Raw genomic sequence first — 190,158 nt, forward strand, 5'->3', positions numbered from 1 at the left:
TCGCCGCCGAGGGGACCGCGTCCGTGGTCGTCGACTGCGAGTCGGGGCCGGTGCGGCTGGGCCTTGCGGGGCAGTTGGCCGGGGAGCTGGGCGGGACCGCCGTGACGCTCGATGAGCTGCGGGCCGATTCGATCGCCGGGCTCGTGAAGGACGTACAGGGTCAGGGTCAGCAGTCGTACAGCAGGAGGGTCGCGTAATGCCTCAGGGACAGCCGAGCGTCGTACCGGACGACGGGCTCACGACGCGGCAGCGGCGCAACCGGCCGCTCGTCGTCGTCCACACCGGCATCGGCAAGGGCAAGTCGACGGCCGCCTTCGGGCTCGCCCTGCGCGCCTGGAACCAGGGCTGGCCGATCGGGGTGTTCCAGTTCGTCAAGTCGGCGAAGTGGAAGGTCGGCGAGGAGAACGCGCTGCGCGTGCTCGGCGCCTCCGGCGAGGGCGGCACCGTCGACTGGCACAAGATGGGCGAGGGCTGGTCCTGGGTCCAGCGCGACGCGCAGATGGACAACGAGGAGAAGGCGCGCGAGGGCTGGGAGCAGGTCAAGCGGGACCTTGCCGCCGAGACGTATCAGCTTTACGTGCTCGATGAGTTCGCCTATCCGATGCACTGGGGGTGGATCGATACGGACGAGGTCGTGGACGTGCTGCGGAATCGGCCGGGGACCCAGCATGTGGTGATCACGGGGCGCAACGCCCCGGAGAAGTTGGTCGACTTCGCCGACCTGGTGACCGACATGTCCAAGGTCAAGCACCCGATGGACGCCGGCCAGAAGGGCCAGAGGGGCATCGAGTGGTGAGTACGTCGGTGCCCCGGCTCGTCATCGCAGCGCCCTCGTCGGGCAGCGGCAAGACGACCGTGGCCACGGGCCTGATGGCGGCGTTCGCCGGGCGCGGGCTCGCCGTGTCTCCGCACAAGGTCGGGCCCGACTACATCGATCCCGGGTACCACGCGCTCGCCACGGGGCGCCCGGGGCGCAACCTCGACGCGTTCCTGTGCGGGGAGGAGCTCGTCGCTCCGCTCTTCGCGCATGGGGCGCGGGGGTGTGATCTCGCCGTCGTCGAGGGCGTGATGGGGCTTTTCGACGGGGCGTCGGGGTACGGGGAACTGGCCTCGACCGCGCAGGTCGCGAAGCTGCTGCGGGCGCCGGTGGTGCTCGTCGTCGACGCGTCGTCGCAGGCACGGTCCGTCGCCGCCCTTGTGCATGGGTTCGCTTCGTTCGATCCCGAGGTGCGGGTTGCCGGGGTGATCCTCAACCAGGTGGGGTCCGAGCGGCATGAGGCGATCTTGCGCGAGGCGCTGGACGAGGCCGGGGTGCCGGTGTTCGGGGCGTTGCGGCGGGGGGCCGACGTCGTTACTCCCTCTCGGCATCTGGGGCTTGTGCCGGTCGCTGAGCGGGGGGCGGAGGCGGTTTCGGCTGTTGACGCTATGGGGGAGCTTGTTCGGGGTGGGTGTGATCTGGATGCGCTGTACGCCCTGGCGCGGAGCGCTCCGTCGTTGGCGGGTGCGGGTTGGGATGCGGCTGAGGTTTTGGGGGGTTCTTTCCCCGAGCCCGCCCCTTCCCGGAACCGGGGCTCTGCCCCGGACCCCGGTCCTCAATCGCCGGACGGGCTGAAATGGCCGGACACGCTGGAATGGCCGGACGCGCTGAATGGGCAAGCTCGCCCCGTCGTCGCCATCGCCGGTGGGCCCGCCTTCACGTTCTCCTATGCCGAGCACAGCGAGCTGCTCTCCGCCGCCGGCGCCGACGTCGTCACGTTTGATCCCCTTCACGACGAGCAACTGCCTGACGGGACAAGCGCGTTGGTCATCGGTGGTGGCTTCCCCGAGGTGTACGCCTCCGAGTTGTCCGCCAATGAGCCCCTGCGCAAGGCCGTCAAGGAGCTTGCGCTGGCCGGCGCTCCCGTCGTCGCCGAGTGTGCCGGGCTGCTCTATCTCGCGCGTTCGCTCGACGGGCGGCCCATGTGCGGGGTTCTGGACGCCGACGCCCGGATGTCGGAGCGGCTGACGCTCGGATACCGGGAGGCCGTCGCCGTGTCCGACAACGTGCTGGCCGCGAACGGGACGCGCGTACGCGGTCACGAGTTCCATCGCACGGTCCTCGAACCCGGGGCCGGGGCCGCGCCCGCGTGGGGCGTCACGCGTCCCGGGCGGCGCGTCGAAGGGTTTGTGCAGGGCGGGGTGCATGCCTCGTATCTGCATGTGCACTGGGCCGCCGTGCCCTCAGCGGCGCGGCGCATCGTCGCGCACGCATCCGAAGTCGCGCAGGCAACCGAAGGAGTCACCCCGTCATGACCAGCACCACGTACCGGCTGACCGGCGTCGGCGTGGGTCCCGGTGACCCCGAGCTCGTGACCGTGAAGGGCGTGAACGCGCTGCGCGAGGCCGCCGTCGTCGTCGTACCCGTCATGGACACCGGTGAGCAGGGCCGCGCCGAGGCGACCGTGCTGCACTACGTGCCCGCCGGCAACGTCGTACGCGTCGTCTTCGCGCTCAACGAGCGGACCGACCGGGCCCGGCGCGAGGCCGCCTGGGACGCGGCCGGGGAGCGGGTCGCCGCGCTGCTGCGGGAGCACGGGTCCGTCGCGTTCGCGACGATCGGCGACCCGAACGTGTACTCCACGTTCACGTACCTCGCGCAGACCGTCGAGGAGCTCGTCCCGGGGACGGACGTCCGGACCGTGCCCGGTATCACCGCCATGCAGGACCTCGCCGCCCGGTCCGGCGCCGTGCTCACCGAGGGGACCGAGCCGCTGACGCTCGTGCCCGTGACGGCCGGTTCCGCCGTGCTCAAGGAAGCTCTTGCCGGGCCCGGCACCGTCGTGGCGTACAAGTTCGGGCGGCTCGCGGGCGAGGTCGCGGCGGCGCTGCGGGAGACCGGGCGGACCGCCGACGCCGTGTGGGGGTCCGCGCTCGGGCTGCCCGAGGAGTCCATCCGGCCCGCCGCGGAACTCGGCGCCGACGCCGCGCTGCCGTACCTGTCGACGCTGATCGCGCCCGCGCGGCGCGACGGGGGACGGGGCGGGAAACTGTGACCCGCCGGGGGGCCGGCCGGGCGCTACTCCCCCGCCGCGCCGACCACCAGCCACATGACGGCGGCGCCGGCGATCGTGCACAGGAGCGTGGAGCGCGCCGGGTGGTGGTGGCCGGCCTCCGGCAGGATCTCCGCCGCCGCGATGTACAGCAGGACGCCGCCGAAGAACCCGAGATAGCAGGCCAGCGCTTGCGCCGGAAGGGTGAAGAGCAGCGTCGACGCGGCGCCCACCACGGGGGCGAGCGCGTCCGCGCCGACCATGGCGAGGGCCTTGCGGCGGGCGTTCCCGTAGGCGCGCGTGATCGTGTACGTGTTGAAGCCGTCCGCGAAGTCGTGCGTGATCACGGCGAGGGCGACGGTGAAGCCCATCGTGCTGCTCACCTGGAACGAGGCGCCGATCGCGACGCCGTCGGCGAGGCTGTGCCCGACCATCGCACCGGCCGCGCCGAGGCCGACCTCGGGGACCTGTTCCTCGCCCTCCTGCGCCCCGTGGGCGGCCTTGCGCATCGCGAGCAGCCGCTCGACGACATGCGCGACGAGGAAGCCCGCGACGAACAGGAGCAGCGCGGCGGGTACTCCGTAGATCTCGTTCCCGGCGCCGTGCAGGGCTTCCGGCAGCAGGTCGAAGCCGACGACGCCGAGCATGAGGCCGCCGGCGAATCCGAGCACCAAGTGGCGCCGGTCGGTGACGTGGTGGGCGGTCCAGCCGCCGACGAGTGTCATCACGAACGAGCCGAGGGCGACGAGGACTGCCATGGTCCTTTGCTAGCCGATCGGTACGGCCCGCGCACGCCCGGCGGCGGCTGAGCCGCCCGCCGCGACCCGTCCGATACCGCTCCTCCCGTACCTCTGTACGACCGAACCACGTACGACCGACCGCGTACGACCGAACCGCCCACGACCGAACCGTTCCTTGAGAGGACCCCAGTCATGCCCGAAGCAACCACCGGCGCAACCACCGGCAAGGTGACCTTCGTCGGTGCCGGGCCCGGCGCCGCCGATCTGCTGACGTTCCGCGCCGCGCGCGCCATCGCGGACGCCGATGTCGTCATCTGGGCGGCCAGCCTGGTGCAGGAGGAGGTCCTCGACCACGCGCGCGCGGGCGCCGAGATCCTGGACTCGGCGACGATGTCCCTCGAGGACGTCGTCGCCGTGTACGAGCGGGCGCACCGTGAGGGGCTGCGGGTGGCGCGTATCCACTCCGGGGATCCGGCGCTGTGGGGCGGTACGCAGGAGCAGGTCGACCGGTGCGCGCGGCTCGGTATCGCGACGGAGGTGATCCCGGGTGTCTCGTCGTTCTCGGCGGTGGCGGCGCTCGCGCAGCGCGAGCTGACGATCCCCGAGGTCGCGCAGTCCGTGATCCTGACCCGGCTCGGCGGCGGCAAGACGCCGATGCCGCCCGGCGAGGAGGTGCGGGAGTTCGCGCGGCACGGCACGACGATGGCCCTGTTCCTGTCGGCTGCGCGCAGCGGACAGTTGGTGCGGGAACTCCTTGAGGGCGGCTACCCGACGTCGACGCCGGTCGTCGTCGCGTACCAGGCGACCTGGCCGGAGGAACTGATCGTGAAGTGCACGATCAGCACCCTGGAGGAGACCGTGAAGCAGCACAAGCTGTGGAAGCACACCCTGTTCCTGGTCGGCCCGGCGCTTGACGCCGAGGGCACGCGGTCGCACCTCTACCACCCGGGCCACTTCCACGGTTTCCGCAAGGCCGACCCCGAGGCGCGGGCGGCGCTGCGGGCCGGGAAGTCCGCGCGGGCCGAATCGTGATCACGGTCTTCGGTACGGGGACGGGGGCCGCGCTGACCCCTGACCCGGCGCTGTCCGCGGCCGGGCTCGTGATCGGCGGGCGGCGTCATCTCGACGCGGCGGAGCCTCTGTTGGACCCGGGGGCGGAGCGGGTCGTGCTCGGGCCGCTGGCTCCTGCTCTCGACGCGGTCGAGCGGTACGCCGAGAAGGGGCAGGACGTCGTGGTCCTCGCCTCGGGTGACCCGGGGTTCTTCGGGATCGTGCGGGCGCTCGCCGAGCGGTTCGGGCCCGCGGCGCTCGACGTACGCCCTGGGGTGTCATCGGTGGCGGCGGCGTTCGCGCGGGCCGGGCTTCCGTGGGACGACGCGGCGGTGGTCAGCGCGCACGGCCGTGACCTGCGGACCGCGGTCAACGTGTGCCGCGCGCACCCCAAGACGGCCGTCCTCACGGGTCCCGGCGCGGGCCCCGCCGAGCTGGGCGCCGAACTCGCGCGCACGGGCGCGCTGCGGGTCCTCGTCGTCGCGTCCCGCCTCGGCGATCCCGCGCACGAGAGCGTGGAGCGGGTCACGCCGGCGGAGGCCGCCGCCCGTGACTGGGGCGACGCGGTGAGCGTGGTCCTGTGCCTGGACGAGGAGCGGGTGCTCGCGCCGATGGGCACGCTCGCCGGGCCCGGCCGTTCGCCGGCCCGATGGGCGCTCGACGAGAGCGAGTTCGCGCACCGCGACTCGATGATCACCAAGTTCGAGGTGCGGGCGCTGGCGCTCGCCCGGCTCGGACCGCGCCCCGGCGACCTGGTGTGGGACATCGGGGCGGGCTCCGGCTCGGTGGCCGTGGAGTGCGCCCGGTTCGGGGCGGCGGCCGTGGCCGTGGAGAAGACCGTGGACGGCGTGGCCCGGATCCGGGAGAACGCCGCCGCGCACGGTGTCGACGTACGCGTCGTGCACGGCGCGGCACCGACGGTCCTGTCCGATCTCGCGGACCCCGACGCGGTGTTCGTCGGCGGGGGCGGGCGTGAGCTGACCGCGATCGTGACGGCGTGCGCGCGGCGTGCGCGGCGCGCGGTGGTGGTGGCTGTGGCGGCGGTGGACCGGGTGGGCGCGGTGCGGGACGCTCTGGGCGCGGCCGGGTTCGCCTGTGACGGGGTGCTCCTGCAGTCCTCCCGCCTCGCCCCGCTGCCGGGCGACGTGTCGCGGCTCGCCGCGGCCAATCCGGTGTTCCTGGTGTGGGGCGAGCGGCCCGCATCCGCGAGCGCCGGCGCGCCGGGCTTCCCTGAAATGTCTCGAACTTCCTTGGATGAAGGAGTAGTTGAGTGATCGGCCTGATTTCCGCCACGGCGGCCGGTGCCGCGGCCCGCGACCGGCTCGCGTCGGCGTGGCCGTCGCGTACGCGGGTGTACGAGGGTTCCGTGGGGGACGCCGTGCGGCGCGCTTTCACGGAGTGCGAGCAGGTGGTGTGCTTCCTGGCGACGGGCGCCGTGGTCCGGCTCGTCGCGCCGCTGCTGCGGGACAAGCACGTGGACCCGGGCGTGGTGTGCGTCGACGAGGCGGGGCGCTTCGCGGTGTCGCTGCTCGGCGGCCACGAGGGCGGGGCGAATGCGCTCTCGCGCGAGGTGGCCGACGTGCTGGGCGCGGAGGCTGTGGTGACGACTGCCACGGACGCCGTGGGTGTGGCGGGGTTGGACACGCTCGGGGTGCCGGTCGAGGGGGATGTCGCCGGGGTTACGCGGGCGGCTCTGGACGGTGAACCGGTCGCTCTGCACGCCGAGTTGGCGTATCCATTGCCTGCCTTGCCTCTCAACGTCACGCCACAGTCCATTCACCCGGCACCTGACGCTGTGCCCACCCTCCCCCAAGCTCTCGACTCCGCTCGAGCAGGGGGGACCCCCATCGCCCCAGCGGAACCGCTGCCCACAGCAGGCGTCCGTATCACCGATCGGGTCGTCCAGCCCGCCGACCGCGAGGTCGTTCTGCGGCCGCCGTCCCTCGTCGTCGGTGTCGGGGCCAGCAAGGGCGCCCCCGTGGACGAGGTGCTCGGGCTCGTGCGGGACACCCTGCGCGACGCGGGGCTCTCGCCGCTGTGCGTGGCCCGGCTCGCGACCGTCGACGCCAAGGCCGGGGAGCCGGGCATCGTCGGGGCGGCCGAGGCGCTCGGCGTGCCCGTCGTGACGTACGACGCCGGGACGCTCGCCGCGGTCACCGTGCCCAACCCCTCCGACGCGCCGCTCGAAGCCGTCGGTACGCCGTCCGTGGCGGAGGCCGCCGCCCTGGCCGCCGGGGGTGAACTCCTCGTCCCCAAGCGGAAGTCGGTGCGCGCCGACGGGAAGCCGGCGATGGCGACGTGCGCGGTCGTGCGCAGCGCGCCGCGCGGCCGGCTCGCCGTCGTCGGGCTCGGCCCCGGCGCCCGTGACCTGGTGACGCCGCGCGCCCGCGACGAGCTGCGCGCCGCGTCCGTCCTCGTCGGCCTCGACCAGTACGTCGACCAGATCAGGGACCTGCTGCGGCCCGGCACCCGGATCCTGGAGTCCGGGCTCGGCGCCGAGGAGGAGCGGGCCCGCACCGCGGTCGCCGAGGCCCGCAAGGGGCAGGCCGTCGCGCTGATCGGCAGCGGGGACGCGGGCGTGTACGCGATGGCGTCGCCCGCGCTCGCCGAGGCGTCCGACGACATCGACGTGGTCGGCGTACCGGGGGTGACGGCCGCGCTGGCCGCCGCCGCGATCCTGGGGGCGCCGCTCGGCCACGACCATGTGTCGATCAGCCTGTCCGACCTGCACACGCCGTGGGAGGTCATCGAGCGGCGGGTGCGCGCGGCGGCCGAGGCGGACATCGTGGTCACGTTCTACAACCCGCGCAGCCGGGGCCGCGACTGGCAGCTGCCGAAGGCGCTCGGCATCCTCGCCGGGCACCGCGAGCCCGGCACCCCGGTCGGCGTGGTGCGCAACGCGTCCCGCGCCGACGAGTCCCACAGGCTGACCACGCTCGGCGAACTCGACCCGGCCTGGGTCGACATGATGACCGTCGTGACCGTCGGCAACACCGCCACCCGGCGCATCGCGGGCCGTATGGTCACCCCGCGCGGCTACCGCTGGCAGCACCCCGTACCCGACACCACCGACCACACCGGCACCACCCCCAAGGAGTCCTCGTGACCACCCCTCCCGCACTGCTCATCGCCGGCCACGGCACCCGCGACGAGGCCGGTGCCGAAGCCTTCCGCGCCTTCGTCGAGGAGCTCGGCCGCCGCCGTCCCGACCTGCCCGTGGCGGGCGGCTTCATCGAGCTGTCCCCGCCGCCGCTGACGGAGGCGGTCGGCGAGCTCGTCCAGCGGGGCGTGCGCCGGTTCGCCGCCGTGCCGCTGATGCTCGTGTCCGCGGGGCACGCCAAGGGCGACATCCCGGCGGCCCTTGCCCGCGAGAAGGAGCGGCACCCGGGGATCTCCTACACGTACGGGCGTCCCCTCGGCCCGCACCCGTCGCTGCTCACCGTCCTGGAGCGGCGTCTCGACGAGGCGCTGGGCGGCGGTGCCCGCACGCCCGAGGACCGGGCCGATGTGACCGTCCTGCTCGTGGGACGCGGTTCGACGGACCCGGACGCCAACGCCGAGGTGCACAAGGCGGCGCGGCTGCTGTGGGAGGGCCGCGGTTACGCGGGCGTGGAGACGGCGTTCGTGTCGCTGGCCGCACCGGACGTGCCGTCGGGACTCGACCGGTGTGTGAAGCTCGGCGCTCGGCGCATCGTCGTCCTGCCGTACTTCCTGTTCACGGGCATCCTGCCGGACCGCGTACGGCAGCAGACGGAGGGCTGGGCGGCGGCGAACCCGGACGTCGAGGTGCTCTCCGCCGACGTGATCGGCCCGGAGCCGGAGCTGCTCGACCTGGTCATGGAGCGGTACGAGGAGGCCGTGCGCGGTGACCTGCGGATGAACTGCGACACCTGCGTGTACCGGATCGCGCTGCCGGGCTTCGAGGACAAGGTGGGCCTGCCGCAGCAGCCACACTTCCACCCGGACGACGACGGCGACCACCACCACGGTCACGGCCACTCGCACGGGCACTCTCACTCGCATGCGCACTGACGACGGTCACGATCTGCGTCACCACGGGGACGCGGAGGTCCGCGGCACGGGGGCCGCTCTCATCGACCTCGCGGTGAACGTCCGCGCGGACACGCCGCCGGTGTGGCTGCGCGAGCACATCGCGGGGTCGCTCGCCGGGCTCGCCGCGTATCCGGACGGACGGGCGGCCCGCGAGGCGGTGGCCCGCCGGCACGGGCTTCCCGCCGAGCGGGTGCTGCTCACGGCGGGGGCGGCGGAGGCGTTCGTGCTCCTGGCGCGCGCCCTGAAGGTCCGTCACCCCGTGGTCGTGCACCCGCAGTTCACGGAGCCGGAGGCGGCGCTGCGGGACGCGGGGCATGCGGTGGAGCGGGTGCTGCTGCGCGCGGAGGACGGCTTCCGGCTCGACCCGGCGGCCGTGCCCGAGGACGCGGACCTGGCGGTGATCGGCAATCCGACGAACCCGACGTCGGTCCTGCATCCGACGGCTCTCATCACCCAACTCGCCCGGCCCGGGCGGGTGTTGGTGGTGGACGAGGCGTTCATGGACGCGGTCCCCGGTGAACGGGAGGCCCTGGCGGGGCGTACCGATGTGCCGGGGCTCGTGGTGCTGCGCAGCCTGACGAAGACGTGGGGCCTTGCGGGTCTGCGGATCGGCTATGTGCTGGCGGAGCCGGACACCGTCGCGGAGCTGGAGCGGGCCCAGCCGTTGTGGCCGGTGTCCACGCCGGCGCTGGCCGCGGCCGAGGCGTGTGTGTCGCCGCGCGCTCTCGCGGAGGCGTCGCACGCGGCGCACCGGATCGCGGCCGACCGGGCCCATCTGGTCGCGGGCCTCGCGGAGTTCGAGGCGGAGGGCGTGTCGGTGGCGTGTCCGGCGGAGGGTCCGTTCGTGCTGATGCGGGCCCCTGGTGCGGCGGCGCTGCGGGAGCGGCTGCGGGAGCGGGGGTTCGCGGTGCGGCGCGGCGACACGTTCCCGGGCCTGGGCGCCGACTGGCTGCGTCTCGCCGTGCGGGACAGGGCGACGACGGGCAGGTTCCTGCAAGCCCTCGACCAGGCGCTGACGAGCGCCTGACGGACGCGTGCGGGCGGGCGGGAGTCCCCCCTTGCTCCCGCCCACCGCTCCCCTCCCTTACAGGCCGGTCAGTCCCTGCAAGCCCTCGACCAGGCGCCGACGAGCGCCTGACCGACGCGTGCGGGTGGGCGGGAGTCCCCCTGCTTCCGCCCACCCGCTCCCCTCCTTACGGGCCGGGTCGGTCAGGCCCGCCCGCGCCGCGCGAACGCGACGCCTCCTGCGCCGGCGACCAGCAGGACGATGGCGCCGCCCGCGATGTACGGCGTCATCGCGTTCCCCCCGGTCTCCGCCAGATCCGCCTTCGCGGCGGGCTTCGCCGCAGGCTTGGCGATCGGCTCGGCGGCGGCCCCGCCCTGCGGCTTCACGTCGTCGGCCGGCTTGGCCGGCGGCTTCGACGCGGGCGCCGAGAGGGGCGTCTCACAGGTCGCGCCCGCCAGGGTCACCGTGCCCTCCACCTCCGCCACGTTCAGCTTGAGCGGGTTGACGGACACCTTCAGTTCGAGCGCGGTGGCGGCCGCCGTACGGGACGTGGTGTGTGTCTTCGACAGGTCGAGCCGGACCTCGCCCACGCCCGGGACCCTGACCTCGGTGGTGCCACCGGCGGACAGGGTCACCTTCTTGCCGAGGACCGTGACACCGCCCAGGACGTTCGACTCGGCGACAGGCCGCTTGCCCGCCTCGCAGACCGCCTTCGACGTGACCTGCCCGACCTCGATGAGGGAGAGCAGCGGCAGGCCGGGGACGTGCACCCTGGCGTGGGCGAGGTTGCTGTAGCCCTCGGCCCTGTGGTCGTCGGCGGTGGCCCGGGCGGTGGCCACGTCGGCCCGCAGGACGCTGAAGGGCTGTCCGCCGTCGACGCCGTCCAGCTTGACGGTGAGCGCGGTCTTCTCGGCGCTCGCGGGGGCCTGGACCTCGTTGAGCGTGGCCGTGAGCGGGACGTTCACGGTCTTGTTGAGCAGCGAGACGTCCAGGCCTGCGCGCAGGACGACCGCGCTCGACCTGCCTTCATGGCCGCCCGTCGCGTGTGCGGTGCCCGCGGTGGCGAGCAGGGCCGGGCCGACGGCCAGGGCCGTGGCGGCGGCCGACGCCGCGAGACGGCGTGCGGGCGTGCGGAAGGTGGTGCTGGGCATGCTGGTGGGACCCCCACATGAGAGATGGAGCCGTCGGCCCTGCCCCGCCATGGGGGACATCGCCGGGCGTGCGCGGACGGCCTCGACGCAGGAATCTTTACGCACTGAGAGTGAACGGTCAGCAAGCTGACGGGAGTTCACTCCAAAGTGAGGTTTCCGAGCTTGTCTTCGATTCTTTGGGCTCGGTTGTTCCCTCTCGCCCCTCTGCTACGCCTCTGCTGCCTCTCTGTTGCCACCCGGTCCGCCGGTGCGCGTCGAACGCACCGGCGGCCGCGCGGGCGCACACGAGTGGTGTGCAACGAGCGGGCGGGCCGCGGCGTCACGTTCCGTCAACCCGCGTCCGCCCGCGGCCTGTTCAGCCCACCACGCGTCCCCGCAGCACGATCCGCCGGGGTGCCGCGAGCACGCGTACGTCGGCGCGGGGGTCGCTCTCGTACACCACCAGGTCGGCCGGGGCGCCCTCCTCGAGGCCGGGGCGGCCGAGCCAGGCGCGGGCGCCCCACGCCGTCGCGGAGAGCGCGTCCACGGCGGAGAGGCCGGCCTTGCGCAGTTCGGCGACCTCACCCGCCACCAGGCCGTGCGCGAGCGATCCGCCGGCGTCCGTGCCGACGTAGACCGGCACCCCGGCGTCGTACGCCGCCCGCACGGTGTCGTAGCGGCGCTCGTACAGCCGGTTCAGATGGGCGGACCAGCGGGGGAACTTGGTCTCGCCGGCCGCCGCGATCTGCGGGAACGTGGCGATGTTGACGAGGGTCGGGACGATCGCGACGCCGCGCTCGGCGAACAGCGGGATGGTGTCCTCGGTGAGACCCGTCGCGTGCTCGATGCAGTCGATGCCCGCCTCCACGAGGTCGCGCAGCGAGTCCTCGGCGAAGCAGTGGGCGGTGACGCGGGCGCCGAGGCGGTGTGCCTCGGCGATGGCGGCCTCGACCTCCTCGCGGGGCCAGCACGCGGTGAGGTCGCCCGCGTCCCGGTCGATCCAGTCGCCGACCAGCTTCACCCAGCCGTCGCCGCGCTTCGCCTCCCGGGCCACGTACGCGACGAGCTCGGGCGGCTCGATCTCGTGGGCGTAGTTGCGGATGTAGCGGCGGGTGCGGGCGATGTGCTGGCCGGCCCTGATGATCCTGGGCAGGTCCTCGCGGTCGTCGATCCAGCGGGTGTCGGACGGGGAGCCCGCGTCGCGGATCAGGAGGGTGCCGGCCTCGCGGTCCGTGAGGGCCTGTTTCTCGGCGACGTCGGCGGGCACCGGGCCGTGGGTGTCCAGGCCGACGTGGCAGTGCGCGTCGACGAGCCCCGGCATGGCCCACCCGTCGACGGTGGTGATGTCGAGGCCGGGCCCGGCAGGGCGGTCGTACGTCACCCGCCCGCCCACGACCCACAGCTCGTCCCTGACGTCGTCGGGCCCGACGAGGACCCGCCCCTTCACGTGCAGCACCGTGCGCTCACTCATGTCCGAAGCCTATGAGGCCGGTGGGTACGCTCGGAACGGCAGCCCGCCGTACGAACTCGTGAACGAAGATCACGGGCGACGTGAGCCCAGAGAGCGAAGAGAGCGCGAACGTGACCCACCCTTTCCTTGACCTGGCCCCCCTGAGCGCCGACCACTTCGCCTCCGTCGAGCGGCGCGTGGCCGGGCTCATGGACACCTCGCAGGACGTCGTGATCATGCAGGGCGAGGCGCTGCTGCCCCTCGAGGGCGCGATCCGCGGCACCGCGCGCCCGGGCACCGTGGCCCTGAACATCGTCACGGGCCCCTACGGCCAGACCTTCGGCGACTGGCTGCGTGACTGCGGCGCGACCGTGCACGACCTGGCGGTGCCGTTCCACACCGCGGTGCCGGCCGCCCAGGTGCGTGAGGCGTTCGCCGAGCACCCGGACATCGACTTCGTCTCGCTCGTGCACGCGGAGGCCGCGACGGGCAACACCAACCCGGTGGCCGAGATCGGCGAGGTGGTGCGCGAGCACGGCGCGCTCTTCTACCTGGACGCGGTGGCGTCGATCGCCGCCGAGCCGGTCCTCCCCGACGCGTGGGGCGTGGACCTGTGCGTGATCGGCGCGCAGAAGGCCATGGGCGGTCCGGCGGGCGTGTCCGCGGTCTCCGTCAGCGCGCGGGCGTGGGAGCGGATGGAGGCCAACCCGCAGGCGCCGCGCCACTCGTATCTGTCGCTGCTCGACTGGAAGCACCGCTGGATCGACGGCGGGCGCAAGGCGCTGCTGCACGCGCCGGCGCAGCTGGAGATGCTGGCCCTGGAGGCGTGCGTCGAGCGCATCGAGACGGAGGGCCTGGCCGCGCTGACGGCCCGTCACGCCCACGCGGCGGCGGCCACCCGGGCCGGTGCGCTGGCGCTCGGCGGCGGCATCGAGCCGTACGTGTACGAGGCGCGGGACGCGGCGCCGGTGGCCACGACGCTGCGCGCCCCGGCGGGCGTCGACGCCTCCGAGCTGGTCGCGCGGGCGCTCGCGGTGGACCCGGCCCTGCCGCTGGTGGCCGGGGGCGGCGCGCTCGCCAAGGAGATGATCCGCGTCAACCACTACGGCCCGCAGGCCACCCGGGGTGTCGTGCAGTCGTCGCTCGCGGCGCTCGGCGGTGCGCTTGCGGAGCTGGACGGGGCGGCCGGGGCCGGTGCGCCGGTGGACCTGGAGGGGGCCCGCCGGGCCGTCACGGCGGCCTGGGCGTAAACACCCCGTAGACCCTTCGCCCCTCGCCTTCACAAAAGGAGGTGCCGCCCCTTCAATGGGGCGGCACCTCCTTTTGCATTCCGAGTCAATTCTCGCGCATTTCTCAGCGCAGCTTCCCATATTCTTCTGCCCGCTTTCCCGGGACGTAAACACTAAGATTTCAACAACGGGAATCGGCGTAATTCGGACGCGTCTCACGTGGGTTACCTTCTTGTGACGCACTCCACATCGGGGGAATTTTGCGTAGTTCATCCCGGACAGACCAGCACATTCTTCCGGGATCTCGCGTACGCGCCCCCACCCGCGCGATAACACAGGACGAGCGTTTACGTAACCCTCTCCCTCGATGCAATCCCAGAAATTGCTCGGTAAATTGAATTCACATGACCGCGCAATTCCTGGAAATGCCTGAGAGTCTGCGGATCGACCGGCCCGAGGTGGCCGACGGCGCCGCGATCTGGCGCATCGCCCGCGACTCGAAGGTGCTCGACCTCAACTCCTCGTACAGCTATCTGCTGTGGTGCCGGGACTTCGCCGCCACGTCCGTCGTGGCGCGGGACGCCGCCGGCTCCGTCGCCGGGTTCATCACCGGGTACATCCGCCCGGACGACCCGCACACCCTGGTGGTGTGGCAGGTGGCTGTCGACGACGCGCACCGGGGGCGCGGTCTGGCCGGGGCGCTGCTCGACGGGCTCTGGGCGAAGGCCGCCGCCGGCCACGGGACGACCGTGCTCGAGACGACGATCTCGCCCGACAACACCCCGTCGCAGCGCCTCTTCGCCTCGTTCGCGCGGCGGCACGGCGCACAGGTCGCGCACACCGTGCTGTTCGACGCGGGCCTCTTCCCGGACGACGGGCACGAGCCCGAGGTGCTCCACCGCATCGGCCCCCTCGTCTGACCCACTGAGTCCCCACCCCGACTTCACCCCCACCCCCACCCCCATCTCCCAGGAGATTCGCTGTGACCATCACCCAGCCGGACCTGAGCGTCTTCGAGACCCTTGAGTCGGAGGTGCGCAGCTACTGCCGCGGTTGGCCCACCGTCTTCGACCGGGCGCAGGGCAGCCGCATGTACGACGAGGACGGCCACGAGTACCTCGACTTCTTCGCGGGCGCGGGCTCCCTCAACTACGGGCACAACAACCCGGTCCTCAAACGCGCCCTCATCGACTACCTGGAGCGCGACGGCGTCACGCACGGGCTCGACATGTCGACGACCGCGAAGCGCGCCTTCCTTGAGTCGTTCCAGAACATCGTGCTGCGCCCGCGTGACCTGCCGTACAAGGTCATGTTCCCGGGCCCGACGGGCACCAACGCCGTCGAGTCGGCGCTGAAGCTGGCGCGCAAGGTCAAGGGCCGCGAGTCGATCGTCTCGTTCACGAACGCCTTCCACGGCATGTCGCTCGGCTCGCTCGCCGTGACCGGCAACGCCTTCAAGCGCGCGGGCGCCGGCATCCCGCTGGTGCACGGCACCCCGATGCCGTTCGACAACTACCTCGACGGGCGGACGCCGGACTTCATCTGGTTCGAGCGCCTCCTGGAGGACCAGGGCTCGGGCCTCAACCAGCCCGCCGCCGTGATCGTCGAGACGGTGCAGGGCGAGGGCGGCATCAACGTCGCGCGCGCCGAGTGGCTGCGCAAGCTCGCCGACGTGTGCGAGCGCTGGGACATGCTGCTCATCGTCGACGACATCCAGATGGGCTGCGGGCGCACCGGCGCGTTCTTCTCCTTCGAGGAGGCGGGCATCACGCCGGACATCGTCACCGTGTCCAAGTCCATCAGCGGCTACGGGCTGCCGATGTCCCTGTGCCTGTTCAAGCCGGAGCTCGACGTGTGGGAGCCCGGCGAGCACAACGGCACGTTCCGCGGCAACAACCCGGCGTTCGTCACGGCCGCCGCGGCCCTGGAGGCGTACTGGACCGACGGCGCCGCGATGGAGAAGCAGACGCTCGCCCGCGGCCAGCAGATCGAACAGGTCCTGGCCGCGCTCCGCGAGGAGCACGCCGGCGCGGTCAAGGAGTACCGGGGCCGCGGCCTGGTGTGGGGCATCGAGTTCCACGACACCGAGCGGGCGGGCGCGGTGGCCAAGCGCGCCTTCGAGCTCGGCCTGCTCATCGAGACCTCCGGCCCGCAGGGCGAGGTCGTCAAGCTCCTGCCGGCGCTGACGATCACGCCCGACGAGCTGGACGAGGGGCTGCGCACGCTCACGAGGGCCGTGCGCGAGACCGCCTGACACCGCAACACACTGGAACAGAAAGGCAGCAACTCACCGTGATCGTCCGATCGTTCAAGGAGATCGAGGGCACCGACCGGCATGTGAAGGCCGCGTCGGGGACCTGGGAGAGCAAGCGCATCGTGCTCGCCAAGGAGAGGGTCGGCTTCTCGCTGCACGAGACCGTCCTGTACGCGGGTACGGAGACCAGGATGTGGTACGCGAACCACATCGAGGCCGTGCTGTGCGTGGAGGGCGAGGCCGAGCTCACCAATGAGGAAACCGGCGAGAAGCACTGGATCGAGCCGGGCACGATGTACCTCCTGGACGGCCACGAGCGCCACACCATGCGGCCGAAGACGGACTTCCGGTGCGTGTGCGTCTTCAACCCGCCGGTGACCGGACGGGAGGACCATGACGAGAACGGCGTGTACCCGCTCCTGACCGAACCCGAGGAGGCCTGAGTTCCATGACCGGACCGACGAGCACCCAGTCGGCGACCACCGATCTCTACCCGACCCGAGGCGCGTCCGAGGTGGCGACGCCGCGCGTCGACCCGGTCGTCTGGTCGGCGCCCGGCGCGCCGGGCCCGATCGTCCCATCGGACCTGCAGTCGTTCGAACGGGACGGCTTCCTGGCGATCCCCGAGCTGATCGGGCCGGACGAGATCGGCGTCTACCAGGCGGAGTTGAACCGTCTGGTGACGGATCCGGCGATCAAGGCCGACGAGCGTTCCATCGTCGAGCCGAAGTCGCAGGACGTGCGGTCCGTGTTCGAGGTGCACCGGATCAGCGAGGTGTTCGCGAAGCTGGTGCACGACGAGCGGGTGGTCGGCCGGGCGCGCCAGATCCTCGGCTCCGACGTGTACGTCCACCAGTCGCGGATCAACGTCAAGCCGGGCTTCGGCGCCAGCGGCTTCTACTGGCACTCGGACTTCGAGACCTGGCACGCCGAGGACGGCCTGCCGAACATGCGGACGGTGTCCGTCTCGATCGCGCTGACCGAGAACTACGACACCAACGGCGGCTTGATGATCATGCCTGGGTCGCACAGGACGTTCCTCGGCTGCGCGGGTGAGACGCCGCGGGACAACTACAAGAAGTCCCTCCAGATGCAGGACGCGGGCACGCCCTCGGACGAGGCGCTGACCAAGTTCGCCGACCGGCACGGCATCAGGCTGTTCACCGGCAGCGCGGGCTCGGCGACCTGGTTCGACTGCAACGCCATGCACGGCTCCGGGGACAACATCACCCCGTATCCGCGCTCGAACGTCTTCATCGTGTTCAACAGCGTGGAGAACGCTGCCGTGGAGCCGTTCGCGGCTCCGGTACGGCGGCCGGAGTTCATCGGGGCGAGGGACTTCACTCCGGTGAAGTGACCTTCATAGAGGCATAGTTGAGGCGGCTCCTCGCAGGGAGCCGCCCCAACTGCATCTAGGGGGAAGGCGTCAGGCCGACAGGGCGGGGTAGTCCGTGTAGCCCTTCGCGTCGCCGCCGAAGAACGAGGACGGGTCGGGGGTGTTGTACGGGCCCTGCGTCCCCAGCCGGGCCGGCAGGTCCGGGTTGGCGAGGAACAGGGCGCCGAAGGTGACGACGTCGGCGAGACCGTCCTCGATCAGTGCGAGCGCCCTGTGGTCGGTCGGGCCCTCGGTGAACGCGTTGAGGAAGAAGGTGCCGCTGAACCGCTTGCGCAGATCGGCGGTGATCTCCCGGATCTCCGGCGTGGCCTCCAGGACGTGCAGATAGGCGATGCCGAGCGGCTCGATCGCCGCGACCAGCGCCTGGTAGACCTCTGCGGAGTCGGTTCCCGGCATGGAGTTGTAGGCGTTCAGCGGCGAGATGCGCAGCGCGGTGCGGTCGGCACCGATGGCGTCGGCGACGGCCTTGACCACCTCGGCGGCGAACCGGACGCGGTTCTCGACGCTGCCGCCCCACTCGTCGGTGCGCTCGTTGGAGCCGGGCGCGAGGAACTGGTGGATCAAGTACCCGTTGGCGCCGTGCAGTTCGACACCGTCGAAGCCGGCCGCGATCGCGCCCTGTGCGGCGGTGGCGTAGTCGGCGATCGTGGCGCGGATCTCGTCGGCGGTCAGCTCACGGGGCGTGACGAAGTCCTGGAAGCCGTCGTTCGTGAACGCCTTGCCCTCAGGTGCGATCGCGGACGGCGCCGCGGGGAGCCCGCCCTCGGGCTGCAGCGACGGGTGGCTGATCCGGCCGGCGTGCATGATCTGCGCGTAGATCCTGCCGCCCCCGTCGTGCACGGCGTCGGTGACCCTGCGCCACGAGGCGATCTGCTCGTCGCTGTGCAGACCCGGGGTCCAGGCGTAGCCCTGACCGGCGGCGGAGGGCTGGATGCCCTCGGTGATGATCAGGCCGGCCGAGGCGCGCTGCGCGTAGTACTCGACGGTCAGGTCGGTGGCGGTGCCGCCCTCGCCGGCCCGGCTGCGGGTCATCGGGGCCATGGCGATGCGGTTGGCGAGCTGGACGCCGGAGAGGTCGATCGGATCGAAGGCGGTGGTCATGACTGCTCCATCCAAGGGCGGGCGACGGCAGGGACGCTCGTTATGTGGTCGGCCAACTAAGTGAACCGTGTGCCACCGTAACCTATTCCTTGGCCGACCAAGGTAATCTCTTCGTGAAGAGCTGAGAGGGTGGGAAACCCCGAGAGACCGCACGATCCGGAGTCTGGAGTCGCCATGACGGACGAGCCCGCTTGTAGCGAGCAACTTGGTCGCGAGCAGCCTCGTAGCGAGCAGCCTTGTAGCGAGCAGCCTTGTAGCGAGCAGCTGCCCGAGGTCGCCCGGTGCGGCCCCGTCAGTCATGCGCTCTCCCGCGTCGCGCGCCTCCACCGGATCACCGCGGGCAAGCTGCTGCGCAGGCTCGGCCTCTACCCGGGCCAGGAGTTTCTGATGATGCACCTGTGGGACAAGGGGCCCGTGCGCCAGTCGGAGCTCATCAAGGCGGTCGACCTTGACCCGTCCACGGTGACGAAGATGCTCCAGCGGCTCGAACAGGCCGGTCATGTGCGCCGGTCCCCCGACCCGGGCGACCGGCGGGCCGTGCTCGTCGAGCCGACGGAGGCCGGCTGCGGCCTGCTCGGCGACGTGCAGCACGCGTGGGGCGACCTGGAGGACCACACGCTCCGGGGCCTCGACGAGCAGGAGCGGGCAGAGTTCCTGCGGCTCCTCGCCAAGGTCGAGGCGAGCCTGTGCACGGGGGCGGCGGCGGACTGCCCGACGGCGGTGCGGGCCGAGGAGTGAGTCCGGCCACCGGCGGCGAACGCGCCGGTGGCCGGACGGGGAACCGAACCGGGTCAGCCCTTCAGGGCCGCGAGGAGCCGGTCGACGTCGGACTCCGTGTTGTACAGGTGAAAGGCCGCGCGCAGGTTGCCCGCCCGGTCGGAGACCTCGATGCCCGCGCTGCTCAGCTCCGGCTGGCGTACGCCGAGACCGGGCACGGAGACGATGGGTGAGCCGGGCGCGGGGACCGGCGTGTGGCCGAGGGCGGCGAGGCCCGCGCGGAAGCGGTCGGCCAGGGCGAGGTCATGGGCGCGGATCGCGTCGACGCCGAGTTCCTCGACGAGCGCCAGGGAGTGCCGCGCGCCCGCGTACGAGAACAGGCTGGGGCTCTCGTCGAACCGCCGTGCGGAGTGGGCGAGTTCGGCGACGGGTCCGTAGCAGCTGTCCCAGGGGTGTTCGCCCGCGACCCAGCCGGCGAACAGCGGGCTGAGTCCGCCGAAGTCCTGCGGGACGACGAAGAAGGTCACGCCGCGTGGGCACAGGAGCCACTTGAAGGCGACGGAGGACGTGTAGTCCTGCGCGTCGGCGTCGACGGGGAGCCAGCCGGCCGACTGGGAGACGTCGACATAGGTGCGGGCGCCGTGGGCGCGGGCCGCCTCGCGGATCGCGGGCAGGTCGGCGATCCGCCCGTCGGCGGACTGGGCCGCGCTGACCGCGACGAGCGCCGTGCCGGGGCGCACCGCGTCGGCGATGCCCTCCAGCGGTGCGGTGCGCACCTTGAGGTCGCCGCGTCCGTGGAATGGGTTCACGGTGGAGCTGAAGTCGCCCTCGGCGGTGAGGACTTCGGCCCCCGACGGGAGCGAGGCGGCGATGACGCCGGTGTAGACGGCCACCGAGGCCCCCGCCGCCACCCGGTCGGCCGGGACGCCGGCGATCCGGGCGAAGGAGGCGCGGGCGGCCTCGACGTCCTCGAACATGTCGGCGGGCCGCCCGGCCGCGACGGAGGCGACCGCGTCCCCCATGGTCGCCACCGTGCGGGCCGGGAGCAGCCCGGTGCTCGCGGTGTTCAGATAGGTCGTGGTGGGCGCGAACTCGGCGCGCACGAGCGCGTGATCGAGAGTCTCCATGGGACCCACTGTGCCGCCTCGCCAAGTATCGGTCCATTGCGACTTGTTGAGCAGTACCGCTAAGCGTCACTTATAAATGCAGGTCCTGCGGGGTGTGTCCGCGTGTGTCAGCTCTGCGGGACCGCGCATCCGTCCGGGCCGCAGGCCTCCGCGCCGTCCGCTCCGTCGATGACCTGGAGCGGCGAGCGGTTCCCCCACGCCTGTTCGAGGGCCTGGGCGAAGACCTCGGAGGGCTGGGCGCCGGATACGCCGTACGTGCGGTCGAGGACGAAGAAGGGCACGCCGTTCGCGCCGAGCTCGGCGGCCTCGCGCTCGTCGGCGCGCACGTCGTCGGCGTACCGGGCGGGGTCGGCGAGGACCGCGCGCGCCTCGTCGGCGTCGAGACCGGCCTCGGCGGCGAGGCTCACCAGGTACTCGTCGGCGTCGGCGAAGACGGACCGCTCCTCGGCGAAGTTCGCCCGGTACAGGAGGCCGATCAGCTCGTCCTGGCGGCCCCGCTCCTTCGCCAGGTGGAGGAGGCGGTGCATGTCGAAGGTGTTGCCGTGGTCGCGGCCCTCGGTGAGGTAGTCGAGGCCCTCGGAGGCGGCGTTCTCGCCGAGGTTGCGCTCGGCGGCCTGCGCCTGGTCCTCGGTCATGCCGTACTTCTGCGCGAGCATCGGGATGACGAGTCCGTTGTCGCCCTTGGCGCGCGTCGGGTCGAGCTCGAAGGAGCGGTGGACCACTTCGACACCGTCACGGTGCGGGAAGGCGGCCAGGGCCTTCTCGAAGCGGGCCTTGCCGACGTAGCACCAGGGGCAGGCTATGTCGGACCAGATCTCGACGCGCATGGGGGTCACTCCAGATTCGTACGGCACAGGGGGTCCCCCTGCGACCCCGTTCAACGTCCGGCCGGGGCGTCCCATTCCCCGTCGCCCCGTACGGTCAGGAACCGTCCCGCTGCCCCCGCGGCCCCTCCGGGCGGAACGCGATCCGGTCGTAGGTGACGACGCAGCCGTCACCGACCGGCGCCTGCGCCATGAAGCCCACGAGGGCGGCGGCCGTCGACGCCTCGTCGCCCAGCGAGAAGACGCGGACGAACGTCCACTTCTCGCCGTCGGGCGAGGCGTGGAAGGCGAAGGCGGTGCCGGTGCGGCTGATGCGCAGCCACACCGTGTCGCCGCCCACGACGAACGCGTTCGCGTCGTCGGAGCGGCCGCGGGTGACGACGGTGCACACGGTCGGCTCGGCGGGCGAGCGCTCCAGGCAGAGCTTGGCCCACTCGTGCTCGCCGACGTGCAGGTAGAGCACGCCCGCGTCGAAGTCTGCGGTGAAGCCGACCGTGACGCGCGCGATCAGCTGGAAGTCACCCTCCGGCGCCGCCCCGAGCAGCCGGGGCGCGTCGGAGGCCGGGTCCAGGGCCGTACCGGCGGGCGGCACGAAGCGGTCCTGGCGGGGCCCGGCCCTGCCGGTGAGCACCCCGTCCTCGTACGCCCACTGCCCGTCGGGGCCGTAGGGACGCAGGGGGAACGGGAGCTCGGGGAGTGTGAGGAGTTCGGTGTCCATCGGGTCAGAGTTCCAGGTGAGTAGGGGGTCGGGTGCTCAGAGTTCCTGACGGCCCTCGTAGCGGCGCGGCAGGCCGAGGGGGTTGTCGTCGCGCAGCTCCGGCGGCAGGAGTGCCTCGGGGGTGTTCTGGTAGGCGACCGGGCGCAGCCAGCGCTCGACGGCGGTGCCGCCCACGGACGTCGAGGTGGACGTCGTGGCCGGGTACGGGCCGCCGTGGTGCTGCGCCGGGGCGACGGCGACGCCGGTGGGCCAGGCGTTGACCAGGACGCGGCCCGCGAGCGGGGTGAGCTCGGCGAGGATCTCGGCGCCGCGCCCCTTGCCGGCGGCCTCGCCCTCGGAGAGGTGGACGGTGGCCGACAGATTGCCGGGCAGCCGCGAGAGCACGGCGGTGACCTGGGCGTCGTCCTCGTAGCGGGCGACGACCGTGACGGGGCCGAAGCACTCCTCCAGGAGGAGGTCGTGGTCGCCGCCGTCGGTGGCCAGGCGCTGGGCGGGGACCGTGAGGAAGCCGGGGCTGACGGTGTGCTCGCTGCCGGCGCCCGGGGTGACGGGGGCGTCCACGTCGGGCAGGCCCGCGCGCTCGGCGACGCCCGCGACGAAGTTGTCCCGCATCCGGTGGTCGAGGAGGACCCCGGCGCCGGTGTCGCTGACGGCGTCGGTGAGGGAGGCGACGACACGGTCTCCGTCGGCGCCCGCGGGGGCGAAGACCAGACCCGGCTTCACGCAGAACTGGCCGACGCCGAGCGTCATCGAGCCCGCGAGCCCGGCGCCGATCTGCTCGCCGCGCTCGGCCGCGGCCTCCGCCGTGATGACCACGGGGTTGAGGGAGCCGAGTTCGCCGTGGAAGGGGATCGGGACCGGACGGGACGACGCGGCGTCGAAGAGCGCGCGTCCGCCCCGTACCGAACCGGTGAATCCGGCGGCGGAGACCAGCGGGTGCTTGACCAGCTCGACGCCCGCCTCGAAGCCGTGGACCAGGCCGAGGACGCCCTCCGGGATGCCGTGCCGCGCGGCGGCCCGGCGGATCACGGAGGCGACCAGCTCGGAGGTGGCCGGGTGGTCGGGGTGGGCCTTGACGACGACGGGGCAGCCCGCGGCGAGCGCGCTCGCGGTGTCGCCGCCGGGCACGGAGAACGCGAACGGGAAGTTCGACGCCGAGTAGACGGCGACGACACCGAGGGGCACCTTGTAGCGGCGCAGGTCCGGGATCGGCGGGGTCGCCGTGTCGTCGGGGTGGTCGATGACGATGCCGAGGAAAGCGCCCTCGTCGACGATGTCCGCGAAGGCGCGCAACTGGTAGCTGGTGCGGGCAAGTTCACCGGTGAGGCGGACCGGGCCGAGCGCGGTCTCCGCGTCGGCGGCCTCCACGAGGTGGTCCTTCGAGGCGTCGAGGAACTCGGCGGCGCTGCGCAGGAACGCGGCCCGCACGGTGCGGTCGGCGAGCGAGTCCACGGCGGCGCGCGCGGCGCGGACCGCCTGGTCGACCTCGCCGGCCGTGGCCTCGACCGCCACCTGTTCCCGGTGCTTCCCGGTTCGGGGGTCGACACTCCAGACTGGTGCTGCTGCCACCGCGGGTTCCTCCCAGATCTGCGCCGCTCACCCGACGACGAACAGCACCTGTTCGATATGCTGAACGCTGTCCCTGGTGATGAATATGCTACGGAGTCAGGACACTAAGTCCGGTCGAACGAAGGGGTCAAGCGCGATGTCGGCAGGCGAGACGGGCGGCGGGGCGCAGGTCAAGTCCGCGGTACGGACAGTGGAATTGCTCGAGTACTTCGCGGGCCGGCCCGGAATGCACTCGCTGGCCGCGGTCCAGGAGGCTGTCGGATATCCCAAGTCCAGCCTGTACATGCTGCTGCGCACACTCGTCGACCTCGGCTGGGTGGAGACCGACGCGACGGGCACGCGGTACGGGATCGGCGTGCGCGCCCTGCTGGTCGGCACGTCGTACATCGACGGCGACGAGGTGGTGGCCGCGGCCCGCCCCACGCTCGACCGGCTCTCCGACGACACCACGGAGACGATCCACCTGGCCCGGCTCGACGGCACGAACGTCGTCTACCTCGCCACCCGCCAGTCCCAGCACTACCTGCGGCCCTTCACCCGCGTCGGCCGCCGCCTTCCCGCGCACTCCACGTCGCTCGGCAAGGCGCTGCTCGCGACGCACACCGACGAGCAGGTCCGCAAGCTGCTCCCCGAGACGCTCCCGGCGCTCACCGAGAACACCATCACCGACCGCGAGAAGCTCATCGAGGAGCTGCACACGGTGCGGGAGCGGGGCTTCGCGGTGGACCGTGAGGAGAACACCCTCGGTCTGCGCTGCTTCGGCGTCGCGATCCCGTACCGCACCCCGGCGCGCGACGCGATCAGCTGCTCGGTGCCGGTGGCGCGCCTCACCCCCGCGCACGAGCAGCTGGTGAAGGACGCCCTGTTCGACGCCCGCGACCGGCTGGCCATGGCGACGCGGCGGCTCTGACGCCGGCGCGCGGCCGGGGACCGTGCCGGGGTCTTGATGAGGATTCGCTGAGAAACCGGTGCGGAACGGAACGATTCGCTCTTGGCCGCTCGTCCTGTGTGCGGGATGAACAAGACGATCAGACGCGCCTCGGTCTTCTGTCTGCTCCTCGTGCTCGCTCTGCTGGTGAGGGCGACGTGGGTGCAGTTCTACGACGGCCGGGCCCTCGCGGACAACAAGGACAACCGGCGGAACGTGATGCGGCAGTACGCGTATCCCCTGGGCGACATCATCGTGGGCGGCCAGGCGGTCACCGGCTCGAAGAGAACGAGCGGTGGCAGCGACCTCGCGTACAAGCGCACGTACAAGGACGGCGATCTCTATGCGGGTGTGACCGGCTTCAGCTCGCAGGTGTACGGGCAGACGCAGCTGGAGGGCATCTACAAGGACGTCCTCGACGGCACGGACGTGCGCCTCAAGAACCCGGTCGACGCGGTCACCGGCAAACACACCGAGCCGGGTGACGTGGTCACGACCATCGACCCGGGCGTGCAGAAGGCCGCGTACCGCGCGCTCGGCGACAAGAAGGGCGCGGCCGTCGCGATCGACCCGAAGACCGGCAAGGTCCTCGGCCTCGTCTCGACCCCGTCCTTCGACCCGTCGAAGATCAGCGGCTCGGACCCGGCCACCGACGGCACGGCGTGGACGGCGCTGTCGAAGGACAAGGACCGGCCGACGCTGAACCGCGCGATCAAGCAGGCGCTGCCGCCGGGCTCCACGTTCAAGCTGGTCGTCGCGGCGGCCGCGCTCGAGGACGGGCTCTACGGGTCGGTGGACACGAAGACCGACAGCCCGAACCCGTACCGGCTGCCCGGCACGGCCACCGACCTGCGGAACGAGAGCGCGTCCGCGCCCTGCGAGAACGCCACGATCCGTACGGCCCTGCAGTACTCCTGCAACAACGTCTTCGGGAAGATGGCCGTCGACCTGGGCCAGGACAAGGTCAGGGCGATGGCCGAGAAGCTCGGCTTCAACGACGGCGAGCAGGACATGCCGGTCCGGGCCTCGAAGAGCGTGTACCCGTCGGGCATGGACAAGGCGCAGACGGGTCTGTCGGGCATCGGCCAGTTCGACGTGACGGCGACGCCGCTGCAGATGGCGATGGTCTCGGCGACGATCGCGAACGGCGGCGAGCAGGCGGCGCCGCACATGGTGTCGCAGGTCACGGACGCCGACGGCAACGCGATCAAGAGCTTCGCGGACGGCGACGACAAGCGCGTCATGAGCGCGTCCACGGCCTCGCAGCTGCGGTCGGCGATGGAGACGGTCGTGTCGCAGGGCACCGGTACGAACGCGCGGATCGCGGGCGCGACGGTGGGCGGCAAGACCGGTACGGCCCAGCACGGCGAGAACAACAGCGAGACGCCGTACGCCTGGTTCACGTCGTACGCGAAGGACGACTCCACCGGCAAGGAGGTCGCGGTGGCGGTCGTGGTGGAGCAGTCGAACGCGGCCCGCTCGGAGGTGAGCGGCAACGGTCTGGCGGCGCCGATCGCGCAGGCGATGATGTCGGCGGCGCTCAAGGGATAGGCGGTAGGCGCACCGGTGGGGCCGGAACACGTGTTCCGGCCCCACCGATGTGCCCGCTAGCGGCGCCGCCCGCGCAGTGTCCGGAGCGCCAGGTGCAGGAAGCCGCGACGGCGCGGCGGGGCCGGCGGCGGTCCGGCGGGCGCGGACACCGGGTCGGTGGCGGCCGCCTTGGGACGCTTGAACCACGCGTACACGACCCAGTCGCCGCACGGCTCCCAGCCGTCGCGCGCGAGCCGCTCGTCGCGTGCGAGCTGCTCGGCGCGGCTCCCGCCCGCTCCCGTGGCCACCTCACGCCGGTACTCCCAGCGCCTCGGCCGCTCGGGGTCGCGGTGGCTGACGAAGCGGCCGGGCGGGTCGATCCGCTCGACCTCCCAGCCCTCGTCGCCGAACCGGTTGAGCAGTTCCTCGCCGGCGTACGTGTCGGCGAGGAAGCACCAGGTCTCCAGGTGCTCGTCGGCCGGGGCGGACGCCCTGTCCGGAGCGAGCCGCCGGGCGAACGCGTCGACCGGCCCGAACGCGTCCTCCGGCTCCGCTCCCCCGGCCCGCGCCAGATACGAGCCGAGGTCGGCGACGACGGCCGCGACATGGTCCGCCGGAAGCCCGTGCGCCTCGCGCAGCAGCTCCGCGAGGCGGTCGAGATAGCCGGTCACGGCACACGAGCCTACGGCCCGCCGGCGCTCACTCCACGAAGTAGGTCGGGTTGGGGAACTTGTACGTGCGGTCGGCGAAGCCGCCCTGGAGATCCGAGTACTGGTCGCCGAAGTTGCCGACGATGTCGTACCCGAGCGACTCGATGTGCTTGCGGGTGCCGGACTTGTACTGCACGGTCGTGCACTTCCAGGCGCTCGGGGTGGCGCAGTCGCTCAGGTAGGCGGGCGGATTCGCCTTGTCCTTGAGGAACATGTGGGCGGCGTCGAGGTTGACGTCGATGCCGGTCTTCCTGAGGTTGGCGACGGCGGCCGCGCGCTGGGACTCGCCGAGGCCGGAGTTGTAGAAGACCTCGACCCCCTGGGCCTGGGCGTAGGCGACGAGATCGGGTGTGCCGAAGACGGCGGGGCGGTCCGCCTTGGCGACGTACTCCTTCCAAGTGGCGTCGTTGTAGGTGTAGTTGGTCTTCTTCTCGTAGTCGAGGCTGAGGAGAAGCGTGTCGTCGATGTCGAAGACGACGGCGGGCTTGACGCCCTTGTGGTGCTCCCGGGCGGCCTCGGCGATCCGCTTCTTCGCACCGGCCTCGATCCGGGCGAGGTCCTGGGCGTACTGGCTGGACGGGGACGCCTGGTAGACGCCGTCGCTGCCGAGGGTGGTGCCGTAGTAGGAGTCGATCTCCTTGACGAGCTGCCCGATGTTGTGGGGCTCGGCGGTGGTGTCCGACGAGGCCGGACCGGCGCTCGCGGCACCCGTCCCGTAGAAGGCGGCGCCGGCAAGGACACAGGAGGCCGCGGTGAGGACCGCGATGCGTGTGGGCTTATGCATGACAGGTTTCTACGCGCGTCACACCGCCGGCGCGAGAGGTTTGCCGGTGGGCTTTGCCGGATCGATACATGAGCGGGCGCCTGGGGCGAGCGGCGTCAGGAAGCGGGCTTCCAGTCCGGGTCACGGCCGCTCAGGCCCACGGCGCGGTCGAGCAGGGGCGCCGACTCCGCCACCGGGACCACCGGGCCGAAGATCTCGGGGCGGGGGCCCTCCGCGGCCTGGAGGAGGAAGGCGTGGGCGGCCTGGAGCGCGGCCTCGTCGGGCTCGTACTCCTGGCCCGTGGCCCGCGCCAGGTCCCAGCTGTGGACGACCAGTTCGTCCAGGGCGACGAGCCCGGCCACCCCGCCGGGCAGGTCGACCCCGCCCGCCCGCGTCATCCCCTGCCAGGCCCGCGGGTCGCGCCAGGCCTCCGCCAGTTCGCCGAGCGCCTTCGTCAGGGTGTCGCGCCAGCCGTCGGTGATGTCGGGCAGGGACGCCGCCGGGTTCGTGTCGGTCGTCGCACCCAGGTCCTTGCGCCCGGCGTCGCGGAAGGCGACGGTCAGGCCGACGACGTGCCCGAGCAGGTGGCGCACGGCGTACTCCGGGCACGGCGTGGGCAGGCCGAGCTGGTCCTCGCCCACCCCGTCCGCGAGGCGCGCGACGATCCGGGTCTGCGGGCCGAAGTCCACCATCGGGACGGCCGGGCCGGTCTCATCGGTCGTGTCGGTCATGCGGGGGTCCTCCTTCGTTCAAACGCTCGTTCAAACGGCACGTTCAGTCGGTTCTTGCGACAGGTAGACCGTCATGGTCACCGAAACTCATCGCCCGCACGGGCAGCGACTCGACGGCCTCGGCGTGCTCGGCTTGCTCGGCGGCGGATTCCCGGCCTCCGCGCGAGACTTGACCGCCCCCGCGGCCGTCCCTAGCTTTTCCATCGCTGTGAATGCCGTGCACGAATGCGGCCACTCCGCTGACCGATTCGAGGAGATCCCGCATGCCCGCTCCCCGCACCGTCCTGCTCACCGGCGCCGCCGGGGGCGTCGGCACCCTGATGCGCGGGCTGCTCCCGGCCTACGGCTACGACCTGCGCCTGCTCGACGTGCGGCCGATCGAGGGCGAGCCGGACGCGATCACGGCCGACCTCGCCGACCGTGCCGCCCTGCGCGAGGCGGTGCGGGGCGTCGACGCGGTCATCCATCTCGCGGGCATCGCCCTCGAGTCCACGTTCGACAAGATCCTCAGGGCGAACATCGAAGGGCTCCACCACCTCTACGAGGCCGCGCGCGAGGAGGGCGTGCGCCGCATCGTGTTCGCCTCGTCGAACCACGCGGTCGGCTTCACGCCACGGCCGGCGGACGGCGGCCCCCTGATCCCCGTCGACACCCCCCACCGCCCCGACACGTACTACGGCCTGTCCAAATCCTTCGGCGAGGACCTGGCGCAGCTCTACTGGGACAAGTACGGCCTCGAGACCGTGTCCGTGCGCATCGGCGCGTGCCTCATGGAGCCGACGGACGTCCGGATGATGTCGGTGTGGCTGAGCCCGGGCGACGGCGCACGGCTCTTCGACGCGGCGCTCACCGCCGAGAACGTCGGGCACACCGTCGTCCACGGCTCGTCCGCGAACACCCGCCTGTGGTGGGACCTCTCCTCCGCGCGGGCGCTCGGTTACGCCCCGCAGGACGACTCGGAGCAGTACGCGGAGAAGCTGCTGGCCGAGTACGGCGAGCTGGACCCGGACAACCCCGGCCACACACGCCTCGGCGGGCACTTCGTGACGAACCCGCCGGTCTGGCCGCACTAGGGCGTGTCCGGCGGCGCGCACCCCTTCGGCGGGCAGGTGCGGAACTCCTCGGCAGGTAAGGGAACGGCAAAGCGGCCACGCTCGTTACCCCGGCATGACCGCTATGACCCCCGGCTCGAACATCCCGCTGTCCACCGCCCGCGTGGCGGTGGACGTCGCCGCCCCGGTGCGGCTCGACGTCTCGGGCCTGCTGCTCACCGCCGACGGCAAGGTGCGTTCCGACGACGACTTCGTCTTCTACAACCAGCCCTCGGGCCCGGGTGTGACCTACCGCTCGGGCGGCGGCACGGCACCGGACGCGATCGTGGTGGACACGGCCGCCGTGCCGCCGGGCATCGAGAAGATCGTCGTCACCGCGAGCCCGGACGCGGCCGGCCAGACCTTCCAGGGCATCGAGCCCACGGCCACGATCAGAGGCGCCGACGACGGCTCCGTGCTCGCCACGTTCACCCCGCCGCGGCTCGGCGGCGAGACGGCCCTGGTCGTCGTCGAGATCTACCGCCGCAACGGCGCGTGGAAGGCCCGGGCGGTCGGCCAGGGCTATGCGAACGGCCTGGCGGGCATCGCCACGGACTTCGGCGTGAGCGTCGAGGAGCCCGCGCCCGCCGCTCCGGTCACGGCCCCGGCGACCCCGGTGCAGGCCATGCCCGCCCCGACCACTCCCCCGGTCGACCCGCGCCTGGCACCGCCCGCGCCGCCCGCCGCCGCCCCGGCACCCGCTCCCGCGGCGCCCGCTCCAGGCGCCGGGAAGATCAATCTGGACAAGGGCCGCGTCAGCCTCCAGAAGAACCAGACGGTGTCCCTCGTCAAGGGCGGCCGGCCACTGCTGTCGCAGGTCAAGATGGGTCTCGGCTGGGAGCCCGCGTTCCGTGGCAAGGACATCGACCTGGACGCGTCGGTCATCGCCTTCGGACCGCAGCGCAATCACGTGGACAGCTGCTACTTCGGCAAGCTCTCGATCGTGAACGGCGCGATCAAGCACTCCGGTGACAACCTCACGGGCGAGGGCGGCGGGGACGACGAGGTGATCGTCGTCGACCTGGGCCGTCTCCCGGCGGAGGTGACGGGCCTGGTGTTCACGGTGAACTCGTTCTCGGGCCAGAAGTTCACCGAGGTCGCCAAGGCGTACTGCCGGCTCATCGACGCGGCGACGGGCGAGGAGCTGGTCCGTTTCGACCTGACGAACGCGGAGGCGCAGACCGGCGTCATGATGGCGAAGCTGATCCGCCAGTTCTCCGGGGAATGGGACATGACCGCGATGGGTGACTTCGTGAAGTCGCGGACGGTGCGCGGCATGGTGAAGCCGGCGGCGCAGGCGCTCTAGCCGTCGGGGCCGCACGGATACGGGGCATCACGGGACATCACGGGGTGTCACGGTGCGTGACGGGCGGATACGGCAGAGGCGGCCGGTGGCACGGGATTCGTGCCGCCGACCGCCTCCTGACCGTCCAGGGGAGAGCTGTCAGAGCTTCGACAGCTTGGAGAACGGGCTCAGGAACCTGCCCTGCTGCCCGGCGAAGTCGATGAGCACGGCGTCCTCACCCTCGACTCCGATGATCCTGCCGAGGCCGTACTGGTCGTGCGAAACCCGGTCGCCCACTTCGAACTGCTCTACCGGCGGAGCGGGCTTGGCCGGAACGTTGAAGGGGCTGCCCGGAAGGTGGCGGCGCGTACTGGGGGGCCTTGTCATTCATCGAGTATGCGCCCCGCGCACCCGCACACACCACGCCTACGTCCTCACACTTCGGTGACGATGTCCACACGGCCCGCCTGACCAGTAAGAAAAGCGCGCTGTACGCGTCGCCGGTCGGCGGTCGACCGGACGGACCCCATAGAGTCGTCGACGGTCGTCGAAGCAGGCACAGCACGTAACGCAGGCACGGCACGTAACGCAGGCACAGCACGTAACGCAGGTCCAGGAGGAAGCCGTCCATGGTGCGTCTCGCGGGATACCGCCTCGTCACTCAGCTCGGCGACGGAGCGGTGGGGACGGCCCATCTGGCGCGCTCCGCCGCGGGCCACGTCGTGGTGGTCAGGGCGGTGCACCGGCACCTGGCCGCCGATCCCTGGTTCAGGGAGCGTTTCCGGTGGGAGGCCGCGGCGGCGCGGGCCGTGCGGGGGCCTGCCACCGCCGCCGTGCTCGATGCGGACCCCGACGCCGAGGTCCCCTGGCTCGCGGTCGAGTACTGCGCGGGCCCCTCGCTGTCCGAGGCGGTGGCGGTGCTCGGCCCGCCGGTGCCGGGCGACCTCGCGGGGCTCGGCGCGACGCTGGCCGGGGCCCTGGCGGCGATCCACGCGACGGGGCTCGTGCACCGCGACCTCAAGCCGGCGAACGTCGTCGTGACGGCCGCAGGGCCCAAGGTCATCGACTTCGGTCTCGCGAAGGCCGTGGCCCCGGGCGACGGGACGCGCACCGACACCGGCCGGCGCCTCGGCTCCCCCGGTTTCCTGGCGCCCGAGCAGATCACCGGCGCCACCGAACCCGGGCCGCCCGCCGACGTGTTCGCGCTCGGCGCGCTGCTCGCCCTGTGCTCGACGGGGCGTAATCCGCACGGCGCGGGCAACGGCCCCGAGGCCCTGCACCGGACGCTGCACGACGAGCCGGACCTGCTGGGTGTCCCGGACCAGGAGTGGACCGCGTTCCTCTCCCGCTGCCTCGCCAAGTCCCCCTACGCCCGCCCCATGGTTCCCGAGGTCCTTCAGTGGTGTGCCGCGCGGGCGACCCCGCGGGCGTGGTGGCAGGACCCGGAGCCCGCGGCGCTCATCGAGGTCCACGAGGAGTCGCTGGCCGAGCGGCTGACGACGGAGGGCGACGACGACGTCCACGGCGACGGCGGCCACGTGGGGGCCGAGGGGCGGCCCGCGTGGTACGGCGGTGCCGTCGGGCAGCGCCCGCAGTCGCCGCTGCGCCAGTGGGACGCCCCGGACGTTCCCTGGTCCTGACGCGGCCACAAGGACGCGGGGGCACGGGCAGGGGCAGGAGGCAGGGGCCGGCTCAGGGAGTGGGAGCCGGCCCCTGCGGTGTGCATGCTCAGTTCGAGCGTGTGCGTGCTCAGTTCGAGCGCTGGCGCTTCCACGGCCCCGTGATGGCGAGCATGATGCCCGGGGTCTGGATGTTCGCGTAGAGGGTCCGGCCGTCGGGCGAGAACGTGACGCCGGTGAACTCGCTGTACTCCGGCTCCTGTTCGGTGCCGATGTTCAGCTCGTTGCGCGCGATCGGGTACGTGCGTCCGCCGTCGGTCGCGCCGAACAGGTGCTGGACGCCGTTGCCGTCCTCGGCGATGACGAGGCCGCCGTAAGGGGACACCGTGATGTTGTCCGGGCCGTCGAAGGCGCCGTCCTTGGCCGGGTCGGCGTTCACGCCGAGCAGGACCTTCAGCGTGAGCGTGCGGCGCTTGGGGTCGTAGAACCAGACCTGCCCGTCGTGCTGGACGGGGCTCTCGGTACGGGCGAACGAGGAGACGATGTACGCGCCGCCGTCGCCCCACCACATGCCTTCGAGCTTGCGGGCGCGGGTGACCTCACCGGCCGCGAACTGCTTGCGCACGGAGACCGTCCTGGCGTCGCGGTCCTGGACGTCGACCCAGTCCACGCCGTAGACCGTGCCGATCTGCGTGGCGCGGGACAGGTCGTCGACGAAGCGGCCGCCGGAGTCGAAGCACTTGGTGGCCTGGAGGACGCCCGCGTCGGCGGCGAGCGTGCGGAGCTTGCCGCGGCCGTGCTCGAAGCCCTGCGGCGGGGTCCAGCGGTAGAGCAGGCCGTTGGGGCCCGCCGCGTCCTCGGTGAGGTAGGCGTGGCCGCGCTTCGGGTCGATGACGACGGCTTCGTGCGCGTACCGGCCGAGCGCCTTGATCGGCTGGGGCGAGCGGTTGGCGCGGCGGTCGGCGGGGTCGACCTCGAAGACGTAGCCGTGGTCCTTGGTCATGCCGTTGGAGCCGGCCTTGTCCTCGGTCTCCTCGCAGGTCAGCCAGGTGTCCCAAGGGGTGCGCCCGCCCGCGCAGTTGGTGGCGGTGCCGGCGATGCCGACCCACTCGGCGACCTGGCCGTCGCGGCGGACCTCGACGACGGTGCAGCCACCCGCGGCGGCCGGGTCGTAGACGAGTCCCTCGGTGAGCGGAACCGGGTGGGCGGCCTTGGTGCGGGGGCCGCCGATCTCGTGGTTGTTGACGAGCAGCGTCGCGCCGCGCGGGCCCTCGAAGGTTGCGGTGCCGTCGTGGTTGGACGGGGTGGACTCGCCGGACTCCAGGGTCGTCTTCCCCGTGTACGTGATGACGCGGTACGAGAATCCGGCGGGCAGCGCGAGCAGGCCCTTCGGGTCGGCCACGAGGGGGCCGTAGCCGGGCGTGTGGCCGGCGTCGGCCTGGCCCTCGGTGCTCGCGGTGGCTTCGTAGTCACCTTCGGCGGCCAGCGCTCCGGGTGCGGTGGCGAGCGCGCCGACGGTACCGGCCAGGGCGATTCCCGCGCCGGCGGCGGCGGAGCGTCTCGTGAAGTCCCTGCGGGTGAGCGACATGGTGTCTCCTGTGACCGGGTGGCTGTGACGGTGCAGCGAACGGATGGTGCTGTTGCCGTTTCGGCCACACGCTCCCCGCCACGCCTGAACGGCGGCTGAACTCCGTACGACGCCGGAAGTACGCGAGAGGGGCGGGACGCCCTCGCGTCCCGCCCCTCTCAAGTCCCCGCCGCGGCCCGGCTAGCCCGCCTGCGCGGACCTCGCCTTGAACGCCGCCTTGCGGGCCTCCTTGGCGACCTTCTTGTCGGGGTGCAGCCGACCCATCGCCTCCAGGACGTCCGCCGTCGCCGGGTGGTCAACCTTCCACGCCGCCGCGAAGAACCCGCTGTGCTGGGCCGCGAGCCCTTCTACGAGGCCCTGCAGCTCGTCAGAGTTGCCCTCCAGCGCGAGCTGCGCGGCGATCGTGTCGACGGTGAGCCAGAAGATCAGGGACTCCGGCGGCGCCGGTACGTCGCTCGCGCCGTGCTCGGCGAGCCAGACCCGGGCGAGACCGCCGAGCTCCGCGTCGTCGAGGACCTCTCGCAGCGCCGGCTCCGCCTCGCCGCCGACCAGGGACAGTGCCTGCTGGCAGCGCAGCCGACGCAGCGGCGCGCCCGGGTCCGAGCCACGCGCCGCGGACAGCAACTCCCGTGCGGCCAGGAGCTGTTCGCGCCGGGCGAGCCACTGCTCGATCTCGGCCTGCGCGGCGGCCTGCGGGAACGCCGACGTGCCGTCGAGCAGCGTGTCGGCGCCCTTGTCCGCGAGGTCGCCGACGGCGGGCGCGTCGACGCCGGCCTCGATCATGCGTGCGCGGATGCCGTAGAGGCCGAGCGGGGTGAGCCGCACCATGCCGTACCGGGTGACGTCGGAGTCGTCGAACGAGTCGGCGGATTCGGTCGCCCCAGCGGCCCTGGCGGCCTCGTCGGCCTCGTCGATCTCCGCCATCAGCGCCTCGTCGACCGGCTGGAACTCGACGAGCCCCACCGGGTCGAGCAGCCGGAACTGGTCGTCCAGCTTCATCATCGCGTCCGACACCTGCTCCAGGATGTCGTCCGTGGGCTCGCCCATGTCGTCGGGCACGATCATCGACGCGGCGAGGGCGGGCAGCGGGACGGGCGCGTCGCCCGCGCCGCCCTCGGTGACGGTCAGCAGGTAGAGGTTGCCGAGGACGCCTTCGAGGAACTCGGCCTCCGCCTCGGGGTCCCAGTCGAGCTGCGAGAAGTCGGCCTCGCCGCCCTCCTCCATGGTGGCGACGAGATCGCCGATGTCCTCGATGTCGGGCACGCTCGCGTCCGCGAGGACCGCGTCCAGGGCGACGAGCCACAGGCCGAGGATGTCCTGGGGGCCACCGGAGGTGACGACGGCGAGGTCCTCGCCCGCGGCGACGGTGCCCTCCTCCTCGTCCACGATGTCGACGAGCCCGGTGTCGACGGCGATCCGCCAGGCCTCGCTGGCGTACGCGGCCCCGTCGGCGTCGGCGGCGAGCCCGAGTTCGAGGGCCGCGGCGGGCAGCTGTTCGTCGACGAGTTCGCCGCCCGCGCCGACCCGGGTGCCGGGGCCCGCCCAGCGGGCGAGCCGCACCGCGCGGGAGAGCAGCGGGGTGGCGAGGGCGTCCCGCGCGAGCTCCGCTTCGGAGTGCAGCCTGGCCGGCGGCAGGGGGGAGCTGTCTGACATCGCCTTGTTCTCCTCCGGACGTGTTGTGCGACCGCTCAGCCTAGACGGATTTGCCGGCATGCCGCCCGGTTCATGTACCCGTCAGAAACCGTCCACCGGCGAAACCTTGACAACTCCCCTGACCACACAAGACATTTACGCGCGTAGAAGCACGTCGCTCCACCCTCGTCCCGGCGCCTCACGCACGTCCCCGGAGGGATCCCTTGCCGAGCAAGAACACGTCGCGCCTCGCCGCGCTGACCGTCGCCGCCGTCTGCTCCACCGTCTCCGCCATCGTCCTCACCTCGCCCGCGCACGCGGACGCGATACGCATCCACGACATCCAGGGCACGACCCGCACGTCCCCGCTGGCCGGGCAACCGGTCACGGACGTGGCCGGGGTGGTCACGGGCGTCAGAACCTACGGCTCGTCCAAGGGTTTCTGGATCCAGGACACCGCGCCCGACGACGACCCCGCCACGAGCGAGGGCGTCTTCGTCTTCACCGGTTCGGCCCCGAAGGCCGCCGTCGGCGACGCGGTGCGGGTCTCGGGCACGGTCTCGGAGTACGTGCCGGGCGGCACGTCGTCGGGCAACCAGTCCCTCACCGAGATCACCAAGCCGGCCGTCACGGTCGTCTCCTCGGGCAACGCGCTGCCGGCCGCCACCGTCATCGACGCGAAGTCGGTCCCCGCCGCGTACGCCCCGCCCGGCGACCCCGCCGCGAACGGCTCGGTCAACGCCCTGCCGCTGCGCCCCTCCCAGTACGCGCTCGACCTCTACGAGTCGCTGGAGGGCATGAACGTACAGATCGGCTCGTCCCGCGTCGTCACCGCGTCGGACGCCTACGCCGAGCTGTGGGTGACGGTGAAGCCGCACGAGCACCCCACGCGCCGCGGCGGCACCGTCTACGGCTCGTACGACTCCCAGAACACGGGCCGTCTCCAGGTCCAGTCCCTGGGCACGGCCGCCGGCTTCCCGAAGGCGAACGTCGGGGACACCCTGGCCGGGACGACCGAAGGCCCCCTGGACTACAACCAGTTCGGCGGGTACACGCTCGTCGCGCGGGAGCTCGGCACCCTCGACAAGGGGGGCCTCGAGCGCGAGACCACGCGGAAGCAGAAGAGCGGCGAGCTGGCCGTGGCGACGTACAACGTGGAGAACCTCGACCCCGGTGACGCCACGTTCGACGCGCACGCCGCCGCGATCGTGAACCACCTCCAGTCGCCCGACATCGTGTCCCTGGAGGAGATCCAGGACAACAACGGCGCGAAGGACGACGGCACGGTCGCCGCGGACGTCACGGTGAACAAGCTGATCGACGCGATCGTCGCCGCGGGCGGCCCGAGGTACGACTGGCGGTCCATCGACCCGGTCAACGACAAGGACGGCGGCGAGCCCGGCGGCAACATCCGCCAGGTGTTCCTCTACAACCCCGAGCGGGTCTCGTTCACGGACCGCGCGGGCGGCGACGCCACCACGCCCGTGGGCGTGACCCGGACGGACGGCCGGGCGGCGCTCACCGCGTCCCCCGGCCGGATCGACCCCGCCGACACGGCCTGGAAGAGCAGCCGCAAGCCGCTCGCGGGCGAGTTCGTCTTCCACGGCAGGACGGTCTTCGTCATCGCCAACCACTTCGCGTCCAAGGGCGGCGACCAGGGCCTGACGGCCCAGTACCAGCCGCCGGCCCGCAACTCGGAGACGCAGCGCCACGCGCAGGCGGACGCGGTGAACGGCTTCGTGAAGGACATCCTCGCGGCGCAAAGCGACGCGGACGTCGTCACCCTCGGCGACATCAACGACTTCGAGTTCTCCGGCACCGCGCAGCGCCTGGAGGACGGCGGCGTCCTTTGGTCGGCGATCAAGTCCCTGCCGAAGAGCGAGCGTTACACCTACGACTACCAGGGCAACAGCCAGGTGCTCGACCAGATCCTGATCAGCCCGTCGATCCGCGAGGACGACGACTTCGCGTACGACAGCGTGCACGTCAACAGCGAGTTCAACGACCAGATCAGCGACCACGACCCACAGGTGCTGAGGTTCCGCCCCTAGCACGCGGGAGAAGGAGACGGAGCGCTCAGGTGAAGGTCCCGCCGGCGCTCCGTTCCGCCTCGGCGAGGATGGCGTACCGGTCGGCCACGATCGCCTCCGCGTCGGCCACCGCCCGCTCGGCGGCGAGGCGGCGGCCCGCCTGGGAGTGCGGGTCCGGTGCCGGGCGCCTGCGACGCCACCAGACGTCGCAGGCGGCGTGGACGCCGCTCGCGCAGAGGAGCAGGGGGACGGCGAGGACCAGGAGGATGTCACGCACGGCGGATTCCTTACATGGAGCTTTCACCCTGCTACGTCGGAATCCGGGCGGGCCTCCTGAAGGTCGCTCCTCGGCCAATATCCCGGCGAAACCCGGCCACACCCCCTCCATCTCGTAGCAAGCCTTGCCACTACCTCGTAGAAGAATTAAGTGGAGCTGTACGGTCCGGGCGCCGACACTGCACTCATGAACCTCGTGAACGCCCCGCACCCGCCCTTCGGCCGTGCCCTGTGCGCCATGGTCACGCCGTTCACCGCCGACGGCGCACTCGATCCGGACGGCGCGCAGCGCCTGGCCGCCCACCTGGTGGCCGAGGGCTGTGACGGCCTCGTCCTGTCCGGCACCACCGGCGAGTCCCCCACGACCTCGGACGACGAGAAGGCCACGCTCGTACGGGCCGTCAAGGAGGCGGTGGGCGAGCGGGTCCCGGTCGTCGCGGGCGTCGGCACCGCCGACACCCGCCACACCGTCCGGCTGGCGCTCGACGCCGAAAAGGCGGGCGCCGACGGCCTGTTGGTCGTCAGCCCGTACTACAGCCGCCCGCCGCAGGACGCCCTGGAGGCCCACTTCCGCGAGGTCGCGGACGCGTCCGGACTGCCCCTGATGCTCTACGACATCCCGGGCCGCACGGGCACACGTATCGAGCCGGACACCATGATCCGCCTCGCGTCCCACCCCCGGATCGTGGCGGTCAAGGACTGCGCGTACGACATGCTCGGCAGCCAACAGGTGCTGGCCCGCACCGAGTTGGCGTACTACGCGGGCTGCGAGGAGTTCGCGCTCCCCCTCTACGCGGTGGGCGGGGCCGGATTCGTGTCGACGGTCGCGAACGTGGCGCCGCGCGCCCTGCGGGCCGTCCTGGACGCCTTCGACGCGGGCGACACCGGCGACGCGGCCCGCCGCCAGCAACTGGCCGCGCCCCTAGTGGGGTTGATGATGGCGTCCGGCCTTCCGGGCACGGTCACCACGAAGGCGCTCCTGGACGCGCTCGGCCTGCCCGGCGGCCCGGTCCGCGCACCGCTGCGGCCCGCCGGCCACGAGGTGACCGACGGACTGCTGAGCGCGTACGAGAAGGTGGTCAGCGCGTCGTGAACTGCGGGGTCCAGCGGCCCGGGTAGTCGTCGGACGCCTTGCGGAAGTCGCTGAGCTGGACGACCTTGTCACTGCCCATGGTGAGCAGGAGCAGCTGGTTGCGGAACTCGCCCGTGCCGTTGCACTTCTTGGGGTCGCAGCCCCAGGCGATGAGCCGCTTGTCGTCGGCCCAGGCGAGCAGCTGCTGGCCGGGCACCTTGGTGACCGTCTTCCCGGTGGCGGAGTCGACGATCGCCGAGGCGATCTCGTTGCCCCGACCCGCGAACTCGCCTCCGATGAGCTTGCCGTCGGGCGACAGGCCCGCCTCCGCGTAGGACACGTGCCTCTCGGCGGCGGGTGTGGCCGCCTTGCGGCCGTTCAGGTCGTAGTAGATCCGGCCCGGCGCCATCGGGATCGGCTCGTAGACGAGCGTGCTGTCATGGCTGAACCCCAGGTCGGCGCGCGCGTTGGGCGACCAGCCCATCTCGTCCTTCCAGAACGGCAGCCGGTGCCAGTCCGCCTTGCCGGAGGCGACGTCGACGATCGTGAACCCGGTCCTGCTGGCGACCGGCCCCGCCTCGTCCTTCCCGTTCACGTTCATCTTGTGCGACCAGTAGTAGTGGTCGGGGTTCTTGGCGTACGTCGTGGCGACGAGCTTCTTGCCGTCCGGCGAGAACGACACCCCGGCCACACCCTTGTCGAGCTCGATCCACCGCTGCACCTTGCCGGTGATCAGGTCGAGCAGACCGATACGGTCGGCCGGGAGCCGCCGCTCCAGAACGGCGGCCGTCCGCATCCCCGGCGCCACGTCGATCCACGACCACCGCGTGGTCCTGTCGTACTTGCCGGTCTTCTGGTTGAGCAGTCCGTACGTGCGCCTCAACTCGGCGTCGTGGCCCGGCAGTTCGACCCTCTTGTACGTGGAGAACGCGGCGAGCGCCTGGTCCCCCGCCGCGATGAGGTCCCGTGGGGGCGACTGGTCCGGGTGCGCGATGATGTCGCTCTTGTTCATCTGGCTGGCGGGCCGCACGTCCTGGCCGCCGGGGTGCAGGACGGGCACGGAGACCACGGCGGCGACGGCGGCCACCGTGGCGAGTGCGGCGCCGGCGATGACGCGGGTCCGGCGGCGGCGGCGCGCGGCGAGCACCCGTTCGGCGAAGTCGGGTGGTGCGGTCGCGCCCTCGGCGGCCTGTTCGCGCAGTGCGTCCCGCAGCAGGTCATCGACGTTCACGGACGCACCTCCATGGGCGAGAAGTCACGGGACGGCAGGTCTTCGGCGTCGGCCGGGCCGAGCGCGGCGAGTTCGGGCGCGAGGCTGCGCAGCTTGGCGAGCGAGCGGTGCGTGGTCGAGCGCACCGTGCCCACCGAGCAGCCGAGGAGCCGGGCGACGTCCGCCTCGGGCAGGTCCTCGAAGTACCGCAGGACGAGCACGGTGCGCTGCCGGGCGGTGAGCCGGGCGAGCGCGGTACGCATCACGATGCGCAGGTCGGCGGCGTGGGCGGAGTCGACCCCCGTACGACTCTCCGGCGGCTCGGCGACGCTCAGTTCGCGCCCGCGCCATTTCAGGCGCCATCTGCTGACCTGCTGGCGGTAGAGGATCTTCCGTACGTAGGCCTCCGGCTCGTCGATCCGGTTCCAGCGTCCGGCCGCCTTGATCAGCGCGTTCTGGAGCAGGTCCTCGGCGGCGTGCCGGTCGCCCCCGCTGAGGAGCACGGCGGTCTTCAGCAGTGCGGAGGACCGGCTCGCCACGAACTCACGGAAGCTGCCCGAGCCGTCCGCGCCTCCCCCGTGGTCGGCGTCGGCCGCGCCGTACGCGTCACCTGCGTCGTCTGCCTTGCCGGCATTCATCGGCACCTTCTCTTCCCCGGTGGGCCCTTGCTGCCCCCTCGCTGACCCTTGTGACGCGCGCGGCGCCGCGCGGCTATGCCTGTGCGACGAAAAAAATTCTGCGTGTCACGTACGAGAGCGCCCTCCCCCGGCCGTACGGGCCGGGGAAGGGCGCTCGATGACGAGGCGTGCCGCGTCAGTTGTGGCTGTGCAGGATCTCGTTGAGGCCGCCCCACACCGCGTTGTTCGGGCGGGCCTCGACGGCGCCGGTGACCGAGTTGCGGCGGAAGAGGATGTTCGAGGCGCCGGACAGGTCACGGGCCTTGACGATCTCGCCGTCGGGCATGGTGACGCGCGTGCCGGCGGTGACGTAGAGGCCGGCCTCGACGACGCACTCGTCGCCGAGGGCGATGCCGACGCCCGCCTCCGCGCCGATGAGGCAGCGCTCGCCGATCGTGATGCGGACGTTGCCGCCGCCGGAGAGGGTGCCCATGGTGGACGCGCCGCCGCCGATGTCGGAGCCGTCGCCGACGACGACGCCCGCGGAGATGCGGCCCTCGACCATCGACGTGCCGAGCGTGCCGGCGTTGAAGTTGACGAAGCCCTCGTGCATGACCGTGGTGCCCTCGGCGAGGTGCGCACCGAGCCGCACGCGGTCGGCGTCGGCGATCCGGACGCCCTTCGGCGCGACGTAGTCCGTCATACGGGGGAACTTGTCGATGGACGTCACGGCGAGGTGCAGGCCCTCGGCGCGGGCGTTGAGGCGGACCTTCTCGACGTCGTCGACGGCGACCGGGCCGAGCGAGGTCCAGGCGACGTTCGCGAGGAAGCCGAACATGCCGTCCAGGTTCTGGCCGTGCGGCTTCACCAGGCGGTGCGAGAGCAGGTGGAGGCGCAGGTAGACGTCGTGCGCGTCCAGCGGCTTGTCGTCGAGCGAGGCGATGACCGTGCGGACGGCGACGGTCTCCACGCCGCGGCGGGCGTCGGTGCCGATGGCCTTCGCGGCGCCTTCGCCGAGCAGCTCGACGGCACGCTCGGCGGAGAGCCGCTCGGTGCCGGCCGGGCCGGCCTCGGCGACCAGCTCGGGGGCGGGGAACCAGGTGTCGAGGACGGTGCCGTCGGCGGTGAGCGTGGCGAGACCTGCGGCGACGGCGCCGGTGGTGCGCTGAGCGGTGGTGCTGGCGGGAGAGTCAGACATGAGTGAAACCTAACCGGAGGGGCACCACGGGGGCGAACCGGTACGACCACCGTCTCAGGTACCGGTCGCGAAACACTCCCGCGGCGGCTCGGGGGTGGGGTCAGCGGCCTGGTCGGCCGGGGGTGACGCCAGCGGCCCGGTCGGCCGGGGTGACGTCAGCGGCCTGGTTGGTCGAGGGTGGCGCCATCGGCCTGATCGCCGGGGGGTGGCGCCAGCCGCCCGGTTGCTCGGGGTGGCGTCAGCGGTCCGGTTGACGGGGTGGCGCAAGCAAGCCCGACCGGTCGAGGGTGACGCCAGCAACCCGGTCACCAGAGCCGGCGCCCGTGGCCCCCGGTCGCAAGGTTGGCGTCAGCTCTCGTCGCCCGGCGTGGCGCCGCCCGTCGCGTCGCCGGGGGCGCCGTCGATGATGCGGGCCAGCATGTCGCGTGCGTACTCCTCGTCGTAGACGGCGTCCGTGAGCAGTACCTGGAGGCAGATGCCGTCCATCAGTGCGACCAGCGCCCGTGCCGTGACCGGGTCCGTGCGGCGGGCGAGCCGGTCGGCGACGTCGTCGCCCCACTCGGCGGCGACAGGCCGCAGCGCGGGCTTGCGCAGAGCGGCGAGATACAGCTCGTACTCGAGCTCGACGCCGGTGCGGTCACCGGCGAGCCAGTCGCCGAGGACGGCGGCGAGACCGGCGGCGAGCCGGGAGCGCGGCGCCTCGAACACGGCGCTCCCCGCGACCGCCTTCGCGAACCCCTCGTTGGCCTGCCGCAGCGCGGCGACAAGGAGTTCGTCGAGGGTGCGGAAGTGGTACGTCGTCGAGCCGAGCGGCACGTCGGCCTCGGCTGCGGCACTGCGGTGGCTGAGCCCGGCGATGCCCTTGGCGCCCACCACCCGGATCGCGGCGTCGATGATGCGCTGCCGCCGCTCGGGGTCGTACCGCCGCGCCATCAGTGCGCACCGCCCAGATTGAGCAGCACCACACCGCCGATCACCAGGACGATCCCCGCGACCCGGGCGGCGGTCATCGCCTCGCCGAGGAAGAGCATCCCGATCCCGGCGATGACGGCCGTGCCGACGCCGGCCCAGATCGCGTACGCGGTACCGACCTGCACGGTCTTCAGGGTCTGGGCGAGCAGCGCGAAGGCGATCAGATAGCCGGAGACCGTGATCAGGGAGGGCCAGAGCCTGCTGAATCCCTCGCTGTACTTCATGGCCGTGGTGGCGGCCACCTCCGCCGCTATGGCGCCGGAAAGCAGTACGTATCCCATGTGTACGAGGGTACACATCGATGTGTACGGGCGTACACACCACGGTCGGGCTATGGTGTCGCGATCACTGTGGGGGGCCACAGGGACGAACGACTCCTGGGAGCACGGCGAGATGACCGACATGTGGGGACAGGGACCGGGGCAGGGACCGGGACAGGGACCGGGACAGAGACCGGGACAGGACCCGGAACAGGGTCCGGGACAAGGGCCGGAGACAGGGCAGGGGCAAGGGCAAGGGGCGGGCTACGGACCCGGCTATGGTCCCGGACCGGGGGCCGGCGGACACGGACCCGGCGGACCCGGCGGATATGGACCGGGCGGACCCGGCGGTTACGGCCCCGGTGGCTGGGGCGGTGGCTGGGCCCCCGTACCCCCGCCGCCCCAGCCCGGCGTCATCCCGCTCGCCCCGCTCGGCGTCGACCGCATACTCGGCGGCGTCTTCAAGACGATGGGCCGGCACGCGAAGCCGCTCTTCGGCACCGTGCTCCTCGTCTACCTGGTGCTCGGCGCGCTCGTGGTGGGCGCGGCCGCGCTCGCCTACGCGGCCGTGTCGGACGACGTACGGGCGCTCTTCGACCAGGCGCCCCACTTCGACTGGGACCACGCGCGGCCCGTGTTCGTCGCGTTCGGCGTGGTGTGGGCCGTCGCCATGGTGCTGCTGATGACCGGCACGGCGTTCATCCAGTCCGCGTGCACGGTGGTGCTGCGCGAGGCGGTGCTCGGCCGTCCGGCCCGCTTCGGCGCGGTGTGGCGGCACGCCTGGCGGCGCACACCGTCCGTGCTCGGCGTCAGCCTGCTGATGGCCCTGATCGCGCTGATCCCGACGGGCCTGGCCCTCGCATTCCTCGGAGCGGTCTTCGTCTCGCTGATCAGCCACACCGCCGCACCGGCCGGCCTGCTGTTCCTTCTCTTCGCGGTCACCCTGCCGCTCACCCTCTGGGTCTACATCCTGTTCCTGTTCGGCCCGGCGGTCGCCACGCTCGAGGAGGCCGGGCCGGTCCAGGCGCTGCGCCGCTCCGCACGCCTGGTGAAGGGCGCCTGGTGGCGCACGTTCGGCATCACCCTGCTCGCCGGCGCGATCATGTTCGGCGTGTCCCTCGCGGTGCGCGTCCCGCTGCAGTTCGCAATGCCCACCCCGTCGCCGTCGGCATACGGACCGGGCACCACCCCCTCCGACGTGCTCAAGACGATGATGCCGGACCTGGGCCTCATGATGGCGGTGTCCATGATCGGCAACCTCGTGGTGCAGCTGGTGAGTTCGGTCTTCGGGCCGCTGGTCTCGTCGCTGCTCTACATCGACCAGCGCATCCGCCGCGAGGGCCTCGCCCACACGCTGGACCTCGCGTCCCGCTCGGACGCCTAGGGCGTGTCCGGCGGATCATGGCCTAGCGGAAAAACGCAATACGGCCCCCGCACCGAAGTGCGGGGGCCGTACCGGCAGAAAGACCTGCGCGTCAGACGTTGAAGCCGAGCGCGCGCAGCTGCTCGCGGCCCTCGTCCGTGATCTTGTCGGGGCCCCACGGCGGCATCCAGACCCAGTTGATCCGGAGCTCGTTGACGATGCCGTCGGTGGCCGACTTCGCCTGATCCTCGATGACGTCGGTCAGCGGGCAGGCCGCGGACGTGAGCGTCATGTCGATCGTGGCGATGTTCGCGTCGTCGATGTGGATCCCGTAGATCAGGCCCAGGTTGACGACGTCGATGCCCAGCTCGGGGTCGACGACGTCGTACAGGGCCTCGCGGACCTCCTCCTCGGAGGCCGGCTTCATCTCAAGGGTCTCGCTCATACGGTCTTCGCCTCCTCCGCGAAGGCCTGGGCCGTCGCGTCCTTCCACGCCATCCAGCTCAGGAGGGCGCACTTCACACGGGCGGGGTACTTGGAGACACCGGCGAACGCGACCGCGTCCTCCAGCACCTCCTCCATCGCGTCGTCGGGCTCGATCCTGCCCCTCGACTGCATCAGCTCCAGGAAGGTCTCCTGGATCTTCTGCGCCTCGGCCAGGTCCTTGCCGACGAGCAGCTCGTTCAGCACGGAGGCCGAGGCCTGGCTGATGGAGCAGCCCTGGCCCTCGTACGAGACATCACTGATCGTCTGGCCGTCATACTTCACGCGCAGCGTGATCTCGTCGCCGCACGTCGGATTGACGTGGTGCACCTCGGCGTCGCCATCGCGCAGACCGCGCCCGTGCGGGTGCTTGTAGTGGTCCAGGATGACGTCCTGGTACATCGAATCCAGCTTCACGTTCCCAGCCAGCCCCTCAGCCGAAGAAGTTCCGTACGTGCTCCAGGCCGTCGATCAGCGCGTCGATCTCGCCGGGCGTGGAGTACAGATAGAACGACGCTCGCGTGGTCGCAGGAATTCCGTAGCGCAGGCAGACGGGGCGGGCGCAGTGGTGGCCGACCCGGACCGCGATGCCCTGCTCGTCGAGGACCTGGCCCACGTCGTGCGGGTGGATGTCACCGAGCGTGAACGAGATCGCGGCGCCGCGGTCCTCGGCCGTGGTGGGGCCGATGATCCGCAGGTCCGGGACCTCCAGGAGCCGCTTCACCGCGTACTCGGTGATGGCGTGCTCGTGGCGCTCGATGTTCTCCATGCCGATCGAGTTGAGGTAGTCCACGGCCGCGCCGAGGCCGACGGCCTGGGCGATCGGGGGCGTGCCCGCCTCGAACTTGTGCGGCGCCGGCGCGTACGTCGACGAGTGCATGGAGACGGTCTCGATCATCTCGCCGCCGCCCAGGAACGGCGGCAGGTCCTCGAGGAGCTCCTGGCGGCCCCACAGGACGCCGATGCCGGTCGGGCCGCACATCTTGTGGCCGGTGAAGGCCACGAAGTCGGCCTGCAGCGCCTGCACGTCGAGCACCATGTGCGGGGCGGCCTGCGACGCGTCGATGAGGACGAGCGCGCCGACCTCCTGGGCGCGGCGCACGATGGCCTCGACCGGGTTGAGCGTGCCCAGGATGTTGGAGACGAGGACGAAGGAGACGATCTTCGTCTTCTCGGTGATGATCTCGTCGATGTTGGAGAGGTCGAGGCGGCCGTCGTCGGTCAGGCCGAACCACCGCAGCTTCGCGCCGGTGCGCTGCGAGAGCAGCTGCCACGGCACGATATTAGAGTGGTGCTCCATCTCCGTGATGACGATCTCGGTCTCGTGGTCCACGCGGTAGGGCTCGTCGGCCCAGCCCAGCATGTTCGCCACGAGGTTGAGCGACTCGGAGGCGTTCTTGGTGAAGATGACCTCGTCGCGGCTCGGCGCGTTGATGAAGGCCGCGACCTTGTCGCGGGCACCCTCGTACAGCGCCGTGGCCTCCTCGGCGAGCACGTGCACGCCCCGGTGGACGTTGGCGTTGTGCTGCTCGTAGTACTCACTGAGCGCGTCGATGACCTGGCGCGGCGTCTGGGAGGTCGCCGCGTTGTCCAGGTATACGAGCTTCTTGCCGTCGTGGAGCACCCGGTCGAGGATCGGGAAGTCCTTGCGGATCGCCTCGGTGTCGAGGAGGCCCGGCAGCTGTGTCACGCGGATGCGCCACCCTTCGTGTAGGCCTCGTAGCCCTCTGCCTCGAGCTTGTCGGCGAGCTCCGGGCCACCGGACTCGACGATCCGGCCGGCGGAGAAGACGTGCACGAAGTCGGGCTTGATGTAGCGCAGGATGCGCGTGTAGTGGGTGATCAGCAGGGTGCCGACCTCACCGGTCTCGCGGACGCGGTTGACGCCCTCGGAGACCTGGCGAAGCGCGTCGACGTCGAGGCCGGAGTCGGTCTCGTCGAGGATCGCGATCTTCGGCTTGAGGAGCTCCATCTGCAGGATCTCGTGGCGCTTCTTCTCACCGCCGGAGAAGCCCTCGTTCACGTTGCGCTCGGCGAAGGAGGGGTCCATCTGGAGCTGCTCCATCGCGGTCTTGACCTCCTTGACCCACGTACGCAGCTTCGGGGCCTCGCCGCGGATCGCGGTGGCCGAGGTGCGCAGGAAGTTGGAGACCGAGACGCCGGGGACCTCGACCGGGTACTGCATGGCGAGGAACATGCCGGCGCGGGCGCGCTCGTCGACGGACATCTCGAGGACGTCCTCGCCGTCGAGGGTGACGGTGCCCTGCGTGATCGTGTACTTGGGGTGGCCCGCGATGGAGTAGGCGAGGGTCGACTTGCCGGAGCCGTTCGGGCCCATGATGGCGTGCGTCTCGCCCTGCTTCACGGTCAGGTCGACGCCCTTGAGGATCTCCTTGGTGGAGTTGTCGGCCTCGACGGTGACGTGCAGGTCCTTGATTTCAAGCGTTGCCATGGGTGCCTCAGGACTCCTGGGAGAGGGAGACGAGTACGTCGTCCCCTTCGATCTTTACGGGGTAAACGGGGACGGGGCGCGTCGCGGGAAGGCCGGACGGCTTGCCGGTACGCAGGTCGAAGGCGGAGCCGTGGAGCCAGCACTCGATCTGGCAGTCCTCCACCTCGCCCTCGGAGAGGGAGACGTTCGCGTGCGAGCAGATGTCGTTGATCGCGAACACCTCCCCTTCGGTCCGGACGACCGAGACCGGCGTGCCGTCGAGTTCCACCCGCTTCGGGGTGTCCTCCTCCAGCTCGCTCAAGCCGCAGGCGCGTACGAAAGCCATCAGACCGAAGCCTCCAGCTCGGCCTCGATCTTGGCCAGCAGGCGCTCCTGGACGTCCGGGAGGCCGATCTGCTGGACCAGCTCGGCGAAGAAGCCGCGCACCACGAGGCGGCGGGCGTCCTCGGCCGAGATGCCGCGCGAGCGCAGGTAGAAGAGCTGCTCGTCGTCGAAGCGGCCGGTCGCGGAGGCGTGGCCGGCGCCGACGATCTCGCCGGTCTCGATCTCCAGGTTCGGGACCGAGTCCACGCGGGCGCCGTCGGTCAGCACGAGGTTGCGGTTCAGCTCGTACGTGTCGGTGCCCTCGGCCGTGGCCTCGATGAGTACGTCGCCGATCCAGACGGCGTGCGCGTCCTGGCCCTGGAGCGCGCCCTTGTAGGCGACGTTCGACTTGCAGTGCGGGGCGTCGTGGTCCACCAGGAGGCGGTGCTCCTGGTGCTGGCCGGCGTCGGTGAAGTACAGGCCGAGCAGCTCGGCCTCGCCGCCGGTGCCCGCGTAGTTGACGCGCGGGTGCAGGCGGACGAGGTCGCCGCCGAAGGTGACGACGACGGACTTGAAGGAGGCGTCGCGGCCGACGAGCGCGTTGTGCTGCGCGACGTGGACGGCCTTCTCGTCCCAGTCCTGGACGGAGACGACGGTCAGCTTGGCGCCGTCGCCCAGGATGTAGTCGACGTTCGCGGCGAGGACCGCGTCACCGGTGTGGTCGATGACCACGACGGCCTCGGCGAACGCGCCGAGCTCGATGACCTGGTGCGCGAAGGCGGTGGGGGCCTTTCCATTCTGGGGTTCCCCGTGCACCGCGATGCGGATCGGCTCGGTGAGGACCGTCTCCTTGGGGACGGACACGACCGAGGCCTTCTCGAAGGACGAGAACGCCTGGGCGGCGATGCGGTCCACCGGCTTGCCGGCCTTGCCGACGCGGGCGTCGTCGCGCCCGACGGTCTCCTGGGTGACGCCCGCGGGGGCGGTCACCTCGACGCGGAGACCGCCCTCGGCGACCGCGGTGCCGTCGTGCAGGCCGCGCAGCCGCTCGAGCGGCGTGAACCGCCACTCCTCCTCACGGCCGTGCGGGACCGGGAAGTCCGCGACGTCGAAGGACGGGGGCGCGCTCATGCGCGTGGCGACGGTGGACTCGGCGGCCACCGCGATGGATCCGGCGGTGGTCGAACCCACCGGGATGTTCTGAGCCTCAGCCATGGCTGTCGTGGTGCTCTCTTCCTGGATAAGTCTGGTTCGCTGCCTGGGGGACGGTCGTCAGCCGACCGCGCCTTCCATCTGCAGCTCGATCAGCCGGTTGAGCTCGAGGGCGTACTCCATGGGCAGCTCCTTGGCGATCGGCTCGACGAAGCCGCGCACGATCATGGCCATCGCCTCGAACTCCGTCATGCCGCGGCTCATCAGGTAGAAGAGCTGGTCGTCGGAGACCTTGGAGACGGTCGCCTCGTGGCCCATGGACACGTCGTCCTCACGGACGTCGACGTACGGGTACGTGTCGGAGCGGGAGATCGTGTCGACGAGCAGCGCGTCGCACAGCACGTTCGACTTCGATCCGGCCGCGCCCTCGCCGATCTCCACCAGACCGCGGTACGAGGTGCGGCCGCCGCCACGGGCCACCGACTTCGACACGATGTTGGAGGAGGTGTTGGGCGCCATGTGGACCATCTTGGAGCCGGCGTCCTGGTGCTGGCCCTCGCCCGCGAAGGCGATGGACAGCGTCTCGCCCTTGGCGTGCTCGCCCATGAGGTAGACGGCGGGGTACTTCATCGTCACCTTGGAGCCGATGTTGCCGTCGATCCACTCCATGGTCGCGCCCTCGTACGCCACGGCGCGCTTGGTGACCAGGTTGTAGACGTTGTTCGACCAGTTCTGGATGGTCGTGTAACGGCAGCGGGCGCCCTTCTTCACGATGATCTCGACGACCGCGGAGTGCAGGGAGTCCGACTGGTAGATCGGCGCCGTGCAGCCCTCGACGTAGTGGACGTAGGCGTCCTCGTCGACGATGATCAGCGTCCGCTCGAACTGGCCCATGTTCTCCGTGTTGATACGGAAGTAGGCCTGGAGCGGGATCTCGACGTGCACGCCCTTCGGCACGTAGATGAAGGAGCCACCGGACCACACGGCCGTGTTCAGCGACGCGAACTTGTTGTCGCCGACCGGGATGACGGTGCCGAAGTACTCCTTGAAGAGCTCCGGGTGCTCCTTCAGCGCCGTGTCGGTGTCGAGGAAGATGACGCCCTGCTCCTCCAGGTCCTCACGGATCTGGTGGTAGACGACCTCGGACTCGTACTGGGCCGCGACACCGGCGACGAGGCGCTGCTTCTCCGCCTCGGGGATGCCGAGCTTGTCGTACGTGTTCTTGATGTCCTCGGGCAGGTCCTCCCAGGACTGGGCCTGCTTCTCCGTGGACCGCACGAAGTACTTGATGTTGTCGAAGTCGATGCCCGACAGGTCCGAGCCCCAGTTCGGCATGGGCTTCTTGTCGAAGAGGCGCAGGCCCTTCAGGCGCAGCTTCGTCATCCACTCCGGCTCGGACTTCTTCGCCGAGATGTCGCGGACGACGCCCTCGTTGATGCCGCGCTTGGCAGAGGCACCGGCGACGTCGGAGTCGGCCCAGCCATATTCGTACTTACCCAGACCCTCGAGCTCAGGGTGGGCAGTCTCCTCGATGGGGAGCGTCATGCGGGGTTCCTCCCGGCCGTGCTTGCAGATGCGTTGGTATCGGTATTGGGGGCGATCTTGGGGATGAACGTCGTGCACACCCCGTCGCCGTGGGCGATCGTGGCCAGCCGCTGCACGTGGGTGCCGAGCAGCTGGGAGAAGATCTCGGTCTCCGCCTCGCACAGCTGCGGGAACTGCTCGGCGACGTGCGCGACCGGGCAGTGGTGCTGACACAGCTGCTCGCCGACCGGTGCGCTTCGCGCCGTAGCAGCGTACCCGTCGGCGCTCAGGGCCTTGGCGAGGGCTTCGGCGCGGTCCTCGGGAGCGGCCGAGTCGACGGCCTCCCGGTACGCACCGGCCTGCGCGGCGATCCTGGCGCGGGCGAAGGCGACGACGGCGTCCTCGCCGCCCTCGCGCTCGGCGATCCAGCGCAGGGCGTCGGCGGCGAGCTTGTCGTAGGACTGGTCGAAGGCGTCCCGGCCGCAGTCGGTGAGGGCGAACACCTTGGCGGGGCGGCCGCGCGTACGGGCTCCGTAGATCTTCTGCTCACGTGCTTCGACGACGTCGTCGGCGGCCAGCGCGTCCAGGTGCCGGCGTACGGCTGCCTGGGTGAGACCGAGGCGTCCGGCCAGATCGGCGACGGTGGACGGGCCGTGGTCCAGGATGGAGCGGGCGACCCGGTTGCGCGTCGAGCGCTCACCGGTCGCGATCTCCTCCTGCGGGGCTCCCTGGGGAGCCTCCTGAGCCTCGCCAACGTATTTCACAACGCCATTGTTGCGTAATTCCTCAGAGCCTGACAAGCGGGGTCCGGGACGATCTCCGGTGCCCTGCATCACTTAGGCAGACCTAAGTACACCCCTGGGCTGACCTGCGGAAACGATCTTTGATCGATCAGTCTGGCCACGTCACACCGGCTCCGCACCCGTCTCCCACCCGTCTCCCACCAGCCCACTCGCCCCCCGCGGGCCCCGCGCGCCGGGCACCCGCGACACGTCCCTAGACTTGGCGCTCATGCGAAGCGAGCCCGTCGTCCGGATCCAGAGTCTGGTCAAGCGGTACGGAACCAAGACCGCGGTCGACGGCCTCGATCTGGAGGCCTCGGCCGGCATCACCGCCGTCCTCGGCCCCAACGGCGCCGGCAAGACCACCACCGTCGAGACCTGCGAGGGCTACCGCAGGCCCGACGCCGGAAACATCCGGGTCCTCGGCCTCGACCCGGTCGCCCAGGCCGGTGAGCTGCGCCCCCGGATCGGCGTGATGCTCCAGTCGGGAGGCGTCTACTCCGGCGCCCGCGCGGACGAGATGCTCCGCCACAAGGCGAAGCTCCACGCGCACCCCCTGGACGTGGACACCCTCATCGAGCGACTCGGCCTCGGCTCCTGCGGCCGCACCACCTACCGCAGGCTCTCCGGCGGCCAGCAGCAGCGCCTCGCGCTCGCCATGGCCGTCGTGGGCCGCCCCGAGCTCGTCTTCCTGGACGAGCCGACCGCCGGCCTCGACCCCCAGGCGCGCCGCGCGACCTGGGACCTCGTACGCGATCTGCGGGCCGACGGGGTCTCCGTCATCCTCACCACGCACCACATGGACGAGGCGGAGCAGCTCTCCGACGACGTCGCGATCGTCGACGCGGGCCGCGTCATCGCGCAGGGCTCCCCCGAGCAGCTGTGCCGCGGCGGCGCCGAGAACACGCTGCGCTTCTCCGGCCGCCCCGGCCTGGACGTCGCCTCGCTCCTCAAGGCCCTCCCGCCGGACTCGGCGGCCGCCGAGCTCACCCCGGGCGCGTACCGCGTGAGCGGCGAGGTCGACCCGCAGCTGCTCGCGACCGTGACCTCCTGGTGCGCCCAGCACGGGGTGATGCCCGACAAGATCTCGGTCGAGCGCCACACCCTCGAAGACGTATTTCTTGAGATGACCGGCAAGGAGCTGCGCGGATGAAGATGGCCGAGCCGACTCCCGGCCGGGGGTCCGGGGGTTGTCCCCCGGGAAGACACAGCCTTGAGATGACCGGCAAGGAGCTGCGCGGATGACTGCCGTCGGTACGTTCACGCCGAAGCCCGGGGCCGCGCCGCTGTCCCGCATGATCGGCGCGCAGGCCGTCCTCGAGACGAAGATGCTCCTGCGCAACGGCGAGCAGCTGCTGCTCACCGTCGTCATCCCCACCCTGCTGCTCGTCCTGTTCAGCTCGGTCGACATCGTCGACACGGGCGACGGGAAGGCCGTGGACTTCCTGACGCCCGGCGTCCTCGCCCTCGCCGTGATGTCGACGGCGTTCACCGGGCAGGCCATCGCGACCGGTTTCGAGCGCCGCTACGGCGTGCTCAAGCTGCTCGCGTCCTCGCCGCTGCCGCGCTGGGCGCTGATGACCGCGAAGACGCTGTCCGTCCTGGTCACCGAGGTCCTCCAGGTGATCCTCCTGACGGTGATCGCCTTCGCGCTCGGCTGGAACCCGCACGGCAACCCGCTCGCCGTCCTGCTTCTGCTGGTCCTCGGCACGGCCGCGTTCTCCGGGCTCGGGCTGCTGATGGCGGGCACGCTCAAGGCGGAGGCCACCCTCGCCGCCGCGAACCTCGTCTTCCTGCTCCTGCTCGTCGGCGGCGGCGTCATCGTGCCGCTCGACAAGTTCCCCGAGGCCGCGCAGTCCGTCCTCGGCCTGCTGCCCATCTCGGCACTCTCCGGCGGGCTGCGGGACGTCCTGCAGCACGGCGCGTCCATGCCGTGGGGTGACCTGGGGATCCTCGCCGTCTGGGCGCTCGTCGGCCTGGGCGCCGCGGGGCGCTTCTTCCGCTGGGAATAGGCGGCTCCAAGGCGAGCGTGCCGGGCGTCACAATCGTCCCGGATCGGCCCCCTCGTGAAGGGATGCACAAGCGGGCGTCCTACGATGGGGCCCGTGCCAAACGTGACCCGGGCCGACGCCGCCCAAGCCGTGCGCAACCCGCTCGCCTTCATCGCCGAACGCTGGACCCCCACTCAGCGGACGGTCCGGCGGGCCGCCCTGTCCGCCGTCGTCATGATGGTGGTCATCGTGGTGACCGGCGGCGCGGTGCGCCTGACGGGCTCGGGCCTCGGCTGCCCGACCTGGCCCAAGTGCACCGACCAGTCCCTCACCGCGACGAGCGCGATGGGCTTCCACGGCGCCATCGAGTTCGGCAACCGCATGCTGACGTACGTCCTGTGCGCCGCGGTCGGCTGGGCCATCGTCGCCGCGCGCTCGCAGAAGCCGTGGCGGCGCGGTCTGACCCGGCTCGGCTGGACGCAGTTCTGGCTCGTCATGGGCAACGCGATCCTCGGCGGCATCGTCGTCCTCGTCGGCCTGAACCCGTACACCGTCGCGGCCCACTTCCTTCTGTCGACGGCGCTGCTCGCGGTCGCCACGATCATGTGGGTGCGCGCCCAGGAGGGTGACGCCGAGCCGCGTCCCCTGGTCGGCAAGTCGGTCCGCCAGCTCGTCTGGATCCTGGTCGCGGCCACGGTGCTGCTGATCATGGTGGGCACCGTGGTGACGGGCTCGGGCCCGCACGCGGGCGACTCCAGCGACGTCCCGCGCATGCCGCTCGACTGGGAGACCATCAGCAAGGCGCACGCGGTCCTGGCCTGGATCGTGGTGACGCTGACGTTCGCGCTGTGGTTCGTGCTCAAGGCGGTCGACGCCCCGAAGGGCCCCCTGCACCGCACCCGTGACCTGTTCCTCGTGCTGCTGTCGCAGGGCGTCATCGGCTACGTCCAGTACTTCACCGACCTGCCCGAGATCCTCGTCGGCCTGCACATGCTGGGCTCGGCGCTTGTGTGGATCGCGGTCCTGCGGGTGCTGCTGTCGCTGCGCGAGCGTCCCGTGGAGGCGGCGGACGTGCCGGCCCAGGTGGACCCGCACCTGTCGACCGTCTGAGGCTTCAGGTCGTCAGCCCGTAGACCCGGCCCGCGTTCCCCGCGGCGACCATCCGGGCCACCCGCTGCGCGTCCGCCAGCGACCAGGCGCCCTCGGCGGCCCAGCCTCCGAGGACCCGGCTCAGGGCGTCCGTGAACAGGCGCGCCCCCACCACGTGCAGCTCCGGCAGGCCGTGCGCGCCGCTGGAGAACAGCAGTTTCCCGAACGGGGCGAGCTCCAGGATCTCCTCGAGGACCGCCGCCGCGCGCGCCCCGGTACGGGCGAGCGCCGGGCCGAGGTCCGCGTACACGTGCGGGAAGATGCCCGCGAGATGGGCCGCGTGCCGGTGGTAGGGGTAGCCGTGCAGCAGGACCAGGTCGGTGCCGAGTCCGGCCGTGGCGCGCGCGAAGTCCGTGAGCAGGACGGGGTCGGTGCGGTCGAGGCGCAGGCCCGGTTCGCCGAGTCCCGCGTGGAGTTGCAGCGGCAGGCCCGAGGCCACCGCGATCCACAGCAGATGCCGCAGGAGCACCGGGTCGGTGAGTGGTCCCCCGACCGGCCGTGCGGCCAGCCAGCGCCCCGCGGCGCCCCGTACCTCGCCGGGTCCCGGCGGCTGCGGCGCGAACGCCAGGCCGTGCCGTACGCCCGCCACGGAGGTGAACGCGACGGCGTTCGCGGCGGCGGCGTGCACGGACTCGGCGAGGTTGCCGAGGAAGGACTCGACGGTGCCCGAGGTGTCGGCGACCTGTTCGGCGAGGAGTTCGAGGCGGACGATCTCGTGCGCGTCCGCGTCGCCGGCCGAGGCCATCTCGCCGGGCCCGGTGAGGTCTCCCGGGAGTCCGGTGTCGACGAGGTACGTGGTGATGCCGCTGCCCCGCAGGAGTCTGCGGCCCGACTCCATGACGCCCAGTTCGCGGCGGCGCGCGAGGTAGCGGGCGGGTGGGCAGTGCGGTTCGAGGCCGAGGAGCGGCGGGCACCAGCGACGTACGGCGAAGCCGGTCTGGGTGTCGAAGAAGGTCGTGCCGGGGGCGGGCGGCCGGTCACCCCGGCCGAGGTGGGCCTCGAAGGTGCCGAGGCCGAGTTCCGTCCGCAGAACCCCGTGGCAGTACTGGTCCACGAGGGCTGGCGTGTCGATCATCCGGACTCCCGCGGCTGGACCGTGTCTCTGCCTCTCTACGGTCCTAACGGGTGAACCCTGCGCCAGGTGTTGCACTCGTACACCTGACGCATTGGTGGGGCCCGGACGGGCGGCCGCTACTTGTTGCCCGGGCCGCCGACCTGGATGCCCGCCATGCGGGTCCACTCGTAGCGTCCGGTCTTCACCTTGGCGGCGAATTCGCCGTCGAAGTCCTCGTGCATCGTGATGCCGGCCTTCTCGACGGCCTTGCGGGCGACGGTGTCCGAGGGCGCCACCAGGTTGCCCCACTCGCCGTCCTCGCCGACGAGCGCGATGCGGATGCCGCGCTCCCCCATGTACGCGAGCTGTCCGCCGGCGCCGCCGTGCCGCTTGGCGAACGCGCCGATCTCACGGGCGAGCCGGGCGGCCCTGCGCTCGTCCTTCGCCGCCTGCTTCGGGTCGTCAACCGCTTGAGTGTCTGCCATGAACAGGATGCTACTGAGAGGTAGATCGACTGGCGACGGGCGGGGTACGTGGCCTTGGCCACGTACCCCGCCCGTCGGCACGCCGTGTCTGCGGAGGTCAGCGCAGGAAGGGGTCCACCGCGACGGCCACGAAGAGGATCGAGACGTAGGTGATGGACCAGTGGAACAGGCGCATCTCCTTGAGCTTCGCGCCCGCCACCTCGGCCTTGGCGCGGTTCTGGAGCCCGTGCGCCTCCCACAGCCAGAACCCGCCGGCCAGCAGGGCGACCGCGGTGTAGAACCAGCCGGTGTAGCCGAGCGGCGTCAGGAGCAGGGAGACGGCGACCATCACCCAGCTGTAGATGACGATCTGCTTGGCGACGACCTTGTTGGAGGCGATGACGGGGAGCATCGGCACGCCCACGCGCGCGTAGTCCTCCTTGACCTTCATGGACAGCGGCCAGTAGTGCGGCGGCGTCCAGAAGAACATGACGAGGAACAGGATGACCGGGGCCCACGACATGGAGTTCGTGACCGAGGACCAGCCGATGAGGACCGGCAGGCAGCCGGCGATGCCGCCCCAGACGATGTTCTGCGAGGTGCGGCGCTTGAGGATCATCGTGTAGACGACCACGTAGAAGAGGAGCGCGCCGAGGGAGAGCCACGCGGACAGCCAGTTGACGGTCAGTCCGAAGAGCAGCGTGGAGATGACCGCGAGGGCGATGCCGAAGGCGAGGCATTCGCGGGGGCTGACCATTCCGGTGACCAGTGGACGCTGCGACGTGCGCTCCATGAGCGCGTCGATGTCGCGGTCGATGTACATGTTCAGCGCGTTGGCGCCGCCCGCGGACAGGTAGCCGCCGAGGCAGGTGAGGAACACCAGCTTCAGGTCGGGCACGCCCTGCTGGGCGAGGAACATGACCGGCACCGTGGTGATGAGCAGCAGCTCGATGATGCGCGGCTTGGTCAGAGCCACGAACGCCTTGACACGGGCACCGAGCGGCCGGCGACCCCGGCTGTTGCTCGTCCCGAGTGCACCCGCAGGACGCGATTCAACGGCCGTCACGCATACCCCTGACAGAGACTCCAGCGAGCCCCCGGAGAGAACCCTCGATGTGAAGTCCCGGTAAAGGCTCGCGCGTACCACGCCACTGTAGACGTTGCCTATACCTGGCTCTTCGTGGGGGTGGGTTCGTGTTTCGGGGTCCCCCAGATGAGCGGTCCTCTCATCACTTGGTGAGTGGCGCGGATGCCTGTCAGGAGGCGGATTCCTGCCCGGCCCGGCAGTCTGGATTGAGTCGAAAAAATGCGCGTACTCGCAAGGGTAGGCTCGACTTCAGCCGGTGAGACCGTCGTCACCGGTATTCGACATGTGGAGAGGAGCCCTGACCCAGGGTGAGCACCAAGCCGACCACCACAGACCTCGAGTGGACCGAGTTGGACCAGCGGGCCGTAGACACGGCTCGCGTCCTGGCCGCGGACGCCGTACAGAAGGTCGGTAACGGCCATCCTGGTACGGCGATGAGCCTGGCCCCGGCCGCGTACACCCTCTTTCAGAAGGTGATGCGGCACGACCCGGCGGACGCCGACTGGGTCGGGCGCGACCGGTTCGTCCTGTCCGCGGGACACTCGTCACTGACCCTTTACATCCAGTTGTACCTGGCCGGTTTCGGTCTGCAGCTGGACGACCTGAAGGCGTTCCGCACCTGGGGCAGCAAGACCCCGGGGCACCCGGAGTACGGGCACACCACGGGTGTGGAGACGACGACCGGGCCGCTCGGCCAGGGTGTCGCGAACGCCGTGGGCATGGCGATGGCCGCCCGCTACGAGCGCGGTCTGTTCGACCCGGAGGCGCCGGCCGGCGCCTCCCCGTTCGACCACCACATCTTCGCGATCGCCGGCGACGGCTGCCTCCAGGAGGGCATCTCCGCGGAGGCGTCCTCGATGGCCGGGCACCAGAAGCTCGGGAACCTGGTCCTGCTGTGGGACGACAACCACATCTCGATCGAGGGCGACACGGAGACCGCGGTCTCCGAGGACACCGTGAAGCGCTACGAGGCCTACGGCTGGCACGTCCAGCGCGTGGAGCCGAAGGCGAACGGCGACCTGGACCCGGCGGCCCTGTTCGCCGCGATCGAGGCCGCGAAGGCCGAGACGGAGCGTCCGTCGTTCATCGCGATGCGCTCGATCATCGCCTGGCCCGCGCCGAACGCGCAGAACACCGAGGCCGCGCACGGCTCGGCGCTCGGCGACGACGAGGTCGCGGCCACGAAGCGTGTGCTCGGCTTCGACCCTGAGCAGTCGTTCGAGGTGGCCGACGAGGTCATCGCGCACACCCGTGAGGCACTCGACCGCGGCCGTGAGGCGCGGGCCGAGTGGGAGAAGTCGTTCGCCGCGTGGCGCACGGCCAACCCGGAGCGTGCCGCCGAGTACGACCGCATCGAGGCGACCGACCTGCCCGAGGGCTGGGAGGCGCACCTGCCGACGTTCGAGACGGGCAAGGGCATCGCGACCCGCGCCGCGTCCGGCAAGATCCTGCAGGCGCTCGGCCCGGTCATCCCGGAGCTGTGGGGCGGCTCGGCCGACCTGGCGGGCTCGAACAACACGACGATCGACAAGACGTCGTCGTTCCTCCCGGCGGACAACCCGCTGCCGGAGGCCGACCCGTACGGCCGCACGATCCACTTCGGTATCCGCGAGCACTCGATGGCCGCCGAGATGAACGGCATCGCGCTGCACGGCAACACCCGTATCTACGGCGGCACCTTCCTGGTGTTCTCCGACTACATGCGCAACTCGGTCCGTCTGTCGGCCCTGATGCACCTGCCGGTCACATACGTGTGGACCCACGACTCCATCGGTCTCGGTGAGGACGGTCCGACGCACCAGCCGGTCGAGCACCTGGCGTCCCTGCGCGCGATCCCGGGGCTGAACGTCGTCCGCCCCGCGGACGCCAACGAGACCGTCATCGCCTGGCGCGAGATCCTCAAGCGCTACACGAAGGTGTTCGGCAAGGGCGCTCCGCACGGCCTGATCCTCACCCGTCAGGGTGTGCCGACGTACGAGGCGAACGAGGACGCGGCCAAGGGCGGTTACGTGCTGTTCGACGCCGAGGGTGGCGACGCCCAGGTGATCCTGATCGGTACGGGTTCCGAGGTGCAGCTCGCCGTCGAGGCGCGCGAGCAGCTGCAGGCCGCGGGCATCCCGACGCGCGTCGTGTCCATGCCGTCGGTCGAGTGGTTCGACGAGCAGGACCAGGCGTACAAGGACTCGGTCCTGCCGCCGTCGGTGAAGGCGCGTGTCGCGGTCGAGGCCGGTATCGGTCTGACGTGGCACCGTTTCGTCGGTGACGCGGGCCGGATCGTTTCGCTGGAGCACTTCGGTGCTTCCGCCGACGGCAAGGTCCTCTTCCGGGAGTTCGGCTTCACTGGCGACGCCGTGGCCGCCGCCGCCCGGGAATCGCTCGCCGCCGCGCAGCGCTGACGCTCATATACGACACGTAGGAGATGCAATTTCCATGACAGACGCACTGAAGCGCCTCTCCGAAGAGGGCGTCGCGATCTGGCTGGACGACCTGTCGCGCAAGCGGATCACGTCCGGCAATCTCGCCGAACTGATCGACCAGCAGCACGTCGTGGGCGTCACGACCAACCCGTCGATCTTCCAGAAGGCGATCGCCGGCGGTGACGGGTACGAGCAGCAGCTCACGGACCTGGCCGCCCGCAAGGTCACCGTCGAAGAGGCCATCCGCATGATCACGACGGCGGACGTCCGTGACGCCGCCGACATCCTGCGTCCGGTCTTCGACGCGACGCAGGGCCAGGACGGCCGGGTGTCGATCGAGGTCGACCCGCGCCTCGCCCACGAGACGGCGGCCACGATCGCCGAGGCCAAGCAGCTGGCCTGGCTCGTGGACCGGCCGAACACGCTCATCAAGATCCCGGCGACGAAGGCGGGCCTGCCCGCGATCACCGAGGTCATCGGCAAGGGCATCAGCGTGAACGTGACGCTGATCTTCTCGCTCGAGCGCTACCGCGAGGTCATGGACGCGTACCTGGCGGGTCTGGAGAAGGCGAAGGCCGCGGGCCTGGACCTCTCCAAGATCCACTCGGTGGCGTCGTTCTTCGTGTCGCGCGTGGACACCGAGATCGACAAGCGCCTGGACACCGTCGGCACGGACGAGGCGAAGGCCCTCAAGGGCAAGGCCGCGCTCGCCAACGCGCGCCTGGCCTACGAGGCGTTCGAGGAGGTCTTCTCCTCCGACCGCTGGGCCGCGCTCGACAAGGCGCAGGCCAACAAGCAGCGTCCGCTGTGGGCGTCGACCGGTGTGAAGGACCCGGCGTACAAGGACACCCTGTACGTCGTGGACCTGGTCGCGCCGGGCACCGTGAACACCATGCCGGAGGCCACGCTCGACGCGACCGCCGACCACGGTGAGGTCACGGGCAACACGATCGCGGGCACGTACGACGCCGCCCGCGCGGAGATCGAGGCCGTCGAGAAGCTCGGTATCTCGTACGACGACGTCGTGCAGGTGCTCGAGGACGAGGGCGTCGACAAGTTCGAGACGTCCTGGAACGACCTGCTCAAGTCGACCGAGGCGGAGCTGCAGCGCCTCGCTCCTTCGGAAGGCTGAGATCTTGACCCCAGTTCATGGAGCGAACCCGCTTCGTGACGCCGCAGACCGACGGCTCCCGCGTATCGCGGGGCCGTCGGGCCTGGTCATCTTCGGTGTCACGGGCGATTTGTCCCGTAAAAAGCTGATGCCCGCCGTTTATGACCTCGCCAACCGGGGTCTGCTTCCGCCGGGCTTCGCCCTCATCGGCTTCGCCCGCCGCGAATGGGAGAACGAGGACTTCGCGCAGGAGGTGCACGACGCGGTCAGCGAGCACGCGCGTACGCCGTTCCGCGAGGAGGTCTGGCAGCAGCTCGTCCAGGGCATGCGTTTCGTCCAGGGCAACTTCGACGACGACGACGCCTTCGAGCGCCTGAAGTCGACGATGCAGGAGCTCGACAAGGCACAAGGGACGGGCGGCAACTTCGCCTACTACCTCTCCGTGCCGCCCAAGTTCTTCCCCGAGGTCGTGCAGCAGCTCAAGAAGCACGGTCTCGCGGACGCGCCCGAGGGCTCGTGGCGCCGCGCGGTCATCGAGAAGCCGTTCGGCCACGACCTGGAGTCGGCCAGGGAACTGAACGCGATCGTGCACGAGGTGTTCGCCCCGGACCAGGTGTTCCGGATCGACCACTACCTCGGCAAGGAGACCGTCCAGAACATCCTGGCCCTCCGCTTCGCCAACACCATGTTCGAACCGATCTGGAACCGGTCGTACGTCGACCACGTGCAGATCACCATGGCCGAGGACATCGGCATCGGCGGCCGCGCCGGCTACTACGACGGCATCGGCGCCGCCCGCGACGTCATCCAGAACCACCTCCTCCAGCTCATGGCGCTCACCGCCATGGAGGAGCCCGCCTCCTTCGACGCGGACGCGCTCGTCGCCGAGAAGGCCAAGGTGCTCGGCGCCGTACGGCTGCCCAAGGACCTCGGCGCGCACACGGTCCGCGGCCAGTACGCGGCCGGGTGGCAGGGCGGCGAAAAGGCCGTCGGCTACCTCCAGGAAGACGGCATCGACCCCAAGTCGAACACCGACACCTACGCGGCGATCAAGCTCGGCATCGACAACCGCCGCTGGGCGGGTGTCCCGTTCTACCTGCGCACCGGCAAGCGCCTCGGCCGCCGCGTCACCGAGATCGCCGTCGTCTTCCAGCGCGCCCCCCACTCCCCCTTCGACCACACGGCCACGGAGGAGCTCGGCCAGAACGCGATCGTCATCCGCGTCCAGCCCGACGAGGGCATCACGGTCCGCTTCGGCTCCAAGGTGCCCGGCACGTCGATGGAGATCCGCGACGTGTCGATGGACTTCGCGTACGGCGAGTCCTTCACGGAGTCGAGCCCGGAGGCGTACGAGCGGCTGATCCTGGACGTCCTGCTCGGCGACTCGAACCTCTTCCCGCGCACGGAGGAGGTCGAGCTGTCCTGGAACATCCTCGACCCGATCGAGAACTACTGGGACAAGCACGGCAAGCCCGCCCAGTACCCGTCCGGCACGTGGGGGCCCGCCGAGGCGGACGAGATGCTCGCACGAGACGGACGGAGCTGGCGCCGGCCATGAAGATCGACCTCACGGACACCACGTCCAGCAAGATCAACAAGGCGCTCGTGCAGGGCCGCCGCGCCATCGGCACCCCGGCCGTGGGCATGGTCCTGACCCTCGTCATCGTGACCGACGAGGAGAACGCCTACGACGCCCTGAAGGCCGCGAACGAGGCATCCCGCGAGCACCCCTCGCGGACCCTCGTGGTCATCAAGCGCGTCTCGCGTTCGCCGCGCGACCGTACGACGTCCCGGCTCGACGCCGAGGTGCGGGTCGGCGCGGACGCGGGCACCGGCGAGACCGTCGTCCTGCGCCTGTACGGCGAGGTCATCGACCACGCCCAGTCCGTCGTCCTGCCGCTGCTGCTGCCGGACGCCCCGGTCGTGGCCTGGTGGCCGGTGAACGCGCCGCGCGACCCGGCCAAGGACCCGCTGGGCGCGCTCGCCCAGCGCCGCGTGACCGACTCGTACGCGGCGGAGCACCCCGACGCCGACCTCGAGGCCCGCGCCGGCGCCTACACGCCCGGTGACACGGACCTGTCCTGGACCCGGATCACGCCGTGGCGCTCCATGCTCGCCGCCGCCCTCGACCAGGTCGTCTGCGAGGTCACCTCGGTCGAGGTGGAGGGCGAGGAGTTCAACCCGAGCTGCGAGCTGCTCGCCATGTGGCTCGCGGACCGGCTCGACGTACCGGTCAAGCGGTCGCTGTCGTCGGGCCCCGGCCTCACGGCGGTGCGGATGGCCACGGACTGCGGCCCGGTCGTGCTCGACCGGCCGGACGGTTCCCTGGCCACGCTGTCCGTCCAGGGCCAGCCGGACCGCGCGGTGGCGCTCAAGCGCCGTGAGACGTCCGAGCTGATCGCGGAGGAACTGCGCCGCCTCGACCCGGACGACACATACGCGGCGGCGCTGCGGTTCGGCGTGGACCGGCTCGTCGGGCCGGCGGACGCGGCGACGGCGCAGGACGCTCCGGAGCCGGCCGCTGCGGCGGACGACCCGGCTCCCGCGCAGGAGGCACCCGCCAAGCCGGCGGCCAAGAAGGCGCCCGCCAAGCAGGCCGCCAAGAAGTCCTCTTCGAAGGCGGCCGCCAAGTGATGACCACGTCACCCCAGTTGGTGGTGCACCGTGACAAGGAGCTGATGGCACAGGCCGCGGCCGCCCGGCTCATCACGAAGATCGTCGACGCCCAGGCGGCCCGCGGGTACGCGTCCGTCGTCCTGACGGGCGGACGCAACGGCAACGGGCTGCTCGCCGCCCTGTCGGCCGCTCCCGCCCGGGACGCGATCGACTGGACGCGGCTCGACCTGTGGTGGGGCGACGAGCGGTTCCTGCCGGACGGCGACCCCGAGCGGAACTACACGCAGGCCCGCGAGGCTCTCCTCGACTCGGTGCCGCTGAACCCGGACCGGGTCCACCCGATGCCGGCTTCGGACGGCCCGTGGGAGGTGGACGCCGCCGCGCAGGTGTACGCCGCCGAACTGGCCGCCGCCGCGGGCCCGGAGGACCACGGGCCGGTGCCGACGTTCGACGTCCTGATGCTGGGCGTCGGCCCGGACACGCACGTCGCATCGCTCTTCCCCGAGCTGCCGGCGGTCCGGGAGACCGAACGCACCGTGGTCGGTGTGCACGGTGCGCCCAAGCCGCCGCCCACCCGTGTCTCGCTCACGCTCCCGGCGATCCGGGCCGCGCGCGAGGTGTGGCTGCTCGCGGCGGGCGAGGACAAGGCGGAGGCCGCGGCGATCGCGCTGTCCGGCGCGGGCGAGATCCAGGCGCCGGCCGCCGGCGCGTACGGCCGCTCGCGCACGCTGTGGCTGCTCGACTCGGCGGCGGCCTCGCAGCTCCCGCCGGAGCTGTATCCGCCGGCGATCGCGTAACTCCGCGACACCCCTAAGCCCCGTCTCCTGAGCTTGAGTTCAAGGAGGCGGGGCTTTACGCGTGCTGCGGGACCCGGTAGTCGGAACCGTCCTGCTCCCGTACGAGGAGACCGTCGATGACGCAGTAGCGGCGCAGGGCGGCGGTGTCGTCGTGGACCGTGCGCAGCGCCTCGTTGACCTCGCGCTCGCTGTAGGTGCGGTCGGCGTCGAAGAGGGTGTCCGTGAGATGCACGAGGAGTTCGTGGCGCACGGTGGGCCGGACCGGGATCGCGGTGAGGCGCCCGCGGGCGAAGAAGCCGGTGAGGTGGCGGGGAACTCCATTGACGGGCTCGGCGGTTCTGGCCCGGCGGAACACCTCGGGTCCGGCGCGCAGCGACCCGTCGTCGAGCCGCTCGACGAGCCCCGCGGCAATCAGCTTGCCCAGCTGCTTGCGCGCGGCCGGTGAGTCGGCCTCGCGCGGCGGGAGTTCGCCGAGCACGATGCGCGCGTACAGCCTGAGTCGTTCGGGGTCGGCGAGGGCCGACATGAGCTGGTCCACTGGGGTGCCTCCCGGCTGGGTCACGGACCGGCAGTCTCACCCGCCGGGCGGCACCCCCGCATCCGATTAACTCAACGGCCCCGCAGTTGGCGGTACTTGGCGACGAGGGCGGTGGTCGATCCGTCGAGTCCGGGCACGTCGGCGCCCTCCGTCAGGGCCGGTTCGATGCGCTTGGCGAGGACCTTGCCGAGTTCGACGCCCCATTGGTCGAAGGAGTCGATGTTCCAGATCGCGCCCTGGACGAACACCTTGTGCTCGTAGAGGGCGACGAGCTGGCCGAGGACGGACGGGGTGAGCGTCTTCGCCAGGATGGTGGTCGTGGGGTGGTTGCCCTGGAACGTCTTGTGCGGCACGAGCGCCTCGGGCACCCCCTCGGCCCGGACCTCTTCCGGGGTCTTGCCAAAGGCGAGGGCCTGGGTCTGCGCGAAGAAGTTGGCCATCAGGAGGTCGTGCTGCGCGACGAGCCCCGGCAGCAGGTCCGCCACCGGCTCGGCGAACCCGATGAAGTCCGCCGGAATCAACTTCGTTCCCTGGTGGATGAGTTGATAGTAGGCGTGCTGGCCGTTGGTGCCGGGGGTGCCCCACACCACCGGGCCCGTCTGCCAGTCGACCTTCTTGCCGTCGCGCCCGACGGACTTGCCGTTGGACTCCATGTCGAGCTGCTGGAGGTACGCGGTGAACCTCGACAGGTAGTGCGAGTACGGGAGGACCGCGTGCGACTGCGCGTCATGGAAGTTGCCGTACCAGACGCCCAACAGACCGAGCAGCAACGGCACGTTGGACTCGGCGGGGGCGGTGCGGAAGTGCTCGTCGACGAGGTGGAAGCCGTCGAGCATCTCGCGGAAGGCGTCCGGACCGATCGCGATCATCAGCGAGAGGCCGATGGCCGAGTCGTACGAGTAACGGCCGCCGACCCAGTCCCAGAACTCGAACATGTTGGCCGTGTCGATGCCGAACTCGGCGACCTTCTCGGCGTTCGTCGACAGGGCCACGAAGTGCTTGGCCACGGCGTCCTGACCGGCCCTCAGACCGGTGAGGAGCCAGTCGCGCGCGGAGGTCGCGTTGGTGATCGTCTCGATCGTCGTGAACGTCTTCGACGCGATCACGAACAGCGTCTCGGCGGGGTCGAGATCGCGTACCGCCTCGTGAAGGTCGGCGCCGTCCACGTTCGACACGAAACGGACCGTCAGGGAGCGGTCGGTGAAGGGCCGCAGGACCTCGTACGCCATCGCCGGGCCGAGGTCCGAGCCGCCGATGCCGACGTTCACCACGTTCTTGATGCGCTTTCCGGTGTGGCCGGTCCACTCACCCGAACGGACCTTGTCCGCGAAGGCCCCCATCTTGTCGAGCACGGCGTGCACGCCCGGGACAACGTTTTCCCCGTCGACCTCGATGACCGCGCCGCGCGGGGCCCGCAGCGCCGTGTGCAGCACCGCCCGGTCCTCGGTCGCGTTGATCTTCTCGCCGCGGAACATCGCGTCCCGCAGGCCGAACACGTCGGTCGCGGCGGCGAGCTCGCGCAGCAGGCGCAGCGTCTCGTCCGTGACCAGGTGCTTGGAGTAGTCGACGTGCAGGTCGCCGACGTCGAGCGTGTAGTCGGAGCCGCGCGTCGGACCGGCGGCGAACAGCTCACGCAGCTGCACGTCCCCGAGTTCTTCCCGGTGCTTGGCGAGCGCCGTCCACTCGGGCATCTGATTGAGCCGGGTACGGCTTTCTGCGTTCATCTCGGACATGCGCCTTCTCTCGTACCTGCGTACGTACCTTGCCCCACTGACTGACCAAACTTAATTGATCAGGGGGCGGTATACGGCATCTGTCCGGACGGCTAGGGCCGAACGAGCACCGGCCGGACACTCAGGAGTGTCCGGCCGGTGCTCAAGTCCTAGATCTCGCCCCGCAGTTTGGCGAGCGCCTCCGCGAGGATCGCCTCGCCGTCCGCGTCGCTGCGCCGCTCACGCACGTACGCGAGGTGCGTCTTGTAGGGCTCGGTGCGCGGGGGGTCCGGCGGGTTGTCCCGGTCCTGTCCGGCCGGGAAGCCGCAGCGCGGACAGTCCCAAGTCTCCGGCACCTGCGCGTCGGAGGCGAAGCTCGGCTGCGTCTCGTGCCCGTTCGAGCACCAGAAGGAGATGCGCAGGCGTGGCGCGGACTCGCCGCGCTCGGCCTCGCCCATCGGCCCCGCCCCGACCCGACTTCCTCGGATCGCGTTGCCACTTGCCACGGTCGTAACTCCCTGCGTGATGGTGCCGCGGAACGTGTCGGCGTCTCGCTCCGCCGCGGGCGCCTCAGTCTACGTAAGGCCCAACGCGCGTCCAGTGATTGGAGTTACACCCCCCGACCCCAGACGCAAGCCCCATGATAGGCCGCGCCCGAGGGCGCGTACCGGACATGGGGCCTTACGTGTGTGATGTGCGGGTGCGACGAGGTCAGTTGTTGACCTTCATGAGCAGGCCGAGCACGACAATGCAGGCGAACCAGAGCAGACCGAGCACGATGGTGATGCGGTCGAGGTTGCGCTCGGCGACCGAGGAGCCGCCGACGGACGACTGCATGCCGCCACCGAACATGTCGGAGAGACCGCCGCCCTTTCCCTTGTGCATCAGCACAAGGAGCATCAGCAGCAGACTGAAGACGATCAGGGCGATCGAGAACCCCAAAACCACGGCTGGTCCCTACTTCCTGGCAATTCTCATCGGACTAATTCCGGACTGATACGGATGGAGACGGGGGCCGGGGATTTCCCCCCGGCCCCCGCAAGGGTACGACGTTACGCCGCTACCGCATACTCACCGGTCTACTCACTGGTCACGGAAGCGGATGATCTTGACGAACTCCTCCGCGTCGAGCGCGGCGCCGCCGACCAGGGCGCCGTCGACGTCCGGCTTCGACATGATCTCCGCGACGTTCCCGGACTTCACGGAGCCGCCGTACTGGATGCGGACCTTGTCGGCCAGCTCCTGGGAGTACAGCTCGGCGAGCTTGCCGCGGATCGCCCCGCAGACCTCCTGCGCGTCGTCGGCGCCGCAGACCTTGCCGGTGCCGATCGCCCAGACCGGCTCGTACGCGATCACGATCGTCTCGGCCTGGTCGGCCGGGATGTCCTTGAGCCCGCCCTCGACCTGGGACAGCGTGTGCGCGACGTGGTTACCCGCGTCGCGGACCTCCAGCTCCTCGCCGACGCACAGGATCGGGGTCAGGCCGTGCTTGAAGGCGGCCTTCACCTTGGCGTTGCAGACCTCGTCGGTCTCGTTGTGGTACTGCCGGCGCTCGGAGTGGCCGACCGCCACGTACGTGCACTTCAGCTTGGCGAGCATCGGGCCCGAGATCTCGCCCGTGTAGGCGCCGGAGTCGTGGGCCGAGATGTCCTGGGCGCCGTACTTGATCTTGAGCTTGTCGCCGTCGACCAGGGTCTGTACGGAGCGCAGGTCGGTGAAGGGCGGCAGGACCGCGACCTCGACGGCGTCGTAGTCCTTGTCGGCCAGGGCGAACGCGAGCTTCTGGACGTGGGCGATGGCCTCGAGGTGGTTGAGGTTCATCTTCCAGTTGCCCGCCATCAGCGGCGTGCGGGTGGTCATTGAGGTCAGTCCTCCAGTGCGGCGAGGCCGGGGAGCGTCTTGCCCTCAAGGTATTCGAGGGAGGCGCCGCCGCCGGTCGAGATGTGGCCGAATGCATTCTCGTCGAAGCCGAGCGTGCGCACGGCCGCGGCGGAGTCTCCACCTCCGACGACGGTGAAGCCGTTCGAGTCGACGAGGGCCTGGGCGACCGCCTTGGTGCCCTCGGCGTAGTCGGGGTGCTCGAAGACGCCCATGGGACCGTTCCAGAAGACGGTCTCGGCGTCGGCGAGCTTGGCCGCGTACAGCTCACCGGTCTTCGGGCCGATGTCCAGGCCCAGCTGCCCCTCGGGCATCTGGTCCGCGGCGACCGCGGTGTGCTCGGTGGGCGCCTTGGTCTTCAGGTCCGGGAATCCGGGGGCGACCACGACGTCGACGGGAAGCACCAGCTCGACGCCCTGCTTCTCGGCGCGCGCCATGTACTCGGTGACGGCCGGGATCTGGTCCTCCTGCAGCAGGGAGGTGCCGACCTCGTAGCCCTTGGCCTTGAGGAAGGTGAAGGCCATGCCGCCGCCGATGAGGATGCGGTCGGCCTTGCCGAGCAGCTGGTCGATGACGGCGAGCTTGTCGGAGACCTTGGAGCCGCCGAGCGCGACGACGTAGGGCCGGCTGACGTCCTCGGTGAGCTTCTTGAGGACGCCGACCTCGGTGGCGATGAGGTAGCCGGCGTAGTGCGGCAGCCGCTTCGGCAGGTCGTACACGGAGGCGTGCTTGCGGTGCACGGCGCCGAATCCGTCGCCCACGTAGACATCGGCGAGGGCGGCGAGCCGGTCGGCGAACTCGCCGCGCTCGGTGTCGTCCTTCGAGGTCTCGCCGGCGTTGAACCGCAGGTTCTCGATGACGGCGACCTGGCCGGGCTCCAGGCCGTCCACCGCTTCGTGGGCGGCGGGGCCGACAGTGTCCTGCGCGAACGCGACCGGGGCGCCGAGGAGTTCACCGAGGCGCTCGGCGGCGGGCAGCAGCGAGAACGCCGGGTCCGGGGCGCCCTTGGGGCGGCCCAGGTGGGACGCGACGATCACCTTGGCGCCCGCGCCGGCCAGGGCCTTGACGGTGGGCAGGACGGCGCGGATGCGGCCGTCGTCGGTGATCACGCCGTCGGCGAGGGGCACATTGAGGTCGGCGCGGACGAAGACCCGCCTGCCTTCGACCCCTTCGGTGAGAAGCTCGTCGATCGTCTTCATTGCTGTACTCCTGGACTACTTGGGTGGGGACGCACAACAGGGCCCGGACTGCGCGCAGTTGCGCGGTCCGGACCCTGTGCTCACATCGAGTTGCCCGCTCTGGATCTAGAGCTGGCCACCGACGAAGACAGTGAGGTCGACGAGACGGTTGGAGTAGCCCCACTCGTTGTCGTACCAGCCGAGGATCTTCACCGAGTTGCCCTCCTGGACCATGGTCAGGGAGGAGTCGAAGGTGCAGGAGGAGGGGTCGCCGACGATGTCGGACGACACGATCGGGTCCTCGGTGTAGGACAGGAAGCCCTTGAGGTCACCGTCCTCGGAAGCCTTCTTGAACGCGGCGTTGACCTCGTCCTTGGTGGTCTCGCGCGCGAGGGTGACGACGAGGTCGGTGGCGGAACCGGTCGGGACCGGGACGCGCATCGCGATGCCGTCGAGCTTGCCCTTGAGCTGCGGGAGGACCAGGGCGGTCGCCTTGGCGGCGCCGGTGGTGGTCGGGATGATGTTCTCGGCGGCGGCACGGGCGCGGCGCAGGTCCGAGTGCGGGAAGTCCAGGATGCGCTGGTCGTTCGTGTACGCGTGGACCGTGGTCATCAGGCCCTTGACGATGCCGAAGTTCTCGTCGAGAACCTTGGCCATCGGCGCCACACAGTTCGTGGTGCAGGACGCGTTCGAGATGACGTGGTCGGTCGCCGGGTCGTACTGGTCCTGGTTGACACCCATCACGATGGTGATGTCCTCGTCCTTGGCCGGAGCCGAGATGAGGACCTTCTTGGCACCGCCGGCGATGTGCTTCTCGGCGTCGGCCTTCTTGGTGAAGATGCCGGTCGACTCGATGACGATGTCGACGCCGAGGTCGCCCCACGGGATGTCGGCGGGGTTGCGCTCGGAAAGGACCTTGATGGTGTGGCCGTCGACGGTGATCGTGTCGGCGGTGTGCGTCACCTCGGCCTTGAGGCGGCCCAGGATGGTGTCGTACTTCAGAAGGTGTGCGGTGGTCGCGGTGTCACCGAGGTCGTTGACAGCCACGATCTCGATGTCCGCACCCTGCTCGAGCAGTGCGCGGAAGTAGTTACGCCCGATGCGGCCGAAGCCGTTGATTCCTACGCGGATCGTCACGAACCGATCTCCTCGTTGGGTACGCCGGTTTTAGACGCCGGCGAGTTGTATGGGATGTCCCCGACCGCCTCCGACCCTACCTCTCCGAAGGCCTGTGGGTGACATTGAGTGGCAGCTTGCGCGAGACGACGGCCCGTACCGTCCGGTAGACGTGCGGGCCGCCGGTTTACGCGCTCATCTGGGGCTTTTCGCGAAAAGTGAGCGGGGTTGTTTGTCCGCTTTTACGCTCCCCGGCTTCAGCCTCCCAGGGACGCCAGAGCCCTCCCCACGATCACGCTGCGTTGCGCTGGTGTGGTCACGTGTTCGAGTCCGAAGCCGAGCAGCACGGTGTTCTTGGTGCTGATCGCTCCGTACGTCCGGAACAGCTCGCCGGCGCGGGCCCAGTCCTTCGTGACGACGGGGCTGCCCGGGGGCGGGCCGGCGACCTTCCAGGCGCCGAAGGACGACTCGAACCCCTCGGTCTCCCTGGCAGTGCCGCCGACCGTCACGGACGCGTTGTCGGCGAGGACGCCGTGGCCGCCGCTGCCCGGGTCGGTGACGTAGCTGAGCGAGACCTCGACCGTCCTGCCCGCGTAGCCGCTCAGGTCGAAGGTCACCGGCTTCCACCCGTCCGAGGCTCCCGTGAAGCTGTGCCAGGAGCCGGAGGTGCCGGTGGCCTTGCAGCCCGTGGAACCGGGTGTCAGATAGCGCTTGAGGGAGGGATGCTCCTTGATCAGGAATCCGGCCTCGCACTCGGCGGGGACGGCGTCCGTGGTGGCGCCGCCCGCCTCGGGCAGCGTCGTCCAGTCGTCGGCGCCCGCCGTGTGCGCCTCCAGGACGGCGTGGTCGTAGCCCGGCTCCGTGTCCCACAGGAGCTGGAACTTCAGGGCCGGCTTGTCGGCGGCGGAGACACCGGTGAGGTCGATGGTGCGGGTGAGGCGCTTCCAGCCGTCGTCCGTGTGCACGGCGGCCGCCATGGAGACGCCCTCGTAGGGGCTGTACGGATTGGGGGCGCCCTCGTACTGTCCGGCTCCCGCGCCCGTGAACTGCGGGTACTGGGCCGGGGGCAGCACGTCCGAGGTGGCCTGGTAGGTCGCGGGGACGTTCAGCGGGTTGCCGGGGGCGTCACCGAGGCCCGCGGCCGCGCCGGCGAGCACACCGGATCCGGTGAACTTCGTGGCGCCGGGCGTCGACGTACGGGAGTAGGCGCCCAGGTAGTACTGGCTGAAGTCGTTCGTCGTGGTGCCGCCGATGGCGACGGAGCCGCCGGCCTGTTCGCCGGCCTCGATCAGCTTGCCGCCCTCGTTGAGGTAGTCGCGCAGGGCGAGTTGGGTGGCGAGGCCCGGCCGTTCGGCGCCCGTGTAGTGGACGACCGCCTTGAAGTGGGCGAGCACCCCGAGCGGGTCCGGTGCGCCCTGGGTGGCGACGTTCCAGACGAGGGGCGTGCGTCCGTTGGCCTTCAGGGCGTCCTCGTAGGCCTTGGTCTGCTGCCCGGCGGCGTCGTTCTCGGCGACGACGAGGGTGTCGGCCCTGGGGCGCTCGGCCACGGTGTACGTGAAGTGCTCGCTGGAGGTGCGCTTGCCGGACGTCGGGCGTCCGGTGAACCAGACCTCGACCTTGTCGCCCGGACCGGCGCCCTCGATCTTCGCGCGGTAGGCGTCGAAGTGGAGGTTGTCGGCGCCGCCGTAGGTCTGGCCGCCCTTCCAGGCGCGCAGGTCCTCTGCGTGTGTGCGGCCCCCGTCGATCCGGTAGCGGAGCTCCTTGTCCCGCACCGACTTGCGGGCGGTCACGGAGACCTCCTGCGCCGCGCCGCGCGCGTACGAGGTGCTGAACGCGGCCGGGGTGAAGTCAGGGGCCGCGATACCGACGGACGACGACGGCCGGTCGGGGTGGGACGCCGTCTCGGCGACGGAGAGCGCGAACGGGATGTTCTTGACGAACTCGTCCTGGATCAGCTTCTCGTCGTCCGGGAAGGTGAAGACGGACTCGCAGTCCTCGGGGCGCCACCGGTCGTTCGGATCGATGGCCGACGCGGTCTGACACTCGCTCATCTCCGGCGTGAACATGCCGGTGCCGTTGACGTTCCCGGCGTGCCCGTCGGCCTCGCCGTTCGTCGTGTACAGCTCGGAGGAGACCTGCGGGTGGTAGCCGGGGATGGCGGAGTTGCCGGGGGTTCCGGCGAGCGCCTTGTAGAGCACGTCGTCCGGCGTCGGCGTGGCCACCTGCCAGCCCACGCCGTAGAGCAGCAGCTCGGCCGCCGAGTGGTAGTTGATGGCGTAGCGGAAGCCGATGCGCTTCTCGAAGGAGTCGAGGGCCCTGGTCTCGGGCTCGGAGGCGGGGCTCGCGCCGCGGTAGGTCTCACTGGCGGGGCTCGGGGACGAACCCTCGTCGTCGTAGCCCCACTTGTAGGGGAAGTTGCGGTTGAGGTCGACACCGTCGCCGGTCGTGATGGCACCGTCGCCGTTCACGTCGCGCAGGTTCTTGCGCCACTGGCGGTCGCCGTCCGGCTTGAACGTGAAGTCGTAGCCGTCGGGGTTGGCGGACAGGACGAACCACAGCTCGGTTGAGTCGACGATCTTCTTGACGCGCTTGTCCCTGGAGTAGTTGTCCAGGTAGTAGTGCATCAGGCGGCGGGTCATCTCGGGGGTGATCCACTCGCGGGCGTGCTGGTTGGACATGTAGAGCACCGACGGTTTGGCGCCGTCCCGGCTGGTGCGGGCGCCCTTGGTGAGCTTGACGGCGAGGATGTCCTGGCCCCGGACCGTCTTGCCGATGGAGACGACCTTGGTGAGGCCCGGGTGCTCCTGGCCGGTCCTGACGATCTCCTCCTGGAGATTGCCCTTGCCGCTGTACGGGCGGAACACGCCGTCGCCCGCGGACGCCACGCGCGCCCTCGTGCGGGCGGAGAGCGTGTGCTCGGTGAGGTCGACGCCCTTCTTCTCCAGCTGCTTCGCCTGTTTCCCGGTGAGGTAGACCTCGACCTCGGCCTTCCCCTTGCCCCGGGTCTGCTCGCCGAGTTCGTGCCCGTCCTGCCCGGCCTCGAGGAGCAGCGGGATCTGCTCCTTGGTGACCTCGGCGCGGAACACCCTGACCGGATCGGCGTCCGTCCGGGGTGCGGCGCCGCCGCTCTGCGCCTGGGCCGCGGGCGCCAGGCCCGCCCCTCCCAGTCCGCCCAGTACGAGTGCCGTGGCCGCCAGGACCGATCTCGCTCTTCGTCTCATGAGCCCCCCTTGCAGTTGTCTGCCGCAAAAGCGAACAGACGCCAGAGTCATGACAGTTCATGGTCAAGTCAAGAGCGCGTCAAACGCGCACAGAGAGGTCCCCACGGGGGCTTTACACAGCGGGAATGCCGGTGCCGGCGCCCCGGCGGGGCGCCGGCACCGGCATTACGGAATGCAGCTCGTGGATCAGCCGACGAGGTTGTCGGCCATCTCCTCGGTGATGTTCGACTCCGTGCCCGGGATGCCCAGGTCCTGCGCCCGCTTGTCGGCCATCGCCAGCAGACGGCGGATACGGCCCGCCACGGCGTCCTTCGTCAGCGGCGGGTCGGCGAGCGCGCCCAGCTCCTCCAGGGAGGCCTGCTTGTGCTCCATGCGCAGCCGCCCGGCGGCGGCCAGGTGCTCGGGCACCTCGTCGGCGAGGATCTCCAGGGCGCGCTGCACACGGGCTCCGGCGGCGACGGCGGCGCGCGCCGAGCGGCGCAGGTTCGCGTCGTCGAAGTTGGCCAGGCGGTTGGCGGTGGCGCGGACCTCGCGCCGCATCCGCCGCTCCTCCCAGGCGAGCACCGACTCGTGCGCGCCCATACGGGTGAGCAGGGCGCCGATCGCGTCCCCGTCCCGTACGACGACACGGTCCACGCCGCGCACCTCACGGGCCTTGCCCGCGATCTGGAGCCGGCGCGCGGCCCCGACCAGGGCGAGCGCGGCCTCCGGACCCGGGCAGGTCACCTCCAGGGAGGAGGAGCGGCCGGGCTCCGTGAGCGAACCGTGGGCCAGGAAAGCGCCGCGCCAGGCAGCCTCCGCGTCGCAGGTGGCCCCCGAGACCACCTGCGGCGGGAGCCCCCTGATCGGACGGCCGCGGCCGTCCACGAGTCCGGTCTGGCGGGCCAGCTGGTCACCGCCCGCCACGACCCGTACGACGAAGCGCGAGCCCCGGCGCAGCCCGCCGGGCGCCATCACGATCAGTTCCGAGCTGTGCCCGAAGATCTCGAGGATGTCCCGCTTCAGCCGTCGTGCCGCCATCGCGGTGTCTAGCTCCGCCTCGATCACGATGCGGCCGCTCACCAGGTGCAGCCCGCCCGCGAACCGCAGGATGGCCGAGACCTCTGCCTTTCTGCAGCAGGTCCGGGTGACGGGAAGCCGGGAGATTTCGTCCTTCACCGCTGCCGTCATCGCCATGGGCCGATCCTTCCATGCATCCGAAAAATACGGTCGTACGCGGCGGCCAACAGCTCCGGATCATGCCTCGGAGTCCCGTCGGGCCTGGCCACGGGCGCCAGCTCGACCGCGGCGCCGAAGCGCTCCTTGGCGGCGTCGGTAAGAGACTCGCGATCGGGCACGGCGGCCTCGTCGGCCAGCACCACGTCCAGGGCGAGTTTAGGGGCGTGTCGTCCCAAAACCTCCAAATGACGCTGCGGTGAGAACCCCTCGGTTTCTCCGGGCTGCGGCGCGAGGTTCAGCGAGAGGACCCTGCGGGCCTTCGTCTCGATGAGCGCGTCGAGCAGCTCGGGGACCAGCAGGTGCGGGATGACGGAGGAGAACCAGGAGCCGGGGCCGAGCACCACCCAGTCGGCGTCGAGCACGGCGGCGACGGCCTCGGGGACGGCCGGCGGGTCGTTCGGCACGAGGTGCACGGACTGCACCTCGCCGGGCGTGAGGGCCACCGTGGCCTGTCCACGCACGGTGTCGACGTCGTCGGGGCGCTGCGGGTCATGGCCCTTGACCAGGGCCTGGAGCTCCAGCGGAACCGCGGACATGGGCAGCACGCGCCCGTGCGCGCCGAGCAGCTTGCCGACCAGGTCGAGGGCCTGCACATGGTCGCCGAGCTGCTCCCACAGGGCGACGATCAGCAGATTGCCGACCGCGTGTTCGTGCAGGTCGCCCTGGGACTGGAAGCGGTGCTGGATGACGCGGGCCCAGGTCTGGCCCCAGTCGTCGTCCCCGCACAGCGCCGCGAGGGCCTTGCGCAGGTCGCCGGGCGGCAGGACGCCCAGCTCGTCGCGCAGACGGCCGCTGGAGCCGCCGTCGTCCGCGACGGTGACCACGGCGGTGAGGTCGCCGGTGATGCGGCGCAGGGCCGCGAGGGACGCGGACAGGCCCATGCCGCCGCCGAGGGCGACGACCTTGGGCGTCGCGCCCTTGCGCCGGCTCGGGGAGGTGCTTCTGCTGCGCAGCCGACTGGTGAGCCGCAGCGTACGTCCGGTCATTCGCGGCCCATGTCCCGGTGGACGACCACGGTCTCCACGCCCTCCGCCGCGATGCGCGCGGCGAGCTTCTCCGACATGGCGACGGAGCGGTGCTTGCCGCCCGTGCAGCCGACCGCGATGGTCACGTACCGCTTGCCCTCGCGGCGGTAGCCGGCCGCGATGAGCTGGAGCAGCTCCGTGTACCGGTCGAGGAACTCCTTGGCGCCGGGCTGGCCGAAGACGTAGTTCGCCACCTCCTCGTTCACGCCGGTGAAGGGGCGCAGCTCGGGGACCCAGTGCGGGTTCGGCAGGAAGCGCATGTCGACGACGAGGTCGGCGTCGACGGGCAGGCCGTACTTGAAGCCGAACGACATGACGGTGGCCCGCAGCTCGGGCTCCTCCTCGCCGGCGAACTGGGCGTCCATCTTGGCGCGCAGTTCGTGCACGTTCAGGCTGGAGGTGTCGATGACCAGGTCGGCGTCGCCGCGCAGCTCGCGCAGGAGCTCGCGCTCGGCCGCGATGCCGTCGACAATGCGGCCGTCGCCCTGGAGGGGGTGCGGACGGCGCACGGACTCGAAGCGGCGCACCAGAGCCTCGTCGGAGGACTCCAGGAAGACGATCCGCCGGGTGACCTGGCGGGACTCCAGGTCGGCGAGGGACTGGTGGAGGTCGTCGAAGAACCGGCGGCCGCGGACGTCCACGACGACGGCGATCCGGGCGACGTTCCCCTGGGAGCGGGCGCCCAGCTCCACCATGGTGGGGATCAGCGCGGGCGGCAGGTTGTCGACGACGAACCAGCCGAGGTCCTCCAGACACTTGGCCGCCGTGGAACGTCCGGCGCCGGACATTCCGGAGATGATCACCAGCTCGGGGATGGCCGCTTCGGGCACCCCGGGGGCCTCGACGGCCGTACCCGTACTCACCTGTTCTCCGTCGGTGTCCGCCGCCCGGTCCGCCCGGTCGTCGGGGGCCGGCTGTGGTGCTTCCTGCGCGCCCTGCTCGTTCTCGTTCATGACTCCTGCCCCCGTCGTTCGTCCGAGGCTGCCGCGGCGGGGGCCGCGGGGTCCTCGTCTTCAATGATCTCTCCTGTGGCCGTGTTCACGGCCGGTGCGGAGGGCTCCGCGCGCGCGAAGGCCGCCACGATCGTCTCGGCGGTCTTGCGGCCTATGCCGGGAACCTCGCAGATCTGATCGATTGTGGCGGATCGCAGCCGTTTCACCGAACCGAAGTGCTTGATCAGGGCCTGCTTGCGGGTGTCCCCGAGTCCGGGCACCTCGTCGAGCGGCCCTGCCCTGAAGCGCTTGGCCCGCTTGGTGCGCTGGTACGTGATCGCGAACCGGTGCGCTTCGTCACGTACCCGCTGGAGGAGGTAGAGACCCTCGCTGGTGCGCGGCAGGATCACCGGGTCGGTCTCGTCCGGCACCCAGACCTCTTCGAGGCGCTTGGCCAGGCCGCACACCGCGATGTCGTCGATGCCCAGCTCGTCGAGGGCCCGCTGGGCCGCCGCGACCTGCGGCTGCCCGCCGTCGACGACGACGAGCTGGGGCGGGTACGCGAACCGCTTGGGCCGCCCGTCCTCCTCCGTGAGCGTCGAGGCGGGGGCGCCGTCGAGCAGCGTCTCCTCGTCGTCCGACCACTCCCCCGACTTCTCCTTCTCGGCGAGGTACCGCTTGAACCGGCGCGTGATCACCTCGTGCATGGAGCGGACGTCGTCCTGCCCCTCGAAGCCCTTGATCTGGAAGCGCCGGTACTCGCTCTTCCTGGCCAGGCCGTCCTCGAAGACGACCATGGAGGCCACGACGTCGTCGCCCTGGAGGTGCGAGATGTCGTAGCACTCGATCCGCAGCGGGGCGCTGTCCAGGTCGAGGGCCCCGGCGATCTCCTCGAGGGCGCGCGAGCGCGTGGTGAGGTCGGAGGCGCGCTTGGTCTTGTGGAGGGCGAGCGCCTGCTGCGCGTTCCGGTGGACGGTCTCCATGAGGGCCTTCTTGTCGCCGCGCTGCGGGATCCTCAGCGACACGTTCGACCCGCGGCGGGCGGTGAGCCATTCCTGTACGGGTTCCAGGGGCTCGGGCAGCGCGGGGACGAGGACCTCCTTGGGCACGGCGTCGCCGCGCTCCTCGCCGTACAGCTGCTGGAGCGCGTGTTCGACGAGGTCACCGCTGGTGACCGCCTCGACCTTGTCCGTGACCCAGCCGCGCTGGCCGCGCACGCGCCCGCCCCGCACGTGGAAGATCTGCACGGCGGCCTCCAGCTCGTCCTCGGCGAGGGCGATCAGGTCGGCGTCCGTGGCGTCGGCGAGGACGACGGCGCTCTTCTCCATCGCCTTGCGCAGCGCCTCTATGTCGTCACGCAGGCGCGCGGCGCGCTCGTACTCCATCTCCTCGGCGGCGTCCGTCATGTCCTTCTCGAGCCGGCGGAGGTACGTGCCGGTGCGGCCGGTCATGAAGTGGCAGAAATCCTCGGCCAGTTCGCGGTGTTCGTCGGGCGAGACGCGGCCGACGCACGGGGCCGAGCACTTGCCGATGTAGCCGAGGAGGCAGGGGCGGCCGGTGCGGGCGGCGTTCTTGAACACGCCCGCGGAGCAGGTGCGGACGGGGAAGACGCGCAGCAGGAGGTCGACGGTGTCGCGGATCGCCCAGGCGTGCCCGTAGGGGCCGAAGTAGCGCACGCCCTTCTTCTTCTGGCCGCGCATGACCTGGACGCGCGGGAACTCCTCGTTCATCGTGACCGCGAGGTACGGATAGCTCTTGTCGTCGCGGTACTTGACGTTGAACCGGGGGTCGTACTCCTTGATCCAGGAGTACTCCAGCTGCAGGGCCTCGACCTCCGTGGACACCACGGTCCACTCCACGGACGCCGCCGTGGTGACCATCGTTCGGGTGCGGGGGTGCAGGTTCGCCAGGTCCTGGAAGTAGTTGGCCAGGCGCTGGCGCAGGCTTTTCGCCTTCCCGACGTAGATCACCCGGCGGTGCTCGTCACGGAACCTGTACACCCCTGGCGAGTCCGGGATCTGTCCCGGCTGGGGGCGGTAGCTGGAGGGGTCGGCCATGTCAGACACCCTACTTGCGGGGGCCGACAGTGAGGTTGCGCACGCGTTTACCGGGGGCGATCACCGGTTCCGGAGAGGGCGGTCACCGGTTCCGGAGAGGGCGGTCACCGGTTCCGGAGAGGGCGGTCACCGGTTCCGGAGAGGGCGGTCACCGGCCCGTCGCGGGAGCCGGTTGCGCGCCGAGCCTTGTCCGGTGCAGGTCAACACGCTTCAATGCCGGGTGAATTGGGGCCGCACCGTGTGCGCAGCGCCATGTCGTTCACCGGGAGGTCCCTGGATGCCGTACGGCGCACAGCAGGCGCAAGCCGGCTCGCCAGAGCTGGAGGCGGCCCTGCGGGCGGGGCCCTTCCACGTCGCCCTGCGGGCCGCGATCACCGCGCGCGGGCTGCCGCTGCACCGTGTGCGGCACCACCTGACGCGGCACGGCGTCTCGGTCGGCGTCACCAGTCTGAGCTACTGGCAGCAGGGCGCGAGGCGCCCGCAGCGCACCGAGTCCCTACGGGCGGTACGCGCCCTGGAAGAGATCCTTGAACTGCCCGAGGAGTCGTTGATCCGGCTGCTCGCCAAGGACGAGGAACACGCGGCCCGGCAACGCCCCAGGACCCGCTCCTACCGCTCCCTCGTCGAGGCGTCCGGCGTACTCGAACGGTTCCTCGCCGAACTGGGCTCGCCCCCGGACGGAGGGTTGCACACCGTCGGCCGGCACGAGCGGGTCCGGATCGGCGTCGGCCGTGAACTCCTCGGCCACGACTCGCAGCACATCGTGCGCGCCCACCGGGACGGCGTCGACCGCTATGTGGCCGTCCACCACGGCGACCCGGGGTGCAGCCCCGAACACGTCTCGGTGCGCGCCCTGGAGAACTGCCGTACGGGGCGGGTGCGGCGGCACCGCGAGACGGGCGTCGTCGTGGCGGAGCTGCTGTTCGACGCCCGGCTGCGGGCGGGCGACACGTTCCTCTTCCGCTACGGCTTCGAGGACGGCACGGCGGGCCCCACGTCGGAGTATCTGCGCGCCTTCGGTGCCGCGGGCGGCCAGTACGCGCTCCAGGTCAGGTTCGCGGACGGCGAGCTGCCCGCGCGCTGCCACCGCTTCACCCAGCACTCCGCGGCGGCCCCGCGCGGCGGCGGCCAGGACCTGGCGCTCAGCGGCCCACACCGCTCGGTCCACCTGGTCGAACCGCAGGTGCGGGCGGGAATCCTGGGGATCGGGTGGGACTGGGACTGACGACCGGCGTGGGGCTGCGGGCCGGCGTGGGACTTACGACCGGCATGAGGCTGCGGGACAGGCGGGGTGTGGCGGGCGTCAGGCCGAGGCGGGGCGGGACAGGCGGGGTGCGGCGGGCGTCAGGCCGACGGGCCGGCGACGAGCTTGCCGTTCTTGACCTCGACCGACAGCTTCGCCAGCGGCACCGTCGCCGGGTCGTGCAGCACCTTGCCGGTCGTGGCGTCGAACTTGCTGCCGTGGCAGGGGCAGGTCAGCTCCGTGCCTTCGAGCATGGTGATGGGGCACTGCCGGTGCGTGCAGATCGTGCTGAACGCCGTGTACTTGTCGGCCGAGGGGCGGCTGACGACCACGTTCTCGTCCTGGTACAGCTTCGCGCCGCCCACGGGCACCTCGTCGGCCTTGCCGAGGTCGACGGGGGCCGTCGGCGCCGCGGCCGGCCCGCCGCCCGAGCCGCCGGGCGAGCAGGCGGCGATCCCGAGCCCGGCGGTCCCGGCGAGCGCGACACCCCGCAGCACGGTTCGGCGGGTGGGGGGCGTGCCGGACATGAGGACTCCAGGGGTGGTCGGGGCGCGGCAGGGCGCACTTCGCTGACGGATGGTGTTGACCGACGGCGCTGACGGACGGCAGGGCGCACATCGGTGACGGATCCGACGATACCGGTGGGGCGGGTGACGTCTCGTGGGACCCTGGGTGCTGACGATCGCGCACCACCCTCGTCCCTACGATCGCGCCGACCTCACCGACCTGGCCGACCTCGCAGACCCCACCGAACTCGCCGCTACGATTGCGCGCCGGCCTGCGCCATCCTGTACCGGACGCCATCCGCCTCGCCGCCCCCGGGAGAACACCGCGTGAACCGCCCCACCGCCCGTGACGTGGCCGAGCTCGCCGGCGTCTCACGTGCCGCCGTGTCCTTCGTCTTCAGCGGCCGGGCGCAGGGCAACCTCTCCGCCGACACCCAGGCGAAGATCAAGGCGGCGGCCGACCAGCTCGGCTACCGCCCGGACGAGGTGGCCCGGTCCCTGCGCAAGCGCCGCAGTGCCGTCATCGGCATGCTCAGCGACGAGATCGCGACGAGTCCCTTCGCGGGGCGCATGGTCCTGGGCGCGATGGAGGCGGCACGCGCGCGTGGGCACCAGGTACTGCTCCTGGAGTCCCGCAAGGACCCCGCCCTCGAGGCCGAGGCCGTCGCCGAGCTGCGCGCCCGCAGGGTCGACGGCATCGTGTACGCCGCGATGTCGATGCGCAGCACGAGCGTGCCGGGCGCCCTGGCGCCGGAGCGCTGCGTGCTCGCCAACTGCGTGGCGCGCGGCCCTGGTTCGTACGCCTCCGTGGTCGCCGACGAGCGCGGCGGCGGCCGGTCCGCCGTCGACGTACTGATCCGGGCGGGCCACCGGGACATCGCGCTGCTCGGCGGCGAGACGGACGACATCGCGGCCTCCGACCGGGCCCGCGGCTTCGGTGACGGGCTGCGCGCCGCCGGCCTGAAGGCCCGCCCCGAGTGGACCGTGCGGGTGGGCTGGCAGATCGACGAGGGCTACGCGGGCGCGCTGCGCGTCCTGGACACGCCGGACCCGGGCGCGCGCCCGACGGGCATCGTCTGCGCCAACGACCGTGTGGCCACGGGGGTGTTGCTCGCCGCCGCCCGGCTCGGCATCTCGGTCCCCGACGAACTCTCGGTGGTCGGCTACGACGACCAGGACCAGATGGCCGACCGGCTCGTCCCGGCCCTGACGACGATCGCGCTGCCGCACCACGCGATGGGTGCGGCGGCCGTCGACCTGCTCCTGGACTCGGTGGCCACGAACGAGGACGTCGACCCCACGACCCGACGGGTCCTGGAATGCCCGGTGATCGAACGCGCGTCGGTGGTGGCACCGGTCCGGTGACGCCTGGCGGGGGCCGGGCGGGGATGGGTGGGCGCCGGGCCGGGACGGGCGTGACCGCCGGGTGGCCGTCACGCGTGGGCTTCAGCCCCCGTACCCCCACGCCTCCACCGTCAACTCCCCCGCCCCCTGCGTGACTTCCGCCGCCAGCGGGCCCGCCGGGGCCGGGTGGATCTTCTCCGTGAGCATGACCCGCTCGTCCCAGAATGCCTCGATCAGCGGGCCGTCCACGAACACCCGCAGCCGTCCGCCCGGCGACGTGACACCCGCGCCCGCGGTCACCGTGTCCGACCGCCGGTACGGATGCGTGGCCGTCGCCGGCGCACCGCTCCTGTCGAGGGTGAGCGTGCCCCTGGTGGGGTTGACCCGCAGCGCGACCGCGGGGCCGAGCCGCAGTTCTGCCTCGGTGTCCGGCTGCGCGGCGGCGACGTCGAGCACCACCTCGTAGGCCTGCGGAAGCTCCTCGCCGAGGCGGAGCGGCGTGCGGCGCAGCGCCGTCAGCTCCCGCGCGGGCGCCACCCGCAGCGAACCGTCCGCGTGCAGCCCGATCTCGCGCGGATGCGACAGGCACCCGGCCCAGCCCGCCGCCACGGACTCGGCCTCCGTGCGCGATTCCCAGCTCCACCCCCACACGAGGGTGCGGTCGCCCTCGACCAGCGCGGTGGGTGCGTAGAAGTCACGCCCGTGGTCGAGCACCCCGCCCGACGCGGCGGCGAAGCACAGGCCGCCGTCCGGCGTGGGCCGCAGTTCGCCGGCCAGGTACGCGGTCGCGTACGTGATGTCGTCGATCCAGAGCGAGAGCATGAGCACCCAGCGGCCGTCACCCGCGGGCAGCAGCGCCGGACACTCCCACGCGGTCGCCGGTGCGGCCGCGCGCGCGGCGACGGGGTCGCTCCCGTCGATCAGCGAACCCGCGTACGTCCAGTCCGTCAGCGCGTCGACGCGGTAGAGGAGGACGTCCGGCAGGCCGCCGCGGTGCCCGGCCCCCACGACCGCCCAGCGCTGCCCCTCGTACGTGAAGAGGTACGGGTCACGGAACGCGGTCAGGTCGAGGCCGGCCGGGGGACCCGGCACAACCGGTTCGGGCTCCGCCTTGAACGCCGAGATGTCCGGGGCGGCCGCGCGGGCGAGCATGACGGAGCCGATGCCGTCGTGGCGGTCCATGCCGGTGTAGACGGCGGTCGGCACGCCGTCGTCGACGACCGCGCAGCCCGACCAGACGCCGAGCTCGTCGCGTGTTCCGGGGGTGGGCGCGAGCGCGATGCCGTGGTCGGTCCAGCGCACCAGGTCGGGGCTCGACGCGTGGCCCCAGTGGATGTCGCCCCACACGGGCGCGCCGGGGTTGTGCTGGAAGAAGAGGTGGTAACGGCCGTCGTGGAAGAGCGGGCCGTTGGGGTCGTTGCACCACTGTCCCGCGGCGGGCCTGACGTGGTGGCGGGGCACATTGCGGTCAGCCATGTCGTCGGCTCCCTGCTCTCTCTGTTGACCGGTGGTCTCCGGTTGCCGGCGACGTCTGGCTCTGCCTGTCGCCTTCGGGCGCTGTCTGTCGCTTTCGGGCACTGTCTTTCGCCTTCGGGCTCTGTCTTTCGCCCTGGTGCGCTGCCTGTTGCCCTGGGGCGCTGCCCGAATTGTCATGCCGCCGGAACCTTGATTTAACGAACCTAACACGTGATAGTTGTCGCCATCTAGCACGTGCTAGGTCTCTACCGGAGCTTCCCGTTCCGGCATCATGAGACGGCGCGAGAGGCGCGAAGGAGCGCAGCACATGACCGAACACACGACGACGGGCCCCGCCGCGGCGGCACCCCCCGTGTCCCCCGTCGTATCCCCCCGCCCCGACGGCGCCGTCCCCAGCACCGCTCCCGGGACCGCCCCCGGGACCCGCAGCAGGCGCCGCCTGAACTTCACGCTCGCCAGTGCCGCGCTCTTCATGTTCTTCGTGACCTGGTCGCTGTCCTGGTCGCTCTTCTCGATCTGGCTCACCCAGGACATCGGCCTCTCCGCGGGCCGCAGCTCCCTCGTCATCAGCGCCAACGCCGTCGGCTGTCTGGTGACCATGCCCCTGTACGGCTACGTCCAGGACAAGCTGGGCCTGCGCAAGAACCTCCTCTACTGGATCGGCGGCCTGATGCTGCTGGTCGGCCCGATGTACATCTACGTGTACGGGCCCCTGCTCAAGTCCCACTTCGCCCTCGGCCTCGTCGTCGGCTCCGCCTACCTGGCCATGGCCTTCGCGGTCGCCGTCGCCACCCTGGAGAGCTACACCGAGCGCCTCGGCCGCTTCCACGGCTTCGAGTTCGGCCGGGCCCGCATGTTCGGCTCGCTGGGCTGGGCCGCCGCGACGTTCTTCGCCGGGCGGCTGTTCAACATCGACCCGAAGCTCAACTTCTGGGCCGCGTCCGTCTCCGCCGCCGTCTTCGTCGCCCTCATCGCGGCGATCCGCGTCACGGACGGCCGCCGCTCGGCCGCCGTGGACGCCGCCGCGTCGTCGGTCTCCCTCACCGACGTGCGCTCTCTGCTGCGCTACCCCGCGTTCTGGGGCCTGCTGCTCTTCGTGGTCGCGGTGACGGCGACGTACAACACGTACGACCAGATGTTCCCCTCGTACTTCTCGTCGCTGTTCAGCACCAGGGCCGAGGGCAACCAGATGTACAGCGACCTGAACTCCTTCCAGGTCTTCCTGGAGGCCGGCGGCATGGCCCTCGCGCCGTTCCTCGTGAACCGGCTCGGGCCGAAGCGGTCCCTGCTCCTGTCCGGCTGCATCATGGCCACCCGCATCGGCCTGTCCGGCCTTGTCACGGACCCTCTGGCGATCTCGGCGGTCAAGCTGATGCACGCGGCCGAACTGCCGATCATGCTGATCGCGATCTTCAAGTACATCAACCAGCACTTCGAGTCCCGGCTGTCGTCCTCGATCTACCTGGTCGGCTTCCAGCTCGCGGCGCAGCTCGGCGCGGCGATCATCTCTCCGCTGGCCGGCATCGGCTACGACAGCCTCGGCTTCGCCCCCACGTATCTGCTCATGGCGGGGATGGTGGCCGTGTTCACGGCCGTCTCCGTAGCCACGCTGCGTCCCGACGCGAAGGGGCTGCCCGATTCAGTCCCGGACGTGCCCGCTTCCGGCCTGGACGGTGTGCCGGAGCCCGCGAGCCTCTAGCCTGTGGCACGCCGGGCACACCTGGTGCGTCCGGCACGCCTGGCACACCCCGAAGCGTCCGACCGCTCCTCCGCTCCTCCGCTCCTCCGCTCCTCCGCTTCACCGATCCGCCGTTCAGCCCGAAAGGAACCACCCGTGATAGTCGTCGCCGGAGAGGCCCTGATCGACCTCGTGCCGCAGGGCGGGGGCGCCGGTGACGGTGACGTCCTGCCCGCGCTCGCGCCCCGGCTCGGCGGCGGCCCCTACAACACCGCGGTGGCCGTCGGCCGGCTCGGCTCCCCCGTGGCCTTCTGCTCACGGGTCTCGCACGACGCGTTCGGCCAGGCCCTGCTCGGCGGTCTGGCGGGGGCGGGCGTGGACGTGTCGTACGTCCAGCGGGGCGCCGAACCGACGACGCTGGCGGTCGCGTCGATCGGCTCGGACGGCTCGGCCGGCTACTCGTTCTACGTCGAGGGCACGGCCGACCGGCTCTTCGCCGTGCCCGACCGTCTACCGCCGGGCACGCGCGCGGTGTCGTTCGGTACGTGCTCGCTGGTCCTGGAGCCGGGCGCGACCGCCTACGAGGAGCTGATGCGGGCGGCGGCGACCCAGGGCGTGTTCACCGCGCTCGACCCGAACATCCGGGCCGTCCTCATCCCCGACCCGGACGCGTACCGGGCGCGCTTCAAGAACTGGCTGCCCTCGACCGGCCTGCTCAAGTTGTCCGAGGAGGACGCCGAGTGGCTGGGCGGCACCCCGCAGGAGTGGCTGGCCTCGGGTCCCGCGGCCGTTGTGATCACGCGCGGGGGCGATGGCCTGACGGTCTTCACGCGGGGCGGCGCACGCTACGACGTGCCGGGTGAGCGGGTCGACGTCGTGGACACGATCGGCGCGGGCGACACCGTGAACGCGGCACTGCTGCACGGACTGGCCACGTGGGACACCCTGTCGGTGGAGGCGGTGGCGGGCCTCGGCGCGGACGAGTGGCACCGGCTGCTGCGCTTCGCCGCCCGCGCCGCGGCAATCACCTGCTCACGGGCGGGCGCGGAACCCCCGTTCGCATCCGAACTCCCGCCGCTGTAACCACTGTTGGACCGACCCGGCCCGGCCTGGCCCGACCCAGTCACCCGTCGGCCCGCCTCGGTCAGCCGTTCACCGCGCGCAGCGCCCCGGGCCTGCGGCCGTTGAGGCGGTCCAGGGCGGCCGCGGTGGCATCGTCGGCCGGCAGGTGGACGACAAGGCGCCGGCCGTCGGCGTCCGGCAGGAACAGCGTCTCGTAGGCCAGGCGCAGCGTGCCGGCTTCCGGGTGGGCGACGAGGTCCACGCCGGTGCGCCGGGGCGGGGTGGGGACGGCCGCGAGCCGGTCGGCGAAGCAGGCGCCCGCGGTGACGGTCAGCTCGTCGGCGAGCGCGGTGACGTGTGGGTCCTGGAGCGGGGCCTCGTGCCGGAGATGGGCGATCTGCTCGTCGGCCACCCGCTCCCACTCGGGGTACATCGTGCGGGCGCGCTCGTCGGTGAAGACGTACCGCAGGATGTTCGGCTGTCCGGCGTCGAGGATGCCGAGCGGGCGGGCGTACCGGTCGTAGGCGTCGGTGTGTGTGATGACGTCGCCGAACCAGTTGACGAGGACGGCCGGCGTGGGTTCGAGGCGGTCGAGGATGGCGCGCACGGTGGGACGGACCGTGCGCGAGGGGGGATCGACGGCCCCGGTGCACATCACGGCGTCGGCGCCGGACGCCTTGGCGAGGCGGCGCAGCAGGAGGCGCTCGTCGATGCTCAGATTCAGCGTGTCGGCGAGGGCGCCGAGGACCTGGGGGGACGGGTTGCGGTCGCGGCCCTGTTCGAGGCGGGTGAGGTATTCGACGCTGATGCCGGCGAGCGTGGCCAGCTCGGAGCGGCGCAGGCCCGGAGTGCGACGCCGAGCGCCCACGGGCAGCCCCACCTCCGCGGGTGTGACGGCTTCACGACGGGTGCGGAGATAGGTGCCCAGCTCGTTGTCGCTCACCCGTCGAACCTACCAACGCCGGGCCGGCGGATCGTGGCCCTGTCACTACCACCCTTCGCCCGGTCTCCCTCCGATGCGCCGACGGCCACAGGGTGGACGCATGACTTTCGACGACAACTCCTCGGCCACTGCCACCACTTCGGCCCCCGCTCTTCCCCTGGCGGTCGGCGACTGGACCCTCGACCCGCTGCACTCGGCGGTGAACTTCGCCATCCGGCATCTCGGGATCTCGAAGGTGCGGGGGCGCTTCGCGCAGGTGGAGGCATCGCTGCGTGTCGGCGAGAGGGTGGACGACATCGGGGTGAGCGCCACCATCGCACTGGCTTCCATCGACACGGGCAACGCGGACCGTGACGCGCACGTCCGCGCGGCCGACCTGCTGGACGTGGAGCGCCGTCCGACGATGACGTATGTCTCGCACCGCGTGTCGGGGAAGGACGACGACTGGTCCCTGGAGGGCGAGTTGACCATCGGTGACGTGACGCGGCCGGTGTCGCTCGCCGTCGAGTTCGGCGGGGTGGTGGACGTGGCGGTGGACGGGAGCCGGCATGCGGGATTCGAGGCGACGGGCGAGATCCGGCGGAGTGACTTCGGCCTGGACTTCGGGGCCGGTTTCCTTGGTGATGTTGTCAAGATTCAGCTGGACATGCAGTTCGTCGAGCCGCAGGGCCAGGGTGGCTGACAGATGAACGCACGGCGCCCCACGGGGAGTTCCCGTGGGGCGCCGTGTTTTTTGTGCGGTCGCGGACCGCCCGCGCTCAGGCCTTACGGGCCCGCGTGGACCTGGTCGCGGTCTTCTTCGCCGCGGCCTTGGTGGTCTTGGTGGTGGCCGCGGCCTTGGTGGTCTTGGTGGTGTTGGCCGTGGCGACCTTCTTGGCCGGGGTCTTCGCCGCGACCGTCTTCGCCGCGACGGCCTTCTTCACCGGGGTCGCGTTCTTGGCCGCGGCCGTCTTCCTCGAACGCGCGGCGGGTACCGTCGCGTCGCTGAAACGGTCGGCGCCGAGGATGTCGCGCAGGAACTTGCCGGTGTGGCTGGCCGGCACGCCCGCGACCTCTTCCGGGGTGCCCTCGGCGACCACGAGGCCGCCGCCGTTCCCGCCCTCGGGGCCCATGTCGACGACCCAGTCGGCCGTCTTGATGACGTCGAGGTTGTGCTCGATGACGATCACCGTGTTGCCCTTGTCGACGAGGCCCGACAGGACGGTGATGAGCTTGCTGATGTCCTCGAAGTGCAGGCCGGTGGTCGGCTCGTCGAGCACGTAGACCGTACGGCCCGTGGACCGCTTCTGGAGCTCGCTGGCCAGCTTCACACGCTGGGCCTCGCCTCCGGAGAGGGTCGGCGCGGACTGGCCGAGCCTGACGTAGCCGAGGCCGACGTCGTTCAGCGTGCGCAGGTGGCGGGAGATCGCCGGGACCGCCTCGAAGAAGCCGAGGGCCTCCTCGATGGGCATGTCCAGGACCTCGGCGATGGACTTGCCCTTGTAGTGGACGTCCAGCGTCTCGCGGTTGTACCGCGCTCCGTGGCACACCTCGCACGGGACGTAGACGTCCGGCAGGAAGTTCATCTCGATCTTGATCGTGCCGTCGCCGGAGCAGTTCTCGCAGCGGCCGCCCTTGACGTTGAAGGAGAAGCGCCCGGGCAGATAGCCGCGGACCTTCGCCTCGGTGGTCTCGGCGAACAGCTTGCGGACGTGGTCGAAGACCCCGGTGTACGTCGCCGGGTTCGAGCGCGGTGTGCGGCCGATGGGCGACTGGTCGACGTGCACGACCTTGTCGACGAGGTCGTCGCCGTCCACGCGCGTGTGCCGCCCGGGAACGCTGCGCGCCCCGTTCAGCTCGCGGGCGAGGTGCGTGTAGAGGATGTCGTTGACCAGGGTCGACTTGCCGGATCCGGAGACTCCGGTGACGGCGGTCAGGACGCCGAGCGGGAACGACACGTCGATGTCGCGCAGGTTGTTCTCGCGCGCGCCGTGGACGGTCAGCCTGCGGGTCGGGTCCATGGGGCGCCGGATGTCCGGCAGGGCGATGGACTTCTTGCCCGACAGGTACTGGCCGGTCATCGACTCGGCGTTGGTCAGCAGCTCCTTCAAGGGGCCGCTGTGCACGACCTTGCCGCCGTGCTCGCCCGCGCCGGGGCCGATGTCGACGACCCAGTCGGCGACCTTGATGGTGTCCTCGTCGTGCTCCACGACGATGAGCGTGTTCCCCATGTCGCGCAGTCGTACGAGCGTCTCGATGAGGCGATGGTTGTCGCGCTGGTGCAGGCCGATCGAGGGCTCGTCCAGGACGTAGAGCACGCCGACGAGGCCGGAGCCGATCTGCGTCGCGAGGCGGATGCGCTGGGCCTCACCGCCGGACAGGGTGCCGGCCGCGCGGTTGAGCGAGAGGTAGTCGAGGCCGACGTCGACGAGGAAGCGGAGCCTCTCGTTGACCTCCTTGAGGACCCGCTCGGCGATCTTCTTGTCGCGCGCGTCGAGCTTCAGCTCGCCCAGGAAGTCCGCGCAGTCACTGATGGACATCGCGGAGACCTCGGCGATGGACTTCTCCATCACCGTGACGGCCAGGACGATCGGCTTCAGGCGGGTGCCCTCACAGGTGGGGCAGGGCACCTCGCGCATGTAGCCCTCGAAGCGCTCGCGGCTGGAGTCGCTCTCGGCCTCGCTGTGGCGCCGCTTGACGAACGGGACGGCTCCTTCGAAGGGGGTCGTGTAGACCCGCTCGCGGCCGTACCGGTTCCGGTAGCGGACCTCGATCTGCGTCTTGTGGCCGTACAGGAGGGCCTTCTTGGCGCGCTGCGGCAGGCCCGCGAAGGGGATGTCGGTCCGGAATCCCAACGCGTCGGCGAGCGCCCCGATGAGGCGTCCGAAGTAGTCCTTGGTGTGTCCGTGCGACCAGGGGTGGATGGCGCCCGCGTCGAGCGTCCTGTCCTCGTCGGGGACGATCAGCTCGGGGTCCACCTCCATGCGCGTGCCGATGCCGGAGCAGTCCGGGCAGGCGCCGAAGGGCGAGTTGAAGGAGAAGGAGCGGGGCTCCAGCTCCTCGAAGGACAGGTCGTCGTACGGGCAGTACAGGTGCTCCGAGAACATGCGCTCGCGCTCGGGGTCGTCCTCGGGGAGGTCGACGAAGTCGAGGACGACCATGCCTCCGGAGAGGCCGAGTGCGGTCTCGACGGAGTCGGTGAGGCGGCGCTTGGCGGACTCCTTCACCGTGAGGCGGTCGACGACCACCTCGATGGTGTGCTTCTCCTGCTTCTTCAGGGTGGGCGGGTCCGAAAGCTGGACGGTCTCACCGTCGACCCGGGCGCGGCTGTAGCCCTTGGTCTGGAGGTCGCTGAAGAGGTCGACGAACTCGCCCTTGCGCTCCCGCACGAGCGGCGAGAGGACCTGGAAGCGGCTGCCCTCGGGCAGAGCGAGGACCTTGTCGACGATGGCCTGGGGCGACTGGCGCGAGATGGGGCGGCCGCACTCGGGACAGTGCGGCTTGCCGATGCGCGCGAAGAGCAGGCGCAGGTAGTCGTAGACCTCGGTGATGGTGCCGACCGTGGAGCGCGGGTTGCGCGAGGTCGACTTCTGGTCGATCGAGACGGCCGGCGAGAGGCCCTCGATGAAGTCGACGTCCGGCTTGTCCATCTGGCCGAGGAACTGCCGGGCGTACGAGGAGAGCGACTCGACGTAGCGCCGCTGCCCCTCGGCGAAGATCGTGTCGAAGGCGAGCGACGACTTGCCGGACCCCGACAGACCCGTGAAGACGATGAGCGAGTCGCGCGGAAGGTCGAGCGAGACGTTGCGGAGATTGTGCTCGCGCGCGCCACGGACGATGAGACGGTCGGCCACGCCGGTCCGCACCTTTCTGAGAGAAGCAACAGGGGCGGGGCCCCGGATGCCGAGAGGACTGCCGTCGAGGCCGTCTTTCGAGACTACGGGGGCCACCGTCAGCGATGGACTGTTTTCCATGGTTGGTAACAAACCCGGACCACCAAGAATGCCCGATGCTGCACCCGAGCTTATAGCACGCACATTCGAATTCCGGCCACGGTCGGCCGCCTTCACCCGATCGAGTGGCGGCGCTATCGTCTGCGCCATGAGCGATCATGTGCGCGACCTGGCATCTGTACGTGAAGCGACCGACCGGCTCCTCAGCGCTGTCGGCACCCTGGACAACGCGGCTGTGGCCGAGTCGTCACGGCTTCCCGGCTGGACCCGTGGCCACGTCCTCGCCCACCTCGCCCGCAACGCGGACGCGATCGGGAACGTGCTCTCCGGCCTGCCCATGTACGCGAGCGCCGAGGCGCGCGACGCGGACATCGAGCGCGACGCCCCGCGGGACCTGCGCGAGCAGCTCGAGGACCTGCGGACCAGCGCGACCGGCTTGGAGCGCCGGGCGGCGACCGTGGACGACTGGACCCGCACGGTCGAGCTGCGCAACGGGGTCAAGGACTCGGCCGACCGGATCCCGTTCCGCCGCTGGATCGAGGTCGAGCTGCACCACGTCGACCTCGGCATCGGCTACGAACTGGAGGACCTGCCTCCGGAGTTCGTCACGCGGGAGATCGACTTCCTCGCCGAGCGCTTCGCGGGCCACCCGGACATGCCCTCGACCGGCCTGAAGTCGGACGACGGCCGGGTGTGGACCACGGGCGGCGGCACCGGAACGGGTCCGGTCGGCGTCGCGGGCTCCCCCGCCGAGCTGCTCGGCTGGCTGTGCGGACGGCGCGACGGCTCCGCGCTCACCGTCGAGGGCGGCCCGCTGCCCGTCGTACCCCCGCTGTAGCCCACGGGCTGTCGTACCCCCGCTATAGGCTGAGTTCATGACGTACAGCGGAGCGGTGAAGGTCGGCGGCGGGGCCGATGTGCACGAACTTCAGGACCTGATGATCTCCAAGGTCGCGGTCGGCGCGATGAACAACAACGCCTATCTGCTGCGCTGCCGTGACACCGGCGAGCAGCTTCTCATCGACGCCGCCGCCGACCCGGAGACCCTGCTGACCCTGATCGGGGACGACGGCATCGCGTCCGTCGTCACGACACATCAGCACGGCGACCACTGGCAGGCTCTCGCCAAGGTCGTCGAGGCCACGGGCGCGCGGACGTACGCCGGCCGTTTCGACGCGGACGGCATCCCGGTGCCGACGGACGTCCTCGTCGATGACGGGGACACGATCCAGGTCGGCCGGGTCTCGCTGACCGCCCGGCACCTGGTCGGCCACACGCCCGGGTCCATCGCCCTGGTCTACGACGATCCGCACGGCCACCCGCACGTCTTCACCGGGGACTGCCTCTTCCCGGGCGGCGTGGGGAACACGTGGAAGGACCCGAAGGCCTTCGCGAGCCTGATCGACGACGTGGAGACGAAGATCTTCGGGACGCTCCCCGACGAGACCTGGGTCTACCCGGGGCACGGGAACGACACGACGCTCGGCGACGAGCGCCCGCATCTGCCCGAGTGGCGCCGACGGGGCTGGTGAGCGAACGCCCGGCCGGGCCGGGCGTGTTCACGCACTGAGCGTCTTCGGTTCCGGTCTCCGGTTCTGGTCTCCGGTTCTAGACCGTCGCGACGCCGGGTGCGGCCAGGGCGGCCACGCGTTCCACGGCGAACGCGTACCCCTGGACGCCGCATCCGGCGATCACTCCGTCCGCCCGCAGGGACACGTAGGAGTGGTGCCGGAACTGCTCGCGCTGGTGGATGTTGGAGATGTGGACCTCGATGACGGGCAGGCCGTCGCAGGTGTTGAGGGCGTCGAGGATCGCGACCGACGTGTGCGAGTAGGCGGCCGGGTTGATCACGATGCCCACGTGGTTCTGCCGCGCCTCGTGGATCCAGTCCACCAGCTCGCCCTCGTGGTTGGACTGGCGGAAGTCGATGCTCCCGCCGAGCGCGGTCGCCGTCTTGACGCACAGGGCCTCGACGTCGGCGAGGGTGTCGGAGCCGTAGATCTCCGGCTGGCGCTGGCCGAGAAGGTTCAGGTTCGGCCCGTTCAGGACCATGACCGGGGCGTTGGCGAGGGTGCGGGGCACAGGGGACCTCCGTGCGTCGGACTGCTGCTCCCCTTCGGTCTATCACGGAGCGTGCCGGCGCTGTCGGGGCGTATCACGGCGGCTGTCAGGTGGTGATGACGAGGCCGTCAGGGGGTGACGGCGAGGCCCCGTCTCAGGGGGTCCCGTCTCAGGGGGTCCCGTCTCAGGGGGTGACGGCCAGCTCCACGTACGCCGCGAACACCACGAGGTGGACGCCGCCCTGTAGTGGGGTGGCGCGGCCGGGGACGACGGTCAGTGTGCTCACGAGCATCGTCAAGGCGAGCAGCACCATCTCCGTGGAGCCGAGCCCGAGGACGAGCGGCCCCGACAGCCAGAACGAGGCGATCGCGACGGCCGGGATGGTCAGCCCGATGCTCGCCATCGCGGAGCCGAGCGCGAGGTTGAGGCTCGTCTGGACCCGGTCGCGGCGGGCCGCGCGCAGGGCCGCGATCGTCTCGGGCAGCAGGACGAGGAGCGCGATGATCACGCCGACGACGGTGTGCGGCATCCCGGCGGCCTCGACACCGGACTCGATCGTCGGCGACACCCCCTTGGCGAGGCCCACGACGGCGATCAGCGCGAGGCCGAGCAGGCCCAGACTGGTCAGGGCGGTACGGGTGGTGGGGATGTCCGCGTGGTCGTCGGCGTCGATGACGTCGCCCTGCTTGGTGATCGGCAGGAAGTAGTCACGGTGCCGCACGGTCTGGGTCGCCACGAAGATTCCGTACAGGATGAGCGCGGCGGCGGCCGCGAAGATCAGCTGTGAGGTGGAGAACTCCGGGCCCGGCTTGGTCTTGGTGAAGGTCGGCAGGACCAGGCAGAGCGTGGCCAGGGTGGCGACCGTGGCGAGTGCGCCGCCGGTGCCCTCGGACTGGAACACGGCCACCCCGTGCCGGAACGAGGCGCTCAGCAGGCTCAGTCCGACGATGCCGTTGCAGGTGATCATGACGGCGGCGAAGACGGTGTCGCGGGCGAGTGTGGCCCCCTTGGCGCCGCCGTCGACCATCAGGGTGACGATCAGCGCAACCTCGATGACGGTGACGGCGATCGCGAGGACGAGGGAGCCGAAGGGTTCGCCGACGCGGTGGGCCACGACCTCGGCGTGGTGGACGGCCGCGAGCACCGATGCGGCGAGCACGAGCGAGACGATGCCGACGACGGCGCCCGGCAGGGAGCGTCCCCAGGTGAACACGAGGAGCACGACCGCCAGGACGGGGACGACGGCCGTCCATTGCGTGACCAGTCTCCGAACCCCAGCGATCATGCCTTTGATGGTGCCCCGGCGGTGCCGGGGGCGCGATTCGGGCGAGCACGGTGGTCGGGTCGGGCGGGGCCGGCAGTCGGGGCGGGCGCGCTGGTCAGGCCGAACGCCGAAGGAGCGCGCGGCCGGTGGCCGCGCGCTCCTTCCCCGCCCTCGGCCGGTGTCAGGTCAGGCCTGGACGCTGTCCTTGCGGGTCTCGTCGGCCGCGTCGTCGCCCCCGGCGCCGTCTGCACCGTCGTCACCCGGGTCGCCGGCGATCCGCTTCCCGGCCTGCTGCTGCTCCTCCGCCGCCGCCTGCTTCCTGGAGGCGACGAGGCTGGTGATCGTGGTGACCACCAGGACACCGCAGATGACGGCCAGGGAGACCGGGATGGAGATCTCGGGCACGTGCACCCCGGACTCGTGCAGCGCGTGCAGGACGAGCTTCACGCCGATGAAGCCGAGGATCACCGACAGGCCGTAGCTGAGGTGGACCAGCTTCCTGAGGAGTCCGCCGATGAGGAAGTACAGCTGGCGCAGACCCATCAGCGCGAACGCGTTGGCCGTGAAGACGATGTACGGGTCCTGGGTCAGGCCGAAGATCGCGGGGATCGAGTCCATCGCGAACAGCACGTCGGTCGTGCCGATCGCGAGCATGACGACCATCAGGGGCGTCATGATCCGCTTGCCGTTGTTCCGGATGAACAGCTTCGTGCCGTGGTAGCGGTCGGCGACGCCGAACTTCTTCTCGACGGACTTGAGGAGACGGTTCTCCTCGAAGTCCTCGTCCTCGTCGCCCGACATCGCCTCCTGGACGAGCTTCCAGGCCGTGTAGATGAGGAACGCGCCGAAGAGGTAGAAGATCCACGAGAAGTTGGCGATGACAGCCGCGCCGGCTGCGATGAAGACGGTGCGCAGCACGAGGGCGATCAGCACACCGAACAGCAGTACGCGCTGCTGGAGCTGGGACGGCACCGAGAACTTCGCCATGATCAGGATGAAGACGAAGAGGTTGTCGACGCTCAGGGACTTCTCGGTGATGAAGCCGGCGAAGAACTCGCCCGAGGCCTGCGCGCTCCCCCAGATCAGCAGGCCGACCCCGAAGAGGGCCGCCAACGCGATCCAGACGACCGTCCAGATTCCGGCTTCCTTGATCGATACGTCGTGGGGCTTGCGCCCGATGAAGAAGTCGACCGAGATCAGGGCGCCCAGACCAAGAATGGTCAGCACCCAAAGGGTCATCGATACGTCCACTGCGCCTCCGGCGTCGTACGGCTACTGATCAGCGTCGTCGCTGCCGGAGGTCTCTTCCACCCGGGCGGCCGCAGCTCGCCTCGGGCCGACGCCCCGGGACCGATGCCGGTCCGTATTGACGGGAACGCCGCGTACGGGAGTACTCCCCTCCGCTCGTCCGAGCCTACGGGAAACACCCATGAAACGTAAAGGGTTTGGTAAAGGTAAGTTCAAAAGCAGTGGTCAGGGTTGTTCAGGACCAAGGACCAGGACTCGTCGGGACTGCTCAGAGGCCCAGCTCCCGCCGTGCTCGGGCGACCTCTTCGAGGACCTGCTCCAGGACCCGGCTGCCGGGCGGGACGCTCGGCGGCTCGTAGGTCCACGCGTGCCCCACCCAGGGATCGGCGAGGTGGTCGTCGGGCACCGGGGTCAGCCGCAGCAGCGCGCGCCACAGCGGATCCAGGACCGGTCCGTACTCGGTTGCGTCCTCCCGGTCGGCGACCATCAGGAGGTGGACGCCGACGGCGGGTCCCTCGTCGGCGAGGTAGCGAAGCCGGGTCACCGCGCGGTCGTCGAAACCGTGCGGGAAGTCGTTGACGATCAGCAGTTGTTCGGCCGTGTCCAGGTCGGGCGGCAGCGCGTCGGCCGCTCCGCCGCGGACCGCCATCTGTACGAGGTCCACGCGCTGCGTGAGCCGGGCCAGCACCTCGGACACCCCCGCGACCCCGGCGGCCGGCGGCCCCGCGAGCACCCCGGCCCGCACCAGCGGGGCGAGCTCGCCCGCGGCCGCCCCGGCCGGATCGATGACGTGCACGGCGAACTCGCCCGCCGGGTACACCGCGAGGAGCCGCGCCGCGTGCTCGACGGCGCTCCGCATGGCGCGCCGGCGCAGCTCGCCGGGCTCGCTGAGCGCGTCCCCGCCCGAGCGTCCATTGTCGATCCACATCCCCCGCTCCAGGGGCAGCCGCACGAGCATCGGGATGCGCACGCCCGTGCCGCGCGATTCGGGCAGCTGGAGGTCGCCGAGGCGCAGGGCCATCGGGATCTCCATGGGGCTGCGGTACGCGTGCCAGACGGGGTTGTCCCAGCCCGCGTAGGGCGGGGGCAGCGCGGGTTCGACGACCGCGGACTCGGCAGCCAGCTGGGCGAGGTCCCGGTCGAGGACCTCCCTGGCCTGGTCGACGAGCCGGCCGTGCTTGGCCCGGGCGGCCTCGCGCGCGGCGTCACCCTGACCGCCGATGCGGCCGCGCGGATCGGACAGCGCCTTGTCGAGCTCCTGCTCCATGCGCGAGTCCGCGAAGTCGACGGCGCTGCGGTACGCGGCGACGGTGCGGGCCAGGTCCTCGAACATGCCCCACACCTGGTTGTACAGCCGCTCGTCCATGGACCAGCCGTTCGCGTCCCCGGCGACGGGGACGGCGGGCTGTCCGGGGGCGCCGGGAGGGGCGGTGGGCACGGGGGCCGGTGGTGCGGGGGCCTGGCGGCCGGGGTGGGTGTAGTCGACGGGGCCACCGGTGCTGCCCGTACTGCCGGTGCTGCCCGTACTGCCGGTGCTGCCCGTGCCGCCCGGCTGGCCTGAGGTACGGGCCTGTGCCGCGGCGGCCGGAGTGGTACTCGGCGGTGCGTCACCGGAGACGGACGCGCCCGCACTCGCCCCCGCCGCGTCCGCCATGGCACCCACCCCGGAACCTGAACCTGAACCGGAAAGGGAGCCTGAACCGGAACCCGAACCTGAACCGGAAGCCGAGCCTGAACCGGCCGCTCGCGGTGGAGGCGGCGCCACCGTACGCGCGAGTCCCCGCGCCACCGCCGCATGGATCTCGCCCGAGAGGGCGTCCGCGTCGGGCAGGCCCTGGTCCGTCAGGAGGGCGCCGAGGCCGCCCGCGTATCCCTGGCCCACCGCGCGTACCTTCCACGCGCCCTGGCGGCGGTACAGCTCCAGGGCTACGACCGCGGACTCGGCGTCGAGGCCGGTGACGGTGTAGCTCGCGACCTCCGAACCGTCGAGGCCGGTGACGGCGACGAAGGGGGCCGCGACGGCGCCGAACCGGTCGGGGCCGCCGGGGCCCTGGGGCAGCGCGAGCAGCACGCTGACACGGTGGACGGCCTCGGACACGGCGTCCAGGTCGACGGCGAGCCGGTGGTCGGCCGCCGCCTGCCGGGGGACTTCGAGTCCTGGCAGGGCGGGGGCGCCGGGGTGGGCGACCCAGTCACGGCCGTGCACCCTGCCCTGGTCGTCGCTGAGCGTCGCGCCCGCCACGAGGGGCCGCCCCGCCGACACACGGATCTCCAGACGGGTCCCGGTGAGGGGGTGGTTCTGCCCCCGGACCAGCTCGGCCGTCATCGCCTTCTCCCCCTCGTCCCGTCCGCCCGCCCCGGTCTCCCCTAACTCACAGGCCCGGCAGGATCGCCGGCATGAGGTCCTGGAACGTGCGGCCGTTGGCCGGGGCGCCCAGGGCGGTCATCTGCCAGCCGGCACCGGAGCGGTGCACCTTCGCCATGATCTGAGCGGTGTACTGGCCGCCGCCGTCGAGCGTGTAGCGGGCCAGCTCCTGGCCGGTGGTCTCGTCGACCAGGCGGCAGAACGCGTTCTGCACCTCCTGGAAGGTCTGGCCGGTGAAGGAGTTCACCGTGAAGACGATCTGGTCGATGTGGACCGGGACGCGCTGGAGGTCGACGAGGATCGCCTCGTCGTCGCCGCCCTGGCCCGCGCCGCCCACGAGGTTGTCACCGGTGTGGCGCACGGAGCCGTCGTCGCTGACGAGGTGACGGAAGAAGACGACGTCCACCGGCTGCTTGTCCGCGAACAGGACCGCCGAGGCGTCGAGGTCGATCTCCCGGGTGCGGGAGCCGAAGAGGCCGCGGCGGGGGGCGGCCTGCCAGCCGAGGCCCATCCGGACGGCCGTCAGGGTGCCCCCGTCCTGCTTCTGCAGGCTGATCGCCTGCCCCTTGCTCAGGTTGACACCAGGACCCTTGGAAAAGTTGGCCGTCACGCGTCCGTCCCCTCTCGAACTGTGCTTCTCGAACCGTGCTCTTCACCGCCCGTCCGGACGGTTGAGGGAACCCTACGCAGCGCCACTGACAGCGCCGCAGTCCGACCAGCACTTTGTGTCGGTCTTGCAACACACCCCACGGCATGCCGGAAGCGTCCGGCATGCCGTGGGACGAGCGGGGCGTGCGAGGCGGGCCGATGCCGGTCAGGCCAGCCCGGCCTCCCTCATCTGACGCAGCTCCTTCTTCATCTCCGACACCTCGTCGCGCAGCCGTGCGGCGATCTCGAACTGGAGATCCGCGGCGGCGGCCCGCATCCGGTCGGTCAACTCCTCGATCTGCCCGGCGAGTTCGGCAGCCGGACGGTCGGTGGGTACGGTCTCGGCCGCCTTGCCCTTCGCCGCCTTGCCGCCGGTCTTCTTCGCGCCCGCCTTGCCGAGCGCGGGCACGGGCGCCTTGGCACCCTTGCCGTCCTTCGCGCCCTTGCGGTACCCGCTGCCGAGGAGTTCCTCGGTGTCGACGTCCTCGCGGGCGATGGACGCGACGATGTCGTTGATCTTCTTGCGCAGCGGCTGGGGGTCGATCCCCTTCTCCGTGTTGTACGCGATCTGCTTCTCCCGGCGCCTGTTGGTCTCGTCGATGGCCTTCTCCATCGCCGGGGTGATCTTGTCCGCGTACATATGGACCTGGCCCGACACGTTGCGCGCGGCGCGGCCGATGGTCTGGATCAGGGATGTGCCGGAGCGCAGGAAGCCCTCCTTGTCGGCGTCGAGGATCGCCACCAGAGAGACCTCGGGCAGGTCGAGGCCCTCGCGGAGGAGGTTGATGCCGACGAGGACGTCGTACTCGCCCGCGCGCAGCTCGCGCAGCAGCTCGACGCGGCGCAGCGTGTCGACGTCGCTGTGCAGGTAGCGGACCTGGATGCCGAGTTCGAGGAAGTACTCGGTGAGGTCCTCGGCCATCTTCTTGGTGAGCGTGGTGACGAGGACGCGCTCGTCCTTCTCGGTGCGCTTGCGGATCTCGTGCACCAGGTCGTCGATCTGGCCCTCGGTGGGCTTGACGACGACCTCCGGGTCGATGAGGCCGGTGGGGCGGATGATCTGCTCCACGAAGCCGTCGCCGCGCGCGAGTTCGTACTTTCCCGGGGTCGCCGACAGGTACACGGTCTGGCCGACGCGCTCCTGGAACTCCTCCCACTTCAGGGGGCGGTTGTCCAGGGCGGACGGCAGCCGGAAGCCGTGGTCGACGAGGGTGCGCTTGCGGGACGCGTCGCCCTCGTACATGGCGCCGATCTGCGGCACGGTGACGTGCGACTCGTCGATGACGAGGAGGAAGTCGTCCGGGAAGTAGTCGAGGAGTGTGTTCGGCGGGGAGCCGGGCTCGCGGCCGTCGAAGTGCATCGAGTAGTTCTCCACGCCGGAGCAGGAGCCGATCTGGCGGAGCATCTCGAGGTCGTACGTGGTGCGCATGCGCAGCCGCTGGGCCTCGAGCATCTTGCCCTGCTTCTCGAGCTCGGTGAGGCGCTCCCCGAGCTCCTTCTCGATGTCGTTCGCCGCGCGCTCCAGGCGCTCGGGGCCCGCCACGTAGTGCGTGGCCGGGAAGACGTACAGCGACTCGTCGTCGCTGATGACCTCGCCGGTGAGGGGGTGGAGGGTGGAGAGGGACTCGATCTCGTCGCCGAACATCTCGATGCGGACGGCGAGCTCCTCGTAGACCGGGAAGATCTCGATGGTGTCGCCGCGCACACGGAACGTGCCGCGGCTGAAGGCCACGTCGTTGCGCGTGTACTGGATGTCGACGAAGCGGCGCAGCAGGGTGTCGCGGTCGATCTCGTCGCCGACCTTGAGGGACACCATGCGGTCGACGTACTCCTGCGGCGTGCCCAGGCCGTAGATGCAGGAGACGGAGGCGACCACGACGACGTCGCGCCGGGTGAGCAGCGAGTTCGTCGCGGAGTGGCGCAGGCGCTCGACCTCCTCGTTGATCGAGGAGTCCTTCTCGATGTAGGTGTCCGACTGCGGGACGTACGCCTCGGGCTGGTAGTAGTCGTAGTACGAGACGAAGTACTCGACCGCGTTGTTCGGCAGGAGTTCGCGGAACTCGTTGGCCAGCTGGGCGGCCAGCGTCTTGTTCGGCGCCATCACGAGGGTGGGGCGCTGAAGCTTCTCGATCATCCACGCGGTGGTGGCGGACTTACCTGTTCCGGTCGCGCCGAGGAGGACGACGTCCTTCTCACCTGCGGTGATGCGCCGCTCCAGGTCGGCGATGGCTGCCGGCTGGTCGCCGCTTGGCTGGTAGGGACTGACGACCTCGAAGGGCGCCACCGTGCGTTCGATCTTGGATACGGGCCGCATGGAATCCACCGTACGACCCCGCACTGACAACCGGGTCGGATCAGCCGGTCCGCCGGAGCGGGCGCACGGTCCGGCCGGCCCGGTGCGCGGCCTCGACGGCGTCCCTGTGGTCGGGCCTGCCCGTCAGCATCAGCGGGTCGAACACCACCACGGCCCCGGCCAGGATCAGGAAGCAGAGGGGGCCGACCATCAGGGGCGCGAGGAGTTCGGCGGGGGTGTCACCGGCGGGGGCGCCGCCGCTCCCGTGCACGTGGACGCTGAGGGCTGCCATTCCCGTGTAGTGCATGCCGGTGACGGCCAGGCCCATGACGAGGCTCGCGCCGACGCTCCATGTGAAGCCGCGTACCTGGACGGCGGCCCAGAGTGCGGCGGTGGCGGCGGCCATGGCGATCACCACGGAGACGCCGACGGTGAAGGTGTTGTACTGAAGCGTCCCGTGCAGGCGCATCCCGGCCATGCCCAGGTAGTGCATCGACGCGATGCCGAGTCCGGTGATCGTGCCGCCCGTGAAGAGGGCCGCCCCCGTCGCTCCCCGGTAGCCGACGATGAAGATCCCGACGCCCACCATGACGACGGCGACGGCCAGGCTCGCGAAGGTCGTCGGTTTGTCGTAGTGGATCGGCGTGCCCTGCACGGTGAAGCCCATCATCGCGATGAAGTGCATCGTCCAGATTCCGGACCCGATCGCCGCCGAGCCGAGCGCGAGCCAGCCGGGCCGCCACGACTGGGTGACGAGCAGGGACCTGGTGGTGCAGCGCAGGCCCAGCGCCCCGCCGAGGCAGGCCATGAAGAACGCCACCAGCGGTGTGACCAGTCCATAGCTGAATCCGTCGACCGTGCCCTGCATCCGCAGCAGCCTTTCCGCCCTGGTGTTTCCGGTTCATCGCGCACGTGTTCATCGCGCGCGTGCGCCCCTGTCGACGGCTGCCGGAGCGGCCGCGGCTGGAGCCGAGATTAGGGCTCCGCAGGAACGTCAGACCGATTTTCCGGCAAAGCCTCACGACACCCGACCGCGGGGTCCACGTCCTCCCACCACTCCCTTCAGTGAATGGCCATCCTTCACATGTCACGCGTAGGCCCAAATGTCACTTTCGTCCAGTCGTTGATCCTTCGACGCGAGGAGTACACGTGTCCGTACGAACAGCCGCGGCGACCGCCACTCTGGTGGGATGCGTCGGTGTCCTGGTCGTCCCCACCGCTGCCGAGGCGGGCCGGCACTACGACGGGCCCGTGGTCGTCGCCCATCGCGGCGCCTCCGGGTACGCGCCCGAGAACACCCTCGAAGCCATCGACAGGGCCCGCCGGCTCGGCTTCGACTGGGTCGAGAACGATGTGCAGCGCACCAGGGACGGCGAGCTGGTCGTCATCCACGACTCGACGCTTGCGCGCACCACGAACGTGGAGCAGGTCTTCCCCCACCGCGCCCCCTGGAACGTCGGCGACTTCACCGCCACGGAGATCGCCGGGCTCGACGCCGGGAGCTGGAAGGGCGCCCGGTTCGCCGGCGCGCGCGTGCCGACCCTGGCCCGGTACCTGGAGCGGGTCGACCACAACGACCAGAGCCTGCTCCTGGAGATCAAGGACCCGGAGCTGTACCCGGGCATCGAGCGCGACGTCCTGCGTGTGCTCGGCAGGGAGGGCTGGCTGACGCCCCGCCACCTCAGGCACCGGCTGATCGTCCAGAGTTTCAGCGCCACGAGCCTGCGGGCCGTGCACTACCGCCGCCCGGACATCACGACGGCCTTCCTCGGCACGCCCAGCGCGGGCGACCTGCCCCGGTACGCCAGGTTCGCCGACGAGATCCATCCCGGCCGGGGCACGATCTCGCAGGGCTACGTCACCGCGGTGCACGCCTTCAAGGGCCCGCACCACAAGCCGCTGCGGGTCTTCACCTGGACCGTGAACGACGCGGCGACCGCGCGGCGCGTGACCGCCCTCGGCGTGGACGGCATCATCACGAACGTCCCGGACGTCGTGCGAGGGGCCTTGGGTGACGACTAGGGCGTGAGGAGAGGGCCGGTCGTTGTCAGTGGCGCGCCGTACCGTGGTCGGCATGAACGCCACTGGGCAGAAAACCACCGGGGACAGCACCACCGGGGTCACGGTCGTCTGGGCCGTCGTCGGCTCCGACATCGGGCCGCTGCTCCTGGCCGCGACGGACGACGGCCTGGTGAACGTCGTCTTCCACGCCTCCCCCGCCGTGCGGGACGCGGCGGTGGAGCGGCTCCGTTCCCGCCTCGGGACCGAGCCGGTCGAGGCGCCCGGCTCCCCGCTCCTCGCCGAGCCCATACGTCAGCTGAAGGCCTACTTCGCCGGTGAGCGGCGCGACTTCGAGCTCCCGCTCGACTGGTCGCTGATCGCCGGGTTCAACCGCCAGGTCCTGCGCGAGCTGGCGGCCGGCGTCCCGTACGGCTCGGTCGTGGGGTACGGCGATCTGGCGGGCCGCGTCGGCCAGCCGGGGGCGGCGCAGGCCGTGGGCATGGCGATGGGCGCCAATCCGCTGCCGGTGGTCGTGCCGTGCCACCGCGTCGTGGAGAGCGACGGCGGTATCGGCGGCTTCGGCGGCGGTCTGGAGACGAAGCGGCAGCTCCTCGCGTTGGAAGGGGTCCTTCCGCAGCCGCTGTTCTGAGCCCGTGCGCCCTGATCGCGCCGTACGGCGTCCAGATACCCGGTGTCCTTCCGCGGCACCGGCTGGCACACTGCGCCGGTGCTCATACCCGATTCCGCCGCGCGCCGCCGGCCCCAGATACCCGTAACGCCCGAGAACGTGGCGGGGCTTCGCCGCCGCGTCACCGCCGTGCTGGTCGCCAGCCAGATACTCGGCGGGCTCGGGGTCGCCACCGGCGTCGCGCTCGCCGCCGTACTCGCCAAGCAGGTCAGCGGTGACGAGGCGCTCTCCGGGCTCGCGCCGACCGCGACGGTCGCCGGGACCGCGCTGCTCTCCGTGCCGCTGGCCGCCCTGATGACCTCGCGGGGGCGGCGGCCCGGGCTCGTCCTCGCGTATCTGATCGGCGCGGTGGGGGCCGGGGTCGTCGTGCTGGCGGCCGTGGTGGGGAGTTTCCCGCTGCTGCTCGTCGGCATGGCCGGTTTCGGCGCCGCCTCGTCGGCCAACCTCCAGGCCCGGTTCGCGGCGGCCGACCTGGCCGAGCCGCAGCGACGGGCACGGGCGATCTCGAACGTCGTGTGGGCCACGACGATCGGCGCGGTGCTCGGGCCCAACATCGCGGCGCCCGCGGGCCGCAGCGTCTCGGGGCTCGGCATCCCCGCGGCGGCGGGCCCGTTCCTGTGGGCGGCCGGGGTCTTCCTCGTGTCGGCCGTCATGGTGCAGCTCCTGCTGCGTCCCGACCCGCTCCTGACCGCCCGCGCCCTGGCCTCGGCGGAGGACACGCCGGCCGCCGCGCGGTCGGTCCGGGCCGGGTTCGCCGCGGTGGCCGCGTCGCCGCGCGCCCGGCTCGCGCTGGTGACGGTCGCCGTCTCGCACACCGCGATGGTGTCGATCATGTCGATGACGCCGGTCGATCTCGGCCACCACGGCGCGAGCATCGACCTCATCGGGCTCGTCATCAGCGGGCACATCGCGGGCATGTACGCGTTCTCGCCCGTGATGGGCCGCCTCTCGGACCGGCTCGGGCGGCTCTCGGTGATCGGCCTCGCCGTGGGCCTGCTCGGCTGCGCGGCGCTCCTCGCGGGCACGGCCGGGGGCAGCCACGGGCAGACCGCGGCGGGCCTGTTCGTCCTCGGCCTCGGCTGGTCGGCGGGACTCGTCTCCGGTTCGGCACTGCTGACCGACTCGGTGCCGCAGGCCGCGCGCGCCGCCGCGCAGGGCCTGTCCGACCTGACGATGAACACGGCGGCGGGGGTCGGCGGCGCGGCCGCGGGCCTGATCGTCGCGACGGCGAGCTACGCCTGGCTCAACCTGGCCGCGGCCGTCCTCCTGCTGCCGCTCGCCGCGTTCGCCCTCTTCACGCGCCGGCCCACGACGAAGTGACGAAGTAACGGATGGTCAGGGCAGGGTGATGTGGTACGCCTTGCGCAGCGTCTCGTGCACGGTCCACGTCGTGCGGTCGCCCTCGCGCAGCACCGCCGCGTCGCCCGGTCCCACCTCCAGCGTCCGCCCGCCCTCGACCTCGACCGTCGCGCGACCCGAGACGACCACGAACAGCTCGTTCGCCTCGGTGTCCGTCACCACGCCCGGGGTGATCTGCCAGATGCCCCGCAGCTGCTTGCCGTCGGGGGACTCCCAGAGCACCTTGCCCGTGACGACGGGCGCGCCCGAGACGATCTGCGCCGGATCGAGGGGCTCCGGTTCGAGCTCGACGTCCGGGATGTGTACGGCAAAAGAAGCGGTGGTCTGATCGTTCGTGGTCATGACCGGTCACTCTAGACAGCACGAACCGCACGCTTCACTGGACGATCCGTAGCCCGGACACCGCCCGGACTGGACGGCCCGTCAAAGGGAACCGGACCGGACGGCCCGTCAAGGGGAAGCGGCCCGTATCAGCCCTCTTCGTAGTAGCGCGCTTCGAAGACGTTCCCGTCGGGGTCGGTGAAGTAGAAGCTGCGGACGGCCGGGCCGCGGGCGCCGTACGAGTGGCGGCCGTGGTCGGACACCGGTACGTCGCGCTCTTCCAGTCGGGCGCGCAGGCTGTCGTAGCCGTCTTCCGTGAGGGCGAGGCACACGTGGTTGACCGGGCGGCCGGCGCTCCTGTCGGCGCCCGGCAGCATCGTCATGCGCGGGGCCATCGACACCGGCGCGAGGTCGAGGATGGTCCCCTCGTCGATCCGTACGGAGGGGAAGGAGACGCTGCCGTCCTTGAACTCGGCGACCCTGAGCGGCTCGAGGCCGACGGCCTGCTCGTAGAAGTCCGCCGCGGCCACCGGGTCACTGACCCAGAGGACGACATGGTCGAGGCGTGCCGTGTGGTCTGTCATGCCCCCAGGCTGCTCGGCCCCTTGCGCCACCGCAAGGGTCTACCGCGACGCCGCAACGGTCCACAGGGACACCCCGAGGGTCTACCGCGACGCCGCGAGGGTTTGCCGGGGCGTGCTGCCTGCCAGGGATGAGGGGAGACCCCACAGACAGGAGGCAGGCGCGTGGTGCTGGTGTCCGATGAGGTGCGGGAAGCGGTAGCGGCGGGCCGGCCGGTCGTCGCCCTGGAGTCGACGATCATCGCGCACGGGCTGCCGCGCCCGCGCAATCTGCGGGTGGCGGGCGAGCTCGAGGAGCTGGTGCGCGCCGGTGGCGCGGTCCCCGCGACGATCGCCGTCCTGGACGGGCGGCCCCATGTCGGCCTGGACAAGGGCCAGTTGGAGCGGGTCGCCACGGAGGACGGGATCCGCAAGCTGAGCCACCGCGATCTGCCGCTCGCCGTGGCGGCGGGGGCGAGCGGGGCGACGACCGTGTCGGCGACGGCGCTGCTCGCGGCCCGCGCGGGGGTGCGGGTGTTCGCGACGGGCGGGCTCGGCGGGGTGCACCGGCGGTGGACCGAGACGCAGGACGAGTCGGCCGACCTGGGGCTGCTCGCGCGGACGCGGATCACGGTGGTGTGCGCGGGCGTCAAGTCGATCCTGGACGTACCGGCGACGCTGCAGCGCCTGGAGACCCTGGGGGTGTCGGTGGCGGGGTACGGGACCGACCGGTTCCCCGGCTTCTATCTCGCGGACTCGGGTCATCCGGTGGACTGGACGCTGCGCGATCCGGCCGAGGTGGCCGCGGTCATGCGGGCCCAGGACGCGCTCGGCGGTCCGGGGGCCGCGCTGATCGTGGCGAACCCGGTGCCCGAGGACGAGCAGCTCGATCCCGGCCTCCACGCGCGCGTGCTGGACGACGCGCTCCGCGCGTGCGACGCCGAGGGTGTCACGGGCCAGGCGGTCACGCCGTTCCTCCTGGACCACCTGGTGCGGCACACGGACGGTGCCTCCCTGGAGGCCAATCTCGCGGCGGTACGCGGCAACGTACGGCTCGCGGCGCGTGTCGCGGCGGCGTGGGCGGGGCGGTGACCGGAGCGCTGCTGGTCGTCGGGGACGTGGTCACGGACATCGTGGCCCGGCACGGCGCCCCGCTCGCGGCCGGTACGGACACGGCGGCGGAGATCCGTACGCTGCCGGGCGGCGCGGGGGCGAACGTCGCCTGCTGGGCGGCCCACGACGGCCTGCCGGAGGTGGCGTTGCTCGGGCGGGTCGGCGCGGACTCGGCGGCCTGGCACGAGGAGGCGCTCACGCGCGCGGGGGTGCGTCCCCGGCTGGTCGTCGACCCCGAGGCCGCGACCGGCACGGTCATCTCGCTGGTGGACACGGGGGCCGGGGCCGAGCGGACGTTCCTCACGGACAGCGGGGCCTGCCTGCGGCTCTCCCCCGCCGACTGGTCCCCGGACCTCCTCGACGGGGTCGCGTGGCTGCATCTGTCGGGGTATCTGTTCTTCTCCGGCGTGAGCCGCGAACTGGTCGGGGTGGCTCTGGCGTCGGCACGCGCGCGTGGGGTGCCGGTGAGTGTCGATCCGGCGTCGGCGGGATTCCTCGCGGAGCTGGGTCCTGACAGGTTCCTGGCGCTCGCGGAGGGCGTGGACGTCCTGCTGCCGAGCCGGGACGAGGCGGAGCTGCTGAGCGGCGCCCGGGACGCGGAGGTCGCGGCGGCGAAGCTGAGCGGAAGGTTTCCGCTGGTCGTCGTCACGTCGGGGGTCGCGGGCGCGGTCGTGGCGCAGGGCGGGGCCGTACGCGCGCGCGTGCCGGCGGTTCCGGCGGTGGCGCGGGATTCGACGGGGGCGGGGGACGCGTTCACCGGGGCGTTCCTGGCCGCCCGGCTGCGCGGTGCCGGGCCGCGGGAGGCCGCGGGCGAGGGGTGCCGTGCGGGGGCGCTGGCGGTGGCGAGGGTGGGGGGCCGGCCGCCGCCTCGCTGAAGACGCTCCGCGTAGGCGTTCCGCTCCGGCCCGTACACCCACCGGATCAACACCGGCCCCGGCCCCAAGGGGCGTCCGCCCCCGAGCCGCAGGACCCTGGACGCCTAGACGCCCGGCTTGCGGCCCCACGCCGAGATCAGCGGTGCGGTCGCCAGGTCCATGGTGCCGGTCGCGACGTTGGACAGATGGCGGTCGACCTCCTCGTCCGTGACGTGGCCCGCGCGGACCAGTGCCTCGCGGACCTGCTGGACCGTGGCGGTCTCCAGGGCGCCGCCCGCGTCGGACGTCAGCGGGAAGTACGCGTCGGCCTCGACCTGCCGCAGGCCCGCCTCGCGCAGCAGCCTCGGCAGCGTCCGGCCGTACGACAGGTCGGCGCCGCGTTCGGCGAGCAGCTTGCGGAAGCCGCGGCGCAGCCGGTTCGCCAGCTCCTCGGCGGGCCCGTGCTCGTCGGGGCAGGCCAGCGGCTGGAGCGCGGGGTCGGCGTCCTCGACGAGGAGCCGTCCGCCCGGCCGCAGTGCGCGCAGCATCGACTTCAACGCCCGCTCCCTGTCCGGGACATGGACCAGGACGAGCCGGGCGTGGACCAGGTCGAAGCCCTCGACCGGCGGCTCGTCCGCGGCCACGTCGTGGCGGCGGACCTCGACGGGGGAACGGGCGGAGGACGTCTGCCAGGAGGTGTCGATGTCGGTCGCGAGGACCCTGCCGGTGGGGCCGACCTTCTTGGCCAGCCAGTCCACGACGGAGGTGCCGCCCGCACCGACCTCCCAGCAGCGCCAGCCGGGGCCGATGCCCAGCCTCTCGATGTGCCGGAACGTCGTGGGGTCGAAGAGGGTCGAGAAGGCGTCGAAGCGCCGGCCCGCCTCACGCTGCCGGTTGTCCAGGAGATAGCCCTCGGATCGCGTCATACCTGGATCATCCCAGTTGTCCTGCTTGGTCGGGGTAAGCAGTTCCGCGCGTTCCGAAGGGCACTCCAAAGGGCGTTCCGAAGGGCGTCCTGAAGGGGCATTCCGAAGGGGCGTTCCGAAGGGGAGCGTTCCGTTCCCCCAGGGGCATGGGGCCTTGTCGCCGTGAGCTGGCAGACTGGCTCGCCGAACCACCGAAGCAGAAAGTCGAACCGCGCGAGGAGCCCCGCATGTCGATGGCAGGCAATCTGCGGAAGGTCGGAGGCCTGAGGAGGGCCGGCGGCCTCAGGAGAGTGGCGCGCCTGGCGAAGCGCAGCCCTCGCGTCGACCTGAGCCACCCCGCCCGCTCCCCCCTGGGTTCCGCGGTCGTCAAGTGCGTTACGTACCGGGACGGGGTCCGCGAGGAGTCCGGCGACGACCTGATGAAGGCGGTCGAGCGGGTCCGCAAGTCGGACGACGGGTTCGTGTGGCTGGGGCTGCACGAGCCGACGGAGCTGGAGTTCGCGGACATCGCGGAGCTGTTCGACCTGCACCCGCTCGCGGTCGAGGACGCGGTGCACGCCCACCAGCGGCCGAAGGTCGAGCGGTACGGGCAGACGCTGTTCGCCGTGTTCAAGACGGTCTGCTACGTGGAACACGCGGAGCTGACGGCGACCAGCGAGGTCGTCGACACCGGCGAGATCATGGTGTTCGTCGGCCGGGACTTCGTGATCACCGTGCGGCACGGGAGGCACGGCTCGCTCGGCCCGGTGCGGGAGGGCCTGGAGGCCGACGAGGGGCAGCTCGCCAAGGGACCGGCCGCCGTGCTGCACGCGATCGCCGACCATGTGGTCGACGACTACCTGACCGTGATCGACGCGGTCCAGTCCGACATCGACCAGGTCGAGGCGGACGTGTTCACCGAGGACGGGGCGCGCGCCGACCCGGGCCGCATCTACCAGCTCAAGCGGGAGCTGCTCGAACTGAAGCGGGCCGTGGTGCCGCTCGCCCGGCCGGTGGACGAGCTCGCCAGCCGCCCCTTCCAGGTGGTGGCGCCTGAGATACAGGCGTACTTCCGGGACGTCTCCGACCACCTGCTGCGGGCCGCCGAACAGATAGCGGCCTTCGACGAGTTGCTGAACTCGATCCTGCAGGCCCATCTCGCGCAGGTGACGGTGGCTCAGAACGAGGACATGCGCAAGATCACGGCCTGGGCCGCGGTCGTGGCGGTGCCGACGATGGGCTGCGGCGTGTACGGGATGAACTTCGACCACATGCCGGAGCTGCACTGGCAGTACGGGTATCCGCTGTTCCTCGGCGTGATCGCGGCGACCTGTTTCGTCCTGCACCGCGCGTTCCGGCGCAACGGATGGCTCTGAATCGTCGGTGGCGGCGGGCCGGTCCGGGGAGAGCGGCCCGCCGGGTCGCTGTCCGAAAGGTCAGGGTCCTCGCGAAGGTCAGGTCCTTGCGGAGGTCAGGTCCTTGCGAAGGTCAGGCCCTTGCGAAGGTCAGGTCCTTGCGAAGGTCAGGCCCTCGCGTAGACGCTCTCGACCCAGCCCGACATCTGTTCCTCGGACAGATGGGTCGCAAGGTCGGCCTCGCTGATCATGCCGACGAGCCGCTTGTTCTCGATGACGGGGAGCCGGCGGATCTGGTGCCCCTGCATCTCCTGGAGCACCTCGTCGAGGTCCGCGCCCGCATCGACCCAGCGGGGCGTGCCCTTGGCCAGCTCGCCTGCCGTGATCTTGGCGGGGTCGTGGCCCATGGCCACGCAGCCGACCACGATGTCGCGGTCGGTGAGGATGCCGCACAGCCGCTCGTTCTCGTCGCTGATGGGCAGCGCGCCCACGTTCAGCTGCCGCATGAGCTGGGCGGCGCGATCCAGGGTCTCGTGCGCGGGGATCCACTGCGCGCCGCGGTGCATGATGTCTCCGGCGGTGGTCATTGAGTACCTCCCATTGCCGGGCGGCCGGCGCGGCGCGGCGGCGCCGCATGTCCCGGCGCACATCATTCTCTCCGCGCCGCGCGGAGCCCGCACCTGGGAGAGACGGTGCCCCGCCCCCGCCCGGGGACCGCGCCGGTCACTCCGGGAGGCCGCCCCAGGCCGGGTGCCGGGGGTCGTCGGCCCGTACGACCACGTCGGCGGCGGTGGCCGGGTCCGTCTCTTCCTCGTAGCGCTCGAAGGCGGGCAGGGTCCAGCGCTCCTCCTCGGGGGTGCGGCGGCGCAGTGCGGCCGGCGAGAGGCGCAGGTGCACGGTCAGGTCGAACGGGAACCAGTGCCCGAGGAGCAGCGGCCCGTGCAGCAACAGGGCTCCGCCGGGCGGCAGTTGGACGTACGGGCTGCGGGTGGCCCGGTCGGCCGCCGGGTCCCACAGGTCGGGCAGGACGCGTCCGGTGCCGCCCGGTTCGAGCGGCCCGAAGACCTCGCGCCACAGCGCCGCCGTGTCGAACCAGCCGCTGTAGTACGCCTCCACGTCCTCGCGCCCGTACTCGAAGCGCAGCGACGCGGGCCGCAGGAAGCCGCCCGTGTCCACGGCGAGCGACGGTCGGCCGCGTACGCGCAGTGCCTCCCCGACCAGTTGGGCGAGGTCGCCGGGGCGGGCGGCCGGCGGGCCGTCGAAGGCGACCCGGGGCCAGGGGCTGCCGTCGCCCGGTTTCAGGTCGAGCAGCCGCTCGGCCAGGGCGTCGCCGAGCCGTTCCCAGGTGATCGCTTCGAGTCGCACGCACCTCATGATGCCTCCCGCGACGGATGCCGTCCGGTCCCGGGGCCCGCTACGCGTTCCCGCCCGCACGCGGGGAATGAACCGCGTATGACCGCCACGGCCGGGCCCGAACGGGTCCCCCACGATCTGGTCCACCACGACCCGGTCCCTCACGACCCGGTCCCTCACGACTTGGCTGCCCCCCACGACCTGGTCCCTCACGACCTGGCTGCCCCCCACGACCTGGCCCCCGACGACCTGGTCGCCCGGCACCGGACTCCCCCGCCGCGCACCGGACCCGGCGGGCCGGTCGTCGTGCAGCCGCTGAAGCGCCGGTACTGCGCGGAGTGCCGCACGGGGCCGCTGGCGCTGCTGACCATGGAGGACGCGGCGCCACGCTGTATGGACTGCGCGGACCTCGGGCATCTCGTGTACCTGCCGCGCGGCGACTGGGCCCTCACCCGCCGTGCCAGGGAAGGCAGTTCACTGTCGGCAGTGGTCGTGCGCTTCCATCGCAGGCGCGGCCGGTACGAGCGCCAGGGCGTACTCGTGGAGGAGGCGGCGCTGGCCCGCGCCGAGGAGCGGTGCCTGGCGGACGCGGACGCGCGGGCCCGGCGCCGGGCGCGGGACGCGGCGCGCAGGGCGGCGCAGGACGAGCGGTTCACGGCCGCGTTCGCGCGGGAGATCCTGCGGCTCTTTCCCGGCTGTCCGCCGGACCGGGCGGCGGCCGTCGCGGCGCACGCGTCGGTGCGGGGCAGCGGCCGGGTGGGGCGCAGCGCGGCGGGCCGCGCCCTGTCGGAGGCCGCGGTGACGGCGGCGGTACGGGCAGCGGTGCGGCACACGGAGACCGCATACGACGCGTTGCTGATGAGCGGCGTACGGCGGTCCGAGGCCCGGCGGAGGATCGAGGCACCGGTGCAGGCGGTACTGCGTGAGTGGCGCGCGGGGCGGGCGTGACGCGCGCGGGGGACATGGGGGGCATGAGGGGGATATCGGTGGCGGTCACCCGCCCCGTGCGGCAGGATCTCCGACCGGACCGCGCCGCGCCGCGCCGCCGAAGGAGTTGCCGGCGGGGTCGCCGACGGGGGGTTGTGATGGACGGGGGGTTGTGATGATCGAGGGACCGTACTTCGTGCTCGTCGTCCTGAGCGCGCTGGCCTGCGGGGTGTCGGCCGGCGTCTTCATCGCGTTCTCGGCGTTCGTGATGAAGGGGCTGGCCGCGCTGCCGCCGGAGCGGGGCATCGCGGCGATGCAGGCGATCAACGCCGCCGCGGTGAATCCCGCGTTCTTGGTGGTGTTCCTGGGGGCGGCGGCGCTGTGCGCGGTGGTCGCCGTCGTGACGTTCGTGCTCTGGCCGGACCAGGGCACCGTCGCACTGCTGCTCGGCAGCGCGCTCCAGCTGGTGGGCGCGTTCGGCGTGACCGTCGTCGCGAACGTCCCGCGCAACGAGGCACTGTCGAAGCTGGACCCGGACGCGCCGGACAGCGTCGGCCCCTGGCGTCGCTACGCGTCCGAGTGGCTGCTGTGGAACCACGTCCGAGGCGCCGCGTCGCTGGCCGCGTCGGCGGCGTTCGTCCTCGCCCTGACCTGAGCCGCGCGCCCCTGCGGCAGCCTCGCCGCAACCCTGCCGCAACGCTGCGTCACCCCCGCCCGCGCCCCGCGGACCAGGGTGCCACCGCCCTGCCCGCGCCCCTGCGGACCAGGGAGAACGGACGTATCGTGGCGAGAAGCACACGGCAAGGGAGACGGCAAGGGAGACGGCCATGGCCGACCCCAAGGGCTTTCTCACCACCCCCCGGCGGGAGTGGCCGCGCCGCCCTGTCGAAGAGCGCGTCCGTGACTGGGACGAGGTGTACGTCCCCGGGGCGCTCCTGCCGATCGTCGAGGCGCAGGCCGACCGCTGCATGGACTGCGGCGTCCCGTTCTGCCACGAGGCGTGCCCGCTCGGGAACCTGATCCCGGAGTGGAACGATCTCGTGTCGCGGAGCGACTGGCGGGCGGCGAGCGACCGGCTGCACGCCACGAACAACTTCCCCGAGTTCACCGGACGCCTGTGCCCGGCCCCGTGCGAGGCGGGCTGCGTCCTGGCGATCAACCAGCCCGCGGTGACGATCAAGAACGTCGAGGTGGCGATCGCCGACCGGGCCTGGCGGGACGGCCTCACCCCGCCCAAGCCCCCGGACCGCCTCACGGGCCGCACGGTCGCGGTGGTCGGCTCGGGCCCGGCGGGGCTCGCCGCGGCGCAGCAGCTCACCCGCGCCGGACACACGGTCGCCGTGTTCGAGCGCGACGACCGGCCGGGCGGACTGCTGCGGTACGGCATCCCCAGCTTCAAGATGGAGAAGCGCCATCTGGACCGCAGGCTGGAGCAGTTGCGCGCGGAGGGCGTGCGTTTCCGTACGTCGGTGGAGGTGGGCCGGGACATCGACGCGGCGGAGCTGCGGTCCCGCTACGACGCCGTGATCCTCGCGGTCGGCGCCACCGCCTGGCGTGAACTGGACGTTCCTGGGCGGGAGTTGAGCGGCATCCGGCAGGCCATGGAGTATCTGCCGCTCGCCAACCGGGCCTGCCAGGGTGATCTCGACGCCTCTCCCCTGTCGGCCGCCGGCAAGCACGTCGTGATCGTCGGGGGCGGGGACACCGGCGCCGACTGCCTGGGCACGGCGGTCCGGGAGGGGGCCGCGTCGGTCACGCAGCTGGACATCTACGGGCAGCCGGGCGCCGAGCGCGACGAGAACGTCGAGCCCTGGCCCACGTATCCGAAGATCTACCGTCTTTCCGCCGCGCACGAGGAGGCCGGGGAGCTGCGGACCGCTCCTGCGGCGCACGCCGACGCCCGGCTGTTTGCGGCGTCCACGCTGCGCTTCACCGGGGACGACGAGGGCCGGGTGACGGAGCTGCATCTCGTCGAGGTCGACGAGGCCCGGCGGCCCCGGCAGGGCACGTCCCGGGTGCTGCCCGCCGATCTGGTGCTGCTCGCGCTGGGCTTCTCGGGGCCCGAGCGGGGCGCCGGCACTCCGGTCGGCCAGCTCGGTCTCGCGACGGACGCGCGCGGCGCCCTGGTCCGGGACGCGCGGTTCGCGACGTCGGCGCCCGGCGTGTTCGCGGCGGGTGACGCGGGCCGCGGGCAGTCGCTCGTCGTGTGGGCCATCGCCGAGGGCCGGGCCGCGGCCGCCGCGGTGGACCACTGGCTCACCGGCGCGACGCGGCTGCCCGCGCCGATCGGCCCGTACGACCGCCCGATGACAGCCTGACGCCTGACGCCTGACCTGCGACAACCCCCGTTGGGCCGCCCGATGACTGCCTGACCTGCGACATCCCCCGTCGGGCCGCCAGGTCAGGACAGCAGGAAGTCCGCCGCGCCGGCCTTGGCGCCCTCGATGAAGGCGGTGATCTCGCCGGGGGTGTAGATCAGGGCAGGGCCGTCCGGGTCGGCGGACTGGCGCATCGCGACCCGGCCGTCGGCCAGCTTCATCGCCTCGACGCAGTTGCCGCCGTTCCCGCCGCTCCACGGCTTGTGCCAGCCTTCGGTGCCGAGTTCGCGGGCGGGCATCCCGTTGTAGATGACCTCGCCGTCGACGCCTCGTATGCGGGCTTTGATCCGATCCATTCACAGCTCCTTGCGGAGATCCCGGAGGATGTCCTTTGTGCGATGTGCCGTCGCGGCATGAGCCGCCATGCGGTCCATGACCTCGAGATGGGTGGCCACCTCGGGGCGCGCGTCGAGGTAGACCGCGCCGGTCAGGTACTCGCTGTAGACCATGTCGGGCAGTTCCGGCACGGCAAATCGGAACAGCACGAAGGGGCCGTACGTGCCGGGGTGCGGGCCGGAGACGAACTCGGCGATCTGGAGCGTGACGTTGGCCAGCTCCGTGGCCTCCAGGAGCCGGTCGATCTGGGCCCGCATCACGTCGGGGCCGCCGACGGGACGGCGCAGGGCGGTCTCGTCCATCACCATCCACAGGCGCGGGGCGTCCTCACGGGTGATCAGCTCCTGCCGCCGCATACGGAGCGCGATGTGCCGCTCTATGACGTCGGGGTCCTCGGCGAGGGTGCGGCCTACGGCTCCGGAACGCAGCACGCCACGCGCGTAGTCCTCGGTCTGCAGGAGGCCGGGGACGAAGTGGGGCTCGTACGACCGGATGAGGCTCGCGGCGCCCTCCAGGCTCACGTACATCGAGAACCAGCCCGGCAGGATGTCGTGGTAACGCTGCCACCAGCCGGGCTTGTTGGCGTCCTCGGCGAGGGTGACGAAGGCGTCGGCCTCCTCGTCGGTGACGCCGTAGGACTTCAGGAGGAGCTGGAGGTAGGGGATCTTCAGGCCGACCTCGGCCATCTCCATGCGGCGGACCGTGGCGGGGGCGACGCGCAGGACCTTGGCGGCCTCCTCGCGCTTGAGTCCGGCCCGTTCACGCAGGTCCTGGAGGCGCCGGCCGAGGACGACCTGGCCAACCGTCGGCGCGGACCGCGGTTCGCTCACGCCCCCTACCTCCCAGTCTTCCCTGTGGTCCTGTGGTCTTGCGGCCTTGCGGTGCTGCGGTCTTGTGGTGCTGCGGTGCTGCGGTCCTGTGGTGCTGCGGTGCTGCGGTCTTGTGGTGCTGCGGTCCTGTGGTGCGCCCCAACGCCCGGTCGGGCCGGGCGACTTCCCCGGGATCTCCGGCGCTCTCGCCGTGGCGGGCGCCTTATGACACACCGCCGTCAGCAGTGTGCCATGGCCGGGCGCCGGAGCACACTGCACTCTGCACTTTTCAGAGTGGCTCTTGCCAAGTGTTCGCGACGGGGCGATAGTGGCAAGCGTGACTCCGTCCGTGCCGTTAGGAACAGAAGTCGGCGAAGCTACGCTCGGTGACGAATCCGATGCGCGCTCCGGCGCCGCGTCCGTGCGCCGCCGCAGCAGCTTCGAACTGGCTCCCCACCCGGGATCTGCCGCCCAGGCCCGGAAGCTGACGCGCGCCCACCTCCGCGGCTGGGCAGTGTGCGACGACACCTGCGACGCGGCCGCCCTGGTCATCTCCGAACTGGTCACGAACGCGATCGTCCACACCGCGAGCCGCCGCATAGTGTGCGAGCTCCACGACGGTCACGACCGGGTCCGGATAGCCGTGCGTGACGAGGGCTGGTCCCCCGGCGCGCCACATCCCGGCCGCCGTGTGGCGCCGGAGGAGGAGCACGGGCGCGGCCTGCTGCTCGTGGCGGCGGTGAGTACCGCGTGGGGCGCGCAGGAGACCGGCCCCGGCCTGCTCGTGTGGGCCGAGCTCGCACGCGATCTGAACGGCGCGGAGGGCGCCGGCGGCCCGGGCGGCCCAGGCGTCCCCGGGCAGCAGTTCGGCGCGGGACCCGGAGCGCTCGGCGGCGGTGGGCCGCACACCTTCGGAGCCGGCGCGGATCAGGGCTTCGACACCCAGCAGTTCACATCTGAGTTCGCATCAGAGTTCGAGACGGGGTTCGAGACGGGGTTCGCCGGCGGCTTCGGCCCGGCGGGCGACCCCGGCACGGGGACAGGGGCGGGAGCGGGATGGGTGTGGTGACGACGCGGACCATGGATCTCGACTCGCTGGTCCGCTTCTCCCGGCAGCGGCAGCAGCAGGCGGTTCGGGCCGCGGAGCCGCTCAGGCTCACCGTCCCCGACGGCATGACGGCGCCGCTCGGCTGCGACGCCGTGGCGGTCCCCGAGGCCTGCGGGCGCGCCATGGTCGCGCGCCTTCCGCGCATGGGGTGCGTCTACGCCGACGGTGACCTCTGGTGGTGGATCGTTCCGTCGGACTCGGACGTCGCCCTGGAGTGGCCCGCCCCGGCCCGCTACACCACCGGCGCGCTGGTGCCGGACGCGCGGCGCGCGCCGGGACTGATCCACCGGCCCGACGGCAGCGTCCCGTACACCCCGCCGATCCCGCTGTATCTCGCGCTGTGCCGGGTCACGGGTACGACGCCCGTCTGGTCCCGCTCGATCGGCGCGGGGGCACCCGACCCCGCCTGACGCGCAGCGCAGCCCATCAGTCCGCCGTCTGTCGGTCCGTCAGTCCGCCGGTCCGCCGGTCCGTCAGTCCGTCAGTCCGTCAGTCCGTCAGTCCGTCAGTCCAGATACTCGTCGTGATAGCGCACGCGGGCGCTGCCCGCCGGGGTGCCGAGCGCCGATGCCCGCCCGCGCGGCTCCTCCCACTCCTCCTGGCGGCCGAGCGCGGTCAGGTCGAGCAGGCTCGCGATGGAGCCGACGCCGTCGAGGGCCCGGCCGGTGGCGGAGTACGTGTGATAGACCCGGTCGCCGTCCCGCAGGAAGCAACTGATCCCGGGCAGGTCACCGCCCCCCTCGTCCGACGAGAAGCCGAAGTCGAGGCTGAAGTCGCTCGCGCACGAGGAGTACCAGGGCACCGTCCAGCCCATGCGGGCCTTGAACGGCAGAAGCCGGGTGAACGGCGCGCGTGAAACGGCGGCGAACTCCGTGCCCCTGGCGCGCAGATGGGCGAGGTGGCCGATCTGGTCGAGGAAGGCGGAGCAGTCGGGGCAGCCTGCGTCCTGGTCGGGGCCGAACATGAAGTGGTAGACGATCAGCTGGGAGCGGCCCTCGAAGAGGTCCAGAAGCTCCGTCTTCCCGTCCGGCCCCTCGAAGACGTACAGCCTCTCGATCTCGACCATGGGCAATGCGCGCCGCCGGGCGTTGAGCTCGTCGCGGGCGCGGATCGCCGCCTCCTCCCTGGCGAGCAGTTCTTGGCGCGCGCCGAGCCACTCCTCGCGTGTGACGACGTCCGGCAGCCCCATGGGTCCTCCTCGGGTCGGTACTCCTCGGACGGTTGACCGGGGGTCATCGCGGAACTCATCGCTCGGCGGAGAAAAATCTTCGCGGTCTTCCAGAGGCTCCCCCGAAGACTCCTCCAGGGACTCCGTCAAGGACTCCTTCGTGAACTCCCCTGGAAACTCATTCGTGTTCGCTGAGCATGCACTGTTGTCCGCTGACGCCGACACCACCACAATGCACATGTCAAAACCGGCGCCCTGCCGGTTTCAGCAAGCACGGGAGAGGACCCCCCACATGAAGAAGCCTCTCGTCAGCGCGGTGTTCGGCATGCTGCTCGTCGGAGCAACAGCCGCGCCCGCCACGGCAGTCGGCGCTCAGCAGGCTCAGCAGAACATCAAGGCCGTCTCGTACGCCGGAACGGTGGCGCTCAGCAACTGTTCCGGTTCGGTCGTCCGCGTGCCGAACTCCCAGCCCACGGACCCGGCCCTGGTCATGTCCAACGGCCACTGCCTCGAGAGCGGTTTCCCCGGCCCGGGCCAGGTCATCGTCGACCAGCCCTCCTCCCGCACCTTCAGCCTGCTCAACTCCGCGGGCAGCAAGGTCGCGACGCTGCGCGCGAGCAAGATCGCGTACGGCACGATGACGGACACGGACGTCTCGCTCTACCAACTCACGAGCACCTACCAGCAGATCGAGAGCTCGTACGGCATCAAGGCGCTCGAACTGTCGGCCTCGCACCCGACGGCCGGTACGGCCATCAAGGTCGTCTCGGGCTACTGGAAGCGGACCTACAGCTGCAACATCGACGGCTTCGTGTACCGCCTCAAGGAGGGCGACTGGACCTGGAAGGACTCGGTCCGCTACACCTCCGCCTGCAACACGATCGGCGGCACGTCCGGCTCACCGGTGCTCGACGCGGCGACCGGCAAGGTCGTGGCGGTCAACAACACGGGCAACGAGGACGGCGCCAGCTGCACGGTCAACAACCCGTGCGAGGTCGACGAGAACGGCAACGTCACCGTCCGCCAGGGCATCAACTACGCAGAGGAGACGTACGGCATCGTGCCCTGTGTCGGAATCGGCAACAAGATCGACCTCAGCGCGCCGGGCTGCGCACTCCCGAAGCCGTGACACACCGGTCGTCCGCCTGCCGTTCTGATGTGCCTCCCCTGAACGGTCCTCCCTAGGCGGCGAGTTCCGCGAGCAGCGCGCCGGTTCCGCTCGGCGTGCTGCTCGCCGGGACGCGGCCACCGGGACGCGGCCACCGGAATGTCCGGAGTGGCCGCGTGACAGGATGGCGTGCTGTGAGCAGCGAGGACGGCTGGCCGGACGTACCCGGCGACACGGCCCTGTCGATCCGGATCCCCGAGGCGGACGCCTTCGTACGGGCACCCTTCCCGGCCCACATCACGGTGCTGTACCCCTTCCTCCCCGCCGCGCGCATCACCCCTGACGTGCACGCCGAGCTGTCGGCGCTGTTCGCGGACCGGGACCCGTTCGACCTCACGTTCGCGGAGTTCCGGCGCTACCCGGGCGTCCTCTATCTCCCGCCCGACCCCGACGGCCCCGTCCGCGCCCTCACCGCGTCGCTACGCAAGCGCTGGCCGGAGGCAGTCCCGTACCGGGGCGTGTTCGGACCGACGGACCTTGACCCCCACCTCACGCTGGCCAACGACGAAGGCCCCCAGACGTACGAGGCGGCGTACGACGCGCTGGAACGGGAGCTACGGCCGATGCTGCCCGTCACTGCACGCGTCGACGCGGTGCGCCTGATCGTGACGAACGGGCGCGTGTGGCAGGACCGGGCGGAGTACGGGCTGGGGCGCGTACGACAGGACCAGGCCGAGTACGGGCTGGGGCGCGAACGGCAGGACCAGGCCGAGTACGAGCTCGGGCACGTACGACAGGACCAGGCCGAGTACGAGCTCGGGCGCGAACGACAGGACCGGGCCGAGTACGGACTGGGGCGCGAGCGACAGGACCGGGCCGAGTACGGACTGGGGCGCGAACGGCAGGACCAGGCCGAGTACGGGCTGGGGCGCGAATGGCAGGTCCAGGTGGATGGCGGGCCGGGGCTTGTGCCTGATCAGGCGCCGCGTGCCGAGTCGACGGCGTTCTCCAGAAGAACCTGAGTCCGGTCGAGCACGTCGGCCAGGTCGCCCGACGCCCCCGCGAGCAGACTGTGCACGCCCAGCAGGCCCGCCCGCTCCAGGAGCCGCTTCTCGTTGGTGACCCACTCGCCGCGCGCGGCGAGGACGGCGTGCGCGGCCGACATCGCGGCCACGGAGACCGCCCCGTACACCTCGGTCCTGCCGCCCCGGGGCGCGTTGTTGGCCTTCGCGTAGTGCAGCGCGCCGGAGGCCCGGCCCCACCACATCTCGGGGGCCGCCTCGCGCAGGGCGTCGGGATAGCGGCCGGGGCGGGGCAGCGTGCCGCGCAGCACCTGGTTGACGGCGAGCTCGGCGACGACGAGGTAGGTCGGGATACCGGCCAGGTGGAACATCAGCGGCTCCCAGTGGACGCGGCCCCGCTCGGCCTCGGCCAGCTCCCGTTCCACGACGTCGAGATCCCGGTAGTGCACGTCGGCGCGCCGCCCGTCGACGGTCAGCCAGGCCCCGCCGTTGAACACCCCGCCGCCCCACCCGCCGATCTCGGAGACCTCGCCCTCCCAGCCGACGCCGCGCAGGTCACCGGGCTCGAAGGTGCCCCGGCCCCGGTAGTAGACCGCGAAGTCCCAGTCGCTGTGGGGCCGTTGGGTGCCCTGGGCCCGCGACCCGCCGAGTGCGACGGCCCGCACCCCGGGAAGCCCGGCGAGCCGCTCGGCGACATGGTCGAGGAAGACGTCATCGGTCATGGCTTCGCTCTCCACAGACATGGACCCACGCTACCGACGGCAGGGCGGGGCGGGCGACTTGAAAGAATCGCTCCCGTATCTGTACGAGGGCGTTCCGCGCCCGCCCCCGGACAAGGAGTTCTGTGTCCTCCTGGACAGCGATCGGCGCTGCGCGCACCCGCCCCTGCACCCTCGTGGTGTGCCGGGGCTGCTGTTGCGGCAACAAAGCGAAGTACCCCGGCTACGACCACGCGTGGCAGCTGGAGCGGCTGCAGGCCGCGGCCGCCTCGTCCGGCGGGCGGGTCGCGGTGCGGGTGACCGACTGTCTGGGCCCGTGCGACCAGGCGAACGTCATGGTCGTGCAGCCGTCGGGCGAGGGCCGGCGGCGCGGCGGGCGCGCGATGTGGGTGGGCTGGTCCATGGGGGACGACGCGACGCACGAGATCCTGCACTGGGCCGAGGCGGGCGGCCCCGGCATCGCCCCGGCCCCGGCCGCCCTCGAGCTCCAGTTCATCGAGACCCCGGGCGAGCGGACCCGGCGCCGCACGCGCCGCTAGCGTCGTGCCCGTGCGTGGCCGGCGTCAGCGCTTCGCCGTAGCGGTCGGTCGCCGCGGCCGGGGCCACGCGGGCGCGTTCGGCGGACTAAGGTCGTTATATGGCTTCGGATGATGCTTCGGGTACGGCCGCGGACACGGCTGCGGGTACGGCTTCGAACGCGGCGGACGCGGCTCGGGCGGCCGGCCCCGCCGCCGGCGAGAGCGTGCGGATCGACAGCTGGATCTGGTCCGTACGGCTGGCCAAGACCCGCTCGGCGGGCGCGACGGCGTGCCGGGGCGGACATGTGAAGGTCAACGGTGAGCGGGTCAAGGCCGCCCACGCCGTGCGGGTCGGCGACGAGGTGCGGGTGCGGCAGGCCGGCGGGCACGAGCGCGTCGTGATCGTGAAGCGCCTGATCCGCAAGCGCGTGGGCGCCCCGGTGGCCGTCGAGTGCTACGTGGACAACAGCCCGCCGCCCCCGCCGCGCGAGGCCGTCGCCCCCGTGGCCATCCGCGACCGCGGCGCGGGCCGCCCCACGAAGCGGGACCGCAGGGACATGGACCGCCTGCGCGCGGCCTTCGAAACGGGCCGGACGGCGACGTCCCCTCCGGAGGGCCGGCGCGACAAAGACTGACCCCGCACACGGCCCACACGGCGAAGCCGGCCCCGCACACGGCCCGCACGGCGAAGCCAGCCCCGCACACGGCCCTCCCGGCATGAGCTGACGCCGCACGGCATGAGCTGACCCCGCGCGTGGCGGGGCCAGCTCATACCGTGCGGGGCCAGCTCTGCTCGTCGGCCGGGTGGCCGCCTCCGTGGTCAGCCCCTGCGCGTGACCAGGCGGACCAGGTCCGCGTTCCTGTCGCGGCGCGTCCACGCCAGCAGGGCGAGCGGGACGATCAGGATGAGCGGCGTCGCCGCGTTCTCCCCGTCGAAGGACGTCATCTGGACGACGAACGCGCCGACCATCAGGGCGCCCAGCGCCACGGGCGCGATCCCGGAGAGCACGGGCACCAACAGGGCTATGCCTCCCGCCAGTTCGAGTGCGCCGATGATGTACATCGCCGCGCTCCCCCAGCCGATGGTGTCGAACGCCTCGACCGCCGAGGGGTGCGCGATCAGCTTGGGCGTGGCGCTCGCGACGCCGAAGAACAGCGCGAGCAGCACCGTGAGCGTGCGGAGCGCGACGCGGCCGGCACGCGCCCGGCCGGCTGCTGCCGGGGCCCGGGTGGCGGACGCGGACGCTGCGGCGGAGACGGGGGCGGTGGTCTCGGACATGTCGTGCTCCTCGATGAATGAACGCTGTTCGGCTGTCACAGAGATAGACGGCCGCACCCCGCACAACTCATCGGTCCGCCGGGAAACTCACGCGGGAACGGCCCGCACCCACACCTGGTCGTCCGTCAGATACCGGTCGACCTTCAACCCGGCTTCGGCGAGCGCCTCTTCGAACTGCTCCTGGGTGAGCGGTCTGGCCAGGAACGTGTGCGTCCAGGCCGCGTCGGGGAACTCGTACTCCACACGGACCGAGTTCACCCCGTCGCCCACGGGCTCGGCTGACACGATCCGCACCGTCAGCCCGATGCCCGGGTCGACGCGCTCGCGCGGCAGGTCCGTGTGATAGTCCGGGCCCTCCCGCTGGATCAGTACGCAGCCGCCGCCCGCGACATGGCGCCGGCACGTGTCGAGCAGCCCCTGGCGTACCGCCACGTCGCCCGCGTGCACGAGGAACGACGCGAGCAGCACCACGTCGAACGTGCCGCCCGCGTCCAGCGACTCGACGGGCGAGCAGATGGTGCGCGCCCCGCGCACCCGTGCCAGCATCTCCGCGGACTCGTCCACCGCCGTGACCGTGAAGCCGCGCTCGACGAGGGGATGCGTCATCCGCCCGACGCCGCAGCCCAGCTCCAGCACGCTCGCGCCCGCGGGCACCGCGGCCGCGATGATGTCCGGCTCGTCTCCCACGGGCAGGCGCGCGTACAGCTCGACCGCGCAGCCGTCCGGAGTGATGGCGCCGGGACCCGTCCCTCCGTATCCCTCTCGCATCTCAAGGCTCATGCCCCGTCAACGAGCGGTCCCCCGGCGGGCGTTCCCGACCACGACAGCGGGAACCAGCCATGCCCTCCGTACCAGTGCCCGCCCGCGCGCAGGTGATCCCCGACCGCCCGTTCGACGCTCGTGCGGCGCGGCAGTGTCTCCACCGGGAGGTCCGGGTCACCGAAGACGAAGCCGACCGGCACCCGGTCGTCCGGCTCGCGGTTCTCCCAGGCCGTACGGAAGCGCTCCTGGAACCGTACGAGGTTGGAGTCCGGGCGCAGGTACCGCCTCAACTGGGCGTCGAGGAGCCAGGAGTGGCACACGGCGATCTCGTAGCGCTCCGCCGGATAGTGCCGGGCGAAGAACTCCTCGGCCAACAGCAGCGACCGGTCGCACGCCTCCGGCGAGAGCGGGCCCCTGAAGTCGGGGATGTGGAGGCTGAGGCACGGATCGCCCGTCTTCAGGGGCACACCCGCGGCGGCGATCCCCTCGCCGGAACGCCCGCCGAGCGCGGCCCGCTGGTACTGGAGCCGGCCGAGCTGGTAGAGCTCCCCGTGGAAGTGCAGGCCGAGCCAGGAGACCGCGTGGATGCCGCAACTCCCGTAGCGCCTGCGGTGGACGGCCATGTGGCGGCCGAGGTCGGCGAGGGTGCGCCGCGAGACGTCCTCCGGTACGCCGAGACCGCGGTGGTACGCGCGCGTGTAGGGCAGCGCCGCCACGTAGACGTACACGGAGAAGCAGCGGCCGAGCAGGTCCGCGCCGTCGGGCGGGGCCGGGAACCGGGGGCTGCCGCCCACCGTGCCCATGTCCCGCACCACGGCCCCGACGCACCGCTCCAGGAGCGCCAGCGTCCCGGGGTCGTCGGTCACACGGGGGCGCAGCGCGACGAGTTCGTTGACGTCCTCGTGGGCGACCCCCAGGTCGAGCAGGACGTCGGGCAGGTCGGCCGCGTCCGGGACGGCGGCCTCCACCCGCTCCTGTCCCTCCACCGCCTGGGCCCATTCCCTGAGCAGTTCTCCCACGTGCCCTCCCCGTCCACCGGCCGAAAACCACCGCCCGGAAACCACGGCCCAGAAGCCATGGCTCAGAAGCCACGGTCACTCTGCCAAGGAACGGCCCGGCGCGCGACCGCCCCGCGGCACCCGACACCGCGGCGCGCGAAGAGGCACCCTGGAAGGGGTGCCCCTGCACGGGCCCGCACGGACCGCACGGCCCACACGGCCCGCACGGGCCTCTTCACGGGCGGAGGTGGTGACGATGCGTACGGGCAGTGAACCGCTGACCGCGCGCAGTGCCCTGCGCGCTCGCCTCTGGCTCAGCATCTGGGGTCTGGCCTGGGCGATCTTCGGCACGGTGGCGTTCATCCTCACGGACCGCCCGTGGTGGGCGCTCGCGTGCGGGGTCCTGTGGGTGATCGTCACCGTCGACCTCTTCATGATCACCCGCCACATCCGTCAGGGCCCGCACTACCAGCCGGGCCCCGACGTGCCGCCATACGACCCCCCGGACCACCGAAGGTAGACGGGTGGACGGGTGGACGGCCATGGTCCTTACGGCGCCGCGTCGAAACCCGCCGCCGCCACGTAGTCCGGCTGCGGGTCGAGCGCCGCGGCGAGGCGGAAGTGGCGCCTCGCCTGGTCGGGCCGCGCGGCACGCTGATAGGTGCGGGCCAGCGCGAAGTGCGCGAACGCATTGTCCGGCTCGCGCTCCAGGACGATGGTGAACTCGAGTTCGGCCGCGCGCAGTTGGGCGGCGGCGAAGAAGGCCCGGGCGCGCAGCAGGCGGGCCGCCGTGCTCTCGGGATGGGCCGCGATGAGCGGGTCGAGCAGTTTCACCGCGCCTCGCGGATCGCGCGCGGCGAGCAGCTGCTCGGCGGCGCGGAAGGCGATGACGTGCGTCTCCGGGGTGGAGTGGGGCACAGCGGTCTCCCTCCTTCGTCGTCCACGTTCAACAGCGTGGACCGTCGGCCCTATTCCTCCCCCGTCAGGCCCTGACGTACGTATGTCCGACCTCCCGGGCACTCATGCCCAGGTCAGCGCGAGGATCACGCCGAGCACGATCAGCGCCGCGCCCGCGGCCACGAACACCCAGTCGAGGCCGCTGCGCTCGGCACCGATGAGCACGGTCTCGCGCGGGTCGTCGACGTTGTACGCGATCCCGACCAGGCCGCCCGCCGGGAGCGGCAGTCGCCGGGTGGGCGGTGCGGGGGAAGGGACCTCGACGACGCGGCCGTCGTGCGTCTCGAACTGCAGCAGGGGCCGCTCGGAACCCGGCTGCGGGGACTTGACCAGGGCCTGGACGACGCGCCCTGCCTCACTTGTCCGGCGGGTCCGCCGCAGCCCGTACGCCCCGGCGAGGAACGCCACCAGGCCGCCGAGGGACGTGAACGCCGCCAGTACGACCACGCCCGTCCCCGCCTAGGCCGCCGCCGCCCGCCGTGCGAGGTCCGCCCAGACGGCGTCGACCCGCCGGCGCAGCTCGTCGAGCGGAACGTCGTTGTCGATCACGATGTCGGCGATCTCCAGGCGCTTCTCGCGGGTGGCCTGGGCGGCCATGCGGGCGCGCGCGTCCTCCTCGCTCATGCCGCGCAGCCGCACGAGGCGGTCCAGCTGGGTCTCGGGGCTCGCGTCGACGACGACCACGAGGTCGTACAGCGGCGCCAGGCCGTTCTCGGCGAGGAGCGGTACGTCGTGCACGACGACGGACTCGTCGGTGGCGGCGGCTTCCAGTTCGGCGGAGCGGGCCCCGACGAGCGGGTGCACGATCGAGTTGAGGACGGCGAGCCGGTCCGCGTCGGCGAACACGATCGCGCCGAGCGCGGGCCGGTCGAGGGACCCGTCGGGGGCGAGCACGCCGGGCCCGAACGCCTCGACGACCGCCGCGAGTCCGGGAGTCCCGGGCTCGACGACCTCCCGCGCTATCCGGTCCGCGTCGATCAGTACGGCCCCGTGCTCCACGAGCAGCCGGGACACCTCGCTCTTGCCGGCGCCGATTCCGCCGGTCAGGCCCACCTTCAGCATGCGGGCAGCTTAGGCGAGGGCCCCCTGGCTGACCACAGCCCCTATGCGCCTACGCGCCTATGCGTCCATACGTCTATGCGTCGCCTATACGTCGCCCTCGCGCTCGGCGAGGAACTTCTCGAACTCCAGGCCGATCTCGTCGGCGGACGGGATGTCGGCGGGCTCCGCCAGCATGTTGCCCCGGCTCTCGGCGCCCGCCGCCGCGTCGTACTGGTGCTCAAGACCCTGGACGAGCGAGACGAGCTCCTCGTCGCCCTCCTGGATCTGCCGGTCGATCTCGGTCTGCGTGCGGTACGCCTCCGTGCGCAGCCCGTGCGCCACGGACGGCAGCACCAGACCGGTCGCCGCCGTGATGGCCTCCAGGACGGTGAGCGCGGCGTCGGGGTACGGCGAGCGGGCGATGTAGTGCGGTACGTGCGCGGCGACGCCGAGGACGTCGTGCCCTGCCTCCATGAGGCGGTACTCGACGAGGGACTCCGCGCTGCCGGGGACCTGCGCCTCGTCGAAGGGGCTGCGGTGGCCGGGGACCAGCTCGGTCCTGTTGCCGTGCGGGGTGAGGCCGACGGGGCGCGTGTGCGGGACACCCATGGGGATCCCGTGGAAGTTGACCGCGAGGCGGACGCCGAGCCGCTCGACGATCTCCTTCACGGCGGCGGCGAAGCGCTCCCACTCGACGTCCGGCTCGGGGCCGGAGAGCAGCAGGAAGGGCGCGCCGGTGGCGTCCTGGACGAGCCGCACCTCCAGGGCGGGCACGTCGTAGTCCGTCCAGCGGTCGCGCCGGAAGGTGAGCAGCGGGCGGCGGGCCCGGTAGTCGACCAGCCGGTCGTGGTCGAACCGCGCCACGACCTGGTGGGGCAGCGAGTCGAGGACCCGGTCGACGATCTGGTCACCGGTCTCACCCGCGTCGATGTACCCGTCGAAGTGGTAGAGCATGACCAGTCCGGCCGACTCCTGGGCGAGCGCCATGTCCACCACGGCCAGGCCCTTCGGCTCCCATGCGTACAAACCCTGCGGATCAAGCACTGTGACCGCTCCTCGCCTCTCCCCGTGTCTCTCTTGCAGAAGAACGTGCGGTGGGGCGCGGGCATTCCCTCCCGCGCCCCTTCACAGCGGGCTCTTGGCCGCCGTTCGCCTCAGGCGGACAGCACGCGCGCGTGGAGCTTGGTGACGGCCCGCCGCGCGGAGGTGAACGCTCCGTGCTGCCAGGCGTCGGTGTAACTGAGCCAGTCCCCCGCGAAGTAGACGCGCCCCGTGGGCTCGTTGAGGGGCTTGTAGCGGGGGTCGTCGGGGCCGCCGGGCGTGTCGTGCCAGGCGGCTTCCAGGTGCGGGGTCTGGCGCCAGTGGTGCGAGAAGGAGGAGGCGAGTTCGGTGCGGTACTTGTCGCCGTAGATCTTCACCCCGGCGGCCACGGCCCGCTTCTCCCGCTCACCCGGTGTGAGCTTCGCGTACGCGTCGGCGTCCGTGTCGTAGTTGTAGTAGCCGACGAGTACACCGCGCTCGCCGTGAAAGCCGTAGGACGGGTGCCAGATGTGCGTGACATCGAGGTCGGTCTCGGTGATGCCGCCGTAGATCTTGTGGTCGAGCTCCCACCAGCGGGACCGGTACTCCAGGCCGATCTTGCCCGCGGACTGCGGGGTGATGGCCTCCAGGGCGGACTGCACACCGGATCCGAGGTTGTGCGGGATCCTGGCGAGCATGTTGGGCGGCAGCGCGCCGACGCAGTAGTCGGCCTCGACGGCCCGGGTCCTGCCGCCCTGCGTGTACGTGACAGTGACCCCGCCGGCCGTCTGCGTGATCCTGCTGACGACAGCGCCCGTACGCACCTTGTGCGCGCCGATCGCCCGTGTCAGGGCCTTGGGTATCTGGTCCATTCCGCCGACGGGCTGGAACATCAGCATGGCCTGGTCGAAGCCGAACTCGAAGGAGAAGTACCGTCCGACGCCGCTGGCGAACACGTCCGACGCGGACGGCACGTCGCCGAGCAGTACGCCGGGCGTCCCGGTGGCGGCCGGAACCGTGGTGTAGCCGCGGCGCTCCCCGCCCTTGTACGTGAGTTTGTCGCCGAGGTCCCCGAAGTCCTTGAGGAACTCCATGAGGCGGTCCTGGTCGGACGCGGTGAGTTCCTTGTCGAGGGCGCCCTTGTCCGTGGCCTTGGCCAGCAACTCCGCCACGTAGCCGTACACATCGGCTTTGGCGGTGCGGTAGCGCACGGGCGCGGTCATGCCGGCGGACTCATTGTAGAGGTACGCGTCGGCGTTCGTGTTCGTGAACACCTCGACGGGTACGCCGAGTTCGCGGCAGTAGTCGAGCGTGACCATCCACTGCGGCAGCCGCGCGGGCCCGGCGTTGAGGTACTGCCCCTGGGAGAAGCGCGCGGTCTGCCGGTTGCCGTACAGGTCGACGGTGCTGTCGCCGCCGCGCACGGTGAAGTTGCGGCCGCCGGTGCGGTCCCTGGCCTCCAGGACCGTACAGTCGTAGCCCGCCTTGCCCAGTTCGTACGCCGTCGCGAGTCCGGCGATGCCGCCGCCCACGACGACGACCTTGGCGGCGCCGCGTCCGGTGAGCGTGAAGTCGCCCGACTTCGGTGCGCTGTAGGCCTGTTCGCGGGATGCCGCCTGTGCGGTGGGGGCGAGACCGAGGGCGCCCATGGTGGCGAACATCGCTCCCGCACCGCCTGTCACACCGACGTGGCGCAGGAAGGCCCGGCGACTCGTGCCCGTCTCCGGTCGCTGCTGTACTGCCATGCTGACGGCTCCCCTCACGATCTTGGATGATCCGGGGATCCTGGCAACGGCCTGTTACGGCACGAGAGTTACTCGTGTATCCACCACGTTTCTCTCCGCGCACACAAAAGGAAGCGGGCCCGCACCAAAAGGTGCGGGCCCGCTTCAACTACGACTCACCGAACCCCGAAGGGATCAGGTCAGCTCTGGCCGCCGGCCAGCTTCTCACGCAGCGCGGCAAGCGCCTCGTCCGAAGCAAGGGCGCCCGAGGTGTCGTCCGACTCCGAGGAGTACGAACCGCCACCGGAGGCGGCCGGAGCCGCACCGGCGCCGGCGACGGCACCCTCGGCCTCGGCCTGCGCGTCGGCCTCGCGGGACTTGATGACCTGAGCCTGGTGCTGCTCGAAGCGCTGCTGCGCCTCGGCGTACTGGGTCTCCCAGGCCTCGCGCTGGGTCTCGTAGCCCTCGAGCCAGTCGTTGGTCTCGGGGTCGAAGCCCTCGGGGTAGATGTAGTTGCCCTGGTCGTCGTACGACGCGGCCATGCCGTACAGGGTCGGGTCGAACTCGACCGCCGACGGGTCGGCACCGAAGGCCTCGTTGGCCTGCTTCAGCGAGAGGCTGATGCGGCGACGCTCGAGGTCGATGTCGATGACCTTGACGAAGATCTCGTCGTTGACCTGGACGACCTGCTCCGGGATCTCCACGTGGCGCTCGGCCAGCTCGGAGATGTGGACCAGACCCTCGATGCCCTCGTCCACGCGGACGAACGCACCGAACGGAACCAGCTTCGTGACCTTGCCGGGGACGACCTGGCCGATCTGGTGCGTACGGGCGAACTGCTGCCACGGGTCTTCCTGCGTCGCCTTCAGCGACAGGGAGACACGCTCGCGGTCCATGTCCACGTCGAGGACCTCGACGGTGACTTCCTGGCCGACCTCGACAACCTCGGACGGGTGGTCGATGTGCTTCCAGGACAGCTCGGAGACGTGCACGAGACCGTCGACGCCGCCCAGGTCCACGAAGGCACCGAAGTTGACGATCGAGGAAACGACGCCGGAGCGGACCTGACCCTTCTGGAGGGTCGTGAGGAACGTCTGGCGGACCTCGGACTGGGTCTGCTCGAGCCAGGCACGGCGGGACAGGACCACGTTGTTGCGGTTCTTGTCCAGCTCGATGATCTTGGCCTCGAGCTCCTTGCCCACGTAGGGCTGGAGGTCGCGGACGCGGCGCATCTCGACGAGGGAGGCCGGCAGGAAGCCACGGAGGCCGATGTCGAGGATGAGACCACCCTTGACGACCTCGATGACGGTACCGGTGACGATGCCGTCTTCTTCCTTGATCTTCTCGATCGTGCCCCAGGCACGCTCGTACTGAGCGCGCTTCTTGGACAGGATCAGACGGCCTTCCTTGTCCTCCTTCTGGAGAACCAGGGCCTCGATCTCGTCGCCGACCTTGACGACCTCGTTCGGGTCGACGTCGTGCTTGATCGAGAGCTCGCGGCTCGGGATGACGCCTTCGGTCTTGTAACCGATGTCGAGCAGGACCTCGTCCCGGTCGACCTTCACGATGACGCCGTCGACGATGTCGCCGTCGTTGAAGTACTTGATCGTCTCGTCGATCGCGGCGAGGAAGGCTTCCTCGTTACCGATGTCGTTGACCGCTACCTGCGGGGTGGTGGCGGTGGTCTCGGTGCTGCTCGTCATGTGGGTAAGGGCTCCGGCGGACATTGAAGTCGTAGGTACTGCTACGCCGGGAGCCCGTGATCGCACTGCAGAAGCCGGACAGCTCAGGAAGCGCCACTCCGGAAGGGGGGCGCCTCGTTTACCGAGGGGACATACATACAGATGCGAGCGCAGCCTGCTACGTCTGAGGAGCGCAGGCTCGCAGCGCAACTTGTAGCATACGGGGGCAGCCGGACAGGGTCAATGCGCGAACGCGCACACCCGGGGCGGAACGCCACATACCCGGCACAAAACCTGTCGCACGAGGCCACGCGGGCCGCGTCACCCATCGTCGCGACGGGTTGAACGGAAGAGTACGACTAGGGAGCCCATCATCCAAGAGCCCGAACCGTCCGAACCTGAGGCGACCCGGCGTGACGCCGGAGTCACAGAGAGTTCCCGCGCCAATCGCGGCTGGTGGGACAGGAACGCGGACGACTACCAGGTCGAGCACGGCACGTTCCTCGGGGACGACCGTTTCGTATGGGGACCCGAGGGCCTCGACGAGGTGGAGGCCGAGCTGCTCGGCCCGCCGGAGGACCTGAAGGGCAAGTCCGTCCTGGAGATCGGCGCGGGCGCGGCGCAGTGCTCGCGCTGGCTCGCCGCCCAGGGCGCGCACCCCGTCGCCCTCGACCTCTCCCACCGCCAGCTCCAGCACGCCCTGCGCATCGACGGCGGCGCGGTGCCGCTGGTGGAGGCGGACGCCGGCGCGCTGCCCTTCGCGGACGGCTCGTTCGACCTGGCCTGCTCCGCGTACGGGGCGCTCCCCTTCGTCGCCGATCCCGTGCGCGTACTGAAGGACGTGCACCGGGTGCTGCGGCCGGGCGGGCGGTTCGTGTTCTCGGTGACGCATCCGATCCGCTGGGCGTTCCCGGACGAGCCGGGTCCGGAGGGCCTGTCCGTGGCGGCTTCCTACTTCGACCGCACTCCTTATGTGGAGCAGGACGACGAGGGGCACGCCGTGTACGTGGAGCACCACAGGACGGTCGGTGACCGGGTGCGTGACGTGGTGGCCGGCGGTTTCCGGCTCGTGGACCTCGTGGAGCCGGAGTGGCCCGCGTGGAACACGCAGGAGTGGGGCGGCTGGTCCCCGCTGCGCGGCAGCCTGATCCCGGGGACGGCGATCTTCGTCTGCGAGCGGAGCTGAGCAGAGCCAAGAAGAGCTGAGCTGAGCAGAGCCAGAGGGGGTTACCCCTGGCACCCGTCCGGGGGGAGAGACTGGGCGGGTGATCCGTGACGACGCTCTGGACCTGCCCGTACGCAGTGCGCTGCCCGGCCTGCGCGATGCCCTCGACGGGCCCGCGGCGCCGGGCGGTGCCGTTCTCGTCGCGCCTCCGGGGACGGGCAAGACGACGTTGGTGCCGCTGGTGCTCGCCGGGCTCGTCGGTGACGGGCCCGCGCGGCGTGTCGTCGTCGCCGAGCCGCGGCGGATCGCGGCGCGGGCGGCGGCGCGGCGCATGGCATGGCTGCTCGGCGAGAAGGCCGGGGAGAGCGTCGGTTACACGGTGCGCGGTGAGCGGGTGATGGGGCGCCACGCGCGCGTGGAGGTCGTCACGACGGGTGTGCTCCTGCAGCGGCTCCAGCGTGACCAGGAGCTGGCGGGCGTGGATGTCGTGATGCTCGACGAGGTCCACGAGCGGCATCTGGACGCGGACACCGTCGCGGCGTTCCTGTGCGACGTGCGGGACGCGCTGCGGCCGGAGCTGCGGCTCGTGGCGGCGTCGGCGACGACGGACGCGCAGGGATGGGCACGGCTGCTCGGCGGGGTGCCCGTGGTCGAGGCCGAGGGAATCTCGTATCCCGTGGAGACGGTGTGGGCGCCGCCCGCGCGTGCGGTGCGGCCGCCGCACGGGATGCGGGTGGATCCGGCGCTGCTCACGCACGTGGCGTCGGTGGTGCGGCGGGCGCTGCGGGAACGGGACGGCGACGTGCTGTGTTTCCTGCCGGGGGTCGGCGAGATCGCGCGGGTGGCCGGGCAGCTGGGCGGCCTGGGCGAGGTGGACGTGCTCCAGGTGCACGGGCGGGCGCCGGCCGCGGTGCAGGACGCGGTGCTCTCGCCGGGTGAGCGGCGGCGGGTCGTGCTCGCGACATCGGTGGCCGAGTCGTCGCTGACGGTTCCCGGGGTGCGGGTCGTGGTGGACTCGGGGCTCGCGCGGGAGCCCCGCGTGGACCATGCGCGGGGGCTGAGCGCCCTGACGACGGTGCGGGCCTCGCAGGCGGCCGGGCGGCAGCGGGCGGGCCGTGCCGGGCGTGAGGCGCCCGGGGCGGTGTACCGGTGCTGGACGGAGGCGGAGGACGGGCGGCTGCCGCGGTTCCCCGCTCCGGAGATCAAGGTGGCCGACCTGACGGCGTTCGCGTTGCAGACGGCGTGCTGGGGCGCCCCGGACGCGTCCGGGCTCGCGCTCCTCGACGCTCCCCCGGAGGGGGCGATGGCGGCGGCCCGGTCCGTCCTGACGGCGATCGGCGCGGTCGAGTCGGACTCGGGACGGGCCACGGAGCGCGGCGCCCGCCTGGCGGGCCTCGGCCTGCATCCGCGCCTCGCCCGCGCCCTCCTGGACGCGGCCCCGCTGGTGGGCGCCCGCCGCGCGGCGGAGGTGGTCGCCCTGCTGAGCGAGGAGCCCCCGCGCGAGTACGGCGACGATCTGGCCGCCGCCTGGCGCACCGCGCGCCGTGGCGCCGACGCGTACGGGGCCCGCTGGAAGACGGAGGTACGGCGGCTCTCGGGTGCCGTCGGTCAAGTTTCGGCGGGGGCGGCGTCCGGGGACCTGACGGAGGACCGGGTCGCCGGGATCGTCGCCGCGCTCGCGTTTCCCGAGCGGGTGGGGCGGGGGCGGGACGGCGAGTATCTGATGGTGTCCGGGACCCGGGCCGGGCTCGGGGAAGGCTCCGGGCTGCGGGGCGCGCCGTGGATCGCCGTCGCGGTCGCCGACCGGCCGGTGGGCGCCGGGCACGCGCGCGTGCGGCTCGCCGCGGTCGTCGACGAGGAGGTCGCGCTGCGGGCCGCCGCCCCGCTGCACTCGGAGGGCGACGAAGTGGCGTGGGCCGACGGGGAGTTGGTGGCGCGGCACGTCGAGCGGCTCGGCGCGGTGGAACTCGCCGTGCGCCCGCTGAAGCAGGCCGCCCCGGGTCTCGTACGCGAGGCGTTGAAGGAGGGGCTGCGGCGGGAGGGGTTCGGTCTTCTGCGGTGGTCGCGGGAGGCCGGGGAGCTGCGGGAGCGGCTCGCGTTCCTGCACGGGACGCTGGGCGCGCCCTGGCCCGACGTGTCGGACGACGCGCTGCACGCGCGCGTGGACGAGTGGCTGGAGCCGGAGCTGGGCAAGGCGCGGCGGCGGGCCGATCTGGGCCGGATCGACGCGGGCCAGGCGCTGCGGCGGCTGCTCCCGTGGGCGAGCGGTGACGCGGCCCGCCTCGACGAGCTGGCGCCCGAGCGCTTCGAGGTGCCGAGCGGTTCCCGTATCCGGATCGACTACGCGAACCCCGAACAGCCGGTCCTTGCCGTGAAGTTGCAGGAGATGTTCGGGCTGCACGAGTCCCCGCGCCTGGCCGGCGTGCCGGTCCTGGTGCATCTGCTGTCGCCGGCGGGGCGTCCGGCGGCGGTGACCGCGGATCTCGCGTCGTTCTGGCGCGAGGGGTACCGGGCGGTGCGGGCCGAGCTGCGCGGCCGGTACCCGAAGCATCCGTGGCCGGAGGATCCGGCCGGGGCGGTGGCGACACGGCACACGAGCGCGCGGCTCAGGCGCTGACGGACGTCAGACACTGACGGACGTCAGGCACTGACAGGCATCAGGCGCTGACGGGTTCCGGTTCGTGGGCGGGGGCCGCCTCGGGCTCGCCAGGACGGCGGCTGCGGGCCTCCAGCCACAGGGAGAGCGCGAGCAGGAGCGCGCCGGCGACGAGGAAGCCCCACGGCAGGTACGAGGTGAGCAGGACGACCAGGACGCGGTTGGACTTGACCAGGGCGACGGTGGACCTGATGTAGTCCTCGCGCATCTTCACGTGCCCCGCGAAGACCGTCACCCTGTCGCGGCCGCCCAGGAGCGTGCCGCCGCGGAGTTCGTTGTGCTGGATCTCCTCCCCGTAGACGGGGGCGCCGGTGACGGGCTCGACCCAGAACTTGCGGACCGTGGTGTACCAGCGGGTGGTGCCGGTCTTGGCGACAGACTCCGGGGTGATGCCCTTGACCGGCATCGTCCTGGGGAGGGGGACCTTCATCCACGGGATGGTCTGTTCGAAGTAGTAGACCTTCAGGCCGCGGAACGTCCGGGTGCCCTTGTAGTGGATGGGCCGGGTGACACGGGCCTGGGCGTCGTAGTACTCGTAGTCCCGCTTCTCGGTGAGGAAGGGCCACTTGAACTCGATGCCGTCGCGCCTGACCTTGTCGCCGTCGACGGTCTCGGCGTACTTGCCCGTGGGGTGGACGGGGGCCTGGCTGTGGGCGTCGAAGACGTAGCGCTCAGGGACCTGGGAGACCATCTTGCCGTCGGGTCCGACGATGTAGGAGAGGGAGTCCCAGACGACGACGTCGCGTCCCGCGCTCTTCTCGACCTGCTCGGAGGCCTCCACGTTGCCCTTGAGCGTCTGGACGACGGTGACCTTGGAGACCTTCTTCGACTGCATCGAGCCGTAGTCGAGGAGGGTCGGGTTCTTCGCTTCCAGGACGGCGTTCTGGTACTGGCCGGCCGGGATCTTCGCGAGGCGCGGGAACGCGTACCAGCGCATGAGCGGGGACATCGCCGTGCAGAACACGGCGAGGGCGAGCAGGATCAGGCTGGCCTTGCGGCGCATCGCGGCGGCCTCCTCGGCGGGTCAGGGGTGCTTGGGGACGGTGGTCAGCAGCGGTTTGGGCGAGGTCTCGCCGGGCGGGGAGCCCATCGCCGTGATGGTGAGGACGAGGGCGAGCGCCACGGCAAGACCGGTCGCGGCGGCGATCAGGGCACGCATGGCGGCCTCCCGGCGGGTCACCGAATCTGATTGGGCGTCAGGGCTGGGGCACCGTAGCAACGCCGGGGCGAGATGAGAACACGTTGCACAACAGCGCCGCCCCCTCGGCCGGTGAACGGCGAGGGGGCGGCTTGGGGGCTGCGCGGGAGCGGCGTGGCTCCGCTGACGGGCTTGTCCCGTAAGGGAGTTACGGGCTACGGGGTTACGTCGCGGACGGCGAGGGTGACGGGCTCGCGGCGGCCGCGGCGGTCACCTTCAGTTCGACGGTGAGGGTCGCGCCGCCCGTCGTGTCGATGCGGAGCAGGAACGTGCCCGTGGCGTCGTCCGCGTAGAGCTTCGGCAGCTGGAGGAGGCCGTCGCCGTCGGTCTTGAGGCCCTTGAGGGTGCGGATCGGCTTGCCGTCCGCGTCCTTGAAGTAGGGGCCCTTGTCGTTCTCGCTCGTGTCGTCCTTGGACTTGATCAGCGTGGCCGTGGCGGCGACCCCGTCCGCGGCGGCGCCCTTGTACGTGGCCTTGACCCCGACCTGGTCGGCGAACTGGCCGCCGGCCTGGCAGGACAGTTCCTTGTCGCTGGTCCTCGCGAGGGTGTCGGCCTGGCGTGCGGAGACGGTGGCCGTGTAGTCGAGGCCGGGCAGGTCCCGGCCGACGACGGTGGCGCGGACCGTGAAATCGCCGGTGTCCTCGCCCGCCTTCAGGGGCGGCGCGGTGGCCTTGCCGGTGCTGTCGGTGACGACGGTGACGCTCTTGAAGCCGCCGGTGAAGGCCGCGTCGGTGTCACCGATGACGGCGAGCTTCACCTTGACCTTGCCGACGCCCTTGCCCGCGGCGCTCTCCGCGCGGACGGCGACGCGCTCGGCGAAGGTGTCACCGGCGGTGGCGGCGAGGGTGCCCGTACCGGCGTCCTCGATGTGCGCGACCGACTCGGTGGGCGTGGGCGGGGTGGGGCTCGCGGAGCCTCCGCCGCCGGGCTTCGTGGGGCCGGTGTTCGGGGAGCCGCTGCCGCCGCCGGGCGTGGACGGCTTGGAGGGCTTCGACGGCGTCGTGGGCTTGTGCGTGCCGGGCGAGGCGGGGTGCGAGGTTCCCGGGCTCGGCGACGGCGTCGGGCCGGGCCTGCCGTCGCTGCGGCCACCGGGCTGGACGCCGGTGCCGTCGGGGACCTCGTGGGTGCCCTTGCGGTAGAACTCGAGCCACGACAGGACCGTGTTGAGGTACTCCTGCGAGTGGTTGTAGCTGAGGATCGCCGCGTGCAGGCCGCCGGCCCGGGACAGGTCGCGGTCGCCGCGGCACAGGTAGTGGCCGGCGGCGAGGGCGGCGTCGTAGATGTTGTTGGGGTCCTTCTTGCCGTCGCCGTTGCCGTCACGGCCGGACCAGGCCCAGGTCGACGGGATGAACTGCATGGGGCCGACGGCCCGGTCGTGCGTCCTGTCGCCGTCGTAGGCGCCGTTGTCCGTGTCGGTGATCCGCGCGAAGCCGTTGCCGTCGAGGACCGGGCCGAGGATCGGCCTGATCGTGGTGCCGTTCGCGTCGACGTTGCCGCCGCGCGCCTGGCCGGACTCGACTTTGCCGATCGCGGCGAGGAGCTGCCAGGGCAGGTTGCAGCCCGGCTTCGTCGCGGCGAGCTCCGCCTCGGCCTTCTTGTACGCGTCGAGGACGGTGGCGGGGATCCCCGCCTCGGCGGCGCCGGTGCCGGTGGGGCTGTTGGGACCGCCGGTGCCCGCGCTCGGGGGCGCGGTGGGGCTGTTGAGGGGCGGCAGGTCGGTGTAGTACGGGGAGTTGCCGGTGGCCGAGCCGCCGGGCGGGGGCGTCACGTCGGCGGTGGACTGCCCGCCGTTGTGCGTGTCGGTGAGGCCGGGCGCCTGGGACGCGGAGAGTGCCGCCACGGCGGCGGCCGCTACCGCGGTCGTCATCGCTCCCCTGCGCAACCGCTTACCGAATAGCGCCGCCATGCCGTGAGCCCCTCCCGATCGCCGACCAGTTTCCGGGTCCGTCCACGCTCCCCAGCGTGGAGTGGCCCAGGCGACCCTACGACAACTTCCGGCGCGCAGACACCTGTTCGTGCCCGATTTTCGCCGGTTGGCCACGTCCGCGTCACCGAATCTCCTGCGAGCCATACTGGGCGACGCCGCATCAAGACCTGTCCGAGGGGGACTCTTGCCGTTCACGATCAGCCATGCCGCAGCGGTGCTGCCGGCGGTCCGCCGCGACGGTTCGGGGCGCGGCCGTCTCGTCCCCTCGCTGCTGGTGGCGGGCTCGTTCGCACCCGACCTGACGTACTTCGCGGCGAGCGCGGTTCCCGGGGCGATGGAGTTCGGGGATATCACCCATTCTTTCCCGGGTGTTCTCACGGTCGACGTGGCGATCGCGGCGGCCCTGGCCGGGCTGTGGCGCCTGCTGCGCGAACCGGCGATCGCCCTGCTGCCGGGCCGGGTGCGGGGGCGGGTCCTCGCGGTGGCGCGGGGAGGGGTTCCCGCAGTGCGGCGGGGCGGGCGTCAAGGGCCGGCGGCGCGGGGAGGGGTTCCCACGGCGCGATCGGGCGGGCGTCAGGGGCCGGTGGCGCGGGTGTGGTGGTGGTACGTGTCCGTCGTCCTTGGGGCGACGACGCACGTGGTGTGGGACGCGTTCACGCATCTCGACCGGTGGGGCATGCGCGTGTTCCCGGTCCTCGGCGAGAAGGTCGCCGGCTCCCCTCTCTACTGGTACGCGCAGTACGGGGGTTCGGCGGTGGCGCTCGTCGTGATCGCGCTGTTCGTGGTGTCGGCGGTGCGGCGCGTGCCGGAGGCGGCGGCCGACGAGGCCCACGCGGCGCTGCCCGAACTCTCCGCGAGCGAGCGGTGGATGGCGGCCGTCGTGATCGGCGGGTGCGTGGCGGTGGCCGCGGGGGTACGGACGGCACGCTGGTGGGCGTACTGGGGCGCCGTCGCGAAGCCGTGGGAGATCATCCCGACGCTGTGCTTCGGCGCGGGCGCGGGCCTGGCCCTGGGCCTCACCCTGTACGCGCTGCTGGTCCGGGGGCGCCGGGGCCCGGCCGGTGATGGGGAGGCGCGGCCTCCGGCGGAACCGAGCCGCCCGGCATCCCGCTGACGCCCCCGTCCGCACACCCCCGAAAACGTGAGGGGCGCAGCCCAGAGACGTAAGGGGCACAGCCCGAACACGTCAGGGGCGCAGCCCAAAGACGCGAGGGGCGCAGCCCGAAGACGTGAGGAGCACACCCCCGAGAAACGTCAGGGGCGCAGCCCGAAAACGTGAGGGGCGCAGCCCGTAAGCCGCGCCCCTCACCCGTTCCGTTCCGCACCGTCCCCGAGAGGGGTCAGTGCGCCGCGGACTCCCAGTCCGTGCCCACGCCCACCGACACGTCCAGCGGGGCCCGCAGATGCACGGCCCCGGCCATCTCGCGCCGGACCAGCTCCTCGGCGGCGGCCGCCTCGCCCGGGGCGATCTCCAGGACGATTTCGTCATGGACCTGGAGCAGCAGCCGGGACGCCAGCTTCGCGTCCGTGAGCGCCTTGTCCACGTTCAGCATGGCGATCTTGACGATGTCGGCGGCCGTGCCCTGGATCGGCGCGTTGAGTGCCATGCGCTCGGCCATCTCGCGGCGCTGGCGGTTGTCGCTGTTGAGGTCCGGCAGATACCGGCGGCGCCCCAGCATCGTCTCCGTGTAGCCCGTGGCGCGCGCCTCGTCGACGACGCGGCGCAGATAGTCGCGCACGCCGCCGAACCGCTCGAAGTACGTGTCCATCAGGACCCGCGCCTCGGCCGGCTCGATGTTCAGCTGCCCGGAGAGCCCGAACGCGGACAGGCCGTAGGCGAGCCCGTACGACATGGCCTTGATCTTGCGGCGCATCTCGGCGTCGACGGCGGAGCGCTCGACCCCGAAGACCTGCGAGGCGACCGTGGTGTGCAGGTCCTCGCCGGAGGTGAACGCCTCGATGAGGCCCTCGTCCTCGGACAGGTGGGCCATGACGCGCAGTTCGATCTGGCTGTAGTCCGCCGTCATCAGCGACTCGAAGCCCTCGCCGACGACGAAGCCGCGGCGGATGGCGCGGCCCTCGTCGGTGCGGACCGGGATGTTCTGCAGGTTCGGGTCGGTGGAGGAGAGGCGGCCGGTGGCGGCGACGGTCTGGTTGAACGTCGTGTGGATGCGGCCGTCCGCGGCGATCGTCTTGATCAGGCCCTCGACCGTGACGCGCAGCTTCGCCTGCTCACGGTGGCGCAGCATGATCACGGGGAGTTCGTGCTCGGTCTGCGAGGCCAGCCAGGCGAGCGCGTCCGCGTCCGTCGTGTACCCGGTCTTGGTCTTCTTCGTCTTGGGGAGGGCGAGCTCGCCGAAGAAAACTTCCTGGAGCTGCTTGGGCGAGCCGAGGTTGAACTCGTGGCCCACGGAGGCGTGCGCCTCCTTCACGGCCTGCTGGACCGCGCCCGCGAACATCTGCTCCATCGCTTCGAGGTGGGCGCGGTCGGCGGAGATGCCGTGCCGCTCCATGCGCGCGAGGAGCGTGGACGTGGGCAGCTCGACGTCCTTGAGGAGGTCGGCGGCGCCGACTTCCTGGAGCTTGCCGGTGAAGGCCTCGCCGAGGTCGAGGATGGCGCGGGCCTGCACCATGAGGGCGTCGGCCTCGGCCTGCTCGTCGTCCTCCGTACCGAAGGCGAGCTGACCCGCGGCGGCGGCCGGGGCGAGCTCGCGGCCCAGGTACTCCAGGGACAGCGCGTCGAGCGCGAAGGAGCGGCGGCCGGGCTTGACCAGGTACGCGGCGAGCGCCGTGTCCATGGTGATGCCGTCGATGGTCCAGCCGTGCTCGGCGAAGACCCGCATGACGCCCTTGGCGTTGTGCAGGACCTTGGGCTTCGAGGCGTCGGCGAGCCAGGCCGCGAACGCGTTCTCGTCGGCCTCGTCGAGCTGGGTGGGGTCGAACCAGGCGGCCGCTCCCCCGGCACCGGCGAGCGCCACCTCGGTGACGGATCCCGCGCCGAGCGCCCAGGTGTCGACCGTGGCGAGGCCCAGGGCCGTGTCGCCGTGCTCGGCGAGCCAGGGGGCGACCTCACCGGCGGCGAGGACCGTGCCGTCGACCGCGACGCCGGGCTCGGCGGGCGTCTCCTCGGCCTGCTCGGCGCCCGGGTCGACGGCGAGCAGACGCTCGCGCAGCGACGGGTTACGGATCTCCAGGGTGTCGAGGACCATCGCGACGGCCGTGCGGTCGTACGCGGCGCGCTCCAGGTCGGTGACCGCCTTGGGCAGCTCGACGTCGCGGACCATCTCGGTCAGACGCCGGTTGAGCTTGACGGCCTCGATGTGGTCGCGGAAATTCTGTCCGGCCTTGCCCTTGACCTCCTCGGCGCGCTCCACGAGGTCGGCGAACGAACCGAACTGGTTGATCCACTTCGCGGCGGTCTTCTCGCCGACGCCGGGGATGCCCGGCAGGTTGTCCGACGGGTCGCCGCGCAGGGCCGCGAAGTCGGGGTACTGGGCCGGGGTCAGCCCGTACTTCTCCTCGACCTTCTCCGGCGTGAACCGGGTCAGCTCGGAGACGCCCTTCGTGGGGTAGAGCACCGTGACGTGGTCGGTGACGAGCTGGAAGGAGTCCCGGTCGCCGGTGACGATCAGGACGTCGAACCCGGCCGCCTCGGCCTGGGTGGCGAGCGTGGCGATGACGTCGTCCGCCTCGAACCCGTCCACCGCGAAGCGCGGCGTGTGCATCGCGTCGAGGAGCTCGCCGATCAGCTCCACCTGACCCTTGAACTCGTCCGGTGTCTTCGACCGGTTCGCCTTGTACTCGGGGAACTCCTGGGAGCGCCATGTCTTGCGCGACACGTCGAACGCCACCGCGAAGTGCGTGGGCGCCTCGTCGCGCAGCGTGTTCGCCAGCATCGACGCGAAGCCGTAGATAGCGTTCGTCGGCTGTCCGGTCGCGGTCGTGAAATTCTCCGCGGGCAGCGCGAAGAACGCGCGGTACGCCAGCGAATGCCCGTCCATGAGCATCAGCCGCGGCCTGCTGCCGGAGGTCGTCTTCTCGGTCTTCTTCGCTGCTGTCTCTGCCACGCCCCCGATCCTGCCACGCCCCACCGACAGTCCCGCTCCAGCCGGGCTCGCGCGGGCTCTGTCAGTGGCGCGTGGCAGGATTCGAGACGTACCTCACACGTTGTGCGCGAAGGGGAACAGACGATGGCAACGAAGCCGCCCACGGGCGACCCGGTCCAGGACGCTCCGCAGGTCGCCGCGCCGCAGCACGCCGCCGCGGGTCTCCCCGCCGTCGCCCACTCGCTGAAGATGGCGCAGCAGCAGATGGGGGTGCGGCGCACGGCGCTCACGCTGCTCCGCGTCAATCAGAAGGACGGCTTCGACTGCCCCGGCTGCGCCTGGCCCGAGCCGGAGCACCGGCACAAGGCGGAGTTCTGCGAGAACGGCGCGAAGGCGGTCGCCGAGGAGGCCACCCTGCGCCGGGTCACCCCGGACTTCTTCGCCGCGCACCCCGTCGCCGACCTGGCGACCCGCTCCGGATACTGGCTGGGCCAGCAGGGCCGGCTCACCCACCCCATGTATCTCGCGGAGGGCGCCGAGCGCTACGAGCCGGTGTCCTGGGAGCGCGCCTTCGACATCGTCGCCGAGGAGCTGGCCGCGCTGTCCTCGCCGGACGAGGCGGTGTTCTACACGTCGGGGCGTACGAGCAACGAGGCGGCGTTCCTCTACCAGCTGTTCGCCCGCGAGTTCGGCACGAACAACCTGCCCGACTGCTCCAACATGTGCCATGAGTCGTCCGGTTCCGCGCTCACGGAGACCATCGGCATCGGCAAGGGCAGCGTCTCGCTCGAGGACCTCTACATGTCGGACCTGATCATCGTGGCCGGGCAGAACCCGGGCACGAACCACCCGCGCATGCTCTCCGCCCTGGAGAAGGCCAAGGCGAACGGCGCGAAGATCATCACGGTCAACCCGCTGCCCGAGGCGGGCCTGGAGCGCTTCAAGAACCCGCAGACCCCACAGGGCATGTTCAAGGGCGCCGCCCTGACCGACCTGTTCCTCCAGATCCGCCTCGGCGGCGACCAGGCCCTCTTCCGCCTCCTGAACAAGCTCATTCTCGAGGCGGACGACGCCGTCGACGACGCCTTCGTCCGCGAACACACCCATGGCTACGAGGAGTTCGCCGAGGCCGCGCGCGCCGCGGACTGGGAGGAGACGCTGGCCGCGACCGGCCTGGAGCGCTCCGAGATCGAGGAGGCACTCACCCTGGTGCTCGCCTCCGAGCGCACGGTGGTGTGCTGGGCGATGGGCCTCACGCAGCACAAGCACGCGGTGCCCACGATCCGCGAGGTGGTCAATTTCCTGCTGCTGCGCGGGAACATCGGCCGTCCCGGCGCCGGCGTGTGCCCGGTGCGCGGCCACTCGAACGTGCAGGGCGACCGCACGATGGGCGTCTTCGAGCGCCCCGCGCCGGCCTTCCTCGGCGCCCTGGAGCGGGAGTTCGGCTTCGCGCCGCCCCGCGAGCACGGCTTCGACGTCGTACGGGCGATCCGGGCGCTGCGCGACGGCGAGGCGAAGGTGTTCTTCGCGATGGGCGGGAACTTCGTGGCGGCGACGCCCGACACGGACGTCACGGAGACCGCGATGCGGCGCGCCGCCCTGACGGTACACGTGTCGACGAAGCTCAACCGCTCGCACGCGGTCACGGGCGCCCGCGCCCTGATCCTGCCGACGCTCGGCCGCACCGAACGGGATCTCCAGGGCAGTGGCGAGCAGTTCGTGACGGTCGAGGACTCCATGGGCATGGTGCACGCCTCGCGCGGCCGCCTCGAACCCGCGAGCAGGCACCTCCTGTCGGAGCCGGCGATCGTGGCCCGCCTCGCGCGCCGTGTCCTGGGCGCGGCGTCCCGGACGCCCTGGGAGGAGTTCGAGAAGGACTACGCGACGGTCCGGGACCGCATCGCGCGCGTCGTCCCGGGCTTCGAGGACTTCAACGGGCGCGTGGAGTCCGGGGGAGGTTTCGCCCTGCCGCACGCCCCGCGCGACGAGCGCCGCTTCCCCACGGCCACCGGCAAGGCCAACTTCACGGCGGCGCCCGTCGCGTACCCCACGGTCCCCGAGGGCCGGCTCCTGCTGCAGACCCTTCGCTCGCACGACCAGTACAACACCACGATCTACGGCCTCGACGACCGCTACCGAGGCATCAGGAACGGCCGCCGGGTCGTCCTCGTCAGCCCCCACGACGCGAAGGCGCTCGGCCTCGCCGACGGCGGTTACGTCGACCTGGTCAGCGAGTGGAGCGACGGCGTGGAGCGACGGGCCCCCGGTTTCCGCGTCGTCCACTACCCGACGGCCCGGGGCTGCGCCGCCGCGTACTTCCCGGAGACCAATGTGCTGGTCCCGCTGGACGCCACGGCGGACACGAGCAACACCCCCGCCGCGAAGTCCGTCGTCGTCCGCCTGGAACAATCGGCGACCGACTGAGCGTTTGCTCAGGTGGCCGACCGGGCCGACCAGGCAGATTGGCACGGAGCACCACCGAACGACGAACGGAGCCGGGCCCCATGGGCGAGCAGAACCACGTGAAGTTCCCGCAAGAGGTCATCGACGAGTACGCCGCGCTCGGCGTCGACCTGCCCGCCATGTTCTCCGCGGGGCACCTCGGCACGCGTATGGGCATCGAGATCAAGGAAGCCTCCGCCGAGCGCGTCGTCGGCACGATGCCGGTCGAGGGCAACACCCAGCCCTACGGCCTGCTGCACGGCGGCGCCTCCGCGGTCCTCGCCGAGACCCTCGGCTCCGTTGGCTCGATGCTCCACGGCGGCAGCTCCAAGATCGCCGTCGGCGTCGACCTGAACTGCACGCACCACCGCGGTGCCCGCTCCGGCCTCGTCACCGGTGTCGCCACCCCCGTGCACCGCGGCCGCTCCACGGCCACGTACGAGATCGTGATCACCGACGAGCAGGACCGGCGCGTCTGCTCGGCCCGCCTGACCTGCCTCCTCAGGGACGTGCCGACCGCCTAGGCGGCGCGCCGCACGACCACTCCGCGCCACCACTCCGTGCCACCACCGGCGCACCGCCGACGGCACCGGGCGGAGGTCCAAGTACGTTCCGTACGAGGGTCTCCGCCCACCGAAGCCCCAACACCACGCAGAATCGGGCCAGTCGGACAGCCCGGGAAGCGCGCTCGCGCCCGCACGCACGGCGGCGCCCCGCCGAACTCCCCGAACCCGACAGGGCGTTGAACCGGACCGCCCGGCCCGCGCCGCCGGAGCCACACACCCGCGATCACTCTCGCGCCCCCGCGGCGGCACCCGCCACCCTCCACCAGAAATAACCACCAGAAGTAACACAGCGTTACCTCAGGGCAATAAAAGGATTACCCACCGCTCCCCGCCCGCGCGCCGCCCCGCCCGGCCACGGCGACGACCACCGGCGTCAGCACCATGATCCCCTCAAGTTGCTTACCGGAACTGGGCGTTCTCACCATTCGGCCCCGAAGACCCCCTCATCACGCCCCCGGCCGACCCCGCTCCGCCCCCAGGCTCTACCCAAGGCATAACAAGAGCGTCACAGCCTTCGCCTCCCTCCTCCACACCGCCATCACCTGCGCTTATAGTCACGGCCAGTCACCGCGCCGCCGGGCGCGTCTGCAGCACGGCCCTGTACCAGACCAGTACGGCCCGGCGAGACACACGGCGCCCCATCAGGGGAGCCGCGCCAGGGAGAGGATTGATCGTGCGACACCGTTCCTTGCTGATACTCACCACCGTGCTCACCACCGGAGCACTCACGCTCACCGCGTGCGGATCGCGCGACAACAAGGGGGGCGACAAGGCCGGCGGCACCACCACCGTCGTCATCGGCGTCGACGCACCCCTCACCGGCCAGAACTCCGCCACGGGCCTCGGCATCCAGTACGGCGTACAGATCGCCGTCGACGACGCCAACAAGAAGAACCTCGTCCCGGGCGTGAAGTTCAAGGTCAGCGCCCTCGACGACAAGGCCAACCCCGCCAGCGGCCAGCAGAACGCCACCAAATTCGTCGCCGACAAGAACGTCCTCGGCGTCGTCGGCCCCCTGAACTCCGGCGTCGCGACCCAGATGCAGCAGGTCTTCGACACCGCCGGCCTGGTCGAGATCTCCCCGTCCAACACCGCGCCCGAGCTCACCCAGGGCAAGAACTGGCAGACCGCCAAGTCGCGCGACTACAAGACCTACTTCCGCACCGCCACCACGGACGCACTTCAGGGCGGCTTCGCGGCCGACTACGCGTACAACACCCTGAAGAAGAAGAAGGTCTTCCTCGTCGACGACAAGCAGACCTACGGCGCCGGCCTCGCCAAGCTCTTCAAGGCGAACTTCGTCAAGGCCGGCGGCAAGATCGCCCAGGAAGACCACGTCAGCACCGGCGACACGGACTTCTCCTCGCTCGTCACGAAGATCAAGAACTCCGGCGCCGACCTCGTCTACTACGGCGGCCAGTACGACGAGTCGGAGAAGCTCACCAAGCAGCTCAAGGACGCCGGCGTCAAGATCCCGCTCTTCGGCGGCGACGGCATGTTCTCCGACACCTACATCCAGACCGCGGGCAAGACCTCCGAAGGTGACCTCGCCACCTCCGTCGGCGTCCCCGTCACCACCCTGCCCGCCGCCAAGCAGTTCATCGCCGACTACAAGGCGAAGAAGTACCCCGGCGACTACGGCACCTACGGCGGCTACTCCTACGACGCCGCCACCGCCATCATCAAGGCCATCGGCAACGTCGTGAAGGACGGCAAGGTCCCCTCCGACGCCCGCACCAAGATCGTCGACGAGGTCCAGAAGACCAAGTTCGACGGCATCGCCGGACCCGTCGCCTTCGACCAGTACGGCGACACCACGAACAAGCAGCTCACCGTGTACCAGGTCGTCTCGGGCAAGTGGAAGGCCGTCAAGAGCGGCACCTACAACGCCGGCTGATCAAAGCCACGCCACACAGCACAACCCAGGGCCGCGCGGCTTCGACCACACGTCAGCCGCGCGGCCCGCGCTCCACTCCCGTCTGCTCACCTTCCACACCCACATGGAGGCCGCGCGGTGCACACTCTGCCGCAGCAGCTGGCCAACGGGCTGTTCCTCGGCTCGATGTACGGGCTGATCGCCATCGGCTACACGATGGTGTACGGCATCGTCCAGCTCATCAACTTCGCCCACGGCGAGATCTTCATGACCGGCGGCTTCGGAGCCCTCACGGTCTACTTCTACGTCCTGCCCGACGGCACATCCATGTGGATAGCCCTCCCGGCGATGCTCATAGGCGGCGCCCTCGTCGCCGTACTCATCGCCGTAGGGGCGGAACGGTTCGCCTACCGGCCGCTGCGCGGCGCACCACGCCTCGCACCCCTCATCACCGCCATCGGCCTCTCCCTCGCGCTCCAGCAGGTCGTCTTCAACTACTTCCCGGACGCCAAGAACGACCGCACCTTCCCCCAGCTCACGTCACAGACCTACGACCTCGGGTCCGTGCACGTCCAGAGCGGCCAGCTCTTCGTGATCATCGCCGCCCCGATCTGCATGGCCGCCCTCGGCTTCTTCGTCCGCCTCTCCCGCACCGGCCGCGCCATGCAGGCCACCGCCCAGGACCCGGACACCGCCCAGCTCATGGGCATCGACACCAACCGCATCATCGTGATCGCCTTCGCCATCGGCGGCATCTTCGCCGCCGTCGCAGCCGTCGCCTACGGCCTCCGCTACGGCCAGATCAAATACGACATGGGCTTCCAGATGGGCCTCAAGGCGTTCACCGCCGCCGTCCTCGGCGGCATCGGCAACATCTACGGCGCCATGCTCGGCGGAGTCGTCCTCGGCCTCGCCGAAACCCTCGCCACCGCCTACATCGACGGCATCCCCGGCATGCAGCAGCTCGGCGGCGGAAGCTGGGCCCCCGTCTGGGCCTTCGTACTCCTCATCGTCGTCCTCCTCGTCAGGCCACAAGGCCTGCTCGGCGAACGCGTCGCGGACAGGGCGTGATCACCATGACGACCACCACCACCGAGACCACCGCCGCGGACACCACACCCCGCCTCGTCCCGCTCCCCCACAGCGCCGCCCGCGTCCTCATCGCCCTCGGCGCCATCGGCACCATCGCCAGCACCTTCATGTCCTGGACCTGGACCAGCGACTTCCCCGGCGACCTCACCGTCTACGGCTACCCCGCCGGCCTCCAGGTCCTCGCCCTCACCGGCGGCCTCCTCACCCTCCTCCTCGGCCTCACCCTGTGGGACGTACCGGGCCTGCGCTGGGCCAACCCCGCACGCCACGCCGCCCCCCTGGCACTCGCCGCGGCCTCCGCCTTCGCCGTCTGCTGGTTCACCGGCATCGCCATCGCCGTCGACCTCGGCGGATTCGTCAACCTCGACCCCGGCGCCTACGTCGCCATGGCCGCATCCCTCGTCGCCCTCCTCGGCACCCTCGCCCTGCCCACCCCGGGCGGCACCTGGCGCGACTACCTCAAGAAGGCCGAGAACATCCCGCCCGCCGCGGACCTCGCCCCCTGGGCGCAGCGCCTCGCCGTCACCGCCGCCACCGCCCTCGCGCTGATCATCTTCACGTACGGCATCGGCATCCCCGACGAAGAGAGCGAAACCTTCATCGGCTTCCTCCTCCTCGTCGTCCTCGGCACCTGGGCACTGTTCGCCGCCGGCCTCTTCGACCGGTTCTCCGCCCTCAACGCCCGGCACAAGGGATTCGCCGCCACCCTGGCCTTCCTCGCCGCCGCCGTGTTCCCCCTCACCCAGAGCGACGACCACAACGCCAACATCGGCGTCAACATCCTCATCGTCGGCACCGTCGCCCTCGGCCTCAACGTCGTCGTCGGCCTCACCGGCCTCCTCGACCTCGGATACGCCGCCTTCCTCGGCGTCGGCACCTACGCCGCCGCCCTCGTCTCCGGCTCCGAGTTCTCCCGCTTCTCCGGCGTCCAATTCCCCTTCTGGGCCGCCGCACTGACCGGCATGGCCGCCTCACTCATCTTCGGCGTCCTCATCGGCGCACCCACACTCCGACTCCGCGGCGACTACCTCGCCATCGTCACCCTCGGCTTCGGAGAGATCTTCCGCATCACCGTCAACAGCCTCGACGGCGCCTCCGGCCCCAACATCACCAACGGCCCCAACGGCATCGCGCGCATCCCCGACATCGAGATCTTCGGACTCAACCTCGGCAACGCGCACCAGATCGGCCCCTTCACCATCGGCCGGTTCGCCAACTACTTCCTCCTCATGCTCGTCATCACCGCCATCGTCGTGCTGATCTTCAACCGAGCCTCCGACTCCCGCATCGGCCGCTCCTGGATCGCCATCCGCGAAGACGAGACCGCCGCCACCGCCATGGGCATCAACGGCTTCCGCGTCAAACTCATCGCCTTCGCACTCGGCGCCTCCCTCGCCGGCCTCGCCGGCACCGTCAGCGCCCACGTCGGCTACAGCGTCAACCCCGCGCCCTACCAGTTCGCCGGATCCGTCCCCCCGAACTCCGCGTTCCTCCTCGCCGCCGTCGTCCTCGGCGGCATGGGCACCGTCAACGGACCCATCCTCGGCGCCACCCTGCTCTACCTCATCCCCGAGAAGCTCACCTTCCTCCAGAAGTACCAGCTCCTCGCCTTCGGCATCGCGCTCGTCCTCCTCATGCGCTTCCGCCCCGAAGGAATCATCGCCAACCGCAGGCGCCAGCTCGAATTCCACGACAACGACCCACTCGACGTACCAGAACAACGCCTGCCCGACTCCACCGTCGGCGCGACCAAGGCCGGGGCGTGACCACCATGACCACAGCGACCACCACCGCCACCGTCCTCGAAGCCAGCGGCGTCACCATGCGCTTCGGCGGCCTCACCGCCGTACGATCCGTCGACCTCACCGTCAACACCGGCGAGATCGTCGGCCTCATCGGCCCCAACGGCGCAGGCAAGACCACCTTCTTCAACTGCCTCACCGGCCTCTACGTCCCGACCGAAGGCAAGGTCTCCTACAAGGGCACCGTCCTGCCGCCCAAACCCCACCTCGTCACCAAGGCCGGCATCGCCCGCACCTTCCAGAACATCCGCCTCTTCGCCAACATGACCGTCCTCGAAAACGTCCTCGTCGGACGCCACACCAGGACAAAAGAAGGCCTCTGGTCGGCACTCCTGCGCGGCCCCGGCTTCCGCAAAGCCGAAGCCACCTCCCGCGAACGCGCCATGGAACTCCTCGAGTTCATCGGCCTCGCCCACAAAGCCGACCACCTCTCCCGCAACCTCCCCTACGGCGAACAGCGCAAGCTCGAAATCGCCCGCGCCCTCGCCAGCGAACCCGGCCTCCTGCTCCTCGACGAGCCCACCGCCGGCATGAACCCCCAGGAAACCCGCGCCACCGAAGAACTCGTCTTCGCCATCCGCGACAAGGGCATCGCCGTCCTCGTCATCGAGCACGACATGCGCTTCATCTTCAACCTCTGCGACCGCGTCGCCGTCCTCGTCCAGGGCGAGAAACTCATCGAAGGCACCAGCGACGTCGTCCAGGGCGACGACCGCGTCATCGCCGCCTACCTCGGCGAACCCTTCGAAGGCGCCCCCGAAGACACCGCACTCGACGCCGTCGAAGCCGCCGAGGCGCAGGCCGCGGACGCGGACGCGGACGCGGACACGGACACGGCGGAAGCACCCGCCGCAGAAGCACAGACCGCGGACGCACACACCGCGGAAGGAGACACCAAGTGACCGCCCTCCTCGAGGTCGAGGACCTCCGCGTCGCCTACGGCAAGATCGAAGCCGTCAAAGGCATCTCCTTCACCGTCCAGCAAGGCGAAGTCGTCACCCTCATCGGCACCAACGGCGCCGGCAAAACCACCACCCTGCGCACCCTGTCCGGGCTCCTCAAGCCCCTCAGCGGCAAGATCACCTTCGACGGGAAACCCCTCACCGGAGTCCCCGCCCACAAGATCGTCGCCATGGGCCTCGCCCACTCCCCCGAAGGCCGGCGCATCTTCCCCCGCCTCTCCATCGCCGAAAACCTCCAACTCGGAGCATTCCTCCGCTCCGACAAGGCCGGCATCGAGAAGGACATCCAGCGCGCCTACGACCTCTTCCCCATCCTCGGCGAACGCCGAAAGCAAGCCGCCGGAACCCTCTCGGGCGGCGAACAGCAAATGCTCGCCATGGGACGCGCCCTCATGTCCCAGCCCAAACTCCTCATGCTCGACGAGCCCTCCATGGGCCTCTCCCCGATCATGATGCAGAAGATCATGGCCACCATCGCCGAACTCAAGTCCCAGGGCACGACCATCCTCCTGGTCGAACAGAACGCCCAGGCCGCACTCTCCCTCGCCGACCACGGCCACGTCATGGAAGTAGGCTCCGTCGTCCTCTCCGGCACCGGACAAGACCTCCTCCACGACGAATCCGTCCGCAAGGCCTACCTCGGCGAAGACTGAACCCTTCCCGCACGCACACATGCCTGAGGCCCGTACCCCACAGGGGCACGGGCCTCAGGCACACATTGATGCGCGGGCGGAACTCAGTCCCCCTTCGCAGCCTTCTTCTCCTCAGCGTCCGCGATAACCGCCTCCGCGACCTGCTGCATCGAAAGACGACGATCCATCGACGTCTTCTGAATCCACCGGAACGCCGCCGGCTCCGTCAGCCCGTACTGCGTCTGCAACACCGACTTCGCCCGGTCCACCAGCTTCCGCGTCTCAAGACGCTGCGTAAGATCCGCGACCTCGTTCTCCAGCGTCCGCAGCTCCTGGAACCGCGACACCGCCATCTCGATCGCCGGAACCACATCACTCTTGCTGAACGGCTTCACCAGATACGCCATCGCACCCGCGTCACGCGCCCGCTCCACGAGGTCGCGCTGCGAGAACGCCGTCAGCATCAGCACCGGAGCGATCGACTCCTCCGCGATCTTCTCCGCCGCCGAGATGCCATCCAGCTTCGGCATCTTCACATCGAGGATCACCAGATCGGGCTTGTGCTCACGGGCCAGCTCGACGGCCTGCTCACCGTCACCGGCCTCGCCGACAACGCTGTAGCCCTCTTCTTCGAGCATCTCTTTGAGGTCGAGACGGATCAGCGCCTCATCCTCGGCGATGACGACACGGGTCGTCAGCGGCGGGACGTGCGACTTGTCGTCGTCGTGCGCGTCTACGGGCTGGGGCGACTCGGGGGCGGTCACGATAGCTCCTAGTTCAGGCAGGGGTACTGCTCCCAAGAGCCTACCTAGCTGCGATATGGTGGTGACACGGCGGGAGACCGCCAACCTTCGTTTCGAAGGGGCCCCGGTAGCCCAGCGGTAGAGGCCATGGATTCAAAACCCATACAGCGTCGGTTCGAATCCGACTCGGGGCACTTTTCCTTCGATTCGAAGGTCACGACACCGAAGCGGATGTTCACCTTCTCGTGAACATCCGCTTTTTGCTGCGTGGCGCGGCGACAGGCTGCACAGAGTGGCCGCATGTACGACATGAGCACACGCAAACGAACTCTGGCCCTGGTCGCCCAGGGGCACAGCCTGAACTCGGTGAGCAAGGCGACCGGGGTCTCCCGGGCCGCAATCCGCTCCTGGCAGATCGACATCGAGCCACGCAAGCGCGCAGGCCTCCCCTGCCCAAGGTGCGGCGATACACCGGGCCCACCCGGGGACCAGGCCGCGTACTCCTACCTGTTGGGCCTCTATCTGGGCGACGGCTGCATCAATGCCCACCGGCGAGGCGTCTACTTCATCCGCATCGTGCTGGACAACGCCTGGCCGGGCATCATCGACGCCTGCGAAGCAGCCATGCGGGCCGTGCGACCGGACAACAGCGTGTGCCGCGTGAAGAAGCAGGGCTGCGTCGCGGTCACGGCTTCCAGCAAGCACTGGCCCTGCCTCTTCCCTCAGCACGGGCCTGGCACGAAACACAAACGCAAGATCGCACTAGAACCTTGGCAGCAAACAATCGTCGACAGCCGCCCCTGGGAATTCATCCGCGGGCTCATCCACTCCGACGGGTGCCGTATCACCAATTGGACGACCCGACTCGTCGGCGGCGAGGAGAAGCGCTACGAATACCCCCGGTACTTCTTCACCAACCTGTCCGACGACATCATCCAGCTCTTCACCGATGTCCTCGACGCGCGGGGTGTCGAGTGGAAGAAAGCCAACTCACGCAACATCTCAATCGCCCGGAGGGCATCCGTCGCCCTCATGGACGCCCACGTAGGACCCAAATACTGACCCCGCACCCCTACCTGGGAGTGTCGTCCTCGCCGATGTGGTGGACGCGGACCAGGTTCGTGGAGCCGGAGACTCCTGGTGGGGAGCCGGCTGTGATGACGACGATGTCGCCCTTCTTGCAGCGGCCGATCTTGAGGAGTTGTTCGTCGACCTGGTCGACCATCGCGTCGGTGGAGTCGACGTGGGGGCCGAGGAAGGTTTCGACGCCCCAGGTGAGGTTCAGCTGGGAGCGGGTGGCCGGTTCGGGGGTGAAGGCGAGGAGGGGGATGGGTGAGCGGTAGCGGGAGAGGCGGCGGACGGTGTCTCCGGACTGGGTGAAGGCGACGAGGAATTTCGCGCCGAGGAAGTCGCCCATTTCGGCGGCGGCGCGGGCTACGGCGCCGCCTTGGGTGCGGGGTTTGTTGCGTTCGGTGAGGGGCGGGAGGCCCTTCGCGAGAATGTCTTCTTCGGCCGCTTCTACGATGCGGCCCATCGTGCGGACTGTTTCTACTGGGTATTTGCCGACGCTGGTCTCGCCAGAGAGCATCACCGCGTCGGTACCGTCGATGACGGCGTTGGCGACGTCGCTCGCTTCGGCGCGGGTGGGGCGGGAGTTGTCGATCATCGAGTCGAGCATTTGCGTGGCGACGATGACCGGCTTGGCGTTGCGCTTGGCGAGTTTGATGGCGCGCTTTTGGACGATGGGGACTTGTTCGAGGGGCATTTCGACGCCGAGGTCGCCGCGGGCGACCATGATTCCGTCGAAGGCGGCGACGATGTCGTCGATGTTGTCGACGGCCTGCGGTTTTTCGATCTTGGCGATGACGGGGAGGCGGCGGCCTTCTTCGTTCATGATGCGGTGGACGTCTTCGATGTCGCGTCCGCTGCGTACGAAGGAGAGGGCGATGATGTCGGCGCCGGTGCGCAGGGCCCAGCGGAGGTCTGCTTCGTCTTTTTCGCTGAGGGCGGGGACGGAGACGGCGACGCCGGGGAGGTTGAGGCCTTTGTGATCGGAGACCATGCCGCCTTCGACGACGGTGGTGCGGACGCGGGGTCCGTCGACTTCGGTGACTTCGAGGGTGACTTTTCCGTCGTCGACGAGGATGCGTTCGCCGGTGGTGACGTCGGTGGCGAGGCCGTCGTAGGTGGTTCCGCAGGTCTGGCGGTCGCCTTGGACGTCGGGTTCGACGGTGATGGTGAATTCGTCGCCGCGTTCAAGGAGTACGGGGCCTTCGCTGAAGCGTCCGAGTCTGATCTTCGGGCCTTGAAGGTCGGCGAGGATTCCGACGCTGTGTCCGGTCTCGTCGGAGGCCTTTCGGACGTGCCCGTAGCGCTCCTCGTGTTCGGCGTAGGTGCCGTGGCTGAGGTTGAGGCGGGCTACGTCCATTCCGGCTTCGACGAGGGCCTTGATCTGCTCGTACGAGTCGGTGGCGGGGCCCAGGGTGCAGACGATCTTTGCTCGGCGCATGGTTCGAGCCTAGGGCTTACCGGTGGGTAGGGAATTGGTGTTGCATGACTGGCCAACCACCTTTGAGTGACGGCCAATTGACAAGTGTTGAATTACAACTCGGGCGGGTGCATGGTGAATCGCGCGTTGACGTGGGCGTGCACGGTCTGGCGTTCGGGTTCGAGGTCGAGGGGTGCGGGGGTGTCGTCGGGGGCGCCCGTATAGGCGGCGACGCGCATCTGGGGGGCGCCGGGCGGGGGGCCGTAGCGGTCGGGGTCCTCGGCTCCGGTGTCGGCGAGTTCGACGAGGGCGGCGAGGTGGGTGCCGAGGGCTTCGGCGTATTCCCGGGCGCGCTGGACGGCTTCGTGGACGGCCTGTGTGCGGGCGGTGCGGTGGACGGGTGAGTCGGGGCGCAGGGACCACCAGGGGCCGTCGACGCGGGTGAGTTCCTGGTCGGCGAGGCGGGTGGTGAGTTCGCCGAGGGCGGTGAAGTCGCTCAGTTCGACGGTGATGTGGACGCGGCCGTGGTAGGCGCGGACGCGTTCGGTGCGGCCGTGGCGGGTGAGTTCGGGGGTGATGGAGAAGGCGCCGGTTTCGGTTTTCTCGACGGCGTCTCCATAGCTTTTGACGAGGTCAAGGGTGGTGGAGTTGCGGCGGGTGAGGTGGGCGAGGGCGTCGCCGCGATCGGTGCCGCGGGCGCTGAGGGTGATGCCGATGCGGGCGATCTCGGGGTCGGCTTCGACGCGGGCTTCGCCGCGGACGGCGATGCGGGGGGCTTGGGGGGTGCCGTAGGGGGTGGCGGGGGGTTGTCGGTCGGGTGTCATGGGGTCACTTTGGCAGCCGGGTGCGGGACAGTCACCGGATTGAAACGTCGGGGGGCTGTTGTGTTTCGGGGGTCAGGCGTAAGAATCTACGCGCGTTACATCTGTCGTTCTGTAGTTCCGTCGTTCTGTCGCCCAGTGGTGCCCTGAGGAGATCTGAGATGCCGTTGAACCGCCGTAATTTTCTGGGCAGGTCCGCAGCCACGGGTGCGGCCGTGGCGTTGACCGGGGCGGTGTCCGCGCCGGCCGCGCAGGCGCAGGAGGTGTCCGGGGAGCGGGAGCGGAAGCGGTACTCGTTCACCGTGATGGGGACGACGGACCTGCATGGTCACGTCTTCAACTGGGACTACTTCAAGGACGGGGAGTACAAGGACGCGGCGGGCAACGCGACGGGTCTGTCGCGTATTTCGACGCTGGTGGAGCAGGTGCGTGCGGAGAAGGGGCGGGGGAACACGCTGCTGATCGACGCGGGTGACACGATCCAGGGCACGCCGCTGACGTACTACTTCGCGAAGGTGGATCCGATCACCGCGAAGGGTGGTCCGGTGCATCCGATGGCGCAGGCGATGAACGCGATCGGCTATGACGCGGTGGCGCTGGGGAATCACGAGTTCAACTACGGCATCGAGGTGCTGCGGAAGTTCGAGTCGCAGTGTGAGTTCCCGCTGCTCGGGGCGAACGCGGTGGACGCGAAGACGGAGAAGCCGGCGTTTCCGCCGTACTTCATGAAGCGGTTGCGGACGCCGCACGGCAGGGATGTGACGGTGGCGGTGCTCGGGCTGACGAATCCGGGGATCGCGATCTGGGACAAGGCGTATGTGCAGGGTGTGCTGAAGTTCCCTGGGCTCGAGGAGCAGGCGGCGAAGTGGGTGCCGAAGCTGCGGTCGATGGGTGCGGACGTGGTGATCGTGTCGGCGCATTCGGGGGCTTCGGGTACGTCGTCGTACGGGGATCAGGTGCCGTACGTGGAGAACGCGGCGGCGAACGTGGCGCGGCAGGTGCCGGGGATCGACGCGATTCTGGTGGGGCACGCGCATGTGGAGATCGCGCAGCAGGTGGTGACGAACGAGGCGACGGGGAAGTCGGTCGTGCTGTCGGAGCCGCTGTGCTGGGCGGAGCGGCTGACGTTGTTCGACTTCGAGCTGGTGTGGGAGAAGGGGCGTTGGACGGTGGAGTCGGTGGCGGCGTCGCTGCGTAACTCCAACGCGGTCGCGGACGATCCGGAGATCACGAAGCTGCTGAAGGACGAGCATGACGCGGTGGTGAAGTACGTCAACCAGGTCGTGGGTACGGCGACGGTGGAGCTGACGACGGTGGAGGCGCGGTACAAGGACGCGCCGATCATCGATCTGATCAGCACGGTGCAGGCGGATGTGGTGGCGAAGGCGCTGGCGTCGACGGAGTACGCGTCGCTGCCGGTGCTTTCGCAGGCGTCGCCGTTCTCGCGTACTTCGTCGATTCCGGCGGGTCAGGTGACGATCCGGGATCTGTCGGGGCTGTATGTGTACGACAACACGCTGGTCGCGAAGTTGATGACGGGTGCGCAGGTGCGGGCGTACCTGGAGTTCTCGGCGGAGTATTTCGTTCAGACGGCGGCGGGTGCGCCGGTGGACGTGGACAAGCTGACGAACGCAAACAACCGGCCGGACTACAACTACGACTATGTGTCGGGGCTGACGTACGACATCGACATCGCGCAGGCGCCGGGTGCGCGTATCAAGAACCTGAAGTTCCGGGGTGCGGCGCTGGATGACGCGCAGAAGTTCGTGTTCGCGGTGAACAACTACCGGGCGAACGGTGGTGGCGCGTTCCCGTTTGTGGGGTCGGCGCAGCAGCTGTGGTCGGAGTCGACGGAGATCCGTACGCGGATCGCCGAGTGGGTGACCGCGAAGGGCACCCTGAACCCGGCGGAGTTCGCTTCGGTGGACTGGCGGCTGACGCGGGACGGTGCGCCGGTCTTCTAGTTTTTCAGCTCGATCAGGTTGCCGCGTTCTCCGGACTGGTTCCGGGGGGCGCGGTTTCCGTTTGTGGTGAGGCCGAAGGTGGTGAAGGCGGTGCGCTCTGGGAGGGGGTAGGGGTCTTTGCCGGTGAGGGTGTTGAGGATGGTGGCGCTGCGCCAGGCGGCGAGGCCGAGGTCGGGGGCGCCGACTCCGTGGGTGTGGCGTTCGGCGTTCTGTACGTAGATGTTGCTGCCGGCGGTGGTGAGGGAGGGGTCGAGGACGAGGCGGAACTGTTCGTCGATGCGGGGGCGTTCGGCGCTGTCGCGGCGGAGGTAGGGGTCGAGGCCGGCGAGCATCTCGTCGAGGGGGCGTTCGCGGTAGCCGGTGGCGAGGACGACGGCGTCGGTGGTGAGGCGGGAGCGGGTGTTCTGCAGGCGGTGTTCGAGGTGGAGTTCGACTTTGGTGGCGGCGACGCGTCCTGCGGTGCGGACGGCGACGCCGGGGGTGAGGGTGGCGTCGGGCCAGCCGCCGTGGAGGGTGCGCTGGTAGAGCTCGTCGTGGATGGCGGCGATGGTCGCGTCGTCGATGCCTTTGTGGAGTTGCCACTGGGCGGGGACGAGTCCGTCGCGGACGGCTTCGGGCAGGGCGTGGAAGTAGCGGGTGTAGTCGGGGGTGAAGTGTTCGAGGCCGAGCTTGGAGTACTCCATGGGGGCGAAGGCGTCGGTGCGGGCGAGCCAGTGGAGTTTTTCGCGGCCGTGGGGGCGGTGTTTGAGGAGGTCGAGGAAGATCTCGGCGCCGGACTGGCCTGATCCGATGACGGTGATGTGGTCGGCGGCGAGGAGCCGGTCGCGGTGGGTGAGGTAGTCGGCGGAGTGGATGACGGGGACGGTGGGGGCTTCGGCGAGGGGGCGGAGGGGCTCGGGGATGTAGGGGGCGGTGCCGACGCCGAGGACGACGTTCTTGGTGTAGGTGCGGCCGAGCGCTTCGGCTTCGCCTTCGGTGTCGAGCTGGGTGAAGTCGACTTCGAAGAGGCGGCGTTCGGGGTTCCAGCGGACGGCGTCGACCTGGTGGCCGAAGTGGAGTCCGGGGAGGTTTTCGCTGACCCAGCGGCAGTAGGCGTCGTATTCGGCGCGCTGGATGTGGAAGCGCTCGGCGAAGTAGAAGGGGAAGAGGCGGTCGCGGGTCTTGAGGTAGTTGAGGAAGGACCAGTGGCTGGCGGGGTCGGCCATGGTCACGAGGTCGGCGAGGAAGGGGACTTGGAGGGTGGCGCCGTCAAGGAGGAGGCCGGGGTGCCAGTGGAAGGCGGGGCGTTGTTCGTAGAAGGCGGTGTCGAGTTCGGTGAGGGGGTGGGCGAGGGCGGCGAGGGAGAGGTTGAAGGGGCCGATGCCGATGCCGACGAGGTCGCGGGGTGCTTCGGGCTGCGAGGGCTGTGCGGGCTGGGGGTTGTGGGGTGTGGGGGCGGCGGTCATCGGGGGGTGCTTCCTTCCACCAGTTTCAGCAGCTGGGCCAGGTCGCCCGACTGGGTGTGCGGGTTGAGGAGGGTGGCTTTGAGCCAGAGCTTTCCGTCGAGGTGGGCGCGGCCGAGTACGGCGCGGCCCTGGGTGAGGAGGGTGCGCCGGATGTGGGCGATGTGTGCGTCGGGGGCGCCGTGGGGGCGGAAGAGGACGGTGCTGAGGGTGGGGGTGTCGTAGAGGTCGAAGCCGGGGTGGGCGTCGATGGTGTCGGCGAACTCCTGTGCCTGGTCGCAGACTTGGTCGACGAGGGCGCCGAGTCCGGTGCGGCCGAGGGCTTTGAGGGTGACGGCGATCTTGAGGATGTCGGGGCGTCGGGTGGTGCGCAGGGAGCGGCCGAGAAGGTCGGGGAGGCCGGCTTCGGTGTCGTCGTCGGCGTTGAGGTAGTCGGCCTGGTGGGTGAGGGCGTCGAGGTCGGTGGTGTCGCGTACGGCGAGGAGTCCGGCGGCGACGGGTTGCCAGCCGAGTTTGTGCAGGTCGAGGGTGACGGTGGCGGCGCGGTCGAGGCCGGTGAGGTGGGTGCGGCGGGTGGGGCTGAAGAGGAGTCCGGCGCCGTAGGCGGCGTCGATGTGGAGGCGGGCGCCGTGCCGGTCGCAGAGGTCGGCGATCTCGTCGAGGGGGTCGATGAGTCCGGCGTCGGTGGTGCCGGCGGTGGCGGCGACGAGTTTGGGGCCGGGGAGGTCGGTGAGGGCTTCGTCGAGGGCGGCGGGGTCGAGGGTGCCGGTGGGGGCGGGCACGGTGACGGGTTCGGGCAGGCCGAGGAGCCAGGCGGCGCGGGGCAGGGAGTGGTGGGCACCCGCGCCGGTGACGAGCTGGACGGGGCCGCCCCCGGCGTGGGCTTCGCGGGCGAGCAGGAGGGCGAGCTGGTTGGCCTCGGTGCCGCCGGTGGTGACGAGGGCGGCGGGGTGACGGGGCCGGTCCGTGCCGGGGGTGTCGCCGTAGACCTCGTGGGCGAGGGCGTCGGTGACGAGGGCTTCGAGGGCGGAGGCAGCGGGGGCCTGGTCCCAGGAGTCCATGGAGGGGTTGAGGGCGGACGCGGCGAGGTCGGCGGCGGTGGCGAGGGCGAGCGGCGGGCAGTGGAGGTGGGCGGCGCACAGCGGTTCCGCGGGGTCGGCGGCGCCTTCGGCGAGGGCGTGTACGAGGGTGCGCAGGGCGGTGTCGGGGCCGGTGCCGTGGTCGGGCAGGGGGTCGCCGGCGAGGGCGCGCAGGCGGGTGGTGACGGTGTGGGGGCCGCCCGCGGGGAGGGGGCCGCCGCGGGCGGTGGCGCCGTCGCGGAGGGCGTCGAGGACGGTGTCGAGCAACGGCCGCAGGGCGCCTGGGCCTTCGGTTCCTCCGGCGAGGGGCGGCGGGCTGCTCATGGCGGTGTCCTTCGGGTGCGCGGGCGGGGCCTCCAGCCTGTACGCGGTGGCGGTGGCGTGCCCGGTGATCACAACGATCGGAACCCGAAAGTGGTACTGCCGTGCGGGGATTGTGTGGGGGTGGGGTGGATGGTGGTACGGCGGGTGCGGCCCGCCGTACCAGGTCGTGTACCTCAGGACGCCGCGGTGGCCATCCTGATCTTCAACGCGCGGGCGAGGTCGTCGAGTTGGTCGGCGATTTTGCGGCGCAGGGCGGGGATGGGGTCGGCGTCGCGGAGGCAGGTCTCGCCGAGGGTGAGGTTGTGGGTGTCGACGGCGTAGGAGGGGAAGGCCCAGCGTCCGGCGGCGTCGGCGATGGCGGGGCCGCGGCGGTGGGCGACGGCGACCGCTTCGGGGTAGTAGCGGGCGACGTAGGGGCGCAGGAGGTCGCCCTGTTCGGGCTGCCAGAAGCCCTGGGCGGTGGCGGTGAAGAGGTAGTTGGAGAGCTGGTCGCCGGTGAACATGGCGTCCCAGGCGGCGCGTTTGGCCTCGGGGTCGGGGAGGGCGGCGCGGCAGCGGGCGGCGCCTTCCTGGCCGGTGGCGCTGGGGTCCTGGGCGAGTTCGGCGTCGATGACGGCTTCGTCGACGGCGCCGAGTACGCAGAGCCGGCCGAGGATGCGCCAGCGCAGTTCGGGGTCGAGTTCGGGGCCGCCGGGGACGCTGCCGTTGTCGTACCAGTCGCGGATGGTGTCGGCGTGTGCGGCGCTGTCGATGAGGGTGCGGACGGCGACGAGGCGCAGGCCGGGGTTGCTGCCGTCCTCGGTGCGGCGGACGAGGTCGGCGCACAGGTCGGTGAGGAGGGCGAGGGCGTCGGGGCGGTCGGCGGGGGTGGAGTAGCGGTCGGCGGCCTGGGTCTTGGCGAAGGCGAGGACGCCCTGGACGTTGGCGAGTTCGGGTTCGTCGCAGAGGTGGGCCTGGGCGGCGAGGAGGTAGGAGACGGGTTCGAGTTCGCCGTCGCGGACCATGTCACGCAGGCAGTTCCACAGGACGGCGCGGGTGAGGGGGTCGGGGACGCGGGACATGGCGCGCAGGGCGGTTTCCTCGGACCGGGGGTCGAGGCGGATCTTGGCGTAGGTGAGGTCCTGGTCGTTGGGGACGATCAGGGCGGGGCGGGGGCCGGGGAGGTGGTGGGCGCCGCTCTCGGGGATGTCCGGGATGTCGAGGTCGCGCAGTTCGCGCCGGACGAGGCCCGGGCCGTCGGCGCTGGTGGTGAGGGCGCGGTCGTAGATGCCGACGGTGACGTGGTGGGGGCGGGTGCCGTCGCGGGTGAGGGTGAGGTCGCAGGCGCCGGGGCGTTCGGTGACGGCGGCGGTGAGGGTGTCGACGCCGGTGGTGCGCAGCCAGGTGTCGGCCCAGGCGTGGACGTCGCGGTCGGTGTGGTGGGCGAGGGAGGCGATGAAGTCGGCGAGGGTGGCGTTGGCGAACTTGTGGCGGGCGAAGTGGGTGTTGATGCCGGCGAGGAAGTCCTTCTCGCCGAGCCAGGCCACCAACTGCCGTAGTGCGGAAGCGCCCTTGGCGTAGGAGATGCCGTCGAAGTTGAGGAGGGCGGACGCGGTGTCGGGGACGGCGTCGGGGGCGACGGGGTGGGTGGAGGGGCGCTGGTCGGCATCGTAGCCCCAGGACTTGCGGGCGACGCCGAAGTCGACCCAGGTGTCCTTGAAGCGGGTGGCTTCGGTGAGGGTCTGGTAGCCCATGTACTCGGCGAAGGACTCGTTGAGCCAGATGTCGTCCCACCACTGGAGGGTGACGAGGTCGCCGAACCACATGTGGGCCATCTCGTGGGCGATGACCATGGCGCGGGTCTGGCGTTCGGTGTCGGTGACGGCGGAGCGGTAGACGAACTCGTCGCGGAAGGTGACGAGTCCGGGGTTCTCCATGGCGCCGGCGTTGAACTCGGGGACGAACGCCTGGTCGTAGGAGTCGAAGGGGTAGGGCTCGTCGAACTTCTCGTGGTAGCGGTCGTAGCAGGCGCGGGTGACGTCGAGGATCTCCTCGGCGTCGGCGTCGAGGTGGGGGGCGAGGGAGCGGCGGCAGTGGATGCCGAAGGGCAGTCCGGCGTGTTCGGTGCGGACGGAGTGCCAGGGGCCGGCGGCGACGGCGACGAGGTAGGTCGACAGGAGGGGCGTGGTGGCGGCCTGCCATTTTCCGTCGCCGAGGTGTTCGGTGACGCTGTTGGCGAGGACGGTCCAGCCGTCGGGGGCGGTGACGGTGAGGTCGAAGACGGCCTTGAGGTCGGGCTGGTCGAAGGCGGCGAAGACGCGCTGGACGTCTTCCATGAACAGCTGCGTGTAGGCGTATGTCTCGCCGTCGGTGGGGTCGGTGAAGCGGTGCATGCCCTCGCCGGTGTGCGAGTAGGCCATGGCGGCGTCGACGCGCAGTTCGTGGGGGCCGGGGGTGAGGCCGGTGAGGGGGAGCCGGTTGCAGTCGAGGGTGGCGGGGTCGAGGGGGTGTCCGTCGAGGGTGACCGATCGCAGGGTGGCGGGCCTGACCTCGACGAAGGTGCCTCCGGCCGTGTGGGCGGTGAAGCGGATGACCGTGGTGGAGTCGAAGGTGTCGGCTCCACGGGTCAGATCGAGGTCGACGGTGTACCGGTGGACGTCGATGAGCCGGGCTCGGGTCTGCGCTTCGTCGCGCGTCAGTACGGGCATGTGCCCATGCTGGCGTACGTCTTTGCGTGTCCGCCATGGATATCGTGCGGGTCAGCTGCCGCTGGGGCCTCGGGGCTCTGCCCCGGACCCCGCTCCTCAAACTCCCCCAGACTCCGTCCGGGGGGACCCCCAGGGGCTGGAATTGTCCGCCGCGATCTGTTCGTGGTGGCGGATCACCTCGCTGATGATGAAGTTCAGGAGCTTCTCCGCGAAGGCGGGGTCGAGTTTGGCGCTCTCGGCGAGTTCGCGCAGGCGCTCGATCTGGCGGGCCTCGCGGGCCGGGTCCGCCGGGGGCAGCGCGTGGTGGGCCTTGAGGTGGCCGACCTGCTGGGTGCATTTGAAGCGTTCGGCGAGCATGTGGACCACGGCGGCGTCGATGTTGTCGATGCTGTCGCGCAGGCGGCCGAGTTCGGCGCGGACGGCGGGGTCCACGGCGTCGCGGGCGTCGGGGGCGTTGCTGTTGGTCATGGGAGGAAACCCTACGTGGCGCGCGGCCGCTCGATCAGGGGGCCCGGGGAGCGCAGCATCGGGGGGTCGTCGGGGTCGGGGACGGTGTGGGACCAGCCGCCGGGGACGGTGCGGCCCTGTTGTTCGCGGAAGCGGACGGGGGCGGTGCCGACGCGGCGGGTGAAGAGGCGGGAGAAGTAGGCGGGGTCGTCGTAGCCGACGCGGCGGGCGACGGCGGCGACGGGGAGTTCGGTGGCGGCGAGGAGTTCCTTGGCGCGGCCGAGGCGGATGCCGAGGAGGTAGTCCTTGGGGCTGCAGCCGGCGCCGCGGCGGACCGCGGTGCGCAGTTCGGCGGGGGTCATGCCGTGGCGGGCGGCGTGTTCGGCGACGGACAGGGGCTGGAAGGCGTCGCGGGCGAGGGACTGCAGGACGGGGTCGCCGTCGGGGGCGATGTCGGCGCGGGCGCGGCGCAGGGCGACCAGGAGTTCGTGGACGGCAGCCGCGGTCTCGACCTCGAGGAGGGGGTTGCCGCGGCGGGCGGCGCGGGCGATGCGGGTGACGGCGGCGCGGGCGTGGGCGGCGTCGGAGAGGGGGACGACGGGGCGGTCGGGTTCTATGTAGCCGAGTTCGGTGTAGGTGGTGGTGACGGTTCCGGTGAAGTCGACGAAGCATTCGTCCCAGCCGGTGTCGGGGTCGGGCCCGTAGTGGTGGGGTGTGCCGGGGGTGAGCCAGATGAGGGCGGGGGCGGTGACGGTGGTGCGGCGGCCGTCGGCGGCCTGGAACCAGCCGCGTCCGGCGCTGATGACGACGGCGACGTGGTGGTCGAGGGTGCGGGGGCCGACGGTGGGCAGGCTGCCGTACTGGAGGCCGACGCCGAGGCAGACGAGGCCGAGGCGGTGGTGGGCCGGGCTGGGGGTGAAATACCGCATCCAGGTGTGGTACATCCGCTTCCGCCCCTTCCTGGGTGGGTGTGGTGCCGGTGGTGCGCGCGCTGCGTCCAATCAGGCCTGATCTTTGTCCATGGACCCTGCCGCCCGCCAGAGGTGATCGTGGCGGGCAGTACGTGGGAAGCGAGAGGGACGTGATGGCCGGGTTCAGCGTGGGCGAGGACGACTTCGAGGTGGACGGGAGGCCGGTGCGGCTCCTTTCGGGGGCGCTGCACTACTTCCGGGTGCACGAGGAGCAGTGGGGGCACCGCCTTGCGATGCTGCGGGCGATGGGCCTGAACTGCGTGGAGACGTACGTCCCGTGGAATCTGCACGAGCCGCGTCCCGGGGACCTGCGGGACGTCGGTGCGCTGGGCCGGTTTCTGGACGCGGCGCACGAGGCGGGGCTCTGGGCGATCGTGCGTCCGGGGCCGTACATCTGTGCCGAGTGGGAGAACGGCGGGCTTCCGCACTGGCTGACGGGGCCGCTGGGGTCGCGGGTGCGGACCAGGGACGCGGAGTTCCTGGCGGCGGTGGACCGCTGGTTCCGGGTGCTGCTGCCGCAGGTCGTGGAGCGGCAGTTCGACCGGGGCGGTCCGGTGATCATGGTGCAGGTGGAGAACGAGTACGGCTCGTACGGCTCGGACCAGGTGTATCTGGGGCATCTCGCGGACGGTCTGCGGGGGCTCGGGGTGACGGCGCCGCTGTTCACGTCGGACGGGCCTGACGATCACATGCTGACGGGTGGCTCGGTGCCGGGTGTCCTTGCGACGGCGAACTTCGGGTCTAACGCGCGGGGTGCTTTCGAGGCGCTGCGCCGGCACCGGCCCAAGGGGCCGCTGATGTGCATGGAGTTCTGGTGCGGCTGGTTCGACCACTGGGGCGCGGACCATGTGGTGCGGGACGCGGAGGACGCGGCGGGGGCGCTGCGGGAGATCCTGGAGTGCGGGGCGTCGGTCAATCTGTACATGGCGCACGGCGGGACGAACTTCGGTGGCTGGGCGGGGGCGAACCGTGCGGGGCAGTTGCACGGCGGTGTGCTGCAGCCGGACGTGACGTCGTACGACTATGACGCGCCTATCGACGAGCACGGGCGGCCGACGGAGAAGTTCTGGCGTTTCCGTGAGGTCTTCGCGCGGTACGCGGACGGGCCGCTGCCCGAGGTGCCCGCGCAGCCGGCAGCGCTGGCGGGGCCGGTGTCGGCGGAGCTGGCGTCGCACACGCCGCTGGACGTGGTCCTGGACGCGCTCGGCTCCGCGGAGGGTACGTACGCGGTGCCGCCGTCGTTCGAGGATCTTGACGTGGACCGGGGGCTCGTCCGCTACGGCGTGGACGTGCCGGGGCCGCGCCGCCCGTATCCGCTGAGGGCGGCGGGGCTGCGGGACCGTGCCGTGGTGTACGTGGACGGGGTGCGGGCCGGGATCCTCACGGAGGAGGAGCCGGTGCTCGCGGAGCCGGTGGCGGGCCCTGCACGGGTCGAGCTGTGGGTGGAGTCGCTCGGGCGGGTCAACTACGGGCCGCGCACGGGTGAGCCGAAGGGCGTGACGGGCGGGCTGCTGCACGAGCGGCAGTATCTGCACGGGGTGCGGGCGCGGGCGCTGCGCCTTGACGCGTTCGATGACGCGGAGGCGGTGCGGGCGCTCCCGTCTGCGGAGCCGGCCGCGGGGGGAACGGGCCTGTACCGGGGTGTGTTCGAGGTGAGCGGCGCCGGGGACGCGGAGCTCGAACTGCCGGGCTGGACGCGGGGGTTCGTGTGGGTGAACGGCTTCTGCCTGGGCCGTTACTGGTCGCAGGGCCCGCAGCTCTCGCTGTACGTCCCGGGGCCCGTCCTGCGCGAGGGCCGCAACGAGGTGTGGGTCCTGGAGACGGAGGGGGCGGGCGAGCCGCGCGTGCGGCTGTCGTAGCCAACCCCTGGTGGACAACCCCTGGTGGACACCCCCTGGGGCCCTGCTAGACAACCCCTGGGTGCCGCCGCAGCGCGTACGGGGCCGGTCCCGGGTCACGGGACCGGCCCCTCTCTACTGCGCGACGGGGTGCGCGCCGGCTCTCCGTGGGAGCCGGCGGGCACGGTCCTCGCTGCGCGCTCATGGTGGGGCGCGGTGATCACGATGCTCGGGGCGGGGCGGGCGGGGCCATGGACAAACGGGGGCCGGGTGTTGGACTGATCGCGCCCGGTGAGTGGGGCGGCGTCCCGCCGTACAGTGGAGTTCCGGTGTCCGGGCGGCGGAGCGCAGGGGGTGCTGGCGTGGCGAACGGCGGACCGGTGGAGCACGGTTTTCCGCATCTGGAGACGGTACGGGCGGCCGTGACCGCGCTCTACAAGCGGCTCTCGTACGACACCGTGCATGCCTTCGACACGAGCGTCGCGCCCGTGGACGTGGCGTTCTGCGACCAGGACGACCTGCATCTGGGGGTGCAGCGGGTGGCGCGTGAGCTGGTGCGGCACTACCGGCTGCCCGACGCGCGCATGATCGTGAGCTTCCGCGAGATGACGCATGCGGCGAATGTCGAGCTGGCGGCCGGTCCGGAGTACTTCATCGAGCTGAACGACCGGTTCCGTACGCATCGGCGGGACATCGGGGCGGCGCTCGCGCACGAGGTCATGCACGTGTATCTCCACCGGCTCGGCCTCGCGTTCCCCGGGACCCGGGACAACGAGATCCTCACGGACACGGCGACCACGTATCTGGGGGCGGGCTGGCTGCTGCTCGACGCGTACCGGGAGGACGCGTCGTCGTCGCAGAAGCTCGGCTATCTCACGCCGGAGGAGTTCGGCTACGTGGTGGCGAAGCGGGCGCTCGCGTTCGGGGAGGGCCCGGAGACCTGGTTCACGAGTCCGCAGGCGTACACCGCGTACACGAAGGGTCTGGAGCGGGCGCGGGAGGACGGGCGGCAGCCTCCGCTGACGGCGGCGGGCTGGGCGGGGCGGCGGCGGTACGCGCGGGACCGCCGCGACGCGCGGGAGCACGGGACGCGCGCGGCGGGGCCCGGGGCCGCGTACGCGTTCTCGGCCGGGGAGCCGGGCGCGCTGCGGGTGACGTTTCCCTGTCCGACGTGTCATCAGAGGCTCCGGGTGCCGGTGCGGGGCCGGGTGCGGGCGCGGTGCGCGCTGTGCCACACCGTCATGGAATGCGACACATAGCCCCAAACCGCTTTGCGTTCATCCCCGGCGAGGGGCGATGGTCGTCGTATGGACGACGAGGTCGAGGCAGGTGCGGCCGGCCTGTTCGCGACGGTGTACGGCGGCGACGAGGACGCGGTGGTGCGGGCGCTGCGCGCCGGTGCCCCGGCCGACGGGCCCGATGCCGACGGGGAGGGCCGGACGGCGCTCTATGTCGCGTCGGTGAGTGACGAGCCGGGCATCGTGCGGCTGCTGCTCGCGGCGGGGGCCGACCCGGACCGGCTGAGCGGCGGCACGGATCTGCCGTTGTGCGGGGCCGCGTGCGGCGGGCACACGGAGGTGGTGCGGGCGCTGCTCGCGGCGGGCGCGCGGGTCGATCTGCGCGAGGAGTTCGGGTTCACGGCGATGGCGTGGGCGCTGCAGCGGGGGCGCGTCGAGGTGGTGCGGGCGCTCCTGGACGGCGGCGCGGATCCGTCGCTTGCGGGTCCGGGGGGTCTGCCGCTGGTCGCGGCGGCGCGGCGCGGGTCGACGGGATGTGTGCGGGCACTGCTGGAACACGGTGCGCGGGGGCGGGCCGAGGCGCTGCGGGAGGCGCTCGCCTGGTGCGGTGTCGATGTGGCGGCGGTGCTGCAGGAGGGGCTCGAGCAGCCCGGGCGCGAGGCGGTGACGCAGCGGTTCGCGGAGGACGGCGGAGTGACCGTGGTCGTGGAGCTGCTGGACGACGAGGGGCGGCCGACGGCGGGCAACGATCTGCAGACCGGTCACGCGGCGATCGCCACGCTCCTGGAGGCGGAGCTTGGTATCGCGCTGCCGGCCGCCGACCTTGCGGGCCGTGCGCTGCGGCGCGGTGACCCGGACGACGACGACTGGACCGAGGCGGTGGCCGTGCTCCAGCGGCGCGGTGACGAGGAGACGTTCCGGTCGGCGGCCGCGTGGTGTGCGGGCGACGAGGCGCTGCGGCGGGCCTTCGGGGCGGACGTGCTCGGCCAGTTGGGGCCGCGGGGCGCGTACGCGGCCCGGTCGCTCCCGCTGCTGAGCGCGCTGGCGCGCACGGCGCGGGACGCGGCCGGGCTGCGGTCGGCGGTCGTCGCGCTCGGGCATCTCGGGGATCCGGCGGCGCTGCCGGAGATCCTTCTTCATGCCGGGCACCGGGACCCGCGGGTGCGGCGGGCGGTGGCGCTCGCCCTGACGGGTCTCGTGCCCGCGGGCCACGAGGAGGGTGTCGCGGCGCTGGTCGCGCTGGCCGGCGACCCGGACGGCGACGTGCGCAACTGGGCGGCGGCGGGGCTCGCCTCGGCGCCGGCGGACACGGCCGGGGTGCGTCAGGCGCTGGTCGCGCTCCTCGACGACCCGGTCGCGGACGCCGCCGCCGAGGCGGCCCGCGGTCTCGCGGTGCGCCACGACCCGCGGGCCGTCGACGCGCTCGCCCGGATCCTCGCCGTCGAGGCGCCGGACGGGTACGCGTACGAGACGGCGCGGGACGCGGTCCGGCACCTGCCCGACGCCCGGGTCAGGGCCCGTCTGGAGCGGACGCTCCCGCGATGTCGTTGACGGCGGCCCAGCTGAACGCCATGGCGGGCCCGATCGTGGCGCCGGGTCCCGGGTACGTCTCCCCCATGACGGCCGCCGAGCAGTTCCCGGAGGCGTAGAGCCCGGCGACGGGTGTGCCGTCCTCGCGCAGGACCCGGGCGTCGCCGTCCGTGACGAGGCCGCCCTTGGTGCCGATGTCACCGGGGTGGACGGGCAGGGCGTAGAAGGGGCCCTTGTCGAGGGGTGCCAGGTTGGGGTTCTTCAGGGTCGGGTCGCCGTAGTAGCGGTCGTAGACGCTGTCGCCCCGCCCGAAGTCCTCGTCGTGGCCCTTCTCGGCGAAACCGTTGAACTTGCGTACGGTGTCGGCGAGTTGGGGCGCCCCGATGAGCTTGGCGAGCTCCTCGACGGTGTCGGCCTGCTTCAGGAAGCCGTTCTCGCGCCAGCGCTTGGGGAACGCCTGGCCCGGGAAGAGGCCGGCGAAGATGTAGCGGGCCTTGGAGGTGGCGTCGAGGATCAGCCAGGACGGGACGGTGGTCGCGTCGGGGCGGTCGGCGGCGTACATGCGGTCCACGAACTCGTGGTACGGCGCGGCCTCGTTGGCGTACCGCTCCCCCGCCTCGTTGACGATCACCATGCCGGGGATGCCCCGGTCGGCGACGAGGAAGAACGGCTTCTCGTCGGGCGGGCACAGGGAGGGGGCTCCCCACACCTTGTCGAGGAGGTCGGTGGCGGCGCCCACGTCCTCGCCCAGGCGCAGGGCGTCGCCGACCTGTCCTTCGGAGGCGTGGGTCCAGGCGGTGGAGGTGGGCGCGGGCAGGTACTTGTCGCGCAGTGCCTGGTCGTGGGAGAAGCCGCCGGAGGCGAGGACGACGCCGCCGCGCGCGTGGACGGTGCGTTCGGTGCCGTCGCGCAGCACGCGTACGCCGGTGACCTTGCCGTCCTCGACGACGAGTTCCGTCACGGGTGCGGACAGCCACAGGTCGCCGCCGAGCCGTTCCAGGGAGAGCCGCATGCGGGCGATCAGCGCCTCGCCGAGCGAGAGCAGCTTGCGCCCGCGCAGGGCGGCGCCGACGGCCCGCATCCCGACCTTCACCGAGGTGCGCCTGCCCTTCCAGGTGCGGGCGACCATGTTCAGGAAGCGGAAGTCGTACGACGTGATGGTCAGGCCGTACGTGGGCAGTCCGGCGCGGCGCATGTCCTTGGCGAGCGGCCCGAGCTTCTTGAAGTCGACGACGCACGGCTCGGTGGACCGGCCCTGCGCCATGCCGCCGAGCGCCTCGGGGAAGTAGTCCGAGTAGCCCGGGGTGTACATGAACCGGACGTCGGTGCGGTCGTGGAACTCGCGGACCATGCGCGGCCCGTGCCGGAGGTAGGCGTCCTTGCGGTCGCCGGGGACACGGTCGCCGACGGTCGCGTCGAGGTAGGCGCGGGCCTTCTCGTAGGTGTCGCCGAGGCCCGCCTCGTCGAGGTGGAAGTTGCCCGGGACCCAGATCGCGCCGCCGGACAGGGCGGTCGAGCCGCCGTAGCGGTCGGTCTTCTCGACGATGAGGGCGGTCAGGCCGCGCAGCCGGGCGGTGATGGCGGCGGCGAACCCGGCCGCGCCCGACCCGACGACCACCACGTCGTACGTGAGGTCGGCGTCGGTCATGCGAACTCCCCGGTGGCGTAGGCGCTGCGGAAGTAGAGCAGGGGTGATCCGCTCGGGCGTGCGGTCAGCGCGAGGACGCGGGCGGTGACGATCCAGTGGTCGCCGCCCTCGTGGACCGCGTACAGCTCGCAGTCGATGGTGGCGAGGGCGCCGCCGATGCGGACGGCGCCGTTCTCGGACAGCTCCCAGTCGACGCCGGCGAACTTGTCGGGGCCCTTGCGGCCGACGGCCGCGCACACGTCGCGCTGGTCGTCGGCGAGGATCGACACGCCGAACCGGCCGGCGCGGCGCACCTTCGGCCAGCTTGTCGACGCCTTGCCGACGCAGAGCAGGACGAGCGGCGGTTCGAGGGAGAGCGAGGCGAAGGACTGGCAGGCGAGTCCGACGGGTTCCCCCGCGTCGGGGTCGAGGCCGGCGACGACCGTGATCCCCGACGCGAAGTGGCCCATGACCTCGCGGAACTCGGTGGGGTTCAGCCGTTCCACTGGTGGCCCCAGAAGCTGTCGGAGGTGATCTCCTTCGTCACCCAGGTCTCCTTGTCGACGATGAGACCGTCCCAGCCGTACTCGACCTGGAAGCCGCCGGGGGCCTGCGCGTAGAACGACACCATGTGGTCGTTGGAGTGCCGGCCGAGGGTCGAGGCGATCGGGATGCCGGCCGCGTTCATGCGGTCCAGGCAGAAGCCGACGTCGTCGAGTCGCTCCACCTCGACCATGAAGTGCACGATGCCGGGCGGCAGGGCGCCCGGGTACAGGCCGAGGCTGTGGTGGCGGGCGTTGGGGCTGAGGAAGTTCATCCAGTAGAAGTCCTGGCCCGGCTTGCCGGTGGGCACGGCGACGGGCGGCAGCTTCATGCGGTCGCGCAGCTGGAAGCCGAGCAGGTTCTCGTAGAAGTCGACGGTGGCGTCCATGTCCGGGGCGGGCATGACGACGTGGCCGAGGCCGAGGTGGTCGCCGGTGACGAAGCGGTTCCCGAAGGGGGCGGGCAGCGGCGTGTGGTCCTGGGCGTGGCCCCAGTAGATCTCCAGGGGGTTGCCGGCCGGGTCCTCGCAGTGGAAGAGACCCTGGACGCGGCGTTCGGCGAGGGTGGCGTCGTCGGCGTGCTTGACGGCGACACCGGCCGCTTCGAGTTCGGCGGCGGCCTCGGCGAGCGCCTTGGCGTTCGCGACCTCGAAGCCGGCCGACAGGAGCCTGTCCTGTTCGCCCGCCACGAAGGAGAAGCGGCGGATCCGGTCGTCGATACGGACGTTGAGGACGGCGTCCGTCGAGTCGACGCCCTGCGCCATGCCGAGGATGTCGAGGACGTAGGTGCGCCACTCGGCGAGCTTCGCGGTCTCGATGCGGAGATAGCCCAGAGAACGGATGTCCATGGCAGCGGGCCTTTCGGTGACTGGTGGCGGGTGACTGGTGGCGGGGGACTAGCGGCTGGTGGCTAGTGGCGGAAGAAGTCGACGGCGAGGCGGTTGAACTCGTCGAACTTCTCGGTCTGCGCCCAGTGGCCGCAGTGCGGGAAGACGTGCAGGCGCGCGTCGGGGATGGTCTTGAGGGCGACGAGGGCGCCGTCGAGCGGGTTGACGCGGTCCTCGCGGCCCCAGGTCAGGAGCGTGGGCGCGGTGATGCGGTGGGCGTCGCGCCACAGCATCGTGTCGGCCGGCCACTTCGCGAACGAGGCGGCCATGCGGTCGTTGCCGAGCTTCGCCTCGGGGTCGACGGCCTGCTGGAAGCGCTCCTCGACGAACTCGTCGGTGACGATCGAGGAGTCGTGGGCGAGGGTGCTGAGGAAGTCCTTCATCATCGCGCGGGTCGGCTCTGGCGAGGAGTTGAACGCGAAGAGCTTCTTGATGCCCTCGGTCGGGTCGGGCGCGAACAGGTTGACCGAGATGCCGCCCGGGCCCATCAGGAGGAGCTTGCCGACCTTGTCGGCGTGGTCGAGGCCCATGCGGGTCGCGGTGCCTCCGCCGAGGGAGTTGCCGACGAAGTGGGCGCGCTCGATGCCGAGTTCGTCCATGAGCGCGGCGACGGCGTCCGCGGCGAAGGAGAAGAAGTTCTTCGGCAGCTCGGGCTTGTCGGAGGCGCCGTAGCAGGGCTGGTCGACGAGGAGCGTGCGGAAGTGCTCCGCGAAGACCGGCAGGTTACGGCCGAAGTTGGACCAGCCGGAGGCGCCGGGGCCGCCGCCGTGCAGCAGGATCACGACGGGTGCGTCCGGGCGGTCCGGGCCGGCCTCGTGGTAGTGGAGGTTGAGGCCCGCGGCCTTGACGGTGCGCGACGTGTTCTCGTACGTAAGGGTGCTCACAGCATCGTGTCCTGGATGTCGAGGCCGAGGGCGCTCTGGCCGTAGAGGAGGAGGGCCCGCTCGGGGTCGTTGGCGGCGTGGCCGCGGCCGGTGTGGACGTCGCGCCAGGCGCGCTGTACCGGGTTCGGTCCGGTGCGCATGGCGCCGCCGCCCGCGTTCTCCACGAGCAGGTCGACGGCGGCGACGGCGCGCTCGGTGGCGAGGACCTGGTCGCGGCGGGCGCGGGCGCGCAGGGCCATGGGGAGTTCTTCGCCGCGTACGGCGAGTTCGTACAACTCGGCGATGTTGCGCTGGAGTTGGAGGCCGGCCGCATCGATGTCGGAGGCGGCGCGGGCGATGCGGACCTGCGCGAAGGGGTCTTCGGCGACCTGCTGGCCGTAGGAGACGCGGAAGCGCTTGCTGGTGGCCTCGACGTAGGCGTCGAAGGCGCCCTCGGCGATGCCGACGATGGGCGTGGAGATGGTGGTGGTGAAGACGGCCGCGTACGGGAGGCGGTAGAGCGGCTCGGGGTTGACCTCGTGGCCGGGGACGCTGAGGGCGGTGACGGGGCCGAAGCTGAGGGCGCGGTGCTCGGGCACGAACACGTCGTCGCAGACCACGTTGTTGGAGCCGGTGCCGCGCAGGCCGACGGTGTCCCACACGTCGTCGATGCGGTACTCGCTGCGCGGGACGAGGAAGGTCCGCATGTCGACGGGCCGGCCGTCCGCGTCGGTGACGAGGCCGCCGAGGAGCACCCAGTCGGCGTGGTCGCAGCCGGAGGAGAAGCTCCAGGAGCCGGTGATGCGGAAGCCGCCGTCGACGGGGGTGACCTTGCCGGTCGGCGCGTACGAGGAGCTGATGCGCGTCGACTGGTCGGCGCCCCACACCTCTTCCTGGGCGCGCGGGTCGAACAGGGCGACGTGCCAGGGGTGGACGCCGACGACGGACGCGACCCAGCCGGTGGAGCCGCAGGCGCGGGCGATCTCGCGGACGGCGGCGTAGAACACGGCGGGGTCGGCGGCGTAACCGCCGTACGCCCGGGGCTGGAGGAGCCGGAAGAAGCCGGTCTGCTCCAGGTCCTTGATCGAGGTGTCGGGCACCTTGCGCAGCGCCTCCGCCTCGGCGGCGCGCTCGCGCAGGCTGGGCGTCAGGGCACGGACCGCTTCGAGTACGGCGGCTGCGGTGGCCGGGGAATCGCTCATGCGGGGCCCCTCTCAAGGGTGCGGGTTCAAGTGGCTGGACCGTACGCCGGGGGTGCGCGGACCGAGAACCTGCGGTTCCCGCTGAGCGGGAACCCGGCGGGGCGGGCGGTGCGGGGGCCGTCGCGCGTCAGGTCCGTCGCGAACTGGCTGCGCGCGGGTCGCCCGCCGTTCACCGCGAGGCCACCGGCGGACCACCGGGGTCAGTAGGTTTTGCCGGTAGCCACATCAGGACCCCTCCCCGCCCTTCGCCTTCCGACCTTCTGGAGCGCTGTGAAAACCCCCCGCGCCGGCACCCTGCACGCCGTGCTGTTCGACATGGACGGCACGCTCGTCGACACCGAGGAGCTGTGGCTCGACGTCGTCGGGGAGGTGTACGCCCGGCACGGCGGGACGCTGGGCCCGCAGGGGCGGGAGGCGGTGCTCGGGCGCTCGGTGGAGGACACGGCGGAGCTCTTGTACGGGTCCCTGGGCGTCCCGCGCGCCCGGCTCGCGGACGAGCTGGGCCGGGAGTTCACGGAGGCGGTCGCGGAAGGGGCGGCGCCGCGCCCGGGCGCGCTGCGTCTCCTTGCCGCGCTGCGTGCGGAGTCGGTGCCGACGGCGCTGGTCTCGGCGTCCCCGCGGGCGGTGGTGCGGCGGATCGCGGAGTCGCTCGACGGGCACGGCTTCGACGCGGTGTACGGCGCGGAGGACACGCCCCGCACGAAGCCGGCGCCCGACCCGTATCTGGCGGCGGCGGCCCGGCTCGGCGCGGATCCGGCGCGGTGTGTCGCGGTGGAGGACACCCCGACCGGTGTGGCGTCGGCGGAGGCGGCGGGCTGCGTGGTCCTGGCGGTGCCGTCGGTCCAGGCGATCTCGCCGGCTCCGGGCCGTACGGTGCTGGCCGACCTGACGCTGGCGGACGTGGGACTGCTGCGTTCACTGGTGCGGGAGGCGGGCAAGGAGCCCGCGTGAGTATGCCGAACCGAAATACATAGCTCCCGGCTCTTCCCCTGGGTCGTACGCGCATGGCAATCTCGGCGCGAGGTCGTCAACGCGCCCGCAATGTCGCGGATGCGCCCTGTGTCCTGGGGGTTCAGCCATGCCCGAGCAGACGGTGACCGCCGGCACCGCCGCACCCTCCCTCCTGGAGAAGGCCGCGAAGGTGCTCGGCGCCTTCGACGGCGCGCAGCCGCGCCTCTCCCTGACCGAGGTGATCCGGCGCTCCGGCATCCCGCGCTCCTCCGCCCACCGCATCCTCGATCAGCTGGTGCGGCTCGGGTGGCTGGACCGGGAGGGGCGCGACTACCGGATGGGCATCGGCATGCTCGAACTCGGCGCCCTCGCCTCCCACCACAACAAGCTGCGCCGGGCGGCACTCCCCCGGCTGCACGCGCTGCACGAGTCGACCGGCCACCTGGTCCACCTGTACGTCCTCGACGGCGCCGAGGTGGTCTGCCTGGAGCGGATCGGCGGCCTGAACGACACGTCGGTGCCCTCGCGCGTGGGCGGCCGCATGCCGGCGCACTGCACGGCGGCCGGCAAGGCGATCCTCGCGTTCAGCGACCCGGCGACCGTCGAGGGCGTCCTCGCGCACGGGCTGCGCCCCCGCACCCCGCGCACCCTCACGCACCCCACCGCGCTGCGGTCCGCGCTCGCCGCGGCCCGCGACCGGGGCGTCGCCTTCGACCAGGAGGAGAGCCACCGGGACGTCGTCTGCGTGGCGGCCCCGCTGCGCGGCGCGGGCCGGGCCGTCGCCGCGATCTCCCTGTCCGGCAAGGGCCTGACGGCCCAGCGCGACCTCGAACGGCTCACGCCCGCCGTGCTCGCCTGCGCGCGCACGGTGTGGCGCGACCTGCACGGCCCGGGCCGCACCACCCGCTCGGCCCCGCCGCCGAGCTGCGAGCCCGGCATCTCCGAGCAGGCGATGGACAACATGATGGGCTGGATTCGCCACAGCGAATGGATGTGACGCATGACCTCGCCCCGACTGGGCTTGATGGCACCGATGTCCGACGGCCTGATCACCTCGGGCACCTTCCTGCGCGACCTCGCGCGCACCCTGGAGGAGGAGTCGGTCGAATCCTTCTGGACCGTGGAACACGTGGTCGTCGCCGACGCCTACGAGCCCCTCTACCCGTACTCGGACGGCGGCCGCATGCCGAGCGGCACCGGCACCGTGCCGATGCCCGACCCGCTGGAGACGATCGCGTTCATGGCGGGCGCCTCCTCGGCCCTGCGCTTCGGCACGGCGATGGTCGTGGCCCCGCTGCACAGCCCGGCCGTCCTCGCCAAGCGCGCCGCGACGATCGACCGGCACTCCGACGGCCGCCTGATGCTCGGCCTGGGCATCGGCTGGCAGAAGGAGGAGTACGCGGCCGTGGGCGTCCCCTACGCGGCGCGCGGCAGACGCCTGGAGGAGTGCGTCGGCGCCATGCGCGCCCTGTGGTCGCACTCCCCCGCCTCGTACGCGGGTGAGTACGTCTCCTTCGAGCGGCTGCACAGCCTGCCGCGGCCCGCGTCCGGGGCCGTCCCCGTCGTCCTCGGCGGCAACAGCGAGCCCGCGGTGCGGCGCGCGGGACGGATCGCGGACGGCTGGTTCCCGTACACGATCGGTCCGGACGAGTTCGCCGAGCGGGCCGACCTGTTGCGCACGAGCGCCCGGGAGGCGGGGCGGGCGGAGGACGCGGTGGAGATCACGGTGTGGCCCGGCTCGTGCGACCCGAAGAAGCAGTGGGACCCGGACTGGGTGCGCCGGTACGTGGACGCGGGCGCGACCCGTGTCGTCCTCTACCCCCGCACGGACGGCCCCGACGGCCTGCTCGGACCGCGCGGACTCGACGCGCTGCGCGAGCAGTTGGCGCAGTTCCGCACCGCTGTCATGGAGGAGCTGTGAGCGCCGTGGACACCGCCGCGGAAGAAGTGCACATACTGGACCGGCTCGTCCTGCCCGCGGACGAGGCGGAACCCTGGCTGGGCCGCTGGCGCGCCGACTATCTGCCCGCCGCGCGTGGCCGTGACATGAGTCCGGCCCGTGTCTGGCACGGCCACACGGGCCCCGACACGGTCGAGGTGCGGGTGCTGTGGACCATGCCGGGCGTCATGGCGTTCTTCGGGATGCGTTCGGTGGCCGGCGCGGACCCGCGCATCGCGGAGTTCTGGGAGCGCACGGACGCGGTGGCGGTGGAGCGGGACCGGCGGGTGCTGCAGCCGGTGGACGGGGGCGGGCGGGAGGCCGCCGCCCGCATCCCGGCGCGGCCCGCGCGGGACGCCTCGCCTGCTGCGGGGACCCGCTGGGTCGTCCTGGCCGCCGGGGCGCCGGACGTGGCGCGCCTGCCAGCCGGTGTCACGCACCTGAGCTGGGGCGTCGACGAGCCCGGCTCCAGCAGAGGGCTCGGCGCGGTCTGGGACCTGGTCACCGAGGGCACCGGGCCTGCCGGTCCGTGGGAGGGGGACGCCGTCGCGCTCGCGCCGCTCGCCGCACACCATGTACCGCTCGACGGCCGCCGGGTGAAGCGCACCCTGCTCCTGACCGTGCGCCCCGGCACCGACCCGGCGTCGGTGGCGCGCTTCGAGGCGGACCTGCTCGCCATGCCGCGGCACATCTCCACGATCAGGTCCTGGTCGCTGAGCCGCGTCGACCAGGCGCTGTCCCCGTCGCGCTGGACGCACGTGTGGGAGCAGGAGTACGAGGACGCGGCCGGGCTCAACGGCGAGTATCTGCAGCACCCGTACCACTGGACGTATGTCGACCGGTGGTTCGACCCCGAAGTGCCGGGGTCGATCGTCGCGCCCGGGCTCGCGCATCTGTACCGGTGGGCCGAAGGGCCGATCCTGACGGAGGACCGGCCCTAGGGCGTGTTTCGAAAGTAGCGTCGTCCGCCCGGAGGGCGGGCCCCGCGGCGTCTGGTGCGTGCGATCGCAAGGCGCCGGAGCGTCCTAGTGGCGGAGCCACTCGGACGTTTCGGCAACGCCGCATGGGGGTCCCCCCGCTCGAGCGAAGCCGAGAGTGGGGGAGTGCGTGCCAGGCGTCGCGGGGCAGGCGGGACTTTCGAAACACGCCCTAGGGGTCTTCACACACCTGTACCTCAACACCTGTACCTCAACACCTGTGCCTCATGGCCGTCGGGACCATGAGGCACAGGCAGGTGTGGCAGGAGCCGGGATCAGATCGACCCGACGACCTTGCGCGGGGTGATGCGGACGATCACTCGCTGGGCGTCGTGGGCCGAAGAGGGGTTGAACTCGCGGTACTTCTTGCCGCTGTACTTCATCGAGAGCTCGTCGATCAGTTCCTGACCGCCCTCGGTGGTCAGCTCGGCGGTGCCACGGATCTCGGCGTACTCGTACGGGGAGTCCCAGCGCTGGAGCACCACGGTGACACGCGGGTCGCGGCGCAGGTTCTTCTCCTTGCGCCGCCCCACGGTCGTCGAGACCAGCACGTCGTCGCCGTCGCGTTTCACCCAGACCGGGGACACCTGGGGGCTTCCGTCGGGCTGGATGGTGGCGATGGTGACGAAGGCGGGGCTGTCGAGCAGTTCCTTGAGCTTGTCGCTGAGCTGAGCGGACACGAGGGTTCCTTCCGTGCGGGGTACGGATGTCACCTCTCCTCCTACCGCATCCGGCCGCATTCTCACGGTGATTCGGCGAACCGTCGCCGTGGCGCTCAGCTGTACGTGATCTCCACCCGTTCGCTGAGGGGTACCGCCTGGCAGGCCAGGACGTATCCCTCGGCGACGTCGGTCTCGTCGAGGACCTCGTTGCGGATCATCTTGACCTCGCCCGACACCACCCGGCAACAGCAGGCGCTGCACGCGCCCTCGCGGCAGGAGAACGGGGCGTCGACGCCCGCGGAGAGCAGGGTGTCGAGCAGCGGGGTGTCCGTGGACCAGCCGACCTCGTGGGTCTCGCCGTCGAGTTCGACGGACGCGTGGTGGGCCGGGGCGGTGCCGTCGTCCCGTACCTCGGGATGCGGGGCGAACACGTCGTCGGAGAGCGAGAAGTACTTCTCCCGGTGAATGTGCCGGCCTCCGGCCGCGCGCAGTGCCCCCTCCGCCGCGTCCATCAGCGGGGCGGGCCCGCACAGGTGGGCGGCACGGTCCGCGTAGGGCGCGAGCGCCGAGGTGAGCAGGGTCTCCGTGGGAAGGCCCTGGAGGGCCTCCAGCCAGTGGACGACGGTGAAGCGGCCCGCGAACTCCTCTGCGAGGCCCCAGAGTTCGTCGCGGAAGATGACGGACGACTGGTCGCGGTTGGCGTACAGGAGGGTCACCTTGCCGTGCCCGGCGGTGAGTGCCGACTTGGCGATGGAGATGACCGGCGTGATGCCGCTGCCGCCCGCGACGAGGAGGAGGTCGGCGTCCAGGTCGGCGGGGGTGAAGGTGCCGGCCGGCGGGAGGATCTCCAGCTCGTCCCCCGCCCTGACCTGTTCGCAGATCCAGCCCGATCCCGTCCCGCCGGCGACCTTCTTGACGGTGACCTTCATGGGCTCACCGGTGTGCGGTGAGCTGGCCAGCGAGTAGCAGCGGGCACCGCCGCCCGGTATCCGCACGGTCAGGAACTGACCGGGCTTGTAAGGCAGTTCGGCGTCCAGGACGAGCGACACCGCGTCGGCCGTCTCGCGCACCACATCGGCGACGCGGACGACGACGCTAGACATCGCCCACCTCCAGGAGCCCGCTCTCGACGGCCGCGTCGATGCTCGCCCGCAGGGACGCGCAGCCCCGTACGCGCGCGCTCAGCTCGCCCGCGGCGACCCGCTCCCCGATCGTCGGACAGACAGCGGCGGCCTCGTCGGTCCACTGGACCTGGGTGTGGGCGGGGCTGAACTTCTCGCACAGGACCTGGTTGCCGCAGGCCCCGCATTCGACCGGGCGCATCACTTCGCCGCCTGCCGTGCGGCGAGGTTCGCCTCGACCTCGGCGCGCCACGCCGCGGTGGCCCGCTCCGTGTCGATCTCGAACTCGAAGCGGCGCACCATCTCGTCCTTGACGTCGGCGGCGTCGACGTAGAACTGCTCGTACCAGCGGCGCAGTTGATACACCGGCCCGTCTTCCTCCGTCAGGAGCGGGTTGTCGATGCGGGTCTTGTTCTTCCAGATCTCGACGTCCTGCTCGAAGCCGACCGCGAGGCCCTCGGAGGTGAGCCGTGCGGCGTCGGCGGCCTGCTCGTCGGTCATGCCCGGCAGCTTCCTGACGATCGCGCCGTACATGAGCATGAAGCTGTTCTCGTCGATCGGGTAGTGGCAGTTGATGAGGACGGACTCCATCTCCACGCCTCCCCCGACGTCGCTCCACAGCTTGTCGATCATGTAGGAGGGCCCGAAGTACGAGGCGTCGGAGCGCAGTCCGCCGCCCGTGGACAGGGTGCCGAGGTCGACGTCGCCGCGCGGCGTGGACTCCATGTACTGGGTGGCGACGTGCCCGTCGAAGACGTTCTTGAAGTAGTTCGGGAACGCGTAGTGGACGTAGTAGAAGTGCGCCATGTCGACGACGTTGTCCACGATCTCGCGGCAGTTGGCGTTCTCGACGCGCAGGGAGCTCCAGGACCAGTCGGACCAGTCGGCGCCGCCGAAGCCCTCGATCTCGGGGATGGTCACGTCGGCCGGGGGCGGGTTGCCCTCGGGGTCGTGCCACACGTAGAGCTGGCCGTTGCGCTCCAGGGTGGTCCAGGCGCGGGTCCTGGCGCGCGGCGGGACGCGGCGCGCGTACGGGATGCCTGCGCAGCGCCCGTCACCCGACCAGCGCCAGTCGTGGAAGGGGCAGGCGACGGCGTCGCCCTTGACGGTGCCGTGGGCGAGGTTGCCGCCCATGTGGGGACAGTAGGCGTTGAGGACGTGCAGCTGATCGTCGTCCTCGCCCTTGAAGACGACCAGCTTCGTGCCGAACGCCTCGATCTCGTGCGGGCCGTCCTCGCGGAACGCGGAGGCCAGGCCGAGGCAGTGCCAGCCGCGGGCGTAGCGGGCCGGTGGCGAGGCCGCCTCGATGACGCGGACCTCGTCCTGCTGTGCGGTCATGTCGTACGTCCCACCCTTCAGTCGCGTGCCGCGAGTTCTACGGCGATGTCGATGAGCTGGTCCTCCTGGCCGCCGACGAGACGGCGCTCCCCGGCGGTCAGCAGGATCTCGGCGCCGGAGACGCCGTAGCGCTCGGCCTGCCGGTAGGCGTGCTTGAGAAAGCTGGAGTAGACGCCGGCGTGCCCCATCAGGAGGGACATCCGGTCGAGCAGGCACTCGTCGTCCATGACGGGCCGCACGACGTCCTCGGCCGCGTCGATGATCTTCAGTACGTCGATGCCGGTGCGGATGCCCATCTTGTGGCAGACCGCGGCGAACGCCTCGACGGGCGTGTTGCCCGCGCCCGCGCCGAGCCGCCGCGTCGAGCCGTCGATCTGGAGGGCGCCCGCGCGCACGGCCGCGACGGAGTTGCCGACGCCGAGGCCGAGGTTCTCGTGGCCGTGGAAGCCGACCTGCGCGTCGTCGCCGAGCTCCGCGACCAGGGCGGACACGCGGTCGGTGACGTCGTCCATCACGAGGGCGCCGGCCGAATCGACGACGTAGACGCACTGGCAGCCCGCGTCGGCCATGATGCGGGCCTGCGCGGCCAGCTTCTCCGGGGTCGTGGAGTGGGCCATCATCAGGAACCCGACGGTCTCCAGGCCCATCTCCCGGGCGAGGCCGAAGTGCTGGACGGAGATGTCGGCCTCGGTGCAGTGCGTCGCGATACGGCAGACACTCGCGCCGTTCGCGTGCGCGGCGCGGATGTCGTCCTTCACACCGAGACCCGGCAGCATCAGGAACGCGATCTTGGCCTGCTCGGCCGTGTCGACGGCGATCTTGATGAGTTCCTGCTCGGGTGTCTTGGAGAACCCGTAGTTGAACGACGAGCCGCCGAGGCCGTCGCCGTGCGTGACCTCGATGACGGGGACACCGGCGCCGTCGAGCGCGCCCACGATGGAGCGCACGTCGTCGGCGGTGAACTGGTGCCGCTTCGCGTGCGATCCGTCGCGCAGCGAGGAGTCGGTGACGCGGATGTCGAGGGTGTCGGAATACGGCTTGGCCTGCTTCGCCTGATTCGCCTGCTTCACTTGCTGATCCCCTTCGCGAGCTCCTCGCCGACCTTCGTCGCGGCGGCGGTCATGATGTCGAGGTTTCCTGCGTACGGCGGCAGGAAGTCGCCCGCGCCCTCCACCTCCAGGAAGATCGCGACGCGCGCCATCCCGCCGTTCATCGGGGACGGCTCGTCGAACTGCGGTTCCGCGCGCAGCCGGTAGCCCGGCACGTACGTCGCCACGTACTCGGCGATCTCCTTGACGGAGAGGGTGATGGCGTCCCGGTCGGCGTCCTCGGGGATCGCGCAGAACACCGTGTCGCGCATGATGACGGGCGGCTCGGCGGGGTTGAGGATGATGATCGCCTTGCCGCGCTCGGCGCCGCCGATCTCCTCGATGCCGCGGGAGGTCGTGCGGGTGAACTCGTCGATGTTCGCGCGGGTGCCGGGCCCGGCGGACACCGAGGCGACGGACGCCACGATCTCCGCGTAGGCGACGGGGACGACGCGCGAGACGGCGTACACCATGGGGATGGTGGCCTGGCCGCCGCAGGTGATCATGTTGACGTTGGGGGCGTCGAGGTGCGCGGTGAGGTTCGCCGGCGGGACGACGGCGGGGCCGACGGCGGCGGGGGTCAGGTCGATGGCCTTGATGCCGAGTTCGGCGTAGCGGGGGGCGTTGGCGCGGTGGACGTACGCGCTCGTCGCCTCGAAGACGAGGTCGGGGAGCTCGCTCTGCGAGAGCAGCCAGTCGACGCCCTCGTGGCTGGCCTCGACGCCCATCTTGCGGGCGCGCGCGAGCCCTTCGCTGTCCGGGTCGACTCCGATCATCCAGCGTGGCTCGATGTGCGCGGAGCGCTGGAGCTTGTAGAGCAGGTCGGTCCCGATGTTCCCGGAACCGACGATGGCGGCAGTAGTCATCAGTACCTCAGCAGGTCGGCAGTCAGCAGTCAGCAGTCAGCGGAAGGAGAGGGACACCGAGCCGAGACCGGTGAAGTCGGCGGTGTATGTGCGGCCCGCCTCGACGTCGACGGCACGGGTGCAGGAACCGGGCAGGATCACGTGTCCCTTGCGCAGCGGCACGCCGAACCGGGCGACGGTGCGGGCCAGCCAGGCGACGGAGACGGCGGGGTCGCCGAGCACGGCGTCACCGCGGCCCCGCGCGAGCTCGTCCCCGTCGCGGGTGAGCCGGGCCTCGACGGCCTTCAGGTCGAGGCCGCGCGGGTCACGGCCCTCGCCGATCACGTAACCGGCGGACGAGGCGTTGTCGGCGATCGTGTCGGCGATGGTGATGCGCCAGTCGGCGATGCGGCTGTCGATCAACTCCAGGGCCGGCACGACCCGTTCGGTCGCGGCGAGGACGTCGGCGGGGGTGCAGCCCTCGCCGGGCAGGTCGTCGCCGAGTACGAAGCCGATCTCGACCTCGACGCGGGGAGCGCAGTAACGGCCGGTGTCCACGGGCTCGTCCTCGCGCAGCTCCATGTCGTCGAGGAGGTGCCCGTAGTCGGGCTCGTCGACGCCCATCATCTGCTGCATCACCGGCGACGAGAGGCCCACCTTGTGCCCGTTGATCCGGGCGCCCTCGGCGACCCGCTGCCGGATGTTGATCAGCTGGATCTCGTACGCGTCCTCGGTGCCGATGTCCGCGTGGGTATCGACCAGGGGTGCGACGGGGCTGCGGCCGAGCTCGGCGCGACGCAGCAGCGCGGCGACGTCCTGCCGGCTCCGGACGTCAAGCATCGGGTCTCCTTGGGGTGGTGTGGGTGCGCTGGACCGCGTTGCCCGACGCTGCGGCGCACCGCGGTGGGCAGACCGTAGGCCGGGCCCGCGACAGGCGGGGAGGGCGGATTCCCGCTGAGCGGGAAGGTGCGTCTGCGCCGGCGCGGGCAGCGGGCGAAGGGGGTGGGGGCGTAGGACTTGCGCCCCTCAAGGGGCGCTGGGAGCTGCGCGACCAGCCCCCACCGGGCGCGCGCCGACACCCCTGCCTCCCCCCCTCCCTCACGACGCGCCTCCCCTCCCCCTCGCCCGTCCCCCCGCAACAGGCGAGAGTTACTGGCTGCCGTACACCGCTCCCGGGGTCTCCGCGCGGCCGAGGAGTTCCCTCGCCGCCTCCCCCGCCTCCGACGGGGTCCAGCGCGCCGCCTTGTCGGCGGTCGGGCCGGGGCGCCAGCCCTCCATGACCGTGATGCGTCCGGCCTCCGCCTCGAAGACGCGGCCGGTCACTCCGTCGCTCGCGGCGGAGCCGAGCCAGACGACCACCGGCGACACGTTCTCCGGGGCCATCGCGTCGAAGCCGTCCTCGGGGGCGGCCATCGTGTCGGCGAAGGTCTGCTCCGTCATGCGGGTGCGGGCTGCCGGCGCGACCGCGTTCACCTGCACCCCGTAGCGCCCCATCTCCGCCGCGGCGACCAGGGTCAGTCCGACGATGCCGGCCTTCGCCGCGCTGTAGTTGCCCTGGCCGACGGAGCCGAGCAGGCCCGCGCCGGACGACGTGTTCACCACGCGGGCCACCGGCGTGCGGCCCGCCTTCGCCTCCGCCCGCCAGTGCGCCGCCGCGTGCTTCAGGGGCAGGAAGTGGCCCTTGAGGTGCACCCGCATGACCGCGTCCCACTCGTCCTCGTCGAGGTTGACCAGCATCCGGTCGCGCAGGAAGCCCGCGTTGTTGACCAGCGTGTCCAGGCGGCCGAAGGTGTCGAGGGCCGTGGCGACGAGGGACGCCGCGCCGTCCGAGGTCGCGATGTCCCCGCCGTGGGCGACGGCCTCGCCGCCCAGGGCCCGTATCTCCTCGACCACCTGGGCCGCCGGGCTGTCCGCCGCCGGAACTCCGTCGAGGCCCACCCCGAGGTCGTTGACCACGACGCGCGCGCCTTCGGCGGCGAAGGCCAGCGCGTGCGCCCGGCCGAGGCCGCGCCCGGCCCCGGTCACGATCACGACCCGGCCCGCGCAGAGCCCGCCGCCCTCGCCGCCGCTGCCGTTCCCGCCCGCCGCATTACCCGTACCCTGCGTCATCTCACGCCTCCTTGTTGACAGTTGCGGCGTCCAGGAACGCCGGTCGTTCCCCGCCTCCGTGCACGAGCAGATTCGCCCCGGTGATGTACGACGCCGCGTCCGAGGCGAGGAACACCGCCGCCTCCCCGATCTCCGAGGGCTCGGCGAGACGGCCGAGCGGCACGGTGCGGCCCACGGCCGCCACGCCCTCGTCGTCGCCGTAGTGCAGGGCGGACAGCTCGGTGCGGACCATGCCGAGGACCAGCGTGTTCACCCGGATGTCGGGCGCCCACTCCACCGCCATCGAACGGGCCAGGTTCTCCAGACCCGCCTTGGCCGCCCCGTACGCCGCCGTGCCCGGGGACGGCCGCGTCCCGCTCACGCTGCCGATCATCACGATCGATCCGCGGGTGCGCCGCAACTGCTCGCGGGCGGCCAGCGAAGCGGTCATCGGCGCGGTGAGATTGAGCTCGACCACGCGCGCGTGCCGCTCGGCGTCGGACTCGCCGAGCATCCGGTAGGGCGTGCCCCCCGCGTTGTTCACCAGCACGTCAAGGCGGTCGAGCCCCTCGAAGAGGCTCCGTACGGCCGGGCCGTCCCGCAGGTCGACCGGTATGAACTCACAGCCAGGCAGGGGCTCTTCGGGTGGTCTGCGGGCGCAGACCACCACCTCCGCGCCGGCCCGCACGAACGCCGCGGCGATCCCCGCGCCCACTCCCCGGGTGCCCCCGGTGACGACGGCGACCTTCCCTCTCAGGCTCTTGCCGCTCAGATCCATCCCCGGTCCATTCCGCTCGTCCGCATCGCCTGCTACCTTCCTACCAAACAAACGTTAGGTGGAAAGGTAGCTGAACGCCATGGGTGTCTCCACCTCCTCACCCGAAAAGGGGATCGCCGTCGTCACGGTGGACTTCCCTCCGGTCAACGCACTGCCGGTGCAGGGCTGGTACGACCTGGCCGACGCGCTGCGCGCCGCCGGCCGCGACCCCGACGTGCGCTGCGTCGTGCTCGCCGCCGCGGGCCGGGGGTTCAACGCGGGCGTCGACATCAAGGAGATGCAGCGCGACACCGCGTCCGGCGGCCACGGCGCCCTCATCGGCGCGAACCGCGGCTGCTACGAGGCCTTCGCGGCCGTGTACGAGTGCGAGGTCCCGGTCGTCGCCGCGGTGAACGGCTTCTGTCTGGGCGGCGGTATCGGCCTCGTCGGGAACGCGGACGCGATCGTCGCCTCGGACGACGCCACGTTCGGGCTCCCGGAGCTCGACCGCGGCGCGCTCGGCGCCGCGACGCATCTCGCCCGGCTCGTGCCGCAGCACATGATGCGGGCCCTGTACTACACCTCGCGCACGGCGACGGCACAGGAGCTGCACGCGCACGGCTCGGTCTGGAAGGTCGTGCCGCGCGAGGAACTGGCCGCCGCGGCCCTCGGTCTCGCCCGCGAGATCGCGCGCAAGGACGGCTATCTGATCCGTCTGGCCAAGGCCGCGATCAACGGCATCGACCCCGTCGACGTGCGCCGCAGTTACCGCTTCGAGCAGGGCTTCACCTTCGAGGCGAACCTCAGCGGCGTGGCCGACCGCGTACGCGACACCTTCGGCGGCGACAGCGCCACCGCCCCACGGGAGGACTCCAAGTGACCGACAAGACCATGACGCCCGAGGAGGTCGTCGGCCGCCTGCGCAGCGGCATGACGATCGGCATCGGCGGCTGGGGCTCGCGCCGCAAGCCGATGGCCCTCGTACGGGCGCTGCTGCGCAGTGACGTCACCGACCTCACCGTCGTCTCGTACGGCGGCCCGGACGTCGGTCTGCTCGCCGCCGCCGGGAAGATCCGCAAGCTGGTCACGGCGTTCGTGACGCTCGACTCGATCCCGCTCGAACCGCACTTCCGCGAAGCCCGCCAGCGCGGCGCGTTCGAGCTGACGGAGGTCGACGAGGCGATGTTCATGTGGGGCCTGCACGCCGCGGCGAACCGGCTCCCCTTCGTCCCGGTGCGGGCCGGCATCGGCTCGGACGTCATGCGCGTCAACCCCGCCCTGAAGACGGTCAGTTCGCCGTACGCGGACGGGGAGACGTTCGTCGCGATGCCCGCCCTGCGCCTGGACGCGGCCCTTGTCCACATGAACCGCGCGGACCGGCAGGGCAACGGCCAGTACCTGGGCCCCGACCCGTACTTCGACGACCTGTTCTGCGAGGCGGCCGACGAGGCCTACATGTCGTGCGAGCAGCTCGTGGAGGGATTCGGCGACGCTGCCCCGCAGACCCTCCTCGTCAAGCGGCACGCGGTCACCGGCGTCGTCGAGACGCCGAACGGCGCGCACTTCACGTCGTGCGTCCCCGACTACGACCGGGACGAGGCCTTCCAGAAGCTGTACGCGACCACGCCCTGGCCCGACTTCTCGACGCGTTTCCTGCCCGCGCAGGGCGACGAGAAGAGCTACCAGGAAGCGGTCCGTACGTGGCGCGACGAGCAGGCCACGGCCGCTGCCGCCCCGGCCGCCAAGGCAGCGGCGCCGGCCGCCCCCGCCGCCGCCGGACCCACCCGAGCCGAGTACTGCGTGGTCGCCTGCGCCGACGCGTGGCGCGACAGCGGTGAGATCCTGGCGAGCCCGATGGGGATGGTCCCGTCCGTCGGCGCCCGCCTCGCCAAGCGCACCTTCTCGCCCGACCTCGTCCTCACCGACGGCGAGGCGATGACCGTCCGCCTGGACGGCGAGGCCGAGGGCTGGCTGCCCTACCGCCAGCACCTCACCCTGGTCACCAGCGGCAAGCGCCACGTCATGATGGGCGCGAGCCAGATCGACCGGCACGGCAACCAGAACATCTCGTGCATCGGCGACTGGGACCGCCCCGCCCGTCAGCTCCTCGGCGTGCGCGGCGCTCCCGTCAACACCCTGAACAACCCGGTGAGTTACTGGGTCCCCAAGCACTCCGCGCGCGTGTTCGTCGAGAAGGTCGACATGATCAGCGGGGTCGGCTACGACAGCGCCGCCGCGGCCGGACCCTCGGCGACGCGCTACCACCGCATCCCGCGCGTCGTGTCGAACCTCGGCGTCTTCGACTTCGAGACCCCGGACCGCTCGATGCGGCTCGTGTCGGTGCACCCCGGGGTCACCGTCGACGAGGTCCGCGCGGCCACGGGCTTCGATCTTGTCCTGCCCGACGGGGGTGAGGTGCCGTTCACGCGCGAGCCCACACCCGACGAGCTGCGCCTGATCCGTGAGGTCATCGACCCGAAGGGCCTGCGCGAGCGCGAGGTCAGGCCCGTATGAGCGACGCGCTTGTCGAGACGGCGTTCACCAAGCTGGTCGGGGTGCGGCACCCGCTCGTGCAGACCGGCATGGGCTGGGTGGCGGGGCCGCGCCTCGTGTCGGCGTCCGCGAACGCCGGGGCGCTCGGCATCCTCGCCTCCGCCACCATGACCCTCGACCAGCTCAGGTCGGCGGTGCGCGAGGTCAAGTCCCGTACGGACGAACCCTTCGGGGTCAATCTGCGCGCGGACGCGGGGGACGCGCGGGACCGGGTGCGCGTGATCATCGACGAGGGCGTGAAGGTCGCGTCGTTCGCGCTCGCGCCGTCCCGTGACCTGATCGCCGAGCTGAAGGACGCGGGCGTCGTCGTCATCCCGTCGATCGGTGCACGGCGGCACGCGGAGAAGGTCGCCGCGTGGGGCGCGGACGCCGTCATCGTGCAGGGCGGCGAGGGCGGCGGGCACACGGGTGACGTCGCGACGACGGTGCTGCTTCCGCAGGTCGTCGACGCGGTGGACATCCCGGTGATCGGCGCGGGCGGCTTCCACGACGGGCGCGGCCTGGTCGCCGCGCTCGCCTACGGAGCGGCCGGCATCGCGATGGGCACACGCTTCCTGCTCACATCGGACTCGACGGTTCCGGACGCGGTGAAGGCGCGCTATCTGGCGGCGACGGTCAAGGACGTCACCGTGACGACCGCCGTCGACGGCCTGCCGCACCGCATGCTCCGTTCGGATCTCGTCGACACGCTGGAGAAGTCGGGCCGTACGCGCGCGCTCGCGCAGGCGGTCAAGCGCGCGGCGGGGTTCCGCAAGCTGTCGGGCCTGACCTGGTCCCAGATGATCCGCGACGGCCTCGCCATGAAGCACGGCAAGGAACTGTCGTGGAGCCAGATCCTGCTCGCCGCGAACACGCCCATGCTCCTCAAGGCCTCCATGGTCGAGGGCCGCACCGACCTCGGCGTCATGGCGTCGGGCCAGGTCGCGGGGGTGATCGACGACCTCCCGAGCTGCGAGGAACTCGTCACCCGCGTGATGACCGAGGCCCGGCACGTGCTCGGCACCCTGCCAACCCCAGGGTGATCCCGCTTCCCGCAAGGGAGTTCAGCGATGCCACGCACCCTCTCGAGACGGTCCCTGGTCGGTGCCGCCCTCACCCTGGCGGCCACGGCCGTCGCGCCGGCCGCCTCCGCGGCCGGCCGGCGGCACCCCGACGAGGACACCCCGATCCGCCACATCCCCCTCCAGGGCGCGGTCAACGTCCGTGACGTCGGCGGCTACCGGGCCCATCGCGACCGCACCGTCCGGCACGGGCTCGTCTACCGGTCCGACGCCCTGAGCAAGCTCACCGACGCGGACGTCACCACGCTCGCCGGGCTCGGCCTGCGCCAGGTGGTCGACTACCGGGTGCCGGTGGAGCTCCAGTACGACGGCCAGGACCGCCTCCCGGCCGGGCTCACCGCCATATCCCGCCCGGTCGCCGACAACGGTCTGTACGCGCAGATGATGGCGGCGATCGGCTCCAAGGACCCGGCGAAACAGGAGGAGTTGCTGGGCGGCGGGCGGGCCGCCGCGTTCATGCGGAGCGTGTACACGCAGTTCGTGTCGGACGCGGACAACCGCACGCGGTTCGCGGACACGCTGCGCGACACCGCGTACGGCCCGGGCGCGCGGGGCGCGCTCCTGTACCACTGCACGTCCGGAAAGGACCGCACGGGCTGGACGACATACGTCCTGCTGCGTCTGCTCGGCGTCGGTGAACAGAGCGCCGTGGCCGACTACTTGGCGTCGAACACGTTCCGCGCCGCGTACGACGCGACGGTGCGGGACCGGCTGAAGCAGTCCGGGATGATGGTGAACCCGGACCTGCTGATCCCGCTCCAGGAGGTCCGCACGGAGTATCTGTCGACCGCGCTCGACCAGGTCCGCACGGACTACGGGAGCCTCGGCCGGTACGTGTCCGAGGGCCTCGGCCTCGACCGGCACACGCTCGGGGCGCTGCGGGACCGGCTGCTCGACTGACCCGGCCGGGAAAAGGGGTGGGGCGGTGGGAAGACGCTGTGTGCGTCTTCCCACCGCCCCACCCGCATGCTCACGGACACCCGGCGGCGTGCCTACGCGGCGGCGCCGCGCCCGGCGTCACGGGGGCCCCGGCGTGCCCGGCCGCCGCGCCCGCGCGGCCTGGCCCGCT

Annotated in this window: 175 protein-coding genes, 1 tRNA gene and 1 pseudogene (1 of these 177 only partly in view); 79 read left to right on the forward strand and 98 right to left on the reverse strand. The window is 71.3% G+C overall.

Going from position 1 to position 190,158, the window contains the following annotated elements:
• The 4 genes in view from EOT10_RS23960 to cobI are tightly spaced (each overlapping or abutting the next) and all read left to right on the forward strand, a layout consistent with a single transcriptional unit that may run on beyond the window.
• On the forward strand, positions 1-197 hold the end of the coding sequence (locus EOT10_RS23960) for a putative cobaltochelatase (protein WP_127830376.1). 1,849 nt of this gene lie to the left of the window's left edge; the window shows 197 of its 2,046 coding nt (coding positions 1,850-2,046); its start codon lies beyond the left edge, outside the window; its stop codon occupies positions 195-197.
• Positions 197-796 carry a cob(I)yrinic acid a,c-diamide adenosyltransferase gene (gene cobO, locus EOT10_RS23965; RefSeq protein WP_127830377.1) on the forward strand — a complete coding sequence of 200 codons (600 nt, stop codon included), beginning with the start codon at positions 197-199 and terminating at the stop codon, positions 794-796. Before EOT10_RS23960 ends, cobO begins: the two co-directional genes overlap by 1 nt.
• Positions 793-2,292 (forward strand): cobyrinic acid a,c-diamide synthase CobB, encoded by a 1,500-nt coding sequence (locus EOT10_RS23970; protein ID WP_127830378.1) that lies wholly within the window; start codon positions 793-795, stop codon positions 2,290-2,292. Before cobO ends, EOT10_RS23970 begins: the two co-directional genes overlap by 4 nt.
• Positions 2,289-3,032, forward strand: coding sequence for a precorrin-2 C(20)-methyltransferase (cobI, locus tag EOT10_RS23975; protein WP_127830379.1), 744 nt, complete (start codon positions 2,289-2,291; stop codon positions 3,030-3,032). The genes EOT10_RS23970 and cobI overlap by 4 nt, the downstream gene beginning before the upstream one ends.
• Positions 3,033-3,055: 23 nt before the next feature.
• On the opposite strand, the gene EOT10_RS23980 is transcribed toward cobI, so the two are convergent.
• Positions 3,056-3,787 (reverse strand): ZIP family metal transporter, encoded by a 732-nt coding sequence (locus EOT10_RS23980; protein WP_127830380.1) that lies wholly within the window; start codon positions 3,785-3,787, stop codon positions 3,056-3,058.
• A 174-nt stretch (positions 3,788-3,961) separates the two neighbouring features.
• Here EOT10_RS23980 and cobM point away from each other — a divergent pair, with 174 nt between their 5' ends.
• Genes cobM through cobC form a run of 5 tightly spaced genes read left to right on the forward strand, consistent with a single transcriptional unit; the run spans position 3,962 to position 9,899 of the window.
• Positions 3,962-4,801 (forward strand): precorrin-4 C(11)-methyltransferase, encoded by an 840-nt coding sequence (gene cobM / locus EOT10_RS23985; RefSeq protein ID WP_127830381.1) that lies wholly within the window; start codon positions 3,962-3,964, stop codon positions 4,799-4,801.
• Positions 4,798-6,093, forward strand: a complete 1,296-nt coding sequence (gene cbiE / locus EOT10_RS23990) for a precorrin-6y C5,15-methyltransferase (decarboxylating) subunit CbiE (protein WP_127830382.1) — start codon at positions 4,798-4,800, stop codon at positions 6,091-6,093. The genes cobM and cbiE overlap by 4 nt, the downstream gene beginning before the upstream one ends.
• Entirely contained in the window at positions 6,090-7,925 is a 1,836-nt protein-coding gene (gene cobJ / locus EOT10_RS23995) for a precorrin-3B C(17)-methyltransferase (protein ID WP_127830383.1), read from the forward strand. The genes cbiE and cobJ overlap by 4 nt, the downstream gene beginning before the upstream one ends.
• Entirely contained in the window at positions 7,922-8,851 is a 930-nt protein-coding gene (locus tag EOT10_RS24000; protein WP_127830384.1) for a sirohydrochlorin chelatase, read from the forward strand. Before cobJ ends, EOT10_RS24000 begins: the two co-directional genes overlap by 4 nt.
• Positions 8,841-9,899, forward strand: a complete 1,059-nt coding sequence (cobC, locus tag EOT10_RS24005; RefSeq protein WP_127830385.1) for an Rv2231c family histidinol phosphate aminotransferase CobC — start codon at positions 8,841-8,843, stop codon at positions 9,897-9,899. The genes EOT10_RS24000 and cobC overlap by 11 nt, the downstream gene beginning before the upstream one ends.
• A gap of 182 nt (positions 9,900-10,081) precedes the next feature.
• On the opposite strand, the gene EOT10_RS24010 is transcribed toward cobC, so the two are convergent.
• Positions 10,082-11,029, reverse strand: a complete 948-nt coding sequence (locus EOT10_RS24010; protein WP_127830386.1) for an SCO1860 family LAETG-anchored protein — start codon at positions 11,027-11,029, stop codon at positions 10,082-10,084.
• A gap of 355 nt (positions 11,030-11,384) precedes the next feature.
• Positions 11,385-12,479, reverse strand: coding sequence for an amidohydrolase family protein (locus EOT10_RS24015; RefSeq protein WP_127830387.1), 1,095 nt, complete (start codon positions 12,477-12,479; stop codon positions 11,385-11,387).
• 110 nt (positions 12,480-12,589) lie between these two features.
• On the opposite strand from EOT10_RS24015, the gene EOT10_RS24020 reads away from it, so the two are divergent.
• From EOT10_RS24020 to thpD, 5 genes are all read left to right on the forward strand, one after another.
• Positions 12,590-13,708: a pyridoxal-phosphate-dependent aminotransferase family protein gene (locus EOT10_RS24020; protein WP_127830388.1), complete on the forward strand. Its 1,119-nt coding sequence runs from the start codon at positions 12,590-12,592 to the stop codon at positions 13,706-13,708.
• Between the two features lie 404 nt (positions 13,709-14,112).
• Positions 14,113-14,607 (forward strand): diaminobutyrate acetyltransferase, encoded by a 495-nt coding sequence (ectA, locus tag EOT10_RS24025; protein WP_127830542.1) that lies wholly within the window; start codon positions 14,113-14,115, stop codon positions 14,605-14,607.
• A gap of 62 nt (positions 14,608-14,669) precedes the next feature.
• Entirely contained in the window at positions 14,670-15,941 is a 1,272-nt protein-coding gene (gene ectB / locus EOT10_RS24030) for a diaminobutyrate--2-oxoglutarate transaminase (protein ID WP_127830389.1), read from the forward strand.
• A gap of 38 nt (positions 15,942-15,979) precedes the next feature.
• The gene (locus EOT10_RS24035; protein WP_127830390.1) at positions 15,980-16,384 is read left to right on the forward strand and encodes an ectoine synthase; all 405 of its coding nucleotides are present in this window, start codon (positions 15,980-15,982) and stop codon (positions 16,382-16,384) included.
• Between the two features lie 5 nt (positions 16,385-16,389).
• Positions 16,390-17,298 (forward strand): ectoine hydroxylase, encoded by a 909-nt coding sequence (gene thpD / locus EOT10_RS24040; RefSeq protein WP_127830391.1) that lies wholly within the window; start codon positions 16,390-16,392, stop codon positions 17,296-17,298.
• Between the two features lie 69 nt (positions 17,299-17,367).
• Here thpD and EOT10_RS24045 read toward each other — a convergent pair whose 3' ends face one another.
• Positions 17,368-18,438, reverse strand: a complete 1,071-nt coding sequence (locus tag EOT10_RS24045) for an alkene reductase (protein WP_127830392.1) — start codon at positions 18,436-18,438, stop codon at positions 17,368-17,370.
• 174 nt (positions 18,439-18,612) lie between these two features.
• On the opposite strand from EOT10_RS24045, the gene EOT10_RS24050 reads away from it, so the two are divergent.
• A complete protein-coding gene (locus EOT10_RS24050; protein ID WP_127830393.1) occupies positions 18,613-19,176 on the forward strand; it encodes a MarR family winged helix-turn-helix transcriptional regulator in 564 nt (187 codons plus the stop codon).
• Between the two features lie 53 nt (positions 19,177-19,229).
• Here EOT10_RS24050 and EOT10_RS24055 read toward each other — a convergent pair whose 3' ends face one another.
• From EOT10_RS24055 to EOT10_RS24070, 4 genes are all read right to left on the reverse strand, one after another.
• Entirely contained in the window at positions 19,230-20,282 is a 1,053-nt protein-coding gene (locus EOT10_RS24055; protein WP_127830394.1) for an aminotransferase class V-fold PLP-dependent enzyme, read from the reverse strand.
• 107 nt (positions 20,283-20,389) lie between these two features.
• Positions 20,390-21,109 (reverse strand): DsbA family oxidoreductase, encoded by a 720-nt coding sequence (locus EOT10_RS24060; RefSeq protein ID WP_127830395.1) that lies wholly within the window; start codon positions 21,107-21,109, stop codon positions 20,390-20,392.
• 94 nt (positions 21,110-21,203) lie between these two features.
• Positions 21,204-21,824 (reverse strand): DUF1349 domain-containing protein, encoded by a 621-nt coding sequence (locus EOT10_RS24065; RefSeq protein WP_127830396.1) that lies wholly within the window; start codon positions 21,822-21,824, stop codon positions 21,204-21,206.
• 36 nt (positions 21,825-21,860) lie between these two features.
• Complete coding sequence (locus EOT10_RS24070) at positions 21,861-23,393, reverse strand: aldehyde dehydrogenase (NADP(+)) (protein WP_127830397.1); 1,533 nt, start codon at positions 23,391-23,393, stop codon at positions 21,861-21,863.
• A gap of 136 nt (positions 23,394-23,529) precedes the next feature.
• Here EOT10_RS24070 and EOT10_RS24075 point away from each other — a divergent pair, with 136 nt between their 5' ends.
• Both EOT10_RS24075 and EOT10_RS24080 read left to right on the forward strand, forming a co-directional pair.
• A complete protein-coding gene (locus tag EOT10_RS24075) occupies positions 23,530-24,303 on the forward strand; it encodes an IclR family transcriptional regulator (protein ID WP_127830398.1) in 774 nt (257 codons plus the stop codon).
• Between the two features lie 105 nt (positions 24,304-24,408).
• Positions 24,409-25,872, forward strand: coding sequence for a penicillin-binding transpeptidase domain-containing protein (locus EOT10_RS24080; protein ID WP_127830399.1), 1,464 nt, complete (start codon positions 24,409-24,411; stop codon positions 25,870-25,872).
• A 56-nt stretch (positions 25,873-25,928) separates the two neighbouring features.
• Here the strand turns inward: EOT10_RS24080 and EOT10_RS24085 are convergent, their stop codons facing one another.
• The 3 genes from EOT10_RS24085 to EOT10_RS24095 form a co-directional block, all read right to left on the reverse strand.
• Positions 25,929-26,522, reverse strand: a complete 594-nt coding sequence (locus EOT10_RS24085; protein ID WP_127830400.1) for a DUF2812 domain-containing protein — start codon at positions 26,520-26,522, stop codon at positions 25,929-25,931.
• 28 nt (positions 26,523-26,550) lie between these two features.
• The gene (locus EOT10_RS24090) at positions 26,551-27,345 is read right to left on the reverse strand and encodes an HAD family acid phosphatase (protein ID WP_127830401.1); all 795 of its coding nucleotides are present in this window, start codon (positions 27,343-27,345) and stop codon (positions 26,551-26,553) included.
• A 95-nt stretch (positions 27,346-27,440) separates the two neighbouring features.
• Complete coding sequence (locus EOT10_RS24095) at positions 27,441-28,055, reverse strand: TIGR03086 family metal-binding protein (RefSeq protein WP_127830402.1); 615 nt, start codon at positions 28,053-28,055, stop codon at positions 27,441-27,443.
• Between the two features lie 263 nt (positions 28,056-28,318).
• Between EOT10_RS24095 and EOT10_RS24100 the strand changes: the two genes are divergently transcribed.
• Positions 28,319-29,128, forward strand: a complete 810-nt coding sequence (locus EOT10_RS24100; protein ID WP_127830403.1) for an NAD-dependent epimerase/dehydratase family protein — start codon at positions 28,319-28,321, stop codon at positions 29,126-29,128.
• 103 nt (positions 29,129-29,231) lie between these two features.
• The gene (locus tag EOT10_RS24105; RefSeq protein ID WP_189492033.1) at positions 29,232-30,452 is read left to right on the forward strand and encodes a TerD family protein; all 1,221 of its coding nucleotides are present in this window, start codon (positions 29,232-29,234) and stop codon (positions 30,450-30,452) included.
• 138 nt (positions 30,453-30,590) lie between these two features.
• Here the strand turns inward: EOT10_RS24105 and EOT10_RS24110 are convergent, their stop codons facing one another.
• Complete coding sequence (locus EOT10_RS24110; RefSeq protein ID WP_127830405.1) at positions 30,591-30,818, reverse strand: CarD family transcriptional regulator; 228 nt, start codon at positions 30,816-30,818, stop codon at positions 30,591-30,593.
• 242 nt (positions 30,819-31,060) lie between these two features.
• Here EOT10_RS24110 and EOT10_RS24115 point away from each other — a divergent pair, with 242 nt between their 5' ends.
• The gene (locus EOT10_RS24115) at positions 31,061-32,071 is read left to right on the forward strand and encodes a serine/threonine-protein kinase (RefSeq protein ID WP_127830406.1); all 1,011 of its coding nucleotides are present in this window, start codon (positions 31,061-31,063) and stop codon (positions 32,069-32,071) included.
• A gap of 109 nt (positions 32,072-32,180) precedes the next feature.
• On the opposite strand, the gene EOT10_RS24120 is transcribed toward EOT10_RS24115, so the two are convergent.
• Both EOT10_RS24120 and EOT10_RS24125 read right to left on the reverse strand, forming a co-directional pair.
• Positions 32,181-33,638, reverse strand: coding sequence for an alkaline phosphatase PhoX (locus tag EOT10_RS24120; protein ID WP_127830407.1), 1,458 nt, complete (start codon positions 33,636-33,638; stop codon positions 32,181-32,183).
• 180 nt (positions 33,639-33,818) lie between these two features.
• Complete coding sequence (locus EOT10_RS24125) at positions 33,819-35,291, reverse strand: hypothetical protein (RefSeq protein ID WP_127830408.1); 1,473 nt, start codon at positions 35,289-35,291, stop codon at positions 33,819-33,821.
• A 203-nt stretch (positions 35,292-35,494) separates the two neighbouring features.
• Here EOT10_RS24125 and EOT10_RS24130 point away from each other — a divergent pair, with 203 nt between their 5' ends.
• Positions 35,495-37,321: a DUF8508 domain-containing protein gene (locus EOT10_RS24130; RefSeq protein WP_127830409.1), complete on the forward strand. Its 1,827-nt coding sequence runs from the start codon at positions 35,495-35,497 to the stop codon at positions 37,319-37,321.
• A 25-nt stretch (positions 37,322-37,346) separates the two neighbouring features.
• Here the strand turns inward: EOT10_RS24130 and EOT10_RS24135 are convergent, their stop codons facing one another.
• Positions 37,347-37,577, reverse strand: coding sequence for a hypothetical protein (locus EOT10_RS24135; RefSeq protein ID WP_127830410.1), 231 nt, complete (start codon positions 37,575-37,577; stop codon positions 37,347-37,349).
• A 186-nt stretch (positions 37,578-37,763) separates the two neighbouring features.
• Between EOT10_RS24135 and dapA the strand changes: the two genes are divergently transcribed.
• Positions 37,764-38,669: a 4-hydroxy-tetrahydrodipicolinate synthase gene (dapA, locus tag EOT10_RS24140; protein WP_127830411.1), complete on the forward strand. Its 906-nt coding sequence runs from the start codon at positions 37,764-37,766 to the stop codon at positions 38,667-38,669.
• Here dapA and EOT10_RS24145 read toward each other — a convergent pair.
• The 5 genes from EOT10_RS24145 to EOT10_RS24165 form a co-directional block, all read right to left on the reverse strand.
• Positions 38,656-39,879 carry a WD40 repeat domain-containing protein gene (locus EOT10_RS24145; RefSeq protein ID WP_127830412.1) on the reverse strand — a complete coding sequence of 408 codons (1,224 nt, stop codon included), beginning with the start codon at positions 39,877-39,879 and terminating at the stop codon, positions 38,656-38,658. The genes dapA and EOT10_RS24145 overlap by 14 nt on opposite strands.
• A complete protein-coding gene (locus EOT10_RS24150) occupies positions 39,876-40,496 on the reverse strand; it encodes a SigE family RNA polymerase sigma factor (RefSeq protein WP_127830413.1) in 621 nt (206 codons plus the stop codon). The genes EOT10_RS24145 and EOT10_RS24150 overlap by 4 nt, the downstream gene beginning before the upstream one ends.
• A 175-nt stretch (positions 40,497-40,671) precedes the next feature.
• Positions 40,672-41,673 (reverse strand): 2,3,4,5-tetrahydropyridine-2,6-dicarboxylate N-succinyltransferase, encoded by a 1,002-nt coding sequence (dapD, locus tag EOT10_RS24155; RefSeq protein ID WP_127830414.1) that lies wholly within the window; start codon positions 41,671-41,673, stop codon positions 40,672-40,674.
• Between the two features lie 348 nt (positions 41,674-42,021).
• The gene (locus EOT10_RS24160) at positions 42,022-42,606 is read right to left on the reverse strand and encodes a TetR/AcrR family transcriptional regulator (RefSeq protein WP_127830415.1); all 585 of its coding nucleotides are present in this window, start codon (positions 42,604-42,606) and stop codon (positions 42,022-42,024) included.
• Positions 42,606-42,926: a DMT family transporter gene (locus tag EOT10_RS24165; protein ID WP_127830416.1), complete on the reverse strand. Its 321-nt coding sequence runs from the start codon at positions 42,924-42,926 to the stop codon at positions 42,606-42,608. Before EOT10_RS24165 ends, EOT10_RS24160 begins: the two co-directional genes overlap by 1 nt.
• Positions 42,927-42,978: 52 nt before the next feature.
• Here EOT10_RS24165 and EOT10_RS24175 point away from each other — a divergent pair, with 52 nt between their 5' ends.
• Positions 42,979-44,289, forward strand: a complete 1,311-nt coding sequence (locus EOT10_RS24175; protein ID WP_189492009.1) for a DUF7847 domain-containing protein — start codon at positions 42,979-42,981, stop codon at positions 44,287-44,289.
• 91 nt (positions 44,290-44,380) lie between these two features.
• Here EOT10_RS24175 and EOT10_RS24180 read toward each other — a convergent pair whose 3' ends face one another.
• Genes EOT10_RS24180 through EOT10_RS24215 form a run of 8 tightly spaced genes read right to left on the reverse strand, consistent with a single transcriptional unit; the run spans position 44,381 to position 50,945 of the window.
• Positions 44,381-44,713: a metal-sulfur cluster assembly factor gene (locus EOT10_RS24180; protein WP_127830418.1), complete on the reverse strand. Its 333-nt coding sequence runs from the start codon at positions 44,711-44,713 to the stop codon at positions 44,381-44,383.
• Complete coding sequence (gene sufU, locus EOT10_RS24185; protein WP_127830419.1) at positions 44,710-45,168, reverse strand: Fe-S cluster assembly sulfur transfer protein SufU; 459 nt, start codon at positions 45,166-45,168, stop codon at positions 44,710-44,712. Before sufU ends, EOT10_RS24180 begins: the two co-directional genes overlap by 4 nt.
• 16 nt (positions 45,169-45,184) lie before the next feature.
• Positions 45,185-46,441: a cysteine desulfurase gene (locus EOT10_RS24190; protein ID WP_127830420.1), complete on the reverse strand. Its 1,257-nt coding sequence runs from the start codon at positions 46,439-46,441 to the stop codon at positions 45,185-45,187.
• Positions 46,438-47,202: a Fe-S cluster assembly ATPase SufC gene (gene sufC / locus EOT10_RS24195; RefSeq protein WP_127830421.1), complete on the reverse strand. Its 765-nt coding sequence runs from the start codon at positions 47,200-47,202 to the stop codon at positions 46,438-46,440. Before sufC ends, EOT10_RS24190 begins: the two co-directional genes overlap by 4 nt.
• A 7-nt stretch (positions 47,203-47,209) precedes the next feature.
• A complete protein-coding gene (locus EOT10_RS24200) occupies positions 47,210-47,527 on the reverse strand; it encodes a non-heme iron oxygenase ferredoxin subunit (RefSeq protein WP_127830422.1) in 318 nt (105 codons plus the stop codon).
• Positions 47,527-48,720 carry a Fe-S cluster assembly protein SufD gene (sufD, locus tag EOT10_RS24205; protein WP_127830423.1) on the reverse strand — a complete coding sequence of 398 codons (1,194 nt, stop codon included), beginning with the start codon at positions 48,718-48,720 and terminating at the stop codon, positions 47,527-47,529. The genes EOT10_RS24200 and sufD overlap by 1 nt, the downstream gene beginning before the upstream one ends.
• Positions 48,721-48,777: 57 nt before the next feature.
• Positions 48,778-50,202 (reverse strand): Fe-S cluster assembly protein SufB, encoded by a 1,425-nt coding sequence (gene sufB / locus EOT10_RS24210; RefSeq protein WP_127830424.1) that lies wholly within the window; start codon positions 50,200-50,202, stop codon positions 48,778-48,780.
• Entirely contained in the window at positions 50,199-50,945 is a 747-nt protein-coding gene (locus EOT10_RS24215; protein WP_127830425.1) for a helix-turn-helix transcriptional regulator, read from the reverse strand. The genes sufB and EOT10_RS24215 overlap by 4 nt, the downstream gene beginning before the upstream one ends.
• 247 nt (positions 50,946-51,192) lie before the next feature.
• On the opposite strand from EOT10_RS24215, the gene EOT10_RS24220 reads away from it, so the two are divergent.
• From EOT10_RS24220 to EOT10_RS24230, 3 genes are all read left to right on the forward strand, one after another.
• On the forward strand, positions 51,193-52,116 hold the full coding sequence (locus tag EOT10_RS24220) for an ABC transporter ATP-binding protein (protein ID WP_127830426.1): 924 nt from the start codon (positions 51,193-51,195) through the stop codon (positions 52,114-52,116).
• 88 nt (positions 52,117-52,204) lie between these two features.
• Complete coding sequence (locus tag EOT10_RS24225; protein WP_127830427.1) at positions 52,205-52,975, forward strand: ABC transporter permease; 771 nt, start codon at positions 52,205-52,207, stop codon at positions 52,973-52,975.
• An 84-nt stretch (positions 52,976-53,059) separates the two neighbouring features.
• The gene (locus tag EOT10_RS24230; protein WP_127830428.1) at positions 53,060-54,064 is read left to right on the forward strand and encodes a COX15/CtaA family protein; all 1,005 of its coding nucleotides are present in this window, start codon (positions 53,060-53,062) and stop codon (positions 54,062-54,064) included.
• 4 nt (positions 54,065-54,068) lie between these two features.
• On the opposite strand, the gene EOT10_RS24235 is transcribed toward EOT10_RS24230, so the two are convergent.
• From EOT10_RS24235 to EOT10_RS24245, 3 genes are all read right to left on the reverse strand, one after another.
• A complete protein-coding gene (locus EOT10_RS24235) occupies positions 54,069-55,178 on the reverse strand; it encodes an amidohydrolase family protein (protein ID WP_127830429.1) in 1,110 nt (369 codons plus the stop codon).
• A 116-nt stretch (positions 55,179-55,294) separates the two neighbouring features.
• Positions 55,295-55,642, reverse strand: coding sequence for a hypothetical protein (locus tag EOT10_RS24240; protein ID WP_127830430.1), 348 nt, complete (start codon positions 55,640-55,642; stop codon positions 55,295-55,297).
• 97 nt (positions 55,643-55,739) lie between these two features.
• Positions 55,740-56,687 (reverse strand): heme o synthase, encoded by a 948-nt coding sequence (locus EOT10_RS24245; RefSeq protein WP_189492011.1) that lies wholly within the window; start codon positions 56,685-56,687, stop codon positions 55,740-55,742.
• Positions 56,688-57,016: 329 nt separating this feature from the next.
• On the opposite strand from EOT10_RS24245, the gene tkt reads away from it, so the two are divergent.
• The 5 genes from tkt to pgl are packed head-to-tail and all read left to right on the forward strand — an operon-like array spanning position 57,017 to position 63,649.
• Positions 57,017-59,104, forward strand: a complete 2,088-nt coding sequence (gene tkt / locus EOT10_RS24250) for a transketolase (RefSeq protein ID WP_127830431.1) — start codon at positions 57,017-57,019, stop codon at positions 59,102-59,104.
• A gap of 34 nt (positions 59,105-59,138) precedes the next feature.
• The gene (tal, locus tag EOT10_RS24255; protein ID WP_127830432.1) at positions 59,139-60,257 is read left to right on the forward strand and encodes a transaldolase; all 1,119 of its coding nucleotides are present in this window, start codon (positions 59,139-59,141) and stop codon (positions 60,255-60,257) included.
• A gap of 4 nt (positions 60,258-60,261) precedes the next feature.
• On the forward strand, positions 60,262-61,794 hold the full coding sequence (zwf, locus tag EOT10_RS24260) for a glucose-6-phosphate dehydrogenase (RefSeq protein ID WP_127830433.1): 1,533 nt from the start codon (positions 60,262-60,264) through the stop codon (positions 61,792-61,794).
• Entirely contained in the window at positions 61,791-62,870 is a 1,080-nt protein-coding gene (gene opcA, locus EOT10_RS24265) for a glucose-6-phosphate dehydrogenase assembly protein OpcA (protein WP_127830434.1), read from the forward strand. The genes zwf and opcA overlap by 4 nt, the downstream gene beginning before the upstream one ends.
• A complete protein-coding gene (gene pgl / locus EOT10_RS24270; protein WP_127830435.1) occupies positions 62,870-63,649 on the forward strand; it encodes a 6-phosphogluconolactonase in 780 nt (259 codons plus the stop codon). The genes opcA and pgl overlap by 1 nt, the downstream gene beginning before the upstream one ends.
• Positions 63,650-63,704: 55 nt before the next feature.
• On the opposite strand, the gene EOT10_RS24275 is transcribed toward pgl, so the two are convergent.
• From EOT10_RS24275 to uvrC, 12 genes are all read right to left on the reverse strand, one after another.
• Positions 63,705-64,211: a DUF2087 domain-containing protein gene (locus EOT10_RS24275; protein WP_223281167.1), complete on the reverse strand. Its 507-nt coding sequence runs from the start codon at positions 64,209-64,211 to the stop codon at positions 63,705-63,707.
• A 47-nt stretch (positions 64,212-64,258) separates the two neighbouring features.
• Positions 64,259-65,911: a glucose-6-phosphate isomerase gene (gene pgi / locus EOT10_RS24280; protein ID WP_127830436.1), complete on the reverse strand. Its 1,653-nt coding sequence runs from the start codon at positions 65,909-65,911 to the stop codon at positions 64,259-64,261.
• A gap of 158 nt (positions 65,912-66,069) precedes the next feature.
• Positions 66,070-66,405 (reverse strand): RNA polymerase-binding protein RbpA, encoded by a 336-nt coding sequence (locus EOT10_RS24285; protein ID WP_003976875.1) that lies wholly within the window; start codon positions 66,403-66,405, stop codon positions 66,070-66,072.
• A 205-nt stretch (positions 66,406-66,610) separates the two neighbouring features.
• The gene (gene secG / locus EOT10_RS24290; RefSeq protein ID WP_127830437.1) at positions 66,611-66,847 is read right to left on the reverse strand and encodes a preprotein translocase subunit SecG; all 237 of its coding nucleotides are present in this window, start codon (positions 66,845-66,847) and stop codon (positions 66,611-66,613) included.
• A 135-nt stretch (positions 66,848-66,982) separates the two neighbouring features.
• Positions 66,983-67,759, reverse strand: coding sequence for a triose-phosphate isomerase (gene tpiA / locus EOT10_RS24295; RefSeq protein WP_127830438.1), 777 nt, complete (start codon positions 67,757-67,759; stop codon positions 66,983-66,985).
• Between the two features lie 5 nt (positions 67,760-67,764).
• Complete coding sequence (locus EOT10_RS24300; RefSeq protein ID WP_127830439.1) at positions 67,765-68,976, reverse strand: phosphoglycerate kinase; 1,212 nt, start codon at positions 68,974-68,976, stop codon at positions 67,765-67,767.
• Between the two features lie 105 nt (positions 68,977-69,081).
• Positions 69,082-70,092 carry a type I glyceraldehyde-3-phosphate dehydrogenase gene (gap, locus tag EOT10_RS24305; protein WP_127830440.1) on the reverse strand — a complete coding sequence of 337 codons (1,011 nt, stop codon included), beginning with the start codon at positions 70,090-70,092 and terminating at the stop codon, positions 69,082-69,084.
• 236 nt (positions 70,093-70,328) lie between these two features.
• The gene (locus tag EOT10_RS24310) at positions 70,329-73,292 is read right to left on the reverse strand and encodes a M14 family metallopeptidase (protein WP_127830441.1); all 2,964 of its coding nucleotides are present in this window, start codon (positions 73,290-73,292) and stop codon (positions 70,329-70,331) included.
• 186 nt (positions 73,293-73,478) lie between these two features.
• Entirely contained in the window at positions 73,479-74,468 is a 990-nt protein-coding gene (whiA, locus tag EOT10_RS24315; RefSeq protein ID WP_127830442.1) for a DNA-binding protein WhiA, read from the reverse strand.
• Positions 74,459-75,496 carry a gluconeogenesis factor YvcK family protein gene (locus EOT10_RS24320; RefSeq protein WP_127830443.1) on the reverse strand — a complete coding sequence of 346 codons (1,038 nt, stop codon included), beginning with the start codon at positions 75,494-75,496 and terminating at the stop codon, positions 74,459-74,461. The genes whiA and EOT10_RS24320 overlap by 10 nt, the downstream gene beginning before the upstream one ends.
• Positions 75,493-76,488: an RNase adapter RapZ gene (rapZ, locus tag EOT10_RS24325; protein ID WP_127830444.1), complete on the reverse strand. Its 996-nt coding sequence runs from the start codon at positions 76,486-76,488 to the stop codon at positions 75,493-75,495. The genes EOT10_RS24320 and rapZ overlap by 4 nt, the downstream gene beginning before the upstream one ends.
• On the reverse strand, positions 76,485-78,524 hold the full coding sequence (uvrC, locus tag EOT10_RS24330) for an excinuclease ABC subunit UvrC (RefSeq protein ID WP_127830445.1): 2,040 nt from the start codon (positions 78,522-78,524) through the stop codon (positions 76,485-76,487). The genes rapZ and uvrC overlap by 4 nt, the downstream gene beginning before the upstream one ends.
• 277 nt (positions 78,525-78,801) lie before the next feature.
• On the opposite strand from uvrC, the gene EOT10_RS24335 reads away from it, so the two are divergent.
• Positions 78,802-79,749 carry a hypothetical protein gene (locus EOT10_RS24335; protein WP_127830446.1) on the forward strand — a complete coding sequence of 316 codons (948 nt, stop codon included), beginning with the start codon at positions 78,802-78,804 and terminating at the stop codon, positions 79,747-79,749.
• 119 nt (positions 79,750-79,868) lie between these two features.
• On the opposite strand, the gene EOT10_RS24340 is transcribed toward EOT10_RS24335, so the two are convergent.
• On the reverse strand, positions 79,869-80,294 hold the full coding sequence (locus EOT10_RS24340; protein ID WP_127830447.1) for a Rieske (2Fe-2S) protein: 426 nt from the start codon (positions 80,292-80,294) through the stop codon (positions 79,869-79,871).
• A gap of 306 nt (positions 80,295-80,600) precedes the next feature.
• On the opposite strand from EOT10_RS24340, the gene EOT10_RS24345 reads away from it, so the two are divergent.
• Positions 80,601-81,638, forward strand: coding sequence for a LacI family DNA-binding transcriptional regulator (locus EOT10_RS24345; protein ID WP_127830448.1), 1,038 nt, complete (start codon positions 80,601-80,603; stop codon positions 81,636-81,638).
• Between the two features lie 81 nt (positions 81,639-81,719).
• Here the strand turns inward: EOT10_RS24345 and EOT10_RS24350 are convergent, their stop codons facing one another.
• Complete coding sequence (locus tag EOT10_RS24350; RefSeq protein WP_127830449.1) at positions 81,720-83,093, reverse strand: glycoside hydrolase family 32 protein; 1,374 nt, start codon at positions 83,091-83,093, stop codon at positions 81,720-81,722.
• A 307-nt stretch (positions 83,094-83,400) separates the two neighbouring features.
• Here EOT10_RS24350 and EOT10_RS24355 point away from each other — a divergent pair, with 307 nt between their 5' ends.
• A complete protein-coding gene (locus EOT10_RS24355) occupies positions 83,401-84,792 on the forward strand; it encodes an oligosaccharide MFS transporter (protein ID WP_127830450.1) in 1,392 nt (463 codons plus the stop codon).
• Between the two features lie 135 nt (positions 84,793-84,927).
• A complete protein-coding gene (locus EOT10_RS24360; RefSeq protein WP_127830451.1) occupies positions 84,928-85,854 on the forward strand; it encodes a carbohydrate kinase family protein in 927 nt (308 codons plus the stop codon).
• A gap of 61 nt (positions 85,855-85,915) precedes the next feature.
• On the opposite strand, the gene EOT10_RS24365 is transcribed toward EOT10_RS24360, so the two are convergent.
• Positions 85,916-86,776: a helix-turn-helix domain-containing protein gene (locus tag EOT10_RS24365; RefSeq protein WP_127830452.1), complete on the reverse strand. Its 861-nt coding sequence runs from the start codon at positions 86,774-86,776 to the stop codon at positions 85,916-85,918.
• Positions 86,777-86,876: 100 nt separating this feature from the next.
• Between EOT10_RS24365 and EOT10_RS24370 the strand changes: the two genes are divergently transcribed.
• A complete protein-coding gene (locus EOT10_RS24370; RefSeq protein ID WP_127830453.1) occupies positions 86,877-87,458 on the forward strand; it encodes a YceI family protein in 582 nt (193 codons plus the stop codon).
• Between the two features lie 76 nt (positions 87,459-87,534).
• Here the strand turns inward: EOT10_RS24370 and uvrA are convergent, their stop codons facing one another.
• Positions 87,535-90,609, reverse strand: a complete 3,075-nt coding sequence (gene uvrA / locus EOT10_RS24375) for an excinuclease ABC subunit UvrA (RefSeq protein ID WP_127830454.1) — start codon at positions 90,607-90,609, stop codon at positions 87,535-87,537.
• A gap of 247 nt (positions 90,610-90,856) precedes the next feature.
• Between uvrA and EOT10_RS24380 the strand changes: the two genes are divergently transcribed.
• Together EOT10_RS24380 and EOT10_RS24385 are read left to right on the forward strand one after the other, a co-directional pair.
• Positions 90,857-91,546 (forward strand): maleylpyruvate isomerase family mycothiol-dependent enzyme, encoded by a 690-nt coding sequence (locus tag EOT10_RS24380; RefSeq protein ID WP_127830455.1) that lies wholly within the window; start codon positions 90,857-90,859, stop codon positions 91,544-91,546.
• Positions 91,547-91,583: 37 nt separating this feature from the next.
• Entirely contained in the window at positions 91,584-92,240 is a 657-nt protein-coding gene (locus tag EOT10_RS24385; RefSeq protein WP_127830456.1) for an MBL fold metallo-hydrolase, read from the forward strand.
• A 76-nt stretch (positions 92,241-92,316) separates the two neighbouring features.
• Here the strand turns inward: EOT10_RS24385 and aroQ are convergent, their stop codons facing one another.
• The 7 genes from aroQ to EOT10_RS24420 all read right to left on the reverse strand — a co-directional run bounded on the left by aroQ (position 92,317) and on the right by EOT10_RS24420 (position 101,455).
• Positions 92,317-92,790, reverse strand: coding sequence for a type II 3-dehydroquinate dehydratase (gene aroQ, locus EOT10_RS24390; RefSeq protein WP_127830457.1), 474 nt, complete (start codon positions 92,788-92,790; stop codon positions 92,317-92,319).
• Between the two features lie 163 nt (positions 92,791-92,953).
• Complete coding sequence (locus EOT10_RS24395) at positions 92,954-94,054, reverse strand: calcium:cation antiporter (RefSeq protein ID WP_127830458.1); 1,101 nt, start codon at positions 94,052-94,054, stop codon at positions 92,954-92,956.
• Positions 94,055-94,219: 165 nt separating this feature from the next.
• Entirely contained in the window at positions 94,220-95,284 is a 1,065-nt protein-coding gene (locus EOT10_RS24400) for a TerC family protein (protein ID WP_127830459.1), read from the reverse strand.
• A gap of 265 nt (positions 95,285-95,549) precedes the next feature.
• Positions 95,550-97,607, reverse strand: a complete 2,058-nt coding sequence (locus tag EOT10_RS24405; RefSeq protein WP_127830460.1) for a TerD family protein — start codon at positions 97,605-97,607, stop codon at positions 95,550-95,552.
• Between the two features lie 46 nt (positions 97,608-97,653).
• On the reverse strand, positions 97,654-98,256 hold the full coding sequence (locus EOT10_RS24410) for a TerD family protein (protein ID WP_127830461.1): 603 nt from the start codon (positions 98,254-98,256) through the stop codon (positions 97,654-97,656).
• A gap of 204 nt (positions 98,257-98,460) precedes the next feature.
• Positions 98,461-100,608, reverse strand: coding sequence for an excinuclease ABC subunit UvrB (uvrB, locus tag EOT10_RS24415; RefSeq protein ID WP_127830462.1), 2,148 nt, complete (start codon positions 100,606-100,608; stop codon positions 98,461-98,463).
• Between the two features lie 40 nt (positions 100,609-100,648).
• Positions 100,649-101,455, reverse strand: coding sequence for an MHYT domain-containing protein (locus tag EOT10_RS24420; RefSeq protein WP_127830463.1), 807 nt, complete (start codon positions 101,453-101,455; stop codon positions 100,649-100,651).
• A gap of 281 nt (positions 101,456-101,736) precedes the next feature.
• On the opposite strand from EOT10_RS24420, the gene EOT10_RS24425 reads away from it, so the two are divergent.
• The 3 genes from EOT10_RS24425 to EOT10_RS24435 all read left to right on the forward strand — a co-directional run bounded on the left by EOT10_RS24425 (position 101,737) and on the right by EOT10_RS24435 (position 104,596).
• The gene (locus EOT10_RS24425; protein ID WP_127830464.1) at positions 101,737-102,609 is read left to right on the forward strand and encodes a glycerophosphodiester phosphodiesterase; all 873 of its coding nucleotides are present in this window, start codon (positions 101,737-101,739) and stop codon (positions 102,607-102,609) included.
• A gap of 52 nt (positions 102,610-102,661) precedes the next feature.
• Complete coding sequence (locus tag EOT10_RS24430; protein WP_127830465.1) at positions 102,662-103,237, forward strand: methylated-DNA--[protein]-cysteine S-methyltransferase; 576 nt, start codon at positions 102,662-102,664, stop codon at positions 103,235-103,237.
• Positions 103,238-103,321: 84 nt separating this feature from the next.
• Positions 103,322-104,596 (forward strand): MFS transporter, encoded by a 1,275-nt coding sequence (locus EOT10_RS24435; RefSeq protein WP_431313319.1) that lies wholly within the window; start codon positions 103,322-103,324, stop codon positions 104,594-104,596.
• A 15-nt stretch (positions 104,597-104,611) separates the two neighbouring features.
• Here EOT10_RS24435 and EOT10_RS24440 read toward each other — a convergent pair whose 3' ends face one another.
• Together EOT10_RS24440 and EOT10_RS24445 are read right to left on the reverse strand one after the other, a co-directional pair.
• Positions 104,612-104,977, reverse strand: a complete 366-nt coding sequence (locus EOT10_RS24440; RefSeq protein ID WP_127830466.1) for a cupin domain-containing protein — start codon at positions 104,975-104,977, stop codon at positions 104,612-104,614.
• A 128-nt stretch (positions 104,978-105,105) separates the two neighbouring features.
• Positions 105,106-105,540 (reverse strand): VOC family protein, encoded by a 435-nt coding sequence (locus tag EOT10_RS24445; protein WP_127830467.1) that lies wholly within the window; start codon positions 105,538-105,540, stop codon positions 105,106-105,108.
• A 162-nt stretch (positions 105,541-105,702) separates the two neighbouring features.
• On the opposite strand from EOT10_RS24445, the gene EOT10_RS24450 reads away from it, so the two are divergent.
• Together EOT10_RS24450 and EOT10_RS24455 are read left to right on the forward strand one after the other, a co-directional pair.
• Positions 105,703-106,608 (forward strand): pseudouridine-5'-phosphate glycosidase, encoded by a 906-nt coding sequence (locus tag EOT10_RS24450; RefSeq protein WP_127830468.1) that lies wholly within the window; start codon positions 105,703-105,705, stop codon positions 106,606-106,608.
• The gene (locus tag EOT10_RS24455) at positions 106,605-107,504 is read left to right on the forward strand and encodes a carbohydrate kinase family protein (protein ID WP_127830469.1); all 900 of its coding nucleotides are present in this window, start codon (positions 106,605-106,607) and stop codon (positions 107,502-107,504) included. Before EOT10_RS24450 ends, EOT10_RS24455 begins: the two co-directional genes overlap by 4 nt.
• A gap of 104 nt (positions 107,505-107,608) precedes the next feature.
• On the opposite strand, the gene EOT10_RS24460 is transcribed toward EOT10_RS24455, so the two are convergent.
• On the reverse strand, positions 107,609-108,409 hold the full coding sequence (locus EOT10_RS24460) for a methyltransferase domain-containing protein (RefSeq protein WP_127830470.1): 801 nt from the start codon (positions 108,407-108,409) through the stop codon (positions 107,609-107,611).
• A gap of 227 nt (positions 108,410-108,636) precedes the next feature.
• Here EOT10_RS24460 and EOT10_RS24465 point away from each other — a divergent pair, with 227 nt between their 5' ends.
• The gene (locus EOT10_RS24465; RefSeq protein ID WP_127830471.1) at positions 108,637-109,764 is read left to right on the forward strand and encodes a magnesium and cobalt transport protein CorA; all 1,128 of its coding nucleotides are present in this window, start codon (positions 108,637-108,639) and stop codon (positions 109,762-109,764) included.
• A gap of 146 nt (positions 109,765-109,910) precedes the next feature.
• Here the strand turns inward: EOT10_RS24465 and EOT10_RS24470 are convergent, their stop codons facing one another.
• Entirely contained in the window at positions 109,911-110,330 is a 420-nt protein-coding gene (locus EOT10_RS24470) for a CBS domain-containing protein (RefSeq protein WP_127830472.1), read from the reverse strand.
• 136 nt (positions 110,331-110,466) lie between these two features.
• Positions 110,467-111,117 (reverse strand): nucleoside/nucleotide kinase family protein, encoded by a 651-nt coding sequence (locus EOT10_RS24475; RefSeq protein WP_189492018.1) that lies wholly within the window; start codon positions 111,115-111,117, stop codon positions 110,467-110,469.
• 78 nt (positions 111,118-111,195) lie between these two features.
• On the opposite strand from EOT10_RS24475, the gene EOT10_RS24480 reads away from it, so the two are divergent.
• The 3 genes from EOT10_RS24480 (at position 111,196) to EOT10_RS24490 (ending at position 114,341) form a co-directional block, all read left to right on the forward strand.
• Positions 111,196-112,044 (forward strand): DUF2293 domain-containing protein, encoded by an 849-nt coding sequence (locus EOT10_RS24480; protein ID WP_127830474.1) that lies wholly within the window; start codon positions 111,196-111,198, stop codon positions 112,042-112,044.
• Positions 112,045-112,198: 154 nt separating this feature from the next.
• Positions 112,199-112,678, forward strand: a complete 480-nt coding sequence (locus EOT10_RS24485) for an anthrone oxygenase family protein (RefSeq protein ID WP_127830475.1) — start codon at positions 112,199-112,201, stop codon at positions 112,676-112,678.
• A gap of 172 nt (positions 112,679-112,850) precedes the next feature.
• Positions 112,851-114,341 (forward strand): glutamate synthase subunit beta, encoded by a 1,491-nt coding sequence (locus EOT10_RS24490; RefSeq protein WP_127830476.1) that lies wholly within the window; start codon positions 112,851-112,853, stop codon positions 114,339-114,341.
• Between the two features lie 83 nt (positions 114,342-114,424).
• Here EOT10_RS24490 and EOT10_RS24495 read toward each other — a convergent pair whose 3' ends face one another.
• Together EOT10_RS24495 and EOT10_RS24500 are read right to left on the reverse strand one after the other, a co-directional pair.
• Positions 114,425-114,697 (reverse strand): DUF397 domain-containing protein, encoded by a 273-nt coding sequence (locus EOT10_RS24495; RefSeq protein WP_127830477.1) that lies wholly within the window; start codon positions 114,695-114,697, stop codon positions 114,425-114,427.
• Positions 114,698-115,567, reverse strand: coding sequence for a Sco1979 family transcriptional regulator (locus EOT10_RS24500; protein WP_127830478.1), 870 nt, complete (start codon positions 115,565-115,567; stop codon positions 114,698-114,700).
• Positions 115,568-115,895: 328 nt separating this feature from the next.
• On the opposite strand from EOT10_RS24500, the gene EOT10_RS24510 reads away from it, so the two are divergent.
• On the forward strand, positions 115,896-116,615 hold the full coding sequence (locus EOT10_RS24510; protein ID WP_223281168.1) for an ATP-binding protein: 720 nt from the start codon (positions 115,896-115,898) through the stop codon (positions 116,613-116,615).
• Entirely contained in the window at positions 116,603-117,064 is a 462-nt protein-coding gene (locus EOT10_RS24515; RefSeq protein WP_127830481.1) for a hypothetical protein, read from the forward strand. Before EOT10_RS24510 ends, EOT10_RS24515 begins: the two co-directional genes overlap by 13 nt.
• A gap of 95 nt (positions 117,065-117,159) precedes the next feature.
• Here the strand turns inward: EOT10_RS24515 and EOT10_RS24520 are convergent, their stop codons facing one another.
• Entirely contained in the window at positions 117,160-117,843 is a 684-nt protein-coding gene (locus tag EOT10_RS24520; RefSeq protein ID WP_127830482.1) for a DUF899 domain-containing protein, read from the reverse strand.
• Positions 117,844-118,114: 271 nt separating this feature from the next.
• Here EOT10_RS24520 and EOT10_RS24525 point away from each other — a divergent pair, with 271 nt between their 5' ends.
• Complete coding sequence (locus EOT10_RS24525) at positions 118,115-118,951, forward strand: S1 family peptidase (RefSeq protein ID WP_127830483.1); 837 nt, start codon at positions 118,115-118,117, stop codon at positions 118,949-118,951.
• 173 nt (positions 118,952-119,124) lie between these two features.
• A complete protein-coding gene (locus EOT10_RS42885; protein ID WP_317617360.1) occupies positions 119,125-119,952 on the forward strand; it encodes a 2'-5' RNA ligase family protein in 828 nt (275 codons plus the stop codon).
• Here the strand turns inward: EOT10_RS42885 and EOT10_RS24535 are convergent.
• Positions 119,907-120,695 carry a nucleotidyltransferase domain-containing protein gene (locus tag EOT10_RS24535; protein WP_223281169.1) on the reverse strand — a complete coding sequence of 263 codons (789 nt, stop codon included), beginning with the start codon at positions 120,693-120,695 and terminating at the stop codon, positions 119,907-119,909. The two genes, EOT10_RS42885 and EOT10_RS24535, sit on opposite strands and share 46 nt — an antisense overlap.
• Before the next feature lie 101 nt (positions 120,696-120,796).
• On the opposite strand from EOT10_RS24535, the gene EOT10_RS24540 reads away from it, so the two are divergent.
• Both EOT10_RS24540 and EOT10_RS24545 read left to right on the forward strand, forming a co-directional pair.
• On the forward strand, positions 120,797-121,210 hold the full coding sequence (locus EOT10_RS24540) for a (2Fe-2S) ferredoxin domain-containing protein (protein WP_127830485.1): 414 nt from the start codon (positions 120,797-120,799) through the stop codon (positions 121,208-121,210).
• Between the two features lie 98 nt (positions 121,211-121,308).
• Entirely contained in the window at positions 121,309-121,824 is a 516-nt protein-coding gene (locus tag EOT10_RS24545) for an RNA-binding S4 domain-containing protein (protein WP_127830486.1), read from the forward strand.
• 185 nt (positions 121,825-122,009) lie between these two features.
• Here the strand turns inward: EOT10_RS24545 and EOT10_RS24550 are convergent, their stop codons facing one another.
• The 3 genes from EOT10_RS24550 to EOT10_RS24560 form a co-directional block, all read right to left on the reverse strand.
• A complete protein-coding gene (locus EOT10_RS24550; protein ID WP_127830487.1) occupies positions 122,010-122,468 on the reverse strand; it encodes a DoxX family protein in 459 nt (152 codons plus the stop codon).
• A gap of 87 nt (positions 122,469-122,555) precedes the next feature.
• Positions 122,556-123,236: a class I SAM-dependent methyltransferase gene (locus EOT10_RS24555; protein ID WP_127830488.1), complete on the reverse strand. Its 681-nt coding sequence runs from the start codon at positions 123,234-123,236 to the stop codon at positions 122,556-122,558.
• 8 nt (positions 123,237-123,244) lie between these two features.
• Positions 123,245-124,240 carry an acyltransferase domain-containing protein gene (locus EOT10_RS24560; protein ID WP_189492039.1) on the reverse strand — a complete coding sequence of 332 codons (996 nt, stop codon included), beginning with the start codon at positions 124,238-124,240 and terminating at the stop codon, positions 123,245-123,247.
• Positions 124,241-124,484: 244 nt separating this feature from the next.
• Here EOT10_RS24560 and EOT10_RS24565 point away from each other — a divergent pair, with 244 nt between their 5' ends.
• Entirely contained in the window at positions 124,485-124,748 is a 264-nt protein-coding gene (locus EOT10_RS24565) for a DUF6343 family protein (protein ID WP_127830489.1), read from the forward strand.
• Positions 124,749-124,777: 29 nt separating this feature from the next.
• Here the strand turns inward: EOT10_RS24565 and EOT10_RS24570 are convergent, their stop codons facing one another.
• The 6 genes from EOT10_RS24570 to rpsA form a co-directional block, all read right to left on the reverse strand.
• On the reverse strand, positions 124,778-125,146 hold the full coding sequence (locus tag EOT10_RS24570) for a tetratricopeptide repeat protein (protein ID WP_127830490.1): 369 nt from the start codon (positions 125,144-125,146) through the stop codon (positions 124,778-124,780).
• Positions 125,147-125,248: 102 nt separating this feature from the next.
• Positions 125,249-125,632, reverse strand: a complete 384-nt coding sequence (locus EOT10_RS24575; RefSeq protein WP_127830491.1) for a DUF3592 domain-containing protein — start codon at positions 125,630-125,632, stop codon at positions 125,249-125,251.
• 12 nt (positions 125,633-125,644) lie between these two features.
• Positions 125,645-126,247, reverse strand: a complete 603-nt coding sequence (coaE, locus tag EOT10_RS24580) for a dephospho-CoA kinase (protein ID WP_127830492.1) — start codon at positions 126,245-126,247, stop codon at positions 125,645-125,647.
• An 84-nt stretch (positions 126,248-126,331) separates the two neighbouring features.
• The gene (locus tag EOT10_RS24585; RefSeq protein ID WP_127830493.1) at positions 126,332-127,270 is read right to left on the reverse strand and encodes a PAC2 family protein; all 939 of its coding nucleotides are present in this window, start codon (positions 127,268-127,270) and stop codon (positions 126,332-126,334) included.
• A gap of 110 nt (positions 127,271-127,380) precedes the next feature.
• Positions 127,381-128,991 carry a flavin monoamine oxidase family protein gene (locus tag EOT10_RS24590; protein ID WP_127830494.1) on the reverse strand — a complete coding sequence of 537 codons (1,611 nt, stop codon included), beginning with the start codon at positions 128,989-128,991 and terminating at the stop codon, positions 127,381-127,383.
• Between the two features lie 179 nt (positions 128,992-129,170).
• A complete protein-coding gene (gene rpsA / locus EOT10_RS24595; protein ID WP_127830495.1) occupies positions 129,171-130,673 on the reverse strand; it encodes a 30S ribosomal protein S1 in 1,503 nt (500 codons plus the stop codon).
• A 349-nt stretch (positions 130,674-131,022) separates the two neighbouring features.
• On the opposite strand from rpsA, the gene EOT10_RS24600 reads away from it, so the two are divergent.
• Both EOT10_RS24600 and hrpB read left to right on the forward strand, forming a co-directional pair.
• Positions 131,023-131,838, forward strand: a complete 816-nt coding sequence (locus EOT10_RS24600; protein WP_127830496.1) for a class I SAM-dependent methyltransferase — start codon at positions 131,023-131,025, stop codon at positions 131,836-131,838.
• A 79-nt stretch (positions 131,839-131,917) separates the two neighbouring features.
• Positions 131,918-134,434: an ATP-dependent helicase HrpB gene (gene hrpB / locus EOT10_RS24605; protein WP_127830497.1), complete on the forward strand. Its 2,517-nt coding sequence runs from the start codon at positions 131,918-131,920 to the stop codon at positions 134,432-134,434.
• Positions 134,435-134,474: 40 nt separating this feature from the next.
• On the opposite strand, the gene pgfA is transcribed toward hrpB, so the two are convergent.
• The 3 genes from pgfA to EOT10_RS24620 all read right to left on the reverse strand — a co-directional run bounded on the left by pgfA (position 134,475) and on the right by EOT10_RS24620 (position 137,577).
• Entirely contained in the window at positions 134,475-135,476 is a 1,002-nt protein-coding gene (pgfA, locus tag EOT10_RS24610; RefSeq protein WP_127830498.1) for a cell envelope lipid trafficking protein PgfA, read from the reverse strand.
• A 21-nt stretch (positions 135,477-135,497) separates the two neighbouring features.
• Entirely contained in the window at positions 135,498-135,632 is a 135-nt protein-coding gene (locus tag EOT10_RS24615) for an SPW_0924 family protein (RefSeq protein ID WP_127830499.1), read from the reverse strand.
• A gap of 202 nt (positions 135,633-135,834) precedes the next feature.
• A complete protein-coding gene (locus EOT10_RS24620) occupies positions 135,835-137,577 on the reverse strand; it encodes a lytic transglycosylase domain-containing protein (RefSeq protein WP_127830500.1) in 1,743 nt (580 codons plus the stop codon).
• 205 nt (positions 137,578-137,782) lie between these two features.
• On the opposite strand from EOT10_RS24620, the gene EOT10_RS24625 reads away from it, so the two are divergent.
• A complete protein-coding gene (locus EOT10_RS24625) occupies positions 137,783-138,712 on the forward strand; it encodes a DUF4184 family protein (RefSeq protein WP_127830501.1) in 930 nt (309 codons plus the stop codon).
• Between the two features lie 226 nt (positions 138,713-138,938).
• Here the strand turns inward: EOT10_RS24625 and polA are convergent, their stop codons facing one another.
• Positions 138,939-141,665: a DNA polymerase I gene (polA, locus tag EOT10_RS24630; RefSeq protein ID WP_127830502.1), complete on the reverse strand. Its 2,727-nt coding sequence runs from the start codon at positions 141,663-141,665 to the stop codon at positions 138,939-138,941.
• 123 nt (positions 141,666-141,788) lie between these two features.
• On the opposite strand from polA, the gene EOT10_RS24635 reads away from it, so the two are divergent.
• From EOT10_RS24635 to EOT10_RS24665, 7 genes are all read left to right on the forward strand, one after another.
• Complete coding sequence (locus EOT10_RS24635) at positions 141,789-144,068, forward strand: FdhF/YdeP family oxidoreductase (protein WP_127830503.1); 2,280 nt, start codon at positions 141,789-141,791, stop codon at positions 144,066-144,068.
• An 80-nt stretch (positions 144,069-144,148) separates the two neighbouring features.
• The gene (locus EOT10_RS24640; RefSeq protein ID WP_127830504.1) at positions 144,149-144,610 is read left to right on the forward strand and encodes a PaaI family thioesterase; all 462 of its coding nucleotides are present in this window, start codon (positions 144,149-144,151) and stop codon (positions 144,608-144,610) included.
• A 715-nt stretch (positions 144,611-145,325) separates the two neighbouring features.
• Positions 145,326-146,549 carry a branched-chain amino acid ABC transporter substrate-binding protein gene (locus EOT10_RS24645; RefSeq protein WP_189492021.1) on the forward strand — a complete coding sequence of 408 codons (1,224 nt, stop codon included), beginning with the start codon at positions 145,326-145,328 and terminating at the stop codon, positions 146,547-146,549.
• 117 nt (positions 146,550-146,666) lie between these two features.
• A complete protein-coding gene (locus EOT10_RS24650) occupies positions 146,667-147,599 on the forward strand; it encodes a branched-chain amino acid ABC transporter permease (protein WP_127830505.1) in 933 nt (310 codons plus the stop codon).
• A gap of 5 nt (positions 147,600-147,604) precedes the next feature.
• The gene (locus tag EOT10_RS24655; protein WP_189492026.1) at positions 147,605-149,386 is read left to right on the forward strand and encodes a branched-chain amino acid ABC transporter permease; all 1,782 of its coding nucleotides are present in this window, start codon (positions 147,605-147,607) and stop codon (positions 149,384-149,386) included.
• 5 nt (positions 149,387-149,391) lie between these two features.
• Entirely contained in the window at positions 149,392-150,324 is a 933-nt protein-coding gene (locus EOT10_RS24660) for an ABC transporter ATP-binding protein (RefSeq protein ID WP_127830506.1), read from the forward strand.
• A complete protein-coding gene (locus tag EOT10_RS24665; RefSeq protein WP_127830507.1) occupies positions 150,321-151,037 on the forward strand; it encodes an ABC transporter ATP-binding protein in 717 nt (238 codons plus the stop codon). Before EOT10_RS24660 ends, EOT10_RS24665 begins: the two co-directional genes overlap by 4 nt.
• 83 nt (positions 151,038-151,120) lie before the next feature.
• Here EOT10_RS24665 and EOT10_RS24670 read toward each other — a convergent pair whose 3' ends face one another.
• Positions 151,121-151,780 carry an ANTAR domain-containing response regulator gene (locus EOT10_RS24670; protein WP_127830508.1) on the reverse strand — a complete coding sequence of 220 codons (660 nt, stop codon included), beginning with the start codon at positions 151,778-151,780 and terminating at the stop codon, positions 151,121-151,123.
• Between the two features lie 100 nt (positions 151,781-151,880).
• On the opposite strand from EOT10_RS24670, the gene EOT10_RS24675 reads away from it, so the two are divergent.
• Together EOT10_RS24675 and EOT10_RS24680 are read left to right on the forward strand one after the other, a co-directional pair.
• Positions 151,881-151,953 (forward strand) — tRNA-Leu (locus EOT10_RS24675).
• Between the two features lie 106 nt (positions 151,954-152,059).
• Entirely contained in the window at positions 152,060-152,821 is a 762-nt protein-coding gene (locus EOT10_RS24680) for a transcriptional regulator (protein WP_127830509.1), read from the forward strand.
• Positions 152,822-152,831: 10 nt separating this feature from the next.
• Here the strand turns inward: EOT10_RS24680 and pyk are convergent, their stop codons facing one another.
• Complete coding sequence (gene pyk / locus EOT10_RS24685; RefSeq protein ID WP_127830510.1) at positions 152,832-154,268, reverse strand: pyruvate kinase; 1,437 nt, start codon at positions 154,266-154,268, stop codon at positions 152,832-152,834.
• A gap of 92 nt (positions 154,269-154,360) precedes the next feature.
• Positions 154,361-155,071 (reverse strand): SIMPL domain-containing protein, encoded by a 711-nt coding sequence (locus tag EOT10_RS24690; RefSeq protein WP_127830511.1) that lies wholly within the window; start codon positions 155,069-155,071, stop codon positions 154,361-154,363.
• Positions 155,072-155,229: 158 nt separating this feature from the next.
• Here EOT10_RS24690 and EOT10_RS24695 point away from each other — a divergent pair, with 158 nt between their 5' ends.
• Positions 155,230-157,032 (forward strand): 5'-nucleotidase C-terminal domain-containing protein, encoded by a 1,803-nt coding sequence (locus EOT10_RS24695; RefSeq protein ID WP_127830550.1) that lies wholly within the window; start codon positions 155,230-155,232, stop codon positions 157,030-157,032.
• Here EOT10_RS24695 and EOT10_RS24700 read toward each other — a convergent pair.
• From EOT10_RS24700 to EOT10_RS24720, 5 genes are all read right to left on the reverse strand, one after another.
• Positions 157,029-158,477, reverse strand: coding sequence for a lysine N(6)-hydroxylase/L-ornithine N(5)-oxygenase family protein (locus EOT10_RS24700; RefSeq protein ID WP_127830512.1), 1,449 nt, complete (start codon positions 158,475-158,477; stop codon positions 157,029-157,031). The genes EOT10_RS24695 and EOT10_RS24700 overlap by 4 nt on opposite strands.
• A complete protein-coding gene (locus EOT10_RS24705) occupies positions 158,474-159,877 on the reverse strand; it encodes a pyridoxal phosphate-dependent decarboxylase family protein (protein WP_127830513.1) in 1,404 nt (467 codons plus the stop codon). The genes EOT10_RS24700 and EOT10_RS24705 overlap by 4 nt, the downstream gene beginning before the upstream one ends.
• A gap of 173 nt (positions 159,878-160,050) precedes the next feature.
• Complete coding sequence (pepN, locus tag EOT10_RS24710; RefSeq protein WP_127830514.1) at positions 160,051-162,564, reverse strand: aminopeptidase N; 2,514 nt, start codon at positions 162,562-162,564, stop codon at positions 160,051-160,053.
• Positions 162,565-162,660: 96 nt separating this feature from the next.
• Positions 162,661-163,032: a chorismate mutase gene (locus tag EOT10_RS24715; protein ID WP_127830515.1), complete on the reverse strand. Its 372-nt coding sequence runs from the start codon at positions 163,030-163,032 to the stop codon at positions 162,661-162,663.
• An 11-nt stretch (positions 163,033-163,043) separates the two neighbouring features.
• Positions 163,044-163,955, reverse strand: a complete 912-nt coding sequence (locus tag EOT10_RS24720; protein WP_127830516.1) for a helix-turn-helix domain-containing protein — start codon at positions 163,953-163,955, stop codon at positions 163,044-163,046.
• Between the two features lie 140 nt (positions 163,956-164,095).
• On the opposite strand from EOT10_RS24720, the gene EOT10_RS24725 reads away from it, so the two are divergent.
• From EOT10_RS24725 to EOT10_RS24735, 3 genes are all read left to right on the forward strand, one after another.
• Positions 164,096-165,841 carry a glycoside hydrolase family 35 protein gene (locus EOT10_RS24725; protein WP_127830517.1) on the forward strand — a complete coding sequence of 582 codons (1,746 nt, stop codon included), beginning with the start codon at positions 164,096-164,098 and terminating at the stop codon, positions 165,839-165,841.
• Between the two features lie 341 nt (positions 165,842-166,182).
• The gene (locus EOT10_RS24730; RefSeq protein WP_127830518.1) at positions 166,183-167,079 is read left to right on the forward strand and encodes a hypothetical protein; all 897 of its coding nucleotides are present in this window, start codon (positions 166,183-166,185) and stop codon (positions 167,077-167,079) included.
• A 48-nt stretch (positions 167,080-167,127) separates the two neighbouring features.
• The gene (locus EOT10_RS24735; RefSeq protein ID WP_127830519.1) at positions 167,128-168,609 is read left to right on the forward strand and encodes an ankyrin repeat domain-containing protein; all 1,482 of its coding nucleotides are present in this window, start codon (positions 167,128-167,130) and stop codon (positions 168,607-168,609) included.
• Here EOT10_RS24735 and EOT10_RS24740 read toward each other — a convergent pair.
• From EOT10_RS24740 to hsaA, 5 genes are all read right to left on the reverse strand, one after another.
• Complete coding sequence (locus tag EOT10_RS24740; RefSeq protein ID WP_127830520.1) at positions 168,569-170,236, reverse strand: FAD-dependent oxidoreductase; 1,668 nt, start codon at positions 170,234-170,236, stop codon at positions 168,569-168,571. The genes EOT10_RS24735 and EOT10_RS24740 overlap by 41 nt on opposite strands.
• Entirely contained in the window at positions 170,233-170,721 is a 489-nt protein-coding gene (locus tag EOT10_RS24745) for a flavin reductase family protein (RefSeq protein ID WP_127830521.1), read from the reverse strand. Before EOT10_RS24745 ends, EOT10_RS24740 begins: the two co-directional genes overlap by 4 nt.
• Positions 170,709-171,605, reverse strand: coding sequence for a VOC family protein (locus tag EOT10_RS24750; RefSeq protein ID WP_127830522.1), 897 nt, complete (start codon positions 171,603-171,605; stop codon positions 170,709-170,711). Before EOT10_RS24750 ends, EOT10_RS24745 begins: the two co-directional genes overlap by 13 nt.
• Before the next feature lie 62 nt (positions 171,606-171,667).
• The gene (gene hsaD, locus EOT10_RS24755) at positions 171,668-172,528 is read right to left on the reverse strand and encodes a 4,5:9,10-diseco-3-hydroxy-5,9,17-trioxoandrosta-1(10),2-diene-4-oate hydrolase (RefSeq protein WP_127830523.1); all 861 of its coding nucleotides are present in this window, start codon (positions 172,526-172,528) and stop codon (positions 171,668-171,670) included.
• The gene (gene hsaA / locus EOT10_RS24760; protein ID WP_127830524.1) at positions 172,525-173,709 is read right to left on the reverse strand and encodes a 3-hydroxy-9,10-secoandrosta-1,3,5(10)-triene-9,17-dione monooxygenase oxygenase subunit; all 1,185 of its coding nucleotides are present in this window, start codon (positions 173,707-173,709) and stop codon (positions 172,525-172,527) included. The genes hsaD and hsaA overlap by 4 nt, the downstream gene beginning before the upstream one ends.
• 270 nt (positions 173,710-173,979) lie before the next feature.
• On the opposite strand from hsaA, the gene EOT10_RS24765 reads away from it, so the two are divergent.
• The 4 genes from EOT10_RS24765 (at position 173,980) to EOT10_RS42095 (ending at position 177,540) form a co-directional block, all read left to right on the forward strand.
• Entirely contained in the window at positions 173,980-174,660 is a 681-nt protein-coding gene (locus EOT10_RS24765; protein ID WP_223281170.1) for an HAD family hydrolase, read from the forward strand.
• Between the two features lie 127 nt (positions 174,661-174,787).
• A complete protein-coding gene (locus tag EOT10_RS24770) occupies positions 174,788-175,657 on the forward strand; it encodes an IclR family transcriptional regulator (protein ID WP_127830525.1) in 870 nt (289 codons plus the stop codon).
• Positions 175,658-175,660: 3 nt separating this feature from the next.
• On the forward strand, positions 175,661-176,581 hold the full coding sequence (locus EOT10_RS24775; protein WP_127830526.1) for an LLM class F420-dependent oxidoreductase: 921 nt from the start codon (positions 175,661-175,663) through the stop codon (positions 176,579-176,581).
• Entirely contained in the window at positions 176,578-177,540 is a 963-nt protein-coding gene (locus tag EOT10_RS42095) for a Dabb family protein (RefSeq protein WP_223281171.1), read from the forward strand. The genes EOT10_RS24775 and EOT10_RS42095 overlap by 4 nt, the downstream gene beginning before the upstream one ends.
• Positions 177,541-177,851: 311 nt before the next feature.
• Here the strand turns inward: EOT10_RS42095 and EOT10_RS24785 are convergent, their stop codons facing one another.
• The 9 genes from EOT10_RS24785 to EOT10_RS24825 form a co-directional block, all read right to left on the reverse strand.
• The gene (locus EOT10_RS24785; protein ID WP_127830527.1) at positions 177,852-178,256 is read right to left on the reverse strand and encodes a PPOX class F420-dependent oxidoreductase; all 405 of its coding nucleotides are present in this window, start codon (positions 178,254-178,256) and stop codon (positions 177,852-177,854) included.
• 95 nt (positions 178,257-178,351) lie between these two features.
• A complete protein-coding gene (locus EOT10_RS24790; protein WP_127830528.1) occupies positions 178,352-179,341 on the reverse strand; it encodes a ferredoxin--NADP reductase in 990 nt (329 codons plus the stop codon).
• On the reverse strand, positions 179,334-179,561 hold the full coding sequence (locus tag EOT10_RS24795; RefSeq protein ID WP_127830529.1) for a hypothetical protein: 228 nt from the start codon (positions 179,559-179,561) through the stop codon (positions 179,334-179,336). Before EOT10_RS24795 ends, EOT10_RS24790 begins: the two co-directional genes overlap by 8 nt.
• Entirely contained in the window at positions 179,561-180,697 is a 1,137-nt protein-coding gene (locus EOT10_RS24800) for a 3-ketosteroid-9-alpha-monooxygenase, oxygenase component (protein ID WP_127830530.1), read from the reverse strand. Before EOT10_RS24800 ends, EOT10_RS24795 begins: the two co-directional genes overlap by 1 nt.
• Positions 180,698-180,714: 17 nt before the next feature.
• The gene (dmpG, locus tag EOT10_RS24805) at positions 180,715-181,767 is read right to left on the reverse strand and encodes a 4-hydroxy-2-oxovalerate aldolase (RefSeq protein ID WP_127830531.1); all 1,053 of its coding nucleotides are present in this window, start codon (positions 181,765-181,767) and stop codon (positions 180,715-180,717) included.
• The gene (locus EOT10_RS24810; protein ID WP_127830532.1) at positions 181,764-182,651 is read right to left on the reverse strand and encodes an acetaldehyde dehydrogenase (acetylating); all 888 of its coding nucleotides are present in this window, start codon (positions 182,649-182,651) and stop codon (positions 181,764-181,766) included. Before EOT10_RS24810 ends, dmpG begins: the two co-directional genes overlap by 4 nt.
• 36 nt (positions 182,652-182,687) lie before the next feature.
• Positions 182,688-183,470 carry a 2-keto-4-pentenoate hydratase gene (locus EOT10_RS24815; RefSeq protein WP_127830533.1) on the reverse strand — a complete coding sequence of 261 codons (783 nt, stop codon included), beginning with the start codon at positions 183,468-183,470 and terminating at the stop codon, positions 182,688-182,690.
• Between the two features lie 309 nt (positions 183,471-183,779).
• Positions 183,780-184,739: an SDR family oxidoreductase gene (locus EOT10_RS24820; protein ID WP_127830534.1), complete on the reverse strand. Its 960-nt coding sequence runs from the start codon at positions 184,737-184,739 to the stop codon at positions 183,780-183,782.
• A 1-nt stretch (position 184,740) separates the two neighbouring features.
• Entirely contained in the window at positions 184,741-185,496 is a 756-nt protein-coding gene (locus EOT10_RS24825) for an SDR family oxidoreductase (protein ID WP_127830535.1), read from the reverse strand.
• Positions 185,497-185,575: 79 nt separating this feature from the next.
• Here EOT10_RS24825 and EOT10_RS24830 point away from each other — a divergent pair, with 79 nt between their 5' ends.
• The 5 genes and pseudogenes from EOT10_RS24830 (at position 185,576) to EOT10_RS24850 (ending at position 189,989) form a co-directional block, all read left to right on the forward strand.
• Complete coding sequence (locus EOT10_RS24830; protein WP_127830536.1) at positions 185,576-186,355, forward strand: enoyl-CoA hydratase family protein; 780 nt, start codon at positions 185,576-185,578, stop codon at positions 186,353-186,355.
• Positions 186,352-187,191 (forward strand): annotated as a pseudogene (locus tag EOT10_RS24835) (CoA transferase subunit A); the annotation flags it as partial. The gene EOT10_RS24830 and the pseudogene EOT10_RS24835, both read left to right, overlap by 4 nt.
• 84 nt (positions 187,192-187,275) lie before the next feature.
• Complete coding sequence (locus tag EOT10_RS24840; RefSeq protein WP_127830553.1) at positions 187,276-187,989, forward strand: CoA-transferase subunit beta; 714 nt, start codon at positions 187,276-187,278, stop codon at positions 187,987-187,989.
• The gene (locus EOT10_RS24845) at positions 187,986-189,050 is read left to right on the forward strand and encodes an NAD(P)H-dependent flavin oxidoreductase (RefSeq protein WP_127830537.1); all 1,065 of its coding nucleotides are present in this window, start codon (positions 187,986-187,988) and stop codon (positions 189,048-189,050) included. The genes EOT10_RS24840 and EOT10_RS24845 overlap by 4 nt, the downstream gene beginning before the upstream one ends.
• 27 nt (positions 189,051-189,077) lie before the next feature.
• Positions 189,078-189,989: a tyrosine-protein phosphatase gene (locus tag EOT10_RS24850; protein ID WP_127830538.1), complete on the forward strand. Its 912-nt coding sequence runs from the start codon at positions 189,078-189,080 to the stop codon at positions 189,987-189,989.
• Positions 189,990-190,158: the final 169 nt, after the last annotated feature.

It is taken from the genome of Streptomyces antnestii (assembly GCF_004005495.1).
Classification (GTDB): domain Bacteria; phylum Actinomycetota; class Actinomycetes; order Streptomycetales; family Streptomycetaceae; genus Streptomyces; species Streptomyces antnestii.

Bases quoted from the DNA above. Each gene is read 5' to 3' on its own strand.
- cobO (WP_127830377.1), top strand. From the start codon at position 197: ATGCCTCAGGGACAGCCGAGCGTCGTACCGGACGACGGGCTCACGACG.
- cobI (WP_127830379.1), top strand. From the start codon at position 2,289: ATGACCAGCACCACGTACCGGCTGACCGGCGTCGGCGTGGGTCCCGGT.
- EOT10_RS23980 (WP_127830380.1), bottom strand. From the start codon at position 3,787: ATGGCAGTCCTCGTCGCCCTCGGCTCGTTCGTGATGACACTCGTCGGC.
- cobM (WP_127830381.1), top strand. From the start codon at position 3,962: ATGCCCGAAGCAACCACCGGCGCAACCACCGGCAAGGTGACCTTCGTC.
- cobC (WP_127830385.1), top strand. From the start codon at position 8,841: ATGCGCACTGACGACGGTCACGATCTGCGTCACCACGGGGACGCGGAG.
- EOT10_RS24010 (WP_127830386.1), bottom strand. From the start codon at position 11,029: ATGCCCAGCACCACCTTCCGCACGCCCGCACGCCGTCTCGCGGCGTCG.
- EOT10_RS24015 (WP_127830387.1), bottom strand. From the start codon at position 12,479: ATGAGTGAGCGCACGGTGCTGCACGTGAAGGGGCGGGTCCTCGTCGGG.
- ectA (WP_127830542.1), top strand. From the start codon at position 14,113: ATGCCTGAGAGTCTGCGGATCGACCGGCCCGAGGTGGCCGACGGCGCC.
- thpD (WP_127830391.1), top strand. From the start codon at position 16,390: ATGACCGGACCGACGAGCACCCAGTCGGCGACCACCGATCTCTACCCG.
- EOT10_RS24045 (WP_127830392.1), bottom strand. From the start codon at position 18,438: ATGACCACCGCCTTCGATCCGATCGACCTCTCCGGCGTCCAGCTCGCC.
- EOT10_RS24050 (WP_127830393.1), top strand. From the start codon at position 18,613: ATGACGGACGAGCCCGCTTGTAGCGAGCAACTTGGTCGCGAGCAGCCT.
- EOT10_RS24055 (WP_127830394.1), bottom strand. From the start codon at position 20,282: ATGGAGACTCTCGATCACGCGCTCGTGCGCGCCGAGTTCGCGCCCACC.
- EOT10_RS24060 (WP_127830395.1), bottom strand. From the start codon at position 21,109: ATGCGCGTCGAGATCTGGTCCGACATAGCCTGCCCCTGGTGCTACGTC.
- EOT10_RS24065 (WP_127830396.1), bottom strand. From the start codon at position 21,824: ATGGACACCGAACTCCTCACACTCCCCGAGCTCCCGTTCCCCCTGCGT.
- EOT10_RS24075 (WP_127830398.1), top strand. From the start codon at position 23,530: ATGTCGGCAGGCGAGACGGGCGGCGGGGCGCAGGTCAAGTCCGCGGTA.
- EOT10_RS24080 (WP_127830399.1), top strand. From the start codon at position 24,409: ATGAACAAGACGATCAGACGCGCCTCGGTCTTCTGTCTGCTCCTCGTG.
- EOT10_RS24090 (WP_127830401.1), bottom strand. From the start codon at position 27,345: ATGCATAAGCCCACACGCATCGCGGTCCTCACCGCGGCCTCCTGTGTC.
- EOT10_RS24095 (WP_127830402.1), bottom strand. From the start codon at position 28,055: ATGACCGACACGACCGATGAGACCGGCCCGGCCGTCCCGATGGTGGAC.
- EOT10_RS24100 (WP_127830403.1), top strand. From the start codon at position 28,319: ATGCCCGCTCCCCGCACCGTCCTGCTCACCGGCGCCGCCGGGGGCGTC.
- EOT10_RS24105 (WP_189492033.1), top strand. From the start codon at position 29,232: ATGACCCCCGGCTCGAACATCCCGCTGTCCACCGCCCGCGTGGCGGTG.
- EOT10_RS24110 (WP_127830405.1), bottom strand. From the start codon at position 30,818: ATGACAAGGCCCCCCAGTACGCGCCGCCACCTTCCGGGCAGCCCCTTC.
- EOT10_RS24115 (WP_127830406.1), top strand. From the start codon at position 31,061: ATGGTGCGTCTCGCGGGATACCGCCTCGTCACTCAGCTCGGCGACGGA.
- EOT10_RS24120 (WP_127830407.1), bottom strand. From the start codon at position 33,638: ATGTCGCTCACCCGCAGGGACTTCACGAGACGCTCCGCCGCCGCCGGC.
- EOT10_RS24125 (WP_127830408.1), bottom strand. From the start codon at position 35,291: ATGTCAGACAGCTCCCCCCTGCCGCCGGCCAGGCTGCACTCCGAAGCG.
- dapA (WP_127830411.1), top strand. From the start codon at position 37,764: ATGAACCTCGTGAACGCCCCGCACCCGCCCTTCGGCCGTGCCCTGTGC.
- EOT10_RS24150 (WP_127830413.1), bottom strand. From the start codon at position 40,496: ATGAATGCCGGCAAGGCAGACGACGCAGGTGACGCGTACGGCGCGGCC.
- dapD (WP_127830414.1), bottom strand. From the start codon at position 41,673: ATGTCTGACTCTCCCGCCAGCACCACCGCTCAGCGCACCACCGGCGCC.
- EOT10_RS24160 (WP_127830415.1), bottom strand. From the start codon at position 42,606: ATGGCGCGGCGGTACGACCCCGAGCGGCGGCAGCGCATCATCGACGCC.
- EOT10_RS24165 (WP_127830416.1), bottom strand. From the start codon at position 42,926: ATGGGATACGTACTGCTTTCCGGCGCCATAGCGGCGGAGGTGGCCGCC.
- EOT10_RS24175 (WP_189492009.1), top strand. From the start codon at position 42,979: ATGGTGTCGCGATCACTGTGGGGGGCCACAGGGACGAACGACTCCTGG.
- EOT10_RS24180 (WP_127830418.1), bottom strand. From the start codon at position 44,713: ATGAGCGAGACCCTTGAGATGAAGCCGGCCTCCGAGGAGGAGGTCCGC.
- sufC (WP_127830421.1), bottom strand. From the start codon at position 47,202: ATGGCAACGCTTGAAATCAAGGACCTGCACGTCACCGTCGAGGCCGAC.
- EOT10_RS24200 (WP_127830422.1), bottom strand. From the start codon at position 47,527: ATGGCTTTCGTACGCGCCTGCGGCTTGAGCGAGCTGGAGGAGGACACC.
- sufD (WP_127830423.1), bottom strand. From the start codon at position 48,720: ATGGCTGAGGCTCAGAACATCCCGGTGGGTTCGACCACCGCCGGATCC.
- sufB (WP_127830424.1), bottom strand. From the start codon at position 50,202: ATGACGCTCCCCATCGAGGAGACTGCCCACCCTGAGCTCGAGGGTCTG.
- EOT10_RS24220 (WP_127830426.1), top strand. From the start codon at position 51,193: ATGCGAAGCGAGCCCGTCGTCCGGATCCAGAGTCTGGTCAAGCGGTAC.
- EOT10_RS24225 (WP_127830427.1), top strand. From the start codon at position 52,205: ATGACTGCCGTCGGTACGTTCACGCCGAAGCCCGGGGCCGCGCCGCTG.
- EOT10_RS24230 (WP_127830428.1), top strand. From the start codon at position 53,060: ATGGGGCCCGTGCCAAACGTGACCCGGGCCGACGCCGCCCAAGCCGTG.
- EOT10_RS24235 (WP_127830429.1), bottom strand. From the start codon at position 55,178: ATGATCGACACGCCAGCCCTCGTGGACCAGTACTGCCACGGGGTTCTG.
- EOT10_RS24240 (WP_127830430.1), bottom strand. From the start codon at position 55,642: ATGGCAGACACTCAAGCGGTTGACGACCCGAAGCAGGCGGCGAAGGAC.
- tal (WP_127830432.1), top strand. From the start codon at position 59,139: ATGACAGACGCACTGAAGCGCCTCTCCGAAGAGGGCGTCGCGATCTGG.
- opcA (WP_127830434.1), top strand. From the start codon at position 61,791: ATGAAGATCGACCTCACGGACACCACGTCCAGCAAGATCAACAAGGCG.
- pgl (WP_127830435.1), top strand. From the start codon at position 62,870: ATGACCACGTCACCCCAGTTGGTGGTGCACCGTGACAAGGAGCTGATG.
- pgi (WP_127830436.1), bottom strand. From the start codon at position 65,911: ATGAACGCAGAAAGCCGTACCCGGCTCAATCAGATGCCCGAGTGGACG.
- tpiA (WP_127830438.1), bottom strand. From the start codon at position 67,759: ATGACCACCCGCACGCCGCTGATGGCGGGCAACTGGAAGATGAACCTC.
- EOT10_RS24300 (WP_127830439.1), bottom strand. From the start codon at position 68,976: ATGAAGACGATCGACGAGCTTCTCACCGAAGGGGTCGAAGGCAGGCGG.
- EOT10_RS24310 (WP_127830441.1), bottom strand. From the start codon at position 73,292: ATGAGACGAAGAGCGAGATCGGTCCTGGCGGCCACGGCACTCGTACTG.
- whiA (WP_127830442.1), bottom strand. From the start codon at position 74,468: ATGGCGATGACGGCAGCGGTGAAGGACGAAATCTCCCGGCTTCCCGTC.
- EOT10_RS24320 (WP_127830443.1), bottom strand. From the start codon at position 75,496: ATGACCGGACGTACGCTGCGGCTCACCAGTCGGCTGCGCAGCAGAAGC.
- rapZ (WP_127830444.1), bottom strand. From the start codon at position 76,488: ATGAACGAGAACGAGCAGGGCGCGCAGGAAGCACCACAGCCGGCCCCC.
- uvrC (WP_127830445.1), bottom strand. From the start codon at position 78,524: ATGGCCGACCCCTCCAGCTACCGCCCCCAGCCGGGACAGATCCCGGAC.
- EOT10_RS24335 (WP_127830446.1), top strand. From the start codon at position 78,802: ATGCCGTACGGCGCACAGCAGGCGCAAGCCGGCTCGCCAGAGCTGGAG.
- EOT10_RS24340 (WP_127830447.1), bottom strand. From the start codon at position 80,294: ATGTCCGGCACGCCCCCCACCCGCCGAACCGTGCTGCGGGGTGTCGCG.
- EOT10_RS24350 (WP_127830449.1), bottom strand. From the start codon at position 83,093: ATGGCTGACCGCAATGTGCCCCGCCACCACGTCAGGCCCGCCGCGGGA.
- EOT10_RS24355 (WP_127830450.1), top strand. From the start codon at position 83,401: ATGACCGAACACACGACGACGGGCCCCGCCGCGGCGGCACCCCCCGTG.
- EOT10_RS24370 (WP_127830453.1), top strand. From the start codon at position 86,877: ATGACTTTCGACGACAACTCCTCGGCCACTGCCACCACTTCGGCCCCC.
- EOT10_RS24380 (WP_127830455.1), top strand. From the start codon at position 90,857: ATGAGCGATCATGTGCGCGACCTGGCATCTGTACGTGAAGCGACCGAC.
- EOT10_RS24385 (WP_127830456.1), top strand. From the start codon at position 91,584: ATGACGTACAGCGGAGCGGTGAAGGTCGGCGGCGGGGCCGATGTGCAC.
- EOT10_RS24395 (WP_127830458.1), bottom strand. From the start codon at position 94,054: ATGATCGCTGGGGTTCGGAGACTGGTCACGCAATGGACGGCCGTCGTC.
- EOT10_RS24405 (WP_127830460.1), bottom strand. From the start codon at position 97,607: ATGACGGCCGAGCTGGTCCGGGGGCAGAACCACCCCCTCACCGGGACC.
- uvrB (WP_127830462.1), bottom strand. From the start codon at position 100,608: ATGCGGCCCGTATCCAAGATCGAACGCACGGTGGCGCCCTTCGAGGTC.
- EOT10_RS24420 (WP_127830463.1), bottom strand. From the start codon at position 101,455: ATGCAGGGCACGGTCGACGGATTCAGCTATGGACTGGTCACACCGCTG.
- EOT10_RS24430 (WP_127830465.1), top strand. From the start codon at position 102,662: ATGAACGCCACTGGGCAGAAAACCACCGGGGACAGCACCACCGGGGTC.
- EOT10_RS24440 (WP_127830466.1), bottom strand. From the start codon at position 104,977: ATGACCACGAACGATCAGACCACCGCTTCTTTTGCCGTACACATCCCG.
- EOT10_RS24445 (WP_127830467.1), bottom strand. From the start codon at position 105,540: ATGACAGACCACACGGCACGCCTCGACCATGTCGTCCTCTGGGTCAGT.
- EOT10_RS24460 (WP_127830470.1), bottom strand. From the start codon at position 108,409: ATGACGCGATCCGAGGGCTATCTCCTGGACAACCGGCAGCGTGAGGCG.
- EOT10_RS24465 (WP_127830471.1), top strand. From the start codon at position 108,637: ATGTCGATGGCAGGCAATCTGCGGAAGGTCGGAGGCCTGAGGAGGGCC.
- EOT10_RS24470 (WP_127830472.1), bottom strand. From the start codon at position 110,330: ATGACCACCGCCGGAGACATCATGCACCGCGGCGCGCAGTGGATCCCC.
- EOT10_RS24475 (WP_189492018.1), bottom strand. From the start codon at position 111,117: ATGAGGTGCGTGCGACTCGAAGCGATCACCTGGGAACGGCTCGGCGAC.
- EOT10_RS24480 (WP_127830474.1), top strand. From the start codon at position 111,196: ATGACCGCCACGGCCGGGCCCGAACGGGTCCCCCACGATCTGGTCCAC.
- EOT10_RS24485 (WP_127830475.1), top strand. From the start codon at position 112,199: ATGATCGAGGGACCGTACTTCGTGCTCGTCGTCCTGAGCGCGCTGGCC.
- EOT10_RS24490 (WP_127830476.1), top strand. From the start codon at position 112,851: ATGGCCGACCCCAAGGGCTTTCTCACCACCCCCCGGCGGGAGTGGCCG.
- EOT10_RS24495 (WP_127830477.1), bottom strand. From the start codon at position 114,697: ATGGATCGGATCAAAGCCCGCATACGAGGCGTCGACGGCGAGGTCATC.
- EOT10_RS24515 (WP_127830481.1), top strand. From the start codon at position 116,603: ATGGGTGTGGTGACGACGCGGACCATGGATCTCGACTCGCTGGTCCGC.
- EOT10_RS24520 (WP_127830482.1), bottom strand. From the start codon at position 117,843: ATGGGGCTGCCGGACGTCGTCACACGCGAGGAGTGGCTCGGCGCGCGC.
- EOT10_RS24525 (WP_127830483.1), top strand. From the start codon at position 118,115: ATGAAGAAGCCTCTCGTCAGCGCGGTGTTCGGCATGCTGCTCGTCGGA.
- EOT10_RS24535 (WP_223281169.1), bottom strand. From the start codon at position 120,695: ATGTCTGTGGAGAGCGAAGCCATGACCGATGACGTCTTCCTCGACCAT.
- EOT10_RS24545 (WP_127830486.1), top strand. From the start codon at position 121,309: ATGGCTTCGGATGATGCTTCGGGTACGGCCGCGGACACGGCTGCGGGT.
- EOT10_RS24550 (WP_127830487.1), bottom strand. From the start codon at position 122,468: ATGTCCGAGACCACCGCCCCCGTCTCCGCCGCAGCGTCCGCGTCCGCC.
- EOT10_RS24555 (WP_127830488.1), bottom strand. From the start codon at position 123,236: ATGCGAGAGGGATACGGAGGGACGGGTCCCGGCGCCATCACTCCGGAC.
- EOT10_RS24565 (WP_127830489.1), top strand. From the start codon at position 124,485: ATGCGTACGGGCAGTGAACCGCTGACCGCGCGCAGTGCCCTGCGCGCT.
- coaE (WP_127830492.1), bottom strand. From the start codon at position 126,247: ATGCTGAAGGTGGGCCTGACCGGCGGAATCGGCGCCGGCAAGAGCGAG.
- EOT10_RS24590 (WP_127830494.1), bottom strand. From the start codon at position 128,991: ATGGCAGTACAGCAGCGACCGGAGACGGGCACGAGTCGCCGGGCCTTC.
- rpsA (WP_127830495.1), bottom strand. From the start codon at position 130,673: ATGACGAGCAGCACCGAGACCACCGCCACCACCCCGCAGGTAGCGGTC.
- pgfA (WP_127830498.1), bottom strand. From the start codon at position 135,476: ATGCGCCGCAAGGCCAGCCTGATCCTGCTCGCCCTCGCCGTGTTCTGC.
- EOT10_RS24615 (WP_127830499.1), bottom strand. From the start codon at position 135,632: ATGCGTGCCCTGATCGCCGCCGCGACCGGTCTTGCCGTGGCGCTCGCC.
- EOT10_RS24620 (WP_127830500.1), bottom strand. From the start codon at position 137,577: ATGGCGGCGCTATTCGGTAAGCGGTTGCGCAGGGGAGCGATGACGACC.
- EOT10_RS24635 (WP_127830503.1), top strand. From the start codon at position 141,789: ATGGCAACGAAGCCGCCCACGGGCGACCCGGTCCAGGACGCTCCGCAG.
- EOT10_RS24640 (WP_127830504.1), top strand. From the start codon at position 144,149: ATGGGCGAGCAGAACCACGTGAAGTTCCCGCAAGAGGTCATCGACGAG.
- EOT10_RS24655 (WP_189492026.1), top strand. From the start codon at position 147,605: ATGACGACCACCACCACCGAGACCACCGCCGCGGACACCACACCCCGC.
- EOT10_RS24660 (WP_127830506.1), top strand. From the start codon at position 149,392: ATGACCACAGCGACCACCACCGCCACCGTCCTCGAAGCCAGCGGCGTC.
- EOT10_RS24680 (WP_127830509.1), top strand. From the start codon at position 152,060: ATGTACGACATGAGCACACGCAAACGAACTCTGGCCCTGGTCGCCCAG.
- pyk (WP_127830510.1), bottom strand. From the start codon at position 154,268: ATGCGCCGAGCAAAGATCGTCTGCACCCTGGGCCCCGCCACCGACTCG.
- EOT10_RS24690 (WP_127830511.1), bottom strand. From the start codon at position 155,071: ATGACACCCGACCGACAACCCCCCGCCACCCCCTACGGCACCCCCCAA.
- EOT10_RS24695 (WP_127830550.1), top strand. From the start codon at position 155,230: ATGCCGTTGAACCGCCGTAATTTTCTGGGCAGGTCCGCAGCCACGGGT.
- EOT10_RS24700 (WP_127830512.1), bottom strand. From the start codon at position 158,477: ATGACCGCCGCCCCCACACCCCACAACCCCCAGCCCGCACAGCCCTCG.
- EOT10_RS24705 (WP_127830513.1), bottom strand. From the start codon at position 159,877: ATGAGCAGCCCGCCGCCCCTCGCCGGAGGAACCGAAGGCCCAGGCGCC.
- pepN (WP_127830514.1), bottom strand. From the start codon at position 162,564: ATGCCCGTACTGACGCGCGACGAAGCGCAGACCCGAGCCCGGCTCATC.
- EOT10_RS24715 (WP_127830515.1), bottom strand. From the start codon at position 163,032: ATGACCAACAGCAACGCCCCCGACGCCCGCGACGCCGTGGACCCCGCC.
- EOT10_RS24720 (WP_127830516.1), bottom strand. From the start codon at position 163,955: ATGTACCACACCTGGATGCGGTATTTCACCCCCAGCCCGGCCCACCAC.
- EOT10_RS24725 (WP_127830517.1), top strand. From the start codon at position 164,096: ATGGCCGGGTTCAGCGTGGGCGAGGACGACTTCGAGGTGGACGGGAGG.
- EOT10_RS24735 (WP_127830519.1), top strand. From the start codon at position 167,128: ATGGACGACGAGGTCGAGGCAGGTGCGGCCGGCCTGTTCGCGACGGTG.
- EOT10_RS24740 (WP_127830520.1), bottom strand. From the start codon at position 170,236: ATGACCGACGCCGACCTCACGTACGACGTGGTGGTCGTCGGGTCGGGC.
- EOT10_RS24750 (WP_127830522.1), bottom strand. From the start codon at position 171,605: ATGGACATCCGTTCTCTGGGCTATCTCCGCATCGAGACCGCGAAGCTC.
- hsaA (WP_127830524.1), bottom strand. From the start codon at position 173,709: ATGAGCGATTCCCCGGCCACCGCAGCCGCCGTACTCGAAGCGGTCCGT.
- EOT10_RS24770 (WP_127830525.1), top strand. From the start codon at position 174,788: ATGCCCGAGCAGACGGTGACCGCCGGCACCGCCGCACCCTCCCTCCTG.
- EOT10_RS24775 (WP_127830526.1), top strand. From the start codon at position 175,661: ATGACCTCGCCCCGACTGGGCTTGATGGCACCGATGTCCGACGGCCTG.
- EOT10_RS24790 (WP_127830528.1), bottom strand. From the start codon at position 179,341: ATGTCTAGCGTCGTCGTCCGCGTCGCCGATGTGGTGCGCGAGACGGCC.
- EOT10_RS24795 (WP_127830529.1), bottom strand. From the start codon at position 179,561: ATGCGCCCGGTCGAATGCGGGGCCTGCGGCAACCAGGTCCTGTGCGAG.
- EOT10_RS24800 (WP_127830530.1), bottom strand. From the start codon at position 180,697: ATGACCGCACAGCAGGACGAGGTCCGCGTCATCGAGGCGGCCTCGCCA.
- EOT10_RS24810 (WP_127830532.1), bottom strand. From the start codon at position 182,651: ATGACTACTGCCGCCATCGTCGGTTCCGGGAACATCGGGACCGACCTG.
- EOT10_RS24815 (WP_127830533.1), bottom strand. From the start codon at position 183,470: ATGCTTGACGTCCGGAGCCGGCAGGACGTCGCCGCGCTGCTGCGTCGC.
- EOT10_RS24820 (WP_127830534.1), bottom strand. From the start codon at position 184,739: ATGACGCAGGGTACGGGTAATGCGGCGGGCGGGAACGGCAGCGGCGGC.
- EOT10_RS24825 (WP_127830535.1), bottom strand. From the start codon at position 185,496: ATGGATCTGAGCGGCAAGAGCCTGAGAGGGAAGGTCGCCGTCGTCACC.
- EOT10_RS24830 (WP_127830536.1), top strand. From the start codon at position 185,576: ATGGGTGTCTCCACCTCCTCACCCGAAAAGGGGATCGCCGTCGTCACG.
- EOT10_RS24845 (WP_127830537.1), top strand. From the start codon at position 187,986: ATGAGCGACGCGCTTGTCGAGACGGCGTTCACCAAGCTGGTCGGGGTG.
- EOT10_RS24850 (WP_127830538.1), top strand. From the start codon at position 189,078: ATGCCACGCACCCTCTCGAGACGGTCCCTGGTCGGTGCCGCCCTCACC.